Origin of the sequence: Nocardia sp. NPDC057668 (genome assembly GCF_042799795.1) — a bacterium.
Lineage (GTDB): Bacteria > Actinomycetota > Actinomycetes > Mycobacteriales > Mycobacteriaceae > Nocardia.
In genome coordinates this window covers 1,512,990-1,738,016 of sequence record NZ_JBHVIC010000001.1, presented here as the reverse complement: position 1 = coordinate 1,738,016, position 225,027 = coordinate 1,512,990, and the positions used below count along the sequence as shown (strand labels likewise).

220 protein-coding genes, 1 pseudogene and 1 riboswitch (2 of these 222 running past the window's edge) are annotated in these 225,027 nt (G+C 69.3%); of the genes and pseudogenes, 113 read left to right on the top strand and 108 right to left on the bottom strand.

From position 1 onward, the window contains the following. Positions 1-632 carry the 3' portion of an NAD-dependent epimerase/dehydratase family protein gene (locus ACFVBH_RS08030; RefSeq protein ID WP_379000797.1) on the top strand. Its footprint begins 265 nt before the window's first position, so the window shows 632 of its 897 coding nt (coding positions 266-897); its start codon lies off the left edge, out of view; it ends in the stop codon at positions 630-632. A 99-nt stretch (positions 633-731) separates the two neighbouring features. Here the strand turns inward: ACFVBH_RS08030 and ACFVBH_RS08025 are convergent, their stop codons facing one another. Both ACFVBH_RS08025 and ACFVBH_RS08020 read right to left on the bottom strand, forming a co-directional pair. Then, positions 732-1,019, bottom strand: a complete 288-nt coding sequence (locus ACFVBH_RS08025) for a YciI family protein (protein ID WP_379000795.1) — start codon at positions 1,017-1,019, stop codon at positions 732-734. A gap of 44 nt (positions 1,020-1,063) precedes the next feature. Further along, positions 1,064-1,606, bottom strand: coding sequence for an amino-acid N-acetyltransferase (locus tag ACFVBH_RS08020; RefSeq protein WP_354987135.1), 543 nt, complete (start codon positions 1,604-1,606; stop codon positions 1,064-1,066). Positions 1,607-1,725: 119 nt separating this feature from the next. On the opposite strand from ACFVBH_RS08020, the gene pgsA reads away from it, so the two are divergent. From pgsA to ACFVBH_RS07950, 14 genes are all read left to right on the top strand, one after another. Continuing rightward, positions 1,726-2,403: a CDP-diacylglycerol--glycerol-3-phosphate 3-phosphatidyltransferase gene (gene pgsA / locus ACFVBH_RS08015; RefSeq protein WP_379000793.1), complete on the top strand. Its 678-nt coding sequence runs from the start codon at positions 1,726-1,728 to the stop codon at positions 2,401-2,403. Further along, positions 2,393-2,920 carry a CinA family protein gene (locus tag ACFVBH_RS08010; RefSeq protein ID WP_379000790.1) on the top strand — a complete coding sequence of 176 codons (528 nt, stop codon included), beginning with the start codon at positions 2,393-2,395 and terminating at the stop codon, positions 2,918-2,920. Before pgsA ends, ACFVBH_RS08010 begins: the two co-directional genes overlap by 11 nt. A gap of 82 nt (positions 2,921-3,002) precedes the next feature. Continuing rightward, positions 3,003-3,482, top strand: coding sequence for a helix-turn-helix transcriptional regulator (locus ACFVBH_RS08005; protein WP_354987137.1), 480 nt, complete (start codon positions 3,003-3,005; stop codon positions 3,480-3,482). 183 nt (positions 3,483-3,665) lie between these two features. Then, on the top strand, positions 3,666-4,481 hold the full coding sequence (locus tag ACFVBH_RS08000) for a PspA/IM30 family protein (protein ID WP_379000788.1): 816 nt from the start codon (positions 3,666-3,668) through the stop codon (positions 4,479-4,481). 30 nt (positions 4,482-4,511) lie between these two features. Then, positions 4,512-6,155, top strand: coding sequence for a hypothetical protein (locus tag ACFVBH_RS07995; RefSeq protein ID WP_379000786.1), 1,644 nt, complete (start codon positions 4,512-4,514; stop codon positions 6,153-6,155). Between the two features lie 254 nt (positions 6,156-6,409). Next, entirely contained in the window at positions 6,410-6,586 is a 177-nt protein-coding gene (locus ACFVBH_RS07990; RefSeq protein ID WP_354987139.1) for a hypothetical protein, read from the top strand. Between the two features lie 144 nt (positions 6,587-6,730). Continuing rightward, a complete protein-coding gene (locus ACFVBH_RS07985; protein WP_379000784.1) occupies positions 6,731-7,672 on the top strand; it encodes a zinc-binding alcohol dehydrogenase family protein in 942 nt (313 codons plus the stop codon). A 110-nt stretch (positions 7,673-7,782) separates the two neighbouring features. Continuing rightward, complete coding sequence (locus ACFVBH_RS07980) at positions 7,783-8,943, top strand: sugar ABC transporter substrate-binding protein (protein ID WP_379000782.1); 1,161 nt, start codon at positions 7,783-7,785, stop codon at positions 8,941-8,943. Positions 8,944-8,977: 34 nt separating this feature from the next. Beyond that, the gene (locus ACFVBH_RS07975) at positions 8,978-9,751 is read left to right on the top strand and encodes an ATP-binding cassette domain-containing protein (RefSeq protein ID WP_379000780.1); all 774 of its coding nucleotides are present in this window, start codon (positions 8,978-8,980) and stop codon (positions 9,749-9,751) included. Next, positions 9,748-11,187, top strand: a complete 1,440-nt coding sequence (locus tag ACFVBH_RS07970; RefSeq protein ID WP_379000778.1) for a sugar ABC transporter permease — start codon at positions 9,748-9,750, stop codon at positions 11,185-11,187. Before ACFVBH_RS07975 ends, ACFVBH_RS07970 begins: the two co-directional genes overlap by 4 nt. 64 nt (positions 11,188-11,251) lie before the next feature. Beyond that, entirely contained in the window at positions 11,252-12,403 is a 1,152-nt protein-coding gene (locus ACFVBH_RS07965; RefSeq protein WP_354987144.1) for an ROK family protein, read from the top strand. Positions 12,404-12,460: 57 nt separating this feature from the next. After that, entirely contained in the window at positions 12,461-13,171 is a 711-nt protein-coding gene (locus ACFVBH_RS07960) for a PIG-L deacetylase family protein (RefSeq protein ID WP_379000776.1), read from the top strand. A gap of 82 nt (positions 13,172-13,253) precedes the next feature. Next, positions 13,254-14,417 carry a nucleotide disphospho-sugar-binding domain-containing protein gene (locus tag ACFVBH_RS07955; protein WP_354987146.1) on the top strand — a complete coding sequence of 388 codons (1,164 nt, stop codon included), beginning with the start codon at positions 13,254-13,256 and terminating at the stop codon, positions 14,415-14,417. 10 nt (positions 14,418-14,427) lie between these two features. Continuing rightward, positions 14,428-14,619: a DUF3046 domain-containing protein gene (locus ACFVBH_RS07950; protein WP_379000773.1), complete on the top strand. Its 192-nt coding sequence runs from the start codon at positions 14,428-14,430 to the stop codon at positions 14,617-14,619. A gap of 15 nt (positions 14,620-14,634) precedes the next feature. Here ACFVBH_RS07950 and ACFVBH_RS07945 read toward each other — a convergent pair whose 3' ends face one another. Next, the gene (locus ACFVBH_RS07945; RefSeq protein WP_379000771.1) at positions 14,635-15,189 is read right to left on the bottom strand and encodes a CGNR zinc finger domain-containing protein; all 555 of its coding nucleotides are present in this window, start codon (positions 15,187-15,189) and stop codon (positions 14,635-14,637) included. A gap of 133 nt (positions 15,190-15,322) precedes the next feature. On the opposite strand from ACFVBH_RS07945, the gene ACFVBH_RS07940 reads away from it, so the two are divergent. Then, positions 15,323-15,775 (top strand): nuclear transport factor 2 family protein, encoded by a 453-nt coding sequence (locus ACFVBH_RS07940; protein WP_354987149.1) that lies wholly within the window; start codon positions 15,323-15,325, stop codon positions 15,773-15,775. Positions 15,776-15,903: 128 nt separating this feature from the next. On the opposite strand, the gene ACFVBH_RS07935 is transcribed toward ACFVBH_RS07940, so the two are convergent. Further along, positions 15,904-17,307: an MFS transporter gene (locus ACFVBH_RS07935; protein ID WP_379000768.1), complete on the bottom strand. Its 1,404-nt coding sequence runs from the start codon at positions 17,305-17,307 to the stop codon at positions 15,904-15,906. Between the two features lie 96 nt (positions 17,308-17,403). On the opposite strand from ACFVBH_RS07935, the gene ACFVBH_RS07930 reads away from it, so the two are divergent. From ACFVBH_RS07930 to ACFVBH_RS07915, 4 genes are all read left to right on the top strand, one after another. After that, entirely contained in the window at positions 17,404-18,426 is a 1,023-nt protein-coding gene (locus tag ACFVBH_RS07930; RefSeq protein WP_379000766.1) for an Lrp/AsnC family transcriptional regulator, read from the top strand. 192 nt (positions 18,427-18,618) lie between these two features. Next, positions 18,619-19,662: a recombinase RecA gene (gene recA / locus ACFVBH_RS07925; protein WP_354987152.1), complete on the top strand. Its 1,044-nt coding sequence runs from the start codon at positions 18,619-18,621 to the stop codon at positions 19,660-19,662. Positions 19,663-20,598: 936 nt separating this feature from the next. Next, entirely contained in the window at positions 20,599-21,288 is a 690-nt protein-coding gene (gene recX / locus ACFVBH_RS07920; protein WP_379001650.1) for a recombination regulator RecX, read from the top strand. 431 nt (positions 21,289-21,719) lie between these two features. Then, the gene (locus ACFVBH_RS07915; protein WP_354987154.1) at positions 21,720-22,115 is read left to right on the top strand and encodes a hypothetical protein; all 396 of its coding nucleotides are present in this window, start codon (positions 21,720-21,722) and stop codon (positions 22,113-22,115) included. A 149-nt stretch (positions 22,116-22,264) separates the two neighbouring features. Here the strand turns inward: ACFVBH_RS07915 and ACFVBH_RS07910 are convergent, their stop codons facing one another. The 6 genes from ACFVBH_RS07910 to ACFVBH_RS07885 form a co-directional block, all read right to left on the bottom strand. Beyond that, entirely contained in the window at positions 22,265-22,795 is a 531-nt protein-coding gene (locus tag ACFVBH_RS07910; protein WP_379000763.1) for a hypothetical protein, read from the bottom strand. A 626-nt stretch (positions 22,796-23,421) separates the two neighbouring features. Then, the gene (locus ACFVBH_RS07905) at positions 23,422-23,694 is read right to left on the bottom strand and encodes a hypothetical protein (protein ID WP_354987156.1); all 273 of its coding nucleotides are present in this window, start codon (positions 23,692-23,694) and stop codon (positions 23,422-23,424) included. Between the two features lie 164 nt (positions 23,695-23,858). Beyond that, positions 23,859-24,755, bottom strand: a complete 897-nt coding sequence (locus tag ACFVBH_RS07900) for an amino acid ABC transporter permease (protein WP_379000760.1) — start codon at positions 24,753-24,755, stop codon at positions 23,859-23,861. Continuing rightward, positions 24,752-25,432, bottom strand: coding sequence for an amino acid ABC transporter permease (locus ACFVBH_RS07895; RefSeq protein ID WP_354987158.1), 681 nt, complete (start codon positions 25,430-25,432; stop codon positions 24,752-24,754). The genes ACFVBH_RS07900 and ACFVBH_RS07895 overlap by 4 nt, the downstream gene beginning before the upstream one ends. 77 nt (positions 25,433-25,509) lie before the next feature. Continuing rightward, positions 25,510-26,337, bottom strand: a complete 828-nt coding sequence (locus ACFVBH_RS07890) for a glutamate ABC transporter substrate-binding protein (RefSeq protein ID WP_354987159.1) — start codon at positions 26,335-26,337, stop codon at positions 25,510-25,512. Positions 26,338-26,400: 63 nt separating this feature from the next. Continuing rightward, a complete protein-coding gene (locus ACFVBH_RS07885; RefSeq protein WP_379001648.1) occupies positions 26,401-27,129 on the bottom strand; it encodes an amino acid ABC transporter ATP-binding protein in 729 nt (242 codons plus the stop codon). Between the two features lie 253 nt (positions 27,130-27,382). Between ACFVBH_RS07885 and miaB the strand changes: the two genes are divergently transcribed. Together miaB and ACFVBH_RS07875 are read left to right on the top strand one after the other, a co-directional pair. Beyond that, positions 27,383-28,939 (top strand): tRNA (N6-isopentenyl adenosine(37)-C2)-methylthiotransferase MiaB, encoded by a 1,557-nt coding sequence (gene miaB / locus ACFVBH_RS07880; protein WP_379001646.1) that lies wholly within the window; start codon positions 27,383-27,385, stop codon positions 28,937-28,939. A gap of 354 nt (positions 28,940-29,293) precedes the next feature. Next, complete coding sequence (locus ACFVBH_RS07875; RefSeq protein WP_354987170.1) at positions 29,294-29,875, top strand: hypothetical protein; 582 nt, start codon at positions 29,294-29,296, stop codon at positions 29,873-29,875. A gap of 62 nt (positions 29,876-29,937) precedes the next feature. On the opposite strand, the gene ACFVBH_RS07870 is transcribed toward ACFVBH_RS07875, so the two are convergent. Together ACFVBH_RS07870 and ACFVBH_RS07865 are read right to left on the bottom strand one after the other, a co-directional pair. Beyond that, the gene (locus ACFVBH_RS07870) at positions 29,938-30,720 is read right to left on the bottom strand and encodes a phosphatase (protein ID WP_354987160.1); all 783 of its coding nucleotides are present in this window, start codon (positions 30,718-30,720) and stop codon (positions 29,938-29,940) included. 312 nt (positions 30,721-31,032) lie between these two features. Next, the gene (locus ACFVBH_RS07865; protein ID WP_354987161.1) at positions 31,033-32,457 is read right to left on the bottom strand and encodes a DUF349 domain-containing protein; all 1,425 of its coding nucleotides are present in this window, start codon (positions 32,455-32,457) and stop codon (positions 31,033-31,035) included. A gap of 175 nt (positions 32,458-32,632) precedes the next feature. Here ACFVBH_RS07865 and ACFVBH_RS07860 point away from each other — a divergent pair, with 175 nt between their 5' ends. The 13 genes from ACFVBH_RS07860 (at position 32,633) to ACFVBH_RS07800 (ending at position 45,545) form a co-directional block, all read left to right on the top strand. Then, positions 32,633-33,391 carry a hypothetical protein gene (locus ACFVBH_RS07860; protein WP_379000757.1) on the top strand — a complete coding sequence of 253 codons (759 nt, stop codon included), beginning with the start codon at positions 32,633-32,635 and terminating at the stop codon, positions 33,389-33,391. 14 nt (positions 33,392-33,405) lie between these two features. Continuing rightward, positions 33,406-34,332 carry a tRNA (adenosine(37)-N6)-dimethylallyltransferase MiaA gene (gene miaA / locus ACFVBH_RS07855; RefSeq protein WP_379001644.1) on the top strand — a complete coding sequence of 309 codons (927 nt, stop codon included), beginning with the start codon at positions 33,406-33,408 and terminating at the stop codon, positions 34,330-34,332. Next, the gene (locus tag ACFVBH_RS07850; protein WP_379000755.1) at positions 34,333-35,154 is read left to right on the top strand and encodes a TrmH family RNA methyltransferase; all 822 of its coding nucleotides are present in this window, start codon (positions 34,333-34,335) and stop codon (positions 35,152-35,154) included. A gap of 12 nt (positions 35,155-35,166) precedes the next feature. After that, complete coding sequence (dapF, locus tag ACFVBH_RS07845; protein WP_379000753.1) at positions 35,167-36,084, top strand: diaminopimelate epimerase; 918 nt, start codon at positions 35,167-35,169, stop codon at positions 36,082-36,084. A gap of 318 nt (positions 36,085-36,402) precedes the next feature. Then, a complete protein-coding gene (hflX, locus tag ACFVBH_RS07840; protein WP_354987166.1) occupies positions 36,403-37,896 on the top strand; it encodes a GTPase HflX in 1,494 nt (497 codons plus the stop codon). 134 nt (positions 37,897-38,030) lie between these two features. Then, positions 38,031-38,894, top strand: a complete 864-nt coding sequence (locus ACFVBH_RS07835) for a lysophospholipid acyltransferase family protein (protein ID WP_379000751.1) — start codon at positions 38,031-38,033, stop codon at positions 38,892-38,894. 161 nt (positions 38,895-39,055) lie between these two features. After that, positions 39,056-40,201, top strand: coding sequence for an acyl-CoA dehydrogenase family protein (locus ACFVBH_RS07830; protein ID WP_354990224.1), 1,146 nt, complete (start codon positions 39,056-39,058; stop codon positions 40,199-40,201). A 208-nt stretch (positions 40,202-40,409) separates the two neighbouring features. Then, positions 40,410-40,946: a hypothetical protein gene (locus ACFVBH_RS07825; protein ID WP_379000749.1), complete on the top strand. Its 537-nt coding sequence runs from the start codon at positions 40,410-40,412 to the stop codon at positions 40,944-40,946. Between the two features lie 130 nt (positions 40,947-41,076). Then, positions 41,077-41,703: an FMN-dependent NADH-azoreductase gene (locus tag ACFVBH_RS07820; RefSeq protein WP_379000747.1), complete on the top strand. Its 627-nt coding sequence runs from the start codon at positions 41,077-41,079 to the stop codon at positions 41,701-41,703. Continuing rightward, entirely contained in the window at positions 41,681-42,907 is a 1,227-nt protein-coding gene (locus ACFVBH_RS07815) for an MFS transporter (protein WP_379000745.1), read from the top strand. Before ACFVBH_RS07820 ends, ACFVBH_RS07815 begins: the two co-directional genes overlap by 23 nt. 156 nt (positions 42,908-43,063) lie before the next feature. Beyond that, positions 43,064-43,177, top strand: a riboswitch (SAM riboswitch). Positions 43,178-43,192: 15 nt separating this feature from the next. Next, on the top strand, positions 43,193-43,975 hold the full coding sequence (locus ACFVBH_RS07810) for an AfsA-related hotdog domain-containing protein (RefSeq protein WP_354990228.1): 783 nt from the start codon (positions 43,193-43,195) through the stop codon (positions 43,973-43,975). After that, positions 43,972-44,712, top strand: coding sequence for an HAD-IB family hydrolase (locus ACFVBH_RS07805; protein WP_354990229.1), 741 nt, complete (start codon positions 43,972-43,974; stop codon positions 44,710-44,712). Before ACFVBH_RS07810 ends, ACFVBH_RS07805 begins: the two co-directional genes overlap by 4 nt. After that, entirely contained in the window at positions 44,706-45,545 is an 840-nt protein-coding gene (locus tag ACFVBH_RS07800; RefSeq protein ID WP_379000742.1) for a hypothetical protein, read from the top strand. The genes ACFVBH_RS07805 and ACFVBH_RS07800 overlap by 7 nt, the downstream gene beginning before the upstream one ends. 231 nt (positions 45,546-45,776) lie before the next feature. Here the strand turns inward: ACFVBH_RS07800 and ACFVBH_RS07795 are convergent, their stop codons facing one another. Then, entirely contained in the window at positions 45,777-46,982 is a 1,206-nt protein-coding gene (locus ACFVBH_RS07795; protein WP_379000740.1) for a PucR family transcriptional regulator, read from the bottom strand. A 196-nt stretch (positions 46,983-47,178) separates the two neighbouring features. Between ACFVBH_RS07795 and ACFVBH_RS07790 the strand changes: the two genes are divergently transcribed. Continuing rightward, positions 47,179-47,757, top strand: coding sequence for a hypothetical protein (locus tag ACFVBH_RS07790; protein ID WP_354990232.1), 579 nt, complete (start codon positions 47,179-47,181; stop codon positions 47,755-47,757). Between the two features lie 339 nt (positions 47,758-48,096). On the opposite strand, the gene ACFVBH_RS07785 is transcribed toward ACFVBH_RS07790, so the two are convergent. From ACFVBH_RS07785 to ACFVBH_RS07770, 4 genes are all read right to left on the bottom strand, one after another. After that, positions 48,097-49,110 (bottom strand): NADP-dependent oxidoreductase, encoded by a 1,014-nt coding sequence (locus ACFVBH_RS07785; RefSeq protein WP_379000738.1) that lies wholly within the window; start codon positions 49,108-49,110, stop codon positions 48,097-48,099. Positions 49,111-49,302: 192 nt separating this feature from the next. After that, on the bottom strand, positions 49,303-50,535 hold the full coding sequence (locus ACFVBH_RS07780) for an Ig-like domain-containing protein (protein WP_379000736.1): 1,233 nt from the start codon (positions 50,533-50,535) through the stop codon (positions 49,303-49,305). Positions 50,536-50,751: 216 nt separating this feature from the next. Then, positions 50,752-51,888 (bottom strand): TDT family transporter, encoded by a 1,137-nt coding sequence (locus ACFVBH_RS07775; protein ID WP_379001641.1) that lies wholly within the window; start codon positions 51,886-51,888, stop codon positions 50,752-50,754. 142 nt (positions 51,889-52,030) lie between these two features. Further along, positions 52,031-53,473 carry an ABC1 kinase family protein gene (locus ACFVBH_RS07770; protein WP_379000734.1) on the bottom strand — a complete coding sequence of 481 codons (1,443 nt, stop codon included), beginning with the start codon at positions 53,471-53,473 and terminating at the stop codon, positions 52,031-52,033. Between the two features lie 107 nt (positions 53,474-53,580). On the opposite strand from ACFVBH_RS07770, the gene ACFVBH_RS07765 reads away from it, so the two are divergent. Together ACFVBH_RS07765 and ACFVBH_RS07760 are read left to right on the top strand one after the other, a co-directional pair. Continuing rightward, positions 53,581-54,354 carry a GntR family transcriptional regulator gene (locus ACFVBH_RS07765; protein ID WP_379000732.1) on the top strand — a complete coding sequence of 258 codons (774 nt, stop codon included), beginning with the start codon at positions 53,581-53,583 and terminating at the stop codon, positions 54,352-54,354. A 494-nt stretch (positions 54,355-54,848) separates the two neighbouring features. Beyond that, the gene (locus ACFVBH_RS07760) at positions 54,849-56,378 is read left to right on the top strand and encodes an ABC1 kinase family protein (protein ID WP_379000730.1); all 1,530 of its coding nucleotides are present in this window, start codon (positions 54,849-54,851) and stop codon (positions 56,376-56,378) included. A 297-nt stretch (positions 56,379-56,675) separates the two neighbouring features. Here ACFVBH_RS07760 and ACFVBH_RS07755 read toward each other — a convergent pair whose 3' ends face one another. Together ACFVBH_RS07755 and ACFVBH_RS07750 are read right to left on the bottom strand one after the other, a co-directional pair. After that, a complete protein-coding gene (locus ACFVBH_RS07755) occupies positions 56,676-57,008 on the bottom strand; it encodes a hypothetical protein (protein WP_379000728.1) in 333 nt (110 codons plus the stop codon). A gap of 6 nt (positions 57,009-57,014) precedes the next feature. Further along, positions 57,015-57,986: an SDR family NAD(P)-dependent oxidoreductase gene (locus tag ACFVBH_RS07750; RefSeq protein ID WP_354990240.1), complete on the bottom strand. Its 972-nt coding sequence runs from the start codon at positions 57,984-57,986 to the stop codon at positions 57,015-57,017. Between the two features lie 104 nt (positions 57,987-58,090). On the opposite strand from ACFVBH_RS07750, the gene ACFVBH_RS07745 reads away from it, so the two are divergent. After that, positions 58,091-59,029 (top strand): SDR family NAD(P)-dependent oxidoreductase, encoded by a 939-nt coding sequence (locus ACFVBH_RS07745; protein WP_379000726.1) that lies wholly within the window; start codon positions 58,091-58,093, stop codon positions 59,027-59,029. Between the two features lie 67 nt (positions 59,030-59,096). On the opposite strand, the gene ACFVBH_RS07740 is transcribed toward ACFVBH_RS07745, so the two are convergent. The 3 genes from ACFVBH_RS07740 to ACFVBH_RS07730 all read right to left on the bottom strand — a co-directional run bounded on the left by ACFVBH_RS07740 (position 59,097) and on the right by ACFVBH_RS07730 (position 61,618). Further along, positions 59,097-60,356, bottom strand: coding sequence for a KasA/KasB family beta-ketoacyl-ACP synthase (locus ACFVBH_RS07740; protein ID WP_379000724.1), 1,260 nt, complete (start codon positions 60,354-60,356; stop codon positions 59,097-59,099). 94 nt (positions 60,357-60,450) lie between these two features. Next, positions 60,451-61,047 (bottom strand): SRPBCC family protein, encoded by a 597-nt coding sequence (locus ACFVBH_RS07735; RefSeq protein ID WP_379000722.1) that lies wholly within the window; start codon positions 61,045-61,047, stop codon positions 60,451-60,453. A 130-nt stretch (positions 61,048-61,177) separates the two neighbouring features. Continuing rightward, entirely contained in the window at positions 61,178-61,618 is a 441-nt protein-coding gene (locus tag ACFVBH_RS07730; protein WP_379000720.1) for a phage holin family protein, read from the bottom strand. A 121-nt stretch (positions 61,619-61,739) separates the two neighbouring features. On the opposite strand from ACFVBH_RS07730, the gene ACFVBH_RS07725 reads away from it, so the two are divergent. Further along, positions 61,740-62,720 carry an oxidoreductase gene (locus ACFVBH_RS07725; RefSeq protein WP_379001639.1) on the top strand — a complete coding sequence of 327 codons (981 nt, stop codon included), beginning with the start codon at positions 61,740-61,742 and terminating at the stop codon, positions 62,718-62,720. A 101-nt stretch (positions 62,721-62,821) separates the two neighbouring features. Continuing rightward, positions 62,822-63,076 carry a hypothetical protein gene (locus ACFVBH_RS07720; RefSeq protein ID WP_379000718.1) on the top strand — a complete coding sequence of 85 codons (255 nt, stop codon included), beginning with the start codon at positions 62,822-62,824 and terminating at the stop codon, positions 63,074-63,076. A 43-nt stretch (positions 63,077-63,119) separates the two neighbouring features. Here ACFVBH_RS07720 and ACFVBH_RS07715 read toward each other — a convergent pair whose 3' ends face one another. Both ACFVBH_RS07715 and ACFVBH_RS07710 read right to left on the bottom strand, forming a co-directional pair. Beyond that, positions 63,120-63,323: a DUF397 domain-containing protein gene (locus tag ACFVBH_RS07715; RefSeq protein ID WP_379000716.1), complete on the bottom strand. Its 204-nt coding sequence runs from the start codon at positions 63,321-63,323 to the stop codon at positions 63,120-63,122. After that, the gene (locus tag ACFVBH_RS07710; RefSeq protein WP_379000714.1) at positions 63,320-64,282 is read right to left on the bottom strand and encodes a helix-turn-helix domain-containing protein; all 963 of its coding nucleotides are present in this window, start codon (positions 64,280-64,282) and stop codon (positions 63,320-63,322) included. Before ACFVBH_RS07710 ends, ACFVBH_RS07715 begins: the two co-directional genes overlap by 4 nt. A gap of 130 nt (positions 64,283-64,412) precedes the next feature. On the opposite strand from ACFVBH_RS07710, the gene ACFVBH_RS07705 reads away from it, so the two are divergent. From ACFVBH_RS07705 to ACFVBH_RS07685, 5 genes are all read left to right on the top strand, one after another. After that, the gene (locus ACFVBH_RS07705; protein WP_379000712.1) at positions 64,413-64,844 is read left to right on the top strand and encodes a hypothetical protein; all 432 of its coding nucleotides are present in this window, start codon (positions 64,413-64,415) and stop codon (positions 64,842-64,844) included. A 4-nt stretch (positions 64,845-64,848) separates the two neighbouring features. Beyond that, positions 64,849-65,106: a hypothetical protein gene (locus ACFVBH_RS07700; protein ID WP_379000710.1), complete on the top strand. Its 258-nt coding sequence runs from the start codon at positions 64,849-64,851 to the stop codon at positions 65,104-65,106. Between the two features lie 142 nt (positions 65,107-65,248). Beyond that, positions 65,249-65,569, top strand: coding sequence for a hypothetical protein (locus tag ACFVBH_RS07695; protein ID WP_354990250.1), 321 nt, complete (start codon positions 65,249-65,251; stop codon positions 65,567-65,569). A gap of 84 nt (positions 65,570-65,653) precedes the next feature. Continuing rightward, on the top strand, positions 65,654-66,184 hold the full coding sequence (locus ACFVBH_RS07690) for a nitroreductase family deazaflavin-dependent oxidoreductase (protein ID WP_379000708.1): 531 nt from the start codon (positions 65,654-65,656) through the stop codon (positions 66,182-66,184). A gap of 35 nt (positions 66,185-66,219) precedes the next feature. Continuing rightward, entirely contained in the window at positions 66,220-66,990 is a 771-nt protein-coding gene (locus tag ACFVBH_RS07685) for a hypothetical protein (RefSeq protein ID WP_379000705.1), read from the top strand. A gap of 810 nt (positions 66,991-67,800) precedes the next feature. Here the strand turns inward: ACFVBH_RS07685 and ACFVBH_RS07680 are convergent. Continuing rightward, positions 67,801-69,282, bottom strand: a complete 1,482-nt coding sequence (locus ACFVBH_RS07680) for a DUF222 domain-containing protein (RefSeq protein ID WP_379000703.1) — start codon at positions 69,280-69,282, stop codon at positions 67,801-67,803. Positions 69,283-69,530: 248 nt separating this feature from the next. On the opposite strand from ACFVBH_RS07680, the gene ACFVBH_RS07675 reads away from it, so the two are divergent. From ACFVBH_RS07675 to ACFVBH_RS07665, 3 genes are all read left to right on the top strand, one after another. Next, positions 69,531-70,424, top strand: coding sequence for a lipase family alpha/beta hydrolase (locus ACFVBH_RS07675; RefSeq protein WP_379000701.1), 894 nt, complete (start codon positions 69,531-69,533; stop codon positions 70,422-70,424). Positions 70,425-70,519: 95 nt separating this feature from the next. Continuing rightward, on the top strand, positions 70,520-71,440 hold the full coding sequence (locus ACFVBH_RS07670) for a hypothetical protein (protein ID WP_379000699.1): 921 nt from the start codon (positions 70,520-70,522) through the stop codon (positions 71,438-71,440). Beyond that, entirely contained in the window at positions 71,434-71,910 is a 477-nt protein-coding gene (locus ACFVBH_RS07665; protein ID WP_379000697.1) for a hypothetical protein, read from the top strand. The genes ACFVBH_RS07670 and ACFVBH_RS07665 overlap by 7 nt, the downstream gene beginning before the upstream one ends. A 1-nt stretch (position 71,911) precedes the next feature. Here ACFVBH_RS07665 and ACFVBH_RS07660 read toward each other — a convergent pair whose 3' ends face one another. After that, positions 71,912-72,511, bottom strand: a complete 600-nt coding sequence (locus ACFVBH_RS07660; RefSeq protein WP_379000695.1) for a hypothetical protein — start codon at positions 72,509-72,511, stop codon at positions 71,912-71,914. A 217-nt stretch (positions 72,512-72,728) separates the two neighbouring features. Between ACFVBH_RS07660 and ACFVBH_RS07655 the strand changes: the two genes are divergently transcribed. Continuing rightward, entirely contained in the window at positions 72,729-73,196 is a 468-nt protein-coding gene (locus ACFVBH_RS07655; protein WP_379000693.1) for a hypothetical protein, read from the top strand. Between the two features lie 47 nt (positions 73,197-73,243). After that, the gene (locus tag ACFVBH_RS07650; protein WP_379000691.1) at positions 73,244-73,738 is read left to right on the top strand and encodes a hypothetical protein; all 495 of its coding nucleotides are present in this window, start codon (positions 73,244-73,246) and stop codon (positions 73,736-73,738) included. A gap of 108 nt (positions 73,739-73,846) precedes the next feature. Here the strand turns inward: ACFVBH_RS07650 and ACFVBH_RS07645 are convergent, their stop codons facing one another. Together ACFVBH_RS07645 and ACFVBH_RS07640 are read right to left on the bottom strand one after the other, a co-directional pair. Beyond that, positions 73,847-74,641, bottom strand: a complete 795-nt coding sequence (locus ACFVBH_RS07645) for an SDR family NAD(P)-dependent oxidoreductase (RefSeq protein ID WP_379000689.1) — start codon at positions 74,639-74,641, stop codon at positions 73,847-73,849. After that, the gene (locus tag ACFVBH_RS07640; RefSeq protein ID WP_379000687.1) at positions 74,638-75,315 is read right to left on the bottom strand and encodes a DUF4386 domain-containing protein; all 678 of its coding nucleotides are present in this window, start codon (positions 75,313-75,315) and stop codon (positions 74,638-74,640) included. Before ACFVBH_RS07640 ends, ACFVBH_RS07645 begins: the two co-directional genes overlap by 4 nt. Positions 75,316-75,587: 272 nt before the next feature. Here ACFVBH_RS07640 and ACFVBH_RS07635 point away from each other — a divergent pair, with 272 nt between their 5' ends. Next, on the top strand, positions 75,588-76,412 hold the full coding sequence (locus tag ACFVBH_RS07635) for a hypothetical protein (RefSeq protein ID WP_379000685.1): 825 nt from the start codon (positions 75,588-75,590) through the stop codon (positions 76,410-76,412). A gap of 8 nt (positions 76,413-76,420) precedes the next feature. Here ACFVBH_RS07635 and ACFVBH_RS07630 read toward each other — a convergent pair whose 3' ends face one another. Then, positions 76,421-76,960 carry a PadR family transcriptional regulator gene (locus ACFVBH_RS07630; protein ID WP_379000683.1) on the bottom strand — a complete coding sequence of 180 codons (540 nt, stop codon included), beginning with the start codon at positions 76,958-76,960 and terminating at the stop codon, positions 76,421-76,423. A 61-nt stretch (positions 76,961-77,021) separates the two neighbouring features. Here ACFVBH_RS07630 and ACFVBH_RS07625 point away from each other — a divergent pair, with 61 nt between their 5' ends. Further along, positions 77,022-78,023 carry a hypothetical protein gene (locus tag ACFVBH_RS07625; protein ID WP_379000681.1) on the top strand — a complete coding sequence of 334 codons (1,002 nt, stop codon included), beginning with the start codon at positions 77,022-77,024 and terminating at the stop codon, positions 78,021-78,023. 44 nt (positions 78,024-78,067) lie between these two features. On the opposite strand, the gene arr is transcribed toward ACFVBH_RS07625, so the two are convergent. The 4 genes from arr to ACFVBH_RS07605 form a co-directional block, all read right to left on the bottom strand. Beyond that, positions 78,068-78,481: an NAD(+)--rifampin ADP-ribosyltransferase gene (gene arr, locus ACFVBH_RS07620; protein ID WP_354991434.1), complete on the bottom strand. Its 414-nt coding sequence runs from the start codon at positions 78,479-78,481 to the stop codon at positions 78,068-78,070. Between the two features lie 362 nt (positions 78,482-78,843). Then, positions 78,844-79,248 carry an arsenate reductase ArsC gene (locus ACFVBH_RS07615; protein WP_379000678.1) on the bottom strand — a complete coding sequence of 135 codons (405 nt, stop codon included), beginning with the start codon at positions 79,246-79,248 and terminating at the stop codon, positions 78,844-78,846. Further along, a complete protein-coding gene (locus ACFVBH_RS07610; protein ID WP_379000676.1) occupies positions 79,245-79,985 on the bottom strand; it encodes an aquaporin in 741 nt (246 codons plus the stop codon). Before ACFVBH_RS07610 ends, ACFVBH_RS07615 begins: the two co-directional genes overlap by 4 nt. Then, positions 79,982-80,350, bottom strand: coding sequence for an ArsR/SmtB family transcription factor (locus tag ACFVBH_RS07605; protein WP_379000674.1), 369 nt, complete (start codon positions 80,348-80,350; stop codon positions 79,982-79,984). The genes ACFVBH_RS07610 and ACFVBH_RS07605 overlap by 4 nt, the downstream gene beginning before the upstream one ends. Before the next feature lie 120 nt (positions 80,351-80,470). Here ACFVBH_RS07605 and arsM point away from each other — a divergent pair, with 120 nt between their 5' ends. After that, a complete protein-coding gene (arsM, locus tag ACFVBH_RS07600) occupies positions 80,471-81,274 on the top strand; it encodes an arsenite methyltransferase (RefSeq protein ID WP_379000672.1) in 804 nt (267 codons plus the stop codon). A gap of 30 nt (positions 81,275-81,304) precedes the next feature. Here arsM and ACFVBH_RS07595 read toward each other — a convergent pair whose 3' ends face one another. Then, complete coding sequence (locus ACFVBH_RS07595; protein WP_379000670.1) at positions 81,305-81,760, bottom strand: MerR family transcriptional regulator; 456 nt, start codon at positions 81,758-81,760, stop codon at positions 81,305-81,307. Between the two features lie 53 nt (positions 81,761-81,813). Between ACFVBH_RS07595 and ACFVBH_RS07590 the strand changes: the two genes are divergently transcribed. From ACFVBH_RS07590 to ACFVBH_RS07570, 5 genes are all read left to right on the top strand, one after another. Next, positions 81,814-82,761: an oxidoreductase gene (locus tag ACFVBH_RS07590; RefSeq protein WP_379000668.1), complete on the top strand. Its 948-nt coding sequence runs from the start codon at positions 81,814-81,816 to the stop codon at positions 82,759-82,761. A gap of 251 nt (positions 82,762-83,012) precedes the next feature. Beyond that, positions 83,013-83,504: an RNA polymerase sigma factor gene (locus ACFVBH_RS07585; RefSeq protein WP_379000666.1), complete on the top strand. Its 492-nt coding sequence runs from the start codon at positions 83,013-83,015 to the stop codon at positions 83,502-83,504. Between the two features lie 5 nt (positions 83,505-83,509). Further along, positions 83,510-84,118 carry a methylated-DNA--[protein]-cysteine S-methyltransferase gene (locus tag ACFVBH_RS07580; RefSeq protein WP_354990222.1) on the top strand — a complete coding sequence of 203 codons (609 nt, stop codon included), beginning with the start codon at positions 83,510-83,512 and terminating at the stop codon, positions 84,116-84,118. Then, on the top strand, positions 84,115-84,840 hold the full coding sequence (locus ACFVBH_RS07575) for a 2OG-Fe(II) oxygenase (protein ID WP_379000664.1): 726 nt from the start codon (positions 84,115-84,117) through the stop codon (positions 84,838-84,840). Before ACFVBH_RS07580 ends, ACFVBH_RS07575 begins: the two co-directional genes overlap by 4 nt. Further along, positions 84,830-85,099, top strand: coding sequence for an Ada metal-binding domain-containing protein (locus ACFVBH_RS07570; protein WP_354990191.1), 270 nt, complete (start codon positions 84,830-84,832; stop codon positions 85,097-85,099). Before ACFVBH_RS07575 ends, ACFVBH_RS07570 begins: the two co-directional genes overlap by 11 nt. Positions 85,100-85,107: 8 nt before the next feature. Here the strand turns inward: ACFVBH_RS07570 and ACFVBH_RS07565 are convergent, their stop codons facing one another. The 4 genes from ACFVBH_RS07565 to ACFVBH_RS07550 all read right to left on the bottom strand — a co-directional run bounded on the left by ACFVBH_RS07565 (position 85,108) and on the right by ACFVBH_RS07550 (position 88,132). Beyond that, complete coding sequence (locus tag ACFVBH_RS07565; protein ID WP_354990192.1) at positions 85,108-85,326, bottom strand: hypothetical protein; 219 nt, start codon at positions 85,324-85,326, stop codon at positions 85,108-85,110. A gap of 222 nt (positions 85,327-85,548) precedes the next feature. Beyond that, positions 85,549-86,253 (bottom strand): DJ-1/PfpI family protein, encoded by a 705-nt coding sequence (locus ACFVBH_RS07560; RefSeq protein ID WP_379000661.1) that lies wholly within the window; start codon positions 86,251-86,253, stop codon positions 85,549-85,551. Between the two features lie 62 nt (positions 86,254-86,315). Further along, complete coding sequence (locus ACFVBH_RS07555; protein WP_379000659.1) at positions 86,316-86,804, bottom strand: hypothetical protein; 489 nt, start codon at positions 86,802-86,804, stop codon at positions 86,316-86,318. Between the two features lie 98 nt (positions 86,805-86,902). Continuing rightward, the gene (locus tag ACFVBH_RS07550) at positions 86,903-88,132 is read right to left on the bottom strand and encodes a hypothetical protein (protein WP_379000657.1); all 1,230 of its coding nucleotides are present in this window, start codon (positions 88,130-88,132) and stop codon (positions 86,903-86,905) included. A 256-nt stretch (positions 88,133-88,388) separates the two neighbouring features. Here ACFVBH_RS07550 and ACFVBH_RS07545 point away from each other — a divergent pair, with 256 nt between their 5' ends. The 4 genes from ACFVBH_RS07545 (at position 88,389) to ACFVBH_RS07530 (ending at position 90,836) form a co-directional block, all read left to right on the top strand. Further along, a complete protein-coding gene (locus ACFVBH_RS07545; protein WP_354990197.1) occupies positions 88,389-88,682 on the top strand; it encodes a hypothetical protein in 294 nt (97 codons plus the stop codon). An 80-nt stretch (positions 88,683-88,762) separates the two neighbouring features. After that, positions 88,763-89,500: a leucyl/phenylalanyl-tRNA--protein transferase gene (gene aat, locus ACFVBH_RS07540; RefSeq protein WP_379000655.1), complete on the top strand. Its 738-nt coding sequence runs from the start codon at positions 88,763-88,765 to the stop codon at positions 89,498-89,500. A 61-nt stretch (positions 89,501-89,561) separates the two neighbouring features. Further along, positions 89,562-90,098: a DUF4189 domain-containing protein gene (locus tag ACFVBH_RS07535; RefSeq protein ID WP_379000653.1), complete on the top strand. Its 537-nt coding sequence runs from the start codon at positions 89,562-89,564 to the stop codon at positions 90,096-90,098. A gap of 111 nt (positions 90,099-90,209) precedes the next feature. After that, entirely contained in the window at positions 90,210-90,836 is a 627-nt protein-coding gene (locus ACFVBH_RS07530; protein WP_379000651.1) for a glyoxalase, read from the top strand. A 15-nt stretch (positions 90,837-90,851) separates the two neighbouring features. Here the strand turns inward: ACFVBH_RS07530 and ACFVBH_RS07525 are convergent, their stop codons facing one another. Next, on the bottom strand, positions 90,852-91,496 hold the full coding sequence (locus ACFVBH_RS07525; RefSeq protein WP_354990201.1) for a response regulator transcription factor: 645 nt from the start codon (positions 91,494-91,496) through the stop codon (positions 90,852-90,854). Further along, positions 91,493-92,650, bottom strand: coding sequence for a sensor histidine kinase (locus ACFVBH_RS07520; RefSeq protein ID WP_379000648.1), 1,158 nt, complete (start codon positions 92,648-92,650; stop codon positions 91,493-91,495). Before ACFVBH_RS07520 ends, ACFVBH_RS07525 begins: the two co-directional genes overlap by 4 nt. Positions 92,651-92,783: 133 nt before the next feature. Here ACFVBH_RS07520 and ACFVBH_RS07515 point away from each other — a divergent pair, with 133 nt between their 5' ends. Beyond that, positions 92,784-93,746, top strand: a complete 963-nt coding sequence (locus ACFVBH_RS07515) for an SDR family NAD(P)-dependent oxidoreductase (RefSeq protein WP_379000646.1) — start codon at positions 92,784-92,786, stop codon at positions 93,744-93,746. A 28-nt stretch (positions 93,747-93,774) separates the two neighbouring features. Here the strand turns inward: ACFVBH_RS07515 and ACFVBH_RS07510 are convergent, their stop codons facing one another. The 3 genes from ACFVBH_RS07510 to ACFVBH_RS07500 form a co-directional block, all read right to left on the bottom strand. Next, positions 93,775-94,482, bottom strand: coding sequence for a YqjF family protein (locus ACFVBH_RS07510; RefSeq protein WP_379000644.1), 708 nt, complete (start codon positions 94,480-94,482; stop codon positions 93,775-93,777). 29 nt (positions 94,483-94,511) lie between these two features. Then, positions 94,512-95,654: an alpha/beta hydrolase family protein gene (locus tag ACFVBH_RS07505; RefSeq protein WP_379000642.1), complete on the bottom strand. Its 1,143-nt coding sequence runs from the start codon at positions 95,652-95,654 to the stop codon at positions 94,512-94,514. Between the two features lie 196 nt (positions 95,655-95,850). Then, positions 95,851-96,219: a VOC family protein gene (locus ACFVBH_RS07500; protein ID WP_379000640.1), complete on the bottom strand. Its 369-nt coding sequence runs from the start codon at positions 96,217-96,219 to the stop codon at positions 95,851-95,853. Positions 96,220-96,281: 62 nt separating this feature from the next. Between ACFVBH_RS07500 and ACFVBH_RS07495 the strand changes: the two genes are divergently transcribed. Further along, positions 96,282-96,734 (top strand): MarR family winged helix-turn-helix transcriptional regulator, encoded by a 453-nt coding sequence (locus ACFVBH_RS07495; protein WP_379000638.1) that lies wholly within the window; start codon positions 96,282-96,284, stop codon positions 96,732-96,734. Between the two features lie 271 nt (positions 96,735-97,005). Here ACFVBH_RS07495 and ACFVBH_RS07490 read toward each other — a convergent pair whose 3' ends face one another. Next, complete coding sequence (locus ACFVBH_RS07490) at positions 97,006-99,780, bottom strand: ATP-binding protein (RefSeq protein WP_379000636.1); 2,775 nt, start codon at positions 99,778-99,780, stop codon at positions 97,006-97,008. 299 nt (positions 99,781-100,079) lie between these two features. On the opposite strand from ACFVBH_RS07490, the gene ACFVBH_RS07485 reads away from it, so the two are divergent. Beyond that, entirely contained in the window at positions 100,080-100,514 is a 435-nt protein-coding gene (locus ACFVBH_RS07485; protein WP_379000634.1) for a YdeI/OmpD-associated family protein, read from the top strand. 205 nt (positions 100,515-100,719) lie between these two features. Continuing rightward, the gene (locus ACFVBH_RS07480; RefSeq protein WP_379000632.1) at positions 100,720-101,487 is read left to right on the top strand and encodes a 2-phosphosulfolactate phosphatase; all 768 of its coding nucleotides are present in this window, start codon (positions 100,720-100,722) and stop codon (positions 101,485-101,487) included. 117 nt (positions 101,488-101,604) lie between these two features. Here the strand turns inward: ACFVBH_RS07480 and ACFVBH_RS07475 are convergent, their stop codons facing one another. The 3 genes from ACFVBH_RS07475 to ACFVBH_RS07465 all read right to left on the bottom strand — a co-directional run bounded on the left by ACFVBH_RS07475 (position 101,605) and on the right by ACFVBH_RS07465 (position 103,838). Beyond that, positions 101,605-102,888 carry an RNA polymerase sigma factor gene (locus ACFVBH_RS07475; RefSeq protein ID WP_379000630.1) on the bottom strand — a complete coding sequence of 428 codons (1,284 nt, stop codon included), beginning with the start codon at positions 102,886-102,888 and terminating at the stop codon, positions 101,605-101,607. After that, a complete protein-coding gene (locus ACFVBH_RS07470) occupies positions 102,888-103,307 on the bottom strand; it encodes a YciI family protein (RefSeq protein ID WP_354990213.1) in 420 nt (139 codons plus the stop codon). The genes ACFVBH_RS07475 and ACFVBH_RS07470 overlap by 1 nt, the downstream gene beginning before the upstream one ends. A gap of 177 nt (positions 103,308-103,484) precedes the next feature. Then, positions 103,485-103,838: a VOC family protein gene (locus ACFVBH_RS07465; RefSeq protein ID WP_354990214.1), complete on the bottom strand. Its 354-nt coding sequence runs from the start codon at positions 103,836-103,838 to the stop codon at positions 103,485-103,487. A gap of 135 nt (positions 103,839-103,973) precedes the next feature. On the opposite strand from ACFVBH_RS07465, the gene ACFVBH_RS07460 reads away from it, so the two are divergent. After that, the gene (locus tag ACFVBH_RS07460; protein ID WP_379000627.1) at positions 103,974-104,363 is read left to right on the top strand and encodes a DUF4870 domain-containing protein; all 390 of its coding nucleotides are present in this window, start codon (positions 103,974-103,976) and stop codon (positions 104,361-104,363) included. A 256-nt stretch (positions 104,364-104,619) separates the two neighbouring features. Here the strand turns inward: ACFVBH_RS07460 and ACFVBH_RS07455 are convergent, their stop codons facing one another. Then, on the bottom strand, positions 104,620-105,816 hold the full coding sequence (locus ACFVBH_RS07455; protein WP_379000625.1) for an alpha/beta hydrolase family protein: 1,197 nt from the start codon (positions 105,814-105,816) through the stop codon (positions 104,620-104,622). A 245-nt stretch (positions 105,817-106,061) separates the two neighbouring features. On the opposite strand from ACFVBH_RS07455, the gene ACFVBH_RS07450 reads away from it, so the two are divergent. Continuing rightward, positions 106,062-107,231, top strand: a complete 1,170-nt coding sequence (locus ACFVBH_RS07450) for an alpha/beta hydrolase family protein (RefSeq protein WP_379000623.1) — start codon at positions 106,062-106,064, stop codon at positions 107,229-107,231. A gap of 321 nt (positions 107,232-107,552) precedes the next feature. Here the strand turns inward: ACFVBH_RS07450 and ACFVBH_RS07445 are convergent, their stop codons facing one another. Both ACFVBH_RS07445 and ACFVBH_RS07440 read right to left on the bottom strand, forming a co-directional pair. Further along, the gene (locus tag ACFVBH_RS07445) at positions 107,553-108,011 is read right to left on the bottom strand and encodes a MarR family transcriptional regulator (protein ID WP_354991078.1); all 459 of its coding nucleotides are present in this window, start codon (positions 108,009-108,011) and stop codon (positions 107,553-107,555) included. A gap of 173 nt (positions 108,012-108,184) precedes the next feature. Then, positions 108,185-108,991 (bottom strand): LysR family transcriptional regulator, encoded by an 807-nt coding sequence (locus tag ACFVBH_RS07440; protein ID WP_379000621.1) that lies wholly within the window; start codon positions 108,989-108,991, stop codon positions 108,185-108,187. Here ACFVBH_RS07440 and ACFVBH_RS07435 point away from each other — a divergent pair. From ACFVBH_RS07435 to ACFVBH_RS07425, 3 genes are all read left to right on the top strand, one after another. After that, positions 108,977-109,681, top strand: coding sequence for an NAD(P)-dependent oxidoreductase (locus ACFVBH_RS07435; RefSeq protein ID WP_379000619.1), 705 nt, complete (start codon positions 108,977-108,979; stop codon positions 109,679-109,681). The two genes, ACFVBH_RS07440 and ACFVBH_RS07435, sit on opposite strands and share 15 nt — an antisense overlap. 285 nt (positions 109,682-109,966) lie before the next feature. Next, entirely contained in the window at positions 109,967-111,136 is a 1,170-nt protein-coding gene (locus ACFVBH_RS07430) for a hypothetical protein (protein ID WP_379000616.1), read from the top strand. A 129-nt stretch (positions 111,137-111,265) separates the two neighbouring features. After that, positions 111,266-111,730, top strand: a complete 465-nt coding sequence (locus tag ACFVBH_RS07425) for a DUF2231 domain-containing protein (RefSeq protein WP_379000614.1) — start codon at positions 111,266-111,268, stop codon at positions 111,728-111,730. Positions 111,731-111,804: 74 nt separating this feature from the next. On the opposite strand, the gene lexA is transcribed toward ACFVBH_RS07425, so the two are convergent. Next, a complete protein-coding gene (lexA, locus tag ACFVBH_RS07420; RefSeq protein ID WP_379001637.1) occupies positions 111,805-112,458 on the bottom strand; it encodes a transcriptional repressor LexA in 654 nt (217 codons plus the stop codon). 350 nt (positions 112,459-112,808) lie between these two features. Between lexA and ACFVBH_RS07415 the strand changes: the two genes are divergently transcribed. The 3 genes from ACFVBH_RS07415 to nrdR all read left to right on the top strand — a co-directional run bounded on the left by ACFVBH_RS07415 (position 112,809) and on the right by nrdR (position 115,295). After that, positions 112,809-113,204 carry a hypothetical protein gene (locus ACFVBH_RS07415; protein ID WP_379000612.1) on the top strand — a complete coding sequence of 132 codons (396 nt, stop codon included), beginning with the start codon at positions 112,809-112,811 and terminating at the stop codon, positions 113,202-113,204. Positions 113,205-113,445: 241 nt separating this feature from the next. Next, positions 113,446-114,723 (top strand): hypothetical protein, encoded by a 1,278-nt coding sequence (locus ACFVBH_RS07410; RefSeq protein ID WP_379000609.1) that lies wholly within the window; start codon positions 113,446-113,448, stop codon positions 114,721-114,723. A gap of 95 nt (positions 114,724-114,818) precedes the next feature. Next, positions 114,819-115,295, top strand: coding sequence for a transcriptional regulator NrdR (gene nrdR, locus ACFVBH_RS07405; protein WP_354991087.1), 477 nt, complete (start codon positions 114,819-114,821; stop codon positions 115,293-115,295). Positions 115,296-115,370: 75 nt separating this feature from the next. Here nrdR and hrpA read toward each other — a convergent pair whose 3' ends face one another. Continuing rightward, the gene (hrpA, locus tag ACFVBH_RS07400; RefSeq protein ID WP_379000607.1) at positions 115,371-119,657 is read right to left on the bottom strand and encodes an ATP-dependent RNA helicase HrpA; all 4,287 of its coding nucleotides are present in this window, start codon (positions 119,655-119,657) and stop codon (positions 115,371-115,373) included. A 138-nt stretch (positions 119,658-119,795) separates the two neighbouring features. On the opposite strand from hrpA, the gene ACFVBH_RS07395 reads away from it, so the two are divergent. After that, on the top strand, positions 119,796-120,431 hold the full coding sequence (locus tag ACFVBH_RS07395) for a Pr6Pr family membrane protein (RefSeq protein WP_354991758.1): 636 nt from the start codon (positions 119,796-119,798) through the stop codon (positions 120,429-120,431). Here ACFVBH_RS07395 and ACFVBH_RS07390 read toward each other — a convergent pair. Then, positions 120,409-120,867 carry a GNAT family N-acetyltransferase gene (locus ACFVBH_RS07390; RefSeq protein ID WP_379000604.1) on the bottom strand — a complete coding sequence of 153 codons (459 nt, stop codon included), beginning with the start codon at positions 120,865-120,867 and terminating at the stop codon, positions 120,409-120,411. The two genes, ACFVBH_RS07395 and ACFVBH_RS07390, sit on opposite strands and share 23 nt — an antisense overlap. Before the next feature lie 156 nt (positions 120,868-121,023). Further along, positions 121,024-121,200 carry a DUF6374 family protein gene (locus ACFVBH_RS07385; RefSeq protein ID WP_354991760.1) on the bottom strand — a complete coding sequence of 59 codons (177 nt, stop codon included), beginning with the start codon at positions 121,198-121,200 and terminating at the stop codon, positions 121,024-121,026. Positions 121,201-121,361: 161 nt separating this feature from the next. Between ACFVBH_RS07385 and ACFVBH_RS07380 the strand changes: the two genes are divergently transcribed. Together ACFVBH_RS07380 and ACFVBH_RS07375 are read left to right on the top strand one after the other, a co-directional pair. Beyond that, positions 121,362-122,057: a DUF5134 domain-containing protein gene (locus tag ACFVBH_RS07380; RefSeq protein ID WP_379000602.1), complete on the top strand. Its 696-nt coding sequence runs from the start codon at positions 121,362-121,364 to the stop codon at positions 122,055-122,057. Between the two features lie 125 nt (positions 122,058-122,182). After that, complete coding sequence (locus tag ACFVBH_RS07375) at positions 122,183-123,406, top strand: aminotransferase class III-fold pyridoxal phosphate-dependent enzyme (protein WP_354991763.1); 1,224 nt, start codon at positions 122,183-122,185, stop codon at positions 123,404-123,406. 122 nt (positions 123,407-123,528) lie between these two features. Here the strand turns inward: ACFVBH_RS07375 and ACFVBH_RS07370 are convergent. From ACFVBH_RS07370 to ACFVBH_RS07350, 5 genes and pseudogenes are all read right to left on the bottom strand, one after another. After that, positions 123,529-125,083: pseudogene (locus ACFVBH_RS07370) on the bottom strand (MFS transporter). Between the two features lie 142 nt (positions 125,084-125,225). Next, complete coding sequence (locus ACFVBH_RS07365; RefSeq protein ID WP_379000600.1) at positions 125,226-125,918, bottom strand: PhzF family phenazine biosynthesis protein; 693 nt, start codon at positions 125,916-125,918, stop codon at positions 125,226-125,228. 21 nt (positions 125,919-125,939) lie between these two features. Next, complete coding sequence (locus ACFVBH_RS07360) at positions 125,940-126,686, bottom strand: HNH endonuclease family protein (RefSeq protein ID WP_354991856.1); 747 nt, start codon at positions 126,684-126,686, stop codon at positions 125,940-125,942. Positions 126,687-126,853: 167 nt separating this feature from the next. Then, positions 126,854-127,393, bottom strand: coding sequence for a carboxymuconolactone decarboxylase family protein (locus tag ACFVBH_RS07355; protein ID WP_354987014.1), 540 nt, complete (start codon positions 127,391-127,393; stop codon positions 126,854-126,856). A 70-nt stretch (positions 127,394-127,463) separates the two neighbouring features. Continuing rightward, positions 127,464-128,051, bottom strand: coding sequence for a peroxiredoxin (locus ACFVBH_RS07350; protein ID WP_354987015.1), 588 nt, complete (start codon positions 128,049-128,051; stop codon positions 127,464-127,466). A 111-nt stretch (positions 128,052-128,162) separates the two neighbouring features. Here ACFVBH_RS07350 and ACFVBH_RS07345 point away from each other — a divergent pair, with 111 nt between their 5' ends. The 3 genes from ACFVBH_RS07345 (at position 128,163) to ACFVBH_RS07335 (ending at position 130,425) form a co-directional block, all read left to right on the top strand. Beyond that, positions 128,163-129,071 carry a LysR substrate-binding domain-containing protein gene (locus ACFVBH_RS07345; RefSeq protein ID WP_354987016.1) on the top strand — a complete coding sequence of 303 codons (909 nt, stop codon included), beginning with the start codon at positions 128,163-128,165 and terminating at the stop codon, positions 129,069-129,071. 113 nt (positions 129,072-129,184) lie between these two features. Beyond that, positions 129,185-129,961: an MBL fold metallo-hydrolase gene (locus tag ACFVBH_RS07340; protein WP_354987017.1), complete on the top strand. Its 777-nt coding sequence runs from the start codon at positions 129,185-129,187 to the stop codon at positions 129,959-129,961. Then, positions 129,958-130,425 carry a gamma-glutamylcyclotransferase family protein gene (locus ACFVBH_RS07335; protein ID WP_379000596.1) on the top strand — a complete coding sequence of 156 codons (468 nt, stop codon included), beginning with the start codon at positions 129,958-129,960 and terminating at the stop codon, positions 130,423-130,425. Before ACFVBH_RS07340 ends, ACFVBH_RS07335 begins: the two co-directional genes overlap by 4 nt. A gap of 249 nt (positions 130,426-130,674) precedes the next feature. On the opposite strand, the gene ACFVBH_RS07330 is transcribed toward ACFVBH_RS07335, so the two are convergent. The 13 genes from ACFVBH_RS07330 to ACFVBH_RS07270 form a co-directional block, all read right to left on the bottom strand. Next, entirely contained in the window at positions 130,675-132,684 is a 2,010-nt protein-coding gene (locus ACFVBH_RS07330; RefSeq protein WP_379000594.1) for a hypothetical protein, read from the bottom strand. Beyond that, positions 132,681-133,805 (bottom strand): VWA domain-containing protein, encoded by a 1,125-nt coding sequence (locus tag ACFVBH_RS07325; RefSeq protein ID WP_379000592.1) that lies wholly within the window; start codon positions 133,803-133,805, stop codon positions 132,681-132,683. The genes ACFVBH_RS07330 and ACFVBH_RS07325 overlap by 4 nt, the downstream gene beginning before the upstream one ends. After that, on the bottom strand, positions 133,802-136,435 hold the full coding sequence (locus tag ACFVBH_RS07320) for a DUF5682 family protein (RefSeq protein WP_379000589.1): 2,634 nt from the start codon (positions 136,433-136,435) through the stop codon (positions 133,802-133,804). The genes ACFVBH_RS07325 and ACFVBH_RS07320 overlap by 4 nt, the downstream gene beginning before the upstream one ends. Before the next feature lie 4 nt (positions 136,436-136,439). Next, positions 136,440-137,483, bottom strand: coding sequence for an AAA family ATPase (locus tag ACFVBH_RS07315; RefSeq protein ID WP_379001635.1), 1,044 nt, complete (start codon positions 137,481-137,483; stop codon positions 136,440-136,442). Between the two features lie 35 nt (positions 137,484-137,518). Then, positions 137,519-140,830, bottom strand: coding sequence for a DUF4132 domain-containing protein (locus ACFVBH_RS07310; protein WP_379000587.1), 3,312 nt, complete (start codon positions 140,828-140,830; stop codon positions 137,519-137,521). 113 nt (positions 140,831-140,943) lie between these two features. Beyond that, positions 140,944-142,203 (bottom strand): hypothetical protein, encoded by a 1,260-nt coding sequence (locus tag ACFVBH_RS07305; RefSeq protein ID WP_354987023.1) that lies wholly within the window; start codon positions 142,201-142,203, stop codon positions 140,944-140,946. A gap of 11 nt (positions 142,204-142,214) precedes the next feature. Continuing rightward, complete coding sequence (locus ACFVBH_RS07300; RefSeq protein ID WP_379000585.1) at positions 142,215-145,541, bottom strand: DUF4132 domain-containing protein; 3,327 nt, start codon at positions 145,539-145,541, stop codon at positions 142,215-142,217. A 144-nt stretch (positions 145,542-145,685) separates the two neighbouring features. After that, on the bottom strand, positions 145,686-149,084 hold the full coding sequence (locus ACFVBH_RS07295) for a DUF4132 domain-containing protein (RefSeq protein WP_379000582.1): 3,399 nt from the start codon (positions 149,082-149,084) through the stop codon (positions 145,686-145,688). Between the two features lie 147 nt (positions 149,085-149,231). Beyond that, positions 149,232-150,215, bottom strand: coding sequence for an aldo/keto reductase (locus ACFVBH_RS07290; RefSeq protein ID WP_379001633.1), 984 nt, complete (start codon positions 150,213-150,215; stop codon positions 149,232-149,234). Positions 150,216-150,424: 209 nt separating this feature from the next. Further along, positions 150,425-151,642, bottom strand: coding sequence for an adenosylmethionine decarboxylase (speD, locus tag ACFVBH_RS07285; RefSeq protein ID WP_354987026.1), 1,218 nt, complete (start codon positions 151,640-151,642; stop codon positions 150,425-150,427). An 8-nt stretch (positions 151,643-151,650) separates the two neighbouring features. Further along, complete coding sequence (locus ACFVBH_RS07280; protein WP_379001631.1) at positions 151,651-152,766, bottom strand: type III PLP-dependent enzyme; 1,116 nt, start codon at positions 152,764-152,766, stop codon at positions 151,651-151,653. A gap of 178 nt (positions 152,767-152,944) precedes the next feature. Then, positions 152,945-155,455: a DEAD/DEAH box helicase gene (locus tag ACFVBH_RS07275; RefSeq protein ID WP_379000580.1), complete on the bottom strand. Its 2,511-nt coding sequence runs from the start codon at positions 155,453-155,455 to the stop codon at positions 152,945-152,947. 46 nt (positions 155,456-155,501) lie between these two features. Continuing rightward, positions 155,502-156,455, bottom strand: coding sequence for a PAC2 family protein (locus ACFVBH_RS07270; RefSeq protein WP_354987028.1), 954 nt, complete (start codon positions 156,453-156,455; stop codon positions 155,502-155,504). A 201-nt stretch (positions 156,456-156,656) separates the two neighbouring features. On the opposite strand from ACFVBH_RS07270, the gene ACFVBH_RS07265 reads away from it, so the two are divergent. After that, a complete protein-coding gene (locus ACFVBH_RS07265) occupies positions 156,657-157,334 on the top strand; it encodes a sensor domain-containing protein (RefSeq protein WP_379000578.1) in 678 nt (225 codons plus the stop codon). A 69-nt stretch (positions 157,335-157,403) separates the two neighbouring features. Here ACFVBH_RS07265 and ACFVBH_RS07260 read toward each other — a convergent pair whose 3' ends face one another. Together ACFVBH_RS07260 and ACFVBH_RS07255 are read right to left on the bottom strand one after the other, a co-directional pair. Continuing rightward, positions 157,404-157,919, bottom strand: a complete 516-nt coding sequence (locus ACFVBH_RS07260) for a hypothetical protein (protein WP_354987030.1) — start codon at positions 157,917-157,919, stop codon at positions 157,404-157,406. Positions 157,920-158,084: 165 nt separating this feature from the next. Next, positions 158,085-159,029, bottom strand: coding sequence for a helix-turn-helix transcriptional regulator (locus tag ACFVBH_RS07255; protein ID WP_379000576.1), 945 nt, complete (start codon positions 159,027-159,029; stop codon positions 158,085-158,087). Between the two features lie 95 nt (positions 159,030-159,124). Here ACFVBH_RS07255 and ACFVBH_RS07250 point away from each other — a divergent pair, with 95 nt between their 5' ends. Continuing rightward, positions 159,125-159,547, top strand: coding sequence for a VOC family protein (locus ACFVBH_RS07250; protein ID WP_354987032.1), 423 nt, complete (start codon positions 159,125-159,127; stop codon positions 159,545-159,547). 754 nt (positions 159,548-160,301) lie between these two features. Next, complete coding sequence (locus ACFVBH_RS07245) at positions 160,302-161,510, top strand: DUF4192 domain-containing protein (RefSeq protein WP_379000574.1); 1,209 nt, start codon at positions 160,302-160,304, stop codon at positions 161,508-161,510. Positions 161,511-161,530: 20 nt separating this feature from the next. On the opposite strand, the gene galE is transcribed toward ACFVBH_RS07245, so the two are convergent. Together galE and ACFVBH_RS07235 are read right to left on the bottom strand one after the other, a co-directional pair. After that, the gene (gene galE / locus ACFVBH_RS07240; protein ID WP_379000572.1) at positions 161,531-162,511 is read right to left on the bottom strand and encodes a UDP-glucose 4-epimerase GalE; all 981 of its coding nucleotides are present in this window, start codon (positions 162,509-162,511) and stop codon (positions 161,531-161,533) included. Between the two features lie 3 nt (positions 162,512-162,514). Then, positions 162,515-163,201 carry an iron dependent repressor, metal binding and dimerization domain protein gene (locus ACFVBH_RS07235; RefSeq protein ID WP_379000570.1) on the bottom strand — a complete coding sequence of 229 codons (687 nt, stop codon included), beginning with the start codon at positions 163,199-163,201 and terminating at the stop codon, positions 162,515-162,517. A 218-nt stretch (positions 163,202-163,419) separates the two neighbouring features. Here ACFVBH_RS07235 and ACFVBH_RS07230 point away from each other — a divergent pair, with 218 nt between their 5' ends. The 4 genes from ACFVBH_RS07230 to ACFVBH_RS07215 all read left to right on the top strand — a co-directional run bounded on the left by ACFVBH_RS07230 (position 163,420) and on the right by ACFVBH_RS07215 (position 170,814). Beyond that, entirely contained in the window at positions 163,420-164,658 is a 1,239-nt protein-coding gene (locus ACFVBH_RS07230) for an acetoin utilization protein AcuC (RefSeq protein ID WP_354987036.1), read from the top strand. Continuing rightward, on the top strand, positions 164,651-167,380 hold the full coding sequence (locus ACFVBH_RS07225) for a GNAT family N-acetyltransferase (protein ID WP_379000568.1): 2,730 nt from the start codon (positions 164,651-164,653) through the stop codon (positions 167,378-167,380). The genes ACFVBH_RS07230 and ACFVBH_RS07225 overlap by 8 nt, the downstream gene beginning before the upstream one ends. A gap of 78 nt (positions 167,381-167,458) precedes the next feature. Continuing rightward, positions 167,459-170,227, top strand: coding sequence for a phosphoenolpyruvate carboxylase (ppc, locus tag ACFVBH_RS07220; protein ID WP_379000566.1), 2,769 nt, complete (start codon positions 167,459-167,461; stop codon positions 170,225-170,227). A 116-nt stretch (positions 170,228-170,343) separates the two neighbouring features. Beyond that, positions 170,344-170,814: a hypothetical protein gene (locus ACFVBH_RS07215; RefSeq protein WP_379000564.1), complete on the top strand. Its 471-nt coding sequence runs from the start codon at positions 170,344-170,346 to the stop codon at positions 170,812-170,814. A gap of 165 nt (positions 170,815-170,979) precedes the next feature. On the opposite strand, the gene ACFVBH_RS07210 is transcribed toward ACFVBH_RS07215, so the two are convergent. The 3 genes from ACFVBH_RS07210 to ACFVBH_RS07200 all read right to left on the bottom strand — a co-directional run bounded on the left by ACFVBH_RS07210 (position 170,980) and on the right by ACFVBH_RS07200 (position 175,265). Next, entirely contained in the window at positions 170,980-171,846 is an 867-nt protein-coding gene (locus ACFVBH_RS07210) for an alpha/beta fold hydrolase (protein ID WP_379000562.1), read from the bottom strand. A gap of 481 nt (positions 171,847-172,327) precedes the next feature. Continuing rightward, on the bottom strand, positions 172,328-173,296 hold the full coding sequence (locus ACFVBH_RS07205) for a sigma-70 family RNA polymerase sigma factor (RefSeq protein WP_354987040.1): 969 nt from the start codon (positions 173,294-173,296) through the stop codon (positions 172,328-172,330). A 451-nt stretch (positions 173,297-173,747) separates the two neighbouring features. Continuing rightward, on the bottom strand, positions 173,748-175,265 hold the full coding sequence (locus ACFVBH_RS07200; RefSeq protein WP_379000560.1) for a methyltransferase: 1,518 nt from the start codon (positions 175,263-175,265) through the stop codon (positions 173,748-173,750). Between the two features lie 486 nt (positions 175,266-175,751). Between ACFVBH_RS07200 and ACFVBH_RS07195 the strand changes: the two genes are divergently transcribed. From ACFVBH_RS07195 to ACFVBH_RS07175, 5 genes are read left to right on the top strand one after another with little or no spacing between them, the layout of a single operon-like run. Next, on the top strand, positions 175,752-176,180 hold the full coding sequence (locus ACFVBH_RS07195) for a hypothetical protein (protein ID WP_379000558.1): 429 nt from the start codon (positions 175,752-175,754) through the stop codon (positions 176,178-176,180). Then, positions 176,177-176,971 (top strand): F0F1 ATP synthase subunit A, encoded by a 795-nt coding sequence (gene atpB, locus ACFVBH_RS07190; protein WP_354987043.1) that lies wholly within the window; start codon positions 176,177-176,179, stop codon positions 176,969-176,971. Before ACFVBH_RS07195 ends, atpB begins: the two co-directional genes overlap by 4 nt. 43 nt (positions 176,972-177,014) lie before the next feature. Continuing rightward, a complete protein-coding gene (locus ACFVBH_RS07185; RefSeq protein ID WP_354987044.1) occupies positions 177,015-177,266 on the top strand; it encodes a F0F1 ATP synthase subunit C in 252 nt (83 codons plus the stop codon). Between the two features lie 9 nt (positions 177,267-177,275). Further along, a complete protein-coding gene (locus ACFVBH_RS07180; RefSeq protein WP_354987045.1) occupies positions 177,276-177,782 on the top strand; it encodes a F0F1 ATP synthase subunit B in 507 nt (168 codons plus the stop codon). Continuing rightward, positions 177,779-178,354, top strand: a complete 576-nt coding sequence (locus ACFVBH_RS07175; RefSeq protein ID WP_354987046.1) for a hypothetical protein — start codon at positions 177,779-177,781, stop codon at positions 178,352-178,354. The genes ACFVBH_RS07180 and ACFVBH_RS07175 overlap by 4 nt, the downstream gene beginning before the upstream one ends. Before the next feature lies 1 nt (position 178,355). On the opposite strand, the gene ACFVBH_RS07170 is transcribed toward ACFVBH_RS07175, so the two are convergent. Then, the gene (locus tag ACFVBH_RS07170; RefSeq protein ID WP_379000553.1) at positions 178,356-179,084 is read right to left on the bottom strand and encodes a VOC family protein; all 729 of its coding nucleotides are present in this window, start codon (positions 179,082-179,084) and stop codon (positions 178,356-178,358) included. Further along, positions 179,081-180,058 carry a GlxA family transcriptional regulator gene (locus ACFVBH_RS07165; protein ID WP_379000551.1) on the bottom strand — a complete coding sequence of 326 codons (978 nt, stop codon included), beginning with the start codon at positions 180,056-180,058 and terminating at the stop codon, positions 179,081-179,083. The genes ACFVBH_RS07170 and ACFVBH_RS07165 overlap by 4 nt, the downstream gene beginning before the upstream one ends. A 288-nt stretch (positions 180,059-180,346) precedes the next feature. Between ACFVBH_RS07165 and ACFVBH_RS07160 the strand changes: the two genes are divergently transcribed. Then, the gene (locus tag ACFVBH_RS07160; RefSeq protein WP_379001629.1) at positions 180,347-181,627 is read left to right on the top strand and encodes an MFS transporter; all 1,281 of its coding nucleotides are present in this window, start codon (positions 180,347-180,349) and stop codon (positions 181,625-181,627) included. 18 nt (positions 181,628-181,645) lie between these two features. Here the strand turns inward: ACFVBH_RS07160 and ACFVBH_RS07155 are convergent, their stop codons facing one another. Next, the gene (locus tag ACFVBH_RS07155) at positions 181,646-181,999 is read right to left on the bottom strand and encodes a DUF3099 domain-containing protein (protein WP_354987085.1); all 354 of its coding nucleotides are present in this window, start codon (positions 181,997-181,999) and stop codon (positions 181,646-181,648) included. A gap of 171 nt (positions 182,000-182,170) precedes the next feature. On the opposite strand from ACFVBH_RS07155, the gene ACFVBH_RS07150 reads away from it, so the two are divergent. After that, positions 182,171-182,401 carry a DUF3039 domain-containing protein gene (locus ACFVBH_RS07150; RefSeq protein WP_379000549.1) on the top strand — a complete coding sequence of 77 codons (231 nt, stop codon included), beginning with the start codon at positions 182,171-182,173 and terminating at the stop codon, positions 182,399-182,401. 50 nt (positions 182,402-182,451) lie between these two features. Here the strand turns inward: ACFVBH_RS07150 and ACFVBH_RS07145 are convergent, their stop codons facing one another. Next, positions 182,452-183,954, bottom strand: a complete 1,503-nt coding sequence (locus tag ACFVBH_RS07145; RefSeq protein WP_379000547.1) for a restriction endonuclease — start codon at positions 183,952-183,954, stop codon at positions 182,452-182,454. A gap of 131 nt (positions 183,955-184,085) precedes the next feature. Between ACFVBH_RS07145 and ACFVBH_RS07140 the strand changes: the two genes are divergently transcribed. Then, positions 184,086-184,463: a hypothetical protein gene (locus ACFVBH_RS07140; protein WP_379000545.1), complete on the top strand. Its 378-nt coding sequence runs from the start codon at positions 184,086-184,088 to the stop codon at positions 184,461-184,463. Continuing rightward, on the top strand, positions 184,460-185,716 hold the full coding sequence (locus ACFVBH_RS07135; protein ID WP_379000543.1) for a caspase domain-containing protein: 1,257 nt from the start codon (positions 184,460-184,462) through the stop codon (positions 185,714-185,716). Before ACFVBH_RS07140 ends, ACFVBH_RS07135 begins: the two co-directional genes overlap by 4 nt. An 87-nt stretch (positions 185,717-185,803) precedes the next feature. On the opposite strand, the gene ACFVBH_RS07130 is transcribed toward ACFVBH_RS07135, so the two are convergent. Then, positions 185,804-186,307: a nuclear transport factor 2 family protein gene (locus ACFVBH_RS07130; RefSeq protein WP_379000541.1), complete on the bottom strand. Its 504-nt coding sequence runs from the start codon at positions 186,305-186,307 to the stop codon at positions 185,804-185,806. Between the two features lie 59 nt (positions 186,308-186,366). Continuing rightward, positions 186,367-187,179 (bottom strand): SDR family NAD(P)-dependent oxidoreductase, encoded by an 813-nt coding sequence (locus tag ACFVBH_RS07125; protein ID WP_379000539.1) that lies wholly within the window; start codon positions 187,177-187,179, stop codon positions 186,367-186,369. A 104-nt stretch (positions 187,180-187,283) separates the two neighbouring features. Between ACFVBH_RS07125 and ACFVBH_RS07120 the strand changes: the two genes are divergently transcribed. After that, positions 187,284-187,982, top strand: coding sequence for a TetR family transcriptional regulator (locus ACFVBH_RS07120; protein ID WP_379000537.1), 699 nt, complete (start codon positions 187,284-187,286; stop codon positions 187,980-187,982). Between the two features lie 137 nt (positions 187,983-188,119). Here ACFVBH_RS07120 and ACFVBH_RS07115 read toward each other — a convergent pair whose 3' ends face one another. Continuing rightward, positions 188,120-188,965 (bottom strand): 3-hydroxybutyryl-CoA dehydrogenase, encoded by an 846-nt coding sequence (locus tag ACFVBH_RS07115; RefSeq protein ID WP_354987052.1) that lies wholly within the window; start codon positions 188,963-188,965, stop codon positions 188,120-188,122. A 352-nt stretch (positions 188,966-189,317) separates the two neighbouring features. On the opposite strand from ACFVBH_RS07115, the gene ACFVBH_RS07110 reads away from it, so the two are divergent. Genes ACFVBH_RS07110 through ACFVBH_RS07100 form a run of 3 tightly spaced genes read left to right on the top strand, consistent with a single transcriptional unit; the run spans position 189,318 to position 191,222 of the window. Then, positions 189,318-190,382 (top strand): iron-containing redox enzyme family protein, encoded by a 1,065-nt coding sequence (locus ACFVBH_RS07110; RefSeq protein WP_379000532.1) that lies wholly within the window; start codon positions 189,318-189,320, stop codon positions 190,380-190,382. After that, entirely contained in the window at positions 190,382-191,035 is a 654-nt protein-coding gene (locus ACFVBH_RS07105) for a HemK2/MTQ2 family protein methyltransferase (RefSeq protein ID WP_379001627.1), read from the top strand. The genes ACFVBH_RS07110 and ACFVBH_RS07105 overlap by 1 nt, the downstream gene beginning before the upstream one ends. Further along, positions 191,013-191,222: a CDGSH iron-sulfur domain-containing protein gene (locus ACFVBH_RS07100; RefSeq protein ID WP_379000530.1), complete on the top strand. Its 210-nt coding sequence runs from the start codon at positions 191,013-191,015 to the stop codon at positions 191,220-191,222. The genes ACFVBH_RS07105 and ACFVBH_RS07100 overlap by 23 nt, the downstream gene beginning before the upstream one ends. A 15-nt stretch (positions 191,223-191,237) precedes the next feature. Here the strand turns inward: ACFVBH_RS07100 and ACFVBH_RS07095 are convergent, their stop codons facing one another. Beyond that, a complete protein-coding gene (locus ACFVBH_RS07095) occupies positions 191,238-191,579 on the bottom strand; it encodes a MerR family transcriptional regulator (protein ID WP_379000528.1) in 342 nt (113 codons plus the stop codon). Between the two features lie 149 nt (positions 191,580-191,728). Between ACFVBH_RS07095 and ACFVBH_RS07090 the strand changes: the two genes are divergently transcribed. Beyond that, the gene (locus tag ACFVBH_RS07090; RefSeq protein WP_379000526.1) at positions 191,729-192,445 is read left to right on the top strand and encodes a PAS and ANTAR domain-containing protein; all 717 of its coding nucleotides are present in this window, start codon (positions 191,729-191,731) and stop codon (positions 192,443-192,445) included. A gap of 7 nt (positions 192,446-192,452) precedes the next feature. On the opposite strand, the gene ACFVBH_RS07085 is transcribed toward ACFVBH_RS07090, so the two are convergent. Next, positions 192,453-193,412 (bottom strand): TIGR03557 family F420-dependent LLM class oxidoreductase, encoded by a 960-nt coding sequence (locus ACFVBH_RS07085; protein ID WP_379000523.1) that lies wholly within the window; start codon positions 193,410-193,412, stop codon positions 192,453-192,455. Positions 193,413-193,491: 79 nt separating this feature from the next. Continuing rightward, positions 193,492-193,713 carry a hypothetical protein gene (locus ACFVBH_RS07080; protein ID WP_354987058.1) on the bottom strand — a complete coding sequence of 74 codons (222 nt, stop codon included), beginning with the start codon at positions 193,711-193,713 and terminating at the stop codon, positions 193,492-193,494. Positions 193,714-193,902: 189 nt separating this feature from the next. Here ACFVBH_RS07080 and ACFVBH_RS07075 point away from each other — a divergent pair, with 189 nt between their 5' ends. Then, positions 193,903-194,607 (top strand): phosphodiesterase, encoded by a 705-nt coding sequence (locus tag ACFVBH_RS07075; RefSeq protein WP_379000520.1) that lies wholly within the window; start codon positions 193,903-193,905, stop codon positions 194,605-194,607. A gap of 204 nt (positions 194,608-194,811) precedes the next feature. Here ACFVBH_RS07075 and ACFVBH_RS07070 read toward each other — a convergent pair whose 3' ends face one another. Continuing rightward, entirely contained in the window at positions 194,812-195,318 is a 507-nt protein-coding gene (locus tag ACFVBH_RS07070) for a flavin reductase family protein (RefSeq protein WP_379000517.1), read from the bottom strand. Positions 195,319-195,515: 197 nt separating this feature from the next. On the opposite strand from ACFVBH_RS07070, the gene ACFVBH_RS07065 reads away from it, so the two are divergent. Then, entirely contained in the window at positions 195,516-195,761 is a 246-nt protein-coding gene (locus ACFVBH_RS07065) for a CsbD family protein (protein ID WP_354987061.1), read from the top strand. Positions 195,762-195,837: 76 nt separating this feature from the next. Here the strand turns inward: ACFVBH_RS07065 and ACFVBH_RS07060 are convergent, their stop codons facing one another. Further along, a complete protein-coding gene (locus ACFVBH_RS07060; RefSeq protein ID WP_379000515.1) occupies positions 195,838-196,971 on the bottom strand; it encodes a YihY/virulence factor BrkB family protein in 1,134 nt (377 codons plus the stop codon). A 122-nt stretch (positions 196,972-197,093) separates the two neighbouring features. On the opposite strand from ACFVBH_RS07060, the gene ACFVBH_RS07055 reads away from it, so the two are divergent. Further along, positions 197,094-198,809 carry a DEAD/DEAH box helicase gene (locus tag ACFVBH_RS07055; protein ID WP_379000513.1) on the top strand — a complete coding sequence of 572 codons (1,716 nt, stop codon included), beginning with the start codon at positions 197,094-197,096 and terminating at the stop codon, positions 198,807-198,809. Between the two features lie 166 nt (positions 198,810-198,975). Here the strand turns inward: ACFVBH_RS07055 and ACFVBH_RS07050 are convergent, their stop codons facing one another. Both ACFVBH_RS07050 and ACFVBH_RS07045 read right to left on the bottom strand, forming a co-directional pair. Continuing rightward, a complete protein-coding gene (locus ACFVBH_RS07050) occupies positions 198,976-199,281 on the bottom strand; it encodes a DUF1905 domain-containing protein (RefSeq protein ID WP_354987064.1) in 306 nt (101 codons plus the stop codon). Between the two features lie 110 nt (positions 199,282-199,391). Next, entirely contained in the window at positions 199,392-200,159 is a 768-nt protein-coding gene (locus ACFVBH_RS07045) for a helix-turn-helix transcriptional regulator (protein ID WP_354987065.1), read from the bottom strand. Positions 200,160-200,213: 54 nt separating this feature from the next. Between ACFVBH_RS07045 and ACFVBH_RS07040 the strand changes: the two genes are divergently transcribed. After that, positions 200,214-200,780: a class I SAM-dependent methyltransferase gene (locus ACFVBH_RS07040; protein WP_379000509.1), complete on the top strand. Its 567-nt coding sequence runs from the start codon at positions 200,214-200,216 to the stop codon at positions 200,778-200,780. Between the two features lie 639 nt (positions 200,781-201,419). Here ACFVBH_RS07040 and ACFVBH_RS07035 read toward each other — a convergent pair. The 6 genes from ACFVBH_RS07035 to ACFVBH_RS07010 all read right to left on the bottom strand — a co-directional run bounded on the left by ACFVBH_RS07035 (position 201,420) and on the right by ACFVBH_RS07010 (position 207,988). After that, entirely contained in the window at positions 201,420-201,830 is a 411-nt protein-coding gene (locus ACFVBH_RS07035; protein ID WP_379000507.1) for an excalibur calcium-binding domain-containing protein, read from the bottom strand. A 140-nt stretch (positions 201,831-201,970) separates the two neighbouring features. Beyond that, complete coding sequence (locus tag ACFVBH_RS07030; RefSeq protein WP_379000505.1) at positions 201,971-202,531, bottom strand: hypothetical protein; 561 nt, start codon at positions 202,529-202,531, stop codon at positions 201,971-201,973. 1 nt (position 202,532) lies between these two features. Next, positions 202,533-204,248, bottom strand: coding sequence for a DEAD/DEAH box helicase (locus ACFVBH_RS07025; RefSeq protein ID WP_379001625.1), 1,716 nt, complete (start codon positions 204,246-204,248; stop codon positions 202,533-202,535). 225 nt (positions 204,249-204,473) lie between these two features. Continuing rightward, the gene (locus tag ACFVBH_RS07020; protein ID WP_354987069.1) at positions 204,474-204,668 is read right to left on the bottom strand and encodes a hypothetical protein; all 195 of its coding nucleotides are present in this window, start codon (positions 204,666-204,668) and stop codon (positions 204,474-204,476) included. Positions 204,669-205,025: 357 nt separating this feature from the next. After that, entirely contained in the window at positions 205,026-206,840 is a 1,815-nt protein-coding gene (locus ACFVBH_RS07015) for an acyl-CoA dehydrogenase (protein ID WP_379000503.1), read from the bottom strand. Positions 206,841-206,953: 113 nt separating this feature from the next. Further along, positions 206,954-207,988 carry an AraC family transcriptional regulator gene (locus ACFVBH_RS07010; protein ID WP_379000501.1) on the bottom strand — a complete coding sequence of 345 codons (1,035 nt, stop codon included), beginning with the start codon at positions 207,986-207,988 and terminating at the stop codon, positions 206,954-206,956. A gap of 135 nt (positions 207,989-208,123) precedes the next feature. On the opposite strand from ACFVBH_RS07010, the gene ACFVBH_RS07005 reads away from it, so the two are divergent. The 4 genes from ACFVBH_RS07005 (at position 208,124) to ACFVBH_RS06990 (ending at position 211,963) form a co-directional block, all read left to right on the top strand. Further along, positions 208,124-209,449, top strand: coding sequence for an aldehyde dehydrogenase family protein (locus ACFVBH_RS07005; RefSeq protein ID WP_379000499.1), 1,326 nt, complete (start codon positions 208,124-208,126; stop codon positions 209,447-209,449). Positions 209,450-209,901: 452 nt separating this feature from the next. Beyond that, positions 209,902-210,243 carry a DUF952 domain-containing protein gene (locus ACFVBH_RS07000; protein WP_354987088.1) on the top strand — a complete coding sequence of 114 codons (342 nt, stop codon included), beginning with the start codon at positions 209,902-209,904 and terminating at the stop codon, positions 210,241-210,243. 45 nt (positions 210,244-210,288) lie between these two features. Then, positions 210,289-210,771, top strand: a complete 483-nt coding sequence (locus ACFVBH_RS06995) for a cation:proton antiporter regulatory subunit (protein WP_354987073.1) — start codon at positions 210,289-210,291, stop codon at positions 210,769-210,771. Positions 210,772-210,775: 4 nt separating this feature from the next. Beyond that, positions 210,776-211,963 (top strand): cation:proton antiporter, encoded by a 1,188-nt coding sequence (locus ACFVBH_RS06990; protein ID WP_354987074.1) that lies wholly within the window; start codon positions 210,776-210,778, stop codon positions 211,961-211,963. Here the strand turns inward: ACFVBH_RS06990 and ACFVBH_RS06985 are convergent. From ACFVBH_RS06985 to ACFVBH_RS06960, 6 genes are all read right to left on the bottom strand, one after another. Next, the gene (locus tag ACFVBH_RS06985) at positions 211,862-212,716 is read right to left on the bottom strand and encodes a rhomboid family intramembrane serine protease (protein ID WP_379000496.1); all 855 of its coding nucleotides are present in this window, start codon (positions 212,714-212,716) and stop codon (positions 211,862-211,864) included. The genes ACFVBH_RS06990 and ACFVBH_RS06985 overlap by 102 nt on opposite strands. A gap of 206 nt (positions 212,717-212,922) precedes the next feature. Further along, complete coding sequence (locus tag ACFVBH_RS06980; protein ID WP_354987076.1) at positions 212,923-214,512, bottom strand: Na+/H+ antiporter; 1,590 nt, start codon at positions 214,510-214,512, stop codon at positions 212,923-212,925. Between the two features lie 94 nt (positions 214,513-214,606). Beyond that, positions 214,607-215,554 (bottom strand): MHYT domain-containing protein, encoded by a 948-nt coding sequence (locus ACFVBH_RS06975; protein ID WP_354987077.1) that lies wholly within the window; start codon positions 215,552-215,554, stop codon positions 214,607-214,609. Between the two features lie 288 nt (positions 215,555-215,842). Beyond that, entirely contained in the window at positions 215,843-217,219 is a 1,377-nt protein-coding gene (locus ACFVBH_RS06970; protein WP_379000493.1) for a cutinase family protein, read from the bottom strand. A gap of 168 nt (positions 217,220-217,387) precedes the next feature. After that, positions 217,388-218,158 carry a LuxR C-terminal-related transcriptional regulator gene (locus ACFVBH_RS06965; protein ID WP_379000491.1) on the bottom strand — a complete coding sequence of 257 codons (771 nt, stop codon included), beginning with the start codon at positions 218,156-218,158 and terminating at the stop codon, positions 217,388-217,390. Then, positions 218,064-219,968: an AAA family ATPase gene (locus ACFVBH_RS06960; RefSeq protein WP_379000488.1), complete on the bottom strand. Its 1,905-nt coding sequence runs from the start codon at positions 219,966-219,968 to the stop codon at positions 218,064-218,066. Before ACFVBH_RS06960 ends, ACFVBH_RS06965 begins: the two co-directional genes overlap by 95 nt. Positions 219,969-220,151: 183 nt before the next feature. Between ACFVBH_RS06960 and ACFVBH_RS06955 the strand changes: the two genes are divergently transcribed. Next, positions 220,152-220,427 (top strand): DUF4242 domain-containing protein, encoded by a 276-nt coding sequence (locus tag ACFVBH_RS06955; protein WP_379000486.1) that lies wholly within the window; start codon positions 220,152-220,154, stop codon positions 220,425-220,427. Positions 220,428-220,461: 34 nt separating this feature from the next. Beyond that, entirely contained in the window at positions 220,462-220,758 is a 297-nt protein-coding gene (locus ACFVBH_RS06950; RefSeq protein ID WP_379000484.1) for a hypothetical protein, read from the top strand. A gap of 41 nt (positions 220,759-220,799) precedes the next feature. On the opposite strand, the gene ACFVBH_RS06945 is transcribed toward ACFVBH_RS06950, so the two are convergent. Next, positions 220,800-221,642, bottom strand: a complete 843-nt coding sequence (locus ACFVBH_RS06945) for a hypothetical protein (RefSeq protein WP_379000482.1) — start codon at positions 221,640-221,642, stop codon at positions 220,800-220,802. Positions 221,643-222,187: 545 nt separating this feature from the next. Here ACFVBH_RS06945 and ACFVBH_RS06940 point away from each other — a divergent pair. After that, positions 222,188-222,940: a hypothetical protein gene (locus ACFVBH_RS06940; RefSeq protein WP_379000479.1), complete on the top strand. Its 753-nt coding sequence runs from the start codon at positions 222,188-222,190 to the stop codon at positions 222,938-222,940. A 160-nt stretch (positions 222,941-223,100) separates the two neighbouring features. On the opposite strand, the gene ACFVBH_RS06935 is transcribed toward ACFVBH_RS06940, so the two are convergent. Together ACFVBH_RS06935 and ACFVBH_RS06930 are read right to left on the bottom strand one after the other, a co-directional pair. Further along, positions 223,101-224,111 (bottom strand): fatty acid desaturase family protein, encoded by a 1,011-nt coding sequence (locus tag ACFVBH_RS06935; protein WP_379000477.1) that lies wholly within the window; start codon positions 224,109-224,111, stop codon positions 223,101-223,103. A gap of 281 nt (positions 224,112-224,392) precedes the next feature. Next, a protein-coding gene (locus ACFVBH_RS06930) for an RNA polymerase sigma factor (protein ID WP_354991603.1) crosses the window boundary here: on the bottom strand, positions 224,393-225,027 show its end. It continues 766 nt past the right edge of the window; only the last 635 of its 1,401 coding nucleotides appear in the window; its start codon lies beyond the right edge, outside the window — the gene reads right to left on this strand; it ends in the stop codon at positions 224,393-224,395.

Genomic DNA, 225,027 nt, shown 5'->3' with positions numbered 1-225,027 from the left:
CCGAGGGCACCGTCGCGCTGCTGGAGGCCATGGCGGGCGCGGGCGTCGAGCGCCTGGTCTTCGCGTCCACCGGGGCCATCTACGGCACGCCGGAGCGTCAGCCCATGGGCGAGGACTGTCCCGACGCGCCGCCGCATCCCTACGCGAGCAGCAAGCTCGCCGCCGAATACGCGATCGAGGCGCAAGCCCGGGCCGGGGCGCTGGGCGCGATCGTGGTGCGGCTGCTCAATGTGGCCGGCGGTGCCGACCCGGACCCGACGCGGCTGCTACCCCGGACGCTGGCCGCCGCCCGCGAACGATCGGCGTTGCGAATCAACGGCGACGGCACCGCGGTGCGTGACTACCTGCACGTCCGGGACGCGGCCGCCGCGTTCGCGGCCTGCCTGGAACGGGTCCCCGCGGCGGGGGAGTGCACCCGGTACAACATCGGAAGCGGCCGGGGCACAAGCGTTCTCGACGTGGTCGCGGCGGTCGAGCGGGTGACGGGACTGGCGGTGCCCGTGGTGCACGGGCCGCCCGCCGCCGAACCCGCGGCCCTGATCAGCGATCCCGCCAAGGCCCTGGCCGAACTCGGCTGGTCGCCCGGCCGGTCGACCATCGACGACATGATCGAGGAAATGGCGGCGAGCTGACGGGCCGCATCGCCTCGGGCCGCCGCATCCGACCGGCGATCACCGCGCGTATCGCCCGATGACACCGCACCTCGCGGCGGTAACCCGCGCCGACTCCGCCTACTCCTCCGAGAACACGCCCATGACGGGCAGCCATTCCACGGCCCGCTTGTCCTCGATCAGCCCGAGCTTCGCGAACGGGTCCTGCGGCAGCAGGTCGGTGACGAACTGCAGGCTCTCCGCCCGGAACAGGATCAGCGCGCCGGTGCCGTCGGGGTAGGGGCCGCTGGTCAGGATCGTGCCCTGATCGACCAGGTTGTTGAGCCAGGCACGATGCTCGGGACGGTTCTCCAGGCGCGCGGCGGCGGTGGCGTCGGTGTAGACGTAGTGGACGGCGAAGATCGGCACGGGTGTCGCTTTCTCGGTCGAATGGCTCTGTGGGAACGAATAGTTCAGAGGGTCAACAGCATTCGGGTGTTGCCGAGCGTATTCGGCTTCACGAAGCTCAGATCGAGGAACTCCGCGATGCCCTCGTCGTACGAACGGCACATCTCCTCGTAGACCTCGGCGGTCACGGGGGTCCCCTCGATCTCGGCGAAACCGTGCCGGGCGAAGAAGTCCACCTCGAAGGTCAGCACGAACAGCCGGGACAGCGCGAGCTCGCGCGCGACCTCGATCAGCTGCCGTACCAGCAGGTGCCCGGCCCCGGTGCCCTTGATGTCGGGCCGCACCGCGACTGTGCGCACCTCGCCCAGATCCGCCCACAGCACATGCAGCGCGCCGCACCCGATCAGTTCGCCGTCGCGTTCGGCGACCCAGAACTCCTGGATCGACTCGTACAGCGTGACCAGGTTCTTCTCCAGCAGGATCTTGCCCGCGTAGAAGTCGATCAGGCGTTTGATGCCGGGCACATCAGAGGCTCGGGCGCGACGGACGAGCGGCGCCGAGGCCGTCGTTCCGTCCGCAGAACCGCTGTGGGGTGCCCGTGTTGTCATGGGGTGCACAGTAGTCGGCCCGCGTACCGATAGGCTTGGGGTGTGTCGTACTTCCAACCCCTTCCGATACCGGATAACTCCGGGAACCATGGCCGCTGCCGCGGCCGGTGGGGGTGCTGGTGACGGTGCAGCGCGATGAGGTGGAAGGTCGCTGGGCAGATGCCGCTCCAGCGAGATCCGGATTTGCCCCGGCTCCCCGGACCGAACCGGGCGCGGTAGAGCCGGCGGCGGTCCCGCTGATGAACATCGCCAATGTGCTGACGGTGCTGCGCATCGTGCTCGTTCCGATCTTCCTGGCCGCGCTGTTCGCCGGCGACGGGCACGATCCGCGCTGGCGCTGGGGTGCGGCCGCGCTGTTCGGCATCGCGGCCATCACCGACCGCATCGACGGTCAGCTGGCCCGCAAGTACGGCCTGGTCACCGACTTCGGCAAGCTCGCGGACCCGATCGCCGACAAGGCGCTGATCGGGGCCGCCCTGATCGGCCTGTCCATGCTGGGCGATCTGCCCTGGTGGATGACGATCGTGATCGTGGCCCGCGAACTGGGCGTGACCCTGCTCCGCCTGGCCGTGGTGCGCCGCGGCGTCATTCCCGCCGGGCGCGGCGGCAAGCTCAAGACGCTGGTGCAGTCGGTCGCGATCGCGGTGCTGTTGCTGCCGCTGTCCGGCGGGTTCGAGTCCGCCGGAATGTCTTTGATGTATCTGGCCGTGGCGCTGACCGTGGTCACCGGCCTCGACTACGTGGTCCAGGCGGCCCGGCTCTGGTTCGGTTCGCCCGGCGGCAGCCGTGCGGCCTGAGCTCGACTCGGCCCCGAATCCCGGATCGTTCGATCCACTCACCTCCGCCGTGCCCGCCGCCGATCTGGTCGCGGCGCTGACCGCCGCCCGGCTCACCGTCGCCACCGCCGAATCGCTCACCGCGGGGTTGCTGGCCGCCGCCATCGCGGGAATTCCGGGCGCGAGCGCGGTGTTGCGGGGTGGGCTGATCGTGTACGCCACCGATCTGAAACACGACCTTGCCGGTGTGAGTACCGATACTCTCACCAGCGATGGCCCGGTTGCCGCGAGTACCGCCGAACAGCTGGCCGTCGGGGCCAGACTGCGCTGCGGCGCGGACTGGGGAGTGGGGCTCACCGGTGTCGCGGGCCCCGATCCGCAGGACGGTCGCGAGGTCGGAACTGTGTTTCTCGGACTGGCGGGTCCGGACGGTACCGCGGTCATCCGGTTGAAACTGTCGGGCGACCGGTGGACGATCAGGGTGGGCGCGGTCCGTGCGGCGATCACCGAGCTCGTCCGGAGTATTCGGGGCGGGTGAGCAAAGCCGGGAACGCAAGCCCGACGCCGGGCGTTGTCCAGTCAAACGCTGGGTCCGGCGAGACGAGTGTGAGGAGAACGAGATGACGCTGCTGCGAGAAGCGATCGGGGAAAGCCTGCGGCGTGCTCGTGTCGCCCAGAGCCGGACCTTGCGTGAGGTCTCCACCTCCGCGCGAGTGAGCCTGGGCTACCTGTCGGAGGTGGAACGCGGGCGCAAGGAAGCGTCCAGTGAGCTGCTGGCGGCCATCTGCCAGGCCCTGGATCTGCCGCTGTCACAGGTGCTTTTCGATGTGAGCGCCGCCATGGCCGACGCCGATCGGGCCCAGGGTCGCAAGACCCCGGCCGAATCGCTGTCCGCGGCCGCGACGCCCGCTCCTGCGGGTGCCGCACGCCGGGCCGAACCGGTCGCCGCCGGTGCCAAGACCCCCGCTGCCTCGGCGAATGCCAAGATTTCGACCGCCCGCAAGGGTGGGTCGGCCCGTCGCGGGGACGGCGGTTTCGGCCCCCGCATCGTCATTCCGGCCCCCAAGTCGGACCGACTGGTGCTGGTGGCCGCGAAGTGAACGATGTGCGCTGGAGCCGAAAGGGATAAATTCTCTGTAGGCTTCGTGCCGGAGGCGTCGCGCGGCCGCGAGTTCTCGGGTCGCTGCCGCGCAGTGGAGAAGTAGGGACAACCGGGTGCGTGACGGTCGCGCACTATGCCGCGCGGCAGCGCGCGGCATGTCAGATGGAGGCGGGATCAATCGATGGCTAATCCGTTCGTGAAGGCCTGGAAGTACCTGATGGCCCTCTTCGATTCCAAGATCGAGGAGCATGCGGATCCGAAGGTTCAGATCCAGCAGGCTATCGAGGAGGCCCAGCGGCAGCATCAGGCCCTGTCGCAGCAGGCGGCGTCGGTGATCGGTAACCAGCGCCAGCTGGAGATGAAGCTCAACCGCCAGCTGGACGAGGTCGAGAAGCTCAATGCCAATGCGCGCCAGGCGGTTCTGCTGGCCGATCAGGCGTCGGGCGCGGGCGACACCGAGAAGGCGATCCAGTACACCAACGCCGCCGAGGCGTTCGCGGCGCAGCTGGTCACCGCGGAGCAGTCCGTCGAGGATCTGAAGGTGCTGCACGACCAGTCGCTGCAGGCGGCCGCGCAGGCCAAGAAGGCCGTCGAGCAGAACGCCATGCTGCTGCAGCAGAAGGTCGCCGAGCGCACCAAGCTGCTGTCCCAGCTCGAGCAGGCCAAGATGCAGGAACAGGTGTCCGCCTCGCTGCAGCAGATGGATTCGACCCTGTCCGCCCCCGGCTCCACCCCGAGCCTGGACGCGGTCCGCGAGAAGATCGAGCGCCGCTACGCCAACGCGCTCGGTTCGGCCGAGTTGGCGCAGAACTCGGTGCAGGGCCGCATGATGGAAGTACAGCAGGCGAGCATCCAGATGGCCGGTCACAGCCGTCTGGAGCAGATCCGCGCCTCGATGCGCGGTGACGCGCTGCCCGCCGGCGGCGACCAGCAGGCCGTCCCGAACCCGGCCGCGGCGCAGCCGCAGATCAACAAGGGCCAGGCCGCCCAGCAGTAGGCAGGCGCGGCACCGAAAGGCGTTGGAGTGATGGGGAGATCGCGGGCCGACAAGGACCCCGCGACCTCCCCTGCGCGTTTTCCCCGCCTGACCCGCACGAAGAAGGCTCCGGCCCCCATCCCCGGCTTCCCGACCCTGCTGGAAGCCAATTCGCCCGCCGCGCAGGCGCCCGCTCGCGAAAGCGACTCGCCCGCGCCGGGTTCCGCGCACGTCTCCGCTGACGGCGCATCCGCTCCGGCGCCGGACCAGGCGCACGTCCCCGCCCCGGCCCATCCGACCGAACCACTCACGCACCCCGGCGCGACCCCCACTCGTCGCTATCCCGCCGGCTTCGATCCCGAAAACCCTTCCACGGCAAGCGATTATGCGCATCCGCCGGAGCGGCCCGCCGCGCGGGCCGCGCGCCCGCCGCACGCTCCGCCGGGTGCGGACACCGCCGACCGGCAGCGTCGGCCCGGACCCGAGGCCACCCACGGTCCCGCCCCCGTGACGGGCCGGCGAGGGGACCCCGCCGCTCGCGAGCGTCGTTCGCGGGACAGGAACGCGAGCGCAGGGCAGGCCCCGGCCGACCGCGGTTCCGTACCGGCGGGCGGTCCGCCGCAGGGCGGCACGTACCGGACTCCGCCCGCACCGGCGTACCCGTCGGCCGCCGCCGGGTATTCCGAGCCACAGGTGTCGTTCGGCGACGTCCGCCCGCGCTTCGGTGAAGGACCCGGCGCGGGTGATGCCGCCCGGGCATGGCCTCCAGCGGCCGATCCCGGGCGCGACGCGCCTCCGGCCGGCGCGCGATACGGGCTCGACGCGGGTGCCGCTGTCGGTGGCAAGCGCGGCAGGCGTGAGCGGGCCACGCAGGCGGCTCGAGACTTCCTGGCTCCCACCGGCGTCGAGCCGGAGGAGCTGGCGCAGCGGCTGCCCGACACCCTGCGCGGGGTGGGGGAGCAGGCGCTGGTCGCCGTGCGCAAGTGGGCCGATCCGCGTGAGCGCGAGCTGCGCAGGCGCAGGCGCTCGCGCCGGCGCAGCTTCCGGCTCGGCACCGCCTCGGGATTGACCACCGCGGGGACCGTTGGGCTGGTGTTGATTTCGGCCCCGGCCTGGGCGGTGATCGTGGTCGGCGGCGGAGCGGTCGCACTGGTGACCGGCGCCGCGGTGACCACCCGCCGCTATCTGCAACTGCGCAAGGAACCGCTGCCGCAGGCCGCGTTCGTTCCGCGCAAGCTGCCACCCGCGCGTTCGGCCGCCCGGGCCTCCATCGCCCGGCTGGTGCGCGCCGAACGCGCGCTGCACGGCCTGATCGGCCAGATCGCCAAATCCCAGCGCCTGCTCGCCGACGACCTCACCGACACCGTCGACACCGCCGCCTCGGGCGCGGCCGCCCTGCACGCGCTGGCCGCCGACGTGGTCGCCATGGAGAACGCCGCGGGTGCGCTCGGCCCGCGCAATTCCCCACTGGGCGAGCACATCACCGCGGTCTCGGTGCGCCTGGACGGCGGCGTGCTCGAATTCGAGGGCATGGTCGCCGCCGCGGCGCGCGTCCTCGCGGTCCCCGAAAGCGCCCCGCTCGCCGACGATCTCGGCTGGGCCACCCTGCACCTGCGCGATGCCGCCGACCGCCTCGACGGCTGGGCCCAGGCCCTGACCGAGCTGGCCGACGGCCGCTTCCGCGCCGGCCCCTGATCCCCCCGGCCCGCTGGGCTCGGGGTGCTCAGGCGCCCGCATCGCCCGCGTCCTCCGGTGGACGGGCTGTGGGTCGGTCCGTCGAGTCCGGCCCCTCGATCGGGATCTGGGCCGGGTCAGGGGGTGTGGGTGGGAACCCTGAACTTTCCCGGATATCGGGTGTGACCTGGTGCTTTTCGGTTGGTGGGCGGCCAGTATGGATGTTGTCGGATCGCGCTGACGGCGGTTCGGAGACATCTCCGGGAGGATTCACCATGTTGTGGAAGATCATCGGCGTCGTCGCGGTCGTCTGGATCGCGCTCGCCATCATCGGTGCGCTGATCAAGGGTCTGTTCCCGATCCTCATGATCAGCCTGGTGGTGTTCGGCCTGTACCTGCTCTACAAGGCGGTTTCGGGCTCGAACGACAAGTCGCCGCTGAGCAAGCTGTGACGGGCAGCCGCTGAGCGAGCCGTGATGCACGGCCTCGGCGGTGGCGCACCGGGTGCGCGTGGCCGCGGGTGGGCCGTCCGGATTTCCGGGCGGCCCACCGGTGTGCGGGGAATCGATTGCCGCGGGGCGGCGCTACGTTGAGGTATGACAATCGCTATCGTCGCCACCGCCTACGGTGGCCCCGAGGTACTGGCCCCGCTGGAGATCGAACTTCCCGATCCGGGCCCGGGCGAGGTCAGCGTCGAGATTCGTGCGGCGGGCGTGAACCCCTTCGACTACAAGCGCTACAGCGGCGCGTTCGGCACCGATTCGAGCGCCCTGCCGATCCGGCTCGGCTCGGAGTCGTCCGGGGTGGTGACCGCGGTCGGTCCGGACGCGGTCGGGCCCGCGGGTCCGGTGCGGGTCGGGGACGAGGTGATCGTGCGCGGGGGCGCGTACGCCACCGCGGTGACCGTGCGCGCCGACCGGGTCGTGCCCAAGCCGCTGGAAATCGGCTGGGAGGTCGCGAGCGGTTTGCTCGTGGTCGGTGGCACCGCCGTTCATCTGCTCACCGCCACCGCCGTCGGTCCCGGTGACACCGTGCTGGTGCACGGCGCCGCGGGCAGTGTCGGTTCGCTGGCCGCGCAGCTCGCGGTGGCGCGCGGGGCACGGGTCATCGGCACCGCCTCGCCCGCGCGGCACGACCGGCTGCGCGCCTACGGCGTCGAACCGGTCGCGTACGGACCGGGATTGGCCGATCGCGTCCGCGAACTGGCGCCCCGGGGCGTCAGTGCCGCGATCGACACCGCGGGCACCGACGAAGCCGTGGACGTCTCGCTCGAGCTGGTCGCCGATCGCTCCCGCATTGCCACCATCGTCGCCTTCGGCCGCGCCGCGGAGTCCGGCTTCCAGGCATTGGGCGGCGGACCGGGCGCGGACCCGGGGACCGAGATCCGCAATGACGCCTGGCGCGAACTGATCCCGCTGACCGCCGCCGGAAAGCTGGATCTGGTGATCAGCGCGACCTATCCGCTGGCCGAGGCCGCCGACGCGCACCGGTTCGTCATCGGCGGACACGCCGGTGGGAAGGTTGTTCTGCTGCCCTGATTCGTCGAATCGCCCCGTCGGGGTGACCCCGTTCGCATATGTTGTTGCCCACAACATATAGCTCGCGCACGGCCGCAATCCGGTGGCCGCCGCTCGAAAGGGTCACCCTGATGAGGTCGAAAACCCCGCTCCCGCAGTTGTATCCGGGCCGTTCCCGAGCCCGCCGCAAACACGCGTTCTTCGCCCTGGCGCTGGCCGGGGTGCTCACCGTCTCGGCCTGCGGCTCCAATTCCAGCTCCGACGACACCCCCGAATCACCGTCCGGCGGCGGCGCCAACGGCACCGTGGGCGTCATCCTGCCCGAGACCGCCACCTCCGCCCGCTGGGAATCCTTCGATAAACCCATGCTCCAATCTGCCTTGCGCGCAGAGGGTTTCGATGCCGACGTGCAGAACGCGCAGGGCGACGTGCAGAAGTTCAGCACCCTCGCCGACGGCATGATCGCCAAGGGCGTCAAGGTGCTCATCATCGCCTCGATCAACAGCGAGGTCGGCGGCGCGGTGGCCGCCAAGGCCAAGCGCGCCGGCATCCCCACCATCGACTACGACCGCCTCAATCTCGGCGGATCCTCGGACTACTACGTGTCTTTCGACAACGTGCGGGTGGGCGAGCTCCAGGGCCAGGCGCTGATCACCGCCCTGAAGGACAAGCCGGGCGCCCAGGTCGTCGAGATCGAGGGCGCGCCGACGGACAACAACGCGACTCTGTTCCATGAGGGGCAACAGAAGGCGTTGCGTCCGCTGTACGACTCGGGCGCGCTGAAGCTCGTGCGCAGCCAGGCCATCGACGGCTGGGACAATCAGAAGGGCGGCAGCACCTTCGAGCAGATCCTGACCGGCAACGGCGGCAAGGTGGACGGCGTGGTCGCCGCCAACGACGGCCTCGCGGGCGCGGTGATCACCGTGCTCAAGAAGAACGGTCTCAACGGCAAGGTGCCGGTCACCGGCCAGGACGCCACCGCCGACGGCCTCAAAGCGATTCTGCGCGGGGACCAGTACATGACGGTGTTCAAGCCGATCCGCGACGAGGCCCAGGCCGCCGCGAAACTCGCCGTGGCCCTGGCCAAGGGCGACACCGCGGGCGCGGACGCGCTGGCGCAGGCGGTGAGTCAGGATCCCAAGGGCAAGCGCACGGTGAAATCGGTGCTGCTGACCCCGCAGACCGTGACCCGCGCCGAGGTCAAACAGGTGACCGACGCCGGATTCGTCAAGCCCGCCGATATCTGCGGCGGGGATCTGCAGGCCGCCTGCGCCGAACTCGGCATCTCCTAGTTCCGGCCATCGCTCGCTGACAAGGAAGCACGACGTGACCGAGCCGCTACTCCGAATCACCGGTCTGAACAAGAGTTTCGGCCCGGTGCACGTACTCCATGATGTGGACTTCGCCGTGCCGGCGGGGGAGGTGACCGCGCTGGTCGGCGACAACGGCGCGGGCAAATCCACACTCGTGAAATGCGTCGCGGGCATCCACCCGGCCGACTCCGGAGAGATTCGCTTCCGGGGCGAGCCGGTCCAGGTGAAAGCGCCCAAAGACGCTGCCGCACTGGGCATCGAGGTCGTCTACCAGGATCTGGCCCTGGCCGACAATCTCGACATCGTGGCCAACATGTTCCTGGGCCGCGAACGCGGGAGACCGTGGCTGCTGGACGAGGCGAGTATGGAGGAGGCGGCGCGGCGCACGCTCGCTTCGCTGGGCGTGCGCACCGTGAAATCGGTGCGCACGCCGGTGGCGGCCCTGTCGGGCGGGCAGCGGCAGACCGTGGCCATCGCCAAGGCGGTGCTGTGGAACAGCGAGCTGGTGCTGCTGGACGAGCCCACCGCCGCCCTCGGCGTGGCCCAGACCAGGCAGGTGCTGGATCTGGTGCGGCGCTTGGCCGAACAGGGTCTGGGCGTGGTGCTGATCAGCCACAATCTGGCCGACGTCTTCGAGGTCGCCGATCGCATCGCGGTGCTGTACCTGGGCCGCACGGCCGCGCAGGTGCGGACCGCGGAGGTCACCCATGCCCAGGTGGTCGAATTGATCACCGCGGGTCGCTCCGGCGATCTCGGCCTGGCTCGGCCCGAGGCGGTGGCGCTGTGAACGAACAAGCGGCGGAACAGGGTTCGGTGACCCTGCGCAAGACGGATTCGGCGGTCGCCGATTTCGGGATAGACACCACCACCCTGTCCACGGCGGAGGCCGTGCGCGACTATCTCGCGCGCCTGCGCGCCGGGGAGATCGGCTCGCTGCCCGCGCTGCTGGGTCTGGTGGCGCTGGTGGTCCTGTTCTCGGTCCTGTCCGATGTCTTCCTCTCGCTCAACAACATCGCCAACCTGCTCGCCCAGGGCGCGGGCCAGACGATCATCGCGATCGGCATCGTGTTCGTGCTGCTCATCGGCGAGATCGACCTCTCGGCGGGCACCGCCTCGGGGGTGGCGGGCGCGGTGCTGGCCATGCACTACGTGGAGAACGGAAACCTGCTCTCGGGCATGGGATCCACCGTGTTCTTCCTGTTCATCGCCATGCTGGTGCTCGCGGCGCTGCTGGCCGGTCTGCTGCGGATCTGGCCCGGGGTCGCGTTCTCGCTGCTCGGGGTGCTGATCACGGTGCTCGGGCTGGCCGCGAACCCGTGGGTGGAGATGGTGCTGGCGGTCTGCGTCGGCGTCGGAATCGGCTGTGTCACCGGCTTTCTCATCGCGAAGATCGGGATGCCGTCCTTCGTCGTCACCCTGGCCCTGTTCCTGACCTGGCAGGGGGTCATCCTCCAGCTCATCGGCGAGGGCGGGGTGCTGGGCATCAGCTCCTCACCCGTGCTGGACAAGGTGGCCAACGGCAACCTGTCCACGGTGGGCAGCTGGGCGCTGTGCGTGGTGGCGGCGGGCGGCTACGCGGCGGTCACCCTGGGCGGGCAGCTGCTGCGGCGACGGCGCGGGCTCGTGACCCCGCCCACGCCGCTGGTGGTCGCGAAGGTGCTGGCGCTCGGCGTCTTCGCGATCGGCGTGACGGCCCTGCTGACCATGAATCGCTCACCGAGTGAGCTGATCGAGATCTCCGGTGTGCCCTACGTGGTCCCGATCGTGCTGGTCCTGCTGGTGGCCGGTACGTACGTGCTGACTCGCACGACCTACGGCAGGCACATCTGCGCGGTCGGCGGCAACGCCGAGGCCGCGCGTCGGGCGGGTATCAACGTAACCCGTTTGCGGGCAAGCGTTTTCGTCATCTGCTCGGCGTGCGCCGCCGTCGGCGCGATCGTCTACTCGTCCAAGGTGGGCTCGGTGGATCCGCAGGCGGGCGGGCTCAACACCCTGCTGTTCGCGGTCGGCGCGGCCGTGATCGGCGGCACCTCGCTGTTCGGCGGCAAGGGCCGGGTGGCCGACGCGGTGATCGGCGGCGCGGTGCTGGCGGTGGTGTCCAACGGGCTCGGTCTGCTGAGTCAGCCGGCCGCGGTGGTGTCCATCGTGACCGGTCTGGTGCTGCTGCTGGCGGCGACCGTCGACGCCCTGTCCCGCCGTCGTACGGCGGTGGCACGGCGATGAGGGCGGGCGTACCCGTGCCGGGCGGGGCCGCGGTGGCCCGCGCGGTAGTGGTATTGCTTTCTCCATGACCGTCGCCCGACCGGACGAGGTGCGCCGCTTCAACCGGTCGAGCCTCCTGCGCCTGCTGCATACCGGGGGCCCGGCCACGCGCGCGGCGCTGGCCGCCGCCCTGGGCCTGAATCGTTCCACCATCAAGATGCTGGTGGACGGGCTCGCCGCGGGCGGGCTGATCGAGGAGCGCGTGCCGCGCCTGGCCCGGGGCGCGGGCAGGCCCTCACTGCTGGTGCTGCCGCAGCCGCACGCGGCCGCGGTGCTGGCGGTCGACGTGCAGGCCGAACGGGCCGCGATCGCGGTCATCGGATTCGGCGGCCAGATCCTGGGCCGCAACAGCTGGAATCTGCATGGGCGGCAACGGGAACCGGAAGAGGTGATCACCCATGTCGCCGAGTCCGCGGCACTGCTCACCGGCGACCTCGGGATCTCGCCCATGGCGGTGGGGGTGTCGGTGCCGGGTGTGGTGCGCCGCGCCGACGGGCTCGTGCACGCGGCGGTCGATCTCGGGTGGTCCGAGGTGGCCCTGGGCAAGCGATTGAGTACGGTGCTGGAGCTACCCGTGGTGGTGGGCAACGACGCCGAATTCGGTGCGCTGGCAGAACATGTGCGCGGTGCGGGTCGCGGTGCGAACGACACCGTGTTCGTCTCCGCCGATGTGGGGGTGGGCGGCGGACTGATCGCGCAGGGTGCGCTGTTGCGCGGGGCCGCGGGCTATCTGGGCGAGATCGGCCATATGAGCGTGCGCCCCGACGGCCGCCCGTGCCACTGCGGCAATACCGGCTGCTGGGAGACCGAGGTCGGCGAGGCGGCGCTGTGCCGCGCGCTGGGCCTGCCCGGCTATGGTCCACGCGGGGTGATCGTGGCCGAACTGCGTGCGCTCCAGGACAACTGGGAGCCCGCGTTGCGCGACTACCTGGATTGGCTCACCCTCGGTCTGGTCAACGTCGTCAACATCCTCGGCCCCGAACTGGTGGTGCTGGGCGATCTGTTCACCGCGCTGCCCGATGCGGCCGTCGCACGGGTCGGTGCACAGGTGCGCGGGCGCAGCATGGTCAGCCGCGCGATCGGCGGCGTGCGGATCGAGAAGTCCGGGCTGGGACCCGATCTCAAGCTGCTCGGTGCGGCCGAAGCGGCGTTCGGTGACGTCCTGGCCCGCCTGTGAACGCGTCGTGACCTCGAAGAGTGTGCGCTCGCGCCCGGACAGCGGTTGAATTCTGATATGGAACAGCTTCCCGAGGATTGGCAGCGCGGCCTGGTCATCGTCGCGCACCCCGATGACATCGAATACGGCTGCGCCGCCGCGGTGGCCCGCTGGACCGCGCAGGGCAAGGACGTGCGCTACCTGCTCGTCACCAGCGGCGAGGCCGGTATCGCGGGCCTGCCGCCCGCCGAATGCGGGCCGCTGCGCGAGGACGAGGAACGCGCGAGCGCCAAGGTGGTCGGCGTGAGCGCGGTCGAGTTCCTCGGCTACCCGGACGGGCGCGTGGTCGAGAGCCTGGAACTGCGCCGCGATCTGGCCGCCGCCATTCGCAGGCATCAGCCGGAACTGGTGGTGCTGTTCAACTTCGGGGATATCTGGGCGCGCGGCTACGCCAACAGCGCCGATCACCGCGCCGTCGGGCGCGCGGCCCTGGACGCGGTCTCGGACGCCGGCAACGAGTGGATCTTCCCCGAGATCGCCGATCTGCCCCGGCATTCCCCGCGCTGGGCCGCGGTGGCCGGGGTCGCTGACGGCAGCCACGCGGTGGACGTCAGCGATCACATCGAGCAGGCCGTCGAATCGCTCACCTGCCATCACCGCTACCTCGCGGCGCTGAGCGACGAACCGGTCGCCGACCAGGCCAGGGCGGTGCTGGAGATGACCTCCGGGCCCAAGGAGGGCTTCGCGGCCGCGCGGGCGGTCGCCTTCGAGCTGTATCACTTCGGCTGAGTTACCGCCTCGCGATCCCCGGCGGCGCGACACCGGTGGTGTTGGTGCCGCCGTTCCAGGCGAGATATGACACCCTGGGCGCGTGCGAGTAGCAGTGGTGGCCGGGCCGGATCCCGGACATGCCTTTCCGGCGATCGCCCTGTGCGTTCGATTGCTGGCGGCGGGCGACGAGCCGGTGCTGTTCACCAGCCCGCGCTGGTTCGACGCCGCGCGCGACGCCGGGATCGGGGTGCGCCGGCTGAAGGGCCTGGCGCCCCGGGCCGGGGACGACGACGCCGACGCCGGGGCCCGGATTCATGAACGGGCAGCGCACATCTCGACCGAGATCCTGCCCGATCTCAGCGCTATGCTGCCCGAGTTGGTGGTCTCCGACGTGCTGACCGCCGGCGGCGGCATGGCCGCCGAACGGCTCGGGCTGCCGTGGGTGGAGCTCTCACCGCATCCGCTGTACCTGCCGTCCAAGGGCCTGCCGCCGATCGGCAGCGGGCTCGCCGCGGGCGCGGGCGTGCGGGGCCGGGCGCGCGATTCGGTGTTGCGCACGCTGACCGCCCGCGACATTCGGCGCGGCGAGGCCCAGCGCGGTACCGCCCGCGCCAGTGTCGGTCTGGCGGCACAGGATCCGGGCCCGGCGGCCCGGCTGGTGGCGACGTTGCCCGCGCTCGAGGTGCCGCGCCCGGACTGGCCGGAGAACGCGCACCTGGTCGGCCCGCTGCTGTGGGAGCCGACCAAGGACGTGCTGACGCTGCCGCCGGGGTCCGAGCCCCTGGTCATGGTCGCCCCCTCGACCGCGCACACCGGCGTCGCCGACATGGTGGAGACGGTGCTGACGGGTCTGGACGGCGCGGGAGTGCGCGTCGCGGTGTCCACCCTGGACACCCCGCCCGCGGATCTACCGGCCTGGGCCACCGCGGGTTTGGGCCGTCAGGACGAGCTGCTGCGGCACGCCGCGGTGGTCATCGGCGGTGGCGGGCACGGGTTGCTGGCCAAATCGCTGCTGGCGGGGGTGCCGCTGGTGACGATTCCGGGTGGCGGCGATCAGTGGGAGCTGGCCAATCGCGCCGCGCGCCAGGGCAGTTCGATCCTGGTCCGCCCGCTGACCGCGGAGGCCGTGCGGGACGCGGTCGCCCGGGTGCTCGCGGAGCCGTCCTATCGGGCCGCCGCGCGCTCGGCCGCGGCCGGGATCTCGGTGGTCTCCGATCCGGTGCGGGTGTGCCACGACGTGCTGGCGGCCGCGCGCCTAGCGTAGGCTCGCGGCCGTGCGATTGACGGAATTCCAGGAGCTCTTGCATACCGAATTCGGTTCGGCGCGCGGCGATGCGCTGTTGATCGACCACGTGCTGCCGTCCATGGGACGCACGGGCGCGCAGGCCATCGAGTCGGGCGTGGACCCGCGGGTGGTGTGGCGGGCGCTGTGCGCGGAGTTCGACGTGCCGCGCGGACGGTGGTGACCCGGCCCTGACGGGTCAGTCCTCGGACCGGGTCTTCTTCGCGTAGTGCCTGGTCGCCTTGGCCCGGTTGCCGCAGGTCAGCATGGAATGCCAGCGCCGGGTGCCGTTCTTGGACGTGTCGTAGAAGTACAGCACGCAGTTCGGGTGCGCGCACTGCTTGATGCGTTCGGGCGCGACGCCCCACAGTCGCAGCAGATCATCGGCGGCCAGCCAGGCCGGCAACCAGCGCGCCTGCCCGACGTCGGGGAGGTCGGCGGGCCCGTCGGCGGTGAGCCTGCGGCGCACGCGGCCGTGGTCCAGGACGGCGTTCAGCTCGTCGAAGGAGCGGTCGCGCACGGTGTTCGCGATCGCCTCGCGGGCGGTGAGCAGGGCCCGCAGCGTGGGCTCGTCGGCCGGCGCGGTCAGGGCGTTCTCGGCCAGCCACTGCCGCAGGCCGTCCACGTCGGTGAGCAGGTCCTGCGGTCCGTCGGGGGAGATCCAGCGGGTATTGAGCAGGTCCAGGGCGAGGGGTTCGCCGAGATGCGGGCGGGGAACGAGCACGACTGAGGGTAACGGGCATGCGGCGAGCATCGCGGGATCACCACCTTTCTAACCTGTCATCTTAGTTACAGGGGTTGACGCGGGAGCGTCGCTCGATCTAATTTCTAACCTGTCAAACAAAGAACAACTGTTAGTTCTTCCCGTTCCAGAGACAGGACGCGCCATGCGACCACCACTGCCACCCTTCGATCTGGACTCGGCGAAAGCCAAGGTGCGGGCTGCCGAGAACGCGTGGAACAGCCGCGATCCCGAGACCGTCGCCAACGCCTACACCGCGGATTCGGTCTGGCGCAATCGCGAGGAGTTCCTGACCGGCCGCGCCGAGATCGTGGACTTCCTGAAGCGCAAATGGTCCGTCGAGAACGGTTACGCCCTGCGCAAGGAACTCTGGGGTTTCCGGGAGAACCGCATCGCCGTGCGCTTCCAGTACGAATGGCACGACGAGGCCGGGCAGTGGTGGCGCAGCTACGGCAACGAGCTGTGGGAGTTCTCGCCCGAGGGGCTCATGTCGCGCCGCGAGGCCAGCATCAACGACACCCGGATCGAGGAATCCGAGCGCCGGATCTTCGGCCCGCGCAGCGCCGAGGACGCGGAATGGGAGTTGCCGCTGCGGTAACTTCGCGCGACGGGTTGAGTCCGGGCGCGCCGAGGATCATGATCGATAGGAGCATCCCTGCTCTGGTTGCGCCCGAGCCACAGCGGTTTTCAGGTTCCCGGTACCCCACTGTGGCCGGGCGCGCCGATTCAATCGACCGGAACCGGTTCGGGCCGCGCGGTCATCGTGGTCTCGGCCCGGCGGAACAGTGCGAACGCCGCCGCCCCGAATCCGATGCCGACCGCGCCCGCCACCACCAGCGCGGTATCGAGACCGGCGACGAAGTCCGTGCGCGGCAGCGGCTGCCCGTCCCCGGCCGCGCCGCGGAACACCGTGCCCAGCACCGCGACTCCCAGTGCGAGACCCAGTTGCCGGGCGGTGTTCACCGCGCCCGCCGCGATGCCCGCCTGCTGCGGCGGCACGGCCGCCATACTCGTCGACACCAGCGCCGGGGCATTGACGCCCGCGCCCGCGCCGATCACCACGAAGCCCGGAATCAAGGCCGTCCAGGAGGATTCGGGCCCGATGAGGGTGAGCAGCCCCGCGCCCGCGCCGATCACGATCAGGCCCGCGCCGATGGTCCAGGCCGGTGCGGCGTCGTGCAGGATCCGCCCGGTCGCCCCCGCGACCACGAACGCGGTGATCGCCATGGGCAGCATGGCCAGGCCGGTGTGCAGCGGCGACAGGTTCAGCTGCTGCTGCAGCCACAGCGAGATGAGCGGTGACGCCGCGAACGCGGCGAATGTCTGCCCGGACGCGCCGAACAGCGTCGCCGAGAACGTGCGGTTGCGCAGCAACGCGAGCGGGAACATCGGTGCGGCGGTGCGGGATTCGATGACCGCGAACACCGCGAGCGCGCCGGCGCCGAGCAGCAGCGCGGCGAGCGCGAGGCCGTCGCCCCAGCCGTCTTCGCCGCCGCGGATGATGCCGAAGGTGAGTCCGGTCGCCGCGGTGGTGAAGGACAGCATGCCCGGCAGATCCGAGCCGCGGCCCGGAAGTCGTTGCGAGGCCGGGAAAGCGAGGACCGACAGGGCGATGGTCAGCGCGGCGACCGGCAGATTGACGTAGAAGATCCAGCGCCAGGACAGCAGATCGGTGAGCACGCCGCCGAGCACCACGCCCAGTGCGGCCGCCGCGCCGCCCACCGCGCCCCACGCGCCGAAGGCGATGCCGCGGTCGCGGCCGGTGTAGGTGGCGTGCAGCAGCGACAGGGTGGTGGCGAACATGGCCGCGCCGCCCACGCCCTGCAGCACCCGGGCGACGATGAGAATGCCGGTGCCGCCCGCCATTCCGCAGGCGAGTGACGCCAGCGCGAACAGGGTGAGCCCGGCCAGGTAGACGGGTTTGGCCCCGATCCGGTCCGCGACCGAACCCATGGCCAGCAGCAGCGCCGCCAGCGCCAGCGCGTAGCCGTCGACGATCCATTGCAGGCCCGAGAGCCCCGCGCCGAGATCGACGGTCATATCGGGGAGCGCGACATTGACGATGGTGACGTCGATGAGCAGCATGAGCGTGCCCAGGCACGCGGCGTACAGCGGAAGCCATTTCCGCACGGGAACCTCCGGGGGAGTGAACGAATGTGTTCGCTCAGCGTGTGACTCGCGCCTGTTTTGTCCTAGTCGAAGCCCGGAAATCGTTAGATTCCTCCTGTGGAGGTCGAAACACCGCATTATTCCGTCATTTTCGATGATCTCGATAAGCGAATCGTGCACGCGCTGGTCGTGGACGCGCGCATACCCTTCGCGAAACTCGGTGAGATCCTGGGTGTGTCGGAGCAGACGGTGGCGCGGCGGTATCGATCGCTGCGCGTGCGCGGGATCGTTCACCTCTCCGGGCAGGTGAACGTGGTGCCGCTCGGCCACGCGCGCTGGATCATGCGCATCAGATCCACGCCCGACGCCGCACTGCGACTGGGGGAGTCGCTGGCGCGGATACCCGACCTGAGCTGGGTTTCGCTGCTGTCCACCGGATCCGAGGTGATGTGCGTGAGCCGGGCGCGGTCGGCGCAGCGCCGCGACGCCCTGCTGCTGCAACTGATTCCGCGCGCGCCGCACGTGACCGGATTGCTCGCCTACGAAGTGCTGCACAACTTTCCGCTCGACGAGGAGTGGCCGCGCTACAGCCGGCTGTTCGACGCGGATCAGCTGCGGGAGCTGGGACCCCGTCGGCCGGTACAGGATCGGGCCGTGCACGAGCTGCCCATCGCGCTCTCGCCCGAGGACGAGGCCATGCTGGCCGTGCTCGGGCGGGACGCGCGGGCCCCGTACGCGCAGCTGGCCGCGGCCACCGGGTGGAGCCCGCCCCGGGCGGCGCGGCGCATGAGCGAGCTCATCGACGCCGGGGTGCTGTACTTCGACCTCGATTTCGCCCTGGAGCGAATGGGATTCGCGGTGCGCGCGGCGCTGTGGATGCGGACCCGGCCCGCGGATCTGGCGGCGGTGGGCGCGATTCTGGCCACCCATCCCGAGGTCACCTACGTCGCGGCCACCACCGGGCCGACCAATCTGACCGCCGCGCTGGTGTGCCGGGACACCTCGCACCTGTACCGGTATCTCACCGAGCGGCTGGGCGCGCTGGAGGGCATCACCGATGTGGAGGTGACGCCCGCGCTGCGGGTGTTCAAGCAGGCGCAGACGCTCCTGGACGCGGATCGGATCAATCCGGTGCCGTGACAGCGGGGACGGTCATGTGCGACAGCTATCGCCGGTGGCTGTTCCGTATGGATTGGTCCTGCGTGTCGCGTGGCGTGGTGTTTGCCTCGAACAGGTGTTCGTTTAAGCTGTCGTCGGAACTTGTCGGTGCCGCCCTCTAACGTGGGCGCCAACCACAGATTGAGACTCACCCGTCGAAAAGGGGACCGGACGATGGCACCACAGGCATTCGATCGCGACAAAGCACTCGAACTCGCGCTCGCGCAGATCGAGAAGGGCTTCGGCAAGGGCGCGGTCATGCGCCTGGGCGAAGAGTCCCGCCAGCCCATCGCGGTGATTCCGACCGGCTCCATCTCGCTGGACGTCGCGCTCGGCATCGGCGGTCTGCCGCGTGGTCGCGTCGTGGAGATCTACGGTCCGGAATCCTCCGGTAAGACCACGGTCGCGCTGCACGCGGTGGCCAACGCGCAGGCCCTCGGCGGCGTGGCGGCGTTCATCGACGCCGAGCACGCGCTCGATCCCGATTACGCCCGCAAGCTCGGCGTCGACACCGACGCGCTGCTGGTCTCCCAGCCCGACACCGGTGAGCAGGCGCTCGAAATCGCCGACATGCTGGTGCGTTCCGGCGCCATCGACATCATCGTCATCGACTCCGTCGCCGCCCTGGTGCCGCGCGCGGAAATCGAGGGCGAGATGGGTGACAGCCACGTCGGCCTGCAGGCCCGCCTCATGAGCCAGGCGCTGCGCAAGATGACGGGCGCGCTGAACAACTCGGGCACCACCGCGATCTTCATCAACCAGCTGCGCGAGAAGATCGGCGTGATGTTCGGCTCCCCCGAGACCACCACCGGTGGTAAGGCGCTGAAGTTCTACGCCTCGGTCCGCCTGGACGTGCGCCGCATCGAGACCCTCAAGGACGGCAGCGACGCGGTCGGTAACCGCACCCGCGTCAAGGTCGTCAAGAACAAGGTCAGCCCGCCGTTCAAGCAGGCCGAGTTCGACATCCTCTACGGGCAGGGCATCTCCAAGGAGGGCTCGATCATCGATATGGGTGTCGAGCACGGCTTCATCCGCAAGTCCGGCTCCTGGTACACCTACGAGGGCGACCAGCTCGGCCAGGGCAAGGAGAACGCCCGCAAGTTCCTGCTCGAGAACAACGACGTGCGCGACGAGATCGAGAAGAAGATCAAGGAGAAGCTCGGCATCGGCGCCGATGTCACCGCGGAAGCTGCGGCGGCGGCCCCGGCCGACTTCTAGGCCTTCATGCCCGATGAACGTCCCGCCACCGGGCCCCGGCACCTTCCGCCGGGGCCCGATGGTTCGCGCCTGGACGCGGTAGAAAGCCTCCGGCGCCAGTTCGACGGTTCGAAATCTCGAAAGTCCCGCTCGCGCGGCGGTTCCCGCTCCGACCCGTGGGCTCCCACCAGCCGCTGGGATGAAGGCGGCTCCGGCGGCAACTGGGATTCCGGCGCCGCCGCCGACGAGTCCGCCCGCGTGGCAACCAATTCCCGCCACGTCTCGGACTGGGAGAACGCCGCCCCGCCCGCCGAGGATGATCCGTGGGGCCGGGCCGCGGTCGCCGAGGACGACGCCTGGCGCGGGGTCTCCACCGACGATTCCTGGGATCGGACCGGCGCCCGCGAAGATCCCTGGGCCGCACCGTCCGAGCCCGACCGCACGATCCGCACCGAGCCGGATGGCCGGAACGAACTCGGGGCGGACGCGCGCAATGCTGCGGCGCAGCGCACAGCAGACCCGCGCGACGCCCTGTCCGCACCCGGCTCGGATGCCGCACGGCCGCACCGCGGCTCCGAATACTCCGGTCGGCGTCGGCCGAACGGGCAGCGAGAACAAGCGTCGCCCGCCCCGGGCGACATCGATCGTCCCCGCTCCGAAAACCGCTCGGCGGCAACATATCCCGACGCCGACGCCCCGGATTCCGCGAGCCCGCCCCGTCGTGCCTGCCGCTCGCGTCCGGTACCCGAGGACTCCGGCGAGCCGCCCCGCATCGAGGATCTGCTGCGCGCGGGCCTGCTCCGCCGCGGCACCGGTCCGGCGGGCGAATCGGGCGGTGCGGAGTCGGCGACGAAGCGGTCGCCACGTCTCGGTGAGGATGATCCGCACAACGGCGAACGCGGCCGATCACGTGGCGACGATGAGCCTTCTGGGGCACGGCAGTTCGGTGCTGACGACCTGCGGGATGGTCGATCGTACGGTGGTGCGGCGGACGCGGACGAGCTCGAGCGCGAAGATCGTGGACGACGGCGGCGCGGGGGCCGGCGGGGTCGCGAGGATTCGGCGGGGGGACGGGGCGACGACGAGTCGCGCGAGGGCGGGCGGTCGCGGCGGGCCCGGCGGATGCCGGGGGAGCCGTTGCCGGACGGCGGCACCGAGGTCGCGGCCAAGGACGCGTGTTTGCGGTTGCTGACCGATCGGGCGCGCAGCCGGTCGGAGCTGGCGGATCGGCTGGCCACCAAGGGATTCAGCGTCGAGGTCGCCAATCGGGCGCTGGATCGCCTCACCGAGGTGGGGTTGATCGACGACGCCGCCTTCGCGCAGGAGTGGGTCTACTCCCGGCACACTTTCTCCGGGAAGGGAAAGAAGGCGCTCGCGCTGGAGTTGCGGCGCAAAGGCATCGACGAGGAGCAGGCGCAGGAGGCGCTCTCGACGATCAGCTCCGACGACGAAACCGAGCGCGCCGCCGAACTGGTCCGGCGCAAGCTCCGTTCCCTGCCCGCGTCGCTCGACCGCGAGAAAGCGATCCGCCGCCTGGTCGGCATGCTGGCCCGGCGCGGCTACAACCCCGGCACCGCCTACACGGTCGTCAAAGCCGAGCTGGAAGGCTTCACCTTCGCCGCGCCCGGCGACGATTCCGAGGAATAGCGCACCGGCACAGGGACAGGTCACCGATCCGCTGACGGAGTCCTGGACAGCCGCTCGGTGTCGTATCACCGGCCGCCGCCCGCCATCCGACCCGACCGGTCGGCCATCCTGGAATGGGGGTCGGTTCCAGCGGCTTGATCGACCTGGAGGTCGATCCCGCGTGTGGTCCCGGGCCGGGACCGTGTCGCCTTCGTTCGGGACGGTGTCGAGTTGGCGGGCCCGCGCCTGAATCCGGTGTGCCTGCGGGTGGGATCAGTGCACGAAAAGCGCTGGCTTTCCTCGTGGTTCGCGCGGCCGTCACCGTGTCAGCGGACCTGTCAGTCGGCTGTCAGCGTCGTGTCAGCCGGGCCGGACAGAGTGTGTACATCAACGAAGCGAGCGGCACCGGGAACCGAAACCCCGGGGCCGCAACCGAAACCGAGGAGTACACCATGTCGAACGCCACCGTCGCCCTGACCGCCCAGGACCAGAGCGTCCTGCGCACCGCCGCCTACGGCGCGATCACCCTGCTGGCCGCCGCCGGCGCCAAGAGCGTCTCCCGCGGCTCCGCCGCACTGCTGTCCGCGACGGGACTGGTCGGGCACGTGCTCTCCGGCAGGTCCAACGACATCCACCTGACCGGCAAGTCGGTCGCCGAGCTGGCCGAGCAGATCCTGCCGAGCCTGACCGCCACCGTGGGGCTGCTCGAGGAGTACCCGGGCGAGGCGGCCAACTTCCGCGACACCATCATGGTCGCCGTGGCGGCCGCCTCGCAGCCGAAGAAGGGCGAGCCTGCCCCCGCGGTGGTCGCGATGTCCCAGAAGATCGCCGCGGCGCTCGCGGCGTGACCCCGGCGCCGGTGGCTCCGGCCACCGCGGTCGGGCCGCGGCGGGTCGTCACCGCCGCGGCTGGTCGAAAGTGTTGTGGACCAACGGATGCGGCCTCGCCGGTTATCAGCGAGGCCGCATCGGCGCGTGCTGGGGGCGGGTACGCAGGATCAGTTGGCGGGGGCGGGCATCACCCCGCGCGGCACGACCCGGACGAAATCGGTGGGCCCCAGCTTCCCGTCGACGCCGACGCAGGTGACGTCGACGCCGCCGCCGGGCGCGCTCGCGGGCGCGGCGATCGTGTAGAACGGCAGGTAGGTGCCGCCGTGGGCGGCGGATTCGGGTTCGGCGTCGGCCGGGGGCGGCAGCAGTTCCACCGGGTTACCCGCGGAATCGACCACCGTGCACTGCACCCAGGCGGGCTCCCACTTCGCCTTGCCCTTGATGTCGAGCACCGCGTCCGCCGGCACCGCCACCCGCTGAGTGTCGCCCAGCGGAATCCGCACGCCCCCGCCCTGTTCGCCCGGGTCGTCGCTCTCGTTCGCGGGCCCGGGCGTCGGGGTGACCGACGTGACCGTCGTGACGGGCGCACTCGGCGTCCCGGCCTCGGCCCCGGCATCGTCCTTCGTCGAACACCCGGCCATCGCCAGCCCCGCCGCCGCGACAGCCGCTACCACCACAACCTTCTTCCCATCGAACATCGCAACCTCCCGACTAGACGAATGAGTTCAGACGGTAAACCGGCAGCATTCAAACCGCTGTTACCTCGAGTGGCACCTGTCACGCCCGCCGATAAAAGCGATGAAACTAGCCATGAAAAGCGCTTATAGAACAAAACCGCACGGTGATGATAGGCGAGTTCATCAATCGAATCGGCGGAGTTCAGCGATTGACACGCCCCGCGAGAAAGATTCGGCAACCTTTTCGCACACAAGACATCTCATCTCCCCGAAACCCGTTCCCGATCTCCGCCGTCGCCCGATGCGATGATCGGACGGTGAACACGGACCTCGAAACGGCACTCACGGCCGTGGCCTCCGCGTTCGACACCTACCCCCGCCGCCCGGTTCTCGACCGCTGCCCCCACTGCGGCGCGCCGGTCCACATCGACCGGGTAACTCCCTTTTGGCTGCTGATCAAGCTCGGTAACACCGTCGGCGATCGCGCCGACGTGAAGGCTTTGTTGCCGATGTTCCTGCGCCGGTTGGCCACCACCACCGAACTCGATGCTGACCTGGTACTCGGCCTGCTCGACCGCAACGAGTGGCTGAGCGGGCCGCCCGTGGAACAGCGGGCGGTGATGGGGACCGGTGCGGAACCGTTTGGTTCAGTGCAGGATTCGGCCCGTGTGCCGGGTAGGGGCGCGCCGGGGGCGTCGGTGATCGGTGCGACCCGCGGGGCGCGGGGTCGCGAGGCGAACCGGGGAATCGGGGCGTCTGGGCAGAGTTTCGGCGGCGCCCAGGCGGTTTCGGGCATCCTCCACCAGTCGGGCGCCGATCGCGGCGGCCAGGGCCGCGCAGAGGGCGGCGAGGGGGGCGATGACCGCGGCCACTATCAGGCCGAGGTACAGCTGCCTGCGCGCACGGTCATGGTCGCTCATGAGATTCAGTATGAGAGCCGGGAGCGCCGATTGTCCTGCTCTCCAGTGACATTGGCCGTAACGACTCGGTCCGGCGGAACGGGATCGGCCGGAACCGGACAGCGAACCGGCCCCGGAGGCGTAACCTCCGGGGCCGGTCGCGGCTGTTTCGACGGGGCAGGCGCCTACTTCTTGCCGCCGGTCAGATCCATGCCCGGGGTCGCGTCGGCGATGTTGGCGTCCGCCGCCACCACGGCGCTGCTGCCGCGCTTGCGGGTGCGCAGCCACTTCTCCAGGCGCGTGGCCACCACGGACAGCGCGTAGTTGAGCACGATCATCAGCGCGGCCACGACGAGCAGCGCGGGAATGGTGTTCTGCTCCGCAGCGCCCAGGCGCTTGCCGGCCCGCACCACCTCGGGATAGGTGATGGCGTAGCCGAGCGCGGAATCCTTGAGCGCCACCACCATCTGCGACACCAGCGCGGGCAGCATGGCGGTGATCGCCTGCGGCAGCAGCACCAGCCGCATGAGCTGGCCCTTGCGCATGCCGAGCGCGACCGCCGCCTCGCCCTGACCGCGCGGCAGCGAGCGAATGCCCGAGCGCACGATCTCGGCGATGACCGAGCCGTTGTAGATGGTCAGCGCCGTCACCACCGCCGCCAGCGCCAGCTGATCGGAGGGGAAGACGTTGTATTCGGAGTAGATCGCGAACAGGAAGATCATCAGGATCAGCACCGGGATCGCCCGGGACAGTTCGACCACCGCGCCCGCGGTCCAGCGCACCGCCCGATGATCGGAGAGCCGCAGGATGCCGAAGGTCATGCCGATCACCAGCGCCAGCGTGATCGACAACACCGCCGCGACCACCGTGCCCCGCAGGCCCGGCAGCAGGTAGGTCGTCCAGACCTGCCCCTCCAGGAACGGCTTCCACTTCTCCGCGGTGAACTGATCCTTCTCCGCGAGCCCGCTGTAGACGAACCAGGCCGCCGCCAGCAGCAGCGCCACCACGACCACCGAATACAGCCGATAACGCAGGCGCGCCTTGGGTCCGGGCGCGTCGTACAGGACCGATGCCGACGTCATCGCGCCACCTCGTATCGTTTGGCCAGCCAGCCGAACAGCAGCCCGGCGGGCAGGGTGAGCAGCACGAAGCCGGTCGCGAAGATCGCGCCGACCAGCAGCGGCGCGGCCTCGACCTCGATCATGTCGTCCATCAGCAGCGCGGCCTCGCTGACACCGATCACCGAGGCCACGGTCGAGTTCTTGGTCAGCGCGATGAACACGCTGCCCAGCGGCGCGATCACCGCGCGAAAGGCCTGCGGCAGCACCACGACTCGCAGATTCTGGAAGAAGGTCAGGCCCAGCGAGCGCCCGGCCTCGGACTGCCCCAGCGGCACGGTGTTGATGCCCGAGCGCAGCGATTCGCAGACGAAAGCCGCCGTGTACACGCTCAATCCGAGCACCGCGTACCGGAAGTTGTTCTCCATCAGGTCGTTCGGACCGTCCGGCGCGAGCTTGATCTGCAGGGTCGTGTACAGGCCGAGCGAGCAGAACACGATGATCACGGTCAGCGGCGTGTTACGGAAGATGTTGACGTACGCCGTGCCGACCCAGCGCGCGATCGGCACCGGCGAGACCCGCATGCCGGCCACGATGGTGCCCAGAATCAGCGCGCCGAGCGCCGAATAGAGCGTCAGTTTGATGGTCACCCAGAACGCGTCGTACAGCTGGGTGTCGTACCGGGAGATCAAGTCGAACACGGCTGTCGCGTCCCTCCGATCGAAATGCGAAGCGTGCCGGGCGGATTCATGTGAAACGCCCGGCACGCGCCTTCAACTCAGTAGCGGTCGACCGTCGGCGGGGTGGGCACCTCGAAGCCGACGCCCGCGAAGTTCTTCTCCACCGCGGCCTTCCAGGCGCCGCTGCTGATCATCGACTCGATCGCATCATTGATCTTGTTGCGCGACTCGGTGTCGCCCTTCTTCACACCGATGCCGTACTTCTCGGTGGTGAACGGCTGACCCACGACCTTGAACACACCCGGCTGCTGCGCCGCGTAACCGGCCAGGATCACCGCGTCGGTGGTGACCGCGTCCACGGCCTTGCCCTTGAGCCCCTCGAGGCACAGCGAGTACGTGTCGTACGTCTGCAGCTGGGTCTCGGGGTAGTTCTTCTCGATGTTCTGCGCCGGGGTCGAACCCTTGACCGAGCACACCTTCTTGCCCTTGAGGCTGTCCGGCCCGGTGATGTCGGTGTTGTCCGAGCGCACCAGGAACGACTGTCCCGTAATGAAATACGGACCCGCGAAGTCGACCTTCTCCTTGCGCTTGTCGTTGATCGAGTAGGTCGCGACGACGAAGTCGACCTGCCCGTTCTCGATCAGCGTCTCACGCTGGGCGGACGGCGACTCGACGAACTTGATATCCCCGGACTTCACGCCCAGCTTGTCGGCGACATAGGTGGCCACGTCCACGTCGAACCCGCTGAACGAGCCGTCCTTGTTCTGCAGCCCCAGACCCGGCTGATCGAACTTGATGCCGATCGTCAGCTTGCCGTCGGCCGCGTTCTCAGTGGCCGTCTTGTCGCTGCCGCCGCCGCAACCGGCCGCGACGACCGCGATGGCCAGCGCTCCGGCCGCGATCTTGAACGTGTGTGCGAACCTCATCGAAAGTCCTCTTCTCTCGGTAAAACTCTCCCGGCGATACCCGGAACGAAATGTGCCGAACGGTCAGTGGCTGAGGATCTTGCCCAGGAAATCCTTGGCGCGATCGGATTCGGGTGCGGTGAAGAACTTTTCCGGATCGGTGTCCTCGACGATCTGCCCGTCGGCCATGAACAGCACGCGATTACCGGCTTTGCGCGCGAAGCCCATCTCGTGGGTGACCACGACCATGGTCATGCCGTCCTTGGCCAGCTGCACCATGACCTCGAGGACCTCGGACACCATCTCCGGATCCAGCGCGGAGGTGGGCTCGTCGAACAGCATCACCTTGGGATTCATGGCCAGCGCGCGAGCGATCGCGACGCGCTGCTGCTGTCCGCCGGACAGCTGCGCCGGATACTTGTCGGCCTGGTTGGCGATGCCGACCCGGGTCAGCAGCTCCATGGCGGCGGCCTTGGCCTTGGCCTTGTCGATGCCGCGCACCTTGACCGGTGCGAGCATGACGTTCTCGAGAATGGTCTTGTGCGCGAACAGGTTGAAGGACTGGAACACCATGCCCACGTCGGCGCGCAGCTTGGCCAGGGCACGGCCTTCGTCGGGCAGTTCCACCCCGTCGATGGCGATGGTTCCGGAATCGATGGTCTCGAGCCGGTTGATGGTGCGGCACAGGGTCGACTTGCCGGATCCGGACGGTCCCACCACGATCACGACCTGCCCCTTGGGCACTTCGAGGTTGATGTCCCGCAGAACGTGCAGCGAGCCGAAGTGCTTGTCCACCGTCCGCATGGAGATCATCGGCGCGGATTTCGTGACGGATACAGGCGCGTCGGTCATGACCAGTGACCTTAGAGGGATCATGCCCGAAATGCTCGTCTTTGCTCTGGCAAAGGACACTGTGCCGGGACTCGACATCCCCGCGTAACCGCGGGTTGACGCTCGTGTGACCGGGGAGAGCCAGGTCACCGTCCGCGGACGGGGTGGATGGGCCCATCCGCGCAGCCATTACCCTGGTTGGGTGAATTCGTTGGCGCAGGTTTCGGCACTCGGCGTGGTTGACGGGCTCGGCACGGACGCGGAGCCGGGTGCGACCACGCGGACCTATGAGGTCCGCACCTACGGGTGCCAGATGAACGTGCATGACTCCGAACGCCTCTCGGGTCTGCTCGAGGATGCCGGCTACCGCCGCGCGGTCCCGGGCGCCACCGCCGACCTGGTGGTCTTCAATACCTGCGCGGTGCGCGAGAACGCCGATAACAAGCTGTACGGCACGCTCGGGCACCTCGCGCCGATCAAGGCCGAGCGCCCCGGCATGCAGATCGCCGTCGGCGGCTGTCTGGCGCAGAAGGACCGCGACACCGTGGTCAAGAAGGCCCCCTGGGTCGATGTGGTGTTCGGCACCCACAACATCGGCTCGCTGCCGGTGCTGCTCGAGCGTGCCCGCCACAACGAGCAGGCGCAGGTCGAGATCATCGAATCGCTCGAGGCGTTCCCGTCCACGCTGCCCGCCAAGCGCGAATCCGCCTATGCCGGGTGGGTGTCGATCTCGGTGGGCTGCAACAACACCTGCACGTTCTGCATCGTGCCCGCGCTGCGCGGCAAGGAGGTCGACCGCCGGCCAGGCGATGTGCTGGCCGAGGTGCAGGCGCTGGTCGACCAGGGCGTGCTCGAGGTGACCCTGCTGGGGCAGAACGTGAATGCCTACGGCGTCTCGTTCGCCGATCCGACCGAGGAGCGCGACCGCGGCGCGTTCGCGAAATTGCTGCGCGCCTGCGGGAGCATCGAGGGGCTCGAGCGCGTGCGCTTCACCTCCCCGCATCCGGCGGAGTTCACCGACGACGTCATCGAGGCGATGGCCGAGACGCCCAATGTGTGCCCGCAGCTGCACATGCCGCTGCAGTCGGGCTCGGACCGGGTGCTCAAGGCGATGAAGCGGTCCTACCGCAGCAAGAAGTTCCTGGGCATCATCGAGAAGGTTCGCGCGGTCATGCCGCACGCGGCCATCACCACCGACATCATCGTGGGCTTCCCGGGGGAGACCGAAGAAGATTTCCAGGCGACGCTGGACGTGGTGCGCGAGGCGCGCTTCACCAGTGCGTACACCTTCCAGTACTCGATTCGCCCGGGCACCCCGGCCGCGGACATGCCCGATCAGCTGCCCAAGGAAGTGGTGCAGGAGCGCTACATGCGCCTCATCGCGCTGCAGGAGCAGATGTCGCTGGAGGGTAACCAGGCGCTCATCGGCACCCGGGTCGAGCTGCTCGTCGCCGAGGGCGCGGGCAAGAAGAACGCCGCCACCGCGCGCATGAGCGGGCGGGCTCGCGACGGCCGGCTGGTGCACTTCCGGCCGCCCGCCGACCTGCCCGCGGGCTCGGAGATCCGGCCCGGCGACATCGTCACCGTGGACGTCACCGAAGCGGCCCCGCATCACCTCATCGCCGACAGCGCGGTCTTCAGCCATCGCCGCACCGCCGCGGGCGACGCCCACGAGCGCGGGGTCACCCCGAAGACCGCGCCGATCGGCGTCGGGCTGGGCCTGCCGCGTATCGGCGCGCCCGTGGTCGTGGAGACGGCGGCGGCCGGTTGCGGCTCGGCCTGCGGCGACTGATTCCGGAACCGCCGGCGGCGGCTCGCTCCGGTATTGCGCGGCGGCCGATGGCGGAGTCGGGAGTGGCGGCCGATCCCGGGGGCTCGCCGATTCCGGGCCCGGGGCGGCCCGCGTTCCCGGGCCTGATTCCGACACCCCGTAGTAGATCGAATCGGCGGCCGGGCATGATGTGGGTCGACACCACTCCCGCATGACTCAGGACCACACCCCATGAGCGAGCACAAGCCCACCGGCCCCGAAGATGCCGAACCGGACCGTGTCGAGGACCGGGACGCGGCGCGCGGGCGTACGGAAGATCAAGCCGCACAATCCGATTCGGCGCCCGATCGCGCGCCCGAGGTGAACGAGGAGACCATGAAGTCGGCGAAGGACAGTCAGGACTTCGAACAGTTCCGCGCGGATCTGGAAGCCGTCGAGCGCAAGATCGCCGGGGAGATCGACCCGGGCGTGCGCGCCATGGTGGTCGCCGTCGCGGTGTTCGCCCTGCTGATCTCGCTGGTGCTGCCGCACGCGGGCGGTGCGCGCGGCTTCGACGTGCTGCTCTACGACGCGGCCGCCCAGGCCGAGCACATCGGCCTGCCCTCGCGGATCTTCGAATGGTTCGTGGTGGTGTTCGGCATCGGCTTCTCGCTGCTGGCGCTGATGACCCGGCGCTGGGTGCTGGCCTGGATCGCGGTCGCCGGTTCGGCCATCGCGAGCGTGTTCGGCGTCTTCTCGATCTGGCACCGCAACACCCCCGGCCTCGGCAACTATCAGGGCGCGGGCCCCGGCTTCGGCCTGATCCTGGCCACCATCGCGGTGATGGTGCTGACCTTCCACTGGATTCGCGTGGTGTGGAGCCGCACCGCCCTGCATCTCGAGGCCGAGGAACAGCGCCGTATCGCCGCCGCCGAGGCCGAGCAGCGCGACCGCCGCCGCATCTTCGGCGAGGACTGAGCTACATCCCGAGGCTCGGGCCGACCGCATCCGGTCGGGCCGGGCCTTTCTCGTACCCCGGGTCAGTCGTCGAGGACGAACTGCGCGAGCAGGTCGTACTGCTCTTCCTCGATGCCGTCGTCGAGGGGCACCGCGACCAGCACGGTGCCCTCTTCCTCGCCCACGAACAGCGCCGGGTCGTTGCAGTCGGCGAAGCCGATGGCGTCGATCCCCGCGAAAGCCGCTCCGCCGCACCAGCCGTGGTCGGCGACCACCAGATCCGGCGGCGCCTCCCCGGCCGCGGCGATGGCCTCGAGCACGACCCGCGCGGCCTGCGCGGTATGCGAGTGCACCGAATTGCCCGCCACCGCGACGGTCGCGACACCGCGATCGAAGCGCACTTCCTGTTCCCGCACCGCCCATTTCGTATCGCCCTGGAAGCGCTCGCCCGCCCCGAACTCCAGCACGGTGCCGCCCGCCGCGGTCAGTTCGCCCGCCAGCCGCTGGTACATCCGCCGCAGCGTGCGGGGATGCCCGGTGGCGAACAGCACCCGCTCCCGCTCGACCAGGGCCCGGCGGAATCGGACGGCATACCGCTGCAACGCGTCGGCGGTCAGCTCCGGGTCGATGGTGTCCACCCCGCGCCGGAAATTGAGCCGCGGGTTCACCCCAACCTTGCGCGCCATCAGCTCGAGCACCGCGTCCGCGCTCCACCGCCCCCCGAAGTCCATGCCGAACTGGAAGTAGAGGTCGCCCTCCGCCATCATCCGATAGTGCTCGAGGTTGTTCTCCCTGGGCGTGGCGACCGACCCCGCCATGCCCGTCTTCAGCAAATGGGTGATCAGTTCGTCCCGAGTAGGAGCCATCCCCCGAGAGTAACCCCGCCCCCAACCCCCACACGCCCCTATTTCCACTGAACCCCAACACGATTCACGCCGTTCACCCCCGCGGCCGACTCGCCGCCCAGGTCCCAACCGGTCCGCCGTCCACGTCCCACAAGGCCGCCGTCTACGCCCCGACCGGCCGTGCCACAGGCCTCCGACGCCGCTGCCGAGTCGGGCGACGCCCGATTCTCGCGGGCTGCGCGTCCGCTGTTCCAGCCGATCGGCGGGGCCGGGCACGACCGCGCCCGCCGGACTCGAATCCGGCGGGCGCGGTGGGTTTCTCGTGTGTGCGGGCTAGCGCTGGCTGACCGCGCCTTCGGCGGCCTCGGCCCATTCGCGCCACTGCTTGGCCTGTTCGAGGGCCTTCTCGGCGTCTCTGGTCTTGCCCGCGGCCTGGGCCTTGGCGGCCTGTTCCTCGAACTGCGCCACGCGCTCGCGGAACTGGGCCGCGCGGGCCATCGCCTCGGGGTCGCTGCGCCGCCACTGGGCGTCCACGGCGTCGCGCACCCGCTTCTCGACCGCGCGCAGGCGGGCCTCGAGGTCGTGGATCCGCTCGCGCGGGACCTTGCCGATGGCATCCCACTTCTCCTGCAGATCACGCAGCGAGGCGCGGGCGGCGTCGAGACCCGTTTCGGGATTGAGGTTCTCGTAGTGCAGCAGCAGTTCTTCCTTGGCCGTCGCGTTGTGCTCGAACTCGGCGTCACGCTCGGACGCGGCCGAATTGCGGGCCGCGAAGAACACGTCCTGGGCGGCCTTGAACCGCTTCCACAGCTGCTCGTCGGCTTCGCGCGGCGCGCGGCCCGAACCCTTCCACTCGGCCAGCAGATCGCGGAAGACCGCCGCGGTGCCCGCCCAGTCGGTGGAGCCCGAGAGCTCCTCGGCCCGCACGCACAGCTCTTCCTTGTGCGATTTCGCCGAGGCGCGTTCGCGATCGAGTTCGGCGAAGTGCGCGCCACGTCGCCGGTTGAACGCCTCGCGCGCCTTGGAGAAGCGCCGCCACAGCGCGTCGTCGACCTTGCGATCCACCCCGCGAATGGTCTTCCACTCGTCGAGGATCTCGCGCAGCCGGTCGCCGGCGACCTTCCACTGGGTGGAGTCGGCGGCGATCTGCTCGGCCTCGGCGGCCAGCGCCTCTTTGCGCTCGGTTTGCTCGTGCCGGGAGCGTTCCTTCTCCTCCTTGGCGTGGGCGGCGGCCTCGTCGGAGTGCTCGATGATGGCTCGCAGCCGCACCGTCAGCCCGTCGATATCGCCGATCACCGCGGCAGTCGGCAACGTTTCGGCAAGCGCGGTGGCGGCGGCCTTGGTCTTGCGGGCGTCGGTGCCGGCGGCCAGGCGCGCCTCGAGCAGCGCGACCTCGGTGGCCAGATCGTCGAAGCGGCGGCCGAAGTGGGCCAGTCCCTCGGTGGCGTCGCCGGCCTGCCAGGACCCGATGACGCGTTCGCCCTCGGTGGTCTTGACCCAGGCGGTGCCGTCCTCGTCGACGCGTCCCCACTGGCTGGGGTCGCTCGAGGCGGGCACCACCACCGGATGCGGATGCGGGGTGGCCGGGCCGGGAGCGGGCTTGACGGCGTGTGGTTTCGGGGCTTCCGGTTTGTGCGGCACGGGCCCGGGACGGGGTCCGGCGGCAGTGGCCGGTGACGGTCGCGCGGCGGCGCCGGAGACGGGCGTCGCGGTCGACTCCGGGTTGGTAGCCTTTTCGTTTCCGCTGTTCTCGGTCATCGCTCCTCGTCCCTGCCGCGCGTCACGGCTGCCTGGTTACGCCCTAGCTCATCTGCCTAGCAGATCCCATTCAACCAGGCTGAGGTGGGAAATGCTGTCTTTGAGGCCACCTCCGTGGCGCGGCGACCCGGGCGGGGTGGGGCTGGTGAGGCACGGTAGCGCTACGGTTGACGGCGTGTTCTGTGTTGCGTCGCTGGTTCCCTCCCCGCCCGTGCTGGTGCCCCGGCTCGGGGGCGCGGCGGGTACCGCGGCCGAGGGCGAGGTAGCCGTGCTGCGTGCGGCGGTGCACCGGGCGGCGACCGAGCTCGCCGAGGCCGCCGACCGCTGGGTCGTGATCGGCGCGGCCGCCGCGGACCGGGTGCTGGGGTCGGACACGGTGGGCACATTCCGGGGATACGGCGTGGACGTCCGCGCCGGTTTCAGCGAGACCCCCCTTGACGACAATGCCGTGATCGCCGACCCGACACTGCCGCTGCCCGCCCTGATCGGGGCCTGGCTGCGCGAGCAGGTCGCACCGCACGCGGTGGCCCGCGCCCGCCTGGTCGCGGCCGACACCCCGGCCGACGAATGCGTGGCCTTCGGCGCCTGCCTGCGAGGGTCGCTGGACGCCGGTCCCGAGCGCTACGGCGTGCTCGTGGTCGGCGATGGCGCGGCCACCCTGTCCACCGCCTCACCCGGCTACTACGACGAGCGCGCCGAAGGCGTGCAGGCCGAGATCGATCGCGCCCTGAGCGCGGGGGACCGGCGGGCACTGGCCGACCTCGACCCCGCCCTCTGCGCGGACCTGCACATCGGCGGCCGCGCGGCATACCAGATGCTGGCCGGACTCTTCCAGCCCGAACCCGCCGATCCTAAGGTCGAAACCCTGTACAGCGCAGCGCCGTTCGGCGTCGGCTATCACGTGAGCGTGTGGCACCCGGCGGGCACGGCGTGAGCGAGCCGATCCGTATGCCCATCGCGGTGGTGGGCCCCACCGCCACCGGAAAGTCCGATCTCGCACTGGATCTGGCCGAGCACTTCGACGGCGAGATCGTGAACATCGACGCCATGCAGCTCTATCGCGGCATGGATGTCGGCACCGCGAAACTGACCCCGGCCGAACGCCGCGGCATCCCGCACCACCAGCTGGACGTGCTCGATGTCACCGAAACCGCCACGGTGGCCGCCTATCAGAGCGCGGCCCGCGCGGACGTCGAGGCCATCCTGGCGCGCGGCCGCACCCCGGTCATCGTCGGCGGCTCCATGATGTATGTGCAAGCCCTGCTGGATGATTGGGATTTCCCCGCCACCGATCCCGGCGTCCGCGCCAAATGGGAGACCCTGCTGGCCGAACGCGGCGTCGTGGTCGTGCACGAGGCGCTGCGCGCGGCCGACCCGGTGGCCGCGGACACCATCCTGCCCACCGACGGCCGCCGCATGGTGCGTGCGCTCGAGGTCGTCGAGATCACCGGCCGCCCGTTCGCCGCCTCCGCCCCGCAGATCGGCGAACCCCGCTGGGGCACGGTCATTCTCGGCGTGGATCGCGACACCACGGCGCTCGACGCGCGCATCGAACTGCGCACGGCGGGTATGTTCACCTCCGGCTTGGTGGACGAGGTGCGCACTCTCATCGCTCGGGGCCTGCGCGAAGGGCAGACCGCCCGCCGCGCAATCGGTTACGCACAAGTCCTGGATTACCTGGACAACGAATACGACCTGAACGAAGCACAGGAGCGCACCTTCATCGGTACCCGGCGCTATGTCCGACGGCAGCGCTCGTGGTTCCGCCGCGACAAGCGGGTGCGATGGGTGGACGGCGCCGATCCGGAGCTGCTGGCGACGGCGCTGACCCTCATTCACTCCTCTACCACGAGGGATGAACAGGAAGTCCGTTAATTGACGCGCCGCGCGAACGCCCGCAACGCCTCGGTCCAGGTGTGGCAGGCTTATTTGAACAACCGGGCCAGCCGGCTTCGCGACAATAGATTCCTGATCCACGGCCGGCGGCCCATCACCCGTGCGCTCGAATACCGTTGGCCGCTGGAGACTCTCGTGTACCGGCTGGGCTCGCCCGAACTCTCGGACTGGGCGCGCCAGGTTCTCGAGACCAGTGGCGTGCCCAGCGTGGGCCTGGTGCCCGAGGTGATGGCCGAGCTCGCCGAGTCCACCGAGGCCATGCCCGAGGTGGTCGCGGTGGCGGTGGCCCGGCGCATGGAGCTGGAGGATTTCGCGCCCGGCCGCCCGGATCAGCCGCCGACCGTGGTGGTGATCGACCGCCCGTCCGCGCCCGCGCGGCTGGGCGCGGTGATTCGTTCGGCGGTGGCCTTCGGCGCGGGCGGGGTGATCATCACCGGTAGCGGCGCAGATCAGTACGACCCGCAGAGCGTGCGGGTCTCCGACGGCGCGCTGTTCGCGATTCCGGTGCTGCGCGCCTCGGGGCCGAGTCAGGTGGCGGTGTTCGCCGACCGGCAGGCGGAGCGGGGGATCGAGACCCGTATCGTCGGCAGTGACGATCACGGTGGAATAGCCCTGGACGACTTCGAGTTCGACGGGGGGACCATCCTGGTGCTCGGCGACGAGCGCGAGGCGCTGGACCAATCCTGGTCGCAGGTGTGTGACGAGCTGGTGTGTATTCCGACCGACGGCACCCTCGGTGCGCCGTCGGCGGCGGCGGTGGCCCTGTACGAAATTTCCCGGCAGCGCCGGGCGGTGCGGTGAGTGGTGAGGACTATGGCGAACGAGCATGCGGCTGACATCGAATTCAGCAAAGGGCACGGCACCCAGAACGATTTCGTGGTGCTGCCGGACCCCGACGCCTGGCTGGAACTGACCGAATCCCGCGTCCGGGCGCTGTGCGATCGGCAGCGCGGTCTCGGCGCGGACGGCGTCCTGCGCGTGGCCCGCGCGGGCGCGCTCGTCGAGACCGGCGCGCTCCCGGCCCTGCCCGAGGGCGTGAGCGCCGGCGACTGGTTCATGGACTACCGCAACGCCGACGGCTCCATCGCCGAGATGTGCGGCAACGGCGTGCGCGTGTTCGCCCACTACCTGGTCGCCACCGGCCTCGAGTCCCGCACCGAGTTCGTGGTCGGCAGCCGCGCCGGTGCCCGCCCGGTGGTCGTTCACCACGCCGACCCCGTGCACGGCGAGGTGACCGTCGCCATGGGCTGGGTCGGAGTGCTCGGCGCCTCCACGGCCACCCTCGACGGTCGCGAGTTCACCGGCCTCGGCATCGACGTCGGCAACCCCCACCTCGCCTGCGTCGACCCCGCCCTGACCCCGCTGCTGCTGTCCGAGCTGGACCTGACCCACGCTCCCGCCTTCGACCGCACCTTCTTCCCGCACGGTGTCAACGTCGAACTCCTGACCCCCTTGGCCGTCGCCTCCGACGGCCAACGCGGCGTGCACATGCGCGTCTACGAACGCGGTGTAGGCGAAACCCGTTCCTGCGGAACAGGAACCGTGGCCGCCGCTGCCGCCGCCCTGGCCGCCGAAGGCTTCGACCTCGCCACCGACACCGGCCACATCCAGGTCCACATCCCCGGCGGCACGGTCACCGTGGGCATCGAGTCCGGCGCGGCCTGGCTCCGCGGCCCCTCGGTCCTGCTGGCCACCGGAACTCTCGCCGCCAAGTGGTGGCAGGACGCCTGACCCCGCGCACCACCGCCCGGGCACACGTCGACCGCCCGGACTCGGCCCGAGATCGACCGCCTGGTCGACCAGTGCCGACTGGATCCTCGGCGAGGGTCCGGCCGCCCGGTAGGACCGGCTGGGCTTCGACTTTCGGCGAGGGTCCGGCCGCCCGGGCGTTCGGCTGTGCTCGATGTCCCACCGGGGGTCCGGGGGCTCGGCCCCCGGCCTCTTCCCTCTGGGGGCGTGGGGGGCGAAGCCCCCACCGAACCTCGCCCGCGAATCGCGGTGAAATAACCGAATGCGTCATTCGGTTGGTCCGTGGGACCATGGAGGCGTATGAGTAAACAAGAAACGTACGAGTTCACTCCCGCTGAGGAGCACACCGACGACGCCGAGACCGGTTGGTCCGCGTCGCCGACCGTCGGTGAGTTGCAGCTCGAGGAGCGCGCCGCACTGCGCCGCACCGCCGGGCTCTCCACCGAACTCGAGGATGTCACCGAGGTCGAGTACCGGCAGCTGCGTCTCGAGCGCGTCGTGCTGGTCGGCGTCTGGACCGAGGGCACCCCCGCCCAGGTCGAGTCGAGAATGGCCGAGCTGGCCGCCCTCGCCGAGACCGCCGGTTCCGAGGTGCTCGATTCGCTGATCCAGCGCCGCGACAAGCCGGACAAGGCCACCTACATCGGCTCGGGCAAGACCGAGGAACTGCGCGAGATGGTGCTCGAGGTGGGCGCCGACACCGTCATCTGCGACGGTGAACTGTCCCCGGCGCAGCTGGTCGCGCTGGAGAAGGTCGTCAAGGTCAAGGTCATCGACCGCACCGCGCTGATCCTGGACATCTTCGCCCAGCACGCGACCTCGCGTGAGGGCAAGGCCCAGGTCTCGCTCGCCCAGATGGAATACATGCTCCCGCGCCTGCGTGGCTGGGGTGAGTCCATGTCCCGGCAGGCCGGTGGTCGCGCGGGCGGCGCGAACGGCGGCGTGGGTACCCGCGGCCCGGGTGAGACGAAGATCGAGACCGATCGTCGGCGCATTCGCGAACGCATGGCCAAACTGCGCCGTGAGATCCGCGAGATGAAGACGGCCCGTGACACCAAGCGCGCCAAGCGCACCGCCAGCGGCATTCCGCAGGTCGCGATCGTCGGCTACACCAATGCCGGCAAGTCGAGCCTGATGAATTCGCTGACCGGCGCGGGCCTGCTGGTCCAGGACGCGCTCTTCGCCACCCTGGATCCGACGACCCGCAAGGCGGCGCTGGAGGACGGCCGCGAGGTCGTGTTCACCGACACCGTCGGTTTCGTCCGGCATCTGCCGACCCAGCTGGTCGAAGCGTTCCGCTCCACCCTCGAAGAGGTCACCGGCGCGGATCTGCTGCTGCACGTGGTGGACGGTTCCGACCCGCTGCCCGACATGCAGATCAAGGCCGTGCGCGAGGTCATCACCGATGTCCTGCGCGAGACCGGCACCCCGGCCCCGCCGGAGATGCTGGTGGTCAACAAGATCGACGCGCTCGATCCCATGGAGCTCACCCAGCTGCGCGGCTGGCTGCCCGAGGCGTCGTTCGTCTCCGCGCAGACCGGTCAGGGCATCGAGGAGCTGCGCGAACGGCTGGCCACGGCGCTGAACCTCGATGTGGAGGTCAGCGTTCTGCTGCCCTACACCCGCGGTGATCTGCTGGCCCGCATCCACGCGGACGGTCGCATCCTGACCACCGAGCACGAGGAGTCCGGCACCCGGCTGCGAGCGCGGGTGCCACAGTCCCTCGCGGGCGTGCTCGCCGAGTTCGCCTACGCGGGAACGGAATCCGTGGATTCGAGCGAGTCCGCAGACTGATCCCATTCTCGGCCGGCGGCCCCGCGGTGTTGTGACCACCGCGGGGCCGCCGTCCGGTGTGACCCCACACACGGTGCCCCGCACGGGATTTCGTTAGCATTCGGCTATCGAATATCTCTGCAGGGAGGGATGTCTTGTCTCGAAATGACGCCGCCGTGACCGAGCGGCTGACCGACGGTGCGCCGTTGCATGTCGAGTTGACCGAGGGAGATCGCCGGTTGATCGATGTTCTGGTCGCGCCGTCGCGCGCCTGGTTCAGTCCGCGTTTCTACGGACTGGAGAATTTTCCGATCGAGGGCCCGGTGCTCCTGGTCGGCAATCACACGCTCGCGGGCGGCACCGACGCGCCGCTGCTCGCGCACGAGATCCTCGTCAAGCACAACCGGCTGGTGCGGGGCCTGGCCGAGAATGTGCTGATCGATGTCCCGGTGCTGCGCGACGCGCTGCACCACCTGGGGATCGTGCGGGGGAATCGGCACAATTGCACGACGTTGCTGCGTGAGGGCGAGGCCGTCGCGGTCTTCCCCGGGGGCGGCCGCGAGGCCATGCGCGGCAAGGGCCAGAAATACAAGCTGCTGTGGGAGGGCCGGACCGGCTTCGCGCAGATGGCCATCGAAACCGGCGCGCCCATCGTGCCGATCGCCATGATCGGCGGTGACGACATCTTCGACATCGTCTTCGACGGCAACGACGCGGTCATGCGCCCGGTGCGCGGCCTGGTCGAGGCGATGGGCCTGCGCGGCAGCCTGACGCCGCCGCTGATCCGCGGCCTGGGCCCGACCATCATTCCCAAGCCGGAGCGCTTCTATTTCGCCCTGGGCACCCCGATCGACACCGCGCCGTGGCGCGACGCCGTCGACACCGCGGCCGCGGCCGTGGAGTTGCAGGTCGTCGTGCGCAAGGCGGTGGAGGAGGAATTGGGGTTCCTGCTCGGCGAGCGGGATCGCGATCGCGGCCGGAGTCTGCTCGGGCGCACCCTGTCCGCCGTGGGCCTGTGAGCCCGTAGGTTTACCCAGGTTCCCGCCTTCTGGACTGCGGCTTCACCGGTAGGAGTCGCAGTTCGAACCCCTTTCCGGGGGCTTGAAGTTAACAGCCATTCCGTTTTCGAGTACCGTGGACGACATCGGCGATGGGCCGCTGTGGCACTCAGGAGGTTGGCGTGGAACGCACTATTTTCGAACCGGAGCACGAGCTGTTCCGGGAGTCGTTCCGTAAGTTTCTCGATCAGCATGTCGCCCCGAACCACGAGCAGTGGGAGCACGACGGCATCGTCGATCGGGCGGTCTGGCTGGAAGCGGGCAAGCAGGGCTTCCTCGGCATGGCGGTGCCGGAGGAGTTCGGCGGCGGCGGGGTGAAGGACTTCCGCTACAACGCGGTGGTCACCGAGGAGGCCACCTACGGCCAGTACTCCGGCCTGGGCTTCGGGCTGCACAACGACGTCATCGCGCCGTACCTGCTCGAGCTGGCGAACGACGAGCAGAAGGCGCGCTGGCTGCCCGGCTTCTGTACCGGCGAGATCATCACCGCCATCGCCATGACCGAGCCCGGCACCGGCTCGGACCTGCAGGGCATCAAGACCCGTGCGGTCAAGGACGGCGACGACTGGATCCTCAACGGCTCCAAGACCTTCATCACCAACGGCGTCAACGCCGACATCGTGATCGTGGTCGCCCAGACCGATCCGGCCAAGGGCGCCATGGGCTTCTCGCTGCTGGTCGTCGAGCGCGGCATGCCCGGTTTCGAGCGCGGCCGCAATCTCGACAAGATCGGTCTCAAGGCCCAGGACACCGCCGAGCTCTCCTTCCAGGACGTGCGCGTCCCCGGCAAGAACCTGCTCGGCACCGAGGGCCAGGGCTTCGTCCACCTCATGCAGAACCTGCCCCAGGAGCGCCTGTCCATCGCCGTGATGGCCGCGGCCGCGATGGAGGGCTCGCTGCAGGGCACCATCCAGTACGTGCGCGATCGCAAGGCGTTCGGCAAGCCGATCGGCGCGCAGCAGAACACCCGCTTCGTGCTGGCCGAGCTGGCCACCAAGACCACCGCGGTGCGCGTCTTCGTCGACCGCTGCATCGAGCTCCTGAACGCAGAGAAGCTGACGGTCGAAGAGGCCGCGATGGCCAAGTACTGGAGCACCGAGGAACAGCTCGACCTCATCACCAAATGCCTCCAGCTGCACGGCGGCTACGGCTACATGCGCGAATACCCGATCGCCAAGGCCTACATGGACGCTCGCGTGCAGACCATTTACGGCGGCACCACCGAGATCATGAAGGAGATCATCGGCCGCGGCCTGAAGCTGACCTGACCGGCGGGAATTCGACTCCGACCGGCGCCGGACCGGTCGGAGTCAGCGGTCTTGCGGCGGGTCGAAGGCCGATACGGACCAGGTGGTCTCATTTCAGCGACAGTAGTGAGCAGTTAACTGATAGCGAATTAGCATTGCGGTTGGGTCGGGTCCTACCCGATGGAGACAAGCAATGCGTAGAACCCGTGAGATTTTCAGAAACACGCTGGTGGTAGGCATTGCCTCCATCGGTTTCGGGGCCACGCTCGCCCTTGCCCCGGCGGTTCAACCCCTGGCGCACGCGGATGCCGACTACGGCGGAGGCTGCGTCCTGTACGACGGCGACCGTGCAGCGACCATCGACTCGCTGCGATTCCGCTGCGGTCCCGGCCAGCTGGAGGCGCTCTACCGGGACGCTCCGCAGGGCGCGGTGCCCACGGGCGTCAGGAACGGGTGGGTGGCCGAGCCCGCCGATATGCAGGCGTGGTCCCCGGCGCTGTGGATCGGCAAGACGTTCTACACCGGCCCCGACGGCGGGTACCTGCTCAACCGCGTCACCGGCGCGGGCCTCGAGGTCTACCAGGCCGACGTGTACCGGGGTCCCTCGGTGGTGGACGGCGGACCCACCTGGGTCCTGAACTACCGCCCCTCGCCGACCCCGCAACTGTGGGACGAGATCCGCGAAGTCACCCCGGGCGTCTGGTTCGGCTACTCCTACTGGCGTGACGGCCGCGACGCCCAACTGCTGAGCTTCATCCTGACCTGACCTCACCTGACCGACGCACGCCTGCCGCACCCGACCCGCAGACCGGCTTGCGATCACCGCGCACGTAACCCTCGTGGCGGGTGAGTATCCCTTGATAGACGTGGACTCCGTTGTCCACGAAAGGGATTCGATGACCAACCTGCTGCACATCAACGCCTCCGCGCGCGGCGATCTCAGCCAGTCCCGGGCGCTGGCCCGGACTTTCATCGACGGTCTGCTCGCCAGGGACCCGGAGCTGACCGTCGACACCCTCGACCTGTTCGAAGCGAACCTGCCCGAATTCGGCACGCACGCGGCCGAAGCCAAACTCGCCCTGTTCACCGGAAAGGAGCAGACGCCCGAGCAGGTGGCGGCGTGGGAGCGGGCGCGCGCGGTCTTCGACCGCTTCGCGGCCGCGGACCTGTACGTGGTGAACATTCCGATCTGGAACGCGAGCGTGCCCTACGTCTTCAAGCAGTGGGTCGACATCGTCACCCAGCCGGGGTGGGCCTTCGCCTTCGATTCGCAGAGCGGCTACTCGGGCCTGCTCACCGACAAGCGCGCGGTGACCGTCTACACCAGCGGCGTGCACCGGCCCGGCGTGCCGGTGGAGTTCGGCTCCGACTTCGCCACCCCGTTCGTGGCGGACTGGCTGAACTTCGTCGGTATCAAGGACACCGCCGAGATCCGTTTCGCCCCTACGGTTCTGACCGAGGACGCGGCGGCGGGCTTCGCCTCGGCACAGGAGCGCGCGCGTGAGCTCGCCGCCGGATACTGAACCCGCCCGCTGGGCGCCCGCCGCCCGGACCGTCGGGGCCGTCTGCGCGGTGGGCATTCTCGTGGTCGGGCAGCTGTATGTGGTCCTGCCCGTGCTGAATCGGCTCGCGCAGGATTGGGACACCTCCAGATCCGCGGTGACCTGGACGACCACGGCGTTCGGATTGGCCTACGGCGCGGGCTTTCTCGTGACCGGACCGCTCTCGGACCGGTTCGGGCGGCGACCGGTGATCGTGGGCGGCCTGCTGGCCACCGTGGGCGGTTCGCTGATCGTGGCGCTGGCCCCGGGCCTGGCAACCGGCCTGGCGGCGCGGGTGGTGCAGGGGCTGACGGCGTCGTTCTTCGCACCCGCGGCCTTCGCCTATCTCTCCGAACGCATCGCTCCCGAACGCAGAATCTTCGCGCTCACCTGCCTGACGAGCTCCTTCCTCGCCGCCGGTGTGGTGGCGCAGGTGCTCGCGCAGCTGGTGGGCAACGCGTGGGGCTGGCATGCGATATTCGTCACGGGGGCACTGGCTTTCGCGATCTCGGCGGGCGTGCTGCGGTTCGTGCTCGAACCGGGGCCGGAGCGGTCGATCGCACCGGACACGCCCGCGCCGGGTCCGGCCGGGACGCTGCGCGCGGTGTTCGCGCCGTTCGGCGGCCTGCTGCGCCGGCCTCGGCTGGTGCTGCTGTATCTCAGCTGCCTGGCCGTGCTCGGTTCGTTCGTCGGCATCTACACCGGTATCCAGCTGACCCCGCCCGACGGGGTCGGTTCGAGCAACGGCGCGCTGCTGGCGTTGCGCGCCAGTGCGATTCCCGCGATGGTCGCGGTGCCGATCCTGGCGGGCAGACTCGGCGTCATCGCGCCGGCGACCCGGGTGATCGGTGCGCTCGGCATCGCCGGGATCGCGGCGGCGATCACCGCGGTACCGCTGGGCGGTGTCTGGGTGGCGGCCTGGCTGCTGGTGTTCGTGGCGGCCATCGCGGTGGCGGCGCCCGCCGCCGTGCAGGCCATCGCGGCGCAGGCGGGTGCGGCCCGGGGAGCGGCCACCGCGCTCTACACCTTCGCGTTGTTCCTGGGTGCGAGCGCGGGTCCGCAGGTCGCCAATCTTGTTGCGCATAGGGGGTATTCGTCGGTTGCCCTGGCCATCGCCGTCCTGTCGCTGACGGGCGCGGCGCTCGCCGCCGCCTCGACCGGGGTGCGGTCGGCCGTTCCGGTCTGAGGTGCTCCGAGTGCATGTCACCGCAGGCTCGGCGTCGCGCCGGAACCGGTTTTCGGCGGGGGCCAGTGGCGTCCCCCGTTCCGCCGGAGCTGGTTTCGACCACGCTGGTTTGAATCATTGTTGGTAATACGCAGTGCCACATAAGTTTTCGATCACGGTCATGAGTTCCAGCGACAAGCCCCGGCTTGCTGGGCGGCAACCCTCCAGTGGCGGCGGGGTGCTCCGGGTGACGACCGGATGGCGGCGAACGCGTCGCCATAAGCGTCTTCGCTCTCGGAGGAAACAATGTCTGTAGCCCAACTCTCTTCGGCGACCCCGGAAACCGCTACCCTGCGCGAAGTGGTGCTGGTGGCGGATCGATTCCGTGGTCTCGCGGTGGACAATCGGGCGTTCACGGTCTCCGGTCTGGTGGCCGTGCTGCGGAGCGGGGGATTGCGGGAAGCGGCCGAGCCGCTCATCGTTCGGATCGGGCAGGGGATCACCCGGCACGACCTGGACTACATCGAGCACGTGGCGGCCATTCACGCGCCCGCCGGGTTGCGAGTCCTCGACGCGGTCGCCGAGCCGGCGCCGCGGCATCAGGTGCACAAGTACCAGAACTCGAATGTGTTGCTGGCCAACCTGGTTCAGGATTCAGCGACCGAGTTCAGTGCCGATCTGCGCATCCACGGCGACAACGAGCTGCTGCTGGATCATCAGACCGGTGAGCACGTGCAGGGCATCGTCATCGTGGAGGCGGTGCGCCAGCTGTTCCTCGGGGCGTTCGAACTCGAGTACGGCCGGCGCTGGCCGGAGCAGCATTTCTACATCGTCTGGAATAGCATCGAGCTGAACTTCACCTCGTTCCTGTTCCCGCTGCCGGGCACCCTGCACGCGGTTCTCACCCCGATCTCGATCGAGGATCCGGCCAAGCTGGAGTTCTCGATCGAGGTGCGGGTGCGCCAGGCCGGGAACGACGTCGCCGACGCCCGCATCGCGTACGCGGCGCTGCCCAACGATCGCATCAGCCGGATCGAGCGGCACAAGGCCGCCAAGGCCATCGCCGCGCACCTGAACGAGGTCGCGTGAGCGCCGGTGCGCCGGTGCGCGCGGCGGCGTTCTTCGACGTCGATGAAACCCTCATCACCGTCAAGAGCATGTTCACGTTCCTGCGCTTCTGGCTCGCCGAGCACGGGGATGACGGCGCGCGCTACGCGCGCGTCGCCGGTGAGATCAAGGAGCGCGCGGCGGCGGGTGTGCCGCGCGAGGAGGTGAACCGGCACTACTACCGCGCCTATCGCGGGGTTCCGGGTGCGGAACTGGCCGAGGCCGGTCAGCGCTGGTTCGCCGAGTTCGAGTCCGGCGGTGCGGCGTACTACACCGATGCGGTGGAAGCGCTTCGTGCACATCGGGAATCGGGTGTGACGACCGTGCTGCTGTCGGGTTCGTTCGCCGCGGCCATCGCCCCGGTCGCCGCGGCGCTGGGTGCGGACCGGCTCATCGCCACCGTCCCGGTGGTGGACGATCACGGCCTGCTGACCGGTGAGGTTCTGCGTCCCATGATCGGCGCGGCCAAGGCGGACGCGGTCTCGGAGTTCCTGCGCGAGCACGGAATCGAGTTCGAGAACACCTTCGGGTACGGCGATCACGCCAGTGATCTGCCGTTCCTGTCGGCCGTGGCGCACGCCGGCTTCCGGGGTGAGGACCCGGTCCTGCTGGAGCGGGCGGGAACGCACGGCTGGGTCCATCTGAGCGATCGGGTCAGCGCCGCGGTCGGCGCGCCCGGCCGGCTGCTGTCGGAGAAAGAAGCGGTGTCCGTATGGTGAGCAAGACCTATGAGCTGACCCCGACCACCCAGGGTCCGCTGTATCCGCCGAGCGAAGTGCTGGACGCCGCAGGCGATTTCATCGTGGTCGGCTTCCTGAACGACGCTGGCCCGGATGGTTCGGTGACCCGGCGGTGGGGGCGGGCGATCGTGGCCGCCGACACCCCGGTGCCCGAGTTCGGCGCGTCCGCGCCGTACACGATCGTGCGCGAACTCGACGCGGAGCTGTCGCGGGCGGATGCGGAGAGCGTGCTCTACACCCTGCCGCTGCCCTTGCCCGCCAACAACTATCCCATCGTGTTCGCTCCCGATCAGCGACCCGACGCCGAATCGGTCCGCCGTCCGAGCTATGCGTTCCACGAGACGCCGATCCCGGATCTGCGGCCCGAGGACGGACGCAAACTCACTTCTCCGATCACCCTGGAGCAGTGGCTGCGCGCCCGCGGCACACTCGAGGTGAGCGTGGGCGAGGATGGTCATCACGGTGAGTTCCGCTTCGAGTTCACCGACTTGATCCCCGATTCGCTCTACACCGTGATGTCTTTGCGCGCAAAGGATCTGGATCCGGACGCCCCGACCCGCCCGGGCCCGCTCGGGGTGCCGAACGTGTTCGTCACCGATGCCGCCGGCGCGGGCGCGTATCACGCGAAACTCCCGAATCCGTTCCCGGATCCGGCGGCGCCGGGTGCGAACCGCGTCATCAGCGTCGTGGTGCTCTGGCAGAGCTACCAGCAGAACTACGGCGGGGCCATCGGCCACTTCGGCCTGGGCGGGGACATCCACGCCCAGCTGAAGCTGCCCACCCCGACCTTCGAGGAGTTCCGCACCGCTTGACAACCCATCGAGGCGCCGGCCGCGTGGTCCCCGTGACCGCGCGGCCGGCGCCGTGCCGTGCCGTTGGTGGCGGACCCCGGCGGCAGCCGCCCGCATCGGTGAAGCCGGGTGTGCGGCAGCCGGGGCGGGCCGCCCAGGTGCGAGGTGGTGTGCCCGGCGTGCAACCGATCGCGCACCCGCCCGGTCGCCGCGATCGGCTCACCCCCGTATCCCCCTCGGCGCCCGGTGCTTTCAGCGCTCCGCGGCGGTGCCGGCCAGCAGGCGATGCGCCTCGAGCGCCAGGTGAATCTCCGTCGCCGCGTGCGGTGCGGTCAGTCGGCGGCCGGTCAGTTCGGCGACGCGATTGAGCCGGAAGCGCACGGTGTTGCGGTGGCAGAACAGGGCGGCGGCGATGGCCGAGACCTCGCCGTCGTGGGTGAACCAGGCCCGGACGGTGTCCAGCAGCACGTCTCGATCGTGGTCGGGCAGGGCCAGCAGCGGGCCGAGCACCGTGCCGGTGAGCGTCACGGCGGTCTCGGGGGAGCCGACCAGCAGCACCTGGATCAACGCGTCGCTGTAGCGCAGCACCTCGCGGGATCCCGGTTGCGTTGCCGCGCAAGCGAGTTCGGCCTGCCGCAGACCCGTGACGGCCTCGGCGAGCCCGCCGAACGGGGAGCCGATCCCGACCCGGCCCACGGCGCGCTCGCTGAGCATGCCCTGGAGTCGCGCCTGGGTGAATCGTGCTGTGAGCGTGACGATTCCGATGTGATGGTCCGCGCGCACCCGCCAGGCGGAGGCCACCCCCAGCATGGACAGCGCCTTGTCGATGCCGGGCAGCGCTTCCTCGGTGGCGTTCCCGGTCGCGGCCATCACCACCACGAATTCGCCCTGCACCGGCAGACCGAGGGTGCGCGCGCACTCCCACAGCCGCGGTCCGTCGGCCTGGCCGCCCAGCACCGCGTCCAGCGCCGCGTCCTGGGCGCGGGCGTCGCGGCGTAGCTGTTCGGTCACCATCTCCTGGTACCCGGCGGTGAGCGCCTGGGAGTAGTCGTCGACGAGCTTCCAGATGTCGGTGGCCCGGGTGAGCAGTTCGCGATTGGATTCGGGGTCGGCCCCCGCCATGGTCACCAGTTCGTCCCAGATCACGCCGGATCCGATCCGGAAGGCGCGCAGAATCGCGGGCAGCGGGACGCCGTGCTCGGCTCGGCGCTGGCCGGTGCCGTGCGGCGCGGCGGTGCCCGAACCCGGGTTGCCCGCGAGATAGCCGAAGACCGCCTGGAGGTTCTCGCGCGTGGTACGGCGCAGCTCTTCGGGGGAGACCTCCGCACCGGGTCCGTAGACCGGGACGGTGCGTTCGATCTCGGTGGCCACCCGGTCGACGAAGGCGTCGAGGCGCTCGAGCAAGGCGACGCTGGCCCGGGCGAGGAAGCCCTCGGGCGGGGGTGTCGGGGTGCTCATGGGCGATGATCGTACCGTCCGCCATGATTTCCCCGCGCACCGTGACCTGCGCGGACCCGTCCCGCCGTGCGCGCGGCGGTGGTTGCCGCGCGAGCGCGCCACGCCCGTGTCCATATCGTCCCGGCCGCACCGGTTTCCGCTGGGCCGCACGCGAAACACCCTCGTGGACGAGGGCTTCCGGCCTACCATCTGTGCCATGTCAGCCCCGCGAACCGGTTCGACAATGATCGAGGGGCGGGTCGCGCGCACCTCTCGGAGCCTGGAGATCACCTTTCACAGCGGCCCCGGCGACCCGCTCGCCGTCGCGGTCCGCGGCAGCAGTGGGCGCACCGCCCGGGCGGCGGCGCTGTTCGGCTTCCACACCGCCGGCACCGGCACCCACCGCATCACCTACTCCGACGGCTCCACGCTGCTCGTTCGCTCCCGCACCACCGCGCCCACCCGGTTGACCCGCAGCGACGGCACCGCCATCGCGACGATCCAGCGCGGCGACACCTCCACCGCCGTCGCCGCCACCGCCGGCCCGCTGTTCCATTTCGTCCCCGCCCCCAGCGACGCCGAGACACCCGCCCTGTTCCGCCTGCACGTCCTGGACCGCATGGGCGAGAAGTTCGCCCGCCTGCACGTCGTCCGCGCTTCCGAAGGCGACACCCCCCTGCTCGGCACCCGCCTGCTGCTGTGCACCCCGCCCGACGCGACCGAACGCGACATCCTCCTGGCCGTCTGCGTGGACATCACCCTCGGCCTGCGCCCCTACATAACCGCCATGAAGTGACCGCCCGCCCGCTCTCCAGCACTCGGCCGCGGCGTTTCCTCGGCGACCGAACCCACATCGGCCCGGTCTGTAACCCCGGTCGCCCGCGCCCGCCTTCGGGTGCGTGGCCCCGGGTCCATCCGCCCCGGCTTCGGGTCGGCCTGCGGTAGCTCACCGCCCCCGGCCTCGGTTGTGGTGCGTCGGTCTTCGGCTGTTCGTCGCGCCATGCCGAGCTGTGTTCTCGCTCGGGCGAGCGGCCTCCCCCCCGTGAGGGCCGGCCTCAGTTGTCGTGCGTCGGTCATCGGCCGGTCGACCCACCGTGTTCCGGCCCGTGCTCGCGCCCGGGCGCACGCCCACGTGTCAGTCGGCGACCTTGATCACCAGTTTGCCCAGGTTCTTGCCGGTCAGTAGCCCTTGGAACGCCGGTACCGCGTTCTCCAGCCCGTCGACGATGTCCTCCAGATACGTGAGGCTGCCGTCGGCGAGCCAGCGGGTGGCGTCGGGGTAGAACTCGGTGAACTGGTGCAGGAACTCGGTCTGGATGAACCCGCGCAGGGTCAGGCTCTTGCGCAGGATCAGCGACATGAGCTGGCCGAGCCGGTCCGGGCCGGGCGGGAGTTCGGTGTCGTTGTAGGAGGAGACGAGCCCGCACACCGGGATGCGCGCGAACGAATTCAGCCGGGGCAGAACGGCATCCAGCACCGCACCGCCGACGTTCTCGAAGTAGACGTCGATGCCGTCGGGGGTGGCGGCGGCCAATTGCTCGGCGAAGTCGGGCGCGCGGTGGTCCAGGGCCGCGTCGAACCCGAACTTCTCGCGCAGCAACGCCACCTTCCGCGGCCCGCCCGCGATGCCGACCGCGCGTGCGCCCTTGATCCGCGCGATCTGGCCCACTGTCGCCCCGACTGGCCCGGTTGCCGCGGCGACCACCACGGTCTCGCCCGGCCGCGGCTGCCCGATGGTGAGCAGGCCGGAGTACGCGGTGAACCCGGGCATGCCCAGCACCCCGAGCGCGGTGCTCAGGGGAGCCTCGGCCGGATCGAGCTTGCGCAGGTATTGCACGTACTCCACCGAGTGCGTCTGCCATCCGCCGTAACCGAGCACGTAGTCCCCGGGACGCAGGGCCGGGTCGGTGGACTCGGTCACGCGCGAGACGGTGGCCCCGCACATCACGTCGCCGACCGCGACCGGCTCGGCGTACGACGGCGCGTCGCTCATTCGCCCGCGCATATAGGGGTCGAGCGACAGGTACAGCGTCTGCAGCAGCGCCTGCCCGGGCCGGAGCGGTTCGAGTTCGGCGGTTTCGGTGCGGAAGTTCTCGGCGGTGGGCATGCCGGTCGGCCGGGAAGCCAGGACGATTCGGGTGCTCTTCATCGGCGGTGCGACCTTTCGATGGGCGACCGTCCCAGTGTGGAACATCGGGCCTTCCGCCCCACCGCTATTCGGGACGCGTGTCCCGCTCAGTGGACCGCGGCGGCGCGCCAGGTGGCCTGCCGGAGCGCACTCCACCGCCGCGCACCCGGCGGCCTACAGCGAGCGCGGCGGAGCTGCCTCGGTGCGGTGGAGCTACCGCAGCGCGCTGCCCGCCACCCACACATCCCACGGCACGCCCCAGTCCCCGCCCTGCCAGATGTCCAGCGGATCACCGCCGGTGTTGCGCACCTCGAGCACATCCCCCGGCAGCGCGAATTCGTAGAACCACTGCGCGTTCTCACTGCTGAGGTTCAAACACCCGTGTGACACATCGGAATTGCCCTGCGCCCAGATGGTGGAGTCGAGCGCGTGGACGTAGATCCCGTCGGTGCTGACCCGGGTGGCCCAGCCGATCGTCTCCTTGTACCCGAGCCGCGAATTGACCGGCAGCCCATAGGAAGAGGAGTCCATGATGATCGGATTGGCCTGGTCCATCACGGTGTAGATCCCCGGCTGGGTCCAGAACGAGATCGTCTTGCCGCCGACGGTGGTGGATCCGCCCATCCCCATCGAGGTCGGCATGCTGCGAATCAGGTTGCCGTTCTCGAAGACGTCGATCATGTGCGTGTTGTCGTCGGCGATCGACACGTGCGCCGGGCCGATGGTGAACCCGACGCGGGAGTTCTCCTGCCCGAACAGCCCGGGCGCGAGCTCGACCCCGTACAGATCCGCAGCCACGGTGACCTTGGTGCCCGGCGCGTAGTAGTCGCGCGGCCGCCAGTGCGCGAGCCGGTTGTCGAGCCAGTGCCAGGCGCCCTCGACCTTGGGCGCGGTCGTCACGACCAGGTGTTTCTCGGCCGTGGCCCGATCCAGCACGTCCTCGTCGAAATGCGCGCGGATGATCGTCCCGACGCCGTAGATCCCGCCCTCGGCCAGCAGCAGCCCGCCCGATGTCTTGAGGGCGGCCCTGGTCTGATTGGCCGGGGTGAGCGTGCTGAACGTGGAGGTGACCGGTCCGGTCGGCCCGGTGACGCTGATTCCGGTGGCCGAGATCGTGTAGCCGTGCCCGTATCCCGGCGGTTCGAACGGCGTCCAGGCCGTCTTGTCCGGCGTCAGCGCGCCCTCGTGGACCCGGCCGGTGTCGTCGGTCATGGTGACCGTGCCGAGGATGCCGTGGTCGGTGGAAACCCGGACCGGCAGCGCGGGATTCACGAACTCCGCCCCGCCGGCGGGCGTGATCGTGATGACCTGCGGCGGTGGTGCGGCGGTCGGCGGTATCTCGCTCGAGGTAGCCGAGGAACACGCGGAGAACAGCAGTACCAGCGCCGCGAATGAACCGATGGCGGCGGAGGGCCGAAAACGCCGGGGTTGCATAGGCTCTCCCATCGTGCACCTTGTTACTGGGCAGCCTAGTAGATGACCCCCGCTTTTCCGGGCTTGTGCCAACGTGGAGTTTTATCTACTGTCTACGGACGTAGATAGTAGATATGGACTTGCGCCGGTCGACCACCCCGGCGCGGGCATCACCTCGGTGATGAGCTCGGAAAAAGCTGGGGCGTGCCACCCCCTCATCGGCATGCCCCAGCTTTTCCGTGTCGCGATCTATCGCGCGGGCGCCAGCAGTTCACCGTTGAGCAGTCCGCGTACGGTGCGGGTGGCGACAACGCCCCAGGAGGCGACCAGCAGCGCGTACAGAGCCACCGCGATCACGGCGAACAGGTCGGCCCCGGTGTGCGCGAACAGCACGCTGCTGCCGGTGACGCAGGTGCCCAGCGGGAAGGTGAAGCCCCACCAGGTCAGGTTGAAGGGCATGGACTTGCGGGCGTGTGCGGTGACCGCGACGGCCAGCGCCAGCCACAGCATCGCGAATCCCCAAGTGGGAACCCCGAATACGAGCGAGAACACATCCATGCCGGCCGAATCGCGATCGGGCAGCGCGGTGGGCGCGGCCGCGGCCAGCATGCCCGCGGCGGTCACCGACTGTCCCAGCGGTCCCAGCACCAGCCAGACGGTGGCGACCATCCCGGCGGCGGGCAGCCCGTGGTGCAGCAGCCGCGACCAGATGAGGGTGATCATCACGATGGCGGCGATCAGGCTCAGCCCGAACATGGCCAGGCAGGCGAAGAACATGGTGAGCCGGGCCTGACCGGCGGGCAGGTGGGGGATGAGCAGCGCGCCGGTGGCGGCCGAGACCATGGGCGGCACCACGGGCATGAGCCAGCCGCCGAAGGCCGAATCGGCGTCGAACCGATGCCGGGTGATCATGCGGTAGGGGATGGCGGCGGCGGTGATCAGGCCGATGAGGGTGCCCGCGGACCACAGGACCCAGTCCAGGGTGAGCGCGGCCCCGAGCCCGATCACGTCCTTGCCGAGCATGAGCGCGCCCGCGCCGACGGTGAGCAATGCCATGGGCAGTGCGCCGTAGAACTGCATCATCACCGGGTTCGAGCCGTGCCCGCGGGCGCTGTCGGGGTAGCGGCGCCAATGCAGTGCCCACGCGCCGAGCAGGGTCAGCAGCAGCAGTGCGGCCAGCGCCCAGACCGCGGTGGCCGCGGCGTGCAGGCCCGGGACCCGCAGCGGCAGGGTGGCCGCGGCGTTGCCGACGATGCCGGTGCCCATGACCACGGCGAACCAGTTGGGGGCCAGGTGCCGCAGTGGCTGGGCGGGTTCCGCCACCGGCGGCCGCCCGTGCCCGGTCGGCGCCGGCTGCCCGTGGCCGGTCCGCGGCAGCGTCGACATTCCGGCCCGAGTGCGCGAAGTCGGCTCTTGTTCGGTGCGGCGGAAGGTCAGTGTGGTCATATATCGAGCATCGGCCCGGACGAGATCGCCCGGTAGCCGCCGCGATCCGATGGGTACATAGAACCGATCTATGCCCTGCCGGTCAGCTGACGACCGAGAACCGCCTGCCCGGTGCGGTGGTGCGCAACTGCCGGGCCAGACCCAGATCGGCCGGCTCGCCGCGGCGGCTGTCGAACCGCTCGAACACCGCCGCCATCTCGGGTGACCAGCGCGCGAACTCGCCGCGCACCGGGCCGCCGGTCTCGAGCTGGCACAGCACGCCGAGCGCGGTGAGCAGCGCGCGGGCGAACGGGGTGACGTAGGCCGGGATGGTCATCTGCCGGTGCGCGTTGGTGAGCCGCGGATCCAGCACGTACCGCACCCGCTCGCGCATCCACGCGGTGCTGAACCGGAACTCGCTGTGCGCCAGCGGTTCGGTCACCGTGGCCACGCCCTCGGCGATGGCCCGCACGTCGTAGGCGCGCTGCGGTTCGACGAACCCGTGCCGGCGCAGCGCGGCGTCCAGATCGCCGAGTTCACCGTTGAACACCGCGTCCATGACCTCGCTGACCAGGTCCTCGAATCCGGCATGCGGCCAGGACACGCAGGCCCCGAAATCGACGACGCCGAGCCGCCCGTCCGGCAGCACCCGGAAATTGCCCGGATGCGGATCGCAGTACAGCAGCCCGGTGCGCACCCACGAGGACAGCAGGAACCGCAGGATCAGCATGCCGACCCGGTCGCGTTCCTCGGGCGCACCGGATTCGATGACCCGGGTCACGGGCGTGCCGTGCAGCCATTCGCTGACGATCACGTCCCCGCGCTGGGTGATGACCCGCGGCACCACGAAATCCGGATCGTCGGCGTAGGTCTCGGCGAAGATCCGCTGATGCTCGGCCTCGGCCGCGTAGTCGAGTTCCTCCACCACGCTGGTACAGATGGCCTCGGTCACCGCGGGCACGTCCGCGCCGGGCACGAACACCGTGGCCAGCACCGACAGTCGCCGCAGCTGTTCCAGATCCCCGCGCACCGATTGGTGCGCTCCGGGGTACATGACCTTCACCGCGACCGGGCGGCCGTCGCGCCACACCGCGCGGTGCACCTGGCCGATGGAGGCCCCGGCGGCGCGCCGATCGTCGAATTCCTGGAAGTTCCAGCGCCAGCCGCGGCCCAGTTCCGAGGCCAGCACCCCGTGCACGGCGGCGGGCATCATGGCGGGTGCGGAATCCTGCAGCTGGGACAGTGCCCGGCGGTACGGCTCGGCGAGTTCGGGCGGCAGGGCCAGTTCGTAGAGCGCGAGCAGCTGGCCGAGCTTGGCCGCGCAGCCCTTCAATTCCCCGAGCACCTCGAAAATGTGCTGCGCGGTGCGCATTTGGATGTCGAGGTTGATATCGGCGGTGGATCGGCCGCGGGCGCGCTGCGCGACTCCGGCGGCCTGTCTGCCCGCGAAAGCGATGGGCAGCGTGGCGATCTTGGCGTTGCGCACCGCCGTCCGCACCGGTGGTGTGCCGCCCCCTGAACGACTGCCGATTCGACGCTTCGCCATTGTTCACCTCATTGTGTGCACGGCCTGCCGCACCGCGCACGTGCAGTTTGGCATATGGGAGCATAAACTGTCTGGGACATATCCGATAGTTGTCGAAAGGTGACAGGATGGGTGCCCAGACGGTCGTCGCCGATGTCGCCGACATACTCGCCCGCCGCGTCGCGACCGGGGAGTACGCGCCCGGTGATCTCATGCCCTCGGTGCGCCAGGTCGCCGACGAATTCGGGATGAACCGGGCTACGGCCCAATTGGTGCTGGGGCGGCTCGAGTCCTACGGCTTCGTGGACGCCCATCGCGGGCGCGGGTTCACCGTGCGCGATGTGCGCCGGGCCGGTGGCCTGGACGTCTATCGGCGTTTGTTTCCGTTGTCCGCGCACGCACCCGAGGTGGCGGCGGAGATGTTCGCCGCCATCGTGGCCGCCGAGCGGATCATCGTGCTCGACGCGCTGCTGGACTACACCGAGGCCGACGGCGGCGTCGACCCGGCCGAACTGCACGCCGCCGTCGACGAACTGGAGGCCCTGGCCCGCGCGGACGAACTCGACTACGCGGCCATGCTCGCCATCGAGGTCGAGATCGTGCGCACGCTGCTCACCGATCTCGGCCACGGGCTGCCCCGGGCGGTGCTGAACTCGGTGGGGGAGATGCTGTTCGAGGTGCCCGCGGCGGTGCGGGCGTACTTCGCGGCCTCGCCGGACCTGCACGTGCTGGTGTGGCGGGCGCTGCTGGCGGTGTGGGAGTCGAGTTCGGGCCCGACCGAGGCGCAGCTGGCGCTGTTCGAGGACCTGTTCGGGCTGTACCACGAGAAAGTGGTGGCGCGCTTCGGTGAATTGATCGGCGCGAGCGCGGGCGCGGCGGCCGGCCGCGCGGAAACGGCCTGAGCGACGGGCGCGCGCAACGGCCTGAGTGGCAGCCGCGCGCAGCGGCTCGAGCGGCAGCCGCGCGCAACGGCTCGAGCGACAGTCGAGCGGAACGGCTCGAGCGGCAGTCGAGCGAAACGGCCTGGAGGACAGCCGCGCGCAAAGGGCTTGGGCGACAGCCCGGCGCAGATGGCCCGGACGATGTCCGAGCGCAGACTGTCTGGGCGACAGCCTCATCGGCCGTCCCGGTTGTTCGTCAGGCGTTTCGTGCGGCCGCGGCGGATCGAACGCCGAAACCGCGATGCGCGATGCCCGCCGGGCGTGATCGCGCCGACCCGTGCCGGATTCGCGGTGATCGTCGGTCTTGTCCGCATGCGCCACGCGCAAGAAGCGCAGTGCCGCAGTCCATTTGACCAACTGTCTGAGACATTCTACATTCAGCGTGTGTGCCGGATGGGCACGCGCCTCGCATCAGTGATCGAGGCTGCTTTCGCGATACCGAATCGAGGCACCCGATGGCGGGCAAGAGACGAACCGGCCTGGCGCGTTCGGCGAAGATCGCCGCGTTGCCCATGGGCATCATGGCCCGGCGACTGACCGCGACGAGCAAGGCCATCTTCACCGGCGCCGATCGCGAGACCATCGATGAGGCCCTCGTCGACAAGGCCGCCGACGAGATCTTCCGGGTGCTGGGCGAACTCAAGGGCGGCGCCATGAAGCTCGGGCAGGCCCTCAGCGTCGCCGAGGCCGCGGTGCCCCCGCGCTTCGCCGACCGCTACCGGGATGCCCTGGCGCGCTTGCAGAGTCAGGCGCCGCCCATGCCGCTGGCCCAGGCGCATCGGGTGCTGGACGAACAGCTGGGCACGCGCTGGCGCGAGCGGTTCGCCGATTTCGAGGATGTGCCGGTGGGTGCGGCCAGCATCGGCCAGGTGCACCGCGCGGTGTGGAAGGACGGCCGCGCGGTCGCGGTGAAGATCCAGTACCCCGGCGCGGACGTCGCGCTCATGTCGGACCTCAAACTGTTGCGCATGCTGTCGAGCACGTTCGGGGTCTTCATGCCGGGCGTGGACGTGAAAGCGCTCATCGAGGAGTTCGTCGACCGCACCGCGGAGGAACTCGACTACCGCATCGAGGCCGATCACCAGCGCCGGTTCGCCGTCGCCTACGCCGATGATCCGGACTTCTTCGTGCCGAAGGTGGTGGCGAGCGCGCCCAAGGTCCTGGTCACCGAATGGATGGACGCCGTTCCGCTGGGCCGCGTCATCGCCGAAGGCGCGGCGCGCCAGCGTGATCGGGCCGGGGAGCTGCTGGCCGCGTTCGGGTTGAGCTCACCCGCACGGGTCGGCTACCTGCACTGCGATCCGCACCCGGGCAATTTCCAGCTGCTTCCGGACGGTCGCCTGGGCATCCTCGATTTCGGGGCGACCATCGCGCTGCCCGGTGGGCTGCCCCGGGTGGTCGGCGAGCTGTCCCAGCTCGCGCTGGACGAGGATTACGACGCCCTGGTGCGGGCGCTGCACGACAACGGCTTCGTGCGCCCCGGGCATCAGCTGGACATGGAGCCGGTGCTGCGTGTGGTCGCCCCTATCGTGGCGGAGTTCCAGGGTGACCGCCTGCGGATCAGTCGTGAGCTGTTGCAGGAACACATGGTTCGGGCCACGGACATGCGAAACCTGTCCGTGCAGAACACCTTCGCGGTCCGGACCCCGCCGGAGCTGCCCGACCTGGTCATGCTGGGCCGGGTGCTGGGCGGCATAGTCGGGGTGTGCGCACAGCTCGACGCCGAGGCCCCCTACCTGGCGCTGGTGCGGCGCTGGCTCCCGGGCATGCGCCCGCCGGAGCCGGTGGGGGAGCCGGTGGCCGTGGGCGTTCCGGTGGCCGTGGGGGAGTCGGCAGTTGTGGGCGTTCCGGTGGCCGTGGGGGAGCCGGTCGCCATATGTTGTAATCCGGTGGCCGTGGTCGCGCCCGCGGTGGCCGCACTCGCGGTGCCGGGTGAGCCGACCCCGACGAGCTCGGAGAAAGGGGCCGTCGCGGCGGACCGGTGATGGTGTCGCCGGGCGCCGCTGACCCGGACGCGGGGCGGTGACCGCCGCTCATGACGCCCCCAGCCGCTGGTGAACCGATCGCGGGCTGCGGGCCGAAGCTGCCACCGCAACAGCGGGTTTCAGCCCACCATCATTCCAGCGCCGACGAGCGCGGCGATCACGGTCAACGCCATCGCCGATGGCCGCGGACCCGAGATCCGGGGCGGCGGCCGCCGATCACGAAGCTCCCGGCTGCTGGTGAACCGAGCGGAGGTCGGGTGCCTCGCCGGAACTGAAGCTGCCACAGCGGCAGCGGTTTCAGCCCACCATCATTCCGGCGGCAACCAGCGCGGCGATCACGGTCAGCGCCATCGCGGCCAGAATGACCAGATTGCGGCGCAGCGGTGGTTCGGCGGGGGCGGGCTCACGCTGTGCACCAGTGGTTTTGCCCGGGTCGGCGGCGGGACCATGCGTGCCGGAGTCGGTTTCGGCGACCTCGGCCGCAGTTGAATCGGAGACAGCGGTGGGCGCGGTGGAGATCGGCTCGGCCGCGCCGGGATTCGCAGCGGCGGTGGTGACCGCGGCTGGGACGGCAGTGGAATCGGCCGGGGTGGGCTCGGATTCGGCGGGGGTGGGCGGAACTGTCGTCACGGTGGCTCATCTCCTCATCGGTGTCGGTGGATCATCGTATTCCGGTGGTTCCCAATAGGTTTGCAGGCCCGGTCGCTGTGGCATGAGTTCGGCCGCCTCGCGCGCGATCCCCAGCACCGCGGGATGGTCGATCGCGAACCGCACCGCGCGCTCGACCTCGGGTCCGCTGATGGTCCGCATCAGCGCCCGGGTGAGGTGGGGGAATGCGCGCGTGAGCCGGTAGGCCAGCTGGGATTCCGCGCGCAGCGGCAGGATCTCGCGATTCACCGCAGCCGCCTCGACGATCTTGCGCCCGGCCTTGTCCGGATGCATGCCGAGCAGGGTCATGCCCTTGACGACCATTTGCCGGGTGATCGCGACCTGCTCCGCGCTCAGCGTGGCCAGGCTGGCCGTGGCTGCCAGGTTGGTGGCGATCAGCCCGGGGCAGGCGACCGTCACACCGATTCCGTGCGTTGCCATTTCGATGCGCAGCGTCTGGCTGAAATGCTTCACCGCCGCCGCGGTGAAGCAGTAGGGGGTACCCAGCCGCAGGGCGGCGAAGGCGGCGATGGACGAGATGTTGACCAGCTGCCCGCCGGTCCCGCGCTCGGCCATCTGTGCGCCGAACAGCTTGCAGCCGTGCACGATAGCGGTCAGGTTCACATCGACGATGCGCTGCAGATCGGCCGGCCGGATCTCGAAGAACGGCCCGCCGACCACGATTCCGGCGTTGTTGACCACCACATCGGGAACCCCGTGCGTGGTGCGCACGTACTCGGCGAAGGCTTCGAGCGAGAGCGGGTCACCCACGTCCAACGCGTAGGGAGTGGCGCGCCCGCCGTGCGAACGGATCAGGGACACAGTGTCTTTGGCTGTAGCGAAATTGATGTCGGCGACGATGACCTGTGCACCACGTGCGGAGAGCGCCTTGGCCGTACCCCGGCCGATGCCGCTGCCCGCGCCGGTCACCACCGCCAGTTCCGGGTGAAAGGGGTTCATGGCTCGTCTCTCCTCCGGCTGGAGAGACAGAGTGTACACTGTCTGGGACAGATGGTGATAGTAGAGGAACGCACCACCGCAGCCGCGGAATCAGGGGACAGCTCATGCCAGGCTTCGACAATGAGGTTGTCGTCGTCACCGGCGCCGGCGACGGCATCGGCCGCGCGGTCGCCCATCGCTTCGCCCGCAAGAGAGCCGTGGTGATCGTCGCCGACATCGACAAGGACCGCGCGGTGCGCACGGTCGAGGAGATCGACGCCTTCGGCGGCACGGCCACGCCGTTCGCGGTCGACGTGGCCGACGCGGCGGCCATGGAAAGCTTCGCCGAGGACGTGCACGCCGACTTCGGTGCTCCGCGGGTATTGGTGAACAATGCCGGATTCGTCACGGCCGGGCCGTTTCTCGAACACACCCTCGAGGACTGGGAGCGCCTGCTCGGTGTGAACGTCTGGGGACTGGTGCACGGCTGCACCCATTTCGGACGTCAGATGATCGCCTCTCGGCGAGGCGGGCGAATCATCAATGTCACGTCGGTGGCCGCCTTTGCTCCGATTCCGTCCAGCACCCCGTACTGCGCGACGAGGGCGGCCGCCCAGATGCTCACCGAAGGGCTGCGGCTGGAATTCGCTGGAACCGGGGTGGGCGTTACCGCCGTCTGTCCCGCGCTGGTGCCGACCGGTATCTACGAGGAGCATGATGCCGACGGCCCCACCGCCGCGGCGGCATCGGACGCGGCCCGCAAGGCGCGAGGCGGGGCGGGACCGGTGGATCCGGCCGAACGCTGGGCGACCCATGGCCCGGACAGTATCGCCCGCACCATCGTTCGCGTCGCGGCTCGCAACCCCGCGGTGGTGCCCACCCCCATCGAGGCCCGGGCCCTGTACCTGGCGAACCGCGTGTCCCCGGGCGGCGCCCGTCTTGCGTCCCGGGTGCTCGAGCCCGAACGCCTGACCCGCCTGCGCGCCCGCTGGTCCCGCCCCGCGGCCCTGACCCGCCTGGATGATTACCTGGCGCGCAAACTGGGGGAGCGTGCGGACCGCTGAGAATCGGCGCGGCTGTGCGTGGTTCAGCGGCGTGGCCGAGTGGGTTCCGGGCCGGCGAGGTGGCGGCTCAGTAGCGCCCGAACAGCACGGCGGCATTGTGACCGCCGAACCCGAACGAGTTGTTGAGCGCGAATTCCACCGCGGTCCGGCGCGGTTTCGTGTGCACTACGTCGAGATCGATCTCGGGATCCAGATTGTCGAGATTGAGGGTCGGCGGTATCACCTGATCGCGCAGCGTCAGCACCGACAGGATCGCCTCCAGCGCCCCGACCGCCCCCACCGAGTGTCCCAGCGCCGATTTCGGCGCGTACACCGCCGGGTGCGTGCCCACGGCGGCGGCAATGCCCTTGGCCTCGGCCAGATCTCCGATGGTGGTGCCCGTGGCGTGCGCGTTGACGTGATCGACCTCGGCCGGACTCACCCCGGCGGTCTGCAGTGCGCGGCGCATGGCCCGCGCGCATCCCACGCCATCCGGATCGGGCGCGACCAGGTGGTAGCTGTCGGCGGTGAGTCCCGCCCCGAGTAGTCGAGCCAGGGGTTCGGCCCCGCGCGCGAGCGCGTGCTCCTCGGCCTCGACCACCAGCAGCGCCGCGGCCTCGCCGAACACGAACCCGTCCCGATCCCGATCGAAGGGCCGTGAAGCGCGCTCGGGTTCCTCGGCGCGCGTGCTGACCGCCCGCGCCATGGAGAATCCGGCGACGGCAACGGGATTGATGTATCCCTCGACCCCGCCCGCCACGATCATGTCGGCCTCCCCGAGCACGATCGACCGCCACGCGTGCACCAGCGCCTCGCATCCGGAGGCGCACGCCGACACCGGCGTGACCAGTCCGGCCCGCGCGCCGATCTCGAGCCCCACCACGCCCGATACCCCGTTCGGCATGGACATCGGCACCGCGAAGGGCGAGACCTTCCGATACCCGTGATCGCGCATGGCGTCATTGGCCTCGACGATGCTGTCCGCCCCGCCCAGTCCGGTGCCGATGCACACCCCGAGTCGATCCGGATCCACCGCGGGCCGTCCGATGGTGTCCCACAGCCGTTTTCCCATGGCGTACGACATCTGCTGCACGTAGCACATGCGCCGCTTGCGAACCCGGTCCAATTCCTCGGTGGGATCGGCGACGAGTTTGCCGCCGATCGTCACCGGCAGCTCGAGGCGTGTCAGTTCCGGATCGGTGAGCTTGCCGATCCCGCTCGCTCCGGCCAGCAAACCCTGCCAGGTGCCCTCGGTATCGGCGGCGATCGACGTGGTCATCTCGACCGCGGTGATGACCACGTCGCGAAAGCCGCCGCCGCGGGTGGAGAAGGTCTCGAGTGTATTCACTGTGGAACCCCTTAGCGACCAATCAGCAAGCACGGCAATGATATTGCGGTCTTGACGAGGGTAGCCTCCGGTGTCCGCGCGAGTGGGGTGAAGCTCAGATCCGCGTGCCGAGGCCCTTGATCGCCCAGGTCGCGAACGGGCGCGCGAACGGAGCGCCCCAGCGCAGCGGCAGGAAGCCGCCGACGCGCGGTCGCACGGCGATCGTCCAGGCCAGCGTGGTGCGGCCGTCGTGCTCGGTGAGCCGGTAATCCTGCGCGAATCCGCTGACCAGCACGGGAATCGAGATTCTGGTGCCGGTCACGGTGAGGCGGGTGTGCGGGGTGTGGGTGACGACGCGTTCCTGGACGGCGAACAGCGGTGCGTCGAAACTGCGCATCGCGCCCACGCTCCGGGAGCCGTCGCGATAGCGAATGCCGGTGATCAGCGGCAGCCAGGAGAAACCGCCGTCGAGTTGCAGTGCGTCCCAGACCTTCGCGGCGGGAGCTGTGAATTCCCTGGTCGCGGTGACCGCGAAAACACCCCGATCGGCGAGGAATTCATCGACCTGTTCGGCAGCCAGGGGGTGTACCGCGAAGCCGCCGCCGGCCAGGACGGCGCGCCGCCATCGGTGCAGGAACACGGCGGTGATCGCGGCGGCGATCCCGCCCGCCACCAGGAGTACGACCGCCGCGACGACAAGGGTTTCGATCATGGCTCGGCTGCTTTCTGGAGAACCGCGGGGCGGCTGCGCCGGGCCGTCGGCCTCGGCCACCCGCCTCGATTGTCTCAGACACGATAGCGGGCAGGCCGGGATTCTGCTGAGTGTTGATCTGCGGGCTTGTTCAGAAACTATTGGCGCCCTTGCTGTTTCGCCTGCCGAATCGCACCAGCGCCGCGTTGGCCGCACCGGCCGCCCCGCGCGCGGCCCGCACGCTGCGCAGCCGGAAGATCTGCCACACCCCGAGCAGCGCGGCGATCCCCGCCGGGACCAGCATGATCGCAGAGGTGAGCCCCAGCGCGGCCCAGTGCGGCATCCACTGCCCGAGGAGCTCGACCAGGAAAGCGAAGAAGTAGATCGTGCCGTATGCCGCGGCAACCAGTGCGAATCCCAGTGTCACCATGACGAATACGGCGCGCGCGAGTTCGGCGAGCACGGCCTTTCGAGCCCGGTGTGCCCGGGGCGCGAGCCAGGCGGTGAATTCGGCGAACATCTCGCGCGCCGCCCGCTCGAAGGGGCTGGGCGGGACCCGTAGCGCCGTGCCGTAGTTGTGGTGGTCGGCCATCGTGGCCCCCTCGATCCGATCGGTAGGCGACGGCGGCCCGCCGCGAGAACTGTCGCAGCCTAACACGAGCGGCTAGTCTGTCTCAGACGATAATGTCGTGCGTAAGAGGAGCGTGAAGGTGATGGCACAGGTGCACACGGCCGCGGCGAAACCGGCGAACCCGCCCTTGATCGCCCGGCGCTGGACGGCCGCCGATATCCCCGATCTCAGCGGCAAGACCGCCGTGGTCACCGGCGCGAACAGTGGCCTGGGCCTGCGTACCGCCGAGGCGCTGGCGGCCAAGGGCGCGCACGTACTCATGGCCTGCCGCAACGAGATCAAGGCCGCGGCCGCGCTGGAATCGGTCGCGGCCGGAGCCACCGGGCCCAAACCCGAAGTCCTGCCGCTGGATCTGGCCGACCTCGCCTCGGTGCGGCGTGCGGCCGACCACCTCGACGTGCGCGATGTCCCGATCGACCTGCTGGTCAACAACGCCGGCGTCATGGCGCTACCGCGCAGCGCGCGCACCGCCGAGGGCTTCGACGCCCAATTCGGCACCAATCATCTCGGCCACTACGCCCTGACCGGGCTATTGCTGCCCGCGCTGCTGCGCGCGCCCGCGCCCCGCGTGGTGACGGTGTCCTCCATCGCCGCCTGGGGCGGCGTGATCAATTGGCTCGACCCCAACTGGCGCGTGGTCTACCTGCGCTGGCTCGCGTACAGCCAGTCCAAACTCGCGAACCTGCTGTTCACCGCCGAATTGGACCGCCGGGCCCGCGCGCACGGCACGCCCTTGATCGCGGTGGCCGCGCACCCGGGCCTGTCCGCGACCAACCTCTATGAATCGACCCCCGAGCAGGGCTGGACCGCGCGCATTTCCGCACTGCAGCAGCGCGCGCTGGTAGCGCTGGCGCAATCGGATCGGATGGGAGCACTGCCGCAGCTGTACGCCGCGACCGTCCCCGGCCTGGCGGGAAATTCCTACGTCGGCCCCGCGCTGGAGACCCTCGGCTATCCGCGGCGCACACTGCGAAACCCGCTGGCCTACAGTCGAGCCCAGGCCCGCGCACTCTGGCGCATGAGTGAGAAGCTCACCGGCATCGCCTACGAGTGGCCCGCCTAGCCCGGCCGAAACCCGCCGCACGTGCGAGAATCTCCCCGGCCGTCGGGTAGCGCGCCCGCCCGCACGGTCGCATATCTCGAGACCACCGTGAGGAGACGTCGTTGAACGTCAAGTATCTGGCCGCCCTCCCCGCCGCCGTCATGGCGGTGGCTCCGGTGTTCGCCGTCGCGGGAACGCCCTCCGCAGCCGCGGCAGCGCCCCGCACCTACGTCTGCACCGCCGAGACCTGGGGCGGCGACCCGCTCCCCGCCGTCACCGTCGAAGCGCGCAAGAACCTGCGCCAGGCCAAGGGCCTGGCTCAGACCGAATGGCGCGGCACCGCCAAGTACGCGACCATCGAGTGCAAGCCCTCCTGAGTATTCGCCGCCCGGGCTCCCGGAGGTATCGGTCCTCCGGGAGCTAGCGATCGAAGGTTCCGGCCTTCAGCTCGGAAACGAAGGCATCCCAGGCATTTCCGTCGAAGACGAGCGCGGGTCCGGCGGGATTCTTCGAGTCCCGCACGCCGACCAAGCCTTCGGCCAGGTGAGCGGCCTCTACGCATTCCCCGTTGGGGCGGCTGTAGCTGCTCTTGAACCAGTTCGCGCCGGTCACGGCAATATTCACGCTGAGTACTCCTTCGCAAAGCCGACGAGCAGCTGCCTGCTGGCGTCTTCATCCAACGCTACGCGGCGGATGTCCGCGACCGCATTTCTGTGACGCTGTATGGCCTTGTCCTCTTCGAGGAACAGGGCACCTTCCCATTCCTCGATGAAGATCACTGGCGGTTCGATCAAGCCTCGGTCGCGCAGGGGTGGGAACTCGAGCAGAATGAACGATTGGGCGATCAGGCCGAGGTAGCTACCCACGCTGTGAGGTACGACCCGTATGGACACGTTCGACATCTGCCCGACCTCGGTCAGATGGATCAACTGATCGGACATCACCGCTGGGCCGCCGATCTGGTGTCGCAGCACCGACTCCGACAGCAGAACGTCGACTAGAAAGGTGTCACCTTCCTGAATCCTGGCTTGTCGGCGCGTTGCCAGTTCGATTCGTCGCTCGATGTCGACGCCGGACATGTCGGGGTCATTGGTGACGATCATCGACCGGCGATACTCGGGCGTCTGAAGCAACCCGGGTAACAGGGTCAGCTGAAATGCGGTGAACCTGTTGCATACCTCTTCGAGCCCCATGTAGTGATCGAAGTGGCTACCCACCACATCCGAATAGGCGCGCCACCAACCGCCTTTCGGGTCACCCTTGGTTGCTTTCGTCTCCTCCACCAACGCGAGAACCTGCGCGCGTTGATCCGCGCTGGCCGCGTACAGATCCAGTAGTGCGCTGAACTGGGGAGTGCTGATCTTGACTCGCTGTCCCGCTTCCAATCTGTTGATGCTCGGCGGTGACATGTCGATGGCCAAACCTGCTGAAAGCTGGGACTTTTGAGACGTCTTTCGGAGTTCACGCAGCAGCCGTCCAAGCGCTCTGCGTGGAAGGGTCGAGCCAACCATATTGTTAGCCTCGCTATTTGGGTTCTGTTCCTGCTGAAATGTGTCTGGCTGAAAGTTCAGTGTATTCCGCATGGATTTCTGTGTGAACGTTTCAGTTCGAGAAGTTCTGTTGTGTACTTGTCTTATCCGGGGATGATCGAAGGCGGGAATGTCTCGATTGCCGGATCCAAATATCCGCAGCTGAGCCGACCGGAGATGCCGAATGAGCCCTGCCGCAAAGCAACTCGACCACGACCCGCTTCCGGGCGGTGAGTTGACCGTCGATCGTGCCCGACAAGAGCTGTCCGCCCACCGCGATTGCCCGACCTCCATCTGCCGCCGCAAGGCGCAGGCGAAAGCACTGCTGGCCTTCGACATCGGCGCGCCGGCCGATCCCGCTCCGGCCCTACCGGCGTGGGTGCGCCCCGGCGCGCGCGTCGTGGAACTGTCCCAAACTCGCGGCATTGTCCTGTCCCGCTTGCGTATCACGGCCATCACCGGCGAAGCGATCATCCTCGAGGGCGGCTATCGATACCCTCTTGCCACGATGCATACCTGCGTCACGACCGGGCACACCGTCTTCACCCGCCAGAATCCCTACCTCCCCAACTGCCGCCTCCGCCTCGCCGCTCCCGACCACCCCGAAGCGCGGTAATCCGATGAATTTTCCCGAAGGTCAACCACTTCCGCCCGCCACCCCGCGGCTCGGCGACTCCGTCAGCGACGCCATCGCCACCCGATCCGCCCAGCTCGCCGACTGCGATTTCCCCACCGACGCCTACCTCGGCGTGATCGAAGCCGCCCAGGCTCGCGCCGCCCACCGAGTCTGCGATCCCGCGACCTGCACCACGCTCCTGCGCGCCAACCAGATACTGCGCGCGGCAACCGAGATGCTGTTTCCAGCCCCGCCGCAATAAACAGTGGCGCAATAGTTTTCGGCATGGACACCGATGAATCCAGCCCCAGATTTTCGGGGTGCGCCCCTTTCTTGAATCGTCTCCGTTTCACTTCTGTCGCTCGTTAGCATCTGCCATCGAGATCGCCAATCTGGAGGCACACTTGAAGCGATATCTGACCGGCATACTCCTCACCGGTGCGGTAGTGGGTGGCGCACTCGCGGCGACGACGGGCACCGCTGCCGCCGCGAACACCGGCAGCTCCACCGGCAGCTGGGGCGTGGACGCCGCCATCCTCGTAATCGGTTCCGGCAGCACCGAATCCCCATTCGGTACGGCATGCCCGGCCGACAACAGCCCCTGCGGCCTGCCTTCCGGCTCTTTCGATCAACTCGTGGTGAACCCCCTGCTGACAGCACTGCTGGGCAGCCCCGACCAGTCCCCGTTCGCCTCGGGCTCCTCCGGAGGCGGGGTCCCCGAATAGCGGTCATCGCGAGGTAGATTTCAGAGCTGAACGCATACTTGCCTCGGGCCGCGCAGGCGGCCGCAAGAGCATGGGGGAGAGCTCATGGCCGGAACGGGCAAAGCTGATCGGACGCAATCGTTTCCGTCGCAACTGGGCCGCACGGTCGATTCGATATCGCACTTCGCGAACAGGCGCGGAATCTACTTCGGCCGCCGTTCCACCCGGGCGCACGTAGCCCTCTACCGCAGAACCGGCGGCCGGCTCGGTGGTCATCTACCGGGTCGGCCGATCGCCCGAATCCTGCTCCTCGACCACGTGGGAGCCCGATCCGGCATCCACCGCACCTCACCGGTGATCTATTGCGAGAGTGGCGATGTGATCGCGGTGATCGCGTCCAAGGCCGGCCAGCCCGCACACCCCGCGTGGTTCCACAACCTCGTAGCCAACCCCGAGACCACCATCCAACTCGGTGCCGAAATCCGCCACGTGCGCGCACGCGTGGCGACCGCCGACGAGCGAGCAGCGCTCTGGCCGATCTGCGCGGAAACCTACCCCGGCTACGACTTCTTCCAGCGCCTCGCCCACCCCCGAGTCATCCCGATCGTGCTGCTCGAACCCACCCCGAAAACCTGATGCCGGTGCCGTCCTCGCCTGGCTACGCTGTGCCGGTGAGTTGGAACATCGCAGATAGAGCCCTTGTTTCATGGCTCGGCACCCCGGACACGGACATCGGATGGTGCGGCTATGAAACAGCGTCGACCCCCGACGCCGTCTGGCTGCTGCACGCGATGTACGAACACGATTCGGCACCATCGGAACTCACCTACAACGACGTCCGGCAACACCGTCTCGCTGCGGGATCGAAGGAACCCTTCTCTCTCCCCGGTCTCGCCGAGATCGACGCCAACTCGGTGGAGATCGGAAGCTCGGTGGGCCGGTCCCAGCATCCCGGCCCGGGGTGGCGGCGACTGCGCTGGGCCGAGCTGGCCGATCGCCTGGGCGAGCAGCCTGTGCCCGAGGGCATGCTGCCCTGCTACCGCTGTCTCCCGGGCGCGACGACCAACGGCAGCTGGCCGGTCAGCATCCGCCCACCTGCCGAGGGCTCACTCGATCGCGAGTCCTGGCATGCGCTCCTCGAGGTCCTGACCGCATGCTCTCCGCGGGGAGCGGACACGCCCTGCGTCGCCTACTTCGGCCCGGGCGCGAGCGGTGAGTTCGATACCGGCATAACGGTGTCGGGCCCACTCGGCTCGGCTGCCGAGCTCTACGACCACCCCGGCGGTCAAGGATCCCCGTCGAATCTGTGGGCCGCGGATCGGTCCTGGATCACGTGGTCGGACTGGGATCTGTGGGGGACGAAGGTAACCGGCCCGCCGGAGGTGGTGGCGGCGGTTCTGGGGAGTTCGGAGCTCGAGGGGTTGCGACTGTCCTGGGGGTGAGTATTCGGTGGTGGTTGTGGGCTTCGCTTCTCGTGTGCGTGGCCGGGTCGCCGGTGTATCGGAGGGTTGGGAGATTGGCTGGGTTCGAGGACGACTGGATAACGAGAACCAGCGGGGACCGGTGAGGGTCGGGCTGCAGTTCCAGCCCTTCCGGGGGAGGAGCCTGGATAACGAGTACGAGCGGGGTGCGGTCGGGGAGGTCGGGCGGCGGTTCCGGCTCTGCCGGGGGGAGAACTGCATAGACGGTGGGTACCAGCGGGGGAGGGGCGGGGTGCGGTTCCAGCCCTCCCGGGGCAGAGCAGCCTGGATAACGAGAACCAGCGTTGTCACGTTTGGGAGTGAGGCTGCGGTGGGGTGCCCTACCGCAGGAAGAGCAGCCTGGATAACGGAGTAGCAGCGGGGTCCGGTTGGGAGCCTCGACGGCGGTACCAGCCCTACCGGGCCGACAAACGGGATCCACCACCAGTGAGGGTACGAGCAAGCCTCGAATCGATTACCGCTCACCACAATCACCACCTGAGGCAGTACCGGCATTCAGCGATGACGGATCTTGTGTCTGTAGGTCTCGAGAAGGTTCCCACAGCCATCCAGCCACGCCGGAAGGGCGAAGCGCTCCCAACTGGGGAGCCGAGGTCGGGTACGGCAGGCGAAATGACCAGCACTGCCTCGTTGTTCTTGCTTGTCCTCCCGAACCCCGCTGGAAGGCGCACGGTGCGTGCGGGTCTCGGCTACGTCGGCCACTGGAGTGAACACCGATGCCGCTCTTGGGGTTTGGCTTTGGGGGTTGGGTTTCAGCTGCGAGGCAGTGCTCTAGCAGAGTCGCCGCGTCGGGATACCCGGGATCCCCGAAGGGCTCGGCACACGCGGGTGATGACGGAAATTCACCCGAGGTCTGCGAGCCGGATCAATATGCGGTGGGGGAATCCACCCGGTCTTGCTCGGATGCTCCGAATCATCGGGCATGACGATCGTTTTCCAGCCGTTCGGACCAGTATTGATCTGTGCGTGGCAGGCATCGCACGCGAAGGTCAGGTTCTCGATGTCCGTTTCGCCGCCCTCGGCCCATTCCTTGATGTGGTGCACGGCGGAGCGGGTGGCGGGGGCGTCGCATCCGGGGCGGGTGCACCCGCGTTCGACCGCGGTGAGTGCGAGGCGCTGTTCTGCCGATGCCAGGCGTTGACCGCGTGAGAGGTGCAGGGGGCGGCCGTTGGCATCCACGATCACCAGGTACGGGGTGGACCGCGCGGCCAACTTGATCGCTTCGGTGATCGAGAGCGTGCCACCGGTGTTCGTGGTAGCGAGCCCGGTCCGCTGCTCCAGGTCCGTCAGGCGCATCGTGACGACCGTCGAAACCGGCAGCCCCCGGTGATACCCGAGCTTGGTGGGCCCCATGTCCGGGTGCAGGAACCGCAGCAACGCATCGTGATTGCGTTGCGCTTCGCTGCGGTGATCACGCTTGGCAGCAGCCCGCAACACGTTCCGAGCAGCGACGGTGGCAGCATCGGCGTCACTGTCGTCGGCGTCGATTTCGGTGTCGATCCCGAGTTCGGCTGTGGTGTGCGGGCTCTCCGGGTCGTCGGGGTTACACATGCCGGGTCGCGCGAACTTGGCGAACATCGGCAGGAACACCGCACCCAACTCCGGAGTCAGCAACCCCGAGATCGGGAACATGCCATCCGCGCGTTGACGGCCGATGCAGATCCCGCGCATCCGCTGACGGTCCTTGTCCGCGGTCAACACCCCATCCGGATCGGCATAGGCCAGGACCCGGACACCGAGTTGGGTCACGCCTTTGGGGTCGCCGGCGCGCGCGAAGTCGGTCAGGGAGCGTTCAGCGAGTTCCTTGAGTTCCGTTTCCACGCTGGCGGGGATCCGGTCCAGGACCTTCACGATCGCCTGCACGTGCTCGGCGGAGATCTCTCCCGCGCGCTGAGCGGCAGCGATATGCGGGAACACCGGTGGCCGCTGGAAACTGCCTTCGGACACGGTCGAGAGCCGGTCCGCGTTCCGCACCCGAGCGGCCGCTTCGAAATGCGAGATCCGCAAGGTCTGTTGCAGGAACACGATCGGACTCTTGATCCCGGCCCGAGCGGGCAGTCCCCGCGCCGCGCATTCGAGAGCGAAGCGCTGCTTCACCGCTTCGAGTTTGCGGTAATCCGCTTCCAGCTTCTGCATCATCGCGATGACCTGGTCATCGGATGAGGAAAACAGGGGTGATTCGAGCAGGCCCTCCACCGCGACACCATGTCCTTCAACATGGTCCGCGATGCTGGATTCCCCTCCCGAATTCATACCCCTATTCTACTCCTCGATAGCAACCTGCAATAGCCCAATTCCATTGTGATACAACGGTATTCAGACCCAAATGCGGTTCACAGTTGAACTCCGACGGCTGCTTGCAAGCCGCCGCGCCGCCCCGGTGTAGACCGTGCACCCCGGCTTCTGAACGCCTAACGATCGAGATCGCTGTATCGTCGTGCCCTGGTGCGGCATTCGCACGGGGCCGGGGGGCGATTCCGAAAGTTCGAGGGGCTGGGTCTATGAGAATGACGTCGAAACTCGCGGCAGCGCTGTGCAGTGTCAGCGCCGCCATGTCGATCATGGCGGGACCGGTTGCTGCCGTGCCCGATTCCGGCTCCGGCGCGGCGGTGATCCCCGCGGGCAGCACGATCGAGCCCCCCACCGACTGCGCTCCCGACCCCGCGCACCCCCGCCCGGTCGTGGTGCTTCCCGGTGCCGACGGCACGACCGCCGAGACCGAAGCCCAATGGAACACCGTCCTCACCACCCTGCGCGCGGCAGGCCACTGCGTGTTTCTGTTTCAGGGCGGGGTCATCGACGGCAATCGCTGGAGCGGCGACTTCCCCAGCGCCGCACAACAGGTCGCGAATTTCGTGCGGAAGGTGCGTGACACCACCGGAGCCGATCGAGTCGACCTGGTGGCGCATTCGGCCGGCACGGTAGTCGCCAACTACTTCCTCAAGGTCCTCGACGGCAGCCCCGAGGTGGCCCACGCGGTCCTGCTGACCCCCGAGGTTCGAGGCTGCGACGGCAGGGGCTTTCTCGCCGCTCTCGGTATCGAGAACTCGCCCGTGAGCCCGGCGGAAGTCCTCTCCGCCATCCCTTTCCTGGGTTCCCTCCTGGCGACCATCGCCCCCACGAAAGCGAACCTGGTCCAACTCCTCCCCAATTCGCCCGTCTACGAGTCGATTTTCACCGGCCAGATATCCCAGCCAGGAACCACCTATTCGGTCCTCTCGACCCGAAACGACGAACTGGCCACCCCCGCCGCGGTCTGCACCAACCTGACCGAACCCGCCGTAAACATGAACTTCTACGAGGACCTGTTCCCCTCCGCCGCCCCGGTAGGCCACTCCACCCTCCGCTCGAGCCCCGAAACCGCCGCCTGGATAACCCAACAACTCGCCCACTGATCCACAGAGCAGCTTGGCCCGATCGGGATGTGGGCAACGAAAGGAGCGGCACTATCCTCGCGAGCAGAGAAGTCGTCCAACGCATACTGTCCGCGGTGCTCACCACGGTCGCGGGTTTCGTCGTCACCGCTTGCTCGGGGCTATCGACCGACTACTCCGCCGAATCTCAGAAGCTCGACACTGAGATCTCGGCCATGCCGGGCGTGCAGCGATGCGAGGTGACGGTCAAAGACGATTTCTTTCTCGGAGACAGCTATCTACGCTTTGCCGTGCATCTATCCACCGCGACGGACGAACAAATCGGCGACGTCGCCACGCGGATGCGCGAGCGCCTGCGCACGCTCGACGGCCTGCGCGAACGCGAACTGGAGTTCGTTGTCGCCGACCGGGCAACGGTCAGGGCCGCTCGCGAGCTGGATGTCGACGCGCTCCGCGAGACGGTCCGGAATGTTCGCCGGTACACCGAGTCCGTCCCCGATGCGCGGATCTTCTGGGAAATGCGCCCGATACCGCGAATCGCCATCACGGACGTGAAGACCGGCGCCGCCGAACCGCTGGGCGCCGTTCGGGACATGCTCGGCCCTACGGGGCAGGCGGAGGTCAGGGTCGATGCCGCGGACTCGAAGCATTGGAGCGTCACCTTGCCACTGGCCGCGGATCGGGAAGCGGAGCTCCAACGGCAGCTATCCGAAATCACCTGGGACGTACAGTTCGTCGAAATCGCGGACGGCCACATCCACACCCTGACCCTCCGGGAGAAGACACCCTCCACGGTCGATCCCGCCCTCTCCTACGACGCCTTGTCCGCCGCTGTACGCCTCGTGGCCCCGACCCCCGACCACTCCCTGCGACTCACCTGGAATTGGTTCTTCTACTACACCGAAGGCAAACGCAACGAAGGCTTCGTCCACGCCGCTGCCTGCGATTACGCCCTGTCCACCGTCTCCGAAGACGCCCTTACCGCTCGCGCCGTCGGTGTCCAACGCAGAATGCGCGAGGAGTTCGACACGTGCTGAATCCCGCCGAACTCACGACCGAACGAAGAATCGGCGATCCGGCCGTTGTCAGCAGCGTCGCCCTGCTGCCCTGGCTGTTCCTGTTCGTGACGCTCGTTGCCGACAGGCTCGTCGACGACCCCACCGCGAAGGCCGGCAAGACGCTCACCATGGCAACCTTCGTCGGTGCGTCGGCGTTGTGCATACTCGGCCCGCTGACCCTGGTCGCCCTGATCGGCGCGATCGCGCTGCAACAGCACAACTTCCGAGTGGGGCTCTGGTTCACCAGGGTCGCTGCCACCACCGCGACCCTGTTCTGCGCGGTCCTCACGGTGGCATTCATGAGTGATGCCTTCGGTTCCAGCCAACTACGCGATGACTGGCATCCAAGCCACTCACCTCCCGCTACGTTGCTGATCGTCGCACCACACTTCGTGGTCGGGCTCGCCAACGCTTATGTCCTCGTGCGGCTTTCGAAGAGAGGCGCATAGATCACGGATCGAAGGTCTCGGCCACCTGCATACGGTCCGGGTCGAACGTCGTGGTCATCGGCGGGTTGTCGGCGCCGTAGGCGAAGCTGATTGTTGTGTTGTCGGGGAACCAGACACGGGGACAACCGGATTCGACCTGCCGCCAGACGAGAACCCGGCGGGCGAACAGGCCGTCGGGCTCGCGGAGCCAGACCCGGCAGGACGGGTCGATCACGTTGTAGTACTTCTCGGTGACCGCCTGTACACGGCCGTCGGGGCTGTCCTGGACCGCGACCGTCGTCGTGTTGTCATGGTGCTCGGACATGGAGCCGAGGAATACGACCAACCACAGCGGAAACGTCACGATGCCGAGCAACGTGGCGACGAACATCCACAGCAGGGTCCGGTGGTGCGCCAGTCGGTCCGCGAAGCTGACGAGAACGACGAACGAGGCGGTCCAGCAACCAAGCGTGGCCCACGGCTGCAGGTCGCTCAGTCGGTAGAAACGGTCATCCACTATGAACAGCGCCGCGACTCCCGCGAGGAAGAGCCCGAGAACGGTGAGCACCCAGGCGATGCGTAGTCGCCGCAATGACCACCGCCCAGCCTTCAGTTCTGCCACCTCGGCCGGAAATTCGTCTCCAACTGCCTCTTTCGCCAACGAACGTCCCCTCGAAATCGGACCCGGCCCTCCCAGCCCGGTACGACCGCAAGCCTATCGGCCCGGCGACGTGGTTCCGGATCCTCCGCCTGATCCCGCGCGGTCGAGTCGGGGAGCGGCGGTACGCTTCGGTCGCCGTCTGGAACAGACGGATTTCAATACTGGGGAGAACTACAGCATGCAGAAATCGGCTTTCGCTCGGACGTGCTTCGGGGTGGCAGCGGTCGCGGCCACGAGCGTGGCGACCGTCGTGACGGCGTCGAACGCATCGGCGCAGCTGGCTATTTCGGCTTCGCCGTCCTACTGCGCCGGCACCAGCTACACGATCACCCTGCCCGCCGCGGACGCGGCCGGGTTGATCGCGGGCTACCCGAGCGCCACCGCGATCGTGATCGACGCCAAGCCCACGGCGGGCGGGTACACACACCAGGTCGACCACGTCGAATACGTTGCGGGTCAAGACGTGACGGTGCAGTGGATTCCGATGTCGGCACAGACCTGGAATATCGTTGCCCGCCCGGCAGGCGCTCCCGCCGGTGCCGGAACCCAGGGTCCGTTGCCCGTGAACGTCGTTCAGACCGCACCGGCCGGCTCGAGCTGCACCCCGGGCGGCACCCAGCCGCCCGCCAGTACCGGCAGCATCTGATCCGGAACGACAACCACCGGCCGCCGTCGGCCACACCAGGAGACGCGATGGCTGAGGAATCGGCAACGACGCGGTTGGGGCGGGGCCGGGTCCGAAACCAGCGGGCGCGCTATCGAATCGCGGCGTGGCTGGCGATAGCGGGGGCGTTGGTGTGGGCGGTGCAAGCACTCGGTGCGCTGATCCAGTCGCAGGAAGGTAAGTGGCAGGGCGGGTCCTACCTGACGATCGGCGGTTCATCGATCACCGCCGCCACCGTGCTGACGTTGTCCGCTTTCGCCTTCGTCGTGGTCTCGAGTCTTCTCGGCGGCGGTGCGGTATCGCTGTTGCGAGGCTGGGGTTTCGGCCGATACGTGCTGCTTGCGGGTGCGTGGTTGGTGGCTCTGGGCCAGCTGACGGCCGCGCTGCTGGCGTGGATTCCGATCGACGCGTTCTATCACTCGCCGCCGGCCAACTTCGTCTTCTATACCCCAGCGGTGGTATTCCCGGTCGTGACGATCCTGTGCCTGATCGATATCCGGGAGTCACCGGTAGACGTCGGCTAACGCAGCCGCCGCACGACATCGGAGCTCCGCGCGCACCACCCGGCCCGCGCGAAGATCGGGTTTCGCCTGTGCCTCGATGATTCCGGGGCACAGGCGGTCTCCCGTTATTCACCAGCGCGCCGCCGCCTCCCAAGCGCGATCTTGCAGGGCCGGATCATATAGGCGCTGGGGCAGTTTCGCGGCCCGGCCATTGCTCTCGTAGTACACGCCGGTGGTGTCCGCGTTGGCGAGCGCTATCGGTGCGGCGGCGGCCCGGGCGGGAGGACGGCGGCGTTGGACGGCTCGGGTCAGGGGCCAGATGAAGCGCCAGGCGGGGACCGTTGCGGGGGTCAGCGCCTGTACGCCCGGTGTCCAGGCCGTTCCGGGGTTGACCGCGTTGAGGATCTGGCCGGGGGTGAGCACGCGGGTCAGGGACAGGGAGGCCAGGAGATTCAGCTGTTTGGCGCGGGCGTACGCGGCGATCGCGGAGTAGCGCGCGGGTTCGGTGAAGGGGTCGCCCCGGTGCATGAACGCGGCGCTGGAGACGATCTGAACGACGCGTGCGGTGGGTGCGAGGGCCGGGAGCAGCGCCCGGGTGAGGGTGATGGGGCCCCGGTAATTGAGGGATTCGATCATCTCGTTGCCCTCCGGCGTCACGGTGCGCACGGGAAAGGCCATGCCACCGACATTGTTGACCAGGATATCGAGCTGTGGAATCTCCTCGCGGAGTTCGGCCGCGGCGTGGAGGTTTCCGGCCACGGTGCTGTGCTCCGCTCGGAGGAAGGTGGCGCCCAGCGCCTCGGCGGCGGCCTTCCCGCGTTCGACGTTTCGGCCGGTGATCCACACGTGGACACCGGACTTCGAGAGACCGGCGGCGATCTCCCTGCCGATGCCGTCGGTGCCGCCGGTGACGAGCGCCCTCATGACCGAGCCTCCGCGGTCGGCGGCGTCCGGTCCTTCGGTGGGCGGCGCACCGAGTCGGTGAGCGTGAGGCTGGCCGCGATCATCCAGATGATCCCGCCGAAACGGGTGATCGGCAGCAGGACTGCGGCGTTCATCGTGACGAGGGTCAGCAGCGACAGGGCAGCGGTGGCGGTCAGGACCAGACCCGTGACGGCAAGCGGGCGGGCGATGCCCATTAGCAGCAGCGGCACGGCGATACCCGCGAACAGCAGGCACAGCGGCGCCATGAAACCCGGACCGCCCGTGGCGAACTGGAGATCCTGGAGCGCCGCGGCGGTGGCGCTGTCCTCGGTGCGGCTGATGACCCATCCGAGCAGACCGGTCAGCACGCCGGCGCCCGCGGCGATGACCCCGCCCGCGAGCGCGATATTCGCACCCGGCGGGTCGCCGTGCAGGCGTCGCACCCGGCGGCACATGACGGCGGTCCAGACGGCCAGCGCGATCGCGGCGAAGGTGAGCGCAACGGCGCTGAGCCGCAGGCGATCCCGGTTGTCGACTACGTAGGCGAAGAACTCGGCGGCCGGGGAATCCGGCCGCGGCACCGTCGCGACCATGATGACGGCGGCGAGCGTGGCTCCCGTGTAGGCGAGTGCGGGAATGATCGGCGGCGGGCCGGCGGCGGACTGGCGTGCCATGTGAACTCCAAAGGTCGGCGGTGAAAGTGTTCTCACCTGCGAAGATATGTTCGCGACGACTCCGCTCACATCTGTCGCGTGACGCAACTCCGGCTACGTCTGCGCGCGTACGCGGCCTTCTCTGGAACGGTTGTGCGTCAGATGTCATGGACCAGAATGCGTACCCGGCCGGTCGGTTCGCACGCTCTGCCTCCCGGCTCAAACCACCTCTATTCCGTGCGTAGCAAGCGCAAACTGGTTGTGCCCCTGACGAATAGGCCTTGGAGTACACCATGCTCGTTCTTACGGATCCCACGAAACCCGACAGCACGGAGACATTTCCGCAGAAGGACTTCCTGGAGGGGGCGAAAATGCTTGCGGGCAGGGTCGATCCGCCCACCAAATCGACCGGGGCGCTGCACAAACTGCTCACCATCGTGGTCCAGGTCGCCGTCGAAGACCTGGAGACCACCTTCACCGAAGCGGACGTCGCCTATGCCTACCGCAAATTGCACCGCCTGGCCGAGGTCCGGGTCACGAAATGGAAAGACGACGCCGCCGCGTGCGAGAAGATATTGGCGAGCAAGGAGAATGGCCAGCGTGCGATCTGGCTGAGCCGGACTCAGACGGCGCAGGAAGCTCGGCTCGATACGCTCGAGAAGAGCGAATTCGTGGTCTTCACCCGCGGCACCGATCCGACGCAGGCGCGCAACATCTTGACCCACGAGACCTTCGGCGGACTGCTCCCCGGTGTGGAGCGCACGGACAGCCCGAGCGAGGACGACGCGGGTGTCCAGACCGGCTTCGGCGTCAAGACGACGAGCACCGGGCGGCTGGAGGAATGGTCACTCGGCACCCTGGATGGCTTCTCGACCGGCGGGTTCATGCTGATCGCCGCCGCGAAACCGACTGCGGTGCGGCTGCCCCCGGTGAAGGTGCGCACGGCCGGTGAGCGCGGGGTGACCGGGTTCGCCGATCAACGCCTGCTCGGGGTCGCGATCCTGAAGGCCGGTCCGAAATCCACCGCCGATCCGCTGGAACGGGCGATCGAGGGCCTGCTGAAACAGGGCGTGGCCAACGCGAAGAGCGCGCTGCGCGACGCCGTACTGCAGCGCTGAAGCACTTCTCAGCGAGTCCAGCCGAGCTCTCCCGCCTCGATTCGCCGGGCGGTGGTTTCGAGCCAGTCGGCGTCGTGGCGCAGGCGCGACAGCAGGTAGTGCGCCTCGATCATGTGAACCTCCGGCCCTGCTGCGTCGCGTACGGCTCGTTCGAGTCGGCGAATCTCCTCTCGGAGGTGCTCGACCCGCTGCTCGAGCACCTCTACGGCCCGGTCTCGCGGCAGGATCCCGAGATAGGCCAGCGCGGTGACGAATCCGGGGCCGCCGGTCGGATCTGCTTCTCGCAGGTGCCGATACACCCGCTCGGCGAGCGCGGCCACACCCGACTCGGTCACCGTGAGAGCGGCACGCGCGCCGCCCTCGGCCGAATCGACCCACCCCTCGGCGGCGAGGCGGTCCAGGAGCGTGTAGACGGTCCCGTTGCGCACCTGTAGGTAGTCGTAGCGGCGCTCGAGCTCGCTGAACAGCGCGTACGGGTGGCGCGATTGCTCGACCAGGAGGCCGAGGATGGGCAGCACCAGGGGATTGTCGAGCGCGTTCTTGGGCACCCGTGCAGCGTAGCCGATAGCCGTATACGGTTAGCCGTATACGGCTATTTGGAGGCTTCTCATGATTTTCGGAATCTGGCCGGGCGTCGTCGCGGCCGACCTCGTCGACTTCCGGCCCATCGATTGCCCGCCGGAGGATCCCGCGCGCACCCTGGTGGCGTTGCGTCAGTTGCAAGGTGACGCGCCGGCCTTCTACGTGCGCTGCTATCGGCACTTCGGAGCCGGCATGCACGGGTGGCCGACCGGCTCGTCCCGGACTCCGGCGCGTCCGGAGCTGTACGCGGGGGACGGCCGCTTGATCGATCTGGTCGCGTGTTACCAGAGCCCCGAACCCGACCCGGGCGGGTTCGCCGAGTTCGTTCGTGAGGCCGTTCGCGATGTCGCCGAGTGGGGTGGTGGGAAAGTGCAGGTCGGCGAGGAGCTGAACATGCCCGCACCGCAGGACGGAGGCAGCCCGGGGTGTTTCGATGCCATCGCGGCCGGCGTCGCCGCCGCGTTCGAGGAACGCGAGCGGCTCGGCGTGGCCGTCGATATCGGGGTGAATTCGGCGGGAATGGCAGACCCGGTGTTCTGGCGGCGAATGGCCGACGCGGTGGGCGTAATGCACCTCGCCGCACTGGATTACATCGGTCTGGATGCCTTTCCCGATGTGTTCCACCGTATTCCGCATGATCAGCTCGCCGGCTCGGTCGGCTATCTGCTCGAGCGGTTCCGCACGGTCACAACGGCCGCCGGAGTGCCCGCGAGCACGCCGATTCACATCACCGAGACCGGATGGCCGACCGGGGCCGACCGCGGGGAGGAATCGCAGCGCTTCGTCCTGGAGACCGTGGCCAATGCCGTCGCCGACGGTGACTTCGGCGTCACGGCATACGAATTCTTCGGGCTGCGAGACGGGCGCAGCGACGGGGAATGGACCGGCCGCTTCGGACTTCTCCGCGACGACTACACGCCCAAGCCGGCATTCCACGCCATCCGCGACCTCGTCGGCGGCCGATCCGCACCGCCTTCGGCGAAAGCACACCGAGGGCCCTGGACGGACCGGCCGCCGACAGTCGAATGATCAAGGGGCGGTGGTGGTTCGGAGCCTCCGAACCTCGTCTCCCGTCAGTTCAGGATCTCGCCCCGCCTGAGGGTCGACAGCCGATCCCGCCACATCTGCAACTGTTCGGGTGTGAGCCGCGTCCAGTCGGTGACTTCGCCGACGATCCGCAGCGGTGCGCTACTGCGATACGACCGGGTGGGGTTACCGGGAAACTTCCGGTCGGTGACGTTCGGGTCGTTCTCGAACTCCCCGGTCGGCTCGACCGCGTACACCCGCGGAACAGCCTCGTCCGCGGCCAGTTCCGCCGCGACCTCCGCGGCCAAACCGGCCCCGTCGACGAGCGCCGTGAAATAGATGTGGTTCATGACGATCTCGGGCCGGTAGTTGGACGGCCGGCCCGCGGTCAGCAGCTCACCCACCCGCAACTCCGCGATCGTGCCATGGAAGAACGGTCCATCATCGAGCTGTCCGGACACCAGAATCCTTTCCTCTACCTGCAGGGACGAGCGATTGTGCCGCACACCCGGGGCCTTGCCGCAAGCCCCCGTCCGTGCCTTATCCTGAAAGGGGAAGATGCGGGACAGGAACTCTCACCCCGGGGCGGGCCCCAATTCCGGCGGCTCTCCGCAATATCCGAACGTAGTCATCCGCCGGTGTCGGCGTCGATGACATCCGGACCCACGCATGTCGCGCCGCGTGCCTTGCATGGCACCGTCGGCTCCAGCACGCCGTTCGTAATATCACGATCGAGGGTGGTGGAGCCGCCGCGAGTGCTCACCAGGCGTATGGCCGGAGCCGTCGAGGGCCGAACCTGCGGTCGGTGGTCCCCATGGTGCGCTCAGCTGTTCAATTCGCCGAGCAGGTCGCGAACGTGGGCCTCGATCCGATCGCGGATCGAGCGGACGGCCTCGATGTTTTGACCGGCTGGGTCGTCGAGTTTCCAGTCGCGGTAGGTGATTCCGGGGAAGTAGGGGCAGGCGTCGCCGCAGCCCATGGTGATCACCACGGTCGATGTCTCCACCGTGCCGGGGGTGAGGATCTGCGGGGTCTGGGCGGTGATGTCGATGCCGACCTCGGCCATGGCGCGGACCGCCATCTGGTTGATCGACTCGGCGGGTGTTGTTCCGGCGGAGCGGACTTCGACCCGGTCGCCGGCCAGGTGGGTCAGGAAGCCGTGGGCCATCTGGGAGCGTCCGGCGTTGTGGACGCACACGAACAGCACGCTGGGTCGGTGGGATGTCATTGCGGGCGTGCGCCTTTCGAATCGACAGTATGAGCAATGGCCGCGCGGGCCGCCGTGGGCCGCGCAGGATGGAAGTACGCGACCGCGCCGAGGCCGAGTAACCCGCCCAGGAGTTGAGCGGCGATGAATCCGGGCGCGGAAGCGGGGGCGATCCCGGCGAAGGAGTCGGTGAAGATCCGCCCGATCGTGACCGCCGGGTTCGCGAACGACGTGGAGCTGGTGAACCAGTAGGCCGCGCCGATCCAGGCCGCGACCGCCACCGGCGCGAGGGTGGCGCGGCCGGTGCGGGCCAGGGTGAGGATGAGCGCTATCAGACCCGCGGTGGCGACGATTTCGCCGACCAGGTGCCCGCCGGTGATGCGGTGATGCGTCGAGATCTGCCCCGCCGCGGTGTCGAACATGATGTTCGCGAGGATCGCGCCGAGCACGGCTCCGCCGGTTTGCGCGGCCGAATAGGCGGCCGCCTCGCCGCCCGTGAGGCCGGTGCCGGTTCTTCGCCCGGCGAGCCAATCGACAAGGGAGACCGCGGGATTGAAGTGTGCGCCCGATACCGGCCCGAAGATCAGGATCAAGACGGCGAGCCCGAAGACGGTGGCGGTGGAGTTCTCCATCAGCTGCGCACCGGCGTCGTTCGGGGAGAGCCGTTGGGCGGCTATGCCGGACCCTGCCGCGACGGTGACGAGCAGGCCCGTGCCGGCGGCCTCGGCCGCGAGCCGCCGCGCCAGCGGGGCGCTCACGCGCGCGCAGGGACGCCGGGAACCGCCAGCACCTCGGAAAGCCGTTGCAGCGCGGCGGGAACGATCCGGTAGTAGACCCAGGTCGCGCGCCGCTCCGAGGTCAGCAGACCTGCTTCGCGCAGCACCTTGAGGTGATGGGAGATCGTCGGCTGCGATAGCTCGAACGCCGGGGTGAGTTCACAGACGCAGACCTCGTCCCCGCCCGCGGCCGCGATCAGGGACAGCAGTCGCAGCCGCGCCGGATCACCGAGCGCCTTGAACGCGCCCGCCAGCTCGGCCGCCGCGTCGGGCGCCAGCGGTGCGGACAGCGTGGTGGTGCAGCAGCTGTCCGCGGACGCGAGCACCGGAAGTTCCTGTTTCGACACTCATCAATATTGACAGACATCTAATCAGCGCGCCACACTGTGTATCGATAGTCATCAATACAGCCCGGTCGGTGGCGCTATTCGCAGTCATACCGGGTAACTCGGAAGGCAGTGATTCCCATGACAGAGCAGGATCTCGAACTGCGGGAGACCGTCCGCGAACGCTATGCCGCCGCCGCGGTCGCCGTTTCCGGCGGTGGGACCGCCGAGGATTGCTGCGGCAGCAGCAGCGCCGGCGGGGTGATCGAACTGGACGAGAACTTCGGCGCCGGCCTCTACGGCTCCGCGGACCGCGACGCGCTGCCGATCCAGGCCGTGGCAGCCTCGCTCGGGTGCGGGAACCCGAGCGCGGTCGCCGAGCTGCGCGCCGGCGAAACGGTCCTGGACCTGGGCTCCGGTGGCGGCATCGATGCGCTGCTCTCGGCGCGACGGGTCGGTGCGACCGGAAAGGTGTTCGGTCTGGACATGACCGACGAGATGCTCGACCTGGCGCGAGCCAACGCCGTGCGGGCCGGAGTCGGCAACGTCGAGTTCGTGAAGGGGACCATCGAAGATATTCCGCTGCCCGGCAACAGCATCGACGTGGTGATCTCCAACTGCGTGATCAACCTCTCGATCGACAAGCCCGCGGTGTTCGCCGAGATCGCCCGCGTGCTCGTTCCGGGCGGCCGGATAGGCATCGCCGATGTCGTCGCCGACGACGAGTTGACCGTCGCGCAACGCGGCGAGCGCGGTGATTACGTGGGCTGCGTCGCCGGCGCACTGTCCTTCGGCGAGTACCGAACCCTGTTGCGAGCGGCCGGTTTCGAGCAGATCGAGATCGAGCCGACCCACACGGTCGCCGACGGGATGTCCTCGGCGATCATCAGGGCAACCGTCCCGAAAGCCGCCGCACCCTGCTGCGGTACGGACTGCTGCTCCTAGGGTTTCGCCGTCGCCAGGACGACAGGTCGGTCAGCGCTGACCTCCGGTGTCGTCCCGGCCTTCGTCGATCGTCCCGGGAAACGGTGTGGGTGACCATATTCCAGCCGCGGTGCCCTCTTCCACGTGCTCGCGGTAGACGGCAACCTTGCCGCGGATGATCTCGAGGCTCTCGGTCAGCTGATCGATCCGGTCGCGTACCGCCCGTTCGTGAGATTCCAGCAGCTCGAGGCGCTGTCGCTCGTTTCCCGGGCCCGACCGGACCAGCCGGGCGAACTCCTTCAGCCGCGCGATGGGCATGCCGGACTGGCGGAGGCGATTGCAGAGCAGCAGCCATTCCACATCGAACGAGTCGAAGCTGCGCTGACCTCCCGGGGTGCGGGGGATCGGGCGCAGGAACAGCTCCTCGCGTTCGAAGAAACGCAACGCGTGCACGCCCAGCCCCGTGGCCTCGGCGACGTCGCCGATGGACAGACCCGCTTGTCCCATCACCGCTCCCTGTGCTTGACCTAGATCGCACTCTAGCTTTTAGGTTGGAGCGCATGTCAATCACGCGGCAACACCGGACCGGTTCGGGCCTCGGCGCGCAGAGCACCGCCGCCGAAACCCTCGACGGCATCGACCTGGCAGGCAAGCGCATCATGATCACCGGCGGCTACTCCGGCCTGGGCAGAGAGGCGACGGTCGCGCTCGCCCGAGCCGGAGCGGAGGTGATCGTCCCGGCCCGGCGTCCCGATATCGCCCGGGCCGCGCTCGCCGGCGTCGCCCGCACCCGGATCCACGCGCTCGACCTGGCCGACCTCGAGAGCATTCGAATCTTCAGTGATCAACTGCTCGAGACGGGTACGACCCTCGATGTCATCATCAACAACGCCGGCGTCATGGCCTACCCGCACCGCACCGTTCCCTCCGGCTGGGAAGCGCACCTGGCCATCAACCATCTCGGCCACTTCGCGCTGATCAACCGTCTGCGCCCGGCGCTCGCGCCGACCGGAGCCCGCGTGGTGTCGGTGGCATCGTCGGGCCATTTCCTCAGCGATATCCGCTGGGACGAACCGCATTTCGCGCACGGCTACGATCACTGGCTCGCCTACGGCCAGTCCAAGACCGCCAACTCGCTGTTCGCGGTCCACCTCGACACCCTCGGCGTGCGGGCCTTCGCCGTACACCCGGGCAGCATCCTCACCCCGTTGCAGCGCAACATCGCGCGCGGCGAACACATCGCACAGGGCTGGATCACCGCCGACGGCCGACCCGCCGCGGGCTTCAAAACACCGGCCCAGGGCGCGGCGACAGCGGTGTGGGCGGCCACCTCCCCGCGCCTGGACGACCGCGGCGGCGTCTACTGCCAGGACTGCGACATAGCGGATCCGGCGACCACCGACGACATGCTCATCGGCGGTGTCAAACCCTGGGCGGTCGATCCCGAATCCGCCGCCCGCCTCTGGGCACTCTCGAGCGAACTGACCGGGCTCGACAGCTTCGGCTGACCGGTGACCCGACACGCGATATGCGACCCGGGACGACATCGGCTCGGCACATGTTTCGATCATCGACGGGGCCGGCCGGAGTTCCCGGCCGGGTGATCTCACGTTCTTCCCGCGTCCACCGTCTGCAGGGTGAGAACGAGAAAGGGGAAGCCGATGAACACCCGGTACACCGTGGTCGACACCGCGACGCCCGGCCCGGCCGCCATCGTGGCGAACGGCCCGTCCGTGCGCGGGGGAAGGCTGTGCCGCGCGTGAAGCAACCGTTCGAGGCGATAGTCGCCGAGCACGGATCGACCGTGCTGCGGGTGTGCCGCGCGGTGGTCGGCGTCCACGACGCCGAGGACGCCTGGTCGGAAACCTTCCTGGCGGCGATGCGCGCCTATCCGGACCTGCCCGAGACGGCGAACGTGGAGGCGTGGCTGGTGACCATCGCCCACCGCAAGGCGATCGACGTCATCCGTGCCGCGACACGTGATCCACTCCCGGTGCCGGACATGCCCGACGAGCCGGCCGGTGACGGCGTCGTGGGATCCGACGACGCCGGGGTGTGGGCGGCGGTGGCCGGACTGCCCGACAAACAGCGCCGCAGCATCGCCTACCACTACGTCGCCGGCCTGCCGTACGCCGAGATCGCGCAAATACTCGGCGGCACCACAGATGCCGCGCGCCGGGCCGCGGCCGACGGCCTGAAATCCCTGCGCAGGACCTACCCGGGCGCGACTCTGAAAGGAGACCCACGATGAACGAGATGACCCGCGACGACGACGCGATCGCCGCCCTGTCGGCGCCCGTGGACGAGCCCACCATGGCTCGGCTGCACCACCTGCTCGAGCGCAAAGCCGAAGCGGCCCAACTGATCGACGTCGCCTACACCACGATGGATTCCCCGGTGGGCCGGCTGCTGCTGGCCGCCACGCCCACGGGGCTGGTCCGGGTCGCCTATGCCCGCGAAGACCACGATCGCGTTCTCGAGACCCTCGCGCACAAACTCAGCCCGCGAATCCTGCGGGCGCCGCGACGCCTCGACGACACGATGCGCGAACTCGACGAGTATTTCGATCGCCGCCGCGAAACCTTCGATCTGCCACTGGATCTGTCACTGTCGCAGGGCTTCCGGCAGCTCGTGCAGCAGCATCTGCCCGAGATCGGCTACGGACAGACCCGCAGCTACGCGCAGGTCGCCCAGCTGGTCGGCAACCCGAAGGCGGTCCGCGCGGTCGGCACGGCGTGCGCCACCAACCCGCTGCCGGTGATCGTGCCGTGCCACCGGGTCCTGCGCGCGGACGGCAGCCTCGGCGGATACGTCGGCGGTGCGGAGGCCAAGAATCTGCTGCTGAGCCTCGAGGCCGCCGCATGAGCACCGCGACACCGGGGCTGCGATCGGCCAGGGTCGACCGAATCGATTGGCCCGCGGTGACTTCCGAGCTCGACGCCTTCGGCGGCGCACCGCTGCCCGGCCTGATCACCGCCGCGGAAGCCGCAGCGGTGGCCGAACTCTACGATCGGCCCGAACTGTTCCGCAGCACCGTGGACATGAACCGGCACCGTTTCGGCTCCGGCGAATACCGCTACTTCGCCGCGCCCTATCCCGAGCCGATCGAGGAACTCAAACAGGCGCTGTACCCGCGCCTGCTGCCCATCGCTCGCGACTGGTGGGCCAGGCTCGGGCGGCCCGCCCCCTGGCCGGACACCCTCGACGAATGGCTGGACATGTGCCATCGGGCCGGGCAACGCCGGTCGACGGGCATCCTGTTGCGCTACGGCTCCGGGGATTGGAACGCGCTGCATCGAGACCTATACGGGGAGTTGGTGTTTCCCCTCCAGGTCGTGATCGGTCTCGATCGGCCCGGTATCGACCACACGGGCGGTGAGTTCCTGCTCGTCGAGCAGCGTGCCCGCGCCCAGTCTCGCGGTGCGGCCACGCTGATTCCCCAGGGTGACGGGTTCGTGTTCACCACCCGCGACCGGCCGGTGCGCACGGCCCGTGGCTGGTCGGCGGCCCCGGTCCGCCACGGCGTATCCACCGTCCGTTCCGGGCGCCGCCGCACCCTGGCGCTGGTATTCCACGATGCCGCTTGATTTTTCGGGCCCCGGCTACCTGTTGCTGGATGCCCGCGGCCGGCCCTACCGCTCCGGGACCCCGGGCCGGTGGGGTGGGCACCGCGGCAGCCGGATCTACGGCCGCCTCGACTGCCCTTCGGCGTTACGTGCGATCGCCGCGGGCGGCTATGCCGGTCGCCGGGTGTTCTTCGCCGACGAATCCACGGCCGTCGCGGCCGGCTACCGCCCCTGCGCGGTGTGCTGCCCCGACCGCTACGCGGCGTGGAAGCAGCGCTGAGCGGATCATCAGCGCGCGGAACCACTTTCGATGAACTCGCGGACGAAGCACAGCGGGCACATGGGATCGAACGGCCTGGTGATCGGGGCCGAGACGGTGGCGGGCGATTCGGCCGCGGCAGCGTTCGCCGCTGCCGCGTTCGGTGCTGCCGCGGCGATCGCGGGCTGCAGGGCGATCGCGAGTGCGAGCGAACCGCCGGCAAGGACATTCAGCACGGGACGGTACATAAGTTCCTCCATGTTGATGCGATGAGCTGCGACCGTAACAAGCTGCCGGGCCCGCGGTCATGCCCCCAATTCCATTCGCGGATCACGCATTCGATGCCTGACCTGCGGGAATTTGCCTCCGGGCGTGGATTGCCGGGCTACCCGCACAAGGGTCCATGGCGGTGGCCTCGACACCGAGAGGCCGGGTCGATGCCCCGTCCGCAATGCGACCCGCAGCCGGTTCTAGTCGCGTGCGCGTGCCATCAGACATTCCGCGGCGACCTCGGCCGCGCGGGTGCGGCGGGCGGTGAGCGGAGCGAAGAGGGCCTCGGCGGACTCGCGCACCGCGCCGGGAGCGCGTTGCGGGGAGCCCGCGTCGAAGGGCGGATGCGGGTTGTACTCGGTCACGAGTTGGACCAGCTCGGCCTGCTCGGTTCCCCATTGGCGGGCAATCAGGGTGAGCGCCAGGTCGATTCCGGCCGTGACCCCGCCGCCGGTGGCCCGGTTGCGGTCTATCACGACGCGTTCGGTGGACGTGGTCGCGCCGAACAGCGGGAGGGCGTGCAGCATGCTCCAGTGCGTGGTCGCGGTGTACCCGCGCAGCAGATTCGCCGCGCCGAGCACGAGCGCGCCCGTGCACACGGACATGATCCAATCCGCCTGTGGCGCACGGCGGGACAGGAACGACAGCAGGTCCGCGTCGGCGAGCAGCTCGGTGGTGCCGCCACCCCCGCCGACGAACAGCACGTTCAGTTCCGGGGCCGCGCCGAGTACGCAGTCGGGGATGACCCGAATCCCGCAGTCGGTGGTCACCGGGCCGGGCTTGACACCGATGTTCATCAGCCGAACCCCGGGCACCCGGGCGAAGAGATCGGCCGGGCCGACGCTGTCCAACAGCGTCATGCCGTCGAAATAGACCATACCGATGGTGTACCTGGCTACGGACATGACGCCCATCATGCATCGGGCAATGCCGAACGGGCGTGAGCCACACGCCCGTTCCGGCCGACCTAGACGACCCTGATTCGTATTCGCACGTCGGTGGTCGTCGCGGAGCCCGCGACGAGCACGCTGCTTCCGATCACCGCGCGGCCGACGGCCAATTCGTGCAGCACCAGCGATTGCCCATTCGTGCAGGTCGTCTGGGGTACCAGGTCGAGCAGGTTCTTGGCGGCGAGAACCTCGCAGGTGACCGGCCGAGCGACCGCCGCGCCGCGAAAGAGCTCGGGGTACCGGGCGAATTCGGCTGCCGGGCCCTCGAACATCCCGTCGTAGGTGCAGGTGGGCAGGTTCATCCTGTTCCGGCAGGTCTCCGTCATCTCGGCCAGCCGCCAATTCTCCGGAATATGGATGTCGAACAGCTCGGCCATCTTGTTCCTGGCCTCGTCATCGGACAGCTCCGTGTGCGTGTCCGGCAGGACAACCGCGGATTCCACGCTGTCGCTGAGCGCCGACAGCGAGAAGAACAGCACCGCGGTGACGAGGGTCGCCGCAGCCACCAGACCCACCAGCATCAACACCGCCGCCCGGCTGCGATTCGGGGCAGCGGGACGCGAACCATGCTGACGCGCAGCGGGTCTCGCGCTCCGTCCGGTCGTCAACGCAAACCCCCGGCGGCGCGCAACCGTGCCATGTGCTCGGCGTCGGGGTGGAACTCGGCCCGATAGCGCGGCGGATAGAGACCCTCGACCGGTGTCAGGGGCACCGCGCTCGCGAGGGTTTCCCAGGGAACCGGAAAGCCGTCCGAGGCATCACGGTCGACGAGCATGACGTTGCGGGCGTGGGGTAGTAGCGAGGGGACGGTATCGGTCCAGGTGGTCAGGGTTGTCGCCGAACCGTTCGGGGCGCGGACGTGCATCACCTGGGGGGTGAAATCGAGTGCGCCCGCCTCGACGTCGGCGCTGAGGTTGTTGTGCTGCTGCGCGTACACGCGGCTGGTGAGAGTGCTTTCGGCGAAGTCGATGTCGCGCGCGGCGAGGTGGTTCGGCGGCACCCGGTACGGGATCAGGCGGCCGGAGTCGTCGACGGTGTACGGGACCGGTGACACCTCGCGGACCGCCCGGTCGAAGAGTTCGCGGGCGGTGTCGACCAGTTGCACCACGTGCCGCTCGGAGTACTCGGCCCCGATCAGCACACCGGTGTTGGCGGCGACGAAAACGATGGGCCGCGCACCGGCTTTCGCGCCGATCCCGGCCAGCCAGCCCGGCACCAGCGGCAGCGATCCCGCGTAGTAGTCACCGTCGGTATCGGGGAGGTGCGAGATCCCGCCGTTGCGGGCCGGGTCGTAGCTCGCGACGGTGTCCAGTGCCGTCCCGGTGAGATTGGCGCGGGCGGTATCGAAAACGGTGTCGGCGTCCACACCCCATTCGTCGAGCTGGCTCGGATGCACCCGGGCCATCGAGGTCGGCAGATCGATGACCACGATCTCCATCAGGCACGGTAGCACCGGCCGCCAGAGCATCTGTTCCGAGGCGACCAGCCCCTCGATCCGGATGGACAGCTCACCCGCCTGCCGGATCAGCGGCCGCAGCCGGGGCGCGACCGCGTCCCACCCCTCCGGCAGCGCGGGACCACCCAGCACGGGATCCGCGGTGACGAAGGTCCGCAGTATCTTTTCGGCCTCCGCGTCGGTTACGCCGTCGCACCGTCGCAACGCCGTATGCAGATTCACTACCCCCCGGTGCCCGCCCGGGGTCTGAAACCGGATCGAGAAGTTCGCGGCGTCGTACTCCGCCACACTGACCGCGGGGTTGTCCCGCACCATCTCGAACGCCTGCCTGCCGAGCCGTTTACGCCTGGAGCCGAACACCCCACCCAGAAAACCCATGCGACAGAACGTACTCGGCTCGTCCGACGGCTTTCGCGCTGTGAGCGGCCCGGGTCGCAGGAATCCGCCGGATGAAGCGGCGGTGCGCGCGATCGGGCGCCTCTGCCTGCGGAGTTCGATTCGAGTCCGATTGCAAGGCAATGGAACTGGGGGCAGGGGCGGACGATCCATACCGGCTATTTGTGAAATGAACGCATTTATAGTTCTCGCGTGGTCGGCGGTGTGTCCGGCCTTCACCCCGGAAAGGTCCTCTCACATGCGCTATGTCGTAGCCGCGGCCGGAGTGGCCGGCGTGTTGTTCGCGGGGATGGGGTCGGCCGCGGCCGCGCCCCTGACGCTGATCGAGAACGCGGACGGTGCGGCGGCCGTCCAGCCGTCGGCTGTCGCTGACGAGGGATCCAGCGGTTCGGCCACGGCTCTCGGCGCCGGACTGCTCAACGGGTCTGTGGAGAGCGGGTCGGCGCAGAACGGGGCCAACCTGTTCTGGAAGTCGCTGTGCACGATCAGCTCGGGGCAGCCGACCGCCCCGGGCACGATTCCGATCTGCTGACGCGGCGCGTGGCCGCCGGAACGGCCATTCCACGGTCCGCAGAGCCGGCGCTGTCCGGCCAGGTCGGTAAGGTCTGACCGGTGACCGACGCTTCCGACCTGATGCGGCTGTACCTGGCCGAACCGGACCAGCCATTCCCGTCCCTGGAGCTGGCGGATCCGTCCGGGCTGGTCGCTTTCGGCGGGGATCTGTCGGCGCAGCGGCTGCTCGCCGCCTATTCCGCGGGCATCTTCCCCTGGTACAACCCCGGCGAGATGATCCACTGGTACAGCCCGGACCCGCGCAGCATTCTGCTGCCGACGGCGCTGCGGGTGACCAAGTCCCATCGGCGAGCCGTCGCCATCGCCGACTACGCGGTGACCATGGATCGCGCCTTCGCCGAGGTGATGGCCCACTGCGCCGGGCCGCGGGCCAAGGAGGAGGGAACCTGGATCGGCGACGACATGCGGGCGGCCTACCTGCGACTGCATCGGCTCGGCCATGCGCACTCGGTCGAGGTCTGGCGGGACGGCGAACTGGTGGGCGGTCTGTACGGTGTCGCGCTCGGCCGGTCCTTCGCGGGTGAATCCATGTTCTCGCGCGCCCGGGACACCTCCAAGATCGCGCTGTATTGGCTCTGCACCCAACTCGCCGACTGGGAATTCGCCCTGATCGATTGCCAGATGACCACCGATCATCTGGCCTCGCTCGGCGCCGTCGACGTCCCGCGTGCGGAATATCTGCGCCTGCACGGCGCAGCCGCGGCCCGCCCCGGCATCGTCGGCCCCTGGCAGTTCGAGATCCCGGTGCCCAACTCTCCGGGTCATTCACCGGACTGACCAGCCTGCGCCGAAGGCCGAATTCCGCCGTGCGAGCTGGACACTCGGCCCGATTCCGGCAATGATCTCCCGGTCCGTGCACTACAACTCGGGGGTCGAGTTCATGTCGTTGTTGGGAAAATCCGCTCTGGCCATGGTGGTTCCGGCGGCCGGCGTCCTGCTCGCCTCGGGTACGGGGACGGCGAACGCGGCCGGTGATCTGTACGGGGCGATCGCCGTCTACCAGCAGAAGACGCCGGGCACGCCGTGGGAGCACCACACCGGAGTCGGTGTGGCGGTTGACTTTCCATCGCAGGCCGCCGCGGACGAGGCCGCGGTCAAAGCCTGCACCGTGGATCGCTGCACCGTTTTCGCACGCGTGCACAACGACTGTGCCTCGGTCGTACAACTCGTGAGCTGGACGGCGTGGTCGAACGGGCTCGAACCGGTGTATCTGACCGGGCGCGGGGCGACCGCCGCCGCGGCGGAGGCCGCCGCGCTCGACATGGGGAATCGAACCCTGTCCCCGCCCACCAGTTTCCTGTTCGATGTCGGTCTGGCCCGGCTCGTCACACCGCCGTCCGTGCTGGACACCATCTGCACCTCGAACGCCGGCTGACTCGGCGTCGCCCACACGCGGCCCGGCGCCGGCCTACGTACCGGGTCTCAGTGGTGGGTTCGGTGGTCGGCACGGATGTTGCCGTCCGGCCCCGTCCATATCGTTATGGGCATGGAAAACAACACGCTCACCAGCACCGATATCAACGTTCAGCTCGAGGTCGCCGATGTCGCGGCCGCCGCGGCGTGCTACGAAGCCGCCTTCGGGCTGGGGGACCGGATCGGTTTCCGCGAGTCGCAGTTGCCCTCGACCGGTTTCCGCGGATTCCTGCTCTCCCTCGTGGTCTCGCAGCCCTCGACCGTCGACAGCTTGATCGCGACCGCCGTCGAGGCCGGGTTCACCGTGGTCAAGCCGGCGAAGAAGAGCCTGTGGGGCTACGGCGCGGTCCTGCAGGCTCCCGAGGGCACGATCTGGAAGGTCGACACCTCGAAAAAGAAGGACGTGGGCCCCTTCACCCGCGAGGTCGGCACCGTGGTTCTGCTGCTCGGCGTAGATGATGTGAAGGCCAGCAAGCAGTTCTACGCCGACCGCGGCCTGACCGTGGCCAAGAGCTTCGGCGGCAAGTACGCCGAGTTCGAAGGCAAGGGCTCCCCGGTCACCCTGGCGATGTACCCCCGCAAGTCCGCGGCCAAGGATGCCGGAATGTCCCCCGAAGGCAGCGGTTCGCACCGGATCGTGATGGACAGCGGCCTGGGTTCGTTCGCCGACCCCGACGGGTTCGTGTGGGAGACACGCTGAACCGCGGGTCTCGTGTCAGCGACCGACCCCGAGCAGCGCGAGTTGGATGCGGTTGGTCGCACCGGTTTTCGTCATCAGATTGGTGATGTGGGTTTTGACCGTGGTCACGCCCACGTGGAGCCGCTCGGCTATCTCCGCATTGCCCATCCCGGTGGACACCAGCAGCAGGACCTCCGTTTCGCGCGGTGTCAGGCCGGGCGGCAGGGACGCCGGCGGGGCCGGGGCTGCGGTGCGGGCGGTCAGGGCGGAATCGACTACGCGGGTGAGGATCTCCGGGGTGAAGGGGCGTTCGCCGGACGCGGCCCGGTGGATGCCGTCCAGGAGGTCCCGCGGGGAAGCGTCTTTCACCAGGAAGCCGCAGGCTCCCGCGGCGAGGGCGGGGTAGAGGTGTTCGTCATCGTCGAAGGTGGTCAGCACCAGCACCCGTGTACTCGGCCGGATCGCGAGAATCGCCGCGGTGGCGCGGATTCCGTCCATGCCGGGCATGCGCAGGTCCATGAGCACCACGTCCGGGGTGAGCTGCTCGGTCAGGCGGACCGCCTCGCGGCCGGTCGCGGCCTCGCCCACCACCTCGAGATCGGCGTCGGTGTGGCAGAGCATGCGCAGGCCCGCGCGGACCAGGTGCTGGTCATCGACGATCAGGACGCGAATGCTCGTCACGGGACGGGGACTCCGATCGGGAGGGTGGCGGTGAGTTGCCAGCCGGGGCCGTGGGATCGGGCCGCGAACTCCCCGCCCAGCAGTTCGACGCGTTCGCGCAGGCCCACCAGGCCCAGGCCGTTGCCGCTCGCGGGCTGCCCGGCGCCGGAGCCGTTGTCGCACAGTAGGAATGCGGCGTGATCCGAATTCACTGTGATGCGCAGTCGTGCGGTGGTGCCGGGGCCCGCGTGTTCGGCGACATTGGCGATGCCCTCCTGCGTCAGGCGCAGCAGGGTCAGGGCCGACATGGCGTCGATCTCGCCGATGGATTCCTCGACCTCGCAGTCCACGGTGACCCCCAGCTGCCCGGCGCGCTCGGCGACCGCGAGCACCGCGGCGGGTAGATCGGCGGGTGCGATGAACGCGTCCTCGGTCATCGCGGGGTCGCGCAGGATCGACACCAGGCGACGCAGGTCACGCAGGGTTTCCCTGCCGCTGGCGTGGATCTCGTCCAGGACCTCGAGCAGTGGCGGCGGCGCGTCGGGCAGTGCGTGCCTGGCCACCCCGACCCGCAACACGGTGGAGGAGACGTGGTGGGCGATGAGGTCGTGCAGCTCGCGGGCGATGGCGGTGCGTTCCAGTGCGCGGGCGGCGGCCACCTCGATATCGCGGCGTTCGGCCAGTTCCAGGGTTTGGCGTTGTGCGCGTTCCGCGCTCCCGCGGATGGTGCGCAGCAACCCGCCCAGGAGCAGCGGTGCGCCCGCCATGACCACCGCGCGGTAGCCGTTGGCGGCGAACTCGCCGGTGGGGTGCAGCAGGTAGGCCAGGCCCAGAGCAGCTGCGGCCACATAGATTTCGCGGCCCTCGCGGCGCGCGGCCAGCTCGGTCAGTGCGAAGCCGGCCGCCACCTTGGCCACGATCGGCCCGCTGTCACCGAATTCGAAGCCGAGCAGGAGCAGTCCGCTGGTCAGCAGCGCCGCGATGAACGGCCATCGCACACCGGCCGCGGCGACCACGACCGCCGACAGCGCTATCGCCCAATCGATTCCGGCGGCCGTGCTGGTGAGCAGGAACAGGCACCCGGTCGCGGGCACGAGCAGCACGAGCAGTCGCAGTGGGATACCGCGTACCTCGAACCATGATGCGAAAAGTCGAGTGCCGCCGCCTGAATCCATCACGGTCACCATAGTGGCCGAAGGTGAACACCGACCGGCTCCTCCCACGGGAGGACCCGGCTCCTCCCGGCGGCCGCGAGTCGGGCCGCACGGCCGATACGCGCACCGGGTGGCGGGCGACAGGCTTGCGGACATGACAGACGAGAACACCGCAGCCGAAACGACCACCGCCGCACCGGTAACCAGCCGCAGACGACTCTTGGGCAGGGCGGCGGTGGCTTCCGGCGTGCTGGCGGGCGCCGCCGCGGGCCTCGCCGGAGGTGTGGCGCTCGGCGCCGACTCGAACGCGCCGCGATACGGTCCCGCCGCCCGGCAGCGGTTCACCGGGAAAACAGTACTGATCACCGGCGGTACCTCGGGAATCGGCGCCGCCGCTGCCCGGCTGTTCGCCGCCGAGGGCGCCCGGGTCGCCTTCTGCGGCAGGCGAGTCGAGCGCGGGCAGGCCGTGGAGCGCGAGATCCGCGCCGCCGGGGGTGAAGCCACCTTCGTTCGCGCGGACGTACTGGTGGAGAGCGATATTCGCGACTTCGTCGACACGACCGCGCGGATCTACGGCGGACTGCATGTCGCGTTCAACAACGCGGGCATCACCATTCAGAAGAAGCTGCACGAGTACGACGCCGACGAGTTCGACCGGGTGGTGAACACCAACCTGCGCGGTGCCTTTCTGTCGATCAAATACCAGGTGCCGCATCTGATTCGGGCGGGCGGCGGTGCGATCGTGGTGACTTCCTCGAGCAATGCGATCGCCACCGACACCGGCAAGGGCGCCTACACCGCGAGCAAACGCGGTCTCGCGGGGCTGGTTCAGGCCGCCGCGCTGGACTACGCCGCCGACGGCATCCGGGTCAACACCCTGATCCCGGGAACCACGGACACCGAGCTGGTGCGCCGGGCGGCCGGGATGGAATCGCTGCCCGACGCGGCCTGGCAGGTTTTCATGAAGCAGTGGGCGAGTTCGAATGTGCCCGGGCTGGGCCGCATCGCCACGCCCGAGGAGATCGCGGCCTTCGCTCTGACCCTGGCCTCGGACGAGCATCCGTATCTGACCGGAGCGCAGCTGGTCATCGACGGTGGCAAGACCGCGCACGCGTGAGGACGGTTCACTCGCGGTCGATCGGGTGCTACGCGCGGAAGGGCCGCCCGAATCGCACCGGCACGCCGGGGGAGTAGAGCACGCTGACCGGGCCGCCGGCCGGTGCGGGCAGGCCCGCGGCCGCGACGAGATCATCGTCGCAGTCCAGCAGTTCGGCGTGATGCAGGGGCCAGCTCGGGTGCTCGTTGGGCATGTACAGGGTGTTGCCGAACCGGGTGACGTGCAGGCCCCAGCGGGCGGTCAGGAACTGCTCGAGCGGCGTCGGCTGCTCGATCGGCGCACCGACCCGCACCCGCACCCGGGTGCCGGCCTCGCCACGCCGCCGGCGGCAGCGGTAATCGATTGTGCCGGTCGCCCTTTCGATTCCCATCGACGACCAGAGATACGGCATGGACAGCGCCGACCGGCCGACCAGCGCCGGGATCAACCGGGCGGCATCCAGGGAGAGGAACACCACGCCCCGGCGTCCGCGTTCGTCGACCGAGTACAGCCGGACGTTCGTCTCGCAGAACGAACCCAGGTAGGGCAGTCGCAGGGTGCGATCCATCCGGAACGGGACCAGCCCCACGTAGGTGCGGCCCTCGAACAGGTCGGGGCGGGTTCCGGCCGGCAGCAGGGCGGCCGCCAGGTCCGGATCCACCGGCCAGTGCAGGAACGTCACTTCCCGCCACCATTGCGTCATCACCGCGTGCCGGACGGGACGCGGCGTCGACTCGGTCACCGGCTCGACGGACATGCCGACAGGCTACCGACGCGGGAGTGCGGTCAGCGCGTGACGACGATCTCGGGCTCGGCGGGTTGCCGGTCGAGCGGGGTGTCGGTGCGGTCGCGCAGGAACTTGTCGAACATGGCCGCCACGTACGTGCGCACGAGGGAGGTGGCACGATCCGCGGCGATGGGACCGATGTATCTCGCTACCGCGGGGCGGGCGATCGCGGGCACCAGTGCGGGGAAATCGGTGTAGTCGTAGTGCGCCGAATCCCGCAGGGTCAATTGGCGTTTCCAGCCGGTGGCGTTCGTCCAGAACGCGGCCAGCGACGGGTTGGCGTCCCCGACCTCCTCGATCTGCCCGCTGGTCATCACCAGGACGGGCCGGTCGACCCCCTCCGCGGCCGCGCGCCCGAATTCCTCGTCGACGCCGATCTGCCCGTCGAGATCGACCGCGGCGTCGATCCTGCGGTCGTCGTGCAACGATTCGACCGCGGTGTACCCGCCGGACGAATGCCCGACCATGCCCACACGCTCGAGGTCCAGGGCATGATCGAGTCCGGCCGGCAGCGCCCTGTGGCCGGCGTCGGGATTGTCGCCACCGGCGATCCGGGCCAGCGAGTCCAGGACGAATCGGATGTCGAGCAGTCGCGCCGCGATGAACTTCTTACGGATGTCCCTGTCGAATCCGCCGGGCAGCGGTGCGGGCCGTTCGACCCTGCCCCCGGGAAACTCGACGGTCGATTCGTACGTGGGGTCGACGGTGACCACGACGTAGCCACGGCTGGCAAGGTCCTCCGCCAACCCGGTCCCGTAGATCCGGGTGTCACCGGCTCCGGGCGAGTACAGGATCACCGGGTACGGCCCTCCGGCAAGTGCGGGCGCACCGGTGTAGGAGTTGGTGAGGAGTCCCGGGATCTCCAGCCCGAAACGCTCTTCCATATCGGGAATGAGTGCGGTGGAAAGGTAATGGGCGCGCGGGTGCCCCTCGACGGCTTCGGCGGGATAGAACACCGACACCATCAACTCGCGCTGCCGGTCGGGATGGAACGGGTCTTCCCGAGCTGAATCGACCAGGTGCACAACGGTTTCACCCACTCGATGCGGCCCGTCGGGCCGGGGCAGGACGGTCACGCCGATGGGGTCGGAACCCGCGACGGCTGCGCTCCCGGCCACCAGCGCCACTGCTGACAGGCACACCACTATCGACCGAATCAACGATATCCCCCCAGACGATCCAGGCATAACGCCTGCCGGGAAGGAACGCTATCAGCGGAAGTCATTGCCGCACAGTCGAGCGGCGTGCTGGTGACGGTCCGGCCTGCGGGCGTTCACCGAGGCCGGGTTTTCCGGCACCTCGGGATAGGGCCGGAACATCGCGGGCATGGCCGGGTGCTCAGGTGCGGTCGTGGAGGGTGATTCGGTAGCCGTCGGGGTCGGCGAAGGTGAAGGTCCGGCCGAAGGGGCCGTCCATCGGGGGCGAGACGATGGGGTGGCCATCCGCGGCGAGGGCGTCGTGGATCGCTTGGACGTCGGTGGCGTGTAGCCAGATCGCCGCGCCCAATCCGGGGTGGACGGCGGATTCCAGGTCGGTGCCGGGAATCAGGTCGCGGAGGGCGAACGCGATCGGCTTCGTCTCGAACACCACGGCGTGCGGCGGGCCGGCCGGGGAACGGACGAGGCCCAGGTACCGCTCGTAGAACGCCTGGGAAGCGGCGAGGTCGCGCGTCTGGAGCGAGATGAAGTCGGGGCCGGTGACGGGCATGGTGATCTCCTTCCTGGTATGTCAGTTTACTGACACGCCTCAATGTATGTCAGAATACTGACATGAGTCAAGACGGCATCGACCTGGAAACTTCGCTCGGCTACCTGCTGAAAGAGGCTTCGAGCGCACTCCGTGCGGCCATGGAGGACGTCCTGCGCCCCCTCGGCATGAGCGTCACCCACTACTCCTGCCTCGAGCTGCTGGCCCAGCGCCCCGGCCTGTCGAACTCCGACCTGGCCCGCGGCGCGTTCGTCACCCGCCAAACCATGAACGTCCTGCTCCAGTCCCTGGAACGCGACGGCTACGTGACCCGCCCCGCCGAGGCCCCGGTGGGCAAGGCCCTCCCCACCCGCCTAACCCCCCGAGGCCGCCGAAGCCTCGAAAAAGCTTCCGCCGCAGTCCGTTCCGTGGAACTCACGATGCTCTCCGGCATGACCGCCCCCGAACGGACCGCTGCGTTCCATTCCCTGCGCAGCATGATCACCGCGCTCCGTGACGCGAACACCGGGCCCTAGTCGACCTCCGCGAGTTCTCCTACCGCAGAACGCAGTTCAGTCGGACAACCTCCTCCGGCGGGTGTTCCCATCACGATGTGGTCGCCACGCTCGACGCACAGCGACTCGAGGTGGAGCGATCACGGATCAGCGAACAGTCTGCGGCGCAGCAACTTATGCCGCCATACGGGGATCGCTGGCCGCCACCGAGCCGTGCTCCGTTGTCGGTAGCGGGCGCGGGGCGTTCGGCGGTGTCGACGGGTTGGTGTGGGAGGCGCGGGCCTGCGGCAGATCAGGACCGGGACTCGAGGGTTCGGGTTCGGGTCGATTGGTAGGGGCAGTGGGCGCGGTCGAACTCCGACGCGAGGGCGGGGAGGCGGGTGGCGGCGTCGAGGAGGGCCGCGGCGCGTTCCACGATCGGGGCGGCTATCGGGTTGCCGGACACCGTGGTTCGGGCGGCGGCGACGTAGGTGGGCGCGTCCGGGTGGCCGGCCAGGACCGCCGCCTCGGCGCGCAGGGCCACGTACCAGTGGCGCCAGATCCAGATTGCGCGCTCGTCGGGGGAATCCTGTTCGATGGGCAATTGCGCCAGCGCCGCGGCATTCTCACCGCGATCGAGCAGCACGATCGCCTCGAACACCGAGCGATAGGCGGACTGCTGCGCGCCGGTGCCGCCGAGCGCGTCCACGATCGCGAGCCACTCGCCGCGCGCGGCATCGTCGCCGCGCAGGCCGTGTGCCATCGCGACCGCCGCGGCGGCGGGAGCCAGGCCGGGGGAGTGCGGGCGGCCCGACAGCTCCCACGCGTCCAGGAATCGTCCACTGCCGGTGAGTACTTCGTCGAGGTTGCCCGCCAGCGCCTCCGCCACCAGCAGCGCGGCCGTGGCGAAATCACCACGCTCGGCCAGCAGCGGCAGATCGTGCAACTGTTCGGCCCAGCGCCGCGAAGCCGCCAGATCGCCGACACCGATGGCGATCTCGGCCGCCTCGGACAGCGCGTTGACATGTTCGAGGGAACTGGCGGGCGAGAGCGGCATGGCGGACAGCAGCGCCACCCGCCGCTGGGTGGTGCCGGCGGTGGCGAAGATGTCCCCGGCCCAGCACTGCGCCGCGGCGAGCGCGTCCAGTGCGGCGCTGCGCGCGAGCGGGTCTCGGGTGCGGTCGGCCAGATCCACCGCGTGCTCGGCGCGGGTGAGCGCTTCGGAGGCAAGCCCTTCCGACCCGCGCTCGGAGTCGTGCTCGGGTGCGTCGGCCTCGACGTCGGCATGCGCGAGGACCCCGCACTCGGCCAGCGCGACGGCGGCCAGCGCGGCGGGATCGCTCCCGGCCAGTGCGCGCGCCTCGTTCAACAGCGCCGCGGCCTCGCTCACCGAGACCGGCTGGGCGAACGTATCCGCCATCCGGAAGACGGTGATCGCGGCGGTGGCCAGATCCCGTGCCGCAGCGGCCGAATCGCCCGCGCCGGACGCGATCGCGGCGGCCGCGCGGTACAGGCGATACATGTCCTCGCCGCGCAGTCGGCACCCGGCGACCTCGGCGGCACGTCGCAGGGTCGCGGCGGCGGCGCTCGAGTCCGTGGTCAGCGCGGCCGCCTGTTCGTAGCGCCGCTGCGATTCGCCGATCAGATTCCGGTCGAAAGTCAACCGCGCCAGTGAAACAGCGAGATCGAACGCCTCGTCCCGCCGTTCGGGAAGCGCGGCCACCCAGGCCAGTGCCGCGCGCATGTCGTCGGCGATCACATCGAACGCCGAATGCCGCTCCCGCACCGGACGTTCGGTGGCGGCGAGCAGCTCGCGGGCGGCGCTCGCACACCAATTCACATGCCGCGCAAGGGTATCCTTGAGTTCACCGGCGGACACCAGCTCCTCGCGCTCGTACTGGCGAATCGTCTCCAGCGCCCGATAGCGGGTCCCGCGCGGGGACCGCACCACCGTCAGCAGACTCTGTTCGGTGAGCCGGGCCAGCCCGTCGGCGACCGCGATCGCGTCCAGCTCCGCCGAACCCGCCACCGCCATGGCATCCACGGCGGTGAACGGCGCGACGAACACCGAGATGCGCCGCAGCACACGGCGATCCTCGTCGGTCAGCAGCGCCTGGCTCCAATCCAGCATGGCCCGAACGGACTGATGCCGTTCGTCGGCCCGCCGCCCGCCGACCAGCAGCCGTAGCGGATCCGCGAGGCTCGCCCCGAGCCCGTCCAGCCCGAGGGTGGGCAGCCGGGCGGCCGCGAGCTCGATGGCCAGCGCCAGCCCGTCGAGCCGGCCGCAGATCTCCCGCACCCGATCCAGCTGCTCGGTGTCCACCGGCCAGCCCAGGGCCGCGGCCCGATCCAGGAACAGGGCGACCGCGTCCGCGCCATCGTCCCCGAGCGACAGCGGCGGCACCGTGAAAACCTGCTCGAACGGCACCATCAGCCGGGCCCGGCTGGTCGCCAGCACCGTCACGTTCGGGCAGTTCGCGAGCAGGTATTCGATGAACGGCGCCACCCCGTCGCGCAGATGCTCGCAATTGTCGAGCACCAGCAGCACCCGGCGGTCGCCGAGGGTGGCCGACACCGACTCCTCGAGACCGCGCCCCTGCTGCTCGGCGAGCCCGAGCGCCCGCGCCACCGCGGCCCCGGCCATCGCCGGATCGGTGACCGGCACCAGATCCACGAACCATGCGCCACCGGTGAATTCGCCGGACAGGTCGGCGGCGACGGCCAACGCCAGGCGCGTCTTGCCGACCCCGCCGGGACCCAGCGCCGTCACGTGCCGATGAGCCCGCACCGCCTCGCGCAATTCGGTGCGCTCGCGGGAACGGCCGACGAACGAGGTCAGCGGCGCGGGCAGCACGGCGGCGGGCGCCCCGCTCGCCTGCGACCGGTCCAGCTCGGCGGCCCGTTCGGCCAGCGCGCGCCGATCCGCCACCCCGACCTTGCGCAGCAGCGAAGACACGTGGGTCTCCACGGTGCGCACCGAGATGAACAACTGCGCGGCGATCTCGGCATTGCTGCGGTATCGCCCGACCAGGGCGAGCACCTCGGCCTCACGATCCGAGATCCCGGCGGCCAGCTTCGACTTCGACACGTCCACATTCTCACGCACGGCTGTTTCGGTTGCGCGGGAAGTCCTGCGTGCGGAACTCCGTGGCGCGTTCGGTGGTCACCACGGATGTCGCGGGGTTGCTGCGGAAATACCGTAGGACCCATACCGACCGGCGGCTGGAGCTTCAGCGGCCGGGAACCCACCGGAAGCAGCGGCTCCGCCGCACCGAGGTTCGCGACGGCGTGGCATATGCCGGGTCCGTCCCGATCACGGCGATGATCTCGAGGTGGGGAGCGCGAGCCGGACCAGCCGGTTCGCCGTGAGTCACCAGGAGAGCGCACATGAAGTTTCGATCCCATGTCGAGCCGCCCGAACCCATGCGCGGCCTGGAAGTTCCGGCCGAGGTGGTGACGGCGCTCGGCGAGGGCGCACGGCCGCCGGTCACGATCACCATCAACGGGCATTCGTGGCGGAGCCGCATCGCTTTGATGCGCGGTCGCCACCTGATCGGGTTGAGTAGGGCGAATCGCGAGGCGGCGGGGGTCGATATCGGGGAAGAAATCGAGGTCGAGGTGGAACTGGACACCGAGCCCCGCGAGGTCATCGAACCCGAGGACTTCGCGGCAGCGCTGAATGCGGACGCCAAGGCGCGCGCCGCCTACGACAAGCTCTCGCACAGCCGAAAGCGTGTGCATGTCCTGGCGATCGAGGGCGCGAAGAAGCCCGAGACCCGGCAGCGGCGTATCGAGAAGGCGATCGCCGAACTGCGCGGCTGAGGAGGGTTCGAGCGCTCGATTCCCCACGCACACGGTCGGCTGGTGACGCTTGTTGGGTTTGCGGCGTCCGGTGTATCGCCCAGGAGCGGTGAATGCCGCACTGCCGGTTCGTATTCGGTCCACTGCCGGGTGCTGCCGTTCGGCGAACCGGGTCGATTTCTGACACACTGGCCAGCTGGGTTCGAGGCGAGTCGAAGGGGCGGGGATGACCGAGGTTCCGGAGTGGGCGAAGCAGCTGTCGACGGGGGTTCGAATCGATTGGGGACTGGCGGGCGCGCGGGCGCTCGGCCCGGGCAGCGCCGCCGTCGTGGTGGTGGACGTGCTTTCCTTCACCACATCGGTGTCGGTCATGGTCGAGGCCGGAACCCGGGTCCTGCCCTACCCGTGGCGGGACGGCGACGCGGCCGCGTTCGCCGCCGAGCAGAACGCGGAACTGGCCGTGGGGCGTAGCGCCGTCTCCGAACAGCAGCCCTGGTCGCTCTCGCCGGCCGCCCTGCGCCGAGCCCCTGCCCCCGAGCGACTGGTCCTGCCCTCACCGAACGGTTCCGCGATTTGCGCTGCCGTGACCGGGATTCCGGTGCTCGCCGCCTGCCTGCGCAACGCTTCGGCGGTCGCCGAGTGGATCGCCGCCCGGGGCTGGGGTACCGAAGAGAACCCGGTGGCGGTGATCGCCGCCGGGGAACACTGGCCGGGCACCGGCGTCATCCGGCCCGCGGTGGAGGACTGGCTCGGCGCGGCCGCGGTCATCAGCGTGCTCGCCGACCTCGTCCCGGGCGGGCTCTCACCGGAAGCCGTTGTCGCCAAAGCGAGTTACGACGGCCTCGCCGACGTCCCCGCGCTGATCCACGACTGCGCCTCCGGCCGCGAACTCACCTCGAAAGGCTTCGGCGGTGACGTAGCCGTCGCGGCCGAAGTCGAGGGGAGCAAGGTGGTTCCGCTCCTGGTCGACGGAGCGTTCGTCGACGCCGCATGACCGGCGACGCCGCGGGAGCGGGCTCCTGTGGCGTCACCGGGCGCGGACCGTGAGCTCAGCACCGAGGTATCGGAAAACTGTTGTGCGCGAACAGGTACCGATCTCGGTGTGGCGTATCTACAGATTCGCGAGTTTCTTGGCCAGCACCGACTTCTCTCGCTCGTTGCCGCACAGCGCAATCGCCTCGCTCAGCGCGTCCCGAGCCTCGGCGGTCCGGCCGAGACGGGTGAGCAGCTCGCCGCGCACGCTCGGCAGCAGGTGCGAATTCGCCAGTGCCCCCGCGGCTGCCAGGCCGTCGACGATCGGCAGGGCGGCGGCGGGGCCGCTCGCCATCGACACCGCCACGGCGCGATTGAGTTCCACCACCGGTGAGGGCGCGAGCCTGCCCAGCGCCTCGTAGAGCACGACCACGCGTTCCCAGTCCGTCGCCTCGACCGACGGTGCGACGGCGTGGCATTCGGCGATCGCGGCCTGCAGGCCGTACGCCCCCAGACCGCGGCCCACCTCGGCCGCCTTGGTCAGCGCGGCCCGGCCGCGCAGGATCGCCGAGCGATCCCAGCGGCGGCGATCCTGCTGTTCGAGCAGCACCGGCTCGCCGTCGGGACCCGTACGAGCCGGGAACCGGGCGGCGGTCAGCTCGAGCAGGGCGAGCAACCCGTACACCTCGGCCTCGGCGGGCATGAGGCGGGCCAGCACCCGGGCGAGCCGCACCGCCTCGCCGGCCAGGTCGGTGCGGATCAGATCGCCGCCGGCACTGGCCGACGAGCCCTCGGTGAAGATCAGGTAGATGACGCCGAGCACCGACCCGAGCCGGGGCGGGCGCTCGGCCGCGGGCGGCACCTCGAACGCGACCTCGGCCGCGCCGAGTGTCTTCTTGGCCCGCGTGATTCGCGCCTGCACCGTCGCGGTCGGCACCAGGCACGCCTTGGCGATCTCGTCACTGGTCAGACCGCCGACCACCCGGAGCGTCAGCGCCAGGCGAGCCTCGCGCGAGAGCACCGGGTGGCAGGAGATGAACATCAGGGCGAGCACGTCGTCGTCGATCTGGTCGGGATCCCACAGCACCTGGGCGTCCGGCGGCGCGGGCTCGGCGGGCGCGCCACCGGTCAGCGCACCACCCTCGCCGAGTGCGCCCGCCATGGTGCTGTACCGATCGTCGAGGGCGGCACGGCGCCGGAACGCGTCGATCGCGCGGCGCCGGCCGACCGTGAGCAACCACCCGGCCGGCTGCCGCGGCACGCCTTCGCGCGGCCACGTCACCAGCGCCTCGGCCAGCGCTTCCTGCGCCAGATCCTCGGCCATCGCGAAGTCGCCGGTGTAGCGGGCCAGCGCGCCGACGATCCGCGCGGATTCGATGCGCCAGACCGCGGCGACGGCTTCCCGGCCGGTGGGGTGCGTCATCAGAGCTGGCCGGTGGCCTCGCGCCAGGCGCGTTCCTTCTTGATCCACTCGTTGTCCTGCGGGAACTCATCGATGGAGGTGACGCGGCGGATCTCGGTCTTGACGCCGGGGCCGGTCAGCGGCATCCGCTTGGCCCATTCGACGGCTTCTTCCTTGGACGCCACATTCAGGATGTAGTAGCCGCCGAAGAGTTCCTTGGTCTCGCCGTAGGGACCGTCGGTGACCACGGGGGTCTCCGAGGCGTAGTCGACGACCACCGTCTGGGCGGCGTCCTCGAGACCCTCGGCCGCGACCAGGATTCCGGCGCGGATCAGCTCGTCGTTGAACTTGCCCATGGTCTCGAGGATCTCGTCGAAGTCGTACTTCTCCATCGCGGCCCAGGCGTCGTCGGTCGCTCGCATGATCAGCATGTACTTCATGGTTCGTCTCCTGGAGTAGGTGTCGGTCTTGCTTACATCCCTAGGTCGAACGGGTGGTGTCGAAGATCGACAAGTCGCCGAAACTTTTTTCGACGAGTTTCTCGCACCGGGTCGGCGCGGGCCCGCCGATCGATATTCTGCCTGCTCGCGCGGGCTTCGATGATCGTTTGCGCGCCGTCAGCGGTGGTGGGCGAGCACGTTGATCACGGTGCCGCCGGGGTCTTCGACGAAAAAGCGCCGCACGCCCCACGGTTCGTCGGTGAGCGGGTAGACGATCTTCGCGCCGTGGCGCAGGGCTTCGGCGTGCGCGGCGTCGACGAGGGCGGGGTCGCCGAGGTCGATGCCGAAGCGCGGGGTCGGGGTCTCGGTTCCGGGCGCCAGGACGATGAGCTGGGCCGCGGGGTTTCCGGGGGCGCGGAAGCCGAGCACGGGGGCTTGCATGGCGACCTCGAGGCCGAAGACGCCGGAGTAGAAGTCCGCGAAGGCTTCCGGGTCGTCACCATCGATGTAGGGGTGGATGCGTTCGATCATCCGATGATCTTGACCGGTGGCGCGGCACGAGCGCTTGTACGAATCGGAACGGATTGGTACCAGCGCACTCCCGTTAACTGCGGTTTCCCCGAAAGTTGGTATCGGTAGGCGCGCCGCGCCGCGTCTACTTACCGCATGACATCTTCCCAGTACCCCACGAACTCCACCGGCCTCGACAAGAAGACCAGCGCGATCCTGTCCTACGCGCTGGGCTGGCTCACCGGACTCATCTTCCTCTTCGTGGGCAAGAACGACCCCGACGTGAAGTTCCATGCCGCCCAGTCTGTCGTCTTCTTCGGCGCGGTCTCGGTCCTCAACATCGTCTTGAGCATCCTGGGCTCCCTGCTCGGCGCGCTGGGAATCATCTTCAGCCTGGCCGGCCTGGCCCTGAGCCTGCTGACCCTGGTCGTCTGGATCCTGGCGATGGTGCAGGCCAACAAGACCGGCGGCGCCCGCGCCGAGCTCCCCCTGCTCGGCAAGTTCGTCGCCCCCTACGCCGACCAGCTGGCCAACTCGGTCAAGTAGCCCCCATCCGGAGCCCCCGAACGAGTTCCACCGCAGAAGCCGCCGCCGGCACCCTGCCCGGCGTCCCGATGAAAGCCCGAAGACCCGCGGCCCGAGTTGATCTCGGGCCGCGGGCGTATGTGCATGTTCGAAGGCTCGGCCTCCCGGTCCCGGCCCGGCGACCCGAGCATCGGCGGCCGAGATCCGCCATAGCAACCGGGCCCGTGCAGCGCACATCCGATACCCCGTGTCTCACCGCACATCAGGCAGCAAAGGGTTAGTGGTGTGGAAGCATCTCCGGCTGTGCCAGCCGTCCGATGATCTCGATGGGATTTCCGGTACTGCGGCCGAACACCGCGTCGAAGTAGGTGAGCAGGTATGACCGTTGCAGACCGACGGAGCGGTTCGGATCGATCGGGCCGACGGCGATGTCCTTCATGTCGCTGGGGAACAGGCCGGCGTCGGCAAGCGCCGTGACGATGATCTGCCCGTCGGTGAGTGACATGTGGCGTGTGCCCGCGATGCGCAGGGGGAGTTTCAAGCCGGTGTTGTTGGCCCAGTAAGGTTCCCAGCCCGGCGCGGTGAACCAGGGTGAGGTGTCGGCGGCGAGCAGGAGCAGTGGTTTATCGAGGCCGTTGCTGGCGACGCTGCCGAGCATGGGGCCGTCGAGGTTGACACCGGCTGCGATTCGCCGATCGTCGTGCATCGCCTGGGCTGCGGTCGACCCGCCCAGGGAGTGGCCGAACATGGCGACCTTCGCCGGGTCCAGTGCCTCCGCGAGGTGTTCGGGTAGGCCGGGGCGCGCGGCGGCGGGGTCGGTGGCAGCGTCGGTGAGCTGATCGAGGACGAAGCTGGTATCGGCTACTCGGATCGGGATGAGCTGGTTCGACAGGACGTCGAGTGATGAATTCAGCGGCACCACACCGCGTTCGGTGCGGCCGTCCGGAAATCGCACGGCGAAGGCTTCGTGGGTGTGGTTGATGGCGGCCACGATGTAGCCGTGGCTGGCTAGATCCTCGGCCTGGGCGGTGTTCAGGCCGGTGGTGTCGCCCAGTCCGGGGGAGTTCAGCAGGAGCGGATATCGCCCAGTGGCGGCGCGGGCATCGGTGCGGCTGTGACCGGGCGCGAGCGTCCAGAGGTCTGGTGCGACACCGGATTGCAGGAGGGAGTAGCGGAGTTCTTCCAGCCCGCCGGGAGTCGGCCACGCGGCAAGAGGCGAGGTGTCCGCGGCGTCTGCGGGGTACCAGATCTGGACTATGAGTTCACGCTGTCGAGCAGGGTCCCAGGGATCGATACGGGAGGTGTCGGTGAGATGCACCTGGGTTACGCCCACCGGGTTCGGGCCGGTCGGGGCGGGCAGCGTGATCGTGACGGGTGCGTCGGGGCGTGCTAGTGCAACGCCGGGGGCGACGGTGGTCGCCATCAGGGCTGCGGCGACGGTCAGGATGTGCCGTCGTGAATACCTGTGTGCCAAGGAAGTTCTTTCATCTGTATGAGTCGTGACTGCGGCGATTGTCAGCGTTCGCCCCCTCGGTATCATCTTCGTGATCGCCCCCGACCGGATGCGAATGCCGCACCAGCGCAAGATGATACAGCGACCGCAGTAGTTCGACATCCGTAAGACGAAGTCCGCGGGTGCCGGCGAAGACCTGCTACTGTCGGCGCATATAGTCAAAAGCACCGCGATTAAAGTGCTTTCGGCATCTCTTGGGGGGATCGTTGATCAACAGGCTGGCAGGCGTTGCCATCGTTACAGCGGCACTGATCGCCGCGGGTTCCACGGTGTCGGCGGCCTCGCCGTTCGGGATCGCGGTTCTTCCTCGTCCCGACGGCCAATTCTCCGTTGGCACAACGACACTGCATCTGCTCGACCAGAACCGGCCCGATCCTTTCCGTCCGGATCGTGCGCGTGAACTCATGGTGTCGGTGTTCTATCCGGCCGCCGACGTCGATCGGAGTCCGCGGGCACGATACCTGTCGACACAGCTGATGACCGATCTCGACAGGCAATTCGGATTCCAGTTTCCGGGGGTGTTCACTAACTCCTATACCGACGCCGACGCAGTCGCCGGTGGAAACTATCCGGTGGTCTTGTACTCGCCGGGCGCGGGAGTCACTCGCCTGATGGGCACCGGGCTGGCCGAGGATCTGGCCAGCCGCGGTTATGTGGTGGTCACCATCGATCACACCTACGAGACCACGCCGGCGGTGGAGTTTCCCGGCGGTCGGCTGGTCCAGGCTGCCTCGATGCCGGACGGGATCACCCCGGAGGTCCGAAAGAAATTCATCGATGCCAGGCTGCGCGATACCACCTTGGTATTGGATTCGCTTGCGCGACTGGCACAGGGCGACAACCCCGATGTCGAACACCGCGCATTGCCCGGAGGTCTCGGTGCCGTCCTCGATATGAACCACATCGGAATGGTCGGACACTCCTCAGGCGGATACACCGCGGTGGAATCGATGCATGAGGACCATCGCATCTCCGCCGCAGTCGATTTGGACGGTCAAATCGGTGTGGATGAGGACTTCGGGCGTGCGGTCACCGAAGGGGAGGACCGCCCGGTACTGGTGATGACCAGTCAGCAAATCGAAGAAGTCGGGGACGCCAATCCCTCGCTCGATGCTTTCTGGCAACACTCGACAGGCTGGAAACGGCAAGTTACCCTTCGCGATTCGGCCCATTACGACTTCACCGACATGCCATTGTTCATACCGCCGCCCGCCCGCACCGCGGCGGCGAGATACGCCGGACCAATTGCCCCGGAACGCGGCGCCAGGTTGATCCACACGTACGTGGCGGCCATGTTCGACAGATTCCTGCGTGGACGCACCGACACGGTCCTGGAACAGTCGCCGACCGAACCTGAGCTGATTGTGCTGCGCTGAACGAGTTCCGCTAGCTACCGAACTACCAGGTCGGACTCGACGCCCTCGCTCCGGGCGGGCGGATCGTTTGGGTGTGATGGTGCCGAGGCGGCCCTGGTCCGGCGCTTCAAGTGGGCACTTGGCCGGGCGGCGGGCCGCCTCGTGGCGTTGCGAAACCCGGTGGGGTACTCATCGGGGTCCGTGCGCCGGGCTTAGACTAGTGGTGTCTGAGACAATCTGCAACCGGTGAATGGGGCTGAGCGCCTGGGCCTTCCACCGCATTGCGGCGGGGCCGATCCGCTCGTGCAGGCGCTTCGCCCAGCTCGGTGCGTCGCTCGTTCGTCAGCGGTGTCGTTTCGGCAGGTCCGCGACCGACTCCTGGAAAGCCTCGGCGGCGCGGTCGAAGTAGTCGAACAGTACCGCCCGCTGCTCCGCGGTGTAGCCGGCCACGATGTCGGCAAGGCGACTCCGGGCGGGCGCCAGCACCGCGTCCAGGTCGGCCGGCTTGTCGATCGGCTCGACGATGACCTTGCGGCGATCGCCCGGATCGGCGGTCCGGCGGACATGGCCCGCCGCTTCCAGGCGGTCGATCAGGCGCGTGGTGGGGCCGGTGGTCAGGCCCGTGCGGGCGCCGAGCTCGCCGGGCGTCATCGGCCCGGCCAGATCCAGGATGTTGAGCGCGTAGAGGTCCGTCGCGCCGAGGTCCACGGCCTTGGCGCTCGCTTGGGCATGCAGCACAACCGAACTCAGGTACCTGCGGAAGGTCGCGCCCGGGTCGTCCGGGTGCCGGAGTGCTGCCAAGGGATCGACCTCTCTCGTGAGCCATTCCTCAGAGAAGATACATCTACGGCGCAGAGACACCCGCTGTGCGGAACCCCGGCCGTGTCCCGCTGACGAAGGCCGCGCGCGCCCGGCGTTCCGGCGGAGCGAATCCTTCTTGCCGGCACCGAGCCGCCGGTCGGACGCCGAACTCCTCAGTCCTCGTGCGCGACAGCCGTTTCGACGAACGCCCGGACGCGCGGGGTGAGCGCCGAATTCAGCCAGCCGAGGCCGAACCGCAGGGGAGGGGCGTCCGTGACCGGGACGAACGCGACGTCCGGGCGGAGGTAATAGAGGGGGGCCTGCTCGGTCGTGAGATACGTCCCCCGGCCCGCGCCCACCAGCGCGAGGATCTCCTGGAAGGTGGCGGCGGCCGGGCCGTGCGGAATCGGGCGGCCGGACGGGGTGAACCGGGGGTGGTGGAACTCGTCGAACTCCATGGGCAGGGCCGGGGGATTCGCGATCATGGTGACCTCGGCGAGGTCTTCCAGGGTGACGGACGACCGGGTCGCGAAGGGATGGCCCACCGGAACGGCGAGCATCTTCGCCTCCTCGTACAGCGGCGGCCCGATGGTCATATCGGGTTCCAGCATCGGGAAACAGCAGACCATCGCGTCGACCTCGCCGCTGCGCAGCCGCGCGGCGCCGTCGCTGAGCTGCATCTCGGTGATCCGCACCGTGCACTCGGGGTAGCGGGCCTCGAACCGCTCGGCGACACCCAGCAGATAGCGGCCCGCCGCCGATCCGAAGTACCCGATGCGCAGGGTGCCCCTGATCTCGAGTCCGGCCCGCTTGGCATTTCGCAGGCTCCGCTGGATTCGATCGAACGCGGGCCCCAGCTCCTCGCGCAGGGCGCTGCCGACAGGCGTGAGTTCCACTCTGCGACTGGTGCGTTCGAACAACGCGGTCCCCGCGCGGCGCTCGAGCCCCTTGATCGTCTTGCTGACATGCGCCGTGGACACCCGCAACCGTTCGGCCGTGCGACCGAAGCGCTCGAGGAGAAGCTGCCCGAGATAGTGCCGCTCATCGCCGATTTCCTGGAGTCGGTGTATCCGCCGACGCGGATCGCCGTCATCGGGGCCACCGGCAATCTCGGCGGAGCCGTGACACGGGCGGCGCTGGCCCGCGGTCTCGAGGTCACGCCACTGGACAGCGGCACCGTGGACGTGACCGACGCGGACTCGGTGGCCGCGGCTGTCGCGGGGCACGACGCGGTCGTCGTCGCGGTCAAGGGTGCGGACCGGCTGGTGCCGCGCGGCGCGCTGGCGCTGCTCGACGCACTGCCTGCGGCCGGGGTCGGCCGCCTGGTGTTCCTCGGTGGCGGCGGCAGTCTCGAATACGCGCCCGGACAGCGCTTCGTGGACTCGCCGAACTTCCCCGCCGAGTATCTGGAGACGGCCCGCGATCAGGGCGAGGCGCTCGAGATCCTGCGGGCGGGCGGCAGCGCGGTCCGATGGTCCTACGTGAGCCCGCCGCCGGTCCATCTCGTACCGGGCGCGGCGACCGGGGCGTACCGGGCCGAGGCCCGTGATACCCCGCTCACCGATGCCGAAGGCGAGAGCCGGATCAGCGTGGGCGATTACGCCGAGGCCATCCTCGACGCGCTGCGCGACGACGCCTTCATCGGTGAGCGATTCACCGTCGCCTATTGAACGCGGTCGCCCGAGTCCGCGGATAGCAGGCTCACGGTCGCCGTGCACAGCAACTGCCGGGCCGCCGGGAATCCCGGTCCGCGGACGCGGGACGAGATCAGCGCAAACGCCTATAACCCCTAGTCGAAGGTGACCCGAACCGCACTCGCCAACAGCGCTTCTATAAGTAGCGGAATTATTGCGGGCAGCCATTTCGGGCGGTTACCGGCCGGTTGACCGACTCGGTTTGAAACGGTTGGGTTCATGTTAGGGTTCCGGGGAGTTGTTCTTGGGAACCGGAGACAAATGCGCACAGAGAACATCAATAGGAAGTTCAAACTGCATGACGAGCGCAGGTTAGCGGCGCAACTTCCGGAGCAACTGCATGGTCTCGACGTTGTCGGTTTCGTCAGGGTCGATGAGTTTTCGGGGGAGTTGCTGAACTCCTTCGGTCAGTTCTCCGGCGGGGTCGTGCCGCCGCTGACGCGCATCTACCGCAACGCCCAGCCCAATCGGATCGATGCCTGGTTGCTGGACCTGTTGCGGCAGGCGGGAATCGGCGAGCGCTTCTATCTGCGCACCGGACTCGAGTACTTCCCGTGGGCGGATTGTCGTGTTCTAGATCATCGCTGGCTGGAATCGCTGCGCCGCGTCATGGGCCCGAATCAGGGCTTCATCGCGCACACCAAGAACGGCGCGGCCATGACCATCGGCGCCCAATACGAGGTACTCGGCTTCGCCCGCGACGCCGCCGCGCTGGCGAATCCGCCGGCCGCCGCGCCCGCCGCGGCCGGTTCGCCCGCGGGCCCCGCGCCGTACACGCTCGCCGCGCTCTCGGCCGACCCGCTGGTTCCCGGCGCTTCGGTGCAACTGCCGCCGGTGACCCTGACCACGCCCGCCGACCCGACTCAGCCCCCGGCGTCTCCCGCCCCGAGCCGGACGCCCGATTCCGCGCCGCACCCGGCCCGGCCCGATCAGCCCGCCGGCGCCGTGCACGACCCCGAGCTGCTGGGCGCCAATCACGATCAGCCGCTCGTCGGCCTGAATCCGGCTCAACCACCGCGGCTCACCGGCGTGAGCCGGGATACGGTCGGTGCGGGTCAGGACCTGCCGGGCGACCCGCGTGATCAGCCGCTGGCCGGATCCTCCCTCAATCAGCCGCCCGCCCCGCCGGTCCGTGCCGCCGACGACCAGTCCCTGGTCGGCTCGACGCTGATCGAGCCGCCGGCCGGCTCGACCCCGCCCGCCGCCGCTCGTCCAGTGCCCGCCATGACCGGCCCGGCGATGACCGCGCCCCCGACTCGCGCCACGACGGGCGACCCGGAGGCGACCGTGCTGCTGTCCGCGGTCTCCGAACGCGAGGACGCCGACCGGGCCACGACCCGGATCGAGCGTCCCGACGCGGTGACCCGGCGCATCACCCGCGATCAGGTCCCCGCTCCGGAAAACCAAGGGCCGCAGCCGGACTCGCACTGAGCGGCACCACACAGCCGAAAAGGGAGAACGCGCGGGCCGCGTTCTCCCTTTTTTCTGTCGAACCGGCGCCCGTCCGCCTACGTTGTTCTTGGTACCAGGTGGCCGCTGTGCTGAATCGAGGGCGTCGACATGTCCACATTTCGCGGGCTTCCCGCCCATGTCCTGCTGGTCCACGGGCTCGTGGTCCTGGTGCCGCTCACCGCGGCGCTGCTGGTGCTCTGCGCCCTGTGGCCCGCCGCGCGCCGGAGGTTCGTCTGGCTGACCGCGGTGCTCGCGGTGGCGGTGGTCGTGCTGACGCCGCTGACCACGACGGCGGGGGAATGGCTGCGCGAGCGGCTCGGCGGTGGGAGTCCGGCCATCGAAGAGCACGCGAACCTGGGCGACGACACGCTCTTCTACATCGTGCCGCTGGTGGTGGCCGCCGCGCTGGTTGCCCTGGTGCATGTGCGCGCGGGGCGGAATCGACCGGTGGGGCGTGCGGCCCTGGCGCTGGTGGCGATCGTCGCGATCGCGGCCGGGACGGCGGCGACGGTGCATACCTACCGGGTAGGTGACTCGGGTTCGCGTGCGGTGTGGACGGGTGTGGTCACCTGACGAGCTGTCACGACTGTCGTGACCCGGCGCCCGGTCTGCGGGGCGGGAGCCGGGTCACGGCAGTCCGTGCACGGTCAGATCTTGCGGATGACCGTGACGACTTTGCCGAGAATCTGGGCGTCGTTGCCCGGGATCGGCTCGAACAGCGGGTTGTGCGGCATCAGCAGCACCTGGGAACCGGTGCGCTTGAACGTCTTCACGGTGGCTTCACCGTCGATCATGGCGGCCACGATGTCACCGTTGTCGGCGACGTTCTGCTGGCGGACCACGACCCAGTCGCCGTCGCAGATGGCGGCGTCGATCATCGACTGGCCGACGACCTTCAGCAGGAACAGCGAACCCTCGCCGACCAATTCGCGCGGCAGCGGGAACACGTCCTCCACCGCCTGCTCGGCCAGGATCGGGCCACCGGCGGCGATCCGGCCCAGCACCGGCACGTAGGTGGGCGCCGGATGGTCGCCCGACTCGGGCTCGGCGGTCACCGAACGTAGTTGCGCCACACCGGAAGTCGCGCGCACGGCGGTTTCGTCCAGACCGCGGACGTCGACCGCGCGGGGCCGGTTCGGATCGCGGCGCAGGAAGCCCTTGCGCTCGAGGGCGCGCAGCTGGTGCGCCACCGAGGAGGTGGAGGTGAGGCCGACGGCGTCGCCGATCTCCCGGATGCTGGGCGGATAGCCGCGGTCGCTCACCGAGGTGCGGATGACCTCCAGCACCTTGCGCTGGCGCACGGTGAGATCCGCCGCCGCGCCGGATGTTTCAGTGCCGCGGTCGCCGGCGTGATCCGCCGGGCCGCTCTCACTCTCCACACCGCCCTGTTCGCTCACCGCCGCAGTCCTCCGTTCACCGCTGTGTCTCACCGGAATTCGCACCCGCGGCAACTGCTGCCACGGCTCCGGGGATCTTGTGCCTCGACTGTAGACCGCGAGCGCCGACTGATCAAACATCTGTTCGACGCATGTCGCGCAAATGCGCGACTTTGTCGGCGGGGCGTGGTAGAAATTCGAACATCAGTTCTTCGAACACATGAGCGAGTCAATCGTCCAGGGCCAGCCGGCCCGTACCCCAGGAGGTTCGTTCAATGGGCACTCTGATCAGCGAATTCGACACTCTCGGCGGCGATCTCGGCTTCGACAGCCTCCCCTGGGAGTTACGGGCCGACGGCGTCCCCGACCGGGTCGCGGGCACCGCACGCGTGCTCGCCTTCGAACGGCGCGCGCCACGTGTGCCCGCGCACGCGCTCGCGCGCCCGCGCGCGAGCCGGGCCCACCTGATCGCCCGGCGCGCCCGCGGCGCGCATCCGCTGAATCGTGTGCAGCGCGCGCAGATCGGCTTCGCGGCACTCGCGGTGTCCGCCCTGCTCACCGCGGTGGCCGTCGCGGGTCTGGTGGGCTTGGCCCAGCTGCGCGCGGGCGAATTCGGCGCCGAAACCGTCCCGGTCGTGGAGGTCGTGCCCGCGCCCGGCCCCGCCAGATAACCGGTGGGTGGTCCGAGCGCGTTCCGATGGCGTGGGGGAAGCGTCATCGGCCGGGGATCGCCCGCCGATAGCCCGCTCGCACGGCGTTTTGCGGCCGCCGCGGTAGTGGCCGGAAATATAGATTGAAAACTGAAACGCGTTGCTACGGTGCCCCAAGAATGTGACAGCGGATACATACGCGCCGGGCCAGGTGGACCGGCGTGCGGTCACACGAATCGCACTTACCGCACAAGGGGGCGCAATGGCGCACGGCACCACAGGCACGGGCCACCACCCGTTTTCGTCAGGGAGGGCGCCTGGCCGGACACGCCGTCTGCTCCGTCTGACGGTTCTGCTCACCTGCCTGCTGGCCGGACTCGTCACAGCGCCCGCCGTCCACGCCGAACCCGCCTACACCGCGTACCTGGACCTGCCATCGGTCAACGGTGACGGCGCCGGCGGCGGCGGTCTGCACCCCGCGCTGCCGCTGGACCCCGACGAACTGCGCGTCGCCGTCGACCAGGCGCGCGCCGCGAACATCGCGCCGCAGCGCTACGCCACCCTGCTGCACCAGTACTGGCTCGCGGTGGCCGCGCGCAACGCGAGCATCGACCTCGCCGCCTGGGACCCGGACCGCGGTGTGGCCACGAACTCACACACCTTCATCCAGGTCTACGTGAACTACCTGCGCCTGAACAACGCACATCCGGACTTCTACTGGCTGGGCCTGGCCGGGCTGGCCGGCGGCTCCTTCGCCTCGGGCTTCTTCGACATGGGCGACGTGTCGGCCATCGTGAGCGTCCCCGGCCTGCACCAGGTCGGCAACACCGTCGCCGACCTGCTGCGCGGCACTCCCGCCGACCTGCTGGACCTGCTGCCCTCGGACATCCGGCTGCTGGCCACCGAGGGCGAACGGCTCACCGCCGCCGACCTGTCCTGGTACCAGACCCGGCTGATGATCATGCAGAAGCACATCTTCATCGACCAGGTCCCCATGCACGAGGCGTACGCCGCCGAAGGACAGGCCGCCATCGAGGAGATGTACCGCGCGGGCGTCCTGGACGAGAACGCGGTGCTGGCGTGGCGCGGCATCGACGGCGGCACGCCGGCCGGGCTCGCCGACGCGGCGCTGCGCATGACCGACCGCGAGCAGAACCAGATCATCGCCGACCAGTGGGACGCCACCTCCTCCGGTCGCGGCGCCATGGGCCGGGTGCTGACCTATGTCAGCACGGTTGCCGGCAAGGCCGCGGTGCCCGGCGTGCGCGCCCCCGGTGTGTTCGCGCCCACCACGATCACCGCCGGGACCATGTCACTGCGCACCCCGTTGCCCGCGTTCAACTGGGCCGATCGCGACACGCGGTGGAACTACATCACCAATGATCTGCTGCCCCGCTACCTCGAGCTGTCGGTGAATCAGGCTGTCGCGAGACCCATTCTGGCCGAACCTTTCTCGGATAAACTGGCCGCCGGGCGACTGCTGCGCAGGCTGCCGGATCTGATCGGTGACATGACAGCCGAATGGCGGCTGACGGCCTGATCCACGCGCGGCGCCCGGGCGGACGCACGCCGATGGCGCTCGTCCGGGTATCCTCGGGGTTGCTGAGGAGCCCAGGCCCCGACGAAGGATCACGGATGCATTGCCCGTACTGTCGCCACCCCGATTCCAGGGTTGTCGATTCACGTGAGGCCGAAGAAGGCAGCGCCATCAGGAGGCGACGTGCCTGCCCGGAGTGTGGGCGCCGGTTCAGCACCGTGGAGACCGCGATCCTGTCGGTCGTCAAGCGCAGCGGTGTGAGTGAGTCGTTCAGCCGCGAGAAGGTCATACGCGGTGTGCGCCGCGCCTGTCAGGGCCGTGAGGTCGATGACGATGCCCTCAACCTGCTCGCGCAGCAGGTCGAGGACGCGGTGCGCGCCAAGGGCTCCCCAGAGGTGCCCAGCCACGAGGTCGGTCTCGCCATTCTCGGACCGCTGCGCGATCTCGACGAGGTCGCGTACCTGCGGTTCGCCTCGGTGTACCGATCCTTCAGTTCCGCCGAGGATTTCGAGCACGAGATCGCCGAACTCCGCAAGCACCGCGCCGAACACGCGGTGGGCGCGGCCGCGGACTGACAGCCCGGCCGAAACGGGCTCCGCACCGGAGCCCGTTCGGCCATCGTTACGAAAAGCCCCCGCCCGAGCCCGATATCAGCGCTTGGCCGGGGGCTTTCGTGCGGCCTCTATCGCCTTCTCGATGCGCTTGACCGACACCGCGTACGGCGTGCCGAGCTGCTGGGCGAACAGGCTCACCCGCAATTCCTCGATCATCCACCAGATCTCGGTGATGTCGCGTCCACCGCGCCGCCCCTCGGGCAGCAGCTCCAGCAGCCGGTCGTAGGCGGCGTGCACGCGGTCGAGTTCGGCCATGCCCTGCCGATCGCGATTGGCCGCGGCGGGCAGCGCCTCGAGCCGCAGGCGCGCACCCTCGAGGTAGCGCGGCAGCTCCCGCAATCGCGTACTGCCCCACTCGGAAACGAAGCCGGGGAACACCAGATCGTCGAGCTGATGGCGCACGTCTTCGCCCGCGTCGCGGTCGCGATTGTCCGCGAGCGCGGCGCGGACGCGGTGCGCCTCGGCCAGCACCGGCACGACCAGGCGCACGGTCCGGGCAACGGCCGTGGTGAAGTTCGGCCGCACCCGCTCGACCAGCGCCTTGAACTGATCCGGGCTGCGTACCGGCCCACCGGCCTGTGCGATCAACTCGTCGGCCGCGCACGCCCGGCAGTCCTCGATGAGGCCGTCCAGCGAGCCGTACGGGTTCTGGCTCAGCGCAAGGCGATCGGTGGGCGGCAGCGCCGCGGTGACCGAGCGCGCGGAGGTGGGTAGCGCGTTGAGCAGCAGCGTGCGGGTGCCGGTGCGCATGGCGGCGGCCTGTTCGCCCGGTGAGCTCAGCACGCGCACCGCCACGCCCTCGCCCTCGGGAACCAGTGCGGGATAACCGGTGATGGTCTGCCCGCCGACCTGACGGCGCACCGTCGGCTCCAGGGTGCCGAGCGATTCGGAGGTCCACACCGCCGCCGGCGCGCGCTCGGCGGCCGCGGTGGCGCGGGCGACCGACTTCGAGACCTGGTTCGCGAGCCGGGATTTGAGCGCGGCCAGATCCTTGTCGCGGTCGACCAGCGTGCCCGCGGCGTCGGTCGCGGCGAAGGTCATGCGCAGATGATCGGGCAGTCCGCCGGGATCGAGCTGGGCGGGCGTGACGGTGATCGCGCCCAGCCGGGACAGCTCGCGGGCCATCCCGGTGCGCAACGGTTCCGCGCGCGGGGTCAGCTGGGCCAGTGCGGCTTTCGCGTAATCGGGGGCGGGCACGACCGTGCGCCGCAGCTGTTTGGGCAGCGTCTTGATCAGCGCGGTGGCCAGTTCCTCGCGCATGCCGGGGACCAGCCAGTCGAAGCCGACCGCGCGGACGTGCGCCAGCTGCGCGATGGGAATGTGCACGGTCACACCGTCATCGGCGTTCCCGGGCTCGAATTGGTAGGTGAGCGGCAGGATCAGCTCGCCCTGTCGCCAGCTGTCCGGGAACGCGGTCGGATCCAGCAGCGCCGCGTCCTCGTTCACCACGGTGGAGGCGGTGAAGTCCAGCAGCGCGGGATCGGCGCGCTTGGCCTGCTTCCACCAGGCGTCGAAGTGCCGGACCGACACCACGTCCGCGGGGACGCGCCCGTCGTAGAAGTCGAACAGCACCTGATCGTCGACCAGGATGTCGCGGCGGCGGGCGCGATGTTCGAGATCGGCCACGTCCTCCAGCAATTCGCGATTGCGCTCGAAGAACTCGTGCCGGGTCTGCCACTCGCCCTGCACCAGGGCGTGCCGGATGAACAGCTCGCGGGCGAGTTCGGGATCGATGCGCCCGAAGTCCACCCGGCGCTGGGTCACCAGGGGAATGCCGTACAGCGTGACCCGCTCGTACGCCAGGGCCGCGCCGCGCTTGGACGACCAATGCGGTTCGGAGTAGGTGCGTTTCACCAGATCGCCGGCCAGGCGTTCGGCCCATTCGGGTTCGATGCGCGCGGCGGTGCGGCCCCACAGGCGTGAGGTCTCGACCAACTCGGCGGCCATGACCCAGCGCGGGGCCTTCTTGGCCAGCGACGAGCCGGGGAAGATCATGAACTTGGCGTTGCGCGCGCCCAGGAACTCTCGGCTCTCGGCCTCGCGCACGCCGATGTGGGAGAGCATGCCGGACAGCAGCGCCTGATGGATCGAGGTCGTGTCCCACGGCAGCGCGGCGTCGGCGGCCGCGGCCTGTGCGGCTTCGCGGCCGGACTGATCCGTACTGTTGCGCGCCGTGCTGTCGCCCGCTGAACCGCGTTGGCCCCGTGCGTTCTTCGTCCCGGCGCCGTCGCCGGCAGCGGTCCCGGCGCTGTGACCGGCTCCGCGGTCGGTACGCGCCGCGCCGTCTCCGGCCGCGGCCGTCCCGCGCCCGCGTCTGCCGCGCCCGCCGGAACGCGTCCCGTCGGCCGCGCCGCGGCGACCGGCGTCCGATCGCGCCGCGCCACCGGCGTTCTCCCCGCCGCGGTCCTCGTGCGAATCCCCGCCGGAGCTACCGGATTCGGCGGACCAGCCCAGTCCGCGCGTGATGGTCCGCAGCTGGCCGTGCAGGTCCTGCCATTCGCGAATACGCAGGTAGTGCAGGAACTCGTCGCGGCACATCCGCCGGAACTGATTGGAGGACAGCGATTTCCGCTGTTCGGACAGGTAGTCCCAGAGCGTCAGGTAGGACAGGAAGTCCGAGCCCTCGACATGGAACCGGGCGTGTTTGGTGTCGGCGGCCTGCTGGAATTCGACCGGCCGCTCGCGCACATCCTGAATGGACAGCGCCGCCACGATCTTCAGGACCTCGGGCAGGCAGCCGGTGTTGTGCGCCTCGACCAGCATTCGCGCCATGCGCGGGTCCACCGGCAGCTGGGCCATCTCGCGGCCGATGGCGGTCAGGGCCAGCCCGGTATCGGGAACGTCTGCGGCGGTGGCGTTCTCGGATCGCCGGGCCAGCGCGCCGAGTTCCTCGAGCAGGGCGATGCCGTCGCGGATGGCGCGGCCGTCGGGGGCTTCCACGAACGGGAAGCTCTCGATGTCGCCGAGTCCGAGCGCGGTCATCTGCAGGATGACCGCCGCCAGATTGGTGCGCAGGATCTCGGGTTCGGTGAACTGCGGCCGGGATTCGAAGTCGTCCTCGGAGTAGAGGCGAATGGCGATGCCGTCGGCGACACGGCCGCAGCGACCCGAACGCTGGCGCGCGGAGGCCTGCGAGATCGGCTCGATGGGCAGGCGCTGCACCTTGGTGCGCAGGGAGTAGCGGGAGATTCGCGCGGTGCCGGGATCGATGACGTATCGAATACCGGGGACGGTCAGCGAGGTCTCGGCCACGTTGGTGGCCAGCACGACCCGGCGACCGGTGTGCGCGCTGAAGACCCGGTGCTGCTCGGCCGCGGAGAGCCGGGCGTACAGCGGCAGGATCTCCGTGCGCGGCAGGCGCATGTCGCGCAGGGTGTCGGCGGTGTCACGAATCTCGCGCTCGCCGGACAGGAAGACCAGGATGTCGCCGTCACCCTCGGCGAGCAGTTCGCGCACCGCGTCGCCGATGGCGTCGGTGGGATCGCGGTCGACCACCTCGGTGTTGTCGTCGTCGGGATCGTCGGAGGTGAGCGGAATCTCCAGCGACAGCGGCTGATAGCGGATCTCCACCGGGTACGAGCGGCCCGACACCTCGACAATCGGTGCGGGCGTGCCGTTCTCGTCGCTGAAGTGCCGGGCGAACAGCTCCGGGTCGATGGTGGCCGAGGTGATGACGAGCTTGAGATCGGGCCGCTTGGGCAGCAGCTGCTTGAGATAGCCCATCAGGAAGTCGATGTTGAGGCTGCGTTCGTGCGCCTCGTCGATGATGATCGTGTCGTAGCGGCGCAGCAGCCGGTCGCGCTGGATCTCGGCGAGCAGGATGCCGTCGGTCATGAGCTTGACCAGGGTCCGGTCCGAGGCCTGATCGGTGAATCGGACGGTGTAGCCGACCACGTCGCCGAGTTCGGTGTTCAGCTCCTCGGCGATTCGCTCTGCCACCGTGCGCGCGGCCAGTCGCCGCGGTTGGGTGTGCCCGATGGTGCCGCGCACCCCCCGCCCGAGTTCCAGGCAGATCTTGGGTAGCTGGGTGGTCTTGCCGGAGCCGGTCTCGCCGGCCACGATGACCACCTGGTTGGCGGCGATGGCGGCGGCGATGTCGTCGCGGCGCGCGGAGACGGGTAGCTGCTCGGGGTACCTGATCTCGGGTACGGCGGCGCGACGGGTGTCGACGCGCCGAGCGGCGGCGTCTATCTCGGTTTCGAGTTCGGTGAGGTCGCCGCCGCGGGCCTTGTCGAGGCGACGGCGCAAACGATGCTCGTCGCGGATCGAGAGGTCGGCCAGGCGGGATCGAAGCTCGCGAACGGTGGCGGCGGTCCTGGTCATTGCGTCGTCAAGCCTAGCGAAGTCCGCGCCGGGCCCGGTCGGCGCGGTGGGGCGTTTCGGCTCGAATGTGATTGCCCGAAGTGTGCTGTATCGGCGTATCGTCCGCGTTTCTGCCCCGTACCGTGCGACGATCAGGCGATGAGCAACGCGGCCGGGACACCGCTCTGGATCCGACTACTGCGCCTGGGGTTCGGGGCGTTCGGCGTCTTCGCGCTCGCGTACGGCCCGATCAAGGGTATGGACGATCCCGCCTACTCGGTCGCGAACTACTTCAGCTACTTCACGATCCTGTCCAACGTGATCGGCGTGGTCGTGCTGCTGGTCGGTGCGCTGCGCGATCCGGGGGACCGGCGCTGGCAGGTGGTGCGCGGCGCGGCGACGCTGTACCTGGTCATCACCGGCATCGTCTACGCGCTGCTGCTGGCCGACATCGACGTGCAGTTGCAGGAGCAGTGGCTCAACACCTATCTGCACCGCATCATGCCTCTCGTCCTGCTGATCGACTGGCTGCTGGTGCCCGCGGCCATCACGCTGAGCGCGCGCCTGATCGGCAACTGGCTCGTGTTTCCGATCGTCTACGGCGTGTACACCTTGATCCGCGGTCCCATCGTGGACTGGTATCCCTACCCGTTCATCGATCCCCGGGAGCGGGGCTACCTCGCGATGTCCGGCGGTCTCGCGCTCATGGTGGTGTTCTTCGTGATCCTCGCGCTGGGGGTCGCGGTGGCGAACGGCTTCGTCGGCAAGTTCTTCAGAGAGGCGCGCGCGTCATGAAGACGCTGTGCGGGTCCTCGGCGTAGTCGGCGAAGGGCCCGCACGCGCGGAAGCCGTGCCGTTCGTACAGTCGCACCGCCGGGGCGTAGAACTCACTCGACCCGGTTTCCAGGCTCAGCCGGTGATAGCCGCGTTCACGGGCCTGTTCGAGAATGTGCAGCAGCAGTCGTGAGGCCACGCCCCGGCCCTGCCACGCGTCGGTCAGGCGCATCGATTTGATCTCCCCGTGCTCGGGGTCGAGCTCTTTCAGCGCGCCGCACCCGATCAGCTCGTCGCCCTCCCATACGGACCAGAAGGTAAATTCCGGCTTGCGCAGGGCGGCCACGTCCAGCGCGTGCATGCTGTCCTCGGGGGAGTGGGCGGCCATCTCGGCCACGTGCTCCTCGAGCAGCCCGATCACCTCGGGACCGGACAGATCGTCCACCACAATGCGCATGCGCCCAGGCTATCGATACTGATCGGTCTGCTCGCGACACGTCCGATCCACCGTGTGCACCGGGCGGTCGGCGTTCGGTGGTTCTGTCGCGGGGGGCCGACCCGAGGGTTCGGGCTCGGTGCGGTTCGATCGCGTCGAACCCCCTGGCGCCCAGCGTTATCCGCGATCGTGCGTCTCGGCGAGGAAGACCTTCAACCCCTCGCCGATCTTGCCCGCCGCGTTCTCCAGCTGCTCGGGTGTGAGCCACTTGCCGAACGCCGCCGCGTCCAGCAGCTGCCTGCGAACCTGCTCCAGGTTCATGGTCGCCCAGTCGCGGCGTGAGAGTTCCGGCATGGCCCGGAACGATACCTCGAGTAGAACGTTTGTTCGAGTGATCTTTCCCGATCGTCTGCGTGTCGTCGCGGGTTCGAGGTTCGCCCGAAACCGGGATCCGGGGCCGCCCGCGATGCGAGCATTGGAGGCGGCCTGGTCGCTGCGGTGAGAGGTGGTGGGCTGTGGCGGAATTCGTGCGCGAGTACGGGATGCTGCGGTGGGTGGCGGTCCTGGGGTTCGTGGTGGCGGCGGTGATCGTGCTGGCCCGGCTGTCCGCGGTGCGGGTGCTCCCGGTGGAGGCGAGGGGGGTGGACGCGACCGGCGGAACGGTCGCGGTGGGAGGCCAAGCCTTCAGCGCAACGGGGTTGGCGGGCAACGGGTTTCGCGGCATCGATCGGGAGTCTGATGCCGCGCATCTGCTCATGTGCCTGGTGATGCTGGCCATGCTGGTGTTCCCGGCGGCGGATCCGCGCGCGCTGAACGGGGTGCTGACCGCGATGACGGTGGTCTATGCCGGGCTGCTGCTGGCGCGCATCGCCCGGTGGCGGGCGGGCGCGCCGGCCGGGAACGACGTGCTGCCCGGGACGGGGGTCACCGCGTTCGCGTATCACGTGGTGGCGGCCGCGGCCATGCTCTACGCCATGAGCGGGCACACCGGTGCGCATCACGCGGGGGCGGGACCCGCGCCCGCGCCCATGCTGGCCCTGGCCGCGCTGTTCCTGGCCGATGCCGCGCTGATGTCGGTGCCCGCGTCGAGACGCCTGCTGCGCCACGCGTTTCCGCATCCGGTGGGCGCCACCGGGCCGGCGGTGGTGCTGCCGCACGTGGTGATGGATCTGGGTACCGCGTTCATGTTGGTGGCCGCCGCTTCCGCGTGATCCAAGACCGGCCGACCGGTATGTACGGGGGTAGTTCACGCTGCTCACGGTCGCAGTGGTGTGATGGTGGGGTGGTTCGGCTCGTCCGGCGAGGGGCGGCCGTTGTCGGTGTACGGAGGTGCGGGATGGGTTCGCTGTGGCATGGCTTCGCCGATATGGGCGCGGTCGAGAGTGGCGGGGCGTTCGTGGTGGCGCGCGGCGAGGGCGCCCAGATCTGGGACGAGGCGGGCAACCGGTACCTCGACGCCACCGCCGGTTTGTGGTTCACCAATGTCGGGCACGGCCGCCGCGAGATCGCCGACGCGGTCGCGGCCCAGCTGGGCGACATCGCGCACTACTCGAACTTCGGTGACCTGGCCTCCCCGGTGCTGCGCGATCTGGCCGAGCGCCTGGCCGCCATCGCCCCGGTCCCGGGCAGCAAGATCTTCTTCACCTCCGGCGGCTCGGACGGCATCGACACCGCCGCCAAGCTCGCCCGGCGCTACTGGAACGTCATGGGGCAGCCGGGAAAGACGCTGATCGTCGGCCGTGAGAAGGCGTACCACGGCATGCACGTGGCGGGCACCTCGCTGGCCGGCATCCCGGTCAACCACGAGGGCTACGGCGAGTTCATGCCCGACGCCCGCACCATCTCCTGGGACGACCCCAAGGCGCTGCTCGCGCTCATCGAGGAGGTGGGCGCGGACCGTATCGCGGCCTTCTTCGCCGAGCCGATCATCGGCGCGGGCGGGGTCTACCTGCCGCCGGACAACTACCTCACCGAGGTGCGCCGCATCTGCCGCGAGAACGACATCCTCTTCGTCGCCGACGAGGTCGTCACCGGCTTCGGCCGCATCGGCGGATCCTGGTTCGCCTCTTCGCGATTCGACCTGCAGCCCGACCTCATGACCACCGCCAAGGGTCTGACCTCCGGCTACATCCCCATGGGTGCGGTCTTCATCGCCCCGCGCGTGGCCGAGCCGTTCTTCGCCGGCGGCACCTGGTTCCGGCACGGCTACACCTACGGCGGGCACGCCGCCGCGGCGGCCGCCGCCATGGCCAACCTCGACATCATGGAGCGCGAGAACCTGCTCGACGCCAGCAAGAACCTCGAAGCCCTGCTGCACGAGCACTTCTCGCCGCTGGCCGCGCACCCGCGCGTCGCCGAGGTCCGCAGCGGGCTCGGCGCGGTCGCCGCGGTGCAGCTCGCCGATCCGGCCGAGGCGATGCCGTTCGTGAAAACCCTGCGCGAGCACGGTATCTCGGGCCGCGCCGCCGGTCAGGGCGCGCTACAGATCTCGCCGTCCTTCGTCATCACCGAGGAGCAGGTCGCCGAGCTGGCAGCGGGCTTCGCCGCGGCGCTGGGCTGAGTCGTCGAATACCGGCGCCGAGCGGCGGCGTCGTCTCGACCGGACAGGTCCCGTGCACGCGCGTGCACGGGACCTGTCCGGTGTTCGACAGCGCGGGCCGGTTTCGCGCCTGGACCGGGTCGCTAGTCGTGCGCAGCGGACAGCTCCCCGGCGGGTACCTGCCGCAGGCGCACCAGCGCCATCGCCGCCAGCGCCAGCGACAGCACGGCGGTGATCCCGGTGATCAGGTGCACCCCGTCCATGAAGGCGTCCCGCGCCGCGGCCAGCACGGCCGCACCCAGCGGCTCGGGTAGCGTCGCCGCCACCCCTACCGCCGAGCCCAGGGTGTCGCGCACGAGGTCCGCGTCGGGTACCCCGGGTGGCAGGGTCTGCGCCAGATCGCCGCGATAGATCGCGATGCTGAGACTGCCCAGGATCGAGATGCCCAGCGCCCCACCGAGTTCCGCGCCGGTCTCGGAGACCCCGGATGCCGCGCCCGCCTTCTCCGGGGGTGCGGAACCCACGATCAGCTCGGTGGTGATGCCGAAGACCGGGGCCAGCCCCAGCGCGATGAGTAGCGCGGCCAGCACGGCCGGGACCGGGCTTCCCGACACGCTCAGCAGCGTCATCAGCGCGAGGCCGAGTGCGGCCAGGCTCATGCCGCCGCCGATCAGGTAGGCCGGGCGCACCACCCGCACGAGGCGTGGCGCGGCCTGGGACCCGATGATGAAGCCGACGCTGGACGGGGCCATGGCCAGGCCCGCGTGCAACGGCGACAGGCCCAGGACCAGCTGGAAATACTGCGCGACGAACAGGAAGTACCCGAAGGCCACGAAGATCGCGATCACGTTGATGGCCAGGGCCGTGCGGAACAGCGCGGTGCCGAACAACCGGAGATCGAGCATGGGGTCCGGTCGCGTCAGCTGGCGTCGTACGAACAGCGCGCCCGCCGGTAAGCCGATCACCAGGGCCAGCAGCGGCAGCACGCCCGGGCCGTCCCGCGCGAACTTCTTCATCGCGAAGACCAGCGCGATCATGGTCAGCACGCTCAGGGCGGCGCTCACCGGGTCGAGTCTGCCCGGCTCGGGATCGCGGAATTCGGGCAGCACCCGGGGTCCGAGCACCAGCAGCAGCACCATTACCGGCACCGCGAGCAGGAAGACCGAGCCCCACCAGTAGTGCTCGAGCAGCAGGCCGGCGAGCATCGGGCCGACGATTGCCGCCCGCGGAGAAGGCGCTGACCCAGGTGCCGACCGCGAGCGAGCGCTGGCGCGGGTCCTCGAACATGTTGAATATCAACGACAGTGTGGACGGCGCGACGGTGGCGCCCGCGATGCCGAGCAGCGCGCGGCACAGGATCAGCGTTTCGGCCGTCGGGGCGAACGCCGCGAGCACCGAGACCGCGCCGAAGGCCGCCGCGCCGATGAGCAGGAGTCGCCGCCGTCCGATCCGGTCCCCGAGCGTGCCCATGGTGATCAGCAGGCCGGCCACCATGAAGCCGTACACGTCGATGATCCACAGCAATTGCTGTCCGGTGGGCTGGAGTTGGGCGCTGATCTGCGGCACCGCCAGGTGCAGCACCGTCAGGTCCATCGCGTACACCAGACACGCCAGGGTGAGCACGCTCAGGCCGACCCATTCGCGGCTGCCGGCGCGACGCGGTGCGCGCGTGCCCGGGGGCTCGACGGTGGTGGACACGGCGTTGCTTCCTTCCCGATGGTGGACGCGGCCGTCATCCGGTGCGGCTCGCAATCCACAATCTCATCGACCACCGACGGGTTCGGCAACCGATTTTCCAGGGCCGATACCGACCCCGCGGAAGGTTTTCAGACGATGTCGATCAGATCAGGACCGGATGGTCCGCGACCACGCGCCCGCCGAGTCGCGCCCAGCCGTCGGAGTCCCATTCGGTGAACAGGTGCGAGCCCTGGCCCTGTGTAATGCGGAGGCCGCGTTGCAGTTTCGCGGTCAGCGCGATCGCGGCCGCACCGGTGGCCTCGTCTTCGGGGACGCCGAGGGCGGGGGCGAACATGCGCGCCCGAACCCGGCTGTGGGTCTCGTCGGCCCACATCCACGCGTAGTGCGCGCCCTCGGTGAAATCACCCGGATCCAGGGTCTCGAGCAGCTGGGCGTCGTCGAATTCGTGGAAGGTGAATTTGGGCGTCCATTCCGAGCGGGCCCGGATCCAGGTGAGCCCGTCGTTGGCCACCACGTCCACCGGTCCGGCGGGGACGTCGATCACGGTCACCGGGTGGCCGCGCATGGCCAGCCACCACGCGGTGCCCACGGTCGGATGCCCGGCGAAGGGCAGTTCGACCGCGGGGGTGTAGATGCGCAATCTGGCCCGGTGTTCGACCGGATCCTCGACCACCACGGTCTCGCTGTACCCCGCCCGCGCCGCCAGCGCCTGATGATCGGCCCCGGCGACATCGCCCGCGCGCGCGATGCCGAGCGGATTGCCGAACCGGCCCGCCGCATCGGTGAACACGCGCACGACCTCGATCTGGGTGCCATCGCTCTCTGGAGTGCCCATGGCGAGTCAGCTTACCTATGGTTACCGATTTGTGGGAGGCGAGCAGGTGGCCAGCATCTCGAACAGCGCGCTCTTCTCGGTGGGTTGCACGCTCAGATTCCAGCGAGATTTCACCGCCACCCAGCGGCGGGCGTATTCGCACCGGTATTCGTACCGAGGCTGCCATTGATCCGGCGTCTTCGAGCCTTTGTCCTGATTGGCCTGCTTCTGCACGGCCAGCAGATTGCCGACGTCGTTGGCGAAATTCTCGCGCTGTTCCCGATCCCATTCCGAGGCGCCCGAACGCCAGGCGTCACCCAGGGCGACCACGTGATCGATTTCGATGCTGGAGGCTTTGAAACGGTCGTATTGCAGGCGTTCGCCGGTGTACGGATCGTTGAGCGTCCCGGTCAGTACGAGACACGAATTGCTTTCCGCCAGGCGCACATCCGCGAGGTCGCGTTTGAGGACCGCGTCGCGGGCCGTGCATCCGTTCGCGAGCGCCGCCTCGCCGCCGCGCCCGGACCAGCCGGGGCCGAAGGCATTGCGTTCATAGGATTCCCAATTGCGATTCCAGGCGACGCTGAGCCCGTCCAGATCCGCGCGGGCCCGCTGCGCGTCGGGCAGGGCCGTGCCGGTGGGATCGGGTGCGGCGGGGGTCTCCCGGTCGGGTTCCTGTCTATTGAGCCACAGCGCGGTTCCGGCTACGGCGAGTGTGGCGACAATAACCGAGGTGGCGAAGAATTTGCGCCAGCGGCGCCGGGCGGGGGTCCGGGAGCGCGTGGGCATGCGGGGGAGTCTAAAGGGAGAATTCGGGTGGAACGGGCAACGTTGCCGATCAGCAATGTCAGTTCCGCAAACAAATGGCAAACAAAGGGGCCGCGCACCCGTGGGTGCGCGGCCCCTGCTCGGGAACCCGAACTACCGCTCCCGAATCACGTCCGTGCGGTCTGGAATCAGACCGCGGCCGAGGCCAGCGCCTCGGTGGTGGCGACGGCCTGGCCGACGCCGGCCACGATGGCGGCCACGCGCAGCGATTCGAAGATCACCTCACGGGACACGCCCTCCTCGCGCAGGGTGTGCTCGTGCGCTTCGAGGCAGTGCGCGCAGCCGTTGATCGAGGACACCGCGAACGACCACAGCTCGAAATCGGCCTTGTCCACACCGGGCGAACCGATGATCTGCATACGCAGGCCCGCGCGCAGATCGTCGTAACGCCCGCCCAGGAACGCCTTACCCCGGTAGAACACATTGTTCATGCCCATGATCGAGGCGGCGCCCAATGCGGCGTTGTACGCCTCGGCCGACAGGGTGTCGGCGGCTTCCTCGGCGATCTCCCGCAGCGTGGTGGCCGAACGGGTGGCGGCCGCCGACGCGAGCAGGGTGCCCCACAACTGCTGCTCGTTGAGCACGGTCGTGCGGGCGATCGAGGAGAGGTTGAGCTTGAGGTCCTTGGCGTACTCGGGGAGGGAGTTCTTGAGGTTCTCGATGGTCACAGCGCGAAATCCTTTGGGTCGTGGACTACTTGGGCGATCGGTGCCGCAGTGCGATGGAAATGCGGGTCGATCAGACCGAAGCGGTCATGAGCTCGCCGGCCTGGATGGTCGGGTCGCCCTTCTTCCAGTTGCAGGCGCAGAGCTCGTCGGACTGCAGGGCGTCGAGCACCCGCAGCACCTCGTCGACATTGCGGCCGACCGAGCCCGCGGTCACGGACACGAACTGGATCTCGTTGTTCGGGTCGATGATGAAGGTGGCGCGATCGGCGACGCCGTCGGCGTTGAGAACACCGGTGGCGGCGGCCAGTTCACGCTTGAGGTCGCTCAGCATGGGGAACGGGAGGGTCTTGAGATCCTCGTGCTGCGCGCGCCACTGGAAGTGCACGAACTCGTTGTCGACCGAGGCGCCCAGCACCTGTGCGTCGCGATCGGCGAACTCCTCGTTCAGCTTGCCGAAGGCGGCGATCTCGGTCGGGCACACGAAGGTGAAGTCCTTCGGCCAGAAGAAGACGATGCGCCACTTGCCGGCGTAGTCGTCGCTCGAGATCTGGGTGAAGTAGTCGTCGGGCTGCTGAGCGTTCACCTTCGTCAGGTCACCGCCGATGACAGCCTTGAGGTTGTAGGCGGGGAACTGGTCGCCGATGGTCAGCAGGGCCATGCTTGCTCCTCTATGTATGTAGTCGAATCGATCGTGTCGTGACTGTTGCGAACGATCTTGCCTCGACCTGGGTAAAAGGTAAAGGTGATCGGTCGCACTATACTGATAGGCGTGACTGATCAAACTTATCAGCCGACCCTGTCGCAGCTGCGTGCGTTCGTAGCGATCGCCGAGTATCGCCACTTCGGTACCGCCGCGGCTCGGCTGGGAGTGAGCCAGCCCACGTTATCCCAGGCCCTCGCATCGCTGGAAAACGGACTGGGATTGCAGCTGATCGAACGCAGTACCCGGCGCGTACTGGTCACCCCGGCGGGCAAAAGACTGCTGGCACAGGCGATGGCGACCCTCGAGGCCGCGGATCGATTCGTGGCTTCGGCGGCGGGTTCCGGGCTCGGCGGCACCCTGCGGCTGGGCATCATTCCGACGGTTGCCCCGTATGTGCTGCCGACGCTGCTGCCCGAGCTGCGCAGGCAGCTGCCCACGCTCGTCCCGCACATCATCGAGGATCAGACCGGGCGGCTGCTGGACGGCCTGCGCTCCGGGGTGCTGGACGTGGCGCTGCTCGCGCTGCCGACCGACGCGTCCGGTCTGGTCGAGATTCCGCTCTACGCGGAGGAATTCGTGCTCGTGGTGCCGCGCGGGCACGAATTCGCCGGGCGCGCGGATCTGCGGCCCGCCGATCTGGACGCGCTGCCGCTGCTGCTGCTCGACGAGGGGCACTGCCTGCGCGATCAGACCCTGGACCTGTGCCGGTCCAACGACGCGCATCCGGGTGCGGTGGGTGACACCCGGGCCGCCTCGCTGGCGACGGTGGTGCAGTGCGTGGCCGGCGATCTCGGCGTCTCGCTGATTCCGGAGATGGCGGTCGCGGCCGAAACCTCGCGCGGCACTTTGGATATCGCGCGTTTCGCCGCGCCCGCGCCGGGGCGGACCCTGGGGCTGGCCTATCGTTCGTCCACCGCGCGCGGGGAGGATTACGAGCGGCTCGCGGAGATCATTCGCAGTCACCGGCCGCACTGACCTCGGTTGACGTGTGATCGTGCGCACCCCGGCGGCGGGTTCCGGGGTGCGTGAGCAGGCGCCGTTGGGGGTTCCAATTGACCGGTTCGGTGCCTTCTGGTTCGCTCGAGCCCATGCGGATCCACCATCTGAACTGCGGCACCATGGGGTTCGGGCTCGTCGATCACTGTTTGCTGATCGAGACCCGGAACGAACTCGTCCTGGTCGACACCGGATACGGTCTCGATTGCGTGCGGGATCCGGGGCGCATGGTGGGCATTTCGCGATTCGCGTTGGGCGCCAAACTGGCCGAGGCCGAGACCGCGGTCCGGCAGATTCAGCGGCTCGGCTACGACCCGCGCGATGTGCGGCACATCCTGCTCACGCATCTGGATCTCGATCACTCCGGCGGCCTGGCCGATTTCCCGGAGGCGACCGTGCACGTGCACGGCCCCGAGTTCCGGGCCGCCATGGCGCTGCCCACGCTGTCCGAGCGGCTGCGCTACCGCGCGCCGCAGTGGGCGCACGGACCCAAGTGGATGGTGAACGAGGTCGAGGGCGGCGAGGACTGGTTCGGATTCGGCACGGTGCGCGATCTGCCCGGCCTGCCCCCGGAGATCCTGGCCGTGCCGCTGATCGGCCACACCCGCGGGCACGTCGGCTACGCCATCGACTCGGGCCGGGGCTGGCTGCTGCACGCCGGTGATTCGTTCATGGTGGAGAGTTCGATCGATCCGGAGCAGCCGCACACGCCGTGGCAGGTGAAGCTGTACGAGACGGGGTCGCTTGTCCGCGGGGCCTATCGCGAGAATCAGAGCAGGCTGCGCGAGCTGCGGCGCGCGCAGGGTCACCAGCTGACCGTGATCAACTCGCACGATCCGGCGATCTTCGCGCGGCTGGCCGGGCGATGAGTTCGGCCGGGCGCTGGGCGCGCCGCCGGCACCCCGCCGCGGACGAACCGCTGTTCGTCTACGGGACGCTGCAATTTCCGGCGGTGCTGCACGAATTGCTCGGCCGCACACCGGGGTTGGAGGCCGCGACCGCGTCCGGCCGCCGGGTGGCGGCGCTGCCGGAGCGGGTGTACCCGGGCCTGGTGCCCGCGCTCGCCGCCGTCGCCCCCGGCTTCCTGCTGCACGGCCTGACCCCGCCCGAATGGCGGGTACTGGACGCGTTCGAGGACGACGAGTACGACCTGCGCCCCATCCCGGTACACGCGGGCGACCGCGAGACCTACGCCTGGACCTACGTGTGGACCGCCGCCGTCGCTGAAAAAGACTGGTCCGCAACGGAGTTCAGGGCCGCCCGCCTGCCGTCGTACGTCGAGATGTGCGCCGCTTGGCGCCGCGATCTGGCCCTGCTGACCGAAACAGCTTGACCGCTACCGGATCTCTGTAACGAAACCGATGGTTCGTCGTGATCGACGCTCCGGGTTCCCGCCCGCGGCCGCGTCCCCGCTGCCGCAGGCGCCCGCGATCGACTATGGGCCGATGATCCTCGGGTGCCGTGCTCACCGGGGACTACGACTCCTCCGGTAACCCGCGGCGAAGCGCGCACGCCCCCGGCGGAGCGGGTTCCGCCTCTCGACCCTCTCTCCGGTTGACGGCTACCTCGCTGTCTGTGGGGGTCAGAGTTGGTCGGCGGTTAGCAGGAGGCGGAGGTGGGTCGTCGCCCAGGTGTCGAGGGGGGTGGGAGGGGTTGGGGCGGAGAGGGATTCGTGGAGGGTCGTCAGGGTGGCGGCAGCGGTGGGGAGGCCGAGGCGGCGCAGGGTCGCGGCGGACTCGGCGGCGCGGGTGAACCAGCTGGGGGGTAGGTGGCGTACGCCGCGGTGGGGGACCTCCGCCGTCAGGGCGAGGGCGGCGGTCACGGCGGCGGTGAGGGGGGAGTGATCGTCGGGGTGGGTGGTCGGGGGGAGTGCTGTGTCGGCCGTCGCGAAGCAGGGGACGTGCACCGTGTCGCCGGTGACCACCGCGGTCGGATCCAGGACCAGGCGGCCGTGTACGCGCCGCAGGGCGCCCGCGACGTAGCGGACCGGGCCCGATTCGCCCGCCAGCAGGTGCGCGAGGGCATCCACCGCCCCCGGGGCGACCCCGGAATGGGCGTGGGAGAGGGTCACCGTCCCGGCGGGAGCGTGCAGGGTGGCCTCGAGGCGTTGGTCGCCGGGCAGGTAGTGCACGGCGGTGACGTCGGTGACGACCACGGCGCGAACGGATTCCCCGTGCACCCGGGGGCGGATGAGTGCGGGAGGAAGGGCGGCGAGGCGGGCCGACTCGGCGTCCAGGTCGGTGAGCAGCAGCTCGGGTGGCAGCGTGGACCAGTCGCCGGCGGAGGGCAGCACCGAGGTGCGGGCCACGCGGCTGTTCGCCAGGCGCACACTGCGATTGGCCGAGCGCACCGCGGATTCGGTGACCACGTTGCCCGCGGCGAGGTCGCGGAGCCGGGCCGCGCCGGTGCGGCGGTTGCCCAGGCTCGCGGCGCTCGGCGGCTCCGCGCCCTCGGCGATCGTGGTGTCGTGCCGCAGCGCCAGGACCAGCCGGGCATCGTGATGCGCGAGATAGATTTCCACGCCGCGGGATTCGTCGTCGCCGGTGACGCGCGCGCCCAGGCCGGTGAGCCGCAGGTGCCGCAGCGGGGTCTGCGCGGCCTCCTCGGTGCCCAGGGCGGTGACCGCCGACCGGGACGCGGCGCGGTGCCGAGCCACGAGTTCGGTCATGAGGGCGGCGGTGTGCAGCGGATCGTGGCGGGCGCTGCGGTCACGGTAGGCGGCGAGCTGATCGAGAAGATCGGTGAGCGCGTCGTGCGGCCAGCGGGCGCCGGCCTGATCCAGGGTGCGCTGGGCGGCCCCGAAGACCGCGGGCAACGCCGGACCGGCATGGGCGACACCGTCGTTGAGCAGATCGGTGAGTGGGTCGCGCACACTCGCGGCGGCGGCGACCGCGCCCGAACCATCGGCCGACGCGCCGACCGAGACCTCCAGCCTGCTCGCTTGCGCATCCGCAGCGTCGGCGGTCCGGAAGGCCCAGACCGCCAGCGCGATGGCGTCGGTGCGCGCACCGCGGGCGGCGTCGGCCCGGGCATACCCGAGATCACCGGGGACCAGGAAACGCACTGTCACCGCGGACAATTCGACGGAGGCGACCGGGTCGGAGGCGGTGGCCCGGCATACGGTCGCCCGGTACCCGGCCCGATGTGCGCGGCGCGCGGCGGTGAAGGCACGCGTGCCGAGCAACTCCTTCAGCTGGTCGTCCGTGAACTCGCCGGGTGACCAGGGCGGCTGTGCCGCAGCGGGTTCGGGGTCGAGCTCCGTCGTCGATGACGGCTCCGGGCCGGCATCCGGGTCGTCCGCCGTCGCGGCGGCCGGGGAGCCGTCGCGGTAGGCCAGCACCGCCATGACGCGATGACGGCACACCGAGGTCGCACCGCAGCCGCACGGCGCGGCTTCCAGGGTCGCCCCCGGCGGCAGTGTGGTCTCGATCCCGTCGGCGAACCGGACCCGGACCGTGCCGTCCGCGTCCTCGGTGAGTGCCGGTGGCGCGGAAGCGTTCTCCTTCACCGCGCGTTTGAAGATGCCGCGGTTGGCGAGCGAGATGAGCGAATCGTCGGTGAGGGCGAGCAGGTCGGCGCGCATCCGGGTCATCCGATCTTCTCGGCGATGAAGTTCGCCAGTTCGCCGGGCGTCATCGCGCCCATGTGCACGCCGACGTCGGCCAATCGCTGGCCGGTGTGACGGTCGTAGTCCGGATCCGCGTCCTCGTTCAGCGCGGCCAGCCCGAGCACGTGCACCCCCTCGGCGACCATGTTCGCGGCGGTGCGCACGAGAAACGTCGCGTCCCCGCCCTCGTAGAAATCGCTGATGAGCGCGACGATCGTGCGCCGGGGCTGTTCGATCAACTGCGCGCCGTAGGCGAGGGCGCGGCCGATGTTCGTGCCGCCGCCCAGTTGCACGCGCATGAGCAGTTCGACGGGATCCTCCACGTCGCGGGTGAGATCGACGACGTCGGTGTCGAAGGCGATCAGGTGCGTTTTGATACCGGGCAGGTTCCACAGGCACGCCGCCGTCACCGCGGAGTGGATCACCGAATTCACCATGGAGCCGGACTGATCCACCAGCAGAATCACCTGCCAGGTGTCCATGTTCCTGCGGGTCCGCGCCCGGAAATGCGCGGTCTCGACGTAGAGCTTGTTCTCCTCGGGCCGGTAGTGGGCGAGGTTGGCGCGCACCGTCTTCGGGAAGTCGAAGTCGGCCGCGCGGGGTATCCGGCTGGGCCGGCGCGATCGGGTGCCGGTGAAGCACACCCGGACCTCGGTGGCCATGCGTTCCATGAGGTCGCGCACCACCTGCTCGACGATGCGCCGCGCGATGCGCAGCACCTCGGGATTCATCAGGTGTTTGGTGCGCAGCACCGCGCCGAGCAGTTCGGCATTGGGCTCGAGGCGCTCGAGCACGCCCGGATCGGTCAGCACCTCGTGTAATCCGAAGCGCTGCACGGCATCGCGTTCGAGGCGTTCGATGGTGCTCTTGGGGAACAGGCGATGGATGTCGTCGAGCCAGTCCACCGCGTGCACGATCGAGGGCCCGTCGCCGCCGGTGCGGCGGATGTCGCGGCGGTCCAGGTCGCCGTCGCGTTCGTACAGCCAGTCCAGGGCGGCGTCGCGCCGGCCGCCGGCGTCGGTCATGGCCGCGCCGCCGGTGACCGTGGATCCGGGCGTCCCGAGAATCAGCCGCCAGCGTTCCAGGGCCGGATCGAGTTCGGTCATGCGGGGGTCTCGAGTTCTGTTCCGGGGGAGAGGGATTCGAGAGCGGTCGGCGGATCCAGCAGGCCGTGTTCGGCGAGCATCCGGTCCACTCGAAGTTCGACCGCGCGGGCGTGCGTCAGGGTGTCGGCGTCGGCGGCCAGGCGCAGCAGCGCGGACACGTCGGTGGTCAGCCCGCGCATGCCGAGCAGGCGTTCACCGATCCGGGCGCGTTCGCGCGGCGGGAACCAGGCGAAGGCGACGCGCAGGGCGGGCAGCGCCGCCAGGAAGTCCTCGTCGCCGAAGCCGGCGACCAATTCGTCGAGCACCGCGAGCAGCGGTGCCCCCGAGCCGGTCGAATCATCCCGTGCCGCGTCGAGAAGCTGTTCGCGAGCCAGGGCGAACAGGCCGGCGAGAAAGTCGCCGAGCAGCTCGGGCGTGCCCGCCAGGCGCACCGAGTGCGCGACGTCGATCCCGGCTGCCGGGTCGAGTACCGCGACCGCGCCGACGGCCGCACCGCGCAGCGCGGGTGGCCGGTCCGCGGCCGTGCAGCGCTGGAACACCCCCGCCAGATCCGCGCGTTCGACGCTCAGCACCGGTGCGGCGTGCAGGGCCGCGTCGCGCACGGCGGCGAGGGCATCGAGCAGTTGGTCGTCGGCGGGCGCGGGCCCGCCGCGGATGCCCTCGATCAGCCACAGCAGGCGCAGCACGGCCGCGTCGATGAGCACGGCCAGCGTCGGCGACTGCGCGGCGCCGAATATCCGGTCGTAGCGCCACAATCCGAGGGTGACGGCCAGCAGCTTGCCGAGACCGGTGGGCGCGCCGGCGGCGTCGACGAGCGTGCGCACCTGGGTGACGATGCGCCCGGACAACTCCGAGAGCCCGCTCAGGGTGGCGTCGAACAGCACGTCCGCGAGTTCTCCGGTGTCGGAACCGGCGGCGGCGAAGCGCTCACCCAGCCGGGCGGCGGCGGCTTCGGCGCAGGTGGCCCCGAGCGATCCGGCTTCGATGAGGGCGGGCAGCCGCATCTCGGTGCGGGACAGCAGCCAGACTTCGGTGAGTTCGGGCGCACGGCCCAGGGCGGGTCCGCCGCGCCGGGCGACGCCGGGAATCCCCAGGACCCGCAGGCGATGCAGCACGCGACTGGCATCGACGCCGCCGCCGGTGGTCAGGTCGAGTTCGTGGCGGCCCTCGTCGGGAATGCCGCAGCGCCGCAGTTCGCGGGTCGCGTCGTGTACCAGCGGGGGATGCGGGGTGCTCGCGTGCAGGCGGCCGACGGTGTCGCCCGAGAGCGCCGCGACCATCTCCAGCACGACGGGTTCGGTGCCGACCGGCAATTGCCCGCGCCCGGTCCACGGCAGGGGCCGCTCCAGGGCCTCGGTGATCAGGGTTCCGGCCAGCCCGTCGAGAACATCGGTGCGCGAGGGCGATTCGTGCCCGCGCAGCCGGCTCAGGCCCACGGTCAGCGTGCGCGCCCCGATCAGCGACGCGGTGGATACGGCCTGCCCGCGCTCGCGCAGCCGCTGCACGACCGCCCGGGTGATCCCCTCGGCGGCGGCTTCGGCTCCCACGTCCCACAGCTGCTGGTAGTAGGCGGGCGACGGCATCCCGGACTGATATCCGGTGAAGGCGTCCAGTCGCCGGAAGCTGAACGGCACCAGGTAGCTGCCGCCGGCTCCCGTGGCCGGGGCCGCGGGCACGACCGGCCACCCCGGGGACCCGAGCGCGGCGGTGCCCTCGGTGGCGTCGGACCGGATCGTCCCGGCGGTCGCTGGATCACCTCCGTCCGGCTCGAATGTCGTTGGTTCCGTGACGGACTCGGGCCCGTTCCCCGATCGCGCCTGATCGTGATCGACGTTCGCGCGGATAGGCAGCGGGGCCGGGCCCGGCTCGGAACCCGAGGCCGCGGCGGAGTGCTCGCCATCGCTGCCGCCTCGCCCGCTGCCGGTCGCGGAGCGGCGCTCCAGGTGCCGCACCAGTGCGGGGCGGTGGAATCCGCCGGTGATCACGACGATATGTGCCGGGCCGGAACCGGTTTCGCGTCCTTCGAGATCGGCCACGGCCGCGTCCAACCAGCTCGCCATGTAGCGCTCGCGGGTGAGATCGCCGTCGGAGGCGTCATCGTCACCGCGGACCAGTTCGAAGTAGGCGGCGAGGCGGTCGGCCAGCGTGGCGGGATCGCCGAGCTCGAACAGGTGGTCCCAGAGCGCGTCGATGTTGTCGACCGCGAACTCCCGGCACAGGCGTTCCACGGCGTGCTCGTAGCGGCGTTCGGCGTCGGCGTAGCGGTTCTCGGTGCCCGCGAAGGCGCGATGCCAGGCGGGCAGATCGATGAACCGGACCTGCGCGCCCGCGTCGCGGCCCGCGCGCAGACCCACCCATTCGGGGGAGTAGTCGCACAGCGGGGCCCACGACATGTGCCGGTGCTCGTCGTCGCGATAGCTGGTGAACACCGCGATCGGCAGGTCGTGCCCGAGCAGCAGTTCGTCGAGCCGGTCGTTCATGTCGGCCGGTCCCTCGATGAGCACGTGCGCGGGCCGCAACTCGCGAATGGTGTCGCGCACCAGCCGCGCACAGGCCGGGCTGTGGTGGCGCACACCGATGAAGGTGACCGCCACCGTGCCCGCCGCCGTAGCGATCGATTCAGCGTGCACGGTGTCAGCCCGGCAGCTGGAATCGAGCGTCGTGCAGGGCTTTCCAGGCCCGTCCCGATTTGCGCGGGGCCTGCTGCTCCAGATAGCGGCGCAGCCGGGCGAGATCGTCCGGATCGTCCTTGGCGGCGGTGCCCGCCAGGCAGTGCACGATATCCGCGCCGTCGCCGGCTTCGCCCCGCAGATACCATCCGCGCAGCCCGACCGCGTGTGCGACCGATACCGCCTCCGCGGTGCTCATGACCGAGGACATGCGATCCAGCGGCGTCCCCGACGCGGTGGCCCCGGTGCGCAATTCGCGGAACGCGGTGACCAGCACCTCGAGTACGTCCCGGGGCGGGGCCTGCGGGACGCCCGAGCGCCGCAGCAGCGCGGCCGCCTCCGCTTCCACCAGCGCCAGTTCGGCGCCGAAATCGCTGATGGGGAAGACGGTTTCGAAATTGAACCGGCGCTTGAGCGCGGCGCTCATGTCGTTGACGCCGCGGTCGCGGGTGTTCGCGGTGGCGATGACGTTGAAACCCTCGGTGGCGTAGACCATCTCACCGAGCTCGGGCACCGCCAGCACCCGATCGGACAGCAGCGAGAGAATGGAGTCCTGCACCTCGAGGGGGCAGCGGGTGATCTCCTCGAAGCGCACGATCTTGCCGTCCCGCATGCCGCGCATCATGGGCGCGGGCACGATGGATCGCTCCGACGGTCCTTCCGACACCAGCAGGGCGTAGTTCCAGCCGTACCGGATCTGATCCTCGGTGGTGGCCGCGCCGCCCTGGATGGTCAGCGTGGAATCACCGGAGATCGCGCAGGACAGCAATTCGGACAGTAGTGATTTGGCGGTGCCGGGTTCGCCGGTGAGCAGCAATCCGCGGGTGGTCGCCAGGCTCACCAGCGCGCGATCGACCAGCGAGGCGTCCCCGACGAACTTGTTGGCGATCCCGAGCGTGGGATCGCCGACGATGAAGCGCTTGGCCGCGTCCACGCTCAGCGCCCAGCCGGGCGGGCGCGGTGCGGTGTCGCTCTCGCGCAGACGCGCCAGGTCCGCGGCCCAGCGCATTTCGGCGGGCGGGCGCTGGAGGTGTTCGGTCGTGGTCACTGGGCTCCTGCTTTCAGCCACGCGAGATCGCGCAGTACTTCCGAGGCGGTGACCTCGTCGAGGTCGGCGAAGGTGATGTCCCCGCGGTGGCGGTGCGAACGGCACAGCCGGGCGGTGAGGTGCTGGGTGGGATTCGCGCGCGGATCCCAGGCCATGAGACCCGGATCGGCCGACACCGACAGGAAGCGGCCGCCGGGCAGCGGCTTCTCGAAGTCGCACATGTGCGCGCCGTCGGTGTTCTTGGGCGGCAACCAGCCGCGCGCGGTCAGCCCCAGCAGCCGGGTACTGTCCACCGCGGTGCCGTCGTCGGGGACGAGATGCTCACCGAGCAGCTCGGGCGGGATCGGGTACACGGCGCGGCCGAGTTGCTCGAAGGGTTGCAGCAGTTCGTAATCGGCGAACAGCTCGCTCCAGAGTGGTACGGCGGCGGCGAACTGCAGCGGGTGCGCGATGCCGAGTTCGGCGTCCTCGGCCAGCGGCAGTGTCCGATCGTCCTGGTCCGCGCAGGTGCGGTCCTCGGCGATGCGGAAGGTGGACACCAGCTTCTCGCCCTCGTACACGCCCCACACCAGCCGCCGGGTGATGTGCCGGCGCCACGGGTGCGCGACGAAGCCGGTGCGAAATTCCTCGACGGTAAAGCGCCGCTGCTCGACCATGGCGCGTTCGAGCCGTTTGATCTGATCGGCGGCCATCGTTCGCACGGTGAGCTTCATGGCGCGGAAGGTGCTGTGCGCCTGCGCGGCCCGGGCCGAATCGTCCTTCGCCCCCGGCTTGGGCAGGGCCTTGACGGTGGCGCCGTCGAGGTTCGCCACGGTGGGCTGCAGCCGCTCGTCGAATCCGACGATGAATTGCCTGGGACCGAAATCCAGTGTCAGCGTGCCGTTCTCGTCGAGTCCGAGGTCCGGCACGAGGCGATCGGCGAGCTGATCGGGGGTGAGTCCGCGCCGGTCGGCGATGTCGGTGATGCGCGCCTGCGCACCCTCGCGCACCCGATGCGTCTTGACCTTGTCGCCGATGGTCTTCAACGCCAGCAGCGCGGCATCACTGCCGAGGGTGACGAAGGCGTCCAGCGCGCTCACCGAGCGCGGGTCCGACCGCCGCTCCCGGATATCGGCCAGCAGCAGGGCGACGGTGTCGTCGTCCCCGAGCGCGCCGAGCGCCTCGTAGACCCAGGTGAATTTGGTGGGACCGCCCGCCCGCCACCACTGCTGGTACAGCTCCCAGCCGAAGTCGGCCAGCGAACGGGTATCGCAGTACGGTCGTATCGTGTCCAAACCCACGTAGGGTTCGCCGGGCAGGGCGAGCTGCAGCATGGTGATGACGTGCTCGGCGGCCGCCGCCGGCAGCGGTAGGCCGTTGGCGCGCAGCGTGATCGGCGGCAGCGCGGCGGGATTCACCCAGGGCGGGATCGCGGGCAGCCGGGCAGGCAGGTCCGCGGCGGGATCCAGGGCCAGCACGGCCTCGACCGCGGCCACCGCGGGTGGTCCGTATTCCGCCGCGGCCGTACGGATCTCGGTCAGATGGCCGAGTTCGGCCAGTGTGCGCAGGGTACGGCCGTGCACCCGGCGTTCCTTGACGCCCTTGCCGACCGCTCCCGGAATCAGCACGCGCGCGGCGTAGCCGGCGTGCCGTCGCAGATACCGCACACCCGTCGCGCGCAGCGTGCGCCGCTGGAGCCACTGTGCCACCAGGGCCACCACCTCGGGGCTTTCGAACGCCATGATGATGTCGGGGACCTCGCGACTGAACGCGCGGGCGGCGGACAGCGCCAGCGGGTACGCCTCGGTCTCGTGGGCGGCGATGATCGCGCGCAACGGATCGGCGCGGTCCCACACGTACTGCAGCGTTGCTCCCGGCAGGAGTGGACGGGTGAATTCCGGCCCCGCGTACAGCATTTCGAGAAGGTCGGTGGGGGTGAGGGCGCGCGTGCCCATGTTCGCCCGCAGATCGGGACGGGGCTTGTAGTTCGACAGGTCGGCCCCCGCCAGCCACCGCGCGCGTTCCTCCGGCAGCCAGGCACAGCGGACCTCGAGCGGACCGGTGAGAGCGAGCGCCGCCGGTTTGGGGCGCTTGCGCAGCCACGGCGGCGTCCGCAGGATCTCCGGTAGCGCGTCGTCGTCGACGGGCGCGGCCGGTTCCAGTGCGGCGCGTACCAATTCGGCGGTGGCGGGGGACAGGTGCGGGAGGTGGTCGCGGGCCAGTTCGGGCCGATCGTGCACCAATTCCCGGAGGGTGTCGGCGTCGCGCTCCGGGTCGAGCAGGCGCAGCGCGCGGCGGGGGAAGCGTTCGGTGGCGTGGCGCAGCGCGGTGAGCGCCACCGGTATCCCGGTGCGCGCGATCAGTTCCTCGAACGCCGCGTCCGTCGGGATGACCGCCAGCACGTCGGCGATCGGGGCCTGCATCTTGCGTTCCCTGACCGTGTAGTGGTCGATCCAGGAGGCCAGCAGCGGCGCGATGTCGAATCCGAACGAGTTGACCAGTGTGATCGCCTGTTTCGCGGTATCCAGCGCGACCCCGGGCTCGGGACTGTAACCGCTGTGCACACGGCCGAGCGCGATCAGGTGTTCCGGTTCGGCGGCGGCGTCGACCAGTACGCTCGCGTGCCCGTGGTCGCGTGCATCCGCGGCGCGAGCGACGGCGGCGGACACCCAGTCCCGCTGCCACGGCAGCAGTACGGCGGCGATGACGGCGCGGCGACCCAGGATATCGTCCGCCCGATACCGCTCCATGACCTCGACGGTGGCGTTCAGCGCCGGGTCGCCGGGCGCGAACTCCGCGAGCCGATTGCGAACCGGTCCGAGAATGCGCCGCAGATCGTCGGCGGCGTCGTCCCGGTGCCAGCCGATCTCCTTCCACCACAGTGGATGAGAGCCCGCGAGCAGCACCGCCTCCACGATGAACTCGATGCCTCGCTCGTGGTACCAGTGCTCGAGCAGTCCCAGGGTCTCCGCGTCGGCCTGCGCCCGCTGCTTGCTCGTGGCGCGCCAGCCGAGCTGTGTGATCCGGGAGAGCAGGGCGGCCGCCACGTCGACGGGCACCGCGCCGAGGGGTCCGGGCTCCGCCGGGAGCCCGCGGCCCCCGTCCACGGGGATCTTCGCCTCGATCCACTCCACCGCGGCCGCGTAATACGGTGCACACGACTCCGCTTGCGCGGCGGCCTCTTCCGCCGATATCCCGGGACCCGGGAACTCGATCACCGACCCCGCTCGATACAGCAACCCCCGCCGCTGCACCGCCGTCGGATCGAAAATGTCCTCGGACGCCGCACCGACCTCCCCGACGGTCCGGCGTCGCGATCGTGTAGCCATGAAACCCCGTTTTCCATGATCGTAATTCGGCCCCGACTGTAAACAACCGCACCGACATCGGTGCGGGCCGGTGGAATCACCGACCGGGTGGCGGGCTCGCCGGTGTCGGCGCTTCAGTAGTCGTTCAGGCCGGCCAGTGCGTCCCTCGCCTTGGTGCGCAGACCCTTGAACTTCGACTTCGCGGCGATGGTCTCGAGTTCGCGCAGCGCGACGGCGCTGCCGATCGAGGTCAGGACGCCCAGGGCGGTGGCGGCGCGGGCGTTCGCGCCCTCGCCGGGCCAGACGCGGATGAGCTCGGCGAGACGGCGTGCGACGTCGTCGTCACCCCAGCGGCCGAGGGCGCCGAATACCCAGTTCTGCTGGGCCGGGCATCCGGCCCGTTCCCACTGCTCGAACAGCGCCCAGCCGAAGGCGGCCAGGCTGTCGGGTTCGGCGAGGCCGGTGAGCCGGGTGATGCCCGCGTAGTCGGTGTCCGGGGTGCAGAGGGCGAGCATGGTGCACACGGTGGTCAGCGCGGCGGGCGGCAGCGCGGATCGGTGCTCGCGCAGGATGATCGGCGGCAGCGTGGCGACGGTGAGCCAGGGCGGCGGCGGTGGCATCCGGGCGGGCAGCCGGAGCAGCGGATCGGCGGTCAGTTCCGCGCCGAACGCGGTCTCGAACTCCGGGCCCAGACCGGCCGCGGCGGTGTGAAGTTCGCCGGCGCGGCCCTGAGCGGCGTACGCGCGCAGGATGTTCCAGGAGTTCGCGCGGTTGCGCCCGGGTTTGCCCACCGCCACCGTGATCAGGTCGGCGGCCGCGATCGGCAGATGGCGATCGAACCAGGACACGGCCACCGCCCGGCCGCGTTCGGTGTGGTACTCCTTCGTCATGAAGGTCGTGACCGCCGTTCCGGTCACCGGCAGCAGCACCCCGGCGTTGGATCGCGGGTATTCGATGGCCGCGGCCACCGCGCCGTCCAGGACGTCGTCGCCGAACCGGCCCAGCACCCGCCGCAGCGCTTCGTCCCAGCTGCTGTGGAGGTTCGCGCGCAGCAGGTCCAGATGCGGCGCGACCAGCTCCACCGGAGCCAGCGCGAAGATCTTCACGGTGCCCAGGCGGTGCAGGTAGCCGCGCTCGAGATGCCGCTGCACGGTCGCGGGCCAATCCTTGACCGGGGGCCAGTGGTGCGCGGGCCAATTCGCCCACCGCGCCTGCTCGCCGGGCAGCCAGCGCAGCGCGAGTGGGCGCGGGGCGGCGACACCGGCTGTCACGGCGGGCCGGGCCGCGGCCTCGCTCCGTTCCCACGGCGGGTAGCGCAGCAGGTCGGGAAGGTCGGCGAGTTCGGCGGTCGCGACCGGCCGGTCGGCGGTCACGTCCCCTCGGGCAGGCGGCACAGCGGAAGTCCTCATTCGTCGAAGAGCTGGGTCAGTTCACGCAGGAGTTCGGAGGCGGTGACCGCGTCCAGACCGCCGAAGGAGTAGTCGGTGCGGTCGGCGCTCCACCGGTTCTCCTGGCCGGTGCCGGTGATGAAAACGGTGATCTGCTGCTCGCTCCAGCGCAGCACCTCGGCAACCGAGATCCCCGGATTCAGCGCGAGCACGGCCGCCCGGCCCCCGGGCAGCGGCCGGTGGATCACCACGGCCATGTCGCCGTACTCCGCGTCGCCGCGGATCCAGCCGAAACGTTGCAGCCCCAGTAGTTTCGTGGTGGCGACGGTCCGGCCCTCGAATCGCGTCAGGGTCAGAGCCGGGTTCTCCTCGGGAGCGAGGGTGTAGCTCTTCCGGTGGAGTTGCGGGAATGGTTGCAGCAGTTCGTAATCGGCGAAAACCTCCGACCACGCCGTGATCGTGTCACCGAGATGCAGCGGATGCGCGATGCCGACGCGGGTGTCCGCGGTCAGGGTCACGGGTTCGTCGTGCACATCGGCGAAGCTCAGATCCTCGGCGACCCGGAACGATCCGGTGACGGCGTCGTTCTCGTCGACGGTGATCCACACCAGTCGCCGTGCGAGCTGCGAGATCAGCGGATGCTCGGCGAACAGCGGGCGATGGATGGCGGCCGTCCAGCGCCGGCCGGTCGTCATCGCCCGTTCCAGGCGCCGAAGCTGTTCCTCGGCAGCCGCTTTGGCGTCCTTCTTGAACGCGGTGAACGCCTTGTACGCGAGTGGCGCCAGCTCCGGGTCGTCCTTCGCGCCCGGCTTGGGCAGGCTCTTGCGCGGCGTGCCGTCGCTGTCGTGGATCACCGGGCGCAGCTGTTCGTCCAGGCCGGCGCGGAACGAACGGCTGCCGTAGTCGAGCACGATGCCGCCCCGGGCGTCGAGCCCCAAGCTCGGAACCAGCCGGTCCGCCAGTTCTTCGGAGGTGAGTCCGGCCTCCTCGGCCAGCTCCCGGATCTTCTCCCGCGCCGTGTTCTTGATGGCCTTGAACTTCACCTTCTCGGCGATGCTGTTCAGCTGCATCAGTGCGGCATCGCTGCCGATCGAGACGAGCACATCCAGCCCCGCCACCGCTCGCGCGTGGGCGTTCTCGCCGGGCCAAGCGCGAATCAGCGGGGCCAGGTCGCGGGCGGTGTCGTCGTCGCCGAACAGGCCGAGCGCGTGCAGCGCCCAGGTGTGGTCCGGCGGATATCCGGCCAGTCGCCAGGTGTCGAACAGCGCCCGGCCGAAGGCTGCCAGCGAGCGTGGTTGCGCGATCTCCGCGACGATCGCGATCCCGGGATAGTTCTCGCCGGGAGCGCAGAAGCTCAGCATGGTGCACACGGCCGACACGGCGGCGGGTGGCAGGGCACGGCCGCTGTCGCGCAACAGGATCGGCGGCAATCCGCGCGGATCCGCCCACGCCGGAAGTTCGGGCCGCACCGCGGGCAACTGTTCGAGAGGGTCGGCCGACAGCTCCGCTTCGATCGCGGCGGCCGCCTCCGGTCCGAGACCCACCGCGCCCGCGCACAGTGCCTCTCGATGACCCCGCGCGTTCAGCGTCGACAGGGCCTGGCGGGCGAGCGTCCGGGAAGCGCCCGGGCGGCCCAGCGCGGCGGCCACGAGGTCGGGCGCCGCACGCTCTAGATGGCGTTCGAACCAGGTCAGCGCCACGGCCCGCACGCCCCGGCGCGAGCCGAGCAGGCGGGTCATGAGCGTCGTGACCGCGGTGCCGGTCACCGGTGCGAGCACTTCGGCGCGCGCGGCCGGGGAATTGCGCACCGCGCCCACGATGACCTCGGCGACCTCGTCTCCGTAGCGCCCGAGCAGCCGCTGCATGAGCACGATCCAGTCCCAGAAATAGTCGGCGCGCAGCAGGCCCAGATGCGGTGCGACCAGCTCCTGCGGTGCGGCGGCGAACATCTCGGCCAGGCTGTAGCCCGAGGGGTCCGCCGCGCGCAGCACGGCATCGATCCGCGACTGCCAGCCTTCGCGCGGCTCGTAGACCCGCAGATCGTTGTTCGCCCACTCGGTTTGTTCGCCGGGCAGCCATGCCAGCGTGGACGCGCGCTCGGTACCGATCCCGCTCAGCACGACCTCCTCGCGCGCGGAGATCTCACGCTCCCAGGGCGGTTCGGTGAACAGGCGCGGCAACTCGTGCGGCGCGGCCTCCGGTATCGGGCGCGACTCCGCCGCGTACTCGGGCGCGAAGACGATCCGCGCCTGCCAGTGGATCAGTTCGTCGAGCAGCGGGGATCGCTCGACCTCCGTGGCGAGAATTCGCCTGGCGCGCAACGGGAATCGGAGCATCGATGTCATCAGCGCACCCCGGATCACCGGGCGCTCGGCCCGCCGGGCCAGCGCGGCGAAGGCGGCGTCGCCGGGCAACTGTGCCAGCAGGGCCGCGAGCATCCGCTGTTGCTCGGCCGGCAGGTAGGGGGCGTCCATGGCCGCGGCCAGATAATCGGCGGCCTCGGGTCCGACATGAACGAGGGCGCTGAACAACTCGGTCCGGCCCGGTATCACCCCGATGTAGCTGTGCCGGGGGAGCAGCGCCAGCTGCGCGGCGGTCGTGGCGGAACAGGCGAGCGGTGACCAGGCCTCGCCGGTGTACCCGGGGCCGCCGGCGCTGCGACCGTCCGCCAAGTCCCGGTCCAGCCAATCCTGCCGAGTGGGAACGAGATACGAGGCCGGGACGCGGACGGACAGGGCGCCGGATTCGGCGCGATGGCGGTCGAGGCGTTCCACCACCGTTCGGTGGTCGGCCTCGGACAGGAGCGCGATGTGTGCCCGCAGCTTCCACATCGCCCGCGTCGGCAGGGCGTCACGGCACGGATCCGTCACCCGGTGCGCACCGAAGCACGTCGTCGGCTCGGTACCGGGGCGTCGCCGCGCGGTGCCCAGCCCGGCCCACAGCACCGCTGCCTCGGCGGCGAGCACGACGCCGTGGCCACTGATCCAGGTATCGATCAATTGGGCGGCGCTCATGGGCGACCCGGTGGCGCGGTGCTCGTCCAGAGCGCGCGCCAGGATCCCGGTGACCGCCAGCCCGAGCGCGGTCGCGGACTCCGGGTCTGCGATCACGGCCCGCGCGGCAGCGGCCAGTTCGGGCTCCTGCTCCGCCGTCGCCGCCACCGAAGCCGCCATCGACTCGTGCGCGAGCCACCCGCGGTAGCGACCGACCGCCTTGGTGTCGATCACCGGTGTCTGTACCGGCCCGCGCCCGCGGAACGGGGCGGCCTTGTCCGCCCAGCTCGACGGCACGATCCAGCTGTCCTCATCGGTGCGTTCGAGCTCGATCGCCGTGTCCCCGCCCATGTTTCCTCCATCGTCGGCGCGGCTCCCGGGTCCGGGCACGCCGCAGGCCGCGTCCGCCCGGCGCGCGGGCTCGTTCGCGGTCTCCTCGTTCGATCGTGGTGGCTCGGGCACGGCCGAGCCACCACGTGCCACATCCGTTGCGGGTCAGCCGTTGTCGCGGAGCGACAGAATCTCCAGCTCGCGCAGCAGTTCCGAACCAGTCACCGCGTCCAGCGCGGCGAAGGTGGGCGGATTGTCGGTGCGGTTCCAGTAGCCCTCGTCGCCGGTGCGGGTCAGGTGGACGGTGATCTTCTGGGTGTCGAACTCCAGGGCGTCCCCGGCGATGATGCCCGGATCCATGTCGATGACCGCGGAATTACCGTCACCCAGGTCGCGGAACATCTCGCAGGAGACGCCGCCGTCCATGGGTTCGCCACGCTCCCAGCCGAATCGGCCCAGGCCCAGCAGCGTGCCGGTGGGGAGGGAGAGCCCGGTGAAGCGGGCGAGGGTGTCGGCGCCCAGCTCCGCCTCGTCGAAGGCGTAGGTCTCGCGCTGCAACTGCGGGAAGGGTTGCAGGATCTCGTAATCGGCGAACACCTCGGCCCATTCACTCAGGGCCGAGCCCAGGTGCAGGGGATGCGCGAGGGCGACCACGGTGTCGGGGGCGACATCGATGGGCTCGTCCGCCGCGTCGGCGTAGCTGCGATCCTCCGCGACCCGGAACGATCCGTCGACCGCGCCCTCGGCGTCGAGGGTGACCCACACGAGCCGGCGCGAAAGATGCCACAGCAGCGGGTGTTCCACGAACAGGCGGCGGTGGTCGGCCGCGGACCAGCGCCGGCCGAGCACCATCGCGCGCTCGAAACGGCGGATCTGATCGGCGGCCGCGGTGCGCACGTCCTTCTTGAGAGCGGCGAAGAGTTTCGCGGCCGCGGGGGCCAGTTCGGGATCGTCCTTCGGGCCCGGCTTGGGCAGGGCCTTGCGGAGGCCGGTGGCCTGCCACGCGCCGTCGTCACCGCGCACCGCGTCCGACACCGTCGGCTTCAACTGCTCGTCGAATCCGACGATGAAACCGCGCGGGCCGAAATCGAGCACCAGCGTGCCGTCGGCGTTCAGCCCGAACTCGGGCACCAGGCGATCGGCGAGCTGTTCCGCTGTCAGGCCCAGACTTTCGGCGACCTCGGCGACCTTTTCCTGCGCCTTGGTCTTGAGGCCCTTGAACTTCACCTTCTCGGCGATGCCGTTGAGCTGCATGAGAGCCACATCGGTGCCGAGCGCGGTGAGCACGTCGAGCCCCGAGACGGCACGGGCATGCGCGGCCTCCCCGGGCCACACCCGAATCAACGCGCCGAGCCTGCGCGCGGTCTCGTCGTCGCCGATCAGACCGAGCGCGTGCAACACCCAGCCGTCCTTGGACGGATAGTCCGCGAGCTTCCAGAGTTCGAAGACGCTCCAGGCGAATTCGGCTAGCGACTCCGGATCCGCGGCCTCGCGAATCTGATCGACACCGGCGTAGTCGCCGTTCGGGCCGCACAGCGCCAGCACCTGGCACACGTCGCGCGCCGAATCCTGCGACAGCACCGCGCCGTTGCGCCGCAGCGCCAGCCCGGGCAGCAACTCGGGCGCGAGCCACGTCGGGATCGCCGGAATCTTGGCGGGCAGCCGGTGCAGGGGATCGGTGTCCAGCAGCACGGCCGTGGCGGCCGCGGCGCGGGGATCGAGCAGCGCCGCCGCGGCCTCGATCTCGGCGCGATGACCGCGTTCGGCCAGCCAGCACAGCGTGGCCTCCGCGGCGCGGCGATCCTTGCCCGCCTTGCCCAGGCTCGCCGCGATGAGGGTGGGCAACGCGGCGGCGCGGTTGCGGTCGAACCACTGGACCGCGACCGGCCGGGTGCGCTTGCCGTCCAGCCAGCGGGTCATGAGCGCGGTCACCTGCGCGCCGGTCACCGGGGCGAGCAGATGCGCGAGGTTGGTCGGATTGGACTGCACCGCACGGGTGACGAAGGAGATCGCGTCGTCCTCGAACCGAGCCAGAATGCGGCGCAGGCCGGGCTCGGAGTGCCACATCCGCCCGATCGAGGTCGTTGCCAGATGCGGGCGCACCAACTCGTCCGGCGCACTGGCGAACAACCGCACCACACTCCAGAACGATCCGGAATCGCTCGCGACCGCGCGTGCGATCTCGGCCGCGTAGTTCATCCGCTCGGCGTCGGTGACCCACACCTCCGCCTGCTCCCACTCCGCGCGTTCGCCGGGCAGCCAGGCCAGGCCATCGGGCGCCGGCGCGGCGAGGTTCGCCAGGGTGACCTGTTTGGTCTTGGCCAGCGCCTGCGTCCACGGCGTCACCCGCAGCACCTCGGGCAGTTCCCCGGGCGTGGCCCGGGGCCGTTCGTCATCGAGATAGGCTGCGGTCTCCGGCAATTCGGCGGCCAACTCCGGGTGCGCACGAGCGATCGAGCGCAGCACGTGCCGGGCCATACCGGATCTCGCCGCGGCCGGTCCCAGCATGCGCAGGGCCCGGCGCGGATACCGGTGCGCGGCCTCGACCAGGACCGGCGGAACGAAGCGCTGTTCGGCCCGCGCGGCCAGACTCGCGAAAGCCGCGTCGGTGGGGAAACCCGCCAGGATCCGGGCCAGCGCGCGCACCATCTCCCCGTCGAGATCCCGTGCGCGCAGCAGACGTTCGACGGCGGGCGCGGCCTCGGGGCCCAGCCGTACGAGCGCGGCGAAGAGCGAGCCGCGGCCGACGCCGTAGGAGTACTGCGCGGCGTCGAACACCCCGACCAGCTTGTTGAGCTGTTCGGCGTCGTGCACGCTCGCAGTCAGCAGTACGAACCTGCTGTCGTAGGAGACCTGCGCGGGCGCCAGCGCGTCGAGATCGTCGGTTACCCAACGGGTTTCGGTCGGCGCGAGGTACGAGGCGGCGATGCGCGCCGCGAGTCCGCACCCGGCGGCGCGCAGGCCCGCCAGCCGTTCGACGGCCGCGCGGTAGTCGGGTTCGGTGGCGGCGGCCAGATACCGGCGCACGGTCACCAGTTCGTCGGGCGCCGAACTCCGGCCGGGTTCGGCCGGATCGAGTCGGCGCACCAGGTAGTGCCAGCTGCGGGTGGTGGTGTCGTGATCCCAATCCAGGGCCAGTTCCGACTGGCACACCGCGGCCTCGGCCGCGAAGGCGAGCCCGCGCCCGAGCAGCCAGGCGTCGGCGGCGTAGTGCACGCCGCTGACCAGCCGATGCAGTAGCAGCGTGAGTACCGCGGCGCCGAGCGGTGTGCAGGTCGCCGCGTCCCGCAGCGCGTCGCGACCGGCCACGGCCAGTTCGTCGCCGTAACGCGCAGCCGAACGATCGAGGCAGGCGAGCAGCTCTTTGCGCTGGGAGGCAACGGCGTTCGCGAAGTCGAACACCGCCGGCGGATAGGGCTCGAGGGTGGGGGCCGGACCCAGCCCGCGCACGGGTGCGGCCGCCGCCCACCAGTCGTCGGGAATCTGCCAGAGGTCTTCCCCGGCAGCGGCATCGAGAGTGGAGACATCGGCACCATCGGCGACGGTGCGGGCGGAGTCGAGCATGTTCCCCCGAATCAGTGGAGCGTTGACGCAGCGACTGTAGCGAGTCGCCCCGACAGTCGCCGGATCACCCGATCCCCGGCAATCATGTTCCGCCCCTTGCCCGCTGTAACCGGCCTTCCACCAATCTGTTCCGGGGGCCCGGAGGCGCTACTTCCCGGCCGCGCGGGCCAGCTCTTCGGGATAGCGGGCCCCGGCGACGGCGTCGGCCGGTGCGGCGGCTTCGATTCGTGCGACATCCTCGGCACTCAGTTCGATATCGAGTGCTGCGACATTCTGTTCCAGGTAGGAGCGGCGTTTGGTGCCGGGGATCGGCACCACGTCGGCGCCTCGACTCTGCACCCAGGCCAGGGCCAATTGGCCCGCGGTGACTTCTTTTTCGCCCGCGAGCGCGCGCAGCGTGTCGACGATCTCGAGATTGCGGTCGAGGTTGCCCTCGGCGAATCGGGGGAGGCGTCGACGCATATCGTCGGCGGGCAACTCGTCGGCCGAGGTGATCGAGCCGGTCAGGAAGCCGCGTCCCAGCGGCGAGAACGGAACCACACCGATGCCCAATTCCCGGCAGACGGGCAGGATCTCGGCCTCGATATCGCGGGTCCACAGCGACCACTCGCTCTGCAGCGCCGTGACCGGATGCACCGCGTGCGCACGCCGAATCGTCGCCGCCGACGCCTCGGAGATACCGAGATGGCGCACCTTGCCCGCGGTCACGAGTTCGGACAGCGCACCCCAGGTCTCCTCCACCGGCACCGCCGGATCCACCCGATGCTGGTAGTAGAGGTCGATATGATCCACCCCGAGTCGCGTCAGCGACGCGTCACAGCTCTGCTTGACATAGGCCGCGTCACCGCGCGCCCCCATGCTCCCGCCCTCGCCCCAGACGATGCCGAACTTCGTCGCCAGCACCACCCGATCCCGGCGGTCGGCGATGGCCCGCCCGATGAGGCGCTCATTGGTCTCGGGCCCGTAGACATTCGCGGTATCGAGCATGGTGACGCCCAGATCCAGGGCCCGGTGAATGGTGGCGATCGACTCCGCGTCACTGTCGCGAACGCCATACGCCTGGCTCATCCCCATACAACCGAGCCCCTGTGCGCCGACCCGCAGTTCGCCGAGCATCCTGGTCGCGATCATCCGTGTGTCCTCCTTGGCGTCGTGGTGAGTCGTGCTCACCACGACGACGCTACGACCTGGAGCGCACTCCAAGTCAAGCGCTCGCCGGCGTCGGTTCCGGTCGGTACGCCGCCCGGACCGACGGCGGGCATGCGCCGGTTCGCGGACGACGAGAAGGCCCGCACGGATCGAAAATCCGTGCGGGCCTTGGTTGCTCGTGATCTGCCGAACTAGCCGACCGTGGCGCCCACGCGCAGGGCGTGGGGCTCGATGGCGCCGCGGACCAGTGCCCGCTCGTCGATCGTCTCCGCCTTGTAGGGCAGGGTCGGCAGGGTGGCGGTCATCTTGGCGACCGGATCCTCGATGGCCTTGGGGGTACCGAAGATGAAGGTCCACTCGTGCTCGTCCGAGACGTAGGGGACCACGGTCTCGAACAGGTTGTGGAAGCGGGTCCACGAACGCTTGAGGGTTTCGTTGCGCCACATGGTCTGACAGCCGGCCTGGGCCGCGAGCACGCCGCCCTCGGCCAGGATCGCCTTACAGCGATTGAGGAAGTCGTCCTCGTACAGGCGGTTGTGCTGGGCATCCTCGACGCGCTCGTCCGGCAGGTCGATGCAGATGAGGTCGTACCGGGTGCCCGCGGCCTCGGCCTTGGCCAGGAAGTCCCAGCCGTCGGCGTAGTGCATCTTGATCGGGCCGGTCTGCGCGACCGCCTCGGCCAGATCCGCCTGCGAGTAGCCGTAGGGCAGGTGCTCGGCGCACAGCTCGACCTCGAGCTGATCGATGTCGACGTGATCGACGAGCGTGGCGCCCGCCGCGGCCGACATCTGCGAGGCGACACCCTCACCGGAACCGATGATCAGCACCTTGTCCAGCTTCTCGGCCAGCGCGTACCCGGGGACCAGCATGGCCTCGTGGTAGGTGAGCTGGGAGAACTCGGTGGACTGGCGATCGTCGTCGGAGAACAGGGACCGGCCCTGCTCGGTTTCGGCGATCACCATGTGCTGGAACGGGGTGTTGGTGTCCACGATGACCTCGGACATGTTCCACACCCGGGTCAGACCCTCGCCGACCGGCTCATGGATCCGGCGCGCGGCGTGCCCGCGCTGGATGACCTCCATGTTGACCGACTTCGGGGCAAGCTCGGCCTGCAGCAGCTCCACGGCCTTGGTCGCGCCCGCGCCGATGCTGCCGCAGGTGAACACGTCGACGAAGATGTCTCCGGATTCGGGGTAGGTGTGGATCGAGGCGTGGGACTCGGCCAGTAGAGCCAGGATGGTGACACCCTGCGGCTCGAACTGCTTGCGCACGACATCACAGATGGTCACCCCCGCGGCGACCAACGATTTTCGAAGTGCGGCTTCGAGTCGTTCGAGGTCGTCGCAGAGGGCCGCGTCGACACCACCGAACTCGGCCAGCACGTGCCAGCCGGTGAATTCTGCCGTCATGGCTAAACTCACTCTCGCTCAGCGCCGATGACATGAACAGTCAAAGGCGGAAAACCGTTGAAGGACACCGACGAATAGCTCGCCGTATATGCGCCGGTCTCGAGGATCCGAATGGGATCACCGGCTCGCAACGTGGTCGGTAAGAGGACACGCGTGCGCTGATACAGTACATCGTCGCCGTCACAGGTCGGACCGGCGACCACCACCTCGTCCATCGGATCGCCGTCGCGATCGGTCTGGAAGCGGTAGGCGATGTACTCGTTCTCGGTTTCGGCCATGCCGTTGTAGCGGCCGATATCGAGGTATATCCAGCGCCGCCCGTCCGGCGCCTGGCGAACATTGACCACCTCGCCGTGGATCACGCCGGTGTTACCCACAAGGGCGCGACCGGGTTCCACGATGAGAGCGGTGTGTTCCGGGAGATGGCGGGCGGCGGCAGCGGCGATGACCGCGCCCAGCTCGTCCACGCCGGGGGCCGTGTCGGCGTACGAAATCGGCAGTCCCCCACCGATATTCACCGCCTTCACGGGAATGTCCTTGGCCGCCAGCGCTTCCGCGATGGCACCCGCCTGTTCGATGCCGATCTGCCAGGCGATGGGATCGAGTTGCTGCGAACCCACATGGAAGTACGGACCGGCGATCGTCAGTCCCAGATCGTGCGCGCGCACCAGCAGTTGCACGGCTTCGCCCGGGGCGCAGCCGAACTTGACGCCGAAGGGCGTCTGCGAGGCCGGGGCCGAGGCCAGGAAGCGGAGTTCGATCTCCGCGCCCGGCGCGTGCTCGGCGATCCGGACCAGATCGTCCTCGGTGTCCGAGGCGAAGCGCCGGACGCCGGCCGCGTGCGCGGCGGCGATGTGGGCGGCCTTCTTGATCGGGTTGCCGTAACACATGACGGCCGGATCAACCCCCTGCGCGAGGCAGAGCTCGATTTCCCCGACGCTGGCGACATCGAACTCCGCGCCCTCGTCGTTCAGTAGCCGGATGATCTCCGGCACGGGACTCGCCTTGACGGCGAATCGGATTCGGGCCGAAGGTAGTGCGGCTTGCAGCGCGCGGTAATTCGCGCGGACCCGGTTCAGGTCGATGACCAGACAGGGCGACTCGGGCGGGTTTGAAACGGACAATCTAAGGGAACTCCCCACTGTTCGGGCTGCCGAAACGGCCTCGGGCAACAGTGGGCGACAATAGCAGCGCCGGGGCCCGGAAAACGAACCGAAGAACCATCGACTTCGTCACCCCACCGCACGAAACCGCCACAAAACCGACGAGAACCCCTAGGCTGGATCGTCGGTCTCCGGGCGCTCAGCCCGCCGTGACGCTCAGCTCGTCGAAGACCACTTCACCCGCCGCGTCGGATTCGGCCAGGTCAACAATGGCGTCCACGGACCAACCATGATCGCCGGCCGGATCGTCCAGCACCTGGCGCACATGCCAGAAACCCTCGCGCTGCTCGACCTGGAAAAGTTTCGGCCCGCGCGCGTTGGGACCGGTCCGGATTTCGTCGTACTCGGCGAAGTACGGCTCGAGTTCGCCCTCCCAGTCCACCTCGTCGCCGAAGTCCTCCAGGGCCGCCCAGCGTTGCAGCGCCAGCAGTTCCACCCGGCGGAACAGCGCGTTGCGCACCAGCACCCGGAACGAGCGCTCGTTGGCGGAGATGGGCCGCACGCCCTCCGCGCCGAAGGCGACCTGTTCGGTGTCGGTCTCCGCGCCCGGATTGGTCAGCTGCTCCCATTCGTCCAGCAGGCTGGAGTCGACCTGGCGGATCAGCTCGCCCAGCCACTCGGTGATGTCGTCGAGCTCCTCGGTGCGGGCCTGCTCGGGCACCGTGCGCCGCAGCGCCCGGTAGGCGTCGGCCAGATAGCGCAGCACCACGCCCTCCGACCGCGCCAGCTCGTACTGCGACACCAGCTCGGCGAAGGTCATGGACCGCTCGACCATCTCCCGGACCACGGATTTGGGCTGCGGCTCGAACTCCGACACCCAGGGATGACCCGCCTTGTACGTCTCGTACGCCGGGTAGATGAGCTCCTGCGCGAGCGGTTTGGGCCAGGTCACCTCCTCCAGGAGCTCCATACGCTCCTCGTACTCGATGCCGTCGGCCTTCATCTCCGCCACCGCGATCCCGCGCGCCTTGTGCTGCTGGCCCATCAGCAGCTGGCGCGGATTCTCCAGCGTCGCCTCGATCAGGGTGATGACATCGAGGGTGTAGGTGGGGGACTCCTTGTCCAGCAACTCGAACGCGGCCAAGGCGAACGGGGACAGCGGCTGATCGAGCGCGAAATCACGCTGCAGATCCACCATGAGCCGCGCGTGCCTGCCGAACTCGTCCGGCTCGTCGAGCTGCTGCACCACACCCGCGTCCCGCAGCGCGCGATAGAGCTTGATGGCCTTGAGGATGTGTTTGCGCTGGGCCGCGCGCGGTTCGTGGTTGTCCTCCAGCAGATGCCGCATGGCGTAGAAGCAATTGCCCTTGCGCGCAATCACATTGAGCAGCATGGCGTTGGTGACGTTGAACCGCGAGACCATGGGCTCGGGGGAGGCCGCGACCAGGCGGTCGAACGTCTCCTCGGACCAGGAGACGAAACCCTCCGGGGGCTTGCGCTTCTGGACCTTCTTGAGCTTCTTGGGATCGTCGCCGGCGCGGGCGATGAGCCGGGCGTTCTCCACCTCGTGGTCCGGCGCCTGCACCCACACGCTGCCCATCGTGTCGAAGCCCGCACGACCCGCACGGCCCGAGATCTGATGGAACTCACGGGCATTGAGCCGGCGGGTGCGCACCCCGTCGTACTTGGTGAGCCCGGTCAGCAGCACGGTGCGAATCGGCACGTTGATGCCGACGCCCAGCGTGTCGGTGCCGCACACCACCTTCAGCAGTCCGTCCTGGGCGAGTTTCTCGACCAGTCGCCGGTACTTGGGCAGCATGCCCGCGTGATGCACGCCGATGCCGTGCCGGATGAAGCGCGAGAGCGTCTTGCCGAAGCCGGTGGCGAACCGGAACTCGCCCAGCGCGTCGGCGATCGCGTCCTTCTCGGCCTTGGAGGCGAAGTTCACGCTCATCAGGGCCTGGGCGCGCTCGATGGCCGCGGCCTGGGTGAAATGCACGACGTACACCGGCGCGAGGCTGGTGGTGACCAGATCCTCGAGGGTCTCGGTGATCGGGGTCTTCACGTACGAAAAGCTCAGCGGCACCGGGCGTTCGGCGCCCGAGACGACGGCGGTGTCGCGTCCGGTGCGGCGCTCGAGATCGGCGGCGAAGAAGTCGACCTCGCCGAGAGTCGCCGACATGAGCAGGAATTGGGCGCCGGGCAGCTCGATGAGCGGCACCTGCCACGCCCAGCCGCGATCCGGATCGGCGTAGTAGTGGAACTCGTCCATGATGACCTGGCCCACGTTGGCGCTCGGGCCCTCGCGCAGTGCGAGATTGGCCACGATCTCCGCCGTGGCGCAGATGATCGGCGCGTCCGGGTTCACCGCGGCGTCACCGGTCACCATCCCGACGCGATCCGCGCCGAACACCTCGCACAGCGCGAAGAACTTCTCGCTGACCAGGGCCTTGATCGGTGCGGTGTAGTAGCTGCGCTGCCCGCGATTGAGCGCGGCGTAGTGCGCGCCCAGCGCCACGAGGGACTTACCCGATCCGGTCGGCGTCGCCAGGATGACGTTGGCGCCGGTGAACAATTCGAGCAGCGCCTCCTCCTGCGCCGGATACAGGGTCAGGCCCTGGCTCTCGGTCCATTCGGAGAAGGTCTCGTACAGCCAATCCGCTTCCACATCGGGGACGGCTTGATCGGGGACGAGTTCGGATAGCTGCACGCCCCTACGTTAGTGGGTGCGCACCCGCCCCGAGTCCAGCGACCGGCTACCGCAGTTCGCCGCCCTCGGGTCCGCCGCTCTCGCCGAACCCGCCCTGCTCGGCCAGGAAGCGCTCGAACTCCGCGCCCAGCTCGTCGGGGGTGGGCAGCTCGGCGTCCGGGGCCAGCAGGCTCGACTGCCGCTCCTGCGCGGTGACGAAACTGTCGTACTGGCGCTCGAGCGCGTGCACCACGGTCTCCACCTCGGAGTTGCCCGCGATGTGCTCGTTGACCTGCTCGCGCACGCGCGCGGCCGACTCGCTCAGCGCCGCCAGCGGCAGTTCGAGCCCGGCGTTCTCGGCCACGTTCTCCAGCAGGGTCTGCGCGGCCTCGGGGTAGGCGGTCTGGGTCAGGTAGTGCGGCACGTGCACCGAGAAGCCCACCGACTCCTGACCGTGCTGGGCCATGCGGTACTCGAGCAGCGAGGACGCGCTGCCGGGCACCTGCAGCTCACCCGGCCAGCGCTGATGGTCGCCGATGAGGTCGCTGTTGCTGGCGTGCGCGGTCACCCCGAGCGGGCGGGTGTGCGGAATCGCCATGGGGATCGCGCTCAGGCCGATGGTGCGGCGCACCCCGAGCTGCTCGGACAGCATGCGCACGGCGGTGACGAACTTCTCCCAGCGCAGATCCGGTTCCAGCCCGGACAACAGCAGGAACGGGGTCCCGGCGGTGTCCTTGAGCGCCCAGAGATTGAGCTCGGGCTCGGTGTAATCGGAGAAGTGATCGGTCTTGAACATCATCAGGGGCCGGCGCGAGCGATAGTCCAGCAATTCGTCCATGTCGAACGAGGCGACGAGTTCGCTCTCCAGGCTCTCCCGCAGATGGGTGGTGGCCAGGCGCACCGCGTGACCGGCGTCGGTGAAGCCCTCCAGTCCGTGCACCAGCACGGGGCCGGAGCCGTCGGCGGATGACAGCTGCGGAGCGGGGAACTCCAGCTCGTACATTCGCGACTCGTAGTCCATCGCGTACTCCTTCCTGCGTGGCCCACCTTCGCGACCAAGTCCCATTGTCTCTCATACGCGGTCCCACATGCGCCACGGGCCGTCCACTGCCCGCACCTCGGCTGCAACACGCCGGACCGGGACACGCATTCCCGGCGGGGGTGCACGCGGCGTGGCAATCGGTGTGAACAGCCGAATTTCGGCATAGTGGACGGAGTGACCGTGACTGCATCAGTACGCGCCGGGGGAGTCGCGGTCCTGGGGTTGCTCGTCGTGGCCTGCGGAACCACCGTCTCCGGCCAGCCTATCGCCGCCAAGGGCCCCGCGACGGCGGTACGGGCCGATAGCGACCTCACTCGGTTGCTGCCCGAGGCCTCGAAGTTCCCCGGCCGGTACGAGGTCGTGGAGCTACCGCCCGGCGCAGCCGACCAAGCGGCCCATGATCTGGATGGAATTCTGCCGGGAGCGAACGTCGAACCGGGCGCGTGCGTGCCGCCCGTTCCCGCGGCGGGACCCGCGGTCGCCGTCGGCACCGACGACGCCACCCGTGCGACCCTGACCGTGGAACTCATCCGCATCGATCAGCCGCTGTCGAAACTGCGAGATCAATTGCAGCGCTGCGGCACCGTGACGGTCGGGTACGCCGGGACCACCGCCACCGTCACCACCGAACTGGACCCACCGCCGCCCCTGGACGCGGATGACACGCTCGCCCTGCGCCGTACCGTGCGCTCCGAGAACGGGAGTTCGGGACTGACGCGCAGCATGCAGACGCTGCTCGGGCAGGTGGGTCAGGTGCGGATCAACGTCACCCATATGTCCTACGGGGAGGCCGAACCCGATGCCGAGGCGCTGGATTCGCTGTTCACCGCCGCGGTGAGCAAGGTCCGCAAGGGCTGAGTCGTCGCGGACCCGGGTCGATCCCCCGGAAGAGCCGGCCCCTGCCAGACCCGGCTCCCGGTGGGCGAATCAGCAGCCGGAGCCGGAAGCGCCCGAACCCGAACCGACGGAGCCCGTGGTCGAACCGGTGTCGCCGGGACCGCTCAGGGCCGAACCACTGCCGTTGGAACCGGTTCCGCCCGAACCGGAATTGCCCGAACCGCTGGGCAGCAGGCCGCACAGCGTAGCGCCGCCGTTGCCCACCGAGTAGGTGATGCTGGACAGGGAGCCACTGTGGCGCGCGCTGATGGTGTGCATGCCGGTGGTGGCCGGATGCCATTCGATGGAGGCGACGCCGTTCCAGTTGGGCAGCGCCTTGCCGACGAAGACGCCGTTGACCGACACCTCCACCTCCGAAAGCTTGCCGAAGCCGTCGGTCTCGACCTGGATGGTGCAGCCGGCGCTCACGCCACACTGCTGGCCGGGGGTGAGCCCGACGACGGTGACGCCGTTGATGCCCGCCGCGGCCGGACCGGCCAGTGCGGTGAGGGTTGCCGCCGCGGTGACACCGAGCATGCCGAGTGCCTTGGAGCGTGTTCTGCTCATTGCGTACTTCCTTCCGGCACCTTCGGTGGTGCCGGGCGGACTGTAACAGCGGGACAACTGGTCATTAGGTGAAATCAAAAGTGCTGCAATATCATTCGGTATGTCTATGACTGTGCAGCGGCTTTTGGGGGCTTTTGCCGGGGCGGTTTCGGGGCTAGTCCGCGCCTAGCCGTTCGGGTACGCCGCAGCCAGCTCCGCACCCAATCGTCCCAGCTCAGCGCGTACAGACTCGGGTTCGAGCACCTCCAGTGCCGTGCCCCAGCCGGCGAGTTGCTGGGCGATCATCAGGGCTGTCGGGGCGGAGATTCGCACCCGGATCCGGCCGTCCGGAGCCGGGCCCTCGACGACGCAGTGCCGACCCTGCCGATCCTGCAGGACCGGCAGCAGCCGGGCGGGCACGAGGACGGTCGCGGCCAATGTGGAACGATTGCTTTCCATTTGCTCGACCACCTCCGACCAGGCGGCGGAGAGGTCGAAATCGGCGGGGCGGTCCGAGTTTTCGGCGGTGATCCGGACCCCCGTCATGCGGTCCACGCGGAAGGTGCGCCGTCCGCGTTCCGTGCCCGCGATCAGGTACCAGATGCCGTCCTTGTCGACCAGGCCCCACGGGTCGGCGGTCCGCTCGGTGCTGACGCCGGTGCGCTCGTAGGTGAACGCGACCCGGCGGCGGCGCACCACGGCCGCCTGGAGCAACTCGACCTCTTCGGGGGTCCGGTCGTCGAGTTCGCCCCAACCGGCCGCGTCAACGATGATCGCGCCCGCCGCGGCTTCGGCCTCGGAGCGGAAGGACTGCGGCAGGGCGCGCATCAGCTTGCGCAGGGCGGTCCTGCTCGCCGGGGTAGCCGTGGTCATCGGCCCGAGCAGCAGGAAGAGCGACTGGGCCTCGGCGGCGGTCAGGCCCGTCAGATCGGTGCGTGCGCCGCCCACCAGGGCCCAGCCGCCCCCGCGTCCCGGCTGCGGATACACCGGGATGCCCGCGGTGGACAGCGCCTCGAGGTCGCGGCGCGCCGTCGCGACCGACACCTCGAGCTCGGTCGCGACCTCGGCGGCCGTCACCCGGCCGCGGGTCTGCATGAACAACAGGGTGGCCACCAGACGATCCGCTCGCATGAATTCCATACTGCCCGTAAAAGTGCTCATTCGGTGCGCACTTTGGCGGAGATGCTTGGTTCATCGACATCGACACCGCTAGAAGGAGCACCGACATGCTGCGTGGAATGGCCACCGTGAACTACTTCGCCGACGACCTCGAGGCCGCCAAGGACTGGTACGCCGAACTGCTCGGCGTCGCACCGTATTTCACGGTGCCCGGCGGTTACTACGAGTTCCGGATCGGCGACTACCAGGCCGAACTCGGCATCATCAACCGCAAGTACGCGCCCACCCGCCCCGATCAGCCGGGCGGTCAGATCCTGAACTGGCACGTCGACGACATCGCCGCGGCCTTCGAACGGCTGCTCGAGCTCGGCGCGACGGAGTACGACCCGATCACCGAGCGCGGGGCGGGCACCGGCTTCGTCACCGCGTCGGTGGTCGACCCGTTCGGCAACGTGCTCGGCATCATGTCCAATCCGCACTACCTGGACATTCTCGCCGGGATCAAGGGCGCGGCGGCGGACGGCGCGTAAGGGATGCCGCCGATTCCGGTGCCGCGCACCGGAATCGGCACGCTACGCGATTGCCCGGGGGGAAGGGCGAGAACTGCCCGGTCAGAGCCTCTTCCATTCGGACGCACATGAAAAACGTTGCGTAGTAATGCTGTTCATGCATCAATGAGCCCGCTCCGGAGCAGGTCGGGATGATCTTCCTGCCGGTCCGAATCGTGAGCTTCGAAGTCGGCCGTCGCGCTGCCGGATCGACCGCCTCCGGACGATCCGTCCGCCGGGATCCGGCCGTCCGATCGGGGTCGTTCCCGCGTGGATTCGCGGACGGTAACAGCGGGTACCGACAACTTCCGCGTCCCCGATCTTGTCCCGCGCCGAGTGACCCACACTCGCCACGATTTCCACAGGCCCCGGAAAACCGCAGGTGAGTGCCGAAGGCTCGAGAGCCCGCCCCCGCATCCTCGATCGCATGACACAACCCGCCGAATCCACCCCACCCCGTCCCGCCGCCGCCCGGCCGAGTCCGCGCCAACCGGGCGGACCCGGGCCTGCCGCCCCCGGCCTCGCGGCCCAGTCCCGGGGAGCCCCGGTTACCCCGGGAACGCCTGTCCTCCACTCGGACCCGGTACTCGGCGAACTGCCCGACGGTACGGATAGATCCGGCAGTGGCACGGACGGATCCGGTAGGGGCACCGACAGATCCGGCATCGGACGCGCGGACGAGGCCGGCCCCGGATCCGGCCCCGGTGATGCCGCCGCCGGTGTCGCGGAGTCCGGTGTGCCGGGCACCGGCGACAGTGTCGTCGAATACGGGCCCTCGGACATCGGATCGGCGGAGTTCGAGGCCGCGAACGCGGAGCGGGTCATCGACGCGGTCAGCGCCGGGGCGGTGGCGCTCGGATCGCTGCCGCACCTGCGGGATCCGGGGGATTTCATCGCGGCGGTGCCCGCCATTCTGGGGTTCATGCCCGAGCGGTCGCTGGTGGTGACCGTGCTGCGGGCCACGCCGGAGCAGCCGAGCATCGCCACGGTCGACGTGGTGGCGCGCATCGATCTGGACGATCCGGGGCGGGCGGCCACCGCAGAGATAGTCGAACGGGTGGCCGGAATCTGTGTGCGCAACACCGCGAGTGCGGTGCTGGCGCTCATCATCGACGATCGCGCCACCCCGCCCGGAGACCGGCAGCGCGGAGTTCGGGCACGGCGGCATCGAGATCTGGTGGGAGCGCTCGAACATCGGCTCGACGCGGCGGCGCTACCGCTCGCGGGCGCGTGGGCCGTCAACACCATCGGCGTGGATATGCCCTGGTGGAGTGTGTGCGAGCCGGTGCGGCGGGGCAGGCAACCCGATCCGGCGGCCTCGCTGGTCACGCTGCGGCAGGTGCTGGAGGGCCGGCCACTGCGCGCGTCGCGGGCCGAACTCGCCGAGTCGGTCGCGGTGGACCGGGTCCTGCGCGACCGGGTGCGTGCCGCGCTGCCCGCCGCCACCGCGGCCGCCTCGCAACGGCTCGCCCGGGCGGTGCGCCGCGGCGAACCGGACGCCCATACGCGCGAGGAACTCCGGAAAGTGCTGCGGCAACTGGTGAACATCGAGGCCGGCGCGTGCTTGGACGGCGGCGAACTCGCGGAGCTGGCGGGTGCGCTGCGGGCGACGGCGGTGCGCGACATCCTGTTCGGGCTCATGCCCGGCAGGCACGCCGACGCCGCCGAAGCGCTGTGGCTGCGCCTGACCCGCGCACTCCCGGACCCGGACCGAGCGGAGGCGGCGATGCTGCTGGGGTACGCGGCCTACGTCCGGGGTGACGGCCCGCTCGCCGGTGTCGCATTGGAAACCGCCCTGGCCTCGGACCCCGGCCACCGCCTGGCCGCGCTATTGGACATCGGCCTGCAGACCGGGATGCACCCGCACCGCCTGAACAAGCTGGCGGCGGCCGGCCGGGAAGCCGCCGCGGATCTCGGCATCGCGCTCGATTCGGAGCAGCCGTGAGGACCCGCGGCGACCTTCGATCAGCGTGCGCTGTGCGCGCGGTCGCCCAGCGCGCGCAGGAAATCCCACGCGTCGGACACGATGCCGTCGAGATCGGTGTGCTCGGGTCGCCAGCCGAGTTCGGCGATCGCCTTCTCGCTGGAGGCGATGAGCACCGCCGGATCGCCCGCCCGCCGGGGCGCGTCGATCGCCGCGATCGGCAGGCCGGTGACCCGCTCGCACGCCGAAATCACCTCGCGCACCGAGAAACCGGTACCGCTGCCGAGATTGAAGATGCGGTGCTTGCCCGGCTGCGACTGTGCCAGCGCCAGCAGATGCGCCTGCGCCAGATCGCGAATGTGGATGTAGTCGCGCACCGCGGTGCCGTCCCCGGTCGGGTAGTCGTCGCCGAAAACCGAGATCGACGCCCGATGGCCCAGCGCCGTTTGCAGCACCAGGGGGATGAGATGGGTTTCCACCGCGCGGTTCTCGCCGAGCCCGGCGTAGGCGCCGGCCACGTTGAAGTACCGCAGGCTGGTCGCGGCCAGGCCGTGCGCGGCAGCGTACGAGGTGATGGCGTAGTCGATCGAAAGCTTCGAGGCCCCATACGGATTGGTCGGCGCCTTGGACGCCTCCTCGACGATCGGCACCTGGTCGGGCTCGCCGTACACCGCCGCCGTGGACGAGAACACCAGCCGCGGCGTGCCCGCGGCGCGCATGGCCTCGAGCAGGGCGAAGGTCTTGACCACATTGCCGTGCCAGTACTTCTCCGGCTGCACCACGGACTCACCGACCAGCGACTGCGCCGCGAAATGCAGCACACCGTCGAAGGATTCGGACCCGATCAGTTCCACGCCGGCGGTGGCGATGTCGCCCTCGACGAACTTGGCCCCGGCCGGGACGCCATCGGCATTGCCGGTGGACAGATCATCGACGACCACGACCTCGTGGCCGTCCTCGAGCAGTACCTGCGCGCACACGCCACCGACGTAGCCCGCGCCTCCGGTCACCAGAAGCTTCAAGGGTCAGACCAACTTCACCTGGACGGCGTGCGCCATCTCTTCGGACAGTTCGTAGCCGTCGTGGCCGGGAACCAGAATGACCACCGAACCCGGACGGGTCTCCACGGTCACGCGCGCGTCCGGCACCACGCCGGCCTCACGCAGCTGGCCGATGATCTCGGGATCGGTCTGAATGTGCTCGGACAGACGGCGAACCACGACCGCGGCGGTCTGACCGGACGGCAGATCCGAGAGCCGGACCAGCTTCTCCGGCGCGTCCGAGGCCGGCGCCACACCCAGCTCGTCCAGCCCCGGGATGGGGTTGCCGTACGGCGAGGTGGTGGGGTGATTGAGCACCTCGATCAGGCGGCGCTCGACTTCATCGCTCATGACGTGTTCCCAGCGGCACGCCTCGGCGTGGACGTTCTCCCAGTCCAGGCCGATGATGTCGACGAGCAACCGCTCCGCGAGCCGGTGCTTGCGCATGACCGAAACGGCCATCGCCCGGCCCTTGTCGGTCAGCTCGAGATGACGATCACCGGCGACGGTCAGCAGCCCGTCCCGCTCCATCCGCGCTACCGTCTGGCTCACCGTGGGACCGCTCTGCTCGAGGCGCTCGGCGATACGCGCGCGCAAGGGCGTGACGCCCTCCTCCTCGAGGTCGTAGATGGTACGGAGATACATCTCCGTGGTGTCGACCAGATCCTTCACCTGTATAACCCCTTCGTCGGCACGAATTCTACCCATGCACGGCGGCTCAACCGGGCGCCAGCTTATTTCGCGAATGCCGGGAGAACATCGAGGACGGCCTGCGTGTTCCCTACGGGTTTCCCGCGTCACAGCCGCGCGGCTCCGGTATGAGGGACGCTTTGCCCGAGCAGCGGTGTCTCACAGCCTACGAATCCCCCCGACGCACTAGCGTGGCAGGTATGCCTGGCCCCGCGCGTGGAGACGGAACCGTTGTCTGGACAGATCGGTTCCTGGATTACACCTGGACGCCCGAGCATCCGATGCGACCGGTCCGGCTGCAGTTCACCATGGCGCTGGCGGAGAATCTGGGCCTGCTCGACGGGGTGGAGACGCTCGACCCCGCGGCCGTCGGGGACGCCGAACTGCTGCGGGTGCACACCCACGACTACGTGGAAGCGGTCAAGCACGCACAGCAGCCGCCCGGTGCGCCGCCCGCCGCGCCGCCGTACGGTCTGGGCTCGGCCGACAACCCGGTCTTCCCGCGCATGCACGAGGCGGCCTCGGTGATCGTCGGCGGCACCCTGGCCGCGGCGCGGGAGATCGCGGCCGGGCGGACCAGGCGTGCGGTGAGCATCGGCGGTGGCATGCATCACGCCATGCCGGCGGCCGCCGCCGGGTTCTGCGTGTACAACGATGTGGCCGTGGCGATTTCGTGGCTGCTGGACAACGGCTTCGACCGCATCGCCTACCTCGACGTCGACGTGCACCACGGGGACGGCGTGCAGCGCATGTTCTACGGCGACCCGCGCGTGCTGACGCTGTCCATCCATCAGCATCCGGCCACGCTGTGGCCCAACACCGGCTGGCCGGAGGAGACCGGGATCGGCAAGGCCGAGGGCACCGCCATCAATCTGCCCATCATGCCCGGCACCCGGGACCAGCTGTGGCTGCGCGGGTTCCACGCCGTCGCCCCCGGCGCCCTGGCCGCGTTCCGGCCGCAGATCGTGATCAGCCAGTGCGGGGTCGACACCCATCGCGAGGACCCGCTCGCGGATCTGGAACTGAGCGTGGACGGGCAGCGCGCGGCGTTCATCGCCATGCGCGAGCTGGCCGACACCTACGCCGAGGGCCGCTGGCTCGCGGTCGGGGGCGGCGGCTACGGGCTGATCCGGGTCGTGCCGCGGGCCTGGACGCATCTGCTCGCCACCGCGCTGGACCGGACCATCGACCCCGGCACCGTTATTCCCGGGCAATGGCGGGAACTGGTAGGGGCCTATGCACCCACCGTCGCCGCGCCCGAAACCATGGGCGACGGCGCCGACACCGACTACGAACGCTGGGAGGGTCCCGGCGGCGGCCGGGAAACCGGCGACGAACGCGCCGACCGGGCCCGCCGCGCCCTGGACGTATCCGTATTGGCCACCCGCCGAGCGACTTTCGGGCTACTCGGCCTGGATCCGGAGGATCCCCGTGACTGACGCCGCCGACCCCGCCCTGCCGGGCGGCCCCGCGCCCGCACCGCCGCCGGTGCCGGATTCGCCCGGGACGCCGGTGAATCCGCCGCCGCCCCCGCAGCACTGGTTCGCCGACGTCCTGGCCTCGGACGGCGGGGTTGTCCGGCTGGGACCCATCACCCCCGAGGATGCCCCGGCGCTCGAGCGTTTCCACTCCCGGCTCTCGGACCGCACGCGGTACCTGCGCTACTTCGGGCCCTACCCGCGCATGACGCCCAAGGACCTGTGGCGCACCACCCACGTCGACTATCACGATCGCGTCGGCCTGGTCATCGAACTCGGCGAGGACATCATCGGGGTCGGGCGCTACGAGTACCTGGCCGAGCGCACCGGACCGCGCGCCGCCGAGGTGGCCTTCGTGGTCGCCGACGAACATCAGGGCCGCGGCCTGGGCTCCATCCTGCTCGAGCATCTCGCCGGCGCGGCGGCCGAGCACGACATCGAGTCCTTCGTCGCCGAGGTGCTGGCCGAGAACAACGGCATGGTGCAGGTGTTCCGCGACGCCGGATACCAGGTGCAGCGCAGCCGCGACGGTTCGGTGCTGCACCTGGAGTTCGACATCGACCCCTCCGAAGCGCTGCAGTCCGTGCGAGATTCGCGCGAGCGCGCCTCGGAGGCGCGCAGCGTCGGCAACCTGCTCGCGCCCAAGTCGGTGGCCGTCATCGGCGCGACGCCCTCGACCTCGCGGGTGGGCGGCGCGGTGCTGGCCAATCTCCTCTCGGGGGCCTATCAGGGCCCGGTCTTCCCGGTGAGCCGCACCCGGCGGGCGGTGCGCGGCGTGCGCGCCTATCCGACCGTGCGCGAGGTGCCGGACGAGGTGGATCTGGCGGTGATCGCGGTGCCCGCCGCCGAAATCGGTTCCGTCCTGGACGATTGCATGGCCAAGGGCGTCAAGGGCCTGGTCGTGCTGACGGCCGGATTCTCCGAGACCGGCCCATCCGGCCACACCGCCGAACGCGAATTGCTGGAGGCCGTGCGCGCGCACGGCATGCGCGTGGTCGGGCCGAGCGCGCTCGGCATCGCGAACACCGATCCCGAGGTCGCGCTCAACGCCACCCTCGCCCCGGTGCTGCCCGGGCGCGGCCGCATCGGATTCTTCTGCCAGTCCGGGCCATTGGGCGCGGCCATCCTGGGTGAGGCGGCGGCGCGGCAGCTGGGTCTGTCCACCTTCGTCTCGGCCGGCAATCGCGCCGACGTGTCCGGCAACGACCTGCTGCAGTACTGGGACAGCGATCCGGGCACCGATGTGGTGCTGCTGTACCTGGAGACCTTCGGCAACCCGCGCAAGTTCTCCCGGATCGCGCGCCGGGTGGCGCGCACCAAACCCATTGTGGCGGTGAGCAGCGGCCGCAACGTGGTGCGGATCGAGGGGGAGCACGACCTCGACCGATCGCTGGTGCGCAATCTCTTCGCCCAGGCGGGCATCATCCAGGTCGACTCCATCACCGAATTGTTCGACTGCGCCATGCTGCTGGCCTATCAGCCGCTGCCCGCCGGCCCGCGGCTCGCGGTGATCGGCAACAGCGCCGCGCTGAACTGGCTGGCGGTCGACGCGGCCCGCAACGAGGGACTGGTCGCCGGGGATCCCACGCACCTGGGCCCGCAGGCCGGGCCTGGGGACTACCTGACCGCCGTCGCCGCGGCCGTGACCGACACCGCGGTGGACGCGGTCATCGTCATCTACTCGCCGCCGGTGCCGACCGCGGTGGCGGCCTTCGCCGAGGCCATTCGCGCGGGCGCGCACACCGGCCCGGACACCCCGGTGCTGACCACCTTCGTCGCCGATCAGGGCATGCCGAACCTGCTGGCCACCCGCGGCGAGGGCGGCATGCTCGAACGCGGATCGATTCCCTCCTACGGTGATCCCGAACGCGCGGCCCGGGCGCTGGCGCGGGTGCGGCGCTACGCGGACTGGCGCACCCGGCCCGCCTCGCCCATCGCCCGCCCCGGCGGCGTGGACACCGCCCGGGCGCGCGAACTCGTCGCCCGCTGGCACGCCGAAGCCGCGCACTGGCTTTCGGACCTGGAAGCGGCGGAACTGCTGGGCTGCTACGGAATTCGGGTCGTGGAATTCCGGGAGGCGCGCGACGCCGACGACGCCGTGGCCGCCGCCGAGGAACTCGGCTTTCCGGTGGCCGCCAAGGCGACCGGGGAGATCTGGCGCAACCGGCCCGATCTGACCGGGGTCCGCCTGGATCTGTGGCGGCCGGACGAGGTGCGCCGCGCGCACACCGAACTGGCCGAGATCTCCGGCAATCCCGTGCACATCCAGCGGATGGCCACCAAGGGCCTGGGCTGCGGGTTCCGGGTGCAGGACGATCCGTCTTTCGGCTCGGTCATCAGCTTCGGGCTCTCGGGCACCATCATCGATCTGCTCGGCGACCGGGTGTACCGGGCGCTGCCGCTGACCGAGGCCGAATCGGCCGAACTCATCGACGCGCCCCGTGCCGCGCCGCTGCTCTCGGGCACGGTGCGCGGCCGCGACATCGGCAAACCCGTGGATCGGGCGGCCCTGGCGGAGCTGGCACAGCGCATCTCGGCACTCTGCGACGATCTGCCCGAGGTGCGCGAGTTGCAGTGCGAGCCCATCATGGCCTCACCGGACGGTGCGGCCGTGCTGTACGCGCGGGTCCGGATCGGGCCCGAACCCAATCGGTTCGACATCGGCCCGCGCCGCATGGTCTGAGATAAGGCAACACGGGACGGCAACGCGGCCGGGGCACAGTCACATTCGAACAATCGTCGGCTTGGAGAGGTGATCGTAGTGCGGGAGAACCAGATCGAGACAGCTACAGCGACCGCGCCACTGCGCGACGACATTCGGTACCTGGGCGGCATCCTCGGGGACACCATCCGCGACCACGAGGGCGCGGAGGTGTTCGATCTCATCGAGCGGGTGCGCGTCGAGGCGTTCAAGGTGCGGCGTTCGGAGGTCGATCGCAGCGCGGTCGCCGACATGCTGCGCGACGCCGACATCGGTACCGCCATTCCGGTGATCCGCGCGTTCAGTCACTTTCTGCTGCTGGCCAATCTGGCCGAGGATCTGCAGCGGGACCGGCGGCGCGCGGTGCACGTGGCCGCGGGGGAGCCGCCGCAGGATTCCAGCCTGGCCGCGACCTATCGCAAACTCGACGCCGCCGGGCCCGACGGCGATCTGGTGGCCGACCTGCTGACCGACGCCCTGGTGTCGCCGGTCATCACCGCGCATCCCACCGAGACCCGGCGGCGCACGATCTTCGACGTGCAGTCGCGGATCACCGAGCTGATGCGCCGGCGGCAGCGTTACGACGAGCACGAGCCGGAGTTCGCCGAGATCGAGGTCGATCTGCGACGGCAGGTGTTGCAGCTGTGGCGGGCGGCGCTGATCCGGCTGGCGCGCTTGCGCATTCAGGACGAGATCGAGGTCGGCCTGCGCTACTACGATCTCACGCTGTTCGACGTCATCCCGCGCATCAACGACCAGGTGCGCGCGGCGCTGCGGGCCCGCTGGCCCGAGCACGAACTCCTGTCGCGGCCCATTCTGCGGCCCGGCTCCTGGATCGGCGGGGACCGGGACGGCAATCCCTACGTGACCGCCGAGGTGGTGCACCGAGCCACCCACCGCGCGGGTTCGGTTGCCTTCGACCGGTATTCGAAGTCGCTGGTGGAGCTGGAGAAGACGCTGTCGCAGTCGGCGCGGCTGGTGCCGGTGACCCCGGAGCTGGCGGCGCTGGCCGACGCCGGATTCGATGATTCGCCGCAGCGCGCCGACGAACCCTATCGGCGGGCGATTCGCGCCATCCGGGCCCGGCTCAGCGCCTCCGCGCGCCGGGCACTGGGCGACATCCCGGTCGAGGGCATCGATGTCGCGGCCGAACCCTATTCCGGGCCGGAGGAATTGCTGGCCGACCTGAACACCGTGGACGCGTCCATGCGCGCCTCCGGGGACGGGCTGCTCGCCGATGATCAGCTCGCCGCGCTGCGCGGTGCGGTGGAGACCTTCGGTTTCCATCTGCAGGGGCTGGATCTGCGCCAGAACTCGGAGATGCACGAGGCCGTGGTCGCCGAGCTCTTCGCCTGGGCCGGAGTGCATTCGGACTACGCGAGCCTGAGCGAACCCGAGCGGGTCGAATTGCTGGCCGCCGAACTGAGCACCCGCCGGCCGCTGGTCGGCCCGAACGCGCACCTGAGCGAACTCGCCGCCAAGGAACTCGGGGTGGTGCGCGCGGCCCGCGCCGCGATCGCCGACCTGGGCCCGGATACGGTGCCCAACTACATCATCAGCATGTGCACCTCGGTGAGCGACATGCTCGAGGCCGCGCTGCTGCTCAAGGAGGCGGGCATCCTCGATCCAGGCGACGCGGCGACCCCGCCGGCCAGTCCCGTCGGGGTGGTGCCGCTGTTCGAGACCATCGACGATCTGCGGCACGGCGCGGAAATCCTGTCCGCCGCAATGGAAGTGCCCGCGTACCAGCGACTGGTGGCGGCGCGCGGGCGGCAGCAGGAGGTGATGCTCGGCTACTCCGACTCCAACAAGGACGGCGGTTACCTGGCGGCCAACTGGGCGCTGTACCGCGCCGAACTCGATCTGGTCGAGGCGGCCCGCAAGACCGGAATTCGCCTGCGCCTGTTCCACGGTCGCGGCGGCACCGTGGGCCGTGGCGGCGGCCGCAGCTACGACGCCATCCTGGCCCAGCCCGCCGGCGCCGTGCGCGGCTCGCTGCGCCTCACCGAACAGGGCGAGGTCATCTCCACCAAGTACGCCGATTCCGGTGCGGCATACCGCAATCTGGAGGCCCTCGTGGCGGGCACCCTGGAATCGACCCTGCTCGATGTGGAGGGACTGGGCGGGGACGCCGAACCCGCCTACGAACTGCTCGACGAACTGGCCGAGCTGGCGCGCCGGGCGTACGCCCGCCTGGTGCACGAGACCCCCGGATTCGTCGAGTACTTCCGAGCCTCCACCCCCATCGCCGAGGTCGCCGACCTGAACCTGGGCAGCCGCCCCGCCTCCCGCAAGCCCACCAATTCGGTGTCGGACCTGCGCGCCATCCCCTGGGTCATGGCGTGGAGCCAGTCGCGGGTGATGCTCCCCGGCTGGTACGGCACGGGCACGGCCCTCGAGGAGTGGATCGCCGGTGACCCCGGCCGCCTGGCCACCCTCGCCGACCTGCACCGCCGCTGGCCGTTCTTCCGCACGGTCATGTCCAACCTGGCACAGGTCATGGCCAAGGCCGACATGGACATCGCCGCCGCCTATTCCGAACTGGTCCCCGACGAGACCCTGCGCGCCACGGTCTTCGGCATGATCCGCGACGAGTTCGCCCGCACCGCCCGGATGCACGCCGCGATCACCGGCGCCGACGACCTCCTGACCGACAACCCCGCCCTGGCCGAGTCGATCCACAACCGCTTCCCCTACCTGGAACCCCTGAACCAGCTCCAGATCGACCTGCTGCGCCGCCGCCGTGCCGGCGACTCCTCCGAACTGGTGGAACGCGGCATCCTGCTGACCATGAACGGCCTGGCCACCGCCCTGCGCAACTCCGGCTAACGCCGTGGCCCCGGTAATTCGGGGCCACGGATTTGGTGAAAGCACTATGTTTCATAGTTTGTGAAACGTTAGCGTTCATCGACCCCGAGTCTCTGGGGAGATGAACAGGAGTTTCGATGAAGACCAGTGCCAGGCTCGGCCGTGGGATCGGCTGGGGTGTTCAGGTCGCGGCCACCGTCGCGGCCGTCAGTTTCGTGATGGCGCCGAACGCGTCGGCCGATATCACCTCGGTCGACGTGGAAGGGCTCGGCGACGGGGACGCCGTCGTCGGGCAGCTGTACTACCTCACCGCCACCATCGACGCCGAGGACGGGCTGGGGAACAAGCCCGAGGTGACGTTCCTCAACGGGTCCAAGTGCCTGGGCACGGTGACGCTCTCGTCGGCGAGCCAGCAGGCGCGCCTGGCGTGGGTGCCGACCAAGGCCGGGCGGGCCTCGATCTTCGCCAAGCAGGGCTTGGACAAGGACTGGGTCACCATCACCGTGGTCGACGCCCCCGCCGGGAGCAAGCCGGCGCCGCAGCCGAGCAACCCGGGCTGCGCCGCCGGTGAGGGCAGCGTCGACACCGGCAGCGCGGGCTCGTCCTAGCCGCCGGCCGCGTCGGCTCACCGGGGCGGGCGCGGCCACCGGCCGGAACATGATCTCGGGCCCACCCCGCGCGGGGCGGGGGTGGGCGTCCGGGACCCGATCACGGGGCGCGACTGACCGCCGTTCCTCCGGATCTGCCACGCGCTGAACGGGATTGGGGGAGCGTCACGTCCGCACGTGCGTGCGCAGGAACGCGGTCAGGGGCGTCGCCACCGCCCGCGCGTCGTCGATGAACGGCCAATGCCCCAGCCCGTCCAGCACGTGCACCTCGGCCTCGGGGAAGTACCGGCGCTGCTGCTCGGCGAAGCGCACCGGGATGTAGGGATCCCGCGACCCCCAGAGCACGCAGGTCGGCAGCCCGTTCACCTCGATTCCGAGATTGCGCTCAGGAAACGCCCCTGCCGGATCCCGGGACGTTCGATACAGCCGCAGCACCGCGCGCTTGTGCCCCCAATCGGCGTGCCTGCCGACCCGCTCGATGTAGGTGCGCGGTAGTGGCCGGGGATTGTCCCGATTCAGCGCGATATGCATCAGGCGGGGCGAACTCAGCAACTGGAAGAGCTCGCCCAGCATCGGCACCTGCCAGATCCGTGCGTACCGGTGCCACCGATATCCCTCCAGCACACCGCAATCGATCAGTGTCAGACTGCGCAGCCGCGCCCGGTGATCGAGTGCCCAGCGCAGGCCCCACGCCCCGCCGAAATCGTGCAGCACCAGGTGGACTCGCTCGACCCCGAGCTGATCGAGCAGCCGGCCCAGGAACCGCGCGTGCCCGATCACGCTGTGATCGAACGACTTCGGCCGCTGCGCCCGACCGAACCCCGGCATGTCCATGGCGATCACCCGCGCGAAACCGGTTATCTCCGGCACGATCTCGCTCCAGTCCGCCATCGGCCCCGGATTGCCGTGCACGAACACCACCGCCTCCGCGCGATCGCGCGGCCCGCTGTCGAACACCGAACATCGCACACCGTCGACCCACTGATCGCCGCCGATCAACTCCGGTGGTGGTTCCCGCCTGTTCCCGGCCATCGGCCGCCCTCCCCGCGTCGTCCGTCGCCGTCGCGTGCGCCACCGTCCCCGCCCGGTCCGCACCGCCGGCCCTGCGTTCGACCGTACCGGCCCGCGCCGAGTTGCCGCACCCACGATGAACAACGTTGGCGCACAATGGCCTCCGGCCCGTACCGGACCTGTCCCGGATCCGACGTCCCGGCGGAGTGCGCCGGGTTCGCGTCACGACCGATGGCCCCGGCGGACTTGTCGAATTCGACGCTCGCCGCGGTCGGGCGCGCAGAGCGCCGTCCGGAGACGCTCGGTGTGGGAGTGCGGCGGCAAAGGCCGGTGTGACGGCCGAACCCGCCCGCTCACGCGCGAACGCCGGGCGGCTCGGCGCTATCCGGAGGGGGACGTACGGATAGCGGGAACCGCCCGGCGTGTATCGGACCGACGCCTCGTAGACGGCCCGAAGCAGGAGGCGGGCCCGGCCGCGGTGTCCGGCCGAGCCCGGGGTGTGTCAGCTCGCGTAGGCGCGCAGGCGATCCGCGCGCTCGCCCTTGCGGAGCTTGGTCATGACCTCGCGCTCGATCTGGCGCACACGCTCACGGGAGAGCCCGAAGAGCTTGCCGATCTGATCGAGGGTGCGGGGCTGGCCGTCGTCCAGGCCGTAGCGCAGGCGGATGACCTGCTGTTCGCGCTCGTCCAGGGTGGCCAGGACCACGCGCACGTCGCGGTGCAGCAGACCCGCGATGACGGCGCTCTCGGCGGAGGTGGCCTCGGAATCCTCGATGAAGTCACCGAGCGGGGCCTCTTCGTCGTTGCCGACCGGCATGTCCAGGCTCACCGGGTCGCGGCTGTGATCCAGCAGATCGGCGATCTTCTCGACCGGGATGCCGGACTCGTTGGCCAGTTCCGCGTCGGTTGCCTCGCGCCCGAGCTGCTGATGCAGTTCGCGCTTGATGCGGGCCAGCTTGTTGACCTGTTCCACGAGGTGGACGGGGAGCCGGATCGTGCGGCTCTGATCGGCCATACCGCGGGTGATCGCCTGACGGATCCACCAGGTGGCGTACGTCGAGAACTTGAAGCCCTTGGTGTAGTCGAACTTCTCCATGGCCCTGATCAGACCCAGATTGCCCTCTTGAATGAGGTCCAGCAGCGGCATGCCGCGGCCGGTGTACCGCTTGGCCAGTGAGACCACGAGGCGCAGGTTGGCTTCGAGCAGATGCTGACGGGCCGCGCGGCCCTCACGTACGAGTATCGCGAGGTCCTTCTTCTTGACCGCGGACAGCCGCTTGCTCGTCTCCAGCAGGTGCTGAGCGTAGAGGCCCGCCTCGATGCGCTTGGCCAGCTCGACCTCGTCGGCGGCCGTGAGCAGCGCCGTCTTGCCGATTCCGTTCAGGTACACGCGTACCAGGTCGGCAGCGGGGCTCTGGGCGTCGAGGTCCTGTTCGCTGGGGCGCACATAGGTAGTGGCGGGGCTTGTCATGACTTGCCTCCTGTCGGTGGTGTCTCGCTCCGTTCAACGGGCCCGACACCCAGAAAGTTCCCCGCCGGGCCGTTCATAAACCGCATCTGAGCTGCGGTTTTCACGGCGCACGGCTGAGAAGTTCCTGAGAAGCGCGCGATGCGGGGAACACGGGCGCTCCGGCGGTGACGTCCGGTGTCCGTGCGGTTGCCACCGCCGATGCCGAACTGTGGAGCGCGACAATCGAATACGTGATCACGGGCACCGTTCCGCCGCCGTCGTTCGGGGAGTTGGTGCAACGGAGTGGTCGAGTCAGGCATTCCCGAGGTTTCCGGAGTTGAACCCCAAATTGTGATACGTCTCACCGAGAGCTGATAAACACCTGGTCACGGGATGGAAACGGCTCGGCCACCGGGCAGCTGCGCCGGTGGCCGAGGGAGGTGGAGCGTAGAACCCGGGCGGGTTCCGAGGGCTAGCGCGGATGGATGAGGCCGTGCCGGACCAGGCCCACCACGATGCCCAGGGCCGCCGAAATGAATTCGGGCGTGGCCGCGTCGCCGGTCTCGCCGAAGGCCAGCAGCTCGATGAGATCGCGCAGCGGCAGGCCGTCCGGTCGCATACCGGCCAGCAGCGCCGCGGTGGTGTCGTCGGTCTCGTGCTGCCAGCGCGGCCCGTCGCCGCGATGCAGGCGCGCGACCTGCTGCTGCCAGCCCTCGGCGCCGGGCAGGTAGACCCGTTCCAGGGCCGTGGCCGGATCGACCTCGAAGCGGGACGCGAGCACCAGCTCCGGGTCCGTGGCCACCGCGCGCAGCCAGGCCGAGCGCTCGAAATAGCGCAGCGCCTCGGGGCCCAGCGGATCGTCGAAGGCGTGGGTGAGGTCCTCGGCCAGGATTTCGGTGGGCCCGTCGATCGCGCGGAGATAGACGAATCCGAATCCGATGCCGTCCACGTTGTTGACGGCGAGGGCTTCGAGCCAGCGCTCGGCGCGCTCCTGCGCCAGCGGCTCGCGCGGGTCCAGCCCGGCGTCGCGCAGCCAGGTGCCGACGTAGAGGTCGGGATCGGCGATGTCGCGCTGCACCACCCAGGCCTCGATGCCGTGATCGGGCAGCCAGCTCGATACCCGGGTCCGCCAATCCTGGCCGGTCACATGCACCCAGGCGGACAGCATCGCCGCGGTGCCGCCGGGCGCGAGCAGTTCGGGCACCGACGAGATCACCAGTTCGCTGGCCCCGTCCAGGGCCAGGCCGGAATCCCGGTAGGTGTGCTCGATACGGGCCGGGCCGACCACGAACGGGGGATTGGCCACCACCCGGTCGAAACGACGCCCGGCGACCGGCTCGAACCAGGAACCCTCCAGCAGTTCGACGTCGAGGTCGTTGAGGCGTGCGGTGGCCTCGGCCAGCCACAGCGCCCGCTTGTTCACGTCGGTGCCGGTGACCCGCTGCCCGTAGGTCGTGGCGTGCATGGCCTGTACGCCGCAGCCGGTGCCCAGATCCAGCACGGTGCCGACCGGGCTCGTCGGGGTGGCGCGCAGCAGCGACAGTGAGGCCTGCCCGACGCCGAGGACGTGATCGGTGTCGAGCGTGCGCCGGCGCATGGAGTCGTCCAGGTCCGAGAACATCCACTGGGTGCCCGCCCCGAGGTCCATCGGCCGCAGATCCAGGGCGGCGCGCACGTCCGACCCGTCGCGTTCGAGCAGACCGGCCGCGACCGCCCGGGAGATGTCGGCGGGCGCCAGCGCGGCGGCGACCTCGCGCTCGGGCAGTGCGTCGCCGAGCAGCAGCAGGCGGATCAGGGTGCCGAGCTCACCGAGCCCGCGGGCGGCCCGGCGCACCGGCACCGGTTCCTGCCGGCTCAGAGCCGCGTGGGTGGCGGGGCCGAGCGCCTCGAACAGGGTGATGGCGTCGTAGCCGACACGGACGAACGCCGTGCGCAGATCCGGAGCCAGGTCGGCGAGCGGGGACGAGGTGGTCCTCTGATTGGTCGGCATGGCATCGAACTCTGCCACCGCAACCCCGCGGCATCGGCCGGTGGGTCGGGTTCGCCGGTCGGGAAAGCATGCGGGTACGGGTGGGGCGGGGTTGCGCGGTGATCGCGGAGACGGGTCTCCGGGGTGCTTCGGGGGTGTCGCCGCGGGTGTCGTGGGGTGGCTCTGCTCCGGCGTTCGCGGCGGGTGCGCGCGCGGGCGCCGACGGTTCGGAAGGTGTTGGGGCGAGCCGGTTTTCGATCATGGTGCGATGTCGCGCGCGCCCCTCGATCTTTACCGCGGGAAAGGCTGCCGAACGGACCGGGTTGCGGAAAGAGCGGTCCGTCAGGGATATTGGAAAGCACCGATAAACCGTGAGAAAAGCGCCGACAAAAGCTTGTCAAAGCCTCTCTAAAAAGTCCCTAAAACGTATGGGGGACAATTCAAGATCGGTCAATTCGGATCAGAATTGTTGTCACGCAATGCCGTTCGCCGGTGTATGGTTCGATCATGTTCGGCCCCACCGTGCGGTGGGATGATGGCGAGGCGGTGTCATTGGTGGATGTCAACAAGATCCGGATGCGCCGAGTGGCCGCAATTGCGACCGTGCTCGGATTGCTGATATTGATGGTCACCGGTGCGCTCGATCGATTGCTACTCGGTGTTTTCATCGCCGGCGGCCTCGTGCTCGGTGGGCTCAATGCGCAACTCACGTGGATGTCCATTGTGCGCATCACCGATTCGGAAACACCCAGCAAACAAAAGCTGGCGCTGTCGTCCGCGGCCCGGCTGCTCATTCTCACCGGCCTGTCGATCCTGCTCGCCATCGTGACCCGGCCCAACGGCATCGGAATCTTCTTCGGGCTGGCTCTCTTTCAATTGATCCTGGTCCTGCAGACCGCGATCCCCGAAGTGAAAGGGCTCCGGCAGCAGCCATGAGCATTCCAGGCGCCGCGCTGACCCGGCTGACCACATCCGTCGCGCCGCTGGCCCAGCAGGAGGGCGGCGAGTCCAAGATCCACGTCGGCGAGCACGCCGAGGCTCATCTGTTCGGCACCGTGTTCAACGTCGACACCATCGTCTCCACGCTGGTCGCGGCGCTGATCGTGCTGGCGCTGGCCTTCTTCCTGCGCGCGAAGATCACCTCGGGCGTCCCCAACGGCGTGCAGCTGTTCTTCGAGACGGTCACCGTGCAGATGCGCAACCAGGTGGAGAGCGCCATCGGCATGCGGGTCGCGCCCTTCGCGCTGCCGCTCGCGGTGACGCTGTTCGTCTATATCCTGCTGTCGAATTGGCTCTCGGTGCTCCCGGTGCAATACGGCCAGGGTGAACTCGTCAAACCACCGGCCTCGGATGTCAATTTCGTCTACGCGCTGGCGCTCTTCGTATTCCTCTGCTATCAGGGCGCGGGGATATGGCGGCGTGGCGCCGGCGGGCATGCCAAACAATTGCTGAAGGGGCATACCGGCTGGGGTCCCATGGTTTTCATCAACATCATCGAGGAAATCGCCAAACCGCTGTCGCTGTCGCTGCGGCTCTTCGGCAATATGTTCGCCGGTGGCGTGATGCTGTCGGTGATCACGCTTTTCCCGTTCTGGATCAGCTGGGGTCCGAATGCGGCCTGGAAACTCTTCGATCTCTTCGTCGGCCTGATTCAGGCCTTCATATTCTCCCTCCTGACCGTGCTGTATTTCAGCCAGTCGATGTCGCTGGAGGGTGAAAAGCACTGAACGGCACCGCCGTCCGGTGATATTTCTCAAAAGGAAGTGAACAATGGCAGCAGACCCCTCAATCGTCCAGGGCGCGCTCATCGGCGGTGGCATCATCCTGGCGGGCGGCGCCGTCGGTGCGGGCATCGGCGATGGTCTCGCCGGCGCCGCACTGATCAACGGCGTCACCCGCCAGCCCGAGGCGGAAGGCCGTTTGCGCGGCAACTTCTTCCTCACCGTCGGCCTGGTCGAAGCCGCCTACTTCATCAACCTAGCGTTCATGGCATTGTTCGTATTCGCTACACCCGGTCAGTAGGCCGGGATCATGTCTCCGCGAACGGATGTGGTGGCCGCCGGGAACTTCCTGATCCCCAATGGCACCTTCTTCGTCGAGTTGGCGATCTTTCTGATCGTGCTCGGGGTCATCTGGTTCTTCGTCGTCCCGCCGATCCGAAAGGTGCTGGGGGAGCGGGAGGCACGGGTCGAGGAGACCGCGGCGATCAGCAAATCGGCCAACGAGACGTTCGCCGAGGCCAAGGCCCGCTACGACACGGCGCTGGCGGCCGCCCGCGCCGAGGCGGCCGACATCCGCAATCAGGCGCGAGCCGAAGGCCGGGCGATTCTCGAGGAACTCCGCGACGCGGCACAGCGGGAAGCCGATCACATCGTCGCGGAGTCCACGGCGCACCTGCGCGCCGAGGCCGACCAGGTCTCCGCGGAACTCCGTGAAGCAGTGGAACCGCTGGCACAGGACCTGGCCGAACGCATGCTCGGCCTGGCACAGCGACCCAGAACCAGTGCCGGAAACCAGAGAGGACGGGGGTCGTCATGATCCTCAGCACGGGGGTGCTCGCCGCCGGGGGCATCTATCACATCAAGTTCGACTGGCCCGTCTTCTTCAGCCAGCTGTTCGGCTTCGGCGTCATCGTCTGGTTCATGATGAAATACGTTGTCCCGCCGGTGCGCCGGATCATGAACAAGGCGCAGGACACCATCGCGCGGCAGCTCGAGGAGAGCGAGAACGCCGCGGATCGGCTGGTGGAGGCCAAATCGGCCTACGACAGCGCCGTCACCGAGGCCCAGGCCGAACTCGAGCGGATGCGCGCGGACGCCCGCGCCGACGCCGACCGCATCATCGGCCAGATGCGCCAGGCCGCCGCGGCGGAGGTCGAGCGGGTGCGCAGGCAGGGCCGTGATCAGATCCTGCAGTTCCGCAGGCAGCTCATGCGGGATCTGGAGGCGGACCTGTCGGCCGCCATGCTCGCGCTGACCGAGGAGAAGGTGCGCGAACACGCGGGCGCTCCGCAGGCCAGGTCCGAGAGCATCGAGCGTTTCCTCAATGATCTGGAGGTGCTGGCGAATTCGGCGCCGGCCGAGCAGCGGCGGCTGCCCGGCCCCAACTGAATCAGGACGGTTCCCGGCCGGTCAGGCAGTAGGGCTGACCGGCGGGGTCCGTCATGACGATCCAGCTCTTGCCGTGCTCCACCCGGGTCGCGCCCAGCCGCTGATGCCAGGCGGCGGTGGCCTCGATGTCGGTGCAGGCCAGATCGACGTGCGCCGAGGTCGGCCGGTCCGTGCCGAGGCGCTGCAGGAGCAAGCCGATCGGCAGCGCCGAATCCGGCCGCAGTCGCGAATACTCCGGCAGCGTGCTCGAATGCATTGTCCACCCGGTCAATTCGGTCCAGAACCGCACCTCGTCCGCGTGATCGGACGGCCCGATGTCGAGGCAGATCTGATCCAGGCGGCTGATCTCCCCGCCGGGGCCTGCGGTCGCGGGGGACCGTTCGCCCGGTTCGCGCTGCGCGGGGGTGAAACAGAAGATCATGCCGTGCGGGGATCGCAGCACCGTGTAGACCGGGTGCTCGAGCACCACGCTCGCGCCCAGCGTCACCGCGCGCCCGGCCGCGGCCCGGACGTCGTCCACATCGAGGTCCATGTGCACGCGCGTCCCGCTCGCCACCGCCTGCATCTTGACCGTCGGCGACCCGGAATCCGGTAGCAGCGTGACGAATTCGGAATTCTCGCCGCGCGCGGGCGAGAGGCGAGTATCGGTGACCGCGGTCCAGAATCGCGCGCATTCGTCGAATTGCGCGGCGGGCCGGTCGAGGAAGGCCCAGATCCAGCGAATTGTCATGCGGTCTCCCAGTGTTCGCGAAATGTCTTGCGGTAGGCCAGCGGCGGCACGCCGAGTTCGGCGCGCATGTGGTGCCGCAGCACGGCCGCCGTGCCCATGCCCGCGCCGCGGGCCACCTCGTCGATGGCCAGATCGGTGCTCTCCAGCAGGTGGCGGGCATGACGGAGGCGCTGCTGCAGCACCCAGGCCCCGGGCGCCATGCCGGTCTCGGCCTTGAACCGTCGGGTGAAGGTCCGCACGCTCATATGGGCGTGCGCGGCCAGGGTGGCCAGATCCAGATCGTGATCGAGGTGGTGCAGCGCCCACAGGCGGGTCGGGGCGGTGCCGTCCACGCCGGGCTCGGGGACCTGGCGTTCGATGAACTGGGACTGCCCGCCCTCGCGCCACGGCGGGACCACGCAGTACCGGGCGGCGTGATTGGCCACGGCGCTGCCGTGGTCGGTGCGGATCAGGTGCAGGCACAGGTCGATACCGGCCGCCAAACCCGCTGCGGTCCAGATGTTCTCGTCCTGCACGAACAACAGGTTCTCATCGAGATGGACCCGGGGATAGAGGGAGCGGAACATCTCGGCGAACTTCCAGTGGGTGGTGGCGCGCCTGCCGTCCAGCAGCCCGGCCGCGCCGAGCACGAACGCGCCGGTACAGATGGAGACGATGCGCGCGCCGGGCCGGATGGTGTCCAGGGCCGCGGCGAGGCCGGGGTCCAGCAGGCCCTGGGTGCGGGGCCCCGCTATCCGGGTGCCGGGCACGATCACGGTGTCCGCGCGGGCCAGGAGCTCGGGGCCGAACTCGGGCACGATCGCGTAGCCGTTGGTGGAAAGCACGGCGTCCGTGCTCAATCCGCACACGTGCACGTCGTAGAGCGGGTCGCCCGCCTCGTCCCGGGCCGCGCCGAGGATCAGCGGCGGGATGGTCATGTCGAAGCCGACGATCGGCTCCAGCGCCAGCACGGCCACCAGGTGTGGTGTGGCCACGGCGGGCCTCCTCTCGCGGTGTTGGCCGGATATCGATGCATTGTGTCATTCAGGCCACTCGTGCGCGAGCCGCATATCGGTCAGGCTCGACCGGTGAGCGAACTGCGAGACGACCCGGCCCTCGAATCGGTGCCCGGGCCAACGGCACTCGACGGCGTGCCGGACGCGGCGAACCGAGAACCCGCGGCCTCGACCGGGGCGAGCGCGGCGACGCGGCCGGGCCCGGGGCGGCCGGCGGCGGTCGCCGAGACGGGGGAGGTCGCCGCACCGGCGGGCACGCGAGCCGGGATCAGCACTCGCGTCTCGAACTCCGCGGCCCGTTCGCGCGGCGGGCTGCATCCGGCGTGGATCGTGGCCGCCGTCGCCTTCGTCGCGCTGGTCGGTGCCGCCGCGTTCCGCTCGGTGCCCGGGGTGCTCATGGCCCCGCTGCACGACGAGTTCGGCTGGTCGCACGGCACCATCGGGGCCGCGGTCTCGGTGAATGTGCTGCTGTACGGACTCATTTCGCCGTTCGCCGCCGCCCTGATGGATCGGTTCGGGATCCGCCGGGTGGTGGCCTGCGCGCTGGTGCTGGTGGCGGCGGGCGCGGGGCTGACGGTCTTCATGACCCAGGCGTGGCAGCTCATGGTGACCTGGGGGCTGCTGGTCGGGGTCGGCGTCGGGTCGATGTCCATGCCGTTCGTGGCGACCATCACCGGGCGCTGGTTCGTCAAACAGCGCGGGCTGGTCACCGGCGTGCTCACCGCGGCGGGGGCGGCGGGGCAGCTGGTGTTCCTGCCGCTGGTCGCGGCGCTGGCCAACGATCACGGCTGGCGCGCACCGTCTCTGGTGGTGGCGGGGCTGGCGCTGGCGGTGGTGCCGCTGGTGTGGTTCTTCATCCGCGACTATCCCGGCGATATGGGCGTGGCCGCGTACGGGGCCGAGCCCGGCAGCACGGTGGGGGTCCGCAATCCCGCGCCCGGCGGTGCGCTGCGCGCGCTCACCGTGCTCGGAACAATCGTGCGCAAGCCCGTATTCTGGCTGCTGGCAGGTGGTTTCGCCATCTGCGGGATGTCGACCAACGGGCTCATCGGCACGCATTTCGTCAGCGCCGCCCACGATCACGGCATGCCCGCCACGACGGCGGCCGGGCTGCTCGCGCTCATCGGGGTGTTCGATGTCGCGGGGACCATCGCCTCGGGATGGTTCACCGACCGCGTGGATTCGCGCTACCTGCTGGTCGCGTACTACTCGCTGCGCGGGCTGTCGCTGCTGATCCTGCCCGCGCTCTTCGCGCCCGACGTGGAGCCGAGCATGTGGGCGTTCGTGATCTTCTACGGGCTGGACTGGATCGCGACCGTGCCGCCCACCGTGGCGCTGTGCCGCGCGCACTTCGGCGACGACGGGCCCGTCGCGTTCGGCTGGATCTTCGCCTCGCACCAGGTGGGTGCGGCGATCGCGGCGTTCGGTGCGGGCGTGATCCGCGACCTGCAGGGCAGCTACACCCTGGCCTGGTACATCGCGGGCGGGCTGTGCGCGCTGGCGGCGGTCCTGTCGCTGAGTATCCGGCGTGCCCCGGCGGCGGTCTGAGGGTCCGGGGCCGTCCGGTCAGGATTCGATGGTGCGGTGCGAGCGGGCTTCCAGGGCGGCCTGGTCCTCGCGCCGGCCGTCCCAGCGGCTCGGCTCCTCCTTGGTGCGCGGCGGCCGGTCGTTGGCGATCAGCACGGCGATCCACGGCAGCGGAATCGAGACGCCGATGATCAGCAGCGAGATGACCCAGTTCTCCCACAGGGTGTAGGCGATCGCCGCGCCGACCAGGCATGGGATCCGGAAGGCCATGATCATCATGTAGCGCCGGACGCGATTGCGATGCTGCTGCTCGAGCGAGGTCGCGGCCTCGGTGATCAGCGCCGGGTGGTCCTTCTCACCGGTGAAGAAACCCTGCGATTTCCGCTCCGGCATCGGAATCGACCCGGCGGGGAGAATTTCGGCCTCGGGGCGCTCGCCGCCGCCGGCCTCGGCCTGAGAATCGCCGTCACGCTGCATAACCTCGAGTCTTGCACTCCGGCTCGCCGAATGCACATGACGGTGGTAGAGGTGAAGCGCGGGCGCGGGGCTGGCATCATGGACGGGGTGAGCACAGACACCCTGGTCCGGCCGGATACGACCACCGACGAGACGACCTCCGACGACACGCCCAAGGTCTTCCACTATGTGAAGAAGAACAAGATCGCCGAAAGCGCGGTCATGGGCACCCACGTCGTGGCCCTCTGCGGCGAGGTCTTCCCGGTGACGCGCTCGGCCAAGCCCGGCTCCCCGGTGTGCCCGGACTGCAAGAAGGTCTACGAAATGATGAAGAAGTGATGCGCTTCCAACTCTGACAGTTCACGACAGCTGCGGAGGTACGGAGGTGGCTATTCCGAGCGGCTAACAATCCGTGCCGGGATGCCGTGTTCGCGGCACAGAGCGAGCAGTCCACTACCGTCGATCAGGTCGAGTCGCTTGCCGTTGGCGAACTCGTAGCTGTCGGGGCCGTAACCCGAGGTGGTGATCATGATCCCCTTGGTCGCACCCTCGTGATCCACCGTTCCCCACAGGTCGCGGACGTGGGTCGGCCGGACCGTCTTGGTGAACAGTTTCGCCTGCACGATGTATTTTCCGCCGATCATCGGACGGGTGTCATAGGCGACGCAGTCGACCCCGCCGCCAGCGCTGGACGAGAACAACTTGGTCTCGAACCCCATCCTGGTGAAGAGATTGTGAACGAACGCCTCGAATTCGGTTGGGCTGAGCTCCAACAGGTTCGGGCGTTGGTCGATGTCGGAGAGAATGTCGATCGGATCGACGATCCGTGGGTCGGCCATGTCGAAGGTCATCACGGGATCGACGGCAATCAGTTCGTCTGGGTGCGGCGATATCCTCGCGAAGAAGTGCTTGTGCACGCACTCGACCGGATTGAACTTCGGCTCGTCGAGGACCAGCGGTGTGAACTGGTCTCGGGTTGCTCGCATACTGATCAGGTAGGGCTCGATCCGTTGCCCTGTCACCGAGTCGACTCCTCGAACCCTGCCCATGAACGCCACCGTGCTGACGTGTTCAGTCGAGGTGACTGCGAACGCCTCACGTACCGATCGCAGGGCCACCTGTGCGATGAGGCGTTGATAGATTTCGCGAATCTCCTTGAGGGGCCGCGGAACCGGTTCGACGGCCTTCCGTGTCTTGATGTGGCGGTAGGACTTGTAGGCGGGAACGACTTCCACGGGCGGGAGGAAACATTCGACCGCCAAGAGGTTCGACTCGGGGACATAGCCCGCACGGTGAGTGACCGAACAACTGTAATAGGGGGATTCCGAGAGGACTAGTTCGACGTAGTCGCTCACCGCGTGCCGATCCCTGTTCTCCAGTCCTTGGAGCCACTCGTCGATGCGTTCGTTCTCTGCGGCGGCCACCCGCTCGGCCTCTCCGACGCGCTGTTCGTGCTCCTGTCGCGCCCGCGCGATCTGTTCGCGCCGCACCGCCTCCTTTCGCTGATGGTCGTCTTGTGCCCAGGCGAACTGTTGTTGCGCCAACTGCAGTTCCTCGTCATAACGCTTGGCACCACCGAGGATCCGCTTCATCCTGCTCGGTTCGACCGGCTCGGACCACTCGGGTGCTGGCAGCGGTCGCTCGAGACTGCCGAGATTCAACGGTGGAACATCCACGCGAGGACGACGACGGTTCAGATCGATCGCCGGCTCCCGGCTTAGTGACCAGCGCAGCAGATTTTCCAGGTCCGAAGTCTGCTCTTCGAGCGTCCGGGTTCGTTCGGTTGCCTGTCGGTCTCGCGCCTCCGCTGCGGCTTGCACCCGCTCGCGCTCCAGTTGCCGCGCGGTCCGCCGATCGAACTGCGAGTTCGGGTCATAGGAACCGTAGGTCACGATCGCCCCCTCGACCAGTTGTGAAGTCTCTATCGAAAACGGTAACCCCGTCGCAGATCTGCGACAAGCATTGACTCACAAGCGAATTCGCATCGATCATCGCGGCTTACCTGCTACCCTCCCCTCACGGCATGTATGCCTTCGACACCGAGGGGGTTCGAGCAGTGGCAACTCAAGATGTTCGTATACTGATCGAAGGCGCACGCGACGGCGAGCAGCAGCTGATTTCCCTGCGTCGATGGCTCACGGCAGAGGATGAATTCCGGGGTCGCGTTCGCTTCGAGGAAAAAGCCGTCAAACCCGGTGAGATGGGCGGATTCGCGGATGCCCTCATTGTGGCGGTTGGCAGCGGGGGTGCTTTGACGGTCCTGTCGAGTTCGATCCAAACCTGGTTGCAGCAGCAGCGGTCGAAGGTATCCATCACCGTTGCCAACTCGAATGGCGATTCTGTGTGTATCACCGCCGAAGGACCGGCCGCTAACGCCGTGGTGTCACGACTGCAGGAATGAAACTCGCGAATCCCCTTCGGTCTCGAGCGATCCTCGTAGGAGTCGCGAAGTATCGGTTTCTGCCGCCACTTCCGACGACCATGAACAATCTTGACGACCTGGCGTCATCTCTGTGCGATGACGATCTCTGGGGACTGCCGAAATCTCATTGTGCTGTGGTGCGCGACCCAGATTCGCAGGAACGAGTGCTCCACACCCTGTACGACGCGGTAGAGCAGGCCGAAGACACGCTCATCCTGTACTTCACCGGTCACGGACTCAAGGATGCCGACACGGGCGAGTTGTTGCTCGGGCTCACCGGTTCGATGCAGGGCCGTGCGTATACGACGCTGGCCTACGATCATATTCGGCGCGCCTTGCACGAGGCTCGTGCACCACGGCGAGTGGTGGTGCTCGACTGCTGTTACAGCGGTCAGGCGATCGCCGGCATGTCCGATCCGGCGTCCGTGGTGGTCGACGAGGTCAGCGCTGAGGGGACGTTCGTGCTCGCGGCGGCACCCGAGAACAAGCAGGCGCTTGCTCCGGAGGGTGAGTTTCACACGGCCTTCACCGGCGAGCTGATCAGGCTCATCCGATCCGGCCTGGACGACGGATCCGAATTCGTCTCGCTGCAGCAGGTTTTCACCCACACCCGACGGGAACTGATCGCCAAGTCACGACCGCGGCCGCAGATGCGCACCAGGAATACCATCGGAGACCTCGCCCTAGTGCGCAATCGACAATGGAAACAGGCGCGACCGGCCGAACCGCCTGAACCGCCCTCTGTCACACCGCGGTCGATCGTTTCCTCGAACTCTGATGATGAAGCCGGCAACGCTCGTGCGTCGACTGTCTCGAATCGCATCGTGCTGCTCATCGAGCACTTGGGGACGAGTGCGCCGATCGGCACTGTAGAAACACTGAAAGCCTTTGGCATCAAGCATAATTCGGTTGCCAGCCTGGCGGTGGTTGTCGACGCGTCGATTGCGTCGGCCATTCGTCGCGCAATATCCGCGCAGCTCGACGATCCTGGTTTGGCCGAGGTCCAAATGGCGCTGACGAGCGGTGACATCCGCGCTGCTGCCGCCCACCTTGTCGCGGTCCCCGCCCGTCGGCGCTACGGCCGCGAACGATCCCGATCGTTCTATCAAGAGATCATCGATGACAGTCGCAACGTCGTCTTTGGTCTGGTGACCCAATACGCCGACTGGATCAACGAATCCGACGATCCGATGGGCGCCTGGCTCGCGATCTCCCACAAACACTCTCTTTGAAAGCGCGGCCGGGACCGCAGTACCCAGCGGCCCGTCAGTGTGTAGCCGGGTCCCGGGTCGGACACGTCCGCAGACCGTGTGCTCGGCTCACGGCGCGGTAGGCGGTTCCTCGGCCGCGCCGTCGGCCGTCGCGCGCAGCAGGCTTCTGGCGTGTTCGGAGCCGTCGAGCGCGCGGGTCACCCGCCGATCGATTCGCCAGCCGCTCGCGGTCCTGGCCAACCGGAAGTGGTTCGCACCCGCCCGCCACACCGAGAAGCGGCCGTCCCGATGCCGGACCAGCAGTGATTCACACACCGCCTCGGCGGCGTCGCCGTGCACCGTGACGTGCACCGGACCGAGGAAATGCGCCGAGCCGGCCGCGATGAGCGACTGGTGCGCGGGGGACTCGACCATCGCGTGTATCTGGCTCCGGTCGCGCATATGCCAGCCTTCGACGTCGTATTCGCCGTCCTCGGTCCACAATTCGGCGACCGCCTGTGCCGCACCGGCATCGACCAGCGGCCCGTACGCGGCGATCAGCCGGGTGATGGCCAGCTCGTCCTCCACCCGCGACAGCCGGGATTCCAGGGCGGCGAGCCGTTCTTCGAGCATCGGAGTTCCTTCCTCGGTAGGGCCCGCGACGGCGGGTTTCGGCGGTTCGGGTCGTGCGGTCATCGCGCCGCCCGTTCGGGCAATCCCATGAGCCGTCGCATCCCGCGGTCGGCGCGCAGCACCGCGGCCGCCCGATCGGGATCGTTGCGTGCCCGCGCCCCGGCCTCGTTTCCGGAAACGATATGCACCGGACCGTGCGCCAGTCGTGAAAGTCCTTCGCGTGCAACATCATCCGGCTCGGATACCGGCAGGCCCGGTACATCGAAGTTCAGGCCGGCCCGTTCCATCGCCGGTGTTCGCGTGACGCCGAGCACCAGGTCCAGGACATCGACCCCGAATTCGCTCAGTTCGAGCCACAGGCTTTCGGCGAATATCCGCCCGAACGCCTTCACCCCGCCGTACACGGTGTGATGCTGGGACCCCAGATACCCGGCCAGCGATCCGACCATCAGAATTCCGCCCCGCCCACGGGTTTTCATCGCGCCGCCGAAGTGATGGATCAACCCGAGCGGCGCGGTGATGTTCAGGTCGATGACCCGCTGGAAAGCATCCAGATCGCCGTCCACGAACGGCGCGCCGTGGGTGTTCGCGCCCGCGTTGAGGATCAGCAGGCCGACCTCCAGATCCGAAGCCGCCGCGGTGATCTCGCGTACCGCGCCGGGGGCGGTCAGATCGATCGCGAGGGTGCGTACCTCGACGCCGTGCGCGCGGCACTCCGCGGCGGTCGCCTCGAGTGGCTCGGCCCGCCGGGCGACCAGCAGCGGGGAGATGCCCGCCCGTGCCAGCTCCAGCGCCAGCGAGCGCCCCACACCCTCGGATCCGCCGATGACCACGGACCACGGCCCGTATCGGAGCGGGTCGAGACCGTTCATCGTGGCTCCCTCGGGACCGGGATCGAAATATGACACCTCCCGTTCTACAAACTTCCGCGCCGAAAAGCTAGAGTGAATTCTAGTTTTCGAGCGGAGGTGGGCCCGTGCCCCGAATTTCACAGGACCGCGCGCTCGGGCGCGTCTCCACCGCCAGGCAGATCGAGCGGCAGCGGGCGATTCTGGTCGCGGCCGCGCGCATCGGCGCGCGGCACGGGCTGGAACGCGTTCAGATGAGCGAGGTCGCCCAGTCCGCCGGCGTGGCCCTCGGGACGCTCTACCGCTACTACCCGTCCAAGCATCACCTGTTCGCGGCGGTACTCGACGACGCGGTTCGGGAACTGCCCTCCGTCGCAACGGTTCCGGAGGACCCGATCACGGGAGCGGCGGACTTCCTGCGCCGGACCGTCGGGGAGCTACTGCGCAATCCACTACTCGCGCGCGCGATGCTGTTGTCCGTCAACGCGATCCGCGCGCAGGATGGGAGCGCCGCCCAGGACCCGTCCGGGAAATCCTCCGGCACAGTGGCTCCCGAAGCCGACCAGATCATGCCCGCGCGCATTCTCGCCGCGGCGGGGATCGTCGCACCGTCCGCGGAGGATCATCGCCTGGCGCGGCTGCTCGAACAGTGCGTGTACGGCATTCTCACCTGGACCGTCGCCGGTCGCCTGGACGTCGGCCAAGCGGTCGCGGACATCGACCGAGCCTGCGAACTCCTGCTGGCCCCGTGGTCGCGCCCGGCCGGTGGGGAGCAGGCGCGGGGCTCGGCGGCCGACGCCACCGGATTCCAGGGTTCGCCGACGTAGCCGGGGCAGATCGGCTGGACGGTTCTCGGTCGCCCGGACGCCGGCCGAACGGTCGCGGTCATCGACCGAGCCGGCCGTCGCCGCCCCGGAACGCACGCGGCGCCCGAATCGCTTCGGGCGCCGCGTGTATCGCGCACTCAGTAGGTGTAGAAACCCCGGCCGGTCTTGCGGCCCAGGTAGCCGGCGTCGACCATCCGGCGCAGCAGCACCGGCGGCGCGTACTGGGGCTCGCCGAACTCGGCGTGGAGGGACTCGGCAACGGCGAGGGTGACGTCCAAACCGACCGTGTCGCACAGGCGCAGCGGGCCCATGGGGTGAGCGCAGCCGCTGACCATGCCCTCGTCGATGTCCTCGGCGGAGGCGAAGCCGGTCTCGAACATCCGGATCGCGCTGCACAGGTACGGGATCAGCAGGGCGTTGACGATGAAGCCCGCCTGGTCCTTCGACTCGATGGTGCGCTTGCCCAGCACGTCGCGGGCGTAGGCGGTGACCTTGTCCACGACCTCGCGGTCGGTCTTGAGGGTCACCACGATCTCGACCAGCGGCAGCACCGGCACCGGGTTGAAGAAGTGCACGCCCACCACGCGGGCCGGGTTGGCGGTGGCGTTGGCCAGCCGGATCACCGGGATCGAGGAGGTGTTGGTGGCCAGAATGGTCTCGGGGGAGACGATGGCGTCGAGCTTGGTGAAGAAGTCGGCCTTGAGCGACTCGATCTCCGGGGCGGCCTCGATGACCAGCTCGCGGTCCGCGAAGTCGTCGATGGCGGTGGTGAGGGTGATCCGCGCCCGGGCGGCGTCGGCGTCGGCCTGCTCGAGCCGGCCGGACTTCACCGCCCGCGCCAGGGACTTCTCGATGCGCGTCACGGCGGCGTCGGCCGCCTCGGTGTCGCGTTCGAGAACCAGGACCGAGCTGCCGTTACGGGCAGCCACCTCGGCGATACCGGCACCCATGGTGCCGCCGCCGATCACGCCGATGCGTTCCACTATCGATTTCTCCTCGCACTCAGACAATTCGCACGACCATCTTGCTCGACCCACCCCGGCCGACCTTCCATCGGGCGTTGATTGTGAGGTCGGCCACGGCGGCCGACGTCGTCGGAACGGTCCTGCCTTCGGGGTCCTGCCCGCGCGCGGTCGCCATCCGGGAGTGGTCCTGTGCGTCGGCCCCGGTCTGCCCCGCCGCTCTTTCGGGCCCGTCGCGATCTCGTGCGCGATCGCCGATCCGGAGCTCGAACCGACCCCGGGCCGCGACCGGGTTCGCGGACCGCGGGCCGAGTGGATCGGCCCGCGGTGGGTAGGCGGGAAGTAGCGCCTATTCGCTGCGAAGGAGTTGCTCATGCCCACTACCACCGCTCGACGTGTGCTTCCGCAACCGTGCGGCGAACTGTCGTCCGGGGTGATCGACGCGCTCGGGACGACGGTCGGATCGCCGGTGTCGATATCGCTCGCCGGAGCTGATCCGTACGGGCGTGATCTGCACCTGGCGCTGCACACCTGCTACGGGCTGCATTACGACGCGTTCGCAGGTGTGGATCCGGCATGGGAATGGGATCCGGGGCTGCTCGGGGCGCGCGCGGAACTGGAACGGGTATTTCTCGCGGCATTGCGAGCCGATACCGTTGCCGGCACCGATGTCGCGCATGAACTCGACGAACTGCTGGTCGTGCCCGATGAGAATGCGGGTGTGGGCGCTTTCCTGCGGGACGACGGCGAACCTCGGCACGTGCGCGAATACTTCGTACACCGGTCGATCCTGCACCACCAGGAGGCCGATCCGTACGCGTGGCTGATCCCGCGCCTGCGTGGGCGGGCCAAGGCGGCACTGGTGGCGGTCGAATTCGACGAATTCGGCGGCGGTCGCGGTGAACGAATTCACCAGCGGCTATACGCCGATCTGCTCGCGGGCGCAGGCTTGGACCCGGGCTATCTGCGCTACCTGGACGTGGTACCCGCGCCGATGCTCGCGCTGGTCAACATGATGTCGCTGTTCGGCTTGCATCGCGCGCTGCGCGGCGCCGGGGTCGGGCATTTCGCGTCGGTCGAGATCACGTCTTCGCCGGCCTCGCGCCGCATGGTCGACGTGCTCGAACGACTCGAGGCCGACGTCGCGTGCGTCGCCTTCTATCGCGAGCACGTGGAGGCCGACGCGGTGCACGAACAGCTCATGCGCCGTGACGTCATCGGTGATCTGCTGGATCGGGAGCCGGAGCTGAGCGAATCCATCGTCTTCGGAATTCGCGCCACCGAACTGCTCGAAAATCGTTTCGCCGAACACGTATTGGCGTGCTGGCGCGCGGACCGCACGTCGTTGCTCGATTCCCTGGAATTCGAGGGTCGCGAGGAATTGTCGATGGCCGTCGCCAGTGTAGACCGCGAATTCCGGGCTATTCGACATTCGTGATGTTGATGCGAACGCCCGGCGTGTACCGCCCGCAGGCCGACACCGAGCTACTCGCCGGTGCGCTGGCCGGAGCGGGAATCCCACCGCGCAGCCGAGTGCTCGACGTGTGCACCGGCACCGGGGCCTTGGCCATCGCGGCCGCGCGGATTCCCGAGGCCACTATCACGGCCGTCGACATCTCGCGCGGGGCGCTGACCTCGGCATGGCTGAACAGCCGCCTGCGCGGGCTCGACGTGGAACTGGTCCGCGGCGACTTCCGATCCGCGCTGCGCGGACGCCGCTTCGACGTGGTGGTGTCGAATCCGCCCTATCTGCCCTGCGCGGATCAGGAGCCGCCGCGCGGCGCGGCCCGCAGTTGGGACGCCGGCTCGGACGGCCGCTCCGCCATCGACTCGCTGTGCCGCATGATGCCCGACCTGCTTTCCGAGACAGGAACATTCCTGCTGGTCCACTCCGCGCTGTGCGGCGTCGACACGACGCTGACGCGGTTGCGGGATACCGGTCTGAAGGCCGCGACGGTCGCGCGTGCGAGCGTTCCGTTCGGGCCGGTACTACGTAGAAGGGCGGGATGGCTGGTTGATCGCGGTCTCATCCGGCCCGGCCAGAACGTCGAGGAATTGGTGGTCATCCGTGCCGACCGACCCCGAAAGTGACCGCCGTACAGTCACTTACACCGTGGACGGGCCCGCCCTGGTGGAGGGTCCGCTGGAGCTGGTGACCGCTGATGGCCGAGTCATCCACTGCGACCGCGTCGTAGTCGCCCTGTGTCTGTGCCGCCGCTCGGCCATCTACCCGCTCTGCGACACCAGCCACCGCAAGCGCCGCCGCCCCGTCGACTAGCGGGCCACGGGCGGGTCAGGACTGGTCGCGCAGGCGCTGGTTGTCGCCTTCCAGCCGCAGATTGTCCGCGGTGAGATCGGCGTTGGAGTCTTCCAGCTCGAGGATGCGCGCGATGGCGGCGAGGTTCACGCCCTGGTCGGTCAGGTCGGTGATGCGGCGCAGGCGGGCCAGGTCGTCGCCGCTGAAGCGGCGGGTGCCGCCGGCGCTGCGGGCGGGGGTGAGCAGGCCGTGCTGCTCGTACAGGCGCAGGGTCTGCACGCTGATGCCCGCCAGCTCGGCGGCGACGGAGATGCCGTAGACGCCGCGTGCGGCGTCGGGCAGGTGTGGGTCCGGTAGGGGCGCCCCGGGATCGGGCACGGGCAATCCTCCTCGGCGGTCGAGAGAAACTCTCTGCGGTGGTCTTGCGACTTTATCGCACGAATGCTAAAAGAAATCTGTACCTACTGGCACAGATATTCTATGCAATGCGAACCATAAACGACGTCATCAGGACAGGAGGATCATCGATGACGCGCGAGCGGCACCCGCACCTCTCGATCCCGCACATGGACCCCGCGGTGGTGGTCGCGGGCGTGTCTTCACCGGAGGTATCGCGCCTGCGAACCGGGGCGATGACGGGGAGCTTCCGATTCTGGTTCGCCTCCCAGCGCTGGGAATGGTCGCCGGAGCTGTACCGCATGCACGGATACGCACCGGGCGAGGTCGAGCCGACCACCGAACTGCTGCTGGCGCACAAACATCCGGAAGACCGCGAGCTGGTGGCCGCCTCGATCGCGCGCTCCATCGAGCAGGGCCTGCCGTTCTCGAGCAGGCACCGCTTCCTGGACACCACCGGGCAGCAGCACACGGTGATGGTCGTGTCCGACCACATCTTCGGCGATGCCGGGGTCTCGGTGGGCACGAGCGGTTTCTACATCGACCTCAGCGAAACCCTGGCGTCGGCCGAGCGGGTCGCGGTCGACGAACGGCTTCCGGAACTGGTGGAGGCGCGCGCGGTGATCGAACAGGCCAAGGGCGTGCTCATGCGCATGTACCGCATCAGCGCCGAACAGGCGTTCAGCGTGCTGGCCTGGCGCTCCCAGGAGGCCAACGTGAAGCTCCGCGTACTGGCCGAGCAGCTGATTCTCGAACTACCCGTCCTACCGGCGGAGTCCCCGGTCACCGTGGCGGCCTTCGATCACCTGCTGCTCACGCTGCACGAACGCATACCTCGGACGCCCTGACGATCGTTCAGGAAATGCCTTCGGCGGCACGCAGTTTCGCCAGCAGCGGTCCGGCCACCTCGGCGAGGAAGCGGTCCTGCTCCTCGTCGCCCACCTGAACCAGGGCGAGATCGGTGAAACCCGCGTCCGCGAAGGGGCGCACCGCTTGCACGATGGCGTCGAGATCGGGTCCGCATGCGATGGCGCCGGCGATGTCTTCGGGCCGGACGAACTCGGTCGCCGCCGCGAATCCCGCGGGGGTCGGTAGATTCGCGTTCACGTCCCAGCTGCCGGTGGACCAGCGGAACTGTTCGTGGGCCCGGCGTATCGCCCGGTCACGGTCGCTGTCCCAGCTGATGGGGAGCTGACCCGTCACCCGGGACGGTGCGGCGGAATCGCGTGCCGCGCGCCAGGATCGGACGATTTCGGCCTCCGGGCTGGTGCTGACCATCTCGTCGGCCAGGGGCGCGAACCGGCGCACCGATCGCGCACCGGACAGCGCGACGGCGATCGGGACCGGCTGCGGCGGCAGGTCCCAGATCTTGGCAGCGTCGATCCGGTACCACCGCCCGTGCATATCCACTGTCTCGCCCGAATGCAGTGCGCGAATGATGCCGATCGCTTCGGCCAGCCGATCCTGGCGTTCCTCGAGGCCCGGCCAGCCCGTGCCGATCACGTGTTCGTTGAGGCTCTCCCCGCTGCCCAGCCCCAGGGTGAACCTGCCCTCGGCCAGAATCTGCAGGGTCGCGGCCTGCTGGGCGACCACGGCCGGGTGATAACGCATGGTCGGGCAGGTCACGTAGGTCATGAACGGGATCTCACGGGTCGCCTGCGCCACCGCGCCGAGCATGGTCCAGGCGTGCGGGGCGTGGCCCTGCTCGGCCAGCCACGGCGAGTAGTGGTCGCTGCTGACCAGGAAGTCGAAACCGGCCGCTTCGGCGGCGACCGCGTAGCGGACCAGCTCGCGCGGGCCGCTCTGCTCGGTCATCAGGGTGTATCCGAATTTCACCGCTCACTCCAGTTCACTCGGGGAACGCTGTGCCGCGGGGCTGCTCGCCCGGACCCGGTCAGGACACGGCGTACTCGCCGGTCACGCTCTCCACCCGATCCACCAGGGCCAGCTCGGCGAGTTCCGCGGCGGCGGGCGCGGTCAGCGAGACCACCACCGAGCTCGGGTAGAGGCCGTAGACGAGCATGCCGCCCAGCTCGCGGAGGCGGTCGCCGAAGGCGTCGCCCGCGGCGGGGCAGTTCGGGACGAACTGAACGCGATACACACTTTCGTCGGCCATGACGACTCCTTCGAGAATCGGGGAGTGGAACCTGCCGAGGGAGGTTTGCCCGGTTCTCGGTCGAATACACACGCCCGGTCAGGGCGTGGAAATGTGGTGAGCAGCGCGTTCGCGGCCGCGATTCGGGGGCGTTCGCCGGGGTATTGCCGATCGAAAGGGAGAAACCCCGGTCTGGAGGACATAGTGGGCTTGATCGACAACACCGTTTCCGGCATCTTCACGGTGGTGGCCCGCGTGCGGCGCGGGCGGGTGTTCCATCCGACCGGCGTCCCCCTGGCCGGCATGGTGCACGCGGTGGATCCGCAGTTCGTGAAGCTGCTCGGTACGACGGAACGGCCCGCGGCGGTTCGTATCTCCAAGGGCACCGGGCTGCCGGGCGGCCTCCCCGACGTGCTCGGGCTGGCGCTGCGCGTGCTGGACCGGGACGACCGGCCGTGGGATCTGACCCTGGCCACCACCGGAACGAGCGCGGCCACCCGGCTGCTGCCGCTGCCCGTGCGCGGCTGGGAATCCGCTCGGTACGGCAGTCTCATGCCGTACCGCTTCGAGGACGGCCCCGCGCTCTGGCTGGGCGCCCGGCCCGCGGCTCCGCAGCCCGACACCGCCGACCTCTCCGAGTTCAACGCGGGCGTGAGCGACGGCGGCACCGGATTCGAACTGACCGCCACCTCGCGCAGCGGCCCGTCCCGCACGCTGGCGCACCTGGTGGTCAGCGAACTCGAGGTCGGCGCCGCGCCCACCTATTTCGACCCGATCCGCAATCGCCCGGCCGGTGTCGAACTGCTGCCCCGCGCCCTGGCCACGATCCGCGAATGGGCCTACGTCGGAAGCCGTTCGGGCCGTGGGCGTTCCGCCGACGCGGACTACGCCGATTCGCTGTTCGCCCGCGACTGAACATGCCGGGCGGTGGTATGCCCGACCGGCGACCGGCACGGGATCGGTGGGGGATTGATCCCGAGACCGGCGGGTATCCGGAGAATATCCGACCAGCAGCGCTCGTGAGCCACTCGAAGGCGATGACTGCGCGACCCGGGGACCGCACACCGTCGACGCCGACGGCGACTCAGTGACGAGGCGACGTGTTGATCCGGGCCGATGTCACGCCCGATGACCGGGACGCAGACCGGCCACCGCCGAAAACCGCAGGGGCGGTGCGTCACCGGTCGCGGCCTGTGCCGCGGTGGGGTCGATCAGAAAGCCGACGTGGTCACCGAAGTCGTTGGTCTGCACTATCTTTCCGGCGAACCAGCCCGCGGCCGCCGTCAGGATCGGCAGCGTGTGCGGACCCGGCTGCCAGTCGCTGTGCTCGAATTTGTCGATTTCCGTGCCGGTTTCGGCGCCGAACAGCTGTGCCAGCGCCAACCCGTCGGCCGGGAGTAGATGCAGCGCCAGGTGGTCGGCGCGCAGCGCCACGCGGTAGGTGTGGTTGGTCTTGGACAGGCAGGCCAGGAACCGGCGCGGGGTGATGCTCACCTGGGTGCCGAAGCCCATCAGGCAGCCCGCGCGTTCGCCGTCGGCGACCGTGGTGACGATCCACATGGAGTCGTCGGCTCGCGCGATGAGCGAGTCGAACGCGCTGTTCGTGGTGCGGGCGGTAGGTGGCACGCGAATCTCCCAGCTCGAGCGAACACGGATCCCGGACCGGCGCGCTCAGCCTACCCAGCGGGAGTCACGGGTGGGGCGCTCGTTTGCCCGCGTCGTGTGTGGGCGACGCGAATCTCGGTGTCCCAGGCTCTGTTTCGGCCTCGAACTCACGGGTAGGTCCGGAATGTCACTGTCAATCGATCGGGAGGAAGAATCCCATGTCCGAACATGACAAGAGTGGACCCCGCGAAGGTTTCGAAGGCGCCGTCGAAGGTGTGAAGGGCAAGGCCAAGGAAGCCGCCGGCACCGTCTTCGGCAACGAGGGACTGCGCGACGAAGGTCGCAGCCAGCAGGACAAGGCCCAGTCCCAGCGGGACGCGGCCAAGAAGGAGGCCGAGGCCGAGAAGGAGCGCGCTCAGGCCGAACTCGACGAGCAGCGCCAGCGCGCTCATCAGCAGCGCTAGGTTCGCGCGGATCGGGTATCCGTAGACCTGAGACGAGGGTGGTGGGGCAATCGCTCCGCCGCCCTTTCCCGTGCGGTCATCTACTGCTCGAGGGGAACAGTCTGCCGTCGCCGTCGCGGCGGCCGCTGCCGGCGCGATCATGCGGGCCGGTCGCTTCGGGCCGGGTGTCCTTCGAGATTCGCACCGGCGGTGGAACGGGGCCGACCAGCCCCGGATCGGCGTTCTCGGCTTCCTGTCTTCGCTTGCGCGCCGCCCACCACCGGCGGATCTGCGTCGACCGGGTCGCTCGCGCGGGCCAGAACTCCTGCACGCTGGCGTTGAATTCCGCGCCGAGGATGACCGCGAAGCCGAGGAAGAACGTGAAGAGCAGGAACGCGATCGGGGTGGCGAGCGCGCCATAGCTGATCCCGGTTCTGGTGATCCAGGACAGATATCTGCGCAGCCCTTCGCTGGCTGTCATGAAGAACACACCGGCCACCAGCGCTCCGCCGAACAGCCGATGGAACGGCAGCGTGCGATGCAGCGCGAGTTTGTACAGGGCGGCCAGCCCCGCGATGAGCAGCAGGCCCACGCCCGGGTAGTAGAACGAGTCGATGAGCCGCAGACCGGGCTCGCGCCAGCCCGAAGGCAGCACCCGCCCGATGAGCGAGGGCCCCAGCGCCACCAGCGGCAGGATCAATACCGAGGCCACCAGGAACAGCACGTACAGCCACAGCGCGAAGATGCGCTGCCAGACCGGATGCCGGGCGTTGGCCTGCCCGTGCGCGGCCGTGATGGCGTCCACGAAGGTCGCCATGGCCGAGGACCCGGCCCACAGCGACAGCACGAAACCGACCGAAACGACCCCGCTGTGCCCGCGTTTGAGCACATCGGTGACGGTCGGGGCGATGAGATCGTCGACCACGCTCGGACTGAACAGGTTGCGGCTGAACGTGATGATCTTCGATTCCACGATGCCGACGGTGTTCGGCCCGAACCAGTGCCCCACGTAGCCGAGGCTGCCGAGCAGGCCCAGCAGCAGCGGCGCCAGCGACAGCGTCTGCCAGAACGCCGCGGCCGCCGACTTCGCGAAGATCGAGTCGTTCCACGCCTTCACCGCGACGTGCGCGATGAGCTGTCGAACACGACCCCACCGGGTGGCCGCGCGCACGCTCGTCCCGTCCGGCGCGGGGGCGTCGGCGTGTTGCGTGGGATTCTCGTGCTCGTTCATGGTTGCTACAGCATCTCCCACCAGGGTTTCGAATGTGCGCGGACCCATGATGTGTCGTGCGGCACTACTCGGTGCTGTGTCGGATTGGTGGAGTGTCGGTTCCGATCGCTACTCTCTACCGAGTGACTTCGGGTGGTGGCGGTTCGTTACGTGCATGGCAGCGCAGGGCTCTCACCAAGTATTTGACGAGCAAGCCACGCGATTTCCTCGCCGTCGCCACACCCGGCGCCGGCAAGACGACTTTCGCGCTGCGCGTGGCGTCCGAGCTGCTCACCGATCGCACGGTCGATCAGGTGACGGTGATCGCGCCGACCGAGCACCTCAAACACCAGTGGGCGGCCTCGGCACAGCGCATCGGGCTGCAGCTGGACTCCAACTTCTCCAACACCACCGGATCCACCTCGGCGGACTATCACGGTGTGGTCGTCACCTACGCGCAGGTGGCCTCGCACCCGTTCAAGCACCGCGTGCGCACCGAGAACCGCCGCACGCTGGTCATCATGGACGAGGTGCACCACGCCGGCGATGCCAAGAGCTGGGGTGACGCGGTCGAGGAGGCGTTCGGCGACGCCACCCGGCGGCTCTCGCTCACCGGCACGCCGTTCCGCAGCGACGACTCCAAGATTCCGTTCATCACCTACGAGGCCGACGAGTCCGGTTTCGAGAAGTCGCGCGCGGATCACACCTACGGGTATTCCGAGGCGCTGGCCGACGGCGTGGTGCGGCCCGTGGTGTTCCTCGCCTACTCCGGCGAAGCGCACTGGCGGGACAGCGCGGGCGACGAGTATTCCGCCCGCCTGGGCGAGCCACTGAGCCCCGAGCACACCGCGCGGGCGTGGCGCACCGCGCTGGACCCGGCGGGTGACTGGATGTCCAAGGTGCTGCAGGCCGCCGACACCCGGCTGCGCCAGCTGCGCGCCACCGGCATGCCCGACGCGGGCGGCCTGGTCATCGCCACCGACCAGGACAAGGCGCGCGATTACGCCGAACTGCTCGAACACATCTCGGGCACCAAGCCGACCGTGGTGCTCTCGGACGATCCCGGTTCCTCGGATCGGATCGGCGAATTCAGCAACAGCACCGACCCGTGGATGGTCGCGGTGCGCATGGTGTCCGAGGGCGTGGACGTGCCGCGCCTGGCGGTCGGCGTGTACGCCACCAGCGCGTCGACGCCGCTGTATTTCGCACAGGCCATCGGCCGGTTCGTGCGCGCACGCAGAACGGGGGAGACCGCGAGCGTCTTCCTGCCCTCGGTGCCGGTGCTGCTCGACCTCGCCGCGCAGCTCGAGGTGCAGCGCGACCACGTCATCGGCAAGCCGCATCGCGAGGCCAGTTCGCTCGAGGACGAGCTCCTCATCGACGCCAACAAGCAGAAGGACGAGCCCGGCGAGGAGGAGAAGAAGTTCGTCGCGCTGGCCGCGGACGCCGAGCTCGATCAGGTCATCTACGACGGCGACTCGTTCGGCACCGCCACCTTCTCCGGCAGTGACGAGGAAGCCGACTACCTCGGGATTCCCGGGCTGCTGGACGCCGACCAGATGCGCACCCTGCTGCAGGACCGGCAGACCCGCCAGCTCCAGGAGCGCAGTGCGGCAGCCGAATCCGGTCGGCCGGGCGGTGCGGGCGGGGTCGCCGCGGCCGAGCGGGCCGCCACCGCCGACAAACTCGGTGAGCTGCGGCGCGAGCTGAACAGCCTGGTGGCCATGCATCATCACCGGACCGGCAAGCCGCACGGCGTGATCCACGGCGATCTGCGCCGCGAGTGCGGCGGCCCGCCGACCGCGCTGGCGACCGCCGACCAGTTGGTCGAGCGGATTGCCGCACTGAGACGTCAGTAGCCGCGACACGGTTCGCGGCAGGCGCATACCGGTCCGCCAGCCGCGGGCCCGCCGGGCACTCGGCCGGCCGGATCCTCGTGCGTGACGCCGTGCCCCGACCCGGCCGGACGCCCGGTACAGAGCCCGGTTCCGCGCTGCCGCCCGAACTCGTCGGCTCGGTGCGGGCTCAGCCCACGGCGATCTCGATGTCCACGTGCAGCGCCTCGCCGGCGGCCAGATCCTCGGCGACGCGGACCGGCTTCTTCACCGGCAGGATGTACGTGGCGCGCTTCTTGTCCGGGAACATGGACGTGGTCCAGGTGGTCGCCCCGATGGTCGCGTGCACCTTCACCGACCCGAACCCGTTGGCGTTGTGCCCGTGCAGCGCCTCGATCTCATCGGCGAGCTCCTCCGGGACGCTCACGAAATGCCACGAGGCCTTGCCCTCCCACTCCCATAGCTCCCCGTCGAAGCTGTACCGCGCATTGGCCATCCCCCGACCGTAGCGAGGGGTACCGACACCTTTCGCCGTACGGGTCGGAGCCACGGACGAGACACCCGTGCGGGGGTGAGCGTTCGTGCTCGTTGCTCGGGCGATCTCGTTCAGCGCGTGAAGTATTCGCGCGGGGTGCAGCCGACCTCGCGGCGGAACGCGGCCGCGTAGGCGCTCGGGGTGGCGTAGCCGACGCGGGTCGCGATCCGCGCGAGCGGGAGGTCGGCGGCCAGGAGGGGGAGCGAGGCGGCCAGGCGGATCCGGGTTCGCCAGTGGCCGAAGGTGACTCCGGTGTCGGTGCGGAACGCGCGGGCCAGGGTGCGCGGGGCGACCGCGACGGTGGCGGCCAGTTCGGTCAGCGTGCGAGGATCGGCGGGATCGGCGATCAGGGCGTCCGCGACCGCCCGGGCGCGGGGATCCTCGGGCAGTTGCGCACCCAGCGGGCTCACCTCGACCGGTTCGAGCAGGTCGAAGATGACGGTTTCGGCGCGTTCGCGTTCGGCGGCGGTGGCCGTACCCGAGGTGAGATGGTCGAACAGCTCGCGCAGCAGCCGCGTGACCCGCAGCATCGTGGGCCGGGTGAAGCGCACGGGGGTGCGGTCCGGCTCGAGGTAGATCCCGCGAATCATCGCGCCCGCGTAGGTGCCGGTGCGGTGGGCGATGCCGCCCGGAATCCACAGCGCCCGCGTCGGCGGCAGCACCCAGCGCCCGGCACCCACCTCGACGGTGATGACTCCCCGTGCGGCCCAGGCGATCTGATGCTGCGGATGCTCGTGCTCGTCGAACCAGTGGCCGGGCGGCAGCCGTCCCGCCCCGAAAACCATGGCGGTGGGTCCCCCCGGTGCGGCGACGACCGGCGCTTGACCGTTTGGCGACACAGTCTGTCACCGTAGCCGCTCGTGCCTCCGGCGTCGCGTGCCTACCGTCGAGCCATGGGCATGAACTACTTCCATCAACTGGGCTGCCGCTCCACCCTCTGGGAGCGCGCCAGCACCACCAAACTGGTCCCGTGGGCGCTGTCCGGCCTGGACCTCGGCGACCGGACCCTCGAGATCGGCCCCGGCTACGGCGCCAACATCGCGGCCCTGCGCACCCGCACCGCGGCCCTGTCCGGCCTGGAGATCGACGCCGCCCTGGCCGCCCGCCTGCGCGCACGCCACCCGGGCCGCCTGGCGGTGATCGACGGCGACGGCACCGCGATGCCCCTGCCGGACAACGACTTCAGCGCCGTGGTGGCGTTCACGATGTTCCACCACGTCCCCACCCCCGCCCGCCAGGACGACCTCTTCGCCGAGGCGTTCCGGGTCCTGCGCCCCGGCGGCGTGTTCGCCGGCATAGACGGCCGCGACACCCTCCCCTTCCGCCTGATGCACGTCGGCGACGTCTGCGTCCCCGTCCCGCCGACCACCCTCCCCGCCCGCCTGAAGTCCGCGGGCTTCACCGACGTCGAGGTCCGCTCCAACCCGACGATGTTCCGCTTCCGCGCCCGCCGCGCCTGACCGCCGAGCCCCCGCCGACTACGAAGTCCGCTCCGCGTCACCGAACTCCCCCGACCGTACCTCGATTCCAGCGAGCGAGTCCGCTCGCCGCCAACGACAGCCGGCCCTCATCGATTCCGAAGTCCGTTCCGATCCAGAAAACTTCGGCGACCGTCGCCCCCGATTCCGGCGATCGAGTTCCGGTTGCGGGCGCGAGGTTCGCTCCATCCCACCGAGGTCCGCCGCCGGCCTCCGCCCCTGTTCGTGAGGCAGGCTCCGCAGCGGTCCGATTTCGCCTCCGAGGTCCCGAAGTCCACTCGATCCAATGATGTTCCGGGTCTGGACCCGCTGTCGGTGACGGCCGGTTCGGGTTTCGTGGCGAACGGGTTCGGCCCCGGAGATGCCGAGGTCCACTCGGACCCAACGGTTCCGGTTGCGGGCGCGCTGCCCATGCCTTGAATCGCTCGCCGTGTCCGCGAGACCGGCATCCGTATCAGGCGGTGCCGCCGGTCATCACGGACGGCACGGAGTTCGGACCTCAGCGGCATACCGAAGCCTGGTCGGTGTCGGCGCCTGGGGCGAGCTGCGCGCGGGCGGGCAATCGGCCGTTTCCGATTGCGTGCCGGACTCGGTCAGCTACCCGAACCGAATGCCGGGGAACTACTTCTCGCAGGCTATGCCGTCACCATCGCGGTCCAGGCTGGTGCTGTAGCCCGGGTCGCCGCGGCGCAGGGGCGCCGCGCCTGCGGCTTTGACCGCGGCGCAGTTCTTGTAACTCACCGACGGTGCGGCGGGGGCCGGTGCGGCGGCGGGCTGGGTTTGCGGGACTACCGGGGGCGCGACCACGGGCACCGTCGTTGTGACCAATACCGTTGTGGTGGTCGGGGTTACGACGTCGGACGTCGTGGTGGGAGCGACCGTGGTGGTGGGTAGTCGCATCTCGGCGGGGGCGGCGGTCGTGGTGGTGGGTGCGGCGCTCTTCCGCTCCGGCGATCCGCTGCCGCAGGCGGTGAGAACGGTGAGCACGCCGACGGCCGTGGCAGCCATCAGCGCGCGATGTCGCAGTGTCATGTGATTCCCCGGGTGAAAGTGATGGACCGGATCACGGCGGTGCGGATTCCACCCCCGTCCGCCGCGATCGCGGGCCCACTCTGTCACGAAAAGAACTCCGCGAGTGCGGCTTTCACCAAAACCTGGGATAGGGGGCCTGACTACGTAGATACCGACTCGAAGAATGTTTTCGGGTCGAGGGTGTTGATCGGGGTCCAGCGCGCGGGCGGCAGGTTCTCGTCGGCCGCCGCCCCGGGCGCGGCGTTGCGGTAGCCCTGGAGATCGAGGGCCAGCCACGGGGTCTCGTCCACCTGCCGGGCCAGCGCGTAGCAGGTGGCGAAGAAGTGCAGGCAGCGGTCGTTGCGGGCCCGGCACGAGCAGTCGATGCGGGCCAACCGGGGCGTCAGGGCGATGCCGAGGGCGGCCACGGCGGCGCGGTGCTCGTCGGTCAGGGTCAGGGCCGTTGCCGGGACCACCTGCTCCAGCGCCCGGATCGTGGGGCCGTCCAGCGGCGTCACCTCCAGGTAGGTCACCGAGGCTTCGGAGCCGCGGTGGATGTTCGCCTGAACGTGGTTGCCCTCGACGAGGATCCGCACGCCGTTGTTGCGGGCGATGCTGCGCGCACGGGGGAGCAGGGGTTCGGGTTTGGTCTGTTTCAGCGGCTCCGCCAGGCGCACCCAGTCCATGCCCCAGCCGGTGTAGCCGAACTCGTTGTCGGGCATGTCAGTTGGCTCGCTTTCGGCGCAGGATCTCGAACAGCCGGTCGTCGTCGAGGCGGGCCAGGGCCGCGATCCCCGAGGTGTCCGACAGGTCGGTGAGGGCGGATTTGCGGTCGTGCATGCCCGCGATGTGCTCCTCGATGGTGGTCCCCGAAGTCAGGGTGGTGACGGTGACGGTGCGGGTCTGGCCGATGCGGTGCGCGCGATCGGACGCCTGCGCCTCGACCGCGGGATTCCACCAGCGGTCGAAATGGACGACGTCGGCGGCGCGGGTGAGGGTGAGCCCGGTGCCCGCCGCGCGCAGGCTCAGGACCAGAATCGGTGGCCCGTCCGGGGATTGGAACCCCGTGACGATCTCGGTGCGCTCGGCCTGATTCAGCCCGCCGTGGAAGAACGGCGCGGTGACGCCGAACTCCTCCGCGCAGTACCGCACCAGCAGCTCACCGGTCCTGCGGTACTGGGTGAACACCAGCGTCGGCGCGCCGGCCTCCACGTTGTTGGCCAGGATGTCGGCGCACACGTCGAATTTCCCGGAGCGCCCGGCCAATTCGCCCAGCTCGCCGGTGATCAGCCCCGGATGATTGCAGACCTGCTTGAGCTCGGTGAGCACCGCGAGCAGTCGGGTGTGGCGCTGCCCGCCGGAACCGAACCCCTCCGATTCCGCCCGCTCGAGCAGGCTGTCGTACAGCCGCTCCTGTTCGGCGGTCAGATCGCACACCACGTCGCAGTGGATCTTGGGCGGCAGCGAGGCCGCCACCTCGGTCTTGCGGCGCGCCAGCGCGATCGGTTCGATCGCGTCGCGCAACCGCAGCACCGCCGGGGCCGACCCCTCGCTGATCGGCCGCACGAACCGCCGCCGGAACTGCGCCCGGTGCGTGAACTCCTGTGGCGCGACCAGATTCAGCAGTGCCCACAACTCCTCGAGGTGGTTCTCCACCGGCGTCCCGGTCAGCGCGACCCGGGCGTCGGCACGCAGCGTCCGCGCCGCCTTCGACACCTGCGTGCGCGGATTCTTGAGCACCTGGGCCTCGTCGAACACGACCGCGGCCCACTGCTTCTCGGCCAGCGCCGGCCCGTGCCCGCGCAGCGTCGGATACCCGGTGACGACCACCGTGCCCGCTTCGGCGGCGGGCTGCGCACCCCCGCGCCACCCCACCGCGCGCAGTCCCGGCGCGAACCGTTCGATCTCGGCCACCCAGTTCCCGACCAGCGAGGTCGGGCACGCCACCAGGCTCGCCCCCGCGCTCGCCCGCCCGAGCAGATACCCGATGGCCTGCACGGTCTTGCCCAGCCCCATCTCGTCGGCGAGCACCGCGCCGCCGTGCACCGCGGTGGTCTCGTGCAGCCACGCGATGCCGCGGGCCTGATAGGGCCGCAGCTCGGCCTTCAGGCTCGTGCGCAGCTCGCCGGTGAGCGCGACCGTGTCCCGGAGCGTCCGCACGGCTCGCTCGGCCGACACGATGGCCGTCCCGGTGGCGTTGGGTACCGCGTGCGCGGCGACCGGCAGCGCGTCCGACTCCCCGTCCAGTACGGCCCGCCACCCGCGCGTCAGGGCGGGTGCGCCGGCCAGGAACTCCTCGGGCTCGATCAGCGCGCAGGGCACCCCGGTCACCGCGATTTCGTCCCCGTCGGGCACGGCCAGTGCGATGGTCTCGGTCTCACCCTGCGCGGCGGGCGCCGGACCCGGCCCGGCCCCGTCCCAGGTCCACAGAGCGAACATGTGCCGGTCGATCAGATAGGTGGCGTGCGCGGTGGACAGAACGCTCTCCTTCGGAATGGATCCCGCCCGCAGACACGACGAATCCGTTGTGCGCAAGTCCGGCCGGGAAAACTGAACAACGGGCGGCCCATTGGGTCGCCCGTTGCCGGTAATTCTGTTGGGAAGATTCAATTTTCGAGCGGACCCCCCGAGGGCCGGAACACTGCCCCGAGGTGGAGGAGCTGATTAGAGCGCCGGTGCCGACTCCGTGTCGATCACGGCCGCGAGCTCACGGAGACGATCCATGTGCTCGTTGGCGTGATGCTGGCAGAAGAGCAACTCGCCACCAGCGGGAAGGGTTGCGCGCACGCGCGCAGCCGCCCCGCAGCGGTCACAACGGTCGACCGCGGTCAGTGGGGTGCTTGTCAGGGTTCCTGGCATGACTCCTCCGTCCTGGCTCCCGGGGCTCGCGCACCGTTCGCCTGGTGTGGGGCCCACAGTCCACTCTGTGGGCTCGCTACCGCTACTTCCCAGCAGTGGTTGATGACTACTCTGTCAGACGTTCGAGCGGAGGTCTTTGTTCCCGTGGAGTTTCCCGTGTGTTTTGCCTAACACGACCTGGGGTTTCGCTTAAAGCGAACAGGCCCAGGCTGGAGGCGGACCGGCCGCTGCCGGTACTCCCCGGGGCCCTGGGGGACCCCCTTGCGAGCCGCTTATCGAGTTGTCTACCGGGAGACTACCCGCGAGCACCGACACCCACACTCCTATTCGATAACCCTCGGGACACAGGTAGCAAGCTCACAGCCAAGAGGGGTCGAGTGCGAGGGTCGTGCGGTCCCCGGAGTCCAGGAGATCGAACTGCGGACCGGTGCGCGGCAATTCCCAGTGGAAGAAGTACCGGGCGGCCGCGCGCTTGCCGAGTCCGAAGGCTTCCCCGTGCTCGGCGCGCGGGGTCGCGGCCAGCGCCTGTTCGAGCCAGATCCAGGCCAGCACGATGTGCCCGAACGCCTCGAGGTAGGCCGCGGAATTGGCCAGCGCCGACACCGGATCCCCGTCCCGCCACAGACCCGCCGTCGTGGCGGCGAGCCGTCCGGCCGCGGCCTCGAGTGCGGTGGCGAACTCGCCCAGCTCCGTGTCGCCGGCGGCACGGGCGGCGGCGACCGTGGACGCGAACACCTCGAGCAGGGTGACCAGGGCGACACCGTTGTCCAGGGTCACCTGCCTGCCCAGCAGGTCCATGCTCTGGATGCCGTGCGTGCCCTCGTGGATGGGGTTGAGCCGGTTGTCGCGGTAGTGCTGTTCCACGTCGTAGTCGCGGGTGTAGCCCGCGCCGCCGTGGACCTGGATGGCGAGGTCGTTGGCGGCCAGGCACCACTGGCTCGGCCAGCTCTTGGCGATGGGGGTGAGCACGCGCAGCAGGGTGCTCGCGCGGGTGCGCTCGGCCTCGTCGCGCGCGGTGCGCTCCAGATCGACCAGCCGGCCGCAGTAGAGCTGCAGTGCGAGTGCGCCTTCGGCATAGGACTTCTGGGCCAGCAGCATGCGGCGGACGTCGGGGTGGTCCACGATCGGGGTCTGCGGGCCGCCGCGCACGCCCAGCGCCCGGCCCTGCGGCCGCCCGCGGGCGTAGTCGAGGGATTTGAGGTAGCCGGTGTAGCCGAGCGCGGTGGCGGCCAGCCCGACGCCGATGCGGGCCTCGTTCATCATGGTGAACATCTGCGCCAGACCGTGATTGGGCGCGCCGACCAGATAGCCCACCGCCCCCGCCTGCCCGCCCGGGGTGAAGTTGCCGTCACCGAAGACGGGCGCGGTGTTGACCGTGCCGCGCCAGCCCATCTTGTGATTGATGCCGGCCAGCACCACGTCGTTGCGCTCGCCCGTCGCGCCCGGAGTGTCGGGATCGCCGGGCAGGAACTTGGGCACGATGAACAGCGAGATCCCGCGGGTGCCCTCGGGCGCGCCGGGAACGCGGGCCAGCACCAGGTGCGCGATGTTCTCCGAAAGGTCGTGGTCGCCACCGGAGATCCACATCTTGCGGCCGAAGATCCGGTAGGTGCCGTCGTCCTGGGGGACCGCGCGGGTGGTGATGTCGGCCAGGCTCGAGCCCGCCTGCGGCTCGGACAGCGCCATGGTGCCCATGGTGCGCCCCTCCAGCATGGGGCGTACGAAGCGGTCGATCTGCTCCGGGCTGCCGTGCACCGCAAGCAGATTGGCGTTGCCGGTGGTCAGCAGGGCGTAGGCGGTGGTGCCGACGTTGGCGGCGTGGAACCACGACATGCACGCGGTGTAGACCACGTGCGGCAGCTGCATGCCGCCGATCTCGTGATCCATTGCCGCACCGACCATTCCGGCGTCGGCGAAGGCGCGCACCGCCTTGCCCACGGCGGGGATGATGCGCACCCGCTCCCCGTCGAACTCGGGCTCGTGCAGATCGTTCTCGCGATTGTGCGGCGCGAAGTAGGTGGTGGCGAGGTCCTGGCACAGGCGCAGCACCTGATCGAAGGTGTCGCGGGAGTGGTCGGTGAAACGCTCGCGATCGGTCAGGGACTCCACGTCGAGCCAGTCGTAGAGCAGGAACTCGATATCGCGGGCGGACATGATCAGGGACGGGCTCATGGTTCCTCGCAGATCGGGCAGGTCGGGTACGTCGTACCCGACGGTCTACCACGTGCGCGAGGGCACGCCGGGGGCCGGACCCCGGCTCCCGGCCAGAACGCCCGGTGACAGCGTCAGGAACGCACCGTGGCGCGGCCCCGGTGCAGCCTGCCGAAGTGTCCCGGCGACTGCCCCTTCCAGGTGCGGAACGCCGAGGCGAACGCCGACACGCTGGAGTAGCCGAGGCGTTCGGCCGCCTGTTCCACGGTGAGCCCGGCGATGAGCAGTTCCTCGGCCAGCAGGCCGACCGTCTCGGTGCTGAGTTCGCGGAAGGTGGTGCCCTCCTCGGCGAGGCGGCGGCGCAGGGTGCGGACGCTGACATCGAGGTCGGCGGCGATCCGGGATTGGTCCGCGGAACCGGCGTGCCGGATGAGCAGCTGTCTGACGCGGCCGCTGAGGCCGCTGCGGCTGTGCCGGCTCTCCATGAGGTCGTTGCACTGCTGCTCATAGAACCGGGCGGTCGATATGTTCGCTTGTGGCAAGGGAGTCTCCAGCGTGCTCGCTTGAAAACAGATGCGGGACTGGGGCATATCGAAAGTGACTTCTTCGACGCCGAATACCGCGCCGAACATCTCGTAGATCGGATGTGCCTCCACGCACAGCTCGACCCGGACGGCCGGAATCCGCATGGGCAGCAGATCCTGCTGAATGGTGGCGATCGCGGCCAGATCGCGCTCGAGCGTGAAACGTCTTATCTCCGAGGGCAATTCGCTGTCGTCCCGGACCACCCAGACCTGAGCGCCCCGGTTCTCCAGCCGGTGCTGCGCCGCGGTGAACGACAGATCGGCGTAGCGCAGCGCGATGTCCATGGCCTGGCGCAGCGTCGCACTGCTCATCAGGGCGAAACCGAGCACGCCCATGGACGGGGGATGGCACAGCAACCCCGCCAGCAAACCCAGCCCGGGTTCGTCGTTGATGCCAGCGACGACGTTGCGGGTGACCGAGAACTCTTGTTCCAGAGTGATTTCGGTGGACGGAGTGCGCAGATCCGCTTCCTTGATGCCGCTACCGGCCAGCACCGCGGGCAGCAGCAACCCGCGACCCAGCGCGAAATCGGCCAGCAGCGCGGTGCTGGTGATGGAACGTAGCTGTGCCAACTCTTCCGTCACTCAGGCATACTCGCAAACTTTCGGCGTCCCCGGGCCGTTACCGGCCGGTAGGGTGCCTGGGTGCGGCCCATATTCGCCGATTCGTGGCCGATTGCAAGCTGGTTGGCCGAAACACCCAGTCATACGGTGAGATTCATGCGCACCGCGCAACGCACACACAGCAAGGTTCAGGACGCCGGAAAGGTCCTCCCGCCCATGCTCACCGTCATCGCCCCCGCCGACGGCCGGGTCGTGGACATCATCGCCACCGAATCCCCGGATCAGGTGCGCGACACCGTCGAACGACTTCGCGACCGGAGCGCGCTATGGCGATCACTCGGCGTGGTCGGTCGTGTCAATTGGCTGGGCGCATTCCGTAATTGGTTGCAGGACAACAGGGATGGTCTCACCACCCTGCTCGCGCTGGAAACCGGGAAGACCACCACCGAAGCCGGGGCGGAAGTGAGCCTGGCCCTGGCGGCCCTCGATCACCACCGTTCGCACGCCGCCGAATTCCTGCGCGGCGGTCACCCGCAGCTCGCCCGCCGGCCCGACGCGGGCACACAGTCGGCCCTCGCGCACCAGTCCTGCCGGGTGGCCGGGGTGATCGGTTCGTGGACCTACCCGCTGGCGCTGGCGATCTTCGACGCCGTGCCCGCGCTGGTGGCCGGGGCCGCGGTGGTCGTCAAGCCCTCTTCGCGGACCCCGCTGTCCGTGCGGGCCCTGGTCAACGGCTGGGCAAGCCTGGGCGCGCCGGCGGTTTTCGAGACCGTCGCCGGGCCCGAGTCCGGGCCGGCGCTGCTCGACTGCGTCGATTACGTGCGCTTCACCGGCAGCGTCGAGACCGGCAAAGTGGTGGCGCTGCGCGCGGCCGCCCGGCTCATTCCCTGCTGCCTCGATCTGGGCGGCAAGTCCGCCGCCCTCGTGCTGGCCGACGCCGATCTCGATCGCGCGGCCGCCTGCGTCGCGCTCGGCGGGCTGGCGAACAGCGGGCAAAGCACCGCCAGCATCGAGCGCGTCTACGTGGAATCCGCTGTCTACGACGAGTTCCTGGGCAAACTCGCGCAGGAGGCCGCGGCGTTCGGGCCCATGATCGGCGACGATCCCGGGCTCGGTGTCATGACCTCGCCGTCCCAGCTGGAGCTGGTGCGCGAGCAGGTCCGCGACGCGCTGCTCAAGGGTGCCACCCTGGTCTGCGGCGGCACCGGGATCGGGCACGTCTTCGAGCCGACGGTGCTCGGCGACGTCGACCCGACCATGGCGGCGCTCACCCACCAGACCCTCGGGCCGGTGCTGCCGGTGGTGCGGGTCGCCGATGCCGGTGAAGCCTTCGACCTGGCCCTGCGCACGTCCGCCGCACCGGCGGTGAGCGTGTGGACCGCCGACCCCGTTGTCGGCGCGCAGGCGGTCGGCCGCTTCGCCCCGGCACGCGTGGGCGTGAACGACGTAGCTGTGCACCTGGCCCGCCCCGCGTTCCACTGACCCGCCATCCCTTCCACGGCCCCTCCGCCCGTTCACGTTCCGCTGCCTCGTCGCCGCCCCGGCTCAGCTCGGTGCGCCTTGGTGAATCGGCGCGGTGGACCGGCGCGGTGAACTGGGGCGAACCGGCTCGGTGAAATGACGTAGCCGTGCACCTTGTTCGCCCTGCGTTCCCATGACCCGGCATCGGTTCCACGGCCCCTCCGCCCGTTCACGTTCCACCGCCTCGTCGCCGCGCCGACTCGGCTCGGTGCGCCTTGGTGAACCGGCGCGGTGAACGGGGGCGAACCGGCTCGATGAATCGGTGCGGTGGAGCGGCGTGGCGAACCAGCTCTGCGCATCGGCGCGGTGAACCGGTGTGCGAACCGGCCCGGTCGGCCGTGCGGGCACGTCCGGCCGAGTAGGTTGGGGCGGTGGGAAACGCACCGAAGCCGACGTCGAAAACCCTGCTGCACATGTGCGCTCGGGCCGATTGGGAAGCCGCGCGGGTGGTGGGCGAGTACCGATCGCCGTCACTGGCGACCGAGGGCTTCATTCACCTGTCCGCGCCCTACCAGGTGCATCTGCCCGCGAACCGGATCTTCCCGGGGCACCCCGACCTGGTGCTGCTGCACCTGGACCCGGATCGGCTGCCCGCGGAGGTGCGCTGGGAGCCGGGGGTGGCGACCGATCCCGAGTCCATGCGGTTCCCGCATCTGTACGGTGCGCTGCCGGTCGCGGCGGTCGTAGCGGTGTCGGACTACCGGCCCGGCCCGGACGGGTACTTCGAGCCGCTGCCCGCCGACGAACCCCACTGACGGACGGTCCGCCGAGAATCGGGCGCGCTGTCCTAGTCTGAACGGGTGAACGTCGATGTGACAGCGCTGCCCGGAATCGGTGTGCGTAAGGATTTCGAGGTGCGCTCCGGCCGCCGGATCGGGGTGGTCGCGCACCGGGACGGGGCGATCGATCTGATCGTGTCCCAGCGCGAGGACCCCGATGCGTGTCTGGCCCAGGTGCCCCTGACCACCGATGAGGCCGCGGTGCTGGCGAATCTGCTGGGTGCGCCGCAGCTGGTGGAGAAGCTCAAGGAGGATCACCGGGATCTGCCCGGGATCACCACCCGCCAGCTCCCGATCGGCACCACCTCGCCGTATCGCGGCCGCATGCTCGGCGAGACCGGAATGCGCACCCGCACCAAGGCATCCATCGTGGCGGTCATGCGCGCGGGGCAGTTGCACCCCTCGCCCGGCCCTGATTTCGTTCTCGACTCCGGCGATCTGCTCGTTGTCGTCGGCACCCCGCACGGACTGGACGCCGCCGCGCGCATTCTGGCCGACGGCTGAGCCGGTGGACACGACCGCTCTAGCGCTGGTCGAACTTGGCGCGATCTTGTTCGCGCTCGGCCTGATGGGGCGGTTCGCCGCTCGGTTCGGCATGTCCCCGATACCGCTCTACCTGCTGGGCGGTCTCGCCTTCGGGCAGGGCGGCATCGTCCACCTGCGCGCCGCCTCGGAGTTCGGCCATCTGGCCGGCGAGATCGGCGTGGTGCTGCTGCTGCTCCTGCTCGGATTGGAGTACACCGCAGCGGAATTGGTGACCGGGCTGCGGCAGTCCTGGCTGGCGGGCATCGTCGACATCCTCGCCAACGCCACGCCGGGCGTCCTGGTCGCGCTCCTGCTGGGCTTCGGCCCGGTGGGCGCGGTGACCATGGGCGGGGTCACCTACATCTCCTCGTCCGGGATCGTGGCCAAGGTGCTCAACGACCTGGGCCGCCTGGGCAACCGGGAGACCCCGGTGATCCTGTCCATCCTGGTTTTCGAGGATCTGGCCATGGCGGTCTATCTGCCGATCCTCACCATGATGCTGGCGGGCCTGAGCTTCGCGGCCGGGCTGAAGTCGCTGGCCATCGCGTTGCTCGCGATCACCGTGGTGCTGGTGGTCGCGCTGCGCTACGGCCGCTACGTCTCCGCGGTGGTGGACAGCAGTGACCGTGAGCAGTTCCTGCTCAAACTGCTGGGCGCGGCGCTGCTGGTGGCGGGGGTGGCCTCCGCGCTGAACGTGTCGGCGGCGGTGGGCGCGTTCCTGCTGGGCATCGCCATCTCCGGATCCACGGCGCAGGAGGCGGCCAAACTGCTGGAGCCGCTGCGAGATCTGTTCGCGGCCATCTTCTTCGTGGCCTTCGGGCTCAACACCGATCCGCAGGCGATTCCGCCGGTGCTGGGCTGGGCGGTGCTGCTGGCGATCGTGACCGCGCTGACCAAGATCGGCACCGGCTGGTGGGCGGCGCGGCGGCAGGGCATTCGCCGACTGGGCCGCGCCCGCGCCGGGGCGGCCCTGGTCGCGCGCGGCGAGTTCTCCATCGTCATTGCCGGGCTTGCGGTCACGATGGGCGGCGTCGACTCCGACTTCGCCGCGCTGGCCTCGGCCTACGTGCTATTGATGGCCGTGCTCGGCCCCATCGCCGCGCGCCTGGTCGAGCCCGCCGTGCGGTTCGTGCAGCGCGAGCGGAACGTCGCCGACGCCGTCGCGCCCTGAGCCCGGGGCGCTCGCGCGGGCGGCGCGGCGGCGCAGGGTCGCGGTGATCTTGCGCGCCACCAGCACTCCGGCGGCCCCGGTCAGCAGGCCCAGCAGCAGTGCGAACAGGTGCCCGTAGTCGGTGAACGTGCGATCGTCCACCAGCGCGACGCCGTACCAGATCAGCAATCCGGCGATCCACGCCAGCCGGGCCTTGCCGCGCAGGCGGAACGCGAAAGCGCCCAGCATGGCCGAAATCCCGTAGCTGGGGCCGACATCGGTGGCGATGGTGACCCGCAGCGGAATGAGATCGCGTTCCACCGCCCGGGAAATGCCCAGGGCCACTATGAGAGTCGCCCCGATGTGCCCGATGGCGACCACCAGGATCCAGCGCAGCGATCCGAGCCAGCGCTCGGCCGCGGCCATCACGGTGAGCAGGATGAGGATCTCGCCCCAGGGGAATCCGCCGTCGGTCCAGAACGCCGACGCCACCAGCACCTGAATCGGATCATCCTGCAGATTCCGCAGATTCGTCGACGCCGACAGAATCAGCCGGTGCCCGACCTTCTCGCTCGTCCCGTGCAGGGTCCACCACGTCACGAACAGGGTGAAGGAGTAGGCGATGCTGGCCGGGGTGACCGCCAGCAGATCCCGATAGGCCCGCACCGCACGCAGCAGCCGATGCGGTTCGCGCCACCAGGCCCGGATCTCGTGCAGCTTGGTCCCGACCTCGACGGTGCGCAGCCAGGGCGGGTCGTAGGCGGGCAATGCCATGAGGGGGTCCGTTCTCCCGTGCGCCGATGCTGGGTGCCGCCGATCCGGCCGCGGGGGAGCAGCCGGGGTGGGTGAGCCGAATACCGGATCGGCGGACTGCCCTGTCGCACCGAGCCTGCCCCGAACGCTACTCGCGCCGCCCGCACCGGGGGCGCATCGCGCCGTGTCGCGCGGGTCCCGGCCCGCGAGACCCCGCAAGCCCGTGCTCAGCCCGCTTTGGTGCGCAGGTCCAGGCGCCGCATGACGCGGTCCACCACGTCCGGGGCGATGCCGGGTTCGCGACGGGCGGACAGCGCTTCGGCGCGCCCGGCCTCGAGCACCTCGTTGGTGACCGAGCGCATCTGCCTGCTGAAGGCGACGGCCCGGTCGGTGGAGAGTTTGGCGTTGGTGTCGGCGGCTTCCGGATCCGCTTGGGCCAGACGGCGTTCGAAGCCGTCGCGCAGGCGTTCGTAGACCTCCTCGGGCATGTCCTGGCGGGCCGCGATCTCCTTGAGCCGGGCCAGCTCCGCGTCCAGGACCCGGGTCCACAGCGCGCGCTCCAGCTCCCGTTCGCGGCCGGTGTCGGCGTGCACCCCGGTGGCACGGACGACCGCGGGCAGCGTCGGGCCCTGCAGCAGCAGGGTGAACAGCACGACCGCGAACGCGGTGAACAGGATCTCGGTGCGCCCGGGGAAGGGCTCGCCGGTGTCGGTGGTGAACGGAATGGCAAGGGCCAGAGCCACGGTCGCCACCCCGCGCATACCGGCCCACCAGGTGACCAGGGTTTCCCGCCAGGTGTAGGGCTCGTCGGCGTCGCGATCACGCCACCCGCGCTGGAACACCAGCGTGGTGCACATGAGCCAGATCAGACGCAGTCCGACCACCACGCCGATCACCACGGCCGCCCCGCCGATGAATCGCGGCCAGTCCGGGCCCGCGTCGTGCAGGACGGTGCTGAGCTCGAGCCCGATGAGGCCGAAGGCGAAACCGGTGACCAGCATCTCGGTGATCTCCCAGAAGGAATCACCGACGAGCCGGTAGTCGCTGTCGCTGAAATCGGTGGCCGCGTCGGTCAGGTACAGCGAGCACACCAGCACGGCCAGCACCGCCGATCCGCCGCCCAGTTCGGAGAAGCCGTAGGCGGCGAAGGGCAGCATGAGGCCCAGCGCCACCCGCCAGGGCGCCTCGTCCAGCCACTGCATGATCTTGCTGCCCAGCCAGCCGAGCAGCAGGCCCACCCCGACTCCGACCAGCGCGGAGACCGCGAAATCGAGGGCGGCGTGCCAGGCCGAGAAGGTGCCGGTGACCACGGCCTGCAACGCGACCGAATAGATGACGATCGCGGTGACGTCGTTGAACAGGCCCTCGCCCTCGAGCACCGCGACGAGGCGGCGCGGCAGGCCCAGCCGCCCGGCCAGCGCCGAGACCGCGACCGGATCCGGTGGCGCGACGACCGCGCCCAGCACCAGCGCCGCGCCGATGGGCACGGACGGGTACCAGGCGTGGAAGGCGAACGCCACGACCACCGTGGTCACGATGACCAGCACCACCGCGCGCAGGCTGATGGCTCCCCAGTTGTCGGCGAAGGTGCGCCACGAGGTGCGGCGGGCGGCGGCGTAGAGCAGGGGCGGCAGCACCAGCGGCAGGATCATCTTCGGGTCGATGTGTATTTCCGGGACCTGTGGGATGAGGGCCAGAACCACGCCGAACGCGGTCATGAGCACCGCGGGTGCCTGGCCCAGCCGCTTGCCGAGCGGTTGGGCCAGAATCGTCGCGAACAGGACGACGAAGATCAATTCCAACTGGTGGTGAGCCACGTCAGTCAGTTTGCTGCCGATGCGCTGGAAAGTCGAACGCCCGCTCGATGTTCTCAGCGAGTTCTGTGGAACCCTCGGCCGGGCTGGGGAACTCTCAGGATGCGCTGGATTCGGGGCGCGGACCGTAGGGGTTGCTCCGCGGCGGCGTGCCCTGGGGGACGCCCGGCTGCGGCGGGAAGCCCGGGGTGTAGTCGGCCGGGTTGCGCGGGGAATCCGAGCGGCGCGGCGCGGCGGCCGAATTCGAACGCAGGGACCAGGATTCGCGCACCGCGGGTTCCGGCGCCGGCTCCGCCGCGCGGACGGGCGCGGTGATTCGGCGGCTCGCCTCGTCCACTTCGGTCAGGCCCACGTGAATCAGGAGCACCATCGTCACCATGGAGACCGTGACCATGAGCGGGGCCAGCAGTTCCATCGCGCCCGCGCCGGACGGGTCGCCCGCATTCGCGACGTGGTGTGCGCTCATCGAGGCCATGCCGGTGTAATGCATACCGCAGACCGCCACGCCCATGATCAACGCGGCGACGATGGTGGCGAGGATCCCATTGATGTTCAAGGTGAACCACAGCGCGACGGTCGCGGCGACCACCGCGATCACCACGGACAGCAGCACCAGCCAGGGGTCGTAAGTGAACTCGGCATCGGAGTGCATGGCGTACATGCCCGCGTAATGCATGGCCGCGACGCCGAGTCCGGTGAGTGCGCCACCGGCAGGCAACTCCCAGCCACCCCAGCGCACGCTGGCGACGACCGCGAGTCCGAGCCACACCACGACCATGGCGATGGCGGCGCTGAGCAGGGTGATCGGCACGTTGTAGCGAATCGAGGCGCCGTGTACCGAGAAACCGAGCATGGCGATGAAATGCATGACCCAGATACCGGTTCCGCCGATGGCGACCGCCGCGGCTACCAGCCAGCCACGCCGGCCCTCGCCGGATCGGGCGCGTGCGGTACAGCGCAATCCGAGCAGGGATCCCACGACGGACATGATGTAGGCCAGAACGGGTGTGACCCACCCGTAAGTGAAGTGATGAATCTCCAGCACTCGAACTCCATTGCCAGAACGGTGTTTCCGCGCCCCAGATGCGAACGCGCCGAGCGCACACTACAGGTCGGCCGACCGGTTGGGAAATTGAAAGACGCTATTTCCTGGGGGTTGCTTCCATGTGGAGATAGTGGAGGTCCGCTGTGTAGCACCGATAATCCGGAGTCCTTGTACCGCAATGGAATTCGCGACGCCGTAGATATTGACCGACCGGTCGAAAGAAAAGCGCCGCCGGGAAATCGGCGGCGCTTTCGAATTTCTGCGATTCGCAGCACACTTCCGGCCGAGTCAGGAAACGACTTGGGATCCCAGGAAGTCCAGCAGCGTCTGGGTGTCCTCCAGATAGTCGATATGCGCGCCCGAGGAATAGAAGTTCGCCATGTCCATGCCCTGACGGCTCAGGTCGAGCAGGTCGCTGACGCTGTCCGGCTCGCTGAGATTGATCAGGGTCCGGGTGGCCACGCCGAGATCCCCGCGCACGGCGGTGGCGAACGGGCCGAGCACCGAGCCCGCCAGGTCGAGACCGGTGGGGATGAGGGTGGTCATCGCCGCGGCGGCGGCGAACGGATCCTGGCGGGACAGCGATTCGACCGCGTGCCACAGGATCTCCTGGAGCTGGCCCACGTTGCCCGCGATGCGCAGGATGTCGATCTCGGTCAGGACGTCGGCGATGACGCTGGCCGAGGCCGTCCAGCCGGAGGGGTCCACGGTGGCCGCGGCGCGGATGACCGAGGCGACCAGGGGCAGATCCACGCCGGCGGCCGCCTCCACGATCGGCCGCAGCGCGACGTTGACCTCGCTCGCGATCAGGTGCGCGCCCCGGATGTCGCCGGATTCGATCAGGCCCGGCAGGCTGGTGAGTCCGTCGAGCACGGCGGGCAGGTTGGCCGACGTCGCCGCCCAGCCCGCGCCGACCTGAACCGCCTGCTGGACAAGCTGATTCGGGTCAGAGGTGTTGGGGATGAGGTCGGCGATCGGGGCGGGGTCGCCACTGAGCACCTGGCCCAGCGCCGCCAGGAACGGGGAGGCGGTGGCATTGAGCGAGCAGTACAGATCGCCGTCCGCGCAGATCGTGCGCACGCGATCGGTGAGCGCGCCGAAGTCCTGGCCGCGGGTGCCCGCGATGCCGTGACCGGGTTGCGGGTTGCCCAGGGAGAGCGTGGTATTCGGATCGCGGTGTGGATCGGACAGCAGGCCGACGCCCAGCACCCGGCCGGCGTCGATCGGGCCCGCGCCGTTGCCGATCTCGGTCGCGACGTCGCCGATGCCGTCCGCGCCCTGGCTGTAGCCGGCCAGCAGCACCCGGGTCGAGGCGCACAGGCTGCCGAGCGTGTCGTGCAGTCCGGCCTCGAGTGTGCTGAGCGATTCGGAGTAGCTCAGCCCCTGGTCGAAAGCGCTTGCGGCATAGGGGGTGTAGAGCACGGTGATGTCACGCCCGAACTCGCGCTGCAGGCCGTCGCCGATCGGCCGGAGCATGCCGACCGGCACCGTGGGGTCCGCGTCGCTGCGTGTCTCCCAGGTCCCCGGCGCGAAGATCGCGGTGTACGGGGTGCACGGATGCGCACCCCGGGGCGGCTCCGCGCGCGCGTCGCCGGTCACCGCGGTCCCGATCATGACGGCCGCGGCGACGAAGGTCGCCGCGCAAGAGGTCGCCAGGCTGCTCATTGTTCAATTCCTCTGTTGCCGATAGTGTTTCGAGGCAGTGCGGTGGAGGTTGGGCTCCACCGCACTGCCGAGCCTCATTGTCGCGATTCGGCGGCCCGCGCGCACCGGTTTTCAGACACGGTTTCATTTCAGATTTGCGGGTGCGATGGCGCGGGGCCTGCCCGCCGCTCAGGTCAGGATGCCCGCGTCCCGTGCGCGCCGGACCGCGTCGCGGCGATTGGTGACCTGGAGCTTGGTGAGAATCGCGGAGACGTGATGATCGACCGTCTTCACCGACAGGTAGAGCCGTTCGGCCACTTCGGCATTGGTGACGCCGTCGGCGAGCAGCGCGAGCACCTCGATCTGCCGTGTGGTCAAACCGGCGGGATTGGCGCGGGTCGACGCGCGGCGCGGGGCGGGTACGCCCCGCGCGCCGCCGGCGCGCAGGTCGAAGCGCACCTTGGCGGCCACCGCGGCCGCGCCGAGTTCGTCGAGGATGTCCAAACCCCGTCGAACCGACGCGGTGTCGCCGGACTCCGCCAGCGCCAGCGCCACATCGTAGGGCGTGCCCAGGTCGGTGAAGGCCGCGGCGGCCCGCTCGAACTGCCCGGCGGCGAGCAGCCGATAGGGCTCGGCGACCGCGTCCGCGGTCACCGGCTCCCCGATGCGCCGCAGCCACATCGCCAATTCCCCACGCGCCCATTCCAATCCGTGCGCGGGCGCGGTGTCCAGCAGGTCCCGGCACCGGCCGAGCCGATCATCGGCGGCCCCGGTGAGCCAGATCCGCTCGACGATCGCGGCCGCGACCGGCAGCATGCGCACCGGCTCGCCGTAGCTGCCGGCGAGCTGCCACGCGCGATCGATTTCACCGGCGTCGTCGCCGTCGCGCCGCAGCGCCACCACCGCGCGGATCAACAGCGGCCAGCCCCGGGCCAGCGGTGCACCGGCGGCCTCCAGCACCGCGTCCGCGTCCGCCAGCGCGCCGGGCCAGTCGCCTGTGAGCAGTTTGAGCCGGCCGCGTGAACCCAGTTGCACCACATGGCATACGGGCAGATCGTGCTCGACCATCAGCGGCAGGCACACCTCGAGCAGCTCGGCCGCCGGGCCGAGCCGCCGCTGTTCCACATCGAAATAGGACAGGTTCGTGTAGCCGCTGGAATAGATCTCGTCGATGTGCCGCGGGCCGGTGGCCAGGGTGTGCAACAGTTCGGTGCGGGCGACGGTCCGGCCGGAGACGACCGCGTGAATGTTCTCCACGATCCCGACCCGCACCAGCAGCAGCGGATCGGCGGCGGCGGTCGCGATCTCGCGGGGCCCGGGCCAGCAGCGCCGTCGCGGCCTCGAGCCGGGTCGATTGGACCGCGAGATACGCCTGCAGGGCGAAGGCGTGGCCCACCTGGGTGAGGGTCGCGAGGTCGGCCGCGGCGCCGTCCAGGGCCGAGATCGCCGCGCTCACATGCTCGTCGGCGAGCTCGCGGTTGGAGTTGTACCACTGGTACACCGCCAGCGCGTGATGATCGGCGCTCACCGCGACCGGCGCGTTCATGGCTTCGCGCAGGCGCATCGCGGTGCGGCAGGCCGTGATCGCGTCGTCCAGCCGGTCGGTGAGGTAGTACTCGGCGGCCAGCAGCTCGAGCAGCTCGGCTTCGGTCTCGGGCGGCAGCTGGTGCTGATCGAGGGCGAGGCGGAAGAACTCGGCGGCCTGGGTGTGCGCGCCCGAGCGGGCGCCCGCGCGCCCGGCCGCCGCGGCGGCCTCGGCGATCAGGTCGCTGTCGCCCGCGCCCACCGCGTGATGGGTGATGACGGCGGGATCCGGGCGGGCGGCGGCGTAGTGGGCGTGGATGAACCGGCGGTGCAGACCCGGTTCCGCACCGGGCGGAATGACGCTGGTGACGGCCAGGCGGCACAGGTCGTGCCGGAACGCCACGCCGCGGTCGTTGCGTTTGATGAGTCCGGCGTCGTCCAGGGCGCGCAGGGCGGGGAGCGTGACGCCGAGATCGATGAGCAGATGATCGGCGATCGCACCGGGCGCGCAGCTCAGCAGATGCAGCAGATCCCATGCGGCGGTGTCCAACCCGGCCGTGCGGGCCAGGATGGCATCGCGCACGGTGGCGGGCAGCTCATCGGTGCGATGGTCGAGCATCTCGCAGACGAAGAAGGCGTTGCCGCCGGTCACCTCGTGTAGCCGGCGCGGGTCGACGGGCCGGTCCGCGATCAGCGTCGTGACCGCGTCCAAGCTCAGCGGCGGCACCGTGAGGGTGCACGCGTGCGCCGACCGCGCGATATCGCCGAGCAGTCCGCGCAGCGGATGGGCGGCGCCGACCTCGTCGTCGCGGGCGATGCCGATCAGCAGCAGCGGGGTGCGCGCGACCCGGCGCAGCAGGAAACGGAACAGATCGATGGTGCCCTGATCGGCCCAGTGCAGGTCGTCCACGATCAGGATCGACGGCTGCGGGCGGAGCGCGCCGAAGACGGCGGCGAAGATGTCGTAGGACTGGTCGCCGCCGCGCAGCAGGGCGCGGGTGGCGTCGTCGAAGCGGTCGGCGAGATCGTGCAGGGGGCCGAGCGGGCGGGGCGTGGACAGCGGATCGCACGCGCCCCACAGCACCTGTTCGCCCTCGGTGTGGCGGTCGAGGAAGGCTTCGACGAAGGCGGTCTTGCCCGCCCCGGATTCGCCGGACACCAGGACCGCGCCGCCCCGGCCCGCGCGGGCCGCGGCGGCCCGGGATGCGAGCTCACCGAGCTCGTACTCGCGCTCGGTGAGTCTCACCTCCGGGATATTACCGCTGGTGACGGGCTGCGAAAACCCTGGATACCGGGGTTCGGGACTCGGGCGCGCGGCCCGAAGATAGGGAATCGACCCCCATGATTTCGCCGCCGCGATGGCCGAACGTTGAAGTCACCGATCGCGACCGCATCGGAACTCGCACCACACACAACGGGAGCCCGAATCATGAAGCGCTACCTCATCGAACGTGACATCCCCGGCGCGGCCGGCCTCAGCGCCGCCGAGCTCACCGGTATCGCGAAGCAGTCCAATGCCGCGGTGACCTCGCTCGGCGTGCCCTACCGCTGGATCACCAGCTACGTCGCGGGCGACAAGCTGTACTGCCTGCACGAGGCCGAGGACGCGGACGCCGTGCGCGAACACGCTCGCCGCGGCGGCTTCCCGGCCGACCTCGTCGTCGAGGTGGCCGGCGAGTTCGGCCCGCACACCGCCACCCCCTGACCTCCGACCCGACCATTCGAAAGGGGTTACCCCAGTGCAGGTCCCCGTGATCGCGGGTGCGATAGCGAGCGCGGTCTTCGCCGCCAGCACCCTGCCCATGCTGGCAAAAGCCCTCCGCACCAAGGACGTACGCTCCTACAGCCCCGCCAACATCACCCTGGCCAATCTGGGGAACCTGATCTACATGGTCTACGTCCTGGACCTTCCCCCGGGCCCGATCTGGGCGCTGCACCTGTTCCACACCCTCAGCTCGGCCCTGATGCTGCTGTGGTACGTGCGCTATGTGCTACTCGCGGAGAAGGTTTCGCGGGAACCGGCGGGGGTGACCTGAGGCGCGGCCGGCGGCTCGCCGCACGGGCGGTGTGCGACTCCCTACTCGTCACCCTCGGGTATCCCGAGCCGCCGGGCGAACTCGAGCACGCGCGCCTCCGGCAGCTCCGGCGCGATCCACCCGCGAGCCGCCGCGTGCGCCATGAATTCCGCCGGGGGAGCGACCGCGTGCGTTCCGACGTAGTCCTCCCACGCCAGGGGCCATTCCCACTCGCCGTCGGTCACCACCCCGATGCCGACGCGCGCCCCGGGCCGCCCGAGCGCGAACGGGTCCGGCGCCCTGCTCGCGGCCACCACGATCACCGTCGCCGACCGCAGATACCGCAGCATCCGCGCCACGTCGTCGGCGGTGAGGGTGCCCGGCACGGCCTCGAACGAGTCCGCCTGCTCGCCGATCTTTGTCGGAGCCGCGACGCTGTGTACCTCGCGCGGCCGGATCGATTGCGCCGCGGCCGAACCGGCCCCGGGCCCCGGCTCGATCTCGACGATCGCCCCGTCCGCTCGCAGCTGCCGCGCGAGAACCTCCATCTCGACGCGCGTCCCCGCGCTGCCTTCGGCCAGCAGCTCGTCGGCCCCGGCCCGAGCGTCCGCCATCGAGAGCGCCTCCGCCCGCCGCAACACCCGCATCGCCCCCGCAATCGACAGGCTGCCCGTCGCGATCCGCAGGCGAGTCGTTCCGTTCATCGCCAGCATCGCCGCCCGGAACCCGGCGGGTGGCGGTCCGTAAGCCGACTCCTGCCGGTCGGTTCCGCACTCCGGGCACTCTCCCTCGAGGCTCCACCACCGCGCGTCGCCGTCGAGCACGTCGCGAACAACGACCCGGACCGCGGCCCGGCACCGCCCGCATTCGGTTGCCAGCGGCGCGCTCTCGACCACGATCTCCACGTGCGAAACCCTATTCGTTTCAGGGCGGCGGCCGGTGAATTCTCGAAGCCGCGATCCGGTCCCACTCACCGGACACACGGTCCCGATCAGTGGCTGCCGGATAGCTGATTACCTGTGACTTTGGTGAAACAGATACATTCCAGATGTTTGCTGAGTTAGGTTTCCGGGCACGCCGGACAGTCGGCGCTGAGAATCTCGGAGGAACACCGTGGAATACGTAGGGTCCGTCGCCGGAGTTTTGCAGACGATCATCTTGACCATCCTGGCCAACACCGGATCGGGGGGCTCCGGCTCCGGCCTGTGAACCTCGGGGGGTTCGGCTCGCTGCCGCTGCGCCGAACCCCGTCGACATCGCCTTCGGGCCGTCGCGTAGGACGCGGCGGTCCGAACGCTTTTCGTCTGCGCGAACCGGGATATGGATAGCTGCGGGTTATTTCGGACGGGGGCCCGGCCGCCGCCGGAATTGCCTTGTGGGGCGAACTCGAATTCTGGGAACATCGAGTTGTCGCCGCTCTGTGCGCCGGAGCGCGGACGGGGGGCTGTTCATGATCCGCAATTTCGCCGGCATTCCATTGCATTCGACGGTGGAGGCCGCACTACGGAGTGCGGCGGCGCTGCGGGTGCGCGGACCCGTCGACACCCACACGCTGGTGGTCGAATTGATGCGTGCCGACACCTCCGGTGACTGGTCGCGAATCTGCTTGAACACCGGGAGCATCGACGCGATAGCGGACAAGCTCGTCATCGACCCGCCGAAGCACGGCGCCTGGTACTGGGAACGGATCCCCCTCACCGACAGTTGCGCCCTGGCCCTGGATGTCGCCTGGCGCCTGGCACACCGCTACGCGCTGCTGCCCATCCCGCTCGGCCTGGTCGCCATCGGCTTGGTAGCCGACGACTCGGCCGCCTCTCGTGCGCTACGGGATGGCATGGCCCCCAAGGAGTTGCTCACGCTCCTGCAAACCGACGTGCTGGGCACGACCCTGAGCGGGCTGGACGGCATGATCATCACCGTCCTCTCCGAGGCGAGAGCGGTCCAGCGCCAACGATCCGCGAGCTTGGCCCGGCCCGCACCGGCAGCTTTCGGCTCAGCCGCCGCCCCGCCGCTGTCCACCCGCCGGAAGGTGGTGACGACGGCCGTGGTCAGCGCGTTCCTCGCCGCGCTGGGCTGGGCGATTTTCATCTACGAAGAACCGTCGAAGTCCCCGAAAGTCCCTTCGCCCCCGAAGACTTACGCCCCGACCTCGTACACCTGGAAGCCCCCGCCTTCCCTCACCTTCAACCCCGCCCCGCGCTGACCAGCAGTCGACGCCACCGCCCGCTTCGGCCGGTCACCACGTCTCCGGTCCTGCGCACCTACGAAACAAACCGGTTCCACACCAACCGAACACGACTCGGCCCTGAAGCCGTGCGGCAACGGGGCCGTGCCGGGCCATTGCGGGGACGGATCACCGCGATTCAGCGATTGCGTTGCGGCACTTCGGCATCCGAGACCGAAGTCGGTGTGCGCAGGGGAGCGCCGACGCGATGCAGATGCGTCAGCGCCTCGCGATACGAGAAGATCAGACCGGTCTCGTGGTACGGCACGCCGACCTCGGCGCAGTAGTCGCGCACGATCGGCCGGGCGTGGCGCAGGTTCGGGGTCGGCATGCTCGGGAACAGGTGGTGCTCGATCTGATAGTTGAGCCCGCCCAGCGCGAAGTCGGTCAGCGCGCCGCCCCGGACGTTGCGGGAGGTCAGGACCTGGCGGCGGAAGTAATCGGGACGATCATCGCCGGTCAGGGTCGGCATGCCCTTGTGATTCGGGGCGAAGATGCAGCCCATGTACAGGCCGAACAATCCCTGGTGCACGGCGAAGAACGCCAGCGCCTTGTCGGCGGGCAACACCGCGAACAGCGCGCCGAGATAGATCGCGAAGTGCCCGAACAGCAGCGCGCCCTCGAGTCCCCGATGTTTGACGGATCGGTTCCGCAGCGCCCGCACACCCGCCACGTGCAGGTTCAGACCCTCGAGCAACAGCAGCGGAAAGAACAGGAACGCCTGCGCCCGCCCGATGAACCGCGCCATCCCGCGACTGGACCGGGCCTGCCGCTGCGACCAAACAAGAATGTCCGGCGCGACATCGGGATCGAGCTCCTCGTGATTCGGGTTCGCGTGATGCCGGGTGTGCTTGTCCTGCCACCACCCGTATCCCAGCCCGATGCCGGCGTTGCCGACCACCCGCCCCACCAGCTCCGTCGGCCGCCGCAGCCGGAACACCTGCCGGTGCGCGACATCATGCATGACGAGCGCGACCTGAGCGAACGCCACCGCCAGAAACGCCGCGATCCCCAGCGTCCACCACGAGTCCCCGACGAGCACGAACGCCGCCCACCCGCCCACGAACGCCGCCCCCACCGAACTCAGCCGAACCCCGTAGTACACCGGCCGCCGCTCCATCAGCCCCGCGTCGGAAATCCGCCGCAACAACCGGGCATAGTCCCCCTCCGCACCCCGCCGCGGCGACCGCGGCCCTGACTCGGACCCCAACGCAGATGTCGTCATGACCCGAAGCTATCGCCGAAATTCTCGTCCCTTGTAACCCCTTGGTATGACATGGAATTGGGGTCCGATGTGCTAGCGGACACGGGCAGCCGCCCGAATTCTGTTGCCACCGCGCACACCTGACGCGAAGTCGGACTGATCTATCCCGGAAAAACCAGAACGGGCCGCCGAGCGAATAGCTCGGCGGCCCGTTCCGATGGTGATGACTAATCCAGGTAATCCCGCAGGACCTGGGAGCGGCTCGGGTGGCGGAGCTTGCTCATCGTCTTCGACTCGATCTGGCGGATCCGCTCGCGGGTCACGCCGTAGACCTGGCCGATCTCGTCCAGGGTGCGGGGCTGACCGTCGGTCAGGCCGAAACGCAGCCGGACCACGCCCGCCTCGCGCTCGGAGAGCGTTTCCAGCACCGACTGGAGCTGGTCCTGGAGCAGGGTGAAGCTGACCGCGTCGACCGCGACGACCGCTTCGGAATCCTCGATGAAGTCACCGAGCTGCGAATCGCCTTCGTCACCGATCGTCTGGTCCAGCGAGATGGGCTCACGCGCGTACTGCTGGATCTCCAGCACCTTCTCCGGCGTGATGTCCATTTCCTTGGCGAGCTCTTCGGGCGTGGGCTCGCGGCCCAGGTCCTGCAGCAACTCGCGCTGGATGCGGCCCAGCTTGTTGATGACCTCGACCATGTGCACCGGGATACGGATGGTGCGGGCCTGATCGGCCATGGCGCGGGTGATGGCCTGGCGGATCCACCACGTCGCGTAGGTCGAGAACTTGTAGCCCTTGGTGTAGTCGAACTTCTCGACCGCGCGGATCAGACCGAGGTTGCCTTCCTGGATCAGATCCA

Bases quoted from the DNA above. Each gene is read 5' to 3' on its own strand.
- ACFVBH_RS07470 (WP_354990213.1), bottom strand. From the start codon at position 103,307: ATGAAGTACATGCTGATCATGCGAGCGACCGACGACGCCTGGGCCGCG.
- ACFVBH_RS07705 (WP_379000712.1), top strand. From the start codon at position 64,413: ATGAGCCCTGCCGCAAAGCAACTCGACCACGACCCGCTTCCGGGCGGT.
- ACFVBH_RS07260 (WP_354987030.1), bottom strand. From the start codon at position 157,919: ATGAGCAGAACACGCTCCAAGGCACTCGGCATGCTCGGTGTCACCGCG.
- ACFVBH_RS07005 (WP_379000499.1), top strand. From the start codon at position 208,124: ATGCGCACCGCGCAACGCACACACAGCAAGGTTCAGGACGCCGGAAAG.
- ACFVBH_RS07520 (WP_379000648.1), bottom strand. From the start codon at position 92,650: ATGGATTCAGGCGGCGGCACTCGACTTTTCGCATCATGGTTCGAGGTA.
- ACFVBH_RS07595 (WP_379000670.1), bottom strand. From the start codon at position 81,760: ATGGGACAAGCGGGTCTGTCCATCGGCGACGTCGCCGAGGCCACGGGG.
- ACFVBH_RS07205 (WP_354987040.1), bottom strand. From the start codon at position 173,296: ATGACAAGCCCCGCCACTACCTATGTGCGCCCCAGCGAACAGGACCTC.
- ACFVBH_RS07915 (WP_354987154.1), top strand. From the start codon at position 21,720: ATGTCGAACGCCACCGTCGCCCTGACCGCCCAGGACCAGAGCGTCCTG.
- ACFVBH_RS07390 (WP_379000604.1), bottom strand. From the start codon at position 120,867: ATGCGCATTGTGGTGGACGATCTGTCCGGTCCCGAGGTGATCGGGCTG.
- ACFVBH_RS07745 (WP_379000726.1), top strand. From the start codon at position 58,091: ATGCCAGGCTTCGACAATGAGGTTGTCGTCGTCACCGGCGCCGGCGAC.
- ACFVBH_RS07775 (WP_379001641.1), bottom strand. From the start codon at position 51,888: ATGTCGACGCTGCCGCGGACCGGCCACGGGCAGCCGGCGCCGACCGGG.
- ACFVBH_RS07650 (WP_379000691.1), top strand. From the start codon at position 73,244: ATGGCTGAGGAATCGGCAACGACGCGGTTGGGGCGGGGCCGGGTCCGA.
- ACFVBH_RS07020 (WP_354987069.1), bottom strand. From the start codon at position 204,668: ATGCCAGGAACCCTGACAAGCACCCCACTGACCGCGGTCGACCGTTGT.
- ACFVBH_RS07700 (WP_379000710.1), top strand. From the start codon at position 64,849: ATGAATTTTCCCGAAGGTCAACCACTTCCGCCCGCCACCCCGCGGCTC.
- ACFVBH_RS07905 (WP_354987156.1), bottom strand. From the start codon at position 23,694: ATGAGCGACCATGACCGTGCGCGCAGGCAGCTGTACCTCGGCCTGATA.
- ACFVBH_RS07965 (WP_354987144.1), top strand. From the start codon at position 11,252: ATGACCGTCGCCCGACCGGACGAGGTGCGCCGCTTCAACCGGTCGAGC.
- ACFVBH_RS07940 (WP_354987149.1), top strand. From the start codon at position 15,323: ATGCGACCACCACTGCCACCCTTCGATCTGGACTCGGCGAAAGCCAAG.
- ACFVBH_RS07985 (WP_379000784.1), top strand. From the start codon at position 6,731: ATGACAATCGCTATCGTCGCCACCGCCTACGGTGGCCCCGAGGTACTG.
- ACFVBH_RS07325 (WP_379000592.1), bottom strand. From the start codon at position 133,805: ATGACCGAACTCGATCCGGCCCTGGAACGCTGGCGGCTGATTCTCGGG.
- ACFVBH_RS07200 (WP_379000560.1), bottom strand. From the start codon at position 175,265: ATGCCGACCAATCAGAGGACCACCTCGTCCCCGCTCGCCGACCTGGCT.
- ACFVBH_RS07890 (WP_354987159.1), bottom strand. From the start codon at position 26,337: ATGAGGTTCGCACACACGTTCAAGATCGCGGCCGGAGCGCTGGCCATC.
- ACFVBH_RS07560 (WP_379000661.1), bottom strand. From the start codon at position 86,253: ATGTCCGTAGCCAGGTACACCATCGGTATGGTCTATTTCGACGGCATG.
- ACFVBH_RS07255 (WP_379000576.1), bottom strand. From the start codon at position 159,029: ATGCGAGCGGATCGTCTGGTGGCCACCCTGTTGTTCATGCAGACCCGC.
- ACFVBH_RS07180 (WP_354987045.1), top strand. From the start codon at position 177,276: ATGTCTCCGCGAACGGATGTGGTGGCCGCCGGGAACTTCCTGATCCCC.
- ACFVBH_RS07330 (WP_379000594.1), bottom strand. From the start codon at position 132,684: ATGACCCGGATGCGCGCCGACCTGCTCGCCCTCACCGACGATTCGCTC.
- ACFVBH_RS07430 (WP_379000616.1), top strand. From the start codon at position 109,967: ATGCGCACAGAGAACATCAATAGGAAGTTCAAACTGCATGACGAGCGC.
- ACFVBH_RS07635 (WP_379000685.1), top strand. From the start codon at position 75,588: ATGCTCGTTCTTACGGATCCCACGAAACCCGACAGCACGGAGACATTT.
- ACFVBH_RS07730 (WP_379000720.1), bottom strand. From the start codon at position 61,618: ATGGCCGACCACCACAACTACGGCACGGCGCTACGGGTCCCGCCCAGC.
- ACFVBH_RS07090 (WP_379000526.1), top strand. From the start codon at position 191,729: ATGACGCGCGAGCGGCACCCGCACCTCTCGATCCCGCACATGGACCCC.
- nrdR (WP_354991087.1), top strand. From the start codon at position 114,819: ATGCATTGCCCGTACTGTCGCCACCCCGATTCCAGGGTTGTCGATTCA.
- ACFVBH_RS06985 (WP_379000496.1), bottom strand. From the start codon at position 212,716: ATGGCATTGCCCGCCTACGACCCGCCCTGGCTGCGCACCGTCGAGGTC.
- ACFVBH_RS07035 (WP_379000507.1), bottom strand. From the start codon at position 201,830: ATGACACTGCGACATCGCGCGCTGATGGCTGCCACGGCCGTCGGCGTG.
- ACFVBH_RS06970 (WP_379000493.1), bottom strand. From the start codon at position 217,219: ATGAGCAGCCTGGCGACCTCTTGCGCGGCGACCTTCGTCGCCGCGGCC.
- ACFVBH_RS07760 (WP_379000730.1), top strand. From the start codon at position 54,849: ATGGCGGGCAAGAGACGAACCGGCCTGGCGCGTTCGGCGAAGATCGCC.
- ACFVBH_RS07000 (WP_354987088.1), top strand. From the start codon at position 209,902: ATGTGCGCTCGGGCCGATTGGGAAGCCGCGCGGGTGGTGGGCGAGTAC.
- ACFVBH_RS07800 (WP_379000742.1), top strand. From the start codon at position 44,706: ATGGTGAGCAAGACCTATGAGCTGACCCCGACCACCCAGGGTCCGCTG.
- ACFVBH_RS07140 (WP_379000545.1), top strand. From the start codon at position 184,086: ATGTATGCCTTCGACACCGAGGGGGTTCGAGCAGTGGCAACTCAAGAT.
- ACFVBH_RS07050 (WP_354987064.1), bottom strand. From the start codon at position 199,281: ATGGCCAATGCGCGGTACAGCTTCGACGGGGAGCTATGGGAGTGGGAG.
- ACFVBH_RS07385 (WP_354991760.1), bottom strand. From the start codon at position 121,200: ATGCCGGAACTCTCACGCCGCGACTGGGCGACCATGAACCTGGAGCAG.
- ACFVBH_RS07990 (WP_354987139.1), top strand. From the start codon at position 6,410: ATGTTGTGGAAGATCATCGGCGTCGTCGCGGTCGTCTGGATCGCGCTC.
- ACFVBH_RS07125 (WP_379000539.1), bottom strand. From the start codon at position 187,179: ATGAACGGTCTCGACCCGCTCCGATACGGGCCGTGGTCCGTGGTCATC.
- ACFVBH_RS07725 (WP_379001639.1), top strand. From the start codon at position 61,740: ATGGCACAGGTGCACACGGCCGCGGCGAAACCGGCGAACCCGCCCTTG.
- ACFVBH_RS07535 (WP_379000653.1), top strand. From the start codon at position 89,562: ATGATCTCCCGGTCCGTGCACTACAACTCGGGGGTCGAGTTCATGTCG.
- ACFVBH_RS07295 (WP_379000582.1), bottom strand. From the start codon at position 149,084: ATGCTCGACTCCGCCCGCACCGTCGCCGATGGTGCCGATGTCTCCACT.
- ACFVBH_RS07820 (WP_379000747.1), top strand. From the start codon at position 41,077: ATGACCAACCTGCTGCACATCAACGCCTCCGCGCGCGGCGATCTCAGC.
- ACFVBH_RS07885 (WP_379001648.1), bottom strand. From the start codon at position 27,129: ATGATCTCCATGCGGACGGTGGACAAGCACTTCGGCTCGCTGCACGTT.
- ACFVBH_RS07590 (WP_379000668.1), top strand. From the start codon at position 81,814: ATGTCAATCACGCGGCAACACCGGACCGGTTCGGGCCTCGGCGCGCAG.
- arsM (WP_379000672.1), top strand. From the start codon at position 80,471: ATGACAGAGCAGGATCTCGAACTGCGGGAGACCGTCCGCGAACGCTAT.
- ACFVBH_RS07085 (WP_379000523.1), bottom strand. From the start codon at position 193,412: ATGACCGAGCAGAGCGGCCCGCGCGAGCTGGTCCGCTACGCGGTCGCC.
- ACFVBH_RS07500 (WP_379000640.1), bottom strand. From the start codon at position 96,219: ATGCCCGTCACCGGCCCCGACTTCATCTCGCTCCAGACGCGCGACCTC.
- ACFVBH_RS07040 (WP_379000509.1), top strand. From the start codon at position 200,214: ATGGGCATGAACTACTTCCATCAACTGGGCTGCCGCTCCACCCTCTGG.
- ACFVBH_RS07960 (WP_379000776.1), top strand. From the start codon at position 12,461: ATGGAACAGCTTCCCGAGGATTGGCAGCGCGGCCTGGTCATCGTCGCG.
- ACFVBH_RS07580 (WP_354990222.1), top strand. From the start codon at position 83,510: ATGACCCGCGACGACGACGCGATCGCCGCCCTGTCGGCGCCCGTGGAC.
- ACFVBH_RS07215 (WP_379000564.1), top strand. From the start codon at position 170,344: ATGAAGACCAGTGCCAGGCTCGGCCGTGGGATCGGCTGGGGTGTTCAG.
- ACFVBH_RS07870 (WP_354987160.1), bottom strand. From the start codon at position 30,720: ATGGCTCCTACTCGGGACGAACTGATCACCCATTTGCTGAAGACGGGC.
- ACFVBH_RS07640 (WP_379000687.1), bottom strand. From the start codon at position 75,315: ATGGCACGCCAGTCCGCCGCCGGCCCGCCGCCGATCATTCCCGCACTC.
- ACFVBH_RS07795 (WP_379000740.1), bottom strand. From the start codon at position 46,982: ATGAGCACCCCGACACCCCCGCCCGAGGGCTTCCTCGCCCGGGCCAGC.
- ACFVBH_RS07185 (WP_354987044.1), top strand. From the start codon at position 177,015: ATGGCAGCAGACCCCTCAATCGTCCAGGGCGCGCTCATCGGCGGTGGC.
- ACFVBH_RS07735 (WP_379000722.1), bottom strand. From the start codon at position 61,047: ATGATCGAAACCCTTGTCGTCGCGGCGGTCGTACTCCTGGTGGCGGGC.
- ACFVBH_RS07495 (WP_379000638.1), top strand. From the start codon at position 96,282: ATGAGTCAAGACGGCATCGACCTGGAAACTTCGCTCGGCTACCTGCTG.
- ACFVBH_RS07615 (WP_379000678.1), bottom strand. From the start codon at position 79,248: ATGACATCCCACCGACCCAGCGTGCTGTTCGTGTGCGTCCACAACGCC.
- ACFVBH_RS07210 (WP_379000562.1), bottom strand. From the start codon at position 171,846: ATGGCCGGGAACAGGCGGGAACCACCACCGGAGTTGATCGGCGGCGAT.
- ACFVBH_RS07780 (WP_379000736.1), bottom strand. From the start codon at position 50,535: ATGGGAGAGCCTATGCAACCCCGGCGTTTTCGGCCCTCCGCCGCCATC.
- ACFVBH_RS07250 (WP_354987032.1), top strand. From the start codon at position 159,125: ATGCTGCGTGGAATGGCCACCGTGAACTACTTCGCCGACGACCTCGAG.
- dapF (WP_379000753.1), top strand. From the start codon at position 35,167: ATGGCGAACGAGCATGCGGCTGACATCGAATTCAGCAAAGGGCACGGC.
- ACFVBH_RS07690 (WP_379000708.1), top strand. From the start codon at position 65,654: ATGGCCGGAACGGGCAAAGCTGATCGGACGCAATCGTTTCCGTCGCAA.
- ACFVBH_RS07065 (WP_354987061.1), top strand. From the start codon at position 195,516: ATGTCCGAACATGACAAGAGTGGACCCCGCGAAGGTTTCGAAGGCGCC.
- recA (WP_354987152.1), top strand. From the start codon at position 18,619: ATGGCACCACAGGCATTCGATCGCGACAAAGCACTCGAACTCGCGCTC.
- ACFVBH_RS07995 (WP_379000786.1), top strand. From the start codon at position 4,512: ATGGGGAGATCGCGGGCCGACAAGGACCCCGCGACCTCCCCTGCGCGT.
- ACFVBH_RS06940 (WP_379000479.1), top strand. From the start codon at position 222,188: ATGATCCGCAATTTCGCCGGCATTCCATTGCATTCGACGGTGGAGGCC.
- ACFVBH_RS07515 (WP_379000646.1), top strand. From the start codon at position 92,784: ATGACAGACGAGAACACCGCAGCCGAAACGACCACCGCCGCACCGGTA.
- ACFVBH_RS07025 (WP_379001625.1), bottom strand. From the start codon at position 204,248: ATGTTCGCTCTGTGGACCTGGGACGGGGCCGGGCCGGGTCCGGCGCCC.
- ACFVBH_RS07155 (WP_354987085.1), bottom strand. From the start codon at position 181,999: ATGCCGGAGCGGAAATCGCAGGGTTTCTTCACCGGTGAGAAGGACCAC.
- ACFVBH_RS07110 (WP_379000532.1), top strand. From the start codon at position 189,318: ATGCCCACTACCACCGCTCGACGTGTGCTTCCGCAACCGTGCGGCGAA.
- ACFVBH_RS07910 (WP_379000763.1), bottom strand. From the start codon at position 22,795: ATGTTCGATGGGAAGAAGGTTGTGGTGGTAGCGGCTGTCGCGGCGGCG.
- speD (WP_354987026.1), bottom strand. From the start codon at position 151,642: ATGACGGCAGAATTCACCGGCTGGCACGTGCTGGCCGAGTTCGGTGGT.
- ACFVBH_RS07465 (WP_354990214.1), bottom strand. From the start codon at position 103,838: ATGATCGAACGCATCCACCCCTACATCGATGGTGACGACCCGGAAGCC.
- ACFVBH_RS07785 (WP_379000738.1), bottom strand. From the start codon at position 49,110: ATGAAGAGCACCCGAATCGTCCTGGCTTCCCGGCCGACCGGCATGCCC.
- ACFVBH_RS07680 (WP_379000703.1), bottom strand. From the start codon at position 69,282: ATGAATTCGGGAGGGGAATCCAGCATCGCGGACCATGTTGAAGGACAT.
- ACFVBH_RS07485 (WP_379000634.1), top strand. From the start codon at position 100,080: ATGAAGTTTCGATCCCATGTCGAGCCGCCCGAACCCATGCGCGGCCTG.
- ACFVBH_RS07790 (WP_354990232.1), top strand. From the start codon at position 47,179: ATGTCAGCCCCGCGAACCGGTTCGACAATGATCGAGGGGCGGGTCGCG.
- ACFVBH_RS07105 (WP_379001627.1), top strand. From the start codon at position 190,382: ATGTTGATGCGAACGCCCGGCGTGTACCGCCCGCAGGCCGACACCGAG.
- ACFVBH_RS07545 (WP_354990197.1), top strand. From the start codon at position 88,389: ATGCGCTATGTCGTAGCCGCGGCCGGAGTGGCCGGCGTGTTGTTCGCG.
- hflX (WP_354987166.1), top strand. From the start codon at position 36,403: ATGAGTAAACAAGAAACGTACGAGTTCACTCCCGCTGAGGAGCACACC.
- ACFVBH_RS07290 (WP_379001633.1), bottom strand. From the start codon at position 150,215: ATGATCGCGACCAGGATGCTCGGCGAACTGCGGGTCGGCGCACAGGGG.
- ACFVBH_RS07130 (WP_379000541.1), bottom strand. From the start codon at position 186,307: ATGCTCGAAGAACGGCTCGCCGCCCTGGAATCCCGGCTGTCGCGGGTG.
- ACFVBH_RS07980 (WP_379000782.1), top strand. From the start codon at position 7,783: ATGAGGTCGAAAACCCCGCTCCCGCAGTTGTATCCGGGCCGTTCCCGA.
- ACFVBH_RS07030 (WP_379000505.1), bottom strand. From the start codon at position 202,531: ATGCCCGACAACGAGTTCGGCTACACCGGCTGGGGCATGGACTGGGTG.
- ACFVBH_RS08005 (WP_354987137.1), top strand. From the start codon at position 3,003: ATGACGCTGCTGCGAGAAGCGATCGGGGAAAGCCTGCGGCGTGCTCGT.
- ACFVBH_RS07570 (WP_354990191.1), top strand. From the start codon at position 84,830: ATGCCGCTTGATTTTTCGGGCCCCGGCTACCTGTTGCTGGATGCCCGC.
- ACFVBH_RS06955 (WP_379000486.1), top strand. From the start codon at position 220,152: ATGAAGCGCTACCTCATCGAACGTGACATCCCCGGCGCGGCCGGCCTC.
- ACFVBH_RS07530 (WP_379000651.1), top strand. From the start codon at position 90,210: ATGGAAAACAACACGCTCACCAGCACCGATATCAACGTTCAGCTCGAG.
- ACFVBH_RS07710 (WP_379000714.1), bottom strand. From the start codon at position 64,282: ATGCGGAATACACTGAACTTTCAGCCAGACACATTTCAGCAGGAACAG.
- ACFVBH_RS07060 (WP_379000515.1), bottom strand. From the start codon at position 196,971: ATGAACGAGCACGAGAATCCCACGCAACACGCCGACGCCCCCGCGCCG.
- ACFVBH_RS07425 (WP_379000614.1), top strand. From the start codon at position 111,266: ATGTCCACATTTCGCGGGCTTCCCGCCCATGTCCTGCTGGTCCACGGG.
- ACFVBH_RS07480 (WP_379000632.1), top strand. From the start codon at position 100,720: ATGACCGAGGTTCCGGAGTGGGCGAAGCAGCTGTCGACGGGGGTTCGA.
- ACFVBH_RS07365 (WP_379000600.1), bottom strand. From the start codon at position 125,918: ATGGGCACTCCAGAGAGCGATGGCACCCAGATCGAGGTCGTGCGCGTG.
- ACFVBH_RS07175 (WP_354987046.1), top strand. From the start codon at position 177,779: ATGATCCTCAGCACGGGGGTGCTCGCCGCCGGGGGCATCTATCACATC.
- ACFVBH_RS07900 (WP_379000760.1), bottom strand. From the start codon at position 24,755: ATGACGTCGGCATCGGTCCTGTACGACGCGCCCGGACCCAAGGCGCGC.
- ACFVBH_RS08020 (WP_354987135.1), bottom strand. From the start codon at position 1,606: ATGACAACACGGGCACCCCACAGCGGTTCTGCGGACGGAACGACGGCC.
- ACFVBH_RS07510 (WP_379000644.1), bottom strand. From the start codon at position 94,482: ATGTCCGTCGAGCCGGTGACCGAGTCGACGCCGCGTCCCGTCCGGCAC.
- atpB (WP_354987043.1), top strand. From the start codon at position 176,177: ATGAGCATTCCAGGCGCCGCGCTGACCCGGCTGACCACATCCGTCGCG.
- ACFVBH_RS07645 (WP_379000689.1), bottom strand. From the start codon at position 74,641: ATGAGGGCGCTCGTCACCGGCGGCACCGACGGCATCGGCAGGGAGATC.
- ACFVBH_RS07475 (WP_379000630.1), bottom strand. From the start codon at position 102,888: ATGACGCACCCCACCGGCCGGGAAGCCGTCGCCGCGGTCTGGCGCATC.
- hrpA (WP_379000607.1), bottom strand. From the start codon at position 119,657: ATGACCAGGACCGCCGCCACCGTTCGCGAGCTTCGATCCCGCCTGGCC.
- ACFVBH_RS07015 (WP_379000503.1), bottom strand. From the start codon at position 206,840: ATGAGCCCGTCCCTGATCATGTCCGCCCGCGATATCGAGTTCCTGCTC.
- miaA (WP_379001644.1), top strand. From the start codon at position 33,406: ATGCCCATCGCGGTGGTGGGCCCCACCGCCACCGGAAAGTCCGATCTC.
- ACFVBH_RS07270 (WP_354987028.1), bottom strand. From the start codon at position 156,455: ATGGACTACGAGTCGCGAATGTACGAGCTGGAGTTCCCCGCTCCGCAG.
- ACFVBH_RS07565 (WP_354990192.1), bottom strand. From the start codon at position 85,326: ATGTACCGTCCCGTGCTGAATGTCCTTGCCGGCGGTTCGCTCGCACTC.
- ACFVBH_RS07300 (WP_379000585.1), bottom strand. From the start codon at position 145,541: ATGGGCGGGGACACGGCGATCGAGCTCGAACGCACCGATGAGGACAGC.
- ACFVBH_RS07655 (WP_379000693.1), top strand. From the start codon at position 72,729: ATGCAGAAATCGGCTTTCGCTCGGACGTGCTTCGGGGTGGCAGCGGTC.
- ACFVBH_RS07675 (WP_379000701.1), top strand. From the start codon at position 69,531: ATGAGAATGACGTCGAAACTCGCGGCAGCGCTGTGCAGTGTCAGCGCC.
- ACFVBH_RS07765 (WP_379000732.1), top strand. From the start codon at position 53,581: ATGGGTGCCCAGACGGTCGTCGCCGATGTCGCCGACATACTCGCCCGC.
- ACFVBH_RS07410 (WP_379000609.1), top strand. From the start codon at position 113,446: ATGGCGCACGGCACCACAGGCACGGGCCACCACCCGTTTTCGTCAGGG.
- ACFVBH_RS07315 (WP_379001635.1), bottom strand. From the start codon at position 137,483: ATGCGCTGGGCCGCGGACCTGGCGCGTCTGCGCGAGAGCGACACCGCA.
- ACFVBH_RS07170 (WP_379000553.1), bottom strand. From the start codon at position 179,084: ATGACAATTCGCTGGATCTGGGCCTTCCTCGACCGGCCCGCCGCGCAA.
- ACFVBH_RS07230 (WP_354987036.1), top strand. From the start codon at position 163,420: ATGCCTGGCCCCGCGCGTGGAGACGGAACCGTTGTCTGGACAGATCGG.
- ACFVBH_RS07460 (WP_379000627.1), top strand. From the start codon at position 103,974: ATGACATCTTCCCAGTACCCCACGAACTCCACCGGCCTCGACAAGAAG.
- ACFVBH_RS07135 (WP_379000543.1), top strand. From the start codon at position 184,460: ATGAAACTCGCGAATCCCCTTCGGTCTCGAGCGATCCTCGTAGGAGTC.
- ACFVBH_RS07810 (WP_354990228.1), top strand. From the start codon at position 43,193: ATGTCTGTAGCCCAACTCTCTTCGGCGACCCCGGAAACCGCTACCCTG.
- ACFVBH_RS07360 (WP_354991856.1), bottom strand. From the start codon at position 126,686: ATGCCCACGCGCTCCCGGACCCCCGCCCGGCGCCGCTGGCGCAAATTC.
- ACFVBH_RS07310 (WP_379000587.1), bottom strand. From the start codon at position 140,830: ATGGCTACACGATCGCGACGCCGGACCGTCGGGGAGGTCGGTGCGGCG.
- ACFVBH_RS07625 (WP_379000681.1), top strand. From the start codon at position 77,022: ATGATTTTCGGAATCTGGCCGGGCGTCGTCGCGGCCGACCTCGTCGAC.
- ACFVBH_RS07865 (WP_354987161.1), bottom strand. From the start codon at position 32,457: ATGACCGAGAACAGCGGAAACGAAAAGGCTACCAACCCGGAGTCGACC.
- ACFVBH_RS07770 (WP_379000734.1), bottom strand. From the start codon at position 53,473: ATGGCGAAGCGTCGAATCGGCAGTCGTTCAGGGGGCGGCACACCACCG.
- ACFVBH_RS07340 (WP_354987017.1), top strand. From the start codon at position 129,185: ATGCGGATCCACCATCTGAACTGCGGCACCATGGGGTTCGGGCTCGTC.
- ACFVBH_RS07875 (WP_354987170.1), top strand. From the start codon at position 29,294: ATGAAGTCGGCGAAGGACAGTCAGGACTTCGAACAGTTCCGCGCGGAT.
- ACFVBH_RS07375 (WP_354991763.1), top strand. From the start codon at position 122,183: ATGGGTTCGCTGTGGCATGGCTTCGCCGATATGGGCGCGGTCGAGAGT.
- ACFVBH_RS07945 (WP_379000771.1), bottom strand. From the start codon at position 15,189: ATGCTCGCCGCATGCCCGTTACCCTCAGTCGTGCTCGTTCCCCGCCCG.
- ACFVBH_RS07195 (WP_379000558.1), top strand. From the start codon at position 175,752: ATGTTCGGCCCCACCGTGCGGTGGGATGATGGCGAGGCGGTGTCATTG.
- ACFVBH_RS07080 (WP_354987058.1), bottom strand. From the start codon at position 193,713: ATGGCCGACGAAAGTGTGTATCGCGTTCAGTTCGTCCCGAACTGCCCC.
- ACFVBH_RS07550 (WP_379000657.1), bottom strand. From the start codon at position 88,132: ATGGGTTTTCTGGGTGGGGTGTTCGGCTCCAGGCGTAAACGGCTCGGC.
- ACFVBH_RS07415 (WP_379000612.1), top strand. From the start codon at position 112,809: ATGGGCACTCTGATCAGCGAATTCGACACTCTCGGCGGCGATCTCGGC.
- ACFVBH_RS07350 (WP_354987015.1), bottom strand. From the start codon at position 128,051: ATGGCCCTGCTGACCATCGGCGACCAGTTCCCCGCCTACAACCTCAAG.
- ACFVBH_RS08000 (WP_379000788.1), top strand. From the start codon at position 3,666: ATGGCTAATCCGTTCGTGAAGGCCTGGAAGTACCTGATGGCCCTCTTC.
- ACFVBH_RS07575 (WP_379000664.1), top strand. From the start codon at position 84,115: ATGAGCACCGCGACACCGGGGCTGCGATCGGCCAGGGTCGACCGAATC.
- ACFVBH_RS07435 (WP_379000619.1), top strand. From the start codon at position 108,977: ATGCGCCGTGGACACCCGCAACCGTTCGGCCGTGCGACCGAAGCGCTC.
- ACFVBH_RS07750 (WP_354990240.1), bottom strand. From the start codon at position 57,986: ATGAACCCCTTTCACCCGGAACTGGCGGTGGTGACCGGCGCGGGCAGC.
- ACFVBH_RS07395 (WP_354991758.1), top strand. From the start codon at position 119,796: ATGAGCAACGCGGCCGGGACACCGCTCTGGATCCGACTACTGCGCCTG.
- ACFVBH_RS07335 (WP_379000596.1), top strand. From the start codon at position 129,958: ATGAGTTCGGCCGGGCGCTGGGCGCGCCGCCGGCACCCCGCCGCGGAC.